The organism is Acidimangrovimonas pyrenivorans, from assembly GCF_042643245.1.
GTDB classification, from domain to species: domain Bacteria; phylum Pseudomonadota; class Alphaproteobacteria; order Rhodobacterales; family Rhodobacteraceae; genus Acidimangrovimonas; species Acidimangrovimonas pyrenivorans.
Genome location: NZ_JBHRSK010000016.1, coordinates 1 through 162,838 on the forward strand (window position 1 = coordinate 1; position 162,838 = coordinate 162,838).

Annotated in this window: 155 protein-coding genes, 3 tRNA genes and 2 pseudogenes; 65 read left to right on the plus strand and 95 right to left on the minus strand. The window is 68.4% G+C overall.

Going from position 1 to position 162,838, the window contains the following annotated elements; all coding sequences use genetic code 11:
• Nucleotides 1-66: 66 nt before the first annotated feature.
• Nucleotides 67-1,308 carry an aminopeptidase gene (locus ACFOES_RS17365; protein ID WP_377834633.1) on the minus strand — a complete coding sequence of 414 codons (1,242 nt, stop codon included), beginning with the start codon at nucleotides 1,306-1,308 and terminating at the stop codon, nucleotides 67-69.
• Between the two features lie 414 nt (nucleotides 1,309-1,722).
• Here ACFOES_RS17365 and clpS point away from each other — a divergent pair, with 414 nt between their 5' ends.
• Genes clpS through ACFOES_RS17380 form a run of 3 tightly spaced genes read left to right on the plus strand, consistent with a single transcriptional unit; the run spans nucleotide 1,723 to nucleotide 3,959 of the window.
• A complete protein-coding gene (clpS, locus tag ACFOES_RS17370; protein WP_377834783.1) occupies nucleotides 1,723-2,049 on the plus strand; it encodes an ATP-dependent Clp protease adapter ClpS in 327 nt (108 codons plus the stop codon).
• 18 nt (nucleotides 2,050-2,067) lie between these two features.
• The gene (locus ACFOES_RS17375; protein WP_377834634.1) at nucleotides 2,068-3,075 is read left to right on the plus strand and encodes a class I SAM-dependent methyltransferase; all 1,008 of its coding nucleotides are present in this window, start codon (nucleotides 2,068-2,070) and stop codon (nucleotides 3,073-3,075) included.
• 38 nt (nucleotides 3,076-3,113) lie between these two features.
• Nucleotides 3,114-3,959, plus strand: coding sequence for an SDR family NAD(P)-dependent oxidoreductase (locus ACFOES_RS17380; RefSeq protein ID WP_377834635.1), 846 nt, complete (start codon nucleotides 3,114-3,116; stop codon nucleotides 3,957-3,959).
• A 114-nt stretch (nucleotides 3,960-4,073) separates the two neighbouring features.
• Here ACFOES_RS17380 and ACFOES_RS17385 read toward each other — a convergent pair whose 3' ends face one another.
• Nucleotides 4,074-4,496 carry a hypothetical protein gene (locus ACFOES_RS17385; RefSeq protein ID WP_377834636.1) on the minus strand — a complete coding sequence of 141 codons (423 nt, stop codon included), beginning with the start codon at nucleotides 4,494-4,496 and terminating at the stop codon, nucleotides 4,074-4,076.
• A gap of 134 nt (nucleotides 4,497-4,630) precedes the next feature.
• Between ACFOES_RS17385 and hemF the strand changes: the two genes are divergently transcribed.
• Nucleotides 4,631-5,521, plus strand: coding sequence for an oxygen-dependent coproporphyrinogen oxidase (hemF, locus tag ACFOES_RS17390; RefSeq protein ID WP_377834637.1), 891 nt, complete (start codon nucleotides 4,631-4,633; stop codon nucleotides 5,519-5,521).
• Nucleotides 5,522-5,660: 139 nt separating this feature from the next.
• Here the strand turns inward: hemF and ACFOES_RS17395 are convergent, their stop codons facing one another.
• The 7 genes from ACFOES_RS17395 to ACFOES_RS17425 form a co-directional block, all read right to left on the minus strand.
• Nucleotides 5,661-6,704: a C45 family autoproteolytic acyltransferase/hydolase gene (locus ACFOES_RS17395; protein ID WP_377834638.1), complete on the minus strand. Its 1,044-nt coding sequence runs from the start codon at nucleotides 6,702-6,704 to the stop codon at nucleotides 5,661-5,663.
• A 100-nt stretch (nucleotides 6,705-6,804) separates the two neighbouring features.
• Nucleotides 6,805-9,840, minus strand: a complete 3,036-nt coding sequence (locus tag ACFOES_RS17400) for an efflux RND transporter permease subunit (protein WP_377834639.1) — start codon at nucleotides 9,838-9,840, stop codon at nucleotides 6,805-6,807.
• Nucleotides 9,841-9,862: 22 nt separating this feature from the next.
• On the minus strand, nucleotides 9,863-10,957 hold the full coding sequence (locus ACFOES_RS17405) for an efflux RND transporter periplasmic adaptor subunit (protein ID WP_377834640.1): 1,095 nt from the start codon (nucleotides 10,955-10,957) through the stop codon (nucleotides 9,863-9,865).
• Nucleotides 10,957-12,021 carry an efflux RND transporter periplasmic adaptor subunit gene (locus tag ACFOES_RS17410; RefSeq protein ID WP_377834641.1) on the minus strand — a complete coding sequence of 355 codons (1,065 nt, stop codon included), beginning with the start codon at nucleotides 12,019-12,021 and terminating at the stop codon, nucleotides 10,957-10,959. Before ACFOES_RS17410 ends, ACFOES_RS17405 begins: the two co-directional genes overlap by 1 nt.
• Nucleotides 12,011-12,586, minus strand: a complete 576-nt coding sequence (locus ACFOES_RS17415) for a TetR/AcrR family transcriptional regulator (protein ID WP_377834642.1) — start codon at nucleotides 12,584-12,586, stop codon at nucleotides 12,011-12,013. The genes ACFOES_RS17410 and ACFOES_RS17415 overlap by 11 nt, the downstream gene beginning before the upstream one ends.
• 293 nt (nucleotides 12,587-12,879) lie before the next feature.
• Nucleotides 12,880-12,956: transfer RNA gene (locus ACFOES_RS17420), tRNA-Pro, on the minus strand.
• Nucleotides 12,957-12,971: 15 nt separating this feature from the next.
• Nucleotides 12,972-13,988, minus strand: a complete 1,017-nt coding sequence (locus ACFOES_RS17425; RefSeq protein ID WP_377834643.1) for a DMT family transporter — start codon at nucleotides 13,986-13,988, stop codon at nucleotides 12,972-12,974.
• Nucleotides 13,989-14,112: 124 nt separating this feature from the next.
• Between ACFOES_RS17425 and ACFOES_RS17430 the strand changes: the two genes are divergently transcribed.
• Nucleotides 14,113-15,702 (plus strand): Na/Pi cotransporter family protein, encoded by a 1,590-nt coding sequence (locus ACFOES_RS17430; protein ID WP_377834644.1) that lies wholly within the window; start codon nucleotides 14,113-14,115, stop codon nucleotides 15,700-15,702.
• A 19-nt stretch (nucleotides 15,703-15,721) separates the two neighbouring features.
• Here ACFOES_RS17430 and ACFOES_RS17435 read toward each other — a convergent pair whose 3' ends face one another.
• On the minus strand, nucleotides 15,722-18,820 hold the full coding sequence (locus ACFOES_RS17435; RefSeq protein WP_377834645.1) for an efflux RND transporter permease subunit: 3,099 nt from the start codon (nucleotides 18,818-18,820) through the stop codon (nucleotides 15,722-15,724).
• Nucleotides 18,817-19,926, minus strand: a complete 1,110-nt coding sequence (locus tag ACFOES_RS17440) for an efflux RND transporter periplasmic adaptor subunit (protein ID WP_377834646.1) — start codon at nucleotides 19,924-19,926, stop codon at nucleotides 18,817-18,819. Before ACFOES_RS17440 ends, ACFOES_RS17435 begins: the two co-directional genes overlap by 4 nt.
• A gap of 349 nt (nucleotides 19,927-20,275) precedes the next feature.
• On the opposite strand from ACFOES_RS17440, the gene ACFOES_RS17445 reads away from it, so the two are divergent.
• A complete protein-coding gene (locus ACFOES_RS17445; RefSeq protein WP_377834647.1) occupies nucleotides 20,276-20,860 on the plus strand; it encodes a HupE/UreJ family protein in 585 nt (194 codons plus the stop codon).
• Here ACFOES_RS17445 and trhO read toward each other — a convergent pair.
• Genes trhO through ACFOES_RS17460 form a run of 3 tightly spaced genes read right to left on the minus strand, consistent with a single transcriptional unit; the run spans nucleotide 20,853 to nucleotide 22,430 of the window.
• Nucleotides 20,853-21,764 carry an oxygen-dependent tRNA uridine(34) hydroxylase TrhO gene (gene trhO / locus ACFOES_RS17450; RefSeq protein ID WP_377834648.1) on the minus strand — a complete coding sequence of 304 codons (912 nt, stop codon included), beginning with the start codon at nucleotides 21,762-21,764 and terminating at the stop codon, nucleotides 20,853-20,855. The two genes, ACFOES_RS17445 and trhO, sit on opposite strands and share 8 nt — an antisense overlap.
• Nucleotides 21,765-21,807: 43 nt before the next feature.
• Nucleotides 21,808-22,185, minus strand: coding sequence for a hypothetical protein (locus ACFOES_RS17455; protein ID WP_377834649.1), 378 nt, complete (start codon nucleotides 22,183-22,185; stop codon nucleotides 21,808-21,810).
• A complete protein-coding gene (locus tag ACFOES_RS17460) occupies nucleotides 22,182-22,430 on the minus strand; it encodes a hypothetical protein (RefSeq protein ID WP_377834650.1) in 249 nt (82 codons plus the stop codon). The genes ACFOES_RS17455 and ACFOES_RS17460 overlap by 4 nt, the downstream gene beginning before the upstream one ends.
• 132 nt (nucleotides 22,431-22,562) lie before the next feature.
• Here ACFOES_RS17460 and pncA point away from each other — a divergent pair, with 132 nt between their 5' ends.
• The gene (gene pncA / locus ACFOES_RS17465; RefSeq protein WP_377834651.1) at nucleotides 22,563-23,168 is read left to right on the plus strand and encodes a bifunctional nicotinamidase/pyrazinamidase; all 606 of its coding nucleotides are present in this window, start codon (nucleotides 22,563-22,565) and stop codon (nucleotides 23,166-23,168) included.
• 14 nt (nucleotides 23,169-23,182) lie between these two features.
• A complete protein-coding gene (gene pncB, locus ACFOES_RS17470; RefSeq protein WP_377834652.1) occupies nucleotides 23,183-24,475 on the plus strand; it encodes a nicotinate phosphoribosyltransferase in 1,293 nt (430 codons plus the stop codon).
• 13 nt (nucleotides 24,476-24,488) lie between these two features.
• Here the strand turns inward: pncB and ACFOES_RS17475 are convergent, their stop codons facing one another.
• The 3 genes from ACFOES_RS17475 to ACFOES_RS17485 form a co-directional block, all read right to left on the minus strand.
• Nucleotides 24,489-24,941, minus strand: a complete 453-nt coding sequence (locus ACFOES_RS17475; protein ID WP_377834653.1) for a hypothetical protein — start codon at nucleotides 24,939-24,941, stop codon at nucleotides 24,489-24,491.
• Between the two features lie 226 nt (nucleotides 24,942-25,167).
• A complete protein-coding gene (locus ACFOES_RS17480; RefSeq protein ID WP_377834654.1) occupies nucleotides 25,168-26,487 on the minus strand; it encodes an ammonium transporter in 1,320 nt (439 codons plus the stop codon).
• A gap of 32 nt (nucleotides 26,488-26,519) precedes the next feature.
• Nucleotides 26,520-26,858, minus strand: a complete 339-nt coding sequence (locus ACFOES_RS17485; RefSeq protein ID WP_377834655.1) for a P-II family nitrogen regulator — start codon at nucleotides 26,856-26,858, stop codon at nucleotides 26,520-26,522.
• Between the two features lie 291 nt (nucleotides 26,859-27,149).
• On the opposite strand from ACFOES_RS17485, the gene ACFOES_RS17490 reads away from it, so the two are divergent.
• A complete protein-coding gene (locus ACFOES_RS17490) occupies nucleotides 27,150-29,369 on the plus strand; it encodes a transglycosylase domain-containing protein (protein WP_377834656.1) in 2,220 nt (739 codons plus the stop codon).
• A gap of 67 nt (nucleotides 29,370-29,436) precedes the next feature.
• On the opposite strand, the gene ACFOES_RS17495 is transcribed toward ACFOES_RS17490, so the two are convergent.
• Together ACFOES_RS17495 and ACFOES_RS17500 are read right to left on the minus strand one after the other, a co-directional pair.
• Entirely contained in the window at nucleotides 29,437-30,042 is a 606-nt protein-coding gene (locus ACFOES_RS17495; protein WP_377834657.1) for an MlaC/ttg2D family ABC transporter substrate-binding protein, read from the minus strand.
• Nucleotides 30,032-30,742 (minus strand): MlaA family lipoprotein, encoded by a 711-nt coding sequence (locus ACFOES_RS17500; RefSeq protein WP_377834658.1) that lies wholly within the window; start codon nucleotides 30,740-30,742, stop codon nucleotides 30,032-30,034. Before ACFOES_RS17500 ends, ACFOES_RS17495 begins: the two co-directional genes overlap by 11 nt.
• Before the next feature lie 224 nt (nucleotides 30,743-30,966).
• Here ACFOES_RS17500 and ACFOES_RS17505 point away from each other — a divergent pair, with 224 nt between their 5' ends.
• The 5 genes from ACFOES_RS17505 to ACFOES_RS17525 all read left to right on the plus strand — a co-directional run bounded on the left by ACFOES_RS17505 (nucleotide 30,967) and on the right by ACFOES_RS17525 (nucleotide 36,647).
• A complete protein-coding gene (locus ACFOES_RS17505) occupies nucleotides 30,967-32,703 on the plus strand; it encodes a type I secretion system permease/ATPase (protein WP_377834659.1) in 1,737 nt (578 codons plus the stop codon).
• Nucleotides 32,700-33,998 carry an HlyD family type I secretion periplasmic adaptor subunit gene (locus ACFOES_RS17510; RefSeq protein ID WP_377834660.1) on the plus strand — a complete coding sequence of 433 codons (1,299 nt, stop codon included), beginning with the start codon at nucleotides 32,700-32,702 and terminating at the stop codon, nucleotides 33,996-33,998. Before ACFOES_RS17505 ends, ACFOES_RS17510 begins: the two co-directional genes overlap by 4 nt.
• Nucleotides 33,999-34,138: 140 nt before the next feature.
• Nucleotides 34,139-34,603: a RidA family protein gene (locus ACFOES_RS17515; protein ID WP_377834661.1), complete on the plus strand. Its 465-nt coding sequence runs from the start codon at nucleotides 34,139-34,141 to the stop codon at nucleotides 34,601-34,603.
• On the plus strand, nucleotides 34,604-35,395 hold the full coding sequence (locus ACFOES_RS17520; protein ID WP_377834662.1) for a glycerophosphodiester phosphodiesterase family protein: 792 nt from the start codon (nucleotides 34,604-34,606) through the stop codon (nucleotides 35,393-35,395).
• 67 nt (nucleotides 35,396-35,462) lie between these two features.
• Nucleotides 35,463-36,647, plus strand: coding sequence for a GNAT family N-acetyltransferase (locus ACFOES_RS17525; RefSeq protein WP_377834784.1), 1,185 nt, complete (start codon nucleotides 35,463-35,465; stop codon nucleotides 36,645-36,647).
• Nucleotides 36,648-36,842: 195 nt separating this feature from the next.
• Here the strand turns inward: ACFOES_RS17525 and pip are convergent, their stop codons facing one another.
• A complete protein-coding gene (pip, locus tag ACFOES_RS17530; protein WP_377834663.1) occupies nucleotides 36,843-37,829 on the minus strand; it encodes a prolyl aminopeptidase in 987 nt (328 codons plus the stop codon).
• A gap of 68 nt (nucleotides 37,830-37,897) precedes the next feature.
• Between pip and ubiG the strand changes: the two genes are divergently transcribed.
• From ubiG to ACFOES_RS17560, 6 genes and pseudogenes are all read left to right on the plus strand, one after another.
• Nucleotides 37,898-38,641, plus strand: a complete 744-nt coding sequence (gene ubiG / locus ACFOES_RS17535; protein ID WP_377834664.1) for a bifunctional 2-polyprenyl-6-hydroxyphenol methylase/3-demethylubiquinol 3-O-methyltransferase UbiG — start codon at nucleotides 37,898-37,900, stop codon at nucleotides 38,639-38,641.
• 166 nt (nucleotides 38,642-38,807) lie between these two features.
• Nucleotides 38,808-39,635 carry a hypothetical protein gene (locus tag ACFOES_RS17540; protein WP_377834665.1) on the plus strand — a complete coding sequence of 276 codons (828 nt, stop codon included), beginning with the start codon at nucleotides 38,808-38,810 and terminating at the stop codon, nucleotides 39,633-39,635.
• Nucleotides 39,636-40,165: 530 nt separating this feature from the next.
• Nucleotides 40,166-40,549: pseudogene (locus ACFOES_RS17545) on the plus strand (two-partner secretion domain-containing protein); the annotation flags it as partial.
• A 72-nt stretch (nucleotides 40,550-40,621) separates the two neighbouring features.
• Entirely contained in the window at nucleotides 40,622-41,305 is a 684-nt protein-coding gene (locus tag ACFOES_RS17550) for a hypothetical protein (RefSeq protein ID WP_377834666.1), read from the plus strand.
• Entirely contained in the window at nucleotides 41,292-41,804 is a 513-nt protein-coding gene (locus ACFOES_RS17555; protein WP_377834667.1) for a ShlB/FhaC/HecB family hemolysin secretion/activation protein, read from the plus strand. Before ACFOES_RS17550 ends, ACFOES_RS17555 begins: the two co-directional genes overlap by 14 nt.
• 15 nt (nucleotides 41,805-41,819) lie before the next feature.
• The gene (locus ACFOES_RS17560) at nucleotides 41,820-42,377 is read left to right on the plus strand and encodes an invasion associated locus B family protein (RefSeq protein ID WP_377834668.1); all 558 of its coding nucleotides are present in this window, start codon (nucleotides 41,820-41,822) and stop codon (nucleotides 42,375-42,377) included.
• 14 nt (nucleotides 42,378-42,391) lie between these two features.
• On the opposite strand, the gene ACFOES_RS17565 is transcribed toward ACFOES_RS17560, so the two are convergent.
• From ACFOES_RS17565 to folK, 11 genes are all read right to left on the minus strand, one after another.
• Complete coding sequence (locus ACFOES_RS17565) at nucleotides 42,392-42,733, minus strand: DUF1491 family protein (protein ID WP_377834669.1); 342 nt, start codon at nucleotides 42,731-42,733, stop codon at nucleotides 42,392-42,394.
• Nucleotides 42,723-43,631, minus strand: a complete 909-nt coding sequence (gene era / locus ACFOES_RS17570; protein WP_377834670.1) for a GTPase Era — start codon at nucleotides 43,629-43,631, stop codon at nucleotides 42,723-42,725. Before era ends, ACFOES_RS17565 begins: the two co-directional genes overlap by 11 nt.
• 112 nt (nucleotides 43,632-43,743) lie before the next feature.
• Nucleotides 43,744-44,433, minus strand: coding sequence for a ribonuclease III (gene rnc, locus ACFOES_RS17575; RefSeq protein ID WP_377834671.1), 690 nt, complete (start codon nucleotides 44,431-44,433; stop codon nucleotides 43,744-43,746).
• Nucleotides 44,430-45,218: a signal peptidase I gene (lepB, locus tag ACFOES_RS17580; RefSeq protein ID WP_377834672.1), complete on the minus strand. Its 789-nt coding sequence runs from the start codon at nucleotides 45,216-45,218 to the stop codon at nucleotides 44,430-44,432. The genes rnc and lepB overlap by 4 nt, the downstream gene beginning before the upstream one ends.
• 94 nt (nucleotides 45,219-45,312) lie before the next feature.
• The gene (gene acpS, locus ACFOES_RS17585) at nucleotides 45,313-45,756 is read right to left on the minus strand and encodes a holo-ACP synthase (RefSeq protein ID WP_377834673.1); all 444 of its coding nucleotides are present in this window, start codon (nucleotides 45,754-45,756) and stop codon (nucleotides 45,313-45,315) included.
• Nucleotide 45,757: 1 nt separating this feature from the next.
• Nucleotides 45,758-46,378, minus strand: a complete 621-nt coding sequence (locus tag ACFOES_RS17590) for a LysE family transporter (RefSeq protein WP_377834674.1) — start codon at nucleotides 46,376-46,378, stop codon at nucleotides 45,758-45,760.
• A complete protein-coding gene (locus ACFOES_RS17595; RefSeq protein ID WP_377834675.1) occupies nucleotides 46,378-47,133 on the minus strand; it encodes a pyridoxine 5'-phosphate synthase in 756 nt (251 codons plus the stop codon). The genes ACFOES_RS17590 and ACFOES_RS17595 overlap by 1 nt, the downstream gene beginning before the upstream one ends.
• Before the next feature lie 59 nt (nucleotides 47,134-47,192).
• The gene (locus tag ACFOES_RS17600; protein ID WP_377834676.1) at nucleotides 47,193-47,951 is read right to left on the minus strand and encodes a DUF2062 domain-containing protein; all 759 of its coding nucleotides are present in this window, start codon (nucleotides 47,949-47,951) and stop codon (nucleotides 47,193-47,195) included.
• A gap of 67 nt (nucleotides 47,952-48,018) precedes the next feature.
• Entirely contained in the window at nucleotides 48,019-50,142 is a 2,124-nt protein-coding gene (locus ACFOES_RS17605; RefSeq protein WP_377834677.1) for a RelA/SpoT family protein, read from the minus strand.
• Between the two features lie 34 nt (nucleotides 50,143-50,176).
• The gene (gene rpoZ, locus ACFOES_RS17610) at nucleotides 50,177-50,530 is read right to left on the minus strand and encodes a DNA-directed RNA polymerase subunit omega (protein WP_377834678.1); all 354 of its coding nucleotides are present in this window, start codon (nucleotides 50,528-50,530) and stop codon (nucleotides 50,177-50,179) included.
• Nucleotides 50,531-50,693: 163 nt separating this feature from the next.
• Nucleotides 50,694-51,278 (minus strand): 2-amino-4-hydroxy-6-hydroxymethyldihydropteridine diphosphokinase, encoded by a 585-nt coding sequence (folK, locus tag ACFOES_RS17615; RefSeq protein WP_377834679.1) that lies wholly within the window; start codon nucleotides 51,276-51,278, stop codon nucleotides 50,694-50,696.
• Between the two features lie 143 nt (nucleotides 51,279-51,421).
• Here folK and ACFOES_RS17620 point away from each other — a divergent pair, with 143 nt between their 5' ends.
• Nucleotides 51,422-52,000, plus strand: a complete 579-nt coding sequence (locus tag ACFOES_RS17620) for a LabA-like NYN domain-containing protein (protein WP_377834680.1) — start codon at nucleotides 51,422-51,424, stop codon at nucleotides 51,998-52,000.
• A 111-nt stretch (nucleotides 52,001-52,111) separates the two neighbouring features.
• Here ACFOES_RS17620 and gltB read toward each other — a convergent pair whose 3' ends face one another.
• The 5 genes from gltB to ACFOES_RS17645 form a co-directional block, all read right to left on the minus strand.
• Nucleotides 52,112-56,650 (minus strand): glutamate synthase large subunit, encoded by a 4,539-nt coding sequence (gene gltB, locus ACFOES_RS17625; protein ID WP_377834681.1) that lies wholly within the window; start codon nucleotides 56,648-56,650, stop codon nucleotides 52,112-52,114.
• Nucleotides 56,651-56,808: 158 nt separating this feature from the next.
• On the minus strand, nucleotides 56,809-57,534 hold the full coding sequence (locus ACFOES_RS17630) for a hypothetical protein (RefSeq protein WP_377834682.1): 726 nt from the start codon (nucleotides 57,532-57,534) through the stop codon (nucleotides 56,809-56,811).
• A gap of 84 nt (nucleotides 57,535-57,618) precedes the next feature.
• The gene (locus ACFOES_RS17635; protein ID WP_377834683.1) at nucleotides 57,619-59,052 is read right to left on the minus strand and encodes an NAD(P)-dependent oxidoreductase; all 1,434 of its coding nucleotides are present in this window, start codon (nucleotides 59,050-59,052) and stop codon (nucleotides 57,619-57,621) included.
• Nucleotides 59,053-59,275: 223 nt separating this feature from the next.
• Nucleotides 59,276-60,070: an undecaprenyl-diphosphate phosphatase gene (locus ACFOES_RS17640; protein ID WP_377834684.1), complete on the minus strand. Its 795-nt coding sequence runs from the start codon at nucleotides 60,068-60,070 to the stop codon at nucleotides 59,276-59,278.
• Between the two features lie 48 nt (nucleotides 60,071-60,118).
• On the minus strand, nucleotides 60,119-61,105 hold the full coding sequence (locus ACFOES_RS17645; RefSeq protein WP_377834685.1) for a complex I NDUFA9 subunit family protein: 987 nt from the start codon (nucleotides 61,103-61,105) through the stop codon (nucleotides 60,119-60,121).
• Between the two features lie 192 nt (nucleotides 61,106-61,297).
• Here ACFOES_RS17645 and ACFOES_RS17650 point away from each other — a divergent pair.
• The 10 genes from ACFOES_RS17650 to ACFOES_RS17695 all read left to right on the plus strand — a co-directional run bounded on the left by ACFOES_RS17650 (nucleotide 61,298) and on the right by ACFOES_RS17695 (nucleotide 68,530).
• Nucleotides 61,298-61,382, plus strand: a tRNA-Leu gene (locus ACFOES_RS17650).
• 32 nt (nucleotides 61,383-61,414) lie between these two features.
• Complete coding sequence (locus tag ACFOES_RS17655) at nucleotides 61,415-62,026, plus strand: ribonuclease D (RefSeq protein ID WP_377834686.1); 612 nt, start codon at nucleotides 61,415-61,417, stop codon at nucleotides 62,024-62,026.
• 10 nt (nucleotides 62,027-62,036) lie between these two features.
• A complete protein-coding gene (locus ACFOES_RS17660) occupies nucleotides 62,037-63,005 on the plus strand; it encodes a KpsF/GutQ family sugar-phosphate isomerase (protein ID WP_377834687.1) in 969 nt (322 codons plus the stop codon).
• The gene (gene lptC, locus ACFOES_RS17665; RefSeq protein ID WP_377834688.1) at nucleotides 63,005-63,616 is read left to right on the plus strand and encodes an LPS export ABC transporter periplasmic protein LptC; all 612 of its coding nucleotides are present in this window, start codon (nucleotides 63,005-63,007) and stop codon (nucleotides 63,614-63,616) included. The genes ACFOES_RS17660 and lptC overlap by 1 nt, the downstream gene beginning before the upstream one ends.
• A gap of 10 nt (nucleotides 63,617-63,626) precedes the next feature.
• Nucleotides 63,627-64,166: a lipopolysaccharide transport periplasmic protein LptA gene (lptA, locus tag ACFOES_RS17670; RefSeq protein ID WP_377834689.1), complete on the plus strand. Its 540-nt coding sequence runs from the start codon at nucleotides 63,627-63,629 to the stop codon at nucleotides 64,164-64,166.
• The gene (gene lptB, locus ACFOES_RS17675) at nucleotides 64,163-64,921 is read left to right on the plus strand and encodes an LPS export ABC transporter ATP-binding protein (protein ID WP_377834690.1); all 759 of its coding nucleotides are present in this window, start codon (nucleotides 64,163-64,165) and stop codon (nucleotides 64,919-64,921) included. The genes lptA and lptB overlap by 4 nt, the downstream gene beginning before the upstream one ends.
• 37 nt (nucleotides 64,922-64,958) lie before the next feature.
• Nucleotides 64,959-66,200 carry an RNA polymerase factor sigma-54 gene (locus tag ACFOES_RS17680; RefSeq protein WP_377834691.1) on the plus strand — a complete coding sequence of 414 codons (1,242 nt, stop codon included), beginning with the start codon at nucleotides 64,959-64,961 and terminating at the stop codon, nucleotides 66,198-66,200.
• Between the two features lie 93 nt (nucleotides 66,201-66,293).
• Nucleotides 66,294-66,869, plus strand: a complete 576-nt coding sequence (gene hpf, locus ACFOES_RS17685) for a ribosome hibernation-promoting factor, HPF/YfiA family (protein WP_377834692.1) — start codon at nucleotides 66,294-66,296, stop codon at nucleotides 66,867-66,869.
• 33 nt (nucleotides 66,870-66,902) lie between these two features.
• Nucleotides 66,903-67,367 carry a PTS sugar transporter subunit IIA gene (locus ACFOES_RS17690; protein ID WP_377834693.1) on the plus strand — a complete coding sequence of 155 codons (465 nt, stop codon included), beginning with the start codon at nucleotides 66,903-66,905 and terminating at the stop codon, nucleotides 67,365-67,367.
• Between the two features lie 11 nt (nucleotides 67,368-67,378).
• A complete protein-coding gene (locus ACFOES_RS17695; protein ID WP_377834694.1) occupies nucleotides 67,379-68,530 on the plus strand; it encodes an iron-containing alcohol dehydrogenase in 1,152 nt (383 codons plus the stop codon).
• Here ACFOES_RS17695 and ACFOES_RS17700 read toward each other — a convergent pair.
• The 4 genes from ACFOES_RS17700 to ACFOES_RS17715 form a co-directional block, all read right to left on the minus strand.
• On the minus strand, nucleotides 68,517-69,722 hold the full coding sequence (locus ACFOES_RS17700) for an efflux RND transporter periplasmic adaptor subunit (protein WP_377834695.1): 1,206 nt from the start codon (nucleotides 69,720-69,722) through the stop codon (nucleotides 68,517-68,519). The genes ACFOES_RS17695 and ACFOES_RS17700 overlap by 14 nt on opposite strands.
• Before the next feature lie 3 nt (nucleotides 69,723-69,725).
• Nucleotides 69,726-72,092 (minus strand): ABC transporter permease, encoded by a 2,367-nt coding sequence (locus ACFOES_RS17705; RefSeq protein ID WP_377834696.1) that lies wholly within the window; start codon nucleotides 72,090-72,092, stop codon nucleotides 69,726-69,728.
• Complete coding sequence (locus tag ACFOES_RS17710) at nucleotides 72,093-72,800, minus strand: ABC transporter ATP-binding protein (RefSeq protein WP_377834697.1); 708 nt, start codon at nucleotides 72,798-72,800, stop codon at nucleotides 72,093-72,095. It abuts the gene before it with no gap.
• 79 nt (nucleotides 72,801-72,879) lie between these two features.
• A complete protein-coding gene (locus tag ACFOES_RS17715) occupies nucleotides 72,880-73,239 on the minus strand; it encodes a MarR family winged helix-turn-helix transcriptional regulator (protein WP_377834698.1) in 360 nt (119 codons plus the stop codon).
• 169 nt (nucleotides 73,240-73,408) lie between these two features.
• Between ACFOES_RS17715 and ACFOES_RS17720 the strand changes: the two genes are divergently transcribed.
• Both ACFOES_RS17720 and ACFOES_RS17725 read left to right on the plus strand, forming a co-directional pair.
• Nucleotides 73,409-75,025 (plus strand): FAD-dependent oxidoreductase, encoded by a 1,617-nt coding sequence (locus tag ACFOES_RS17720; RefSeq protein WP_377834699.1) that lies wholly within the window; start codon nucleotides 73,409-73,411, stop codon nucleotides 75,023-75,025.
• On the plus strand, nucleotides 75,022-75,222 hold the full coding sequence (locus ACFOES_RS17725) for a DUF2783 domain-containing protein (protein ID WP_377834700.1): 201 nt from the start codon (nucleotides 75,022-75,024) through the stop codon (nucleotides 75,220-75,222). The genes ACFOES_RS17720 and ACFOES_RS17725 overlap by 4 nt, the downstream gene beginning before the upstream one ends.
• A gap of 25 nt (nucleotides 75,223-75,247) precedes the next feature.
• On the opposite strand, the gene ACFOES_RS17730 is transcribed toward ACFOES_RS17725, so the two are convergent.
• From ACFOES_RS17730 to dapA, 4 genes are all read right to left on the minus strand, one after another.
• Nucleotides 75,248-76,123: a transglutaminase family protein gene (locus ACFOES_RS17730; protein ID WP_377834701.1), complete on the minus strand. Its 876-nt coding sequence runs from the start codon at nucleotides 76,121-76,123 to the stop codon at nucleotides 75,248-75,250.
• A 6-nt stretch (nucleotides 76,124-76,129) separates the two neighbouring features.
• Nucleotides 76,130-78,520, minus strand: a complete 2,391-nt coding sequence (locus ACFOES_RS17735) for a circularly permuted type 2 ATP-grasp protein (RefSeq protein ID WP_377834702.1) — start codon at nucleotides 78,518-78,520, stop codon at nucleotides 76,130-76,132.
• 1 nt (nucleotide 78,521) lies between these two features.
• Entirely contained in the window at nucleotides 78,522-81,878 is a 3,357-nt protein-coding gene (locus tag ACFOES_RS17740) for a transglutaminase family protein (RefSeq protein ID WP_377834703.1), read from the minus strand.
• Nucleotides 81,879-82,226: 348 nt separating this feature from the next.
• Nucleotides 82,227-83,102 (minus strand): 4-hydroxy-tetrahydrodipicolinate synthase, encoded by an 876-nt coding sequence (dapA, locus tag ACFOES_RS17745; protein ID WP_377834704.1) that lies wholly within the window; start codon nucleotides 83,100-83,102, stop codon nucleotides 82,227-82,229.
• A gap of 214 nt (nucleotides 83,103-83,316) precedes the next feature.
• On the opposite strand from dapA, the gene ACFOES_RS17750 reads away from it, so the two are divergent.
• Complete coding sequence (locus ACFOES_RS17750) at nucleotides 83,317-85,224, plus strand: lytic transglycosylase domain-containing protein (RefSeq protein WP_377834705.1); 1,908 nt, start codon at nucleotides 83,317-83,319, stop codon at nucleotides 85,222-85,224.
• A gap of 43 nt (nucleotides 85,225-85,267) precedes the next feature.
• Here the strand turns inward: ACFOES_RS17750 and ACFOES_RS17755 are convergent, their stop codons facing one another.
• Together ACFOES_RS17755 and mnmD are read right to left on the minus strand one after the other, a co-directional pair.
• Nucleotides 85,268-86,155 carry a DMT family transporter gene (locus ACFOES_RS17755; RefSeq protein WP_377834706.1) on the minus strand — a complete coding sequence of 296 codons (888 nt, stop codon included), beginning with the start codon at nucleotides 86,153-86,155 and terminating at the stop codon, nucleotides 85,268-85,270.
• Entirely contained in the window at nucleotides 86,152-86,832 is a 681-nt protein-coding gene (gene mnmD / locus ACFOES_RS17760; protein WP_377834707.1) for a tRNA (5-methylaminomethyl-2-thiouridine)(34)-methyltransferase MnmD, read from the minus strand. The genes ACFOES_RS17755 and mnmD overlap by 4 nt, the downstream gene beginning before the upstream one ends.
• Before the next feature lie 86 nt (nucleotides 86,833-86,918).
• Between mnmD and ACFOES_RS17765 the strand changes: the two genes are divergently transcribed.
• Nucleotides 86,919-87,962: an NAD(P)/FAD-dependent oxidoreductase gene (locus ACFOES_RS17765; RefSeq protein ID WP_377834708.1), complete on the plus strand. Its 1,044-nt coding sequence runs from the start codon at nucleotides 86,919-86,921 to the stop codon at nucleotides 87,960-87,962.
• 66 nt (nucleotides 87,963-88,028) lie between these two features.
• Here ACFOES_RS17765 and ACFOES_RS17770 read toward each other — a convergent pair whose 3' ends face one another.
• The 4 genes from ACFOES_RS17770 to ACFOES_RS17785 all read right to left on the minus strand — a co-directional run bounded on the left by ACFOES_RS17770 (nucleotide 88,029) and on the right by ACFOES_RS17785 (nucleotide 90,356).
• Nucleotides 88,029-88,472, minus strand: a complete 444-nt coding sequence (locus ACFOES_RS17770; RefSeq protein ID WP_377834709.1) for a MarR family winged helix-turn-helix transcriptional regulator — start codon at nucleotides 88,470-88,472, stop codon at nucleotides 88,029-88,031.
• Nucleotides 88,472-89,302, minus strand: a complete 831-nt coding sequence (locus ACFOES_RS17775; RefSeq protein ID WP_377834710.1) for a carbon-nitrogen hydrolase family protein — start codon at nucleotides 89,300-89,302, stop codon at nucleotides 88,472-88,474. Before ACFOES_RS17775 ends, ACFOES_RS17770 begins: the two co-directional genes overlap by 1 nt.
• Before the next feature lie 3 nt (nucleotides 89,303-89,305).
• Nucleotides 89,306-89,563 carry a glutaredoxin 3 gene (gene grxC / locus ACFOES_RS17780; RefSeq protein WP_377834711.1) on the minus strand — a complete coding sequence of 86 codons (258 nt, stop codon included), beginning with the start codon at nucleotides 89,561-89,563 and terminating at the stop codon, nucleotides 89,306-89,308.
• 73 nt (nucleotides 89,564-89,636) lie between these two features.
• Entirely contained in the window at nucleotides 89,637-90,356 is a 720-nt protein-coding gene (locus tag ACFOES_RS17785; protein ID WP_377834712.1) for a double zinc ribbon domain-containing protein, read from the minus strand.
• A gap of 56 nt (nucleotides 90,357-90,412) precedes the next feature.
• Between ACFOES_RS17785 and ACFOES_RS17790 the strand changes: the two genes are divergently transcribed.
• Both ACFOES_RS17790 and hemH read left to right on the plus strand, forming a co-directional pair.
• Nucleotides 90,413-91,255, plus strand: coding sequence for a methyltransferase domain-containing protein (locus ACFOES_RS17790; protein ID WP_377834713.1), 843 nt, complete (start codon nucleotides 90,413-90,415; stop codon nucleotides 91,253-91,255).
• A 55-nt stretch (nucleotides 91,256-91,310) separates the two neighbouring features.
• Nucleotides 91,311-92,393, plus strand: coding sequence for a ferrochelatase (hemH, locus tag ACFOES_RS17795; protein ID WP_377834714.1), 1,083 nt, complete (start codon nucleotides 91,311-91,313; stop codon nucleotides 92,391-92,393).
• A 12-nt stretch (nucleotides 92,394-92,405) separates the two neighbouring features.
• Here hemH and ACFOES_RS17800 read toward each other — a convergent pair whose 3' ends face one another.
• The 3 genes from ACFOES_RS17800 to ACFOES_RS17810 all read right to left on the minus strand — a co-directional run bounded on the left by ACFOES_RS17800 (nucleotide 92,406) and on the right by ACFOES_RS17810 (nucleotide 93,899).
• Entirely contained in the window at nucleotides 92,406-92,816 is a 411-nt protein-coding gene (locus ACFOES_RS17800; RefSeq protein WP_377834715.1) for a DUF1801 domain-containing protein, read from the minus strand.
• A gap of 132 nt (nucleotides 92,817-92,948) precedes the next feature.
• Nucleotides 92,949-93,128: a hypothetical protein gene (locus ACFOES_RS17805; protein ID WP_377834716.1), complete on the minus strand. Its 180-nt coding sequence runs from the start codon at nucleotides 93,126-93,128 to the stop codon at nucleotides 92,949-92,951.
• Nucleotides 93,129-93,278: 150 nt separating this feature from the next.
• Nucleotides 93,279-93,899, minus strand: a complete 621-nt coding sequence (locus ACFOES_RS17810) for a L,D-transpeptidase (RefSeq protein ID WP_377834717.1) — start codon at nucleotides 93,897-93,899, stop codon at nucleotides 93,279-93,281.
• Between the two features lie 188 nt (nucleotides 93,900-94,087).
• Here ACFOES_RS17810 and ACFOES_RS17815 point away from each other — a divergent pair, with 188 nt between their 5' ends.
• Nucleotides 94,088-94,618 carry a CAP domain-containing protein gene (locus tag ACFOES_RS17815; RefSeq protein WP_377834718.1) on the plus strand — a complete coding sequence of 177 codons (531 nt, stop codon included), beginning with the start codon at nucleotides 94,088-94,090 and terminating at the stop codon, nucleotides 94,616-94,618.
• 16 nt (nucleotides 94,619-94,634) lie between these two features.
• Here ACFOES_RS17815 and ACFOES_RS17820 read toward each other — a convergent pair whose 3' ends face one another.
• From ACFOES_RS17820 to hslO, 7 genes are all read right to left on the minus strand, one after another.
• Entirely contained in the window at nucleotides 94,635-95,144 is a 510-nt protein-coding gene (locus ACFOES_RS17820; RefSeq protein WP_377834719.1) for a L,D-transpeptidase family protein, read from the minus strand.
• A 77-nt stretch (nucleotides 95,145-95,221) separates the two neighbouring features.
• Nucleotides 95,222-96,439 (minus strand): class I SAM-dependent RNA methyltransferase, encoded by a 1,218-nt coding sequence (locus ACFOES_RS17825; RefSeq protein WP_377834720.1) that lies wholly within the window; start codon nucleotides 96,437-96,439, stop codon nucleotides 95,222-95,224.
• Nucleotides 96,436-98,268 carry an ABC transporter ATP-binding protein gene (locus ACFOES_RS17830; RefSeq protein ID WP_377834721.1) on the minus strand — a complete coding sequence of 611 codons (1,833 nt, stop codon included), beginning with the start codon at nucleotides 98,266-98,268 and terminating at the stop codon, nucleotides 96,436-96,438. Before ACFOES_RS17830 ends, ACFOES_RS17825 begins: the two co-directional genes overlap by 4 nt.
• A complete protein-coding gene (locus ACFOES_RS17835; protein WP_377834722.1) occupies nucleotides 98,265-100,127 on the minus strand; it encodes an ABC transporter ATP-binding protein in 1,863 nt (620 codons plus the stop codon). Before ACFOES_RS17835 ends, ACFOES_RS17830 begins: the two co-directional genes overlap by 4 nt.
• 67 nt (nucleotides 100,128-100,194) lie before the next feature.
• Nucleotides 100,195-101,337, minus strand: a complete 1,143-nt coding sequence (locus ACFOES_RS17840; protein ID WP_377834723.1) for a CCA tRNA nucleotidyltransferase — start codon at nucleotides 101,335-101,337, stop codon at nucleotides 100,195-100,197.
• Nucleotides 101,334-101,942 carry a CoA pyrophosphatase gene (locus ACFOES_RS17845; RefSeq protein ID WP_377834724.1) on the minus strand — a complete coding sequence of 203 codons (609 nt, stop codon included), beginning with the start codon at nucleotides 101,940-101,942 and terminating at the stop codon, nucleotides 101,334-101,336. Before ACFOES_RS17845 ends, ACFOES_RS17840 begins: the two co-directional genes overlap by 4 nt.
• Nucleotides 101,923-102,933 carry an Hsp33 family molecular chaperone HslO gene (hslO, locus tag ACFOES_RS17850; protein WP_377834725.1) on the minus strand — a complete coding sequence of 337 codons (1,011 nt, stop codon included), beginning with the start codon at nucleotides 102,931-102,933 and terminating at the stop codon, nucleotides 101,923-101,925. Before hslO ends, ACFOES_RS17845 begins: the two co-directional genes overlap by 20 nt.
• 76 nt (nucleotides 102,934-103,009) lie before the next feature.
• Here hslO and ACFOES_RS17855 point away from each other — a divergent pair, with 76 nt between their 5' ends.
• Nucleotides 103,010-103,444, plus strand: a complete 435-nt coding sequence (locus tag ACFOES_RS17855; RefSeq protein ID WP_377834726.1) for an NUDIX hydrolase — start codon at nucleotides 103,010-103,012, stop codon at nucleotides 103,442-103,444.
• Nucleotides 103,445-103,502: 58 nt separating this feature from the next.
• On the opposite strand, the gene ilvA is transcribed toward ACFOES_RS17855, so the two are convergent.
• Nucleotides 103,503-104,750 (minus strand): threonine ammonia-lyase IlvA, encoded by a 1,248-nt coding sequence (gene ilvA / locus ACFOES_RS17860; protein WP_377834727.1) that lies wholly within the window; start codon nucleotides 104,748-104,750, stop codon nucleotides 103,503-103,505.
• Between the two features lie 145 nt (nucleotides 104,751-104,895).
• Between ilvA and ACFOES_RS17865 the strand changes: the two genes are divergently transcribed.
• Nucleotides 104,896-105,114: a hypothetical protein gene (locus ACFOES_RS17865; protein ID WP_377834728.1), complete on the plus strand. Its 219-nt coding sequence runs from the start codon at nucleotides 104,896-104,898 to the stop codon at nucleotides 105,112-105,114.
• Nucleotides 105,115-105,155: 41 nt separating this feature from the next.
• On the opposite strand, the gene ACFOES_RS17870 is transcribed toward ACFOES_RS17865, so the two are convergent.
• A complete protein-coding gene (locus ACFOES_RS17870) occupies nucleotides 105,156-105,968 on the minus strand; it encodes a hypothetical protein (RefSeq protein WP_377834729.1) in 813 nt (270 codons plus the stop codon).
• A gap of 160 nt (nucleotides 105,969-106,128) precedes the next feature.
• Between ACFOES_RS17870 and ACFOES_RS17875 the strand changes: the two genes are divergently transcribed.
• Nucleotides 106,129-107,352: an argininosuccinate synthase gene (locus ACFOES_RS17875; RefSeq protein ID WP_377834730.1), complete on the plus strand. Its 1,224-nt coding sequence runs from the start codon at nucleotides 106,129-106,131 to the stop codon at nucleotides 107,350-107,352.
• A gap of 81 nt (nucleotides 107,353-107,433) precedes the next feature.
• Here ACFOES_RS17875 and ACFOES_RS17880 read toward each other — a convergent pair whose 3' ends face one another.
• Genes ACFOES_RS17880 through ACFOES_RS17890 form a run of 3 tightly spaced genes read right to left on the minus strand, consistent with a single transcriptional unit; the run spans nucleotide 107,434 to nucleotide 111,359 of the window.
• Nucleotides 107,434-108,150, minus strand: coding sequence for a sulfotransferase-like domain-containing protein (locus tag ACFOES_RS17880; protein ID WP_377834731.1), 717 nt, complete (start codon nucleotides 108,148-108,150; stop codon nucleotides 107,434-107,436).
• Nucleotides 108,150-109,058, minus strand: a complete 909-nt coding sequence (locus tag ACFOES_RS17885; protein ID WP_377834732.1) for a D-amino acid aminotransferase — start codon at nucleotides 109,056-109,058, stop codon at nucleotides 108,150-108,152. The genes ACFOES_RS17880 and ACFOES_RS17885 overlap by 1 nt, the downstream gene beginning before the upstream one ends.
• 42 nt (nucleotides 109,059-109,100) lie before the next feature.
• Entirely contained in the window at nucleotides 109,101-111,359 is a 2,259-nt protein-coding gene (locus tag ACFOES_RS17890) for an NADP-dependent malic enzyme (RefSeq protein ID WP_377834733.1), read from the minus strand.
• A gap of 154 nt (nucleotides 111,360-111,513) precedes the next feature.
• Between ACFOES_RS17890 and mutS the strand changes: the two genes are divergently transcribed.
• The gene (mutS, locus tag ACFOES_RS17895; RefSeq protein ID WP_377834785.1) at nucleotides 111,514-114,150 is read left to right on the plus strand and encodes a DNA mismatch repair protein MutS; all 2,637 of its coding nucleotides are present in this window, start codon (nucleotides 111,514-111,516) and stop codon (nucleotides 114,148-114,150) included.
• Nucleotides 114,151-114,230: 80 nt separating this feature from the next.
• Here the strand turns inward: mutS and ACFOES_RS17900 are convergent, their stop codons facing one another.
• Nucleotides 114,231-114,773, minus strand: a complete 543-nt coding sequence (locus tag ACFOES_RS17900; RefSeq protein WP_377834734.1) for a nucleotide exchange factor GrpE — start codon at nucleotides 114,771-114,773, stop codon at nucleotides 114,231-114,233.
• Between the two features lie 3 nt (nucleotides 114,774-114,776).
• On the minus strand, nucleotides 114,777-115,847 hold the full coding sequence (gene hrcA, locus ACFOES_RS17905; RefSeq protein WP_377834735.1) for a heat-inducible transcriptional repressor HrcA: 1,071 nt from the start codon (nucleotides 115,845-115,847) through the stop codon (nucleotides 114,777-114,779).
• Between the two features lie 130 nt (nucleotides 115,848-115,977).
• On the opposite strand from hrcA, the gene rph reads away from it, so the two are divergent.
• From rph to ACFOES_RS17930, 5 genes are all read left to right on the plus strand, one after another.
• Nucleotides 115,978-116,688, plus strand: a complete 711-nt coding sequence (gene rph / locus ACFOES_RS17910; RefSeq protein ID WP_377834736.1) for a ribonuclease PH — start codon at nucleotides 115,978-115,980, stop codon at nucleotides 116,686-116,688.
• Nucleotides 116,688-117,296 carry an RdgB/HAM1 family non-canonical purine NTP pyrophosphatase gene (gene rdgB / locus ACFOES_RS17915; RefSeq protein WP_377834737.1) on the plus strand — a complete coding sequence of 203 codons (609 nt, stop codon included), beginning with the start codon at nucleotides 116,688-116,690 and terminating at the stop codon, nucleotides 117,294-117,296. Before rph ends, rdgB begins: the two co-directional genes overlap by 1 nt.
• Nucleotides 117,293-117,673 carry a RidA family protein gene (locus ACFOES_RS17920; RefSeq protein WP_377834738.1) on the plus strand — a complete coding sequence of 127 codons (381 nt, stop codon included), beginning with the start codon at nucleotides 117,293-117,295 and terminating at the stop codon, nucleotides 117,671-117,673. The genes rdgB and ACFOES_RS17920 overlap by 4 nt, the downstream gene beginning before the upstream one ends.
• Before the next feature lie 69 nt (nucleotides 117,674-117,742).
• Nucleotides 117,743-118,900, plus strand: coding sequence for a radical SAM family heme chaperone HemW (hemW, locus tag ACFOES_RS17925; protein WP_377834786.1), 1,158 nt, complete (start codon nucleotides 117,743-117,745; stop codon nucleotides 118,898-118,900).
• A complete protein-coding gene (locus tag ACFOES_RS17930; RefSeq protein ID WP_377834739.1) occupies nucleotides 118,901-119,254 on the plus strand; it encodes a YbaN family protein in 354 nt (117 codons plus the stop codon).
• Here ACFOES_RS17930 and ACFOES_RS21070 read toward each other — a convergent pair.
• The 8 genes and pseudogenes from ACFOES_RS21070 to ACFOES_RS17965 all read right to left on the minus strand — a co-directional run bounded on the left by ACFOES_RS21070 (nucleotide 119,229) and on the right by ACFOES_RS17965 (nucleotide 126,869).
• Nucleotides 119,229-119,357 carry a hypothetical protein gene (locus tag ACFOES_RS21070; protein WP_449222440.1) on the minus strand — a complete coding sequence of 43 codons (129 nt, stop codon included), beginning with the start codon at nucleotides 119,355-119,357 and terminating at the stop codon, nucleotides 119,229-119,231. The two genes, ACFOES_RS17930 and ACFOES_RS21070, sit on opposite strands and share 26 nt — an antisense overlap.
• Nucleotides 119,358-119,586: 229 nt before the next feature.
• Nucleotides 119,587-120,216: pseudogene (locus tag ACFOES_RS21075) on the minus strand (ParB/RepB/Spo0J family partition protein); the annotation flags it as partial.
• 59 nt (nucleotides 120,217-120,275) lie between these two features.
• On the minus strand, nucleotides 120,276-121,082 hold the full coding sequence (locus ACFOES_RS17940; RefSeq protein ID WP_377834741.1) for a ParA family protein: 807 nt from the start codon (nucleotides 121,080-121,082) through the stop codon (nucleotides 120,276-120,278).
• Nucleotides 121,075-121,701, minus strand: coding sequence for a 16S rRNA (guanine(527)-N(7))-methyltransferase RsmG (rsmG, locus tag ACFOES_RS17945; protein WP_377834742.1), 627 nt, complete (start codon nucleotides 121,699-121,701; stop codon nucleotides 121,075-121,077). Before rsmG ends, ACFOES_RS17940 begins: the two co-directional genes overlap by 8 nt.
• On the minus strand, nucleotides 121,698-123,557 hold the full coding sequence (gene mnmG / locus ACFOES_RS17950) for a tRNA uridine-5-carboxymethylaminomethyl(34) synthesis enzyme MnmG (protein WP_377834743.1): 1,860 nt from the start codon (nucleotides 123,555-123,557) through the stop codon (nucleotides 121,698-121,700). Before mnmG ends, rsmG begins: the two co-directional genes overlap by 4 nt.
• An 11-nt stretch (nucleotides 123,558-123,568) precedes the next feature.
• On the minus strand, nucleotides 123,569-124,858 hold the full coding sequence (gene mnmE / locus ACFOES_RS17955) for a tRNA uridine-5-carboxymethylaminomethyl(34) synthesis GTPase MnmE (protein WP_377834744.1): 1,290 nt from the start codon (nucleotides 124,856-124,858) through the stop codon (nucleotides 123,569-123,571).
• Nucleotides 124,859-124,890: 32 nt separating this feature from the next.
• Entirely contained in the window at nucleotides 124,891-126,162 is a 1,272-nt protein-coding gene (rho, locus tag ACFOES_RS17960) for a transcription termination factor Rho (protein ID WP_377834745.1), read from the minus strand.
• Between the two features lie 242 nt (nucleotides 126,163-126,404).
• Entirely contained in the window at nucleotides 126,405-126,869 is a 465-nt protein-coding gene (locus tag ACFOES_RS17965; RefSeq protein ID WP_377834746.1) for a CopD family protein, read from the minus strand.
• 421 nt (nucleotides 126,870-127,290) lie between these two features.
• On the opposite strand from ACFOES_RS17965, the gene ACFOES_RS17970 reads away from it, so the two are divergent.
• The 4 genes from ACFOES_RS17970 to dnaQ are packed head-to-tail and all read left to right on the plus strand — an operon-like array spanning nucleotide 127,291 to nucleotide 130,007.
• Complete coding sequence (locus ACFOES_RS17970; RefSeq protein WP_377834747.1) at nucleotides 127,291-127,887, plus strand: Maf family protein; 597 nt, start codon at nucleotides 127,291-127,293, stop codon at nucleotides 127,885-127,887.
• Nucleotides 127,884-128,720 (plus strand): shikimate dehydrogenase, encoded by an 837-nt coding sequence (locus tag ACFOES_RS17975; protein WP_377834748.1) that lies wholly within the window; start codon nucleotides 127,884-127,886, stop codon nucleotides 128,718-128,720. The genes ACFOES_RS17970 and ACFOES_RS17975 overlap by 4 nt, the downstream gene beginning before the upstream one ends.
• Nucleotides 128,717-129,322 carry a dephospho-CoA kinase gene (gene coaE / locus ACFOES_RS17980; RefSeq protein WP_377834749.1) on the plus strand — a complete coding sequence of 202 codons (606 nt, stop codon included), beginning with the start codon at nucleotides 128,717-128,719 and terminating at the stop codon, nucleotides 129,320-129,322. Before ACFOES_RS17975 ends, coaE begins: the two co-directional genes overlap by 4 nt.
• Complete coding sequence (gene dnaQ / locus ACFOES_RS17985; protein WP_377834750.1) at nucleotides 129,315-130,007, plus strand: DNA polymerase III subunit epsilon; 693 nt, start codon at nucleotides 129,315-129,317, stop codon at nucleotides 130,005-130,007. Before coaE ends, dnaQ begins: the two co-directional genes overlap by 8 nt.
• Here the strand turns inward: dnaQ and secB are convergent, their stop codons facing one another.
• Nucleotides 130,008-130,520 carry a protein-export chaperone SecB gene (gene secB, locus ACFOES_RS17990; RefSeq protein WP_377834787.1) on the minus strand — a complete coding sequence of 171 codons (513 nt, stop codon included), beginning with the start codon at nucleotides 130,518-130,520 and terminating at the stop codon, nucleotides 130,008-130,010.
• Between the two features lie 103 nt (nucleotides 130,521-130,623).
• Nucleotides 130,624-131,157, minus strand: a complete 534-nt coding sequence (locus tag ACFOES_RS17995) for an FxsA family protein (RefSeq protein WP_377834751.1) — start codon at nucleotides 131,155-131,157, stop codon at nucleotides 130,624-130,626.
• 121 nt (nucleotides 131,158-131,278) lie between these two features.
• Here ACFOES_RS17995 and ACFOES_RS18000 point away from each other — a divergent pair, with 121 nt between their 5' ends.
• Genes ACFOES_RS18000 through ACFOES_RS18010 form a run of 3 tightly spaced genes read left to right on the plus strand, consistent with a single transcriptional unit; the run spans nucleotide 131,279 to nucleotide 133,618 of the window.
• Complete coding sequence (locus ACFOES_RS18000; protein WP_377834752.1) at nucleotides 131,279-131,941, plus strand: Tim44/TimA family putative adaptor protein; 663 nt, start codon at nucleotides 131,279-131,281, stop codon at nucleotides 131,939-131,941.
• Nucleotides 131,942-131,994: 53 nt separating this feature from the next.
• Nucleotides 131,995-132,990, plus strand: a complete 996-nt coding sequence (gene mltA, locus ACFOES_RS18005; protein ID WP_377834753.1) for a murein transglycosylase A — start codon at nucleotides 131,995-131,997, stop codon at nucleotides 132,988-132,990.
• A 4-nt stretch (nucleotides 132,991-132,994) separates the two neighbouring features.
• The gene (locus tag ACFOES_RS18010) at nucleotides 132,995-133,618 is read left to right on the plus strand and encodes a Smr/MutS family protein (RefSeq protein ID WP_377834754.1); all 624 of its coding nucleotides are present in this window, start codon (nucleotides 132,995-132,997) and stop codon (nucleotides 133,616-133,618) included.
• Here ACFOES_RS18010 and ACFOES_RS18015 read toward each other — a convergent pair.
• The 3 genes from ACFOES_RS18015 to hslV all read right to left on the minus strand — a co-directional run bounded on the left by ACFOES_RS18015 (nucleotide 133,608) and on the right by hslV (nucleotide 136,664).
• Nucleotides 133,608-134,711 (minus strand): alpha/beta hydrolase, encoded by a 1,104-nt coding sequence (locus ACFOES_RS18015; RefSeq protein WP_377834755.1) that lies wholly within the window; start codon nucleotides 134,709-134,711, stop codon nucleotides 133,608-133,610. The genes ACFOES_RS18010 and ACFOES_RS18015 overlap by 11 nt on opposite strands.
• 94 nt (nucleotides 134,712-134,805) lie before the next feature.
• Nucleotides 134,806-136,110, minus strand: a complete 1,305-nt coding sequence (hslU, locus tag ACFOES_RS18020; RefSeq protein ID WP_377834756.1) for an ATP-dependent protease ATPase subunit HslU — start codon at nucleotides 136,108-136,110, stop codon at nucleotides 134,806-134,808.
• Nucleotides 136,107-136,664 (minus strand): ATP-dependent protease subunit HslV, encoded by a 558-nt coding sequence (hslV, locus tag ACFOES_RS18025; protein WP_377834757.1) that lies wholly within the window; start codon nucleotides 136,662-136,664, stop codon nucleotides 136,107-136,109. Before hslV ends, hslU begins: the two co-directional genes overlap by 4 nt.
• 103 nt (nucleotides 136,665-136,767) lie before the next feature.
• On the opposite strand from hslV, the gene ACFOES_RS18030 reads away from it, so the two are divergent.
• Nucleotides 136,768-137,679 carry a hypothetical protein gene (locus ACFOES_RS18030; protein ID WP_377834758.1) on the plus strand — a complete coding sequence of 304 codons (912 nt, stop codon included), beginning with the start codon at nucleotides 136,768-136,770 and terminating at the stop codon, nucleotides 137,677-137,679.
• 123 nt (nucleotides 137,680-137,802) lie between these two features.
• Here ACFOES_RS18030 and trxA read toward each other — a convergent pair whose 3' ends face one another.
• From trxA to regB, 8 genes are all read right to left on the minus strand, one after another.
• Nucleotides 137,803-138,123, minus strand: coding sequence for a thioredoxin (gene trxA, locus ACFOES_RS18035; RefSeq protein ID WP_377834759.1), 321 nt, complete (start codon nucleotides 138,121-138,123; stop codon nucleotides 137,803-137,805).
• A gap of 35 nt (nucleotides 138,124-138,158) precedes the next feature.
• A complete protein-coding gene (gene addA / locus ACFOES_RS18040) occupies nucleotides 138,159-141,566 on the minus strand; it encodes a double-strand break repair helicase AddA (RefSeq protein WP_377834760.1) in 3,408 nt (1,135 codons plus the stop codon).
• A complete protein-coding gene (gene addB, locus ACFOES_RS18045; RefSeq protein WP_377834761.1) occupies nucleotides 141,563-144,499 on the minus strand; it encodes a double-strand break repair protein AddB in 2,937 nt (978 codons plus the stop codon). The genes addA and addB overlap by 4 nt, the downstream gene beginning before the upstream one ends.
• A complete protein-coding gene (locus ACFOES_RS18050; RefSeq protein WP_377834762.1) occupies nucleotides 144,492-145,196 on the minus strand; it encodes a nucleotidyltransferase family protein in 705 nt (234 codons plus the stop codon). The genes addB and ACFOES_RS18050 overlap by 8 nt, the downstream gene beginning before the upstream one ends.
• Nucleotides 145,184-146,188: an aminoglycoside phosphotransferase family protein gene (locus ACFOES_RS18055; protein ID WP_377834763.1), complete on the minus strand. Its 1,005-nt coding sequence runs from the start codon at nucleotides 146,186-146,188 to the stop codon at nucleotides 145,184-145,186. Before ACFOES_RS18055 ends, ACFOES_RS18050 begins: the two co-directional genes overlap by 13 nt.
• Nucleotides 146,181-146,684, minus strand: coding sequence for a tRNA (adenosine(37)-N6)-threonylcarbamoyltransferase complex ATPase subunit type 1 TsaE (gene tsaE, locus ACFOES_RS18060; RefSeq protein ID WP_377834764.1), 504 nt, complete (start codon nucleotides 146,682-146,684; stop codon nucleotides 146,181-146,183). Before tsaE ends, ACFOES_RS18055 begins: the two co-directional genes overlap by 8 nt.
• Before the next feature lie 60 nt (nucleotides 146,685-146,744).
• Nucleotides 146,745-148,310 carry a PAS-domain containing protein gene (locus ACFOES_RS18065; protein WP_377834765.1) on the minus strand — a complete coding sequence of 522 codons (1,566 nt, stop codon included), beginning with the start codon at nucleotides 148,308-148,310 and terminating at the stop codon, nucleotides 146,745-146,747.
• A gap of 96 nt (nucleotides 148,311-148,406) precedes the next feature.
• Nucleotides 148,407-149,795: a sensor histidine kinase RegB gene (regB, locus tag ACFOES_RS18070; RefSeq protein ID WP_377834766.1), complete on the minus strand. Its 1,389-nt coding sequence runs from the start codon at nucleotides 149,793-149,795 to the stop codon at nucleotides 148,407-148,409.
• A gap of 94 nt (nucleotides 149,796-149,889) precedes the next feature.
• Here regB and ACFOES_RS18075 point away from each other — a divergent pair, with 94 nt between their 5' ends.
• From ACFOES_RS18075 to ACFOES_RS18085, 3 genes are all read left to right on the plus strand, one after another.
• Entirely contained in the window at nucleotides 149,890-150,519 is a 630-nt protein-coding gene (locus ACFOES_RS18075) for an SCO family protein (protein ID WP_377834767.1), read from the plus strand.
• Nucleotides 150,520-150,576: 57 nt separating this feature from the next.
• Nucleotides 150,577-151,134 carry an ActR/PrrA/RegA family redox response regulator transcription factor gene (locus tag ACFOES_RS18080; RefSeq protein WP_377834768.1) on the plus strand — a complete coding sequence of 186 codons (558 nt, stop codon included), beginning with the start codon at nucleotides 150,577-150,579 and terminating at the stop codon, nucleotides 151,132-151,134.
• 133 nt (nucleotides 151,135-151,267) lie between these two features.
• Nucleotides 151,268-151,582: an H-NS histone family protein gene (locus tag ACFOES_RS18085; protein WP_377834769.1), complete on the plus strand. Its 315-nt coding sequence runs from the start codon at nucleotides 151,268-151,270 to the stop codon at nucleotides 151,580-151,582.
• Nucleotides 151,583-151,586: 4 nt separating this feature from the next.
• Here the strand turns inward: ACFOES_RS18085 and ACFOES_RS18090 are convergent, their stop codons facing one another.
• Nucleotides 151,587-152,186 carry an HD domain-containing protein gene (locus ACFOES_RS18090; RefSeq protein ID WP_377834770.1) on the minus strand — a complete coding sequence of 200 codons (600 nt, stop codon included), beginning with the start codon at nucleotides 152,184-152,186 and terminating at the stop codon, nucleotides 151,587-151,589.
• Between the two features lie 113 nt (nucleotides 152,187-152,299).
• Here ACFOES_RS18090 and ahcY point away from each other — a divergent pair, with 113 nt between their 5' ends.
• The gene (gene ahcY, locus ACFOES_RS18095) at nucleotides 152,300-153,703 is read left to right on the plus strand and encodes an adenosylhomocysteinase (protein ID WP_377834771.1); all 1,404 of its coding nucleotides are present in this window, start codon (nucleotides 152,300-152,302) and stop codon (nucleotides 153,701-153,703) included.
• Between the two features lie 172 nt (nucleotides 153,704-153,875).
• Nucleotides 153,876-154,217 carry a DUF2853 family protein gene (locus tag ACFOES_RS18100; protein ID WP_377834772.1) on the plus strand — a complete coding sequence of 114 codons (342 nt, stop codon included), beginning with the start codon at nucleotides 153,876-153,878 and terminating at the stop codon, nucleotides 154,215-154,217.
• A 58-nt stretch (nucleotides 154,218-154,275) separates the two neighbouring features.
• Here ACFOES_RS18100 and ACFOES_RS18105 read toward each other — a convergent pair whose 3' ends face one another.
• From ACFOES_RS18105 to tsaD, 4 genes are read right to left on the minus strand one after another with little or no spacing between them, the layout of a single operon-like run.
• Entirely contained in the window at nucleotides 154,276-154,695 is a 420-nt protein-coding gene (locus ACFOES_RS18105) for an EVE domain-containing protein (protein ID WP_377834773.1), read from the minus strand.
• Entirely contained in the window at nucleotides 154,695-154,967 is a 273-nt protein-coding gene (locus tag ACFOES_RS18110; protein WP_377834774.1) for a YciI family protein, read from the minus strand. The genes ACFOES_RS18105 and ACFOES_RS18110 overlap by 1 nt, the downstream gene beginning before the upstream one ends.
• 4 nt (nucleotides 154,968-154,971) lie before the next feature.
• Entirely contained in the window at nucleotides 154,972-155,940 is a 969-nt protein-coding gene (locus ACFOES_RS18115) for an NAD(P)H-dependent glycerol-3-phosphate dehydrogenase (protein ID WP_377834775.1), read from the minus strand.
• Nucleotides 155,937-157,031, minus strand: coding sequence for a tRNA (adenosine(37)-N6)-threonylcarbamoyltransferase complex transferase subunit TsaD (gene tsaD, locus ACFOES_RS18120; RefSeq protein WP_377834776.1), 1,095 nt, complete (start codon nucleotides 157,029-157,031; stop codon nucleotides 155,937-155,939). Before tsaD ends, ACFOES_RS18115 begins: the two co-directional genes overlap by 4 nt.
• 86 nt (nucleotides 157,032-157,117) lie before the next feature.
• Between tsaD and ACFOES_RS18125 the strand changes: the two genes are divergently transcribed.
• The 4 genes from ACFOES_RS18125 to ACFOES_RS18140 all read left to right on the plus strand — a co-directional run bounded on the left by ACFOES_RS18125 (nucleotide 157,118) and on the right by ACFOES_RS18140 (nucleotide 161,129).
• Nucleotides 157,118-157,846, plus strand: a complete 729-nt coding sequence (locus ACFOES_RS18125; protein WP_377834777.1) for a uroporphyrinogen-III synthase — start codon at nucleotides 157,118-157,120, stop codon at nucleotides 157,844-157,846.
• A gap of 86 nt (nucleotides 157,847-157,932) precedes the next feature.
• Nucleotides 157,933-159,363 (plus strand): COG4223 family protein, encoded by a 1,431-nt coding sequence (locus tag ACFOES_RS18130; RefSeq protein WP_377834778.1) that lies wholly within the window; start codon nucleotides 157,933-157,935, stop codon nucleotides 159,361-159,363.
• A 10-nt stretch (nucleotides 159,364-159,373) separates the two neighbouring features.
• The gene (locus ACFOES_RS18135; protein WP_377834779.1) at nucleotides 159,374-160,873 is read left to right on the plus strand and encodes a heme biosynthesis protein HemY; all 1,500 of its coding nucleotides are present in this window, start codon (nucleotides 159,374-159,376) and stop codon (nucleotides 160,871-160,873) included.
• Nucleotides 160,874-161,053: 180 nt separating this feature from the next.
• A tRNA-Thr gene (locus ACFOES_RS18140) sits at nucleotides 161,054-161,129 on the plus strand.
• A gap of 18 nt (nucleotides 161,130-161,147) precedes the next feature.
• On the opposite strand, the gene ACFOES_RS18145 is transcribed toward ACFOES_RS18140, so the two are convergent.
• Nucleotides 161,148-161,354: a helix-turn-helix domain-containing protein gene (locus tag ACFOES_RS18145; RefSeq protein WP_377834780.1), complete on the minus strand. Its 207-nt coding sequence runs from the start codon at nucleotides 161,352-161,354 to the stop codon at nucleotides 161,148-161,150.
• Nucleotides 161,355-161,493: 139 nt separating this feature from the next.
• Between ACFOES_RS18145 and ACFOES_RS18150 the strand changes: the two genes are divergently transcribed.
• Nucleotides 161,494-162,195: a hypothetical protein gene (locus tag ACFOES_RS18150; RefSeq protein ID WP_377834781.1), complete on the plus strand. Its 702-nt coding sequence runs from the start codon at nucleotides 161,494-161,496 to the stop codon at nucleotides 162,193-162,195.
• Between the two features lie 314 nt (nucleotides 162,196-162,509).
• Here the strand turns inward: ACFOES_RS18150 and ACFOES_RS18155 are convergent, their stop codons facing one another.
• Nucleotides 162,510-162,782 (minus strand): hypothetical protein, encoded by a 273-nt coding sequence (locus ACFOES_RS18155; protein ID WP_377834782.1) that lies wholly within the window; start codon nucleotides 162,780-162,782, stop codon nucleotides 162,510-162,512.
• Nucleotides 162,783-162,838 lie beyond the last annotated feature (56 nt).

A 162,838-nucleotide genomic window follows, 5' to 3' on the forward strand; every position in this document is an offset into this window, starting at 1 on the left:
CCCGACGCTGACCAATGTCAACGATTTCCGCGCCATCCTCGTCGTCAAGGAGCCATCGGAAGAAGCCTAGGCCCATTCCCCCTTGCGGAACACCGGCACCCGGCTGCCGTCTTCGCGGATACCGTCGATATCGGTTTCGGCCGAGCCGATCATCCAGTCGATATGGATGATGCTGGAATTGCCGCCCTGGGCCGCGATTTGCTCGGGGCTGAGATCGGCGCCGCCGCGGAAACATTTCGAATAGCATTGGCCCAGCGCAATGTGGCAGGCGGCGTTCTCGTCGAACAGCGTGTTGTAGAACAGCAGCCCCGATTGCGAGATCGGCGAGCTGTGCGGCACCAGCGCCACCTCGCCCAGCCGGCGCGCACCCTCGTCGCTGTCGAGCACCTTCTGCAGCACCGTCTCGCCCTTCGTCGCATGGGCCTCGACGATGCGGCCGGCCTCGAACCGCACCGCGATCTCCTCGATCAGCGTGCCCTGATGCGACAACGGCTTGGTCGCCCGGACATGGCCCTCGACGCGCTGCGCGTGCGGGGTGGTGAAGACCTCCTCGGTCGGGATGTTGGGATTGCAGGTGACGCCGTTCTTCGCCGTCGAGGCGCCGCCATGCCATTCGTGGCCGTCGGCCAGCCCCACCGTCAGGTCGGTGCCCGGCCCGGTGAAATGCAGCGCGGCGAACTGCTTGCCGTTGAGCCATTCGGTGCGGGCCCGCAGATCGGCGTTATGGGCGCTCCAGGCAGCAACCGGGTCGTCGCCGTCGAGGCGCGAAGCGGCGAAGATCGCCTCGGCCAGCCGCGCCTGCGCCTCGACCTCGGGCAAATCGGGGAAGACCCGGGCGGCCCAGGCGGCGCCGGGATAGGCGGCCAGGGTCCAGTTGATATCGAAGCCGGCGATCTTTTCCAGCGCCGGACGATAGGCCAGCGAGGTCGCCTTGTTGGCCCGCGCCACCTTTTCCGGGTCCTCCCCCGCCAGCATCATCGGGTCCTCGCCGACGATCGCCATCCGGGCGGTATTCTCGGAAAACGCCTCGGCCATGCCGCGATAGAGCCAGTCGGGCGCCTTGTCGAAACTGGCGTCGGGCGCATCGCGGAAACGGGCGCGGGCGATCTCGGCATCCGACAGGATCGGCGTCACCAGCCCGGCACCGGCGCGATAGGCATGGGCGGCGATGCGGCGGACGAACGGCAGCGCCTCGGCCGGGGCGGTGAGCAGCAGGTCCTGGCCCGGCTGCAGGTTGAGCCCGACCCGCACCGCGACGTCGGCCAGCCGGTCGAGGCGTTCGGGGGCGATGGGGGTGAGCTGGGTCATGGCGCGTCTCCTGCGGATGGGGTTTGGCGGCAGATTAGGCGCTGGCGCGGCAGGGTCAACGCACCGGGGCGGTGGCGGTGGAAGCGTGCCTGTCGGCACTCCGTTGTCGGGCCGCTGCTCGCCCTGCGCGGTTTGCGCGCGCGGGGCGCGTCACGGGACGAAGCGAAGCCGAGCACGAATGCCCGCAAGGCAGACCGACACGGTTTGCTGGAATGCCCAACGGCAAGCGCGATGCGCAAAGGCACAAGGCGTTCCCTCGCGGCGGGCGTGAGCCCTGCCGCCACTGTGCCCTCGATGCGGCACTCCCACGGGCGGCGAAGGCCCCCCTTTCCTCGCGGGGCATGGCGGCTATATAGTGCGCCGGAATCTCTCAAAGCCCGCGGAGCCCGATACGTGACGACTCTCGTCCCCTTCATGATGACCGACCGCAAGGACGGCGACCGTGACGGCGAAGGTTCGGTGCTGACCGAGACCAAGACGCGCACCCAGCGCCCGCCGCTCTACAAGGTGCTGCTGCTGAACGACGATTACACGCCGATGGAATTCGTCGTCCATGTGCTCGAACGCTTCTTCGGCCTGTCCCATGCCCAGGCCTTCGAGATCATGTTGACCGTGCACAAGAAGGGGCTGGCCGTCGTCGGCGTGTTCTCCTTCGAGGTGGCCGAGACCAAGGTGGCGCAGGTGATGGACTTCGCCCGCCGCCACCAGCATCCGCTGCAATGCACGATGGAAAAGGAATAAGGCCCGCGCGGCCGTCTCATGCGATCTGCCCGTCTTTCCCTCGCGCTGGATACCGGCGCCATCGTGCTGCCCGCGACCGGACCGATCGCGGTCTTCGGCCCGCGCGCGGGTGACGACCTGTCGGCCCTGCCCAAGGACCGGCTGGCCGTCGTCACCACCTTCCGCCCCGATTACGACGCCTTCGAACGCGCCGGCTACGCCGTGAGCACCGACCCCGCGGGGCCCTATGCCGCCGCGCTGGTCTGCCTGCCGCGGGCCCGGGCCGCGGCGCGGGCGCAGATCGCCGCCGCCGCCGCCCAGCTGCCCGAAGGCGCCCCGATCGTCGTCGACGGCCAGAAGACCGACGGGGTCGATGCCTGCCTCAAGGAGGTCCGCAAGCGGATCGAGGTCGGCGAGGCGGTGGCCAAGGCGCATGGCAAGCTCTTCGCCTTCGCCTCGCCCGGCGCAGCGGCGTTCGCGGACTGGGCCGCCCGGCCGCAGATACTGGAGGGCGGCTTCCAGACCCTGCCCGGCGTGTTCTCCGCCGACGGCATCGACAAGGGCTCGGCGCTGCTGGCCGGGGCGCTGCCGAGGAAACTGCCGCGCCGGATTGCCGATCTGGGCGCCGGCTGGGGCTACCTCGCCCGCGCCATCCTCGCCCGCGAGGGGGTCGAGGAGCTGCACCTGGTCGAGGCCGACAAGGCGGCACTGGACTGCGCGCGGGTCAATGTCACCGATCCGCGGGCGCGATTCCACTGGGCCGACGCGACCACGTTCCGCCTGCCCGGCCCGGTCGACGCCGTCGTCACCAACCCGCCCTTCCACACCACGCGGGCGGCCGAACCGGCGCTTGGCACCGCCTTCCTGCGCACCGCCGCCGCCATGCTGACCCCTTCGGGCGACCTGTGGCTGGTGGCCAACCGCCACCTGCCCTATGAACGCGACCTTGCCGAGATTTTCCGCGATGTGACCGAGATCGCCGGGAATTCCGGCTTCAAGGTGCTGCATGCCCACCGGCCGCTGCCACCCTCTCGTCCGCGCCGCTGACTTCGCCTAAGCTCTGACACGGGAATCAGGAACGCTTCATGTCCTTCTCCATTGCCGGAAAGACCGCCATCGTCACCGGGGCCGCCAACGGCATCGGCCTGTCGATCGCCCGCCACTTCGTCGAGAAAGGCGCGAACGTGATGTTCGCCGACATGGACGAGGGCCGGCTGGCCGACGAATTGGGCGATGCCGCCCGCGACGAGGGCCACGTGCGCATGTTCGGCGGCGACCTGCGCCAGAAGCTGACCATCGCCAACCTGCTCTCGGCCACGATCGACGCTTTCGACCGGGTCGACATCCTGGTCAATGCCAGCCGCCAGATGTTCGCCTCGGACCCGCTCTGCGCCGAGGATGACGGGGTCGAGACCCTGTTGCAGCAGAACCTGCTTACCAGCCTGCGGGTGTCGCAGATGGTCGCCCGGCGGATGATCGCCCAGGCCGAGCGTGCGGCGCAGGAGGGCGGCCAGGGCGGCGGCCAGGGCGCGGCGGCCAATGGCGCCAGCCTCGGCTCGATCGTCAACATCTCGTCGATCGCGGCCCGGCGCACCCAGCCCGAGCTGCTGGCCTATTCGGTCAGCTGCGCCGCGCTCGACCAGATGACCCGCTCGCTCGCCGTGGCGCTGGCGCCCAAGCGGATCCGGGTCAACGCGCTGGCCTTCGGCAGCGTGATGAGCGCCAGCCTGAAGGACGCGCTGAAGGACCAGCCGAAGATCCGCAGCGAGATTCGCGAGCACACGCCGCTGGAGCGGATCGCCGCGCCGGGCGAGCTGTCGGATGCCGCCCAATTCCTGGCTTCGGACGCGGCCGGCTTCATGACCGGGCAGATCCTGACCATCGACGGCGGCCGCAGCCTGCTCGACGCGGTCTGCGCCCCGGTGCACTAGGACGGCTCCCACTCGGCAGAGCAAGCCGCGCCTGGAGCTTTGCCCGACAGGCAGAATTCATGCCCAAGTCCAGCTTCTCACGCCAGCTTCCCGGGCCGGCTTCCCGGGCCGCGGCTATTCCGGATAGCGCGCCTTGCAGGCCGCGATCTCGGCCTCGGCCCGGCGCTGCAGCTCCACCCGCTTGACCCTGAGCTGCTTGAGCTTGCGTTTCTCGGCGGCGATGTCGATCGCCCGCGGCCGGCGCACGGTATGGGTGAAATCCTCCAGGCACATCCGCGGCGGTGGTGGTGGCGGCGGCTTCACGCCCGGCTTGGGCGGCAGCGGCGGCGGCGGATAGTGGCAAGGCACCCAGCGGGTGAATGTCACCTGGTGCGGCACCATCCGGTAGCCGCGGTCGATATCGACCTGCAGCTGGTCGATCAGCCCGCTGACGACCCGCAAATCGCGCGTCGCCCGGTCGATGCAGCGTTCCTGCGGCGTGCCGCAGGCCGCGAGGCCGACAGCAAGGACAAGCATCAGGGGCAGGACGGGGCGCATCGCGATCTCCGGATCGGGCCGCTTCAGGACAGGCCCGCAGGATAGACCCATCGTCGCAAATGCCAATTGCCATCTTGCGCCCGGCGCCGCGATCGGGTGGTGTGGCCCCGCCCCGCCGGCAGTAGGAGGACCCGATGAGCACCGATTTCGACGAGCGCAAGGCCCGCGCCTCGGCCTGGTTCCGCGCGCTGCGCGACCAGATCGTGCAGGCCTTCGAGGATCTCGAGGACAGCCAGCAAACCGGCCCCTATGCCGCCCTGCCCCCGGGCCGGTTCGAGGTGACGCCGACCAAGCGCGCCTCTCAGGACGGTTCGGATGCCGGCGGCGGGTTGATGAGCGTGATGCGCGGCGGCCGCGTGTTCGAGAAGGTCGGGGTCAATGTCTCGACCGTCCACGGCACCCTCGGCGAGAAGGCGCAAAAGGCGATGGCGGCGCGCGGCGTGCCCGGCATGGACGAGGATCCGCGCTTCTGGGCCTCGGGCATCTCGCTGGTCGCCCACATGCAGAACCCGCACACGGCGGCGGTGCACATGAACACGCGGATGTTCTGGACCCCGGGCGCCTGGTGGTTCGGCGGCGGCGCCGACCTCAATCCCTGCATCGAATATGCCGAGGACACCGCCTTCTTCCACGGCGTGCTCAAGGAACATTGCGACCGCCACAACACCGAGTATTACCCCGGCTTCAAGGCCTGGGCCGACGAATACTTCTACATCCCGCACCGCCACCGGGCGCGCGGCGTCGGCGGCATCTTCTTCGACGACCACAACACCGGCGACTGGGAGGCCGATTTCGCCTTCACCCAGGATGTCGGCCGCGCCTTCCTGCCCGCCTTCCTCGGCGTCACCGAACGCCGCCGCGATACCGGCTGGACCGAGGCCGACCGCGAGACCCAGCTGGTCCATCGCGGCCTCTATGCCGAATACAACCTGGTCTACGACCGCGGCACCAAGTTCGGGCTGGAAACCGGCCACGACGCCAATGCCGTGCTGATGAGCCTGCCGCCGATCGCCAAGTGGCCGTGAGGCACTGGCGAACACAGCTCCGCCGCCCTTTCATCTTCACGAAAATATCCCGGGGGGAGCCATTGGCTGCGCCATCGGTTCGAGCAGCCAATGGCGACGGGCAGCGCCCCCGGCTCTGACCGTGACACGGCCCCCCAATTCAGACGCGTGTCAAAGCCAGTTCCCCGCCCGTGACGGATACCCGAAAGGCCGGCGCCGGATCGCCCGGCACATGCACCGTGCCATGCACCCCGGCCCCGATCTCGAACCGGGCGGTGGCGATGGTATTCTCGTCGTCGGGATCATCTTCCGCCCGGCGCAGGATCGGCAGGCCGGGGCCGGCATGGTCGGCCAGGATCGCCAGTGGCGCAGCGCCGACCAGCGCATCGGCCCGCGCCTGCCGGTCGCGTGACGACTCGGTAACCTGCTGCGCCACCCCCGCCATCGCCGGGTGGATCAGGTGGTTGGCATGGGCCTCGGCCGCCGCGATCTCGCGCACCGAAACCCCGTCGCCGCAGAACTCGACGCTGAGCAGCCGCGGATTGCCGGCCTGCGCCAGCGCGTAATGGAAGCCGCCCGCCCGCGGCGTCTCGCGCAGCAGCGCCACCGCCTCGTCCAGCGAGGTGCAGGCCAGCACCGCCCGCCCCAGCACCATCCGCGGCAGCCCGGCGCCGGCGCGGGTGGCGCGGATGTTGTTGACCGTCATCGCCAGCCCGGCGGCATTGACCGCGAAGGTATGTCCGGGGATCGAGCCGGGATAGACGAAGGAGACGAAGCCGGTGGCCCCCTTCGGTCGCGCCTCGACGAGGCCGCAATGCGGGGCGAGCAGCGGCAACCCGTCCTCGTTATGGGCCAGCACGGCCGGGCTGCCCGGCACCATCACCGAGGTGCAGCCATCCGGCGCGCCGGCCCAGATGTCGCCGCGACAGTTCCAGGCGAAGACCTCGGCCAGCGGCAGCTCCAGCCCCTCGGCCAGCCCCTCGATCTCGTCCCAGATCTCCGGGAAGTCCGCCCGCACCCGCGCCGCCATGGCGGTGACGAAATCGCTGTCCGCCTCGGCGACGACCCCCTGCCACGCCGGCGCACGACACAGCTTGCCTTGCACTGCCTGCCGGCCGAAGCGGCCGAGGGCAAAGCCGATCTCGCGGGCGGTGCCGGTGGCTGCAAACTGGGTCAGGAAGTCGGACATCGCGGCGCCTTTCATTGGTCGCCCCGATCAAGCCCGGATGGGCAAGATGCCGCAACCCCTATTCTTTCTGCTCGCAAATATCCCGGGGGTCCGGGGGCAGCGCCCCCGGCTTCCCTCACAGCCGCCGCACCCGGAACACCGCCAGGTAGAGCGCCGGCACGAAGACCAGGGTGATGACCGTCCCTGCGATGATGCCGCCCATCATCGCGTAGGCCATCGGCCCCCAGAAGATCTGGCGCGAGATCGGGATCAGGGCGAGGCTGGCGGCGGCGGCGGTCAGCAGGATCGGCCGGGCCCGGCTGTCCGAGGCGTTGAAGACCGCGTCCCAGGCCGACTGGCCGCCCTCGCGCAGGGCCTCGATCTCGCAGACCAGGATGATCGAGTTGCGGATCAGGATGCCGACCAGCGCCAGCACGCCGAGGATGGCGACGAAACCCAGCGGCGCGCCCGAGGGCAGCAGCGCCGCGACGACGCCGATCAGCCCCAGCGGCGCGACGCAGAGCACGACGAGGCTGCGGCGGAAGCCCTGCATCTGCATCATCACCAGCGTCACCATGATCAGCAGCATCAGCGGCACGACGGCGGCGATCGGCGCCTGGCTCTTGGCGCTCGATTCCACCGTGCCGCCGACCACGACCTTGTAGCCCGGCGGCAGCGCGGCATCGAAACTGGCGATCTTGCCGGCAAGCGCGTCGACGATGGTCGCCGGCTGGTCCTTGCTGGCAATCGCCGCCTTGACGGTGATCGTCGGCATCCGGTCGCGCTGGTGGATCACCGGCTGTTCGGTCTCGAAGCGGAAGACCGCGACCGAGGAGAGCGGGATCGCCGCCCCGCCGGCGCCGGCAAGCTGCAGGTTGTAGAGCGCCTCGACCGAGCTGCGCGCCGCCTTGTCGCCGCGGGCGACGATATTGACCAGATAGGTGCCGTCGCGCAGCTGCGTCACCGCCTGGCCGTCATAGATGGTGTTCAGCGCCGAGGCGATATCGCGCGAGGTCAGGCCGAGCTGGCGCGCCTTGTCCTGGACGATGTCGACGCGGACGACGCGGGCGGGCTCGTTCCAGTCCATGACGATATTGGTCAGTCGTTTGTCGGTCGCCACCAGCGCCGCCAGGTCGCGGGCCTTGTCGCGCAGCTTGGCGATGTCGGGGCCGCTGATGCGGTATTGGACCGGGCGGCCGACCGGCGGACCGATCTCCAAGAGCTTGATGAACATGTCGACGCCGGGGAACTGGGTCTCGGCGACCTTCTGCAGCCGGATGCGCAGCGCGTTGCGGGCCGCGACGCCCGGGGTCTGGATGACGATCTGGCCCATGTTCGGCGCCGGGGTCTGGACGTCGTAGGACAACAGGAAGCGCGGCGCGCCGCGGCCGACATAGGAGGACCAGAACAGCACGTTCTTGTCACCCTTCAGATAGCTCTCGAAGCGGTCCATCTCGGCCCGGGTCGCCTCGATCGAGGCGTTCTGCGGCAGGGTGACGTCGACGATCAGCTCGGGCCGGTCGGAGGAGGGAAAGAACTGCTGCTCGACGAATCTCATGCCGAAGACCGAGAGGCCGAAGACGGCCAGGGTCAGCGCGATGGTCGCCCAGCGGAAGCGCATCGCGAGGCGCAGGACGGCGTGGTACATCCGCCGGGCGCGGCCCGGTTCGGTACTGTGATGCTTCATCGTTCGCGGCAGCAGCGTCACCCCGATCAGCGGCGCGAACAGCACCGCGACGATCCACGAAATCAAGAGCGACACGGCGATGACGACGAAGAGCGAGAAGGTGAACTCGCCCGCCGCCGAGTTGTTCAGCCCGATCGGGATGAAGCCGGTGACGGTGACCAGCGTGCCCGACAGCATCGGGAAGGCGATCGAGGTCCAGGCGTAGGAGGCCGCCCGGGTCAACCCGTCGCCGCGTTCGAGCCGGCTGATCATCGTCTCGATGGCGATCATCGCGTCGTCGACCAGAAGGCCCAGCGCGATGATCAGAGCCCCGAGCGAGATCCGCTGCAGGGTGAAGCCGGTATATTGCATGATGACGAAGGTAATCGCGAGGACCAGCGGGATGGTCAGCGTCACCACCAGCCCGGCGCGCAGGCCGAGGCTGATGAAGCTGACCGCCAGCACGATCACCACCGCCTCCATCAGCGCGCGCAGGAAGTGGCCCACCGCCTCGTCGACGACATGGGGCTGGTCGGCGACCTGGTGGATCGAGATGCCGATCGGCAGCTTGGCCTTGGCCCTCGCCATCACCTTGGTCAGCTCCTCGCCGAACTTGATGATGTTGGCGCCCTTGCGCATCCCCACCGACAGCCCGATCGCCGGCTGGCCGTCATAGCGGAACAGCTCGGAGGGCGGGTCTTCGTAGCCGCGCTTGATGTCGGCGACGTCGGAGAGGCGGAAGAAGCGGTCGCCGACGCGCAGGTTGACGTCGCGCAGGCTCTGCGCGCCCGAGAACTGGCCGCCGATCCGCACCAGCACCCGCTCCGGCCCGGCGTCGATCTCGCCCGAGGGCAGGATCGCGTTCTGCGCCGCCAGGGTCGCCAGAACCTGCTGCCGGTTCAGCCCCAGCGCCGCCAGCTTGCGGGTCGAGAATTCCAGATAGACCCGCTCGTCCCTGGTGCCGAAGATCTCGACCTTGCCGGCATCAGGCAGCGCCTGCACCTCGCGCCGGACCTCCTCGACATGGTCGCGCAGCTCGCGCGGGGTGAAGCCGTCCGAGGTGAAGGCGTAGATGTTGCCGAAGACGTCGCCGAAATTGTCGTTGAACTGGAAGCCGGCGAATTCCGACGGGAAATCGGGCCGGATATCGGCCATCATGTTGCGCACCCGCTGCCAGATCCGCGGCAGGTCGCGCGCCTTGGTCGTGGGCAGCAGGTTGACGTAGACGATGGATTGCCCCGGCCGGGTGACCGAGCGGGTGAAGTCGAGCGAATCCAGATCCTCGAGCTTCTTCTCGATCCGGTCGGTGACCTGGCTCAGCGTGTCCTCGATCGAGGCGCCGGGCAGCGCCGCCGAGATGATCATCGTCTTGATGGCGAAGTTCGGGTCTTCCTCGCGGCCGATTGTGACATAGGACATCACCCCGGCGACCAGGCTGACGATCATCAGGAACCAGACGAAGGAACGGTGGTTGAGCGCCCAGTCCGACAGGTTGAACCGATTCATTGGCAGACCTCCGGTCCCGGTTTCATTCGCCCAGCTCCGGCCCGACCGCCTGCCCGTCCGCGATCGAGTTGACGCCCTTGGTGACCACCTCGTCGCCGGGCTTGATCCCCGACAGGATCAGCACCCGGTCGCCGGCGCGCTCGCCCAGCGTGACGGCGGTGCGGTGGACGGTGCCCCGCATCTTGTCGGCCGTGCGCGTGACGACCCAGACCGCGCCCTTGTCGCCTTGCGCGCCGCCGATCAGCGCCGTCACCGGCAGGGTGGTGCGGGCATGGGTCTCGGCCACCGGCTCGACCAGCGCCAGCGCACCCAGCCGGAAGGCGATGATCGGCGCGACGGGATCGAGCGACAGGTGCAGCCGCCGGGTCCGCGTCGCCGGATCGGCAATCGGATCGATGGCACGCAGCGTCGCCTCGGCCTCGATCTGCGGCGCGGCTTCGAGCCGGACATGGAACACCGCCCCGGGGCTGAGCCCGGCGACATCCTGCTCGGTCAGGTCGATGACGATCTCGCGCTGGTCGGTGCCGGCAAGGCGCAGCACCGGCCGGCCGGCGGCCAGCGTCGCCCCCGGCTCGGCATAGACATGGGTGATGACCCCGTCCTGCGGCGCCTTCAGCACCGCCAGGTCGCGGGCATCGCGGGCCCGGGCGAGGGCGGCGCGGGCCTGTTCCAGCTGCGCCTCGGCGGCGGCCAGGCTGCTATGGGCGGTCTGGGCGGCGGCCGCGCTGTCGACGCCGCGGGCGACCAGCTCGTCGACCCGGCGCGCCGCGTCGCGCGCCGATTTCGCCTGCGCCTCGGCCACCGTCACCCCGGCCTCGGCGGCGCGCAGATCGGCATCCAGCTCGGTCGGGTCCTGCCGCGCCAGCACCTCGCCCTTCTTGACCACGTCGCCCAGCCGCACCGTGCGCTCGGCCACCGTGCCGATGCGGGGAAAGCCGAGATCGGTCTCGACCCGCGCCGTCACGGTGCCGACATAGGACGGCTGCAGCCCCGATTGCGGCGTCACCACTTCCGAGACCACCGGGCGCGGCGGCGCCTCCTCGGCCATGCCGGGGCCGGAGCACAGCGCCAGCGGCAAAGCCAGGCTCAGGATCAGGGCGGGAGCAAGGCGGCGCATCACTCTTCCTCCTTCACCCGGACGGTGCGGCCGGGATAGAGCAGGTTCGAGCCCAGCGTCACCACCTCCTCGCCCGCCTTCAGCCCGCTGCGGACGACGATCTTGCCGGTCTCGTAGCGCAGCACGTCGATCCGGCGCAGATGCGCCACCCTGGTCTCGGGGTCGATCACCCAGACCGCCGGGCCTTTCTCGGTCGCGCTCATCGCCGACCAGGGCAGAGAGATGCGCTGCCCGCCGGGCCGGGTGACGCTGCCGATCAGCGGATCGCCATAGCCCAGCCCGGGTGGCGGATCGATGATCCGCACGGTGACCTTGACGGTGCCCCTGGCCTGATCGACCAGCGGCGAGATCTCGTGCACCACGCCCCGGAACGGCTTGCCCGGCGCGTTGAGCCGGGTGAGCGTCACCATCGGCGCCGTCGGGAAGGAGGTGAGCATCACCTCGGGCACCTCGAACACGGCGTCGAAGCTGTGGCCCAGCGCAAGCTCGAGCACCGGCTGGGCGGCGCCGACCACCTGGCCCGGCTCGGCCTTGCGGTCGGTGACGGTGGCGGCGGCGGGGGCCAGCAGCACGGTGTCCGACAGCGCCTTCTTCGCCCGGTCGAGATCGGCATGGGCCTGGGCCACCGTCGCCTCGGCCGCGCGCAGCTGGTCCGCGGCGGCGTCGCGGGCGCTGCGGGTGGTGGCGCCGCGTTCCAAAAGCGCGTCCTGGCGGGCGCTGTCCTCGCGCGCCTTGCGGTAGCTTGCCTCGGCGGTCGCCACCCCGGCCTCGGCCGCGCGCACCGCCTGTTCCTGCTGCACCGACTCGATCCGCGCCAGCTTCTCGCCGGCTGTCACCCTGTCGCCCTCGGCCACCAGCATCTCGGCGATGCGCCCGCCGGCCGGGAAAGAGGCGCTCAGCGTCTCATGCGCCACCGCCTCGCCGGTCAGCTTGTAGACCCGTGCCTCGGTCGACGGCCTGGCGATGACGGCGTCGACGGTCAAGGGCGGCTCGGCCGCCAGCGGGGCGGCGGCCAGCAGGATCAGCGCCGCCAGACCGGCGCCAAGGCGCAGCTCACTCGGCATGAACGGGGCTCCTTCCCGGCAGTGCCTCGGCCCGGGCGCAGATCCTGTCGTAGCAGGCCAGCCGCTCATCAGGAGCCAGCGGCGAGACGTCGAAGCTGGCGAAGAACAGCATGCCCTCCATCGCGCTCCAGATCAGGTAGGCATCGGCCGGATCGGCGGCCTCGTGGCGGACATTCTCCCAGTTGTCGGCCAGCATGACCCGCACCGGGGCCAGAAGTTCGGGGCTTTCGGCCACCGCGGCGATCATGCCCGAGCGCAGGTCGATCTCGCTGGACAGGATCTCGCGCCCGGCGCGCAGCATCGCCCGCAGTGTCGGATTCGGCGCCCCGGCCAGTTCGGCACGGTAGCGCTCGATGCGGCCGACCAAGTCGGCCACGCCGCGCGCGATCATCCCTTCCAGCAGCGCCTGCTTGCCGGGAAAGTGATAGAGAACGCCGCCCTTGCTGACCCCGGCGCCCTGGGCCGCGGAGTCCAGCGTCAGATGCCGCGCGCCCAAGCTGCGAACGATCGCCTCGGCCGCCCTCAGAATGCGGCAGCGGGCATCGGATCTGGCTTTGGTGGACATCGCGACCTCGTCAGGACTGGCGCGGATTTACCGTCCGGACGGTACAGTAAACAAGGTAGGGAAAACCTGACCGTCAGGACGGGGCGGCAACGGCGCGGCAAACGAGGCCTGCGCCCGGACATTTCCACTCGGGCGAAATCACAGGCGCGGTTCGCCATTTCACCTTTGCGAAAATACTCCGGGGGAGTCGCCGCTTGCGGCGGCGGGGGCAGCGCCCCCACGCGCGCAGCGCCACGAAACAGGCTCGCGCCCGCAGGGCGCGCCGCTGGATTGGGAAATGTGCGGGAAATCATTGGTCGGAGCGAGAGGATTCGAACCTCCGACCCCCTGCTCCCGAAGCAGGTGCGCTACCAGGCTGCGCTACGCTCCGACCGATGCAGGCGAGTTACCGATTCCCCGCGGGATTTGCAAGGGGCTCATTTCCACCTTCTGCAGCTTCCGCCCCGGCACCGGCAGGGCGGCGGTGGAACGGCCGGGCGCGCGGGAACACCGCCAGCCCCGAACGGGCCCGGCTGGTCAGCACCGGGCGGTTCTCGGAAACCCTGGCCCGGCTCTCGCGCAGCAGGATGTAGAGGCCGCTGGCGATGATCACCGCGGCGCCCAGCACGGTGGCGCCGTCGGGCGCCTCGCCGAAGATCAGGTAGCCGTAGACCGCGGCCCAGAGGATCTGGGAATATTGCATCGGCGCGACGATCACCGCCTCGCCGTCGCGATAGGCCATGATCAGCACCAGCATGGCGAGGAAGGCGAACAGGGCGACGGCGGCGAAGCCCGCCAGGTGCCCGACCGGCACCGGGACATAGACGAAGGGCAGCGCGATGCCCATCAGCACGACATTGGCCATCATCGGGTAGACCAGCAGCACGACGTTGCGCTCGTGCTGGCCGATCTTGCGCATGATCACCGAGGACAACGCGCTGCCCAGCGCCGCGACCACGGCGGCGAGGTGACCCAGCCCCAGCGGCGCGGTGCCGGGGCGCAACACGATCAGCACGCCGGCCAGCCCGACCAGCACCGCCAATCCGCGCCGCAGACCGACCGTCTCGCCCAGCACCGGGACCGAGAGCAGGGTGATCAGCAGCGGCATCGAGAACAGGATGGCATAGGTCTGGGCCAGCGGCAGCACGCCGAAGGCATAGAAGGCGGCCAGCCCGCTGATCACCAGCGCGCCCGTGCGCAGCGCCGTCCAGCCAGGGTGACGCGGCCGCAGATTGCCGTCGCTGCGGTCGCGGATCATCATCAGCGTGACCAGCGGAAAGCCCAGCAGGGTGGCGAAGAACACGATCTGGACGGCCGGGTAATGGGCGCCCAGCAGCTTCACCACCACATCGTGGCCGGCATAGATGGCGAAGGCGAGCAGCGCCAGCAGGGCGCCGCGCAGATTGGGGCTGGGTCTTGCCACGACTCGGTCTCCGGCGATGCCTGAACTGAGGGTCAGATGACAGATCTGGCGCGGCCGCTCAATTGCCCGCAGCCGATTGCGCCCGTCCCGCCGCTTTGCCAAGATCGCGGCTCGGAGGGTGCGGATGAACGCGGATATCCTGCAGGTTCTGGGTGGAATCGGTCTGTTCCTGTTCGGGATGCAGACCATGACCGAGGCGTTGCGCCAGCTTGCCGGCCAGCGCGCCCGCGCCCTGCTGACCCGCTTCACCACGACGCCGCTGACCGGGGCGATCACCGGCACGCTGACCACGGCGGCGATCCAGTCGTCCAGCGCCACCACGGTAACGGTGGTCGGCTTCGTCGGCGCCGGGCTGCTGACCTTTCCGCAGGCGGTCGGCATCATCTTCGGCGCCAATATCGGCACCACCGTCACCGGCTGGATGGTGATGCTGCTGGGCTTCAAGCTGAAGATCGGCCTTGCCGCCCTGCCGCTGCTCTTCGCCGGCAGCCTGACCCGGGTTCTGGCGCGCGGCAACTGGGCCCGCGCCGGCCAGGCGCTGGCCGGTTTCGCCCTGGTCTTCGTCGGGCTCGAGATGATGCAGGCCGGGATGGCCGGGTTTCAGGGTCAGGTGACGCCGGCCGACTTCCCGCCCGACACGCTGCTGGGCCGGTTCGAGATGCTGCTGCTGGGCGCGGTGATCACCGCGATCACCCAATCATCCTCGGCCGGGGTGGCCAGCACGCTGGTGCTGCTCGGTGCCGGCACGATCAGCTTCACCCAGGCGGCGGCGCTGGTGATCGGGATGGATATCGGCACCACGGTGACGGCGCTCTTGGCCACCGTCGGCGGCTCGCGCGCGATGCGCCAGACCGGGCTGGCCCATGTCGCCTATAACGTGGTGACCGGCGTCGTTGCCTTTTTCTTGCTTGGCCTGATCGCCCTGCCCCTGCGCGACGGTCTGATGGGCGGCGACAATCAGGCCGGGCTGGTCGCCTTCCATACTCTCTTCAACCTCGTCGGCGTGGTGTTGATGCTGCCGCTTGCCAATCCCTTCGCGCGGCTGGTCGAGCGGCTGGTGCCCGAACGGCCGGGACCGCTGTCCGAGGCGCTCGACCAGCGCCTGCTGGCCGATCCGGGCGCGGCGATCGACGCGGCGCGCAGCTGTGCCGGGGCGATCTCGGCCACGCTCTTCGCCGCGCTGGGCGAGGCATTGCGGCCGGGTGCCCATCCGGTCGCGCTGCAGGCGGCGGTCGAGAAGACCGAGCCGGCGCTGCTCGACCTGCGCGACTACCTGGCGCGGATCGTGGTGCCGGTCGACCAAACCCGCCCGCTGCGGCGCTACAGCGCGCTGCTGCATCAATACGACCACCTTCACCGGCTCCAACACCGCTGCCGCCAGCCCGAGCGGCTGGGCCCGGTGCTGGCGGACGCCTCGCTGCGCCGGCCGGCATTGCTGCTGGGGGCGATCCTGCGGCGGCCTCCGCATGACGACGACGGCGCGCGCCTCCTGCGCCTTTACCGGCTGCGGCGGGCGACCGCGTCGCGCATGGTCAGGCTGCGGCGCCGGGCGCTGTCGCGCAAGGCCGGCGGGACGGGCGAGTCGGCGCGCATCTTCGCCCTGACCGACGCGATGCGCTGGCTCGACCGCACCGCCGCCCATGTCTACAGCGTGGCGCGCTACGACGCCCTGGCGGCACAGGAGAACCCGGAGGAGCTGCGGATCGAGGAGTGAGGGCCCGGGCGCGTCGGCCTCACACCACCGGCTTGCGCCGGAACCAGCCGAACCAGCGCCATTTCCGCGGCCCCTCGCGCGAGACGATCATCAGCATCGAGGGCGTCACCACCAGCGTCAGCACGGTGGCGAAGGCGAGACCGAAGACGATGGCCGAGGACAGCGAGATCCACCATTGCGTCGACGGCGCGCCGAAGGTCGTCTCGTGCCCCAGCAGTTCGAGGTTGAGGCCGAAGGCGATCGGCAGCACGCCGAGGATCGCGGTCAGCGCGGTCAGCACCACCGGCCGGGCGCGCTCGCGGCAGGTTTCCATGATCGCCTCGACCTTGGGCATGCCCTGGTCGTGGCGCAAATGGTCGTAAGTGTCGATCAGGACGATATTGTTGTTCACCACCACCCCGGCCAGGGCGATGATGCCGATCCCGGTCATCACCACGCCGAAGGGCTGGCCCATGATCATCAGGCCGAGGAAGACGCCGATGGTCGACATCACCACCGCCGAGAGCACCAGCCCGACCGAGGTGAAGCGGTTGAACTGGGCCAGCAGCACGCCGAAGATCAGCGCCATCGCCGCGCCGAAGGCCTTCGACAGGAAGGCCGCCGCGTCCTTCTGGTCCTGGTCCGAGCCGGCCAGCTTCCAGCGGATGCCCTCTTTCTCCAGCCCCATCGCCGCGACCATCTTGGCCACCTCGGCCTGCACCGCGGCGGTCTGGGCGCCTTCGCGCACGTTCGACTGCACGGTGATGGTGCGGGCGCCGTCGATCCGAGTCAGGGTGCCCACGGTCGGCGCCGCGACGCGGTGGACGAAATTCGAGATCGGCACCGGGCCGGCATTGGTCTCGATCCGCAGCTGGTCGAGCTCGGAGATCGTGCGCTGGTCGCGCGGCAGACGCAGCACGATGTCGACCGCGTCGTCGACCCCGGCGGGACGGAAATCGGACAGCTTGAGCCCGGCCGTCACCATCCGGACGACGGCGCCGACCGAGGCCGGGGTGACGCCGTAGCGGGCGGCCTCGGCGCGGTCGACCTTGAGTTCCCAGTCGATGCCGGGCAGCGGCAGGCCGTCGTCGACGTCGATGGCATCGGGCAGGCCGCGCAGCATCTTCGCCACCTTCTTGGCCGCCGCCGGCAGCACCGACGGATCGGCCGAGGACAGCCGCACCTGGATCGCCTTGCCGGTGGGCGGCCCGGCCTGCGGCACCGAGACTTCCACGGTGGCGCCGGGAATGCCCTTCATCGCCTTGCGCAGATCGGCCAGGATCTCGTTGGCCGACTTGCGCTTGCGCCAGTCGACGAACTCGTACTGGATCGTGCCGATGACATCCGCCGCGACCTCGTTGCCGGCGCCGCCGCCCTTGCCGGTGCGGGTATAGACCGTCTTGATCCCGGGCCAGCCGAGGATGCGTTTCTCGGCCTGCCTTACCAGCGCGTCCTTCTCGTCGATCGACAGGTTGCCGCGGGCATGGACGTAGAGCAGGCCGTAATCGGGCTCGACATTGGGGAAGAACTCGACCCCCTTGCCGTATTTGCCATAGGCGACCGGCACCGCGACCAGCGCCGCGACGGCCAGCATCATCACCAGCCAGGGATGGCGGATCGCCCGGCCGACGATCTTCATGTAGAAGCCGTCACGGTGCTTGTCGTCCTCCTTCACCGGCCGGGCGACGATGGCGCCCAGCGTCGGCGCGAAGATCAGCGCGTAGAGCATCGAGGCCGACAGCGTCGCGATCAAGGTGATCGGCATGTATTTCATGAACTCGCCGACGACGCCGGGCCAGAACAGGAGCGGCGAGAAGGCGGCGACGCGTGTCATGGTGGCGGCGACCACCGGGCCCGTCATCCGGTGCGAGGCCATCGCGAAGGCCTCGCGCTTGTCCATGCCCTCGGCCATACGCCTCTCGGCGAACTCGGTGACGATGATGGCGTCGTCGACCAGCATGCCGACGGCGAGGATCAGGCTGAACAGCACCACGATGTTGACCGTCAGCCCGGCCATGTCGAGCCCGAGGATGCCGATCAGGAACGAGGCCGGAATCGCCAGGCCGATCAGCAGCGAGGCCCGGCCCGACAGCGCGTAGAGAATGACGATGAAGACCAGGATGACGGCGGTCAGCACCGAGTTCTGCAGGTCCGACAGCAATTGCCGGATATTGTCCGACTTGTCCTGGCTGAAGGTCACCACGGTGCCCTTGGGCAAGAGCTTGGCGAAACTGTTGGTGACCTGCTTCACCGTATCGACCGTCTCGATCAGGTTGGCGCCGGTGCGTTTCGAGATCTCGATCGCCACCGCCGGCTTGCCGTTCAGCCGGGTGATCGTCTGCGGGTCCTTCTGGGTCATCCGCACCGTCGCCAGGTCGCGCGCCCGCACCACCGCGTCCTTGGTGGCGACGACGGGCAGGTTGGCGACATCGTTGACCGTCTCGATCAGGGTCGGGACCTTGATCGCGTAGCGGCCTTCCTTGCCCTCCATCGCGCCGGCCGCGACCAGCTGGTTGTTCGCCGTCACCCCGGCGATCAGCTGGTCGGCGCGTAGCCCGTAGGAGGACAGCTTGGCCGGGTCGATGGTGATCTCGGCGACATCGTCGCGCACCCCTTCCAGCGTGGCCTCGAGCACGCCGGGCACTTCCTCGAGCCGGTTCTGCAGGTCGCGCGCCGCCTTCGACAGGATGCGCTCGGGCACGTCGCCCGACAGGGTGACGACGAGGACCGGGAACTGCGAGACATTGACCTCGTGCACCGTCGGTTCGTCGGTGCCCTGGGGCAGGTTCGGCTTGGCGTCCTGGACCTTGTTGCGGACGTCGGTCAGCGCCTTGTCGAGATTGGCCCCGGCCCGGAACTCGATCAGCACGTTGCCGCCGCCCTGATAGGCGGTCGAGGTCATCTGCTTGATGCCGGTGATGTTCTTGAGCTGGGTCTCCATCGGCCGCAGCAGCAGCCGCTCGCTATCCTCGGGCGAGATGCCGGTGTACGTCATCGAGACATAGATGATCGGGATCTGGACGTCCGGCTCGGCCTCTTTCGGGATCGAGACATAGGCCATCGTCCCGGCGATCATCAGGAAGACCAGAACCGAGATCGTCAGCCGCGCGTTGCGTATCGCGGTTTCGACCAGCTTCATTCCAGCGCCCCTTTCGGCGCCGGAACCGGCTGCACCGTCTCGCCATCCTTCACCAGGTCCTGGCCCGAGACGACGATCTGCACCCCGTCGGGCACCCCGGCTAGGACGAGGCCGTCGGGCGTGTCGTCGATCAGCGTGACGGGGGCGAAATGGGCGACGTTCCTGTCATCCACCACCCGCAGCCCCAGCGTGCCGTCCTCGCTCAGCGTGATGATCGAACGCGGCACGGTCACCGATTTCACCGCCGGGGTGTAAAGCGTGACCTCGGCGGTCATCCCCGCCGGGATCGCGTCGTCGGGATTGGGCAGCGCGACCTCGACCGGGAAGGTGCGGGTCTGGCTGTTGGCCTCTTTCGAGACGAAGCGGACCGTGCCCTCGAAGCTGCGGCCGTCGACCAGCCGGACCCTGGCCTTGGCGCCGGTCTGGATGAACTTGATGTCGGTCTCGCTGACCTCGGCATCGACGACGATCGGGTCGAGCGCCAGCAGCGTCGCCACCTTGGTGCCGGGCTGCACCCATTCGCCCTGCTCGACATCCACCGCCTCGATCACCCCGGCGAAGGGCGCCCGCAGTTCGAGCCGGTCGGCCGCCGCTTGGGCCTGGCTGAGCTGGCTGTCCGCCGCCGCCTTGGCCGAGCGCGCGCTGGTCAGCTTGAGCTCGGACGTGTTGCCCGACCTGTAGAGCGACTCCGCCACCTTCAGCTCGCGGTCCCGCTGGGCGACCAGCGCCTCGGCGGTGGCGACATTGGCCTTCAGCTCGGGCCCCTCCAGCGTCATCACCACGTCGTTCTGCTTCACCGCATCGCCCTTCTCGACATTGAGGGCGTGAATCACGCCGCTGGTGCGCGCCGCCAGCACCGACATCTTGTCGGCGGCGGTCGCGCCCGAGATGGTGATCTTGCGCGAATGGTCGGCGAAATGCGGCGCCACCACCGCCACGGTGGGCAGTGTCGGCGCCTCGACGGCTGTCGGCGCCTTTTCGGCGGGCTGGGCGGCCTGGGCCTCCTCGCTGCCGACGGCCGAGAACTTGCCGGTGGCGACCCAGGCCCCGGCCCCGATCAGGACCAGCAGCGCGGCGACTCTATGGGCACGGAAACGAGCGGGCATCGAAGGCACTTTCCCCGGCGGAGCGCGACAGGCTGCGCCGGCGCAATAGATTCGGCCGTCCGCGACCTCGCGGACGCGGCCAATGTTACGCGGGCGAACATTGGGTCAAACGCGGCAAAGGTCAATATCCCCGGGGTCATTCCGATTCCCGTGTTTCACCCTTGCCGCGGAAAATCGCCCGAAATTCCGGCATGACGTGGCGGCAACGGCGTCCCTCGCCCGCTCGTCATCGTCGCGCCGGGGCGCCGCGCTTGCGATGTGGCAGACGGGGAGCTAGCCTTTCTACGGTAGTTCAACGAGTCCCCGGCGGTCGCGCCGATCACGAACCGGGGCTGTCTGGAGGTTCTCGATGAAGAAGATCCCGCTTCTCGCGCTCGCGCTGGCCGTCACGGCCTCGCCCGCGCTGGCCCATATCGCGCCGCTCGCCCATGGCTCGGTCGCCGCCGGGCTGGAACACCCGGTCACCGGGCCCGACCACGTGCTGGCGATGGTCGCCGTCGGCCTCTGGGCCGCGATGGCCGGGGGCCGGGCGCTCTGGGCGCTGCCGGCGACCTTCGTCGGCGCGATGGTCGCGGGCTACGGGCTGGCGCTGGCGGGGGTCGCCCTGCCGATGGTCGAGCCGATGATCCTGGCTTCGGTGATCCTGCTGGGCGGGATGCTGGCCTTCGCCGCGCGGCTGCCGCTGGGCGCCAGCGTGGCGATGATCGCCGCCTTCGGCCTGGCCCATGGCGCCGCCCATGGCGCGGAAGTCGGTGGCGCCGGTCAGGTTGCCTTCGGCCTTGGCTTCGCGCTGGCCACCGCGGCGCTGCACGGCATCGGCGTCGGCGTGGCGCAATCGCTGGTCAGGCTGACCTCGGCCGAGCGCCGGATGACCGTGCTGCGCGGCATGGGCGCGGCGACGGCCGCCGCCGGCCTTGTCCTGGCCTTTAGCTGATCTCCTGACCCAGATGCCGCGCGCCCCGGCGCGCGGCGATCTCCATCTGGCGCTGACGCTCGCGGAACCGCGCGCGGTCGGTCTCGGAATAGGCGCCCACGCAACGCGGGCACTGCACCCCCTCCTCGTAATCCGGATGGCGCTTGTCGGCTTCCGACACCGGTCGGCGGCAGGCGTGGCACAGATCGTACTGCCCCGGCTTCAGCCCGTGGCCGACGCTGACCCGCTGATCGAAGACGAAGCATTCGCCCTGCCACAGGCTGTCTTCCTCCGGCACCTCCTCGAGATATTTCAGGATCCCGCCCTTGAGGTGGTAGACCGCCTCGACCCCCTGCCCCAGCAGGTAGTTCGTCGACTTCTCGCAGCGGATGCCGCCGGTGCAGAACATCGCGATGCGCTTGTTGTGGAAGCGGTGGCGGTTGGCCTCCCACCAGGCCGGGAAATCGCGGAAGCTCTGGGTGCCGGGATCGACCGCCCCGTCGAAGGTGCCGATCGCGACCTCGTAATCGTTGCGGGTGTCGATGACGGCGACGTCCGGGGCCGAGATCAGGGCGTTCCACTCGGCCGGGGCGACGTAATGGCCGGTGCCCGCCAGCGGATCGACCTGCGGCTGGCCCATGGTGACGATCTCGCGCTTGAGCCGCACCTTCATCCGGCCGAAGGGCATCGTCTCGGCCGGGCTCTCCTTCCAGTCCAGCCCGGCGCAGCCCGGCAGGGCGCGGATATGGGCCAGAACCGCGTCGATCCCCGCGCGGCTGCCGGCGACGGTGCCGTTGATCCCCTCGCGCGCCAGCAACAGCGTGCCGCGGATGCCCGCCGCCTCGCAGGCGGCCAGCAGCGGGCCGCGCAGGGCGGCCGGGTCGTCGAAACGGGTGAAGTGGTAGAGGGCGGCAACGGTCAGCATCGGCGCTCCATAAGACGCGGAACGTCGTGCTGGCAAGGGCGCGCTACGCCGCCGCGGCCCCGAGATCGGGCAGCAACGCGACGCTCCGGCCGCGCGGATCGGCCAGTCTTTGGCTGGAATAGAGCCGTTTCAGCGCCCCGTTCAGCAGCTCGGGATTGGCGGCGAGGAAGGCGTCGAAGTCCTGCCCTTCCTGCATCCGCTCGGCAACGAGGCTGATGAAGGCGAGCGTGATCGTGGCGCTGTATTTCTCGGGCGCCCCGGCCTTGGCGGCCAGCCCGCGCAGCCCGCGCGCGATCCGGGCGCTGGCGGCGAAGAACTCGTCTTGCCGCAACGCCTCGAAGGCGACGGCGAGGTGGTCGCGATGGCTGAAGGCGGCCGGGTCGATCTCGGCCGCGTCGAAGGCTTCCAGGGTCACGGTCATTTCGGCTCCTCCGTCAGCCGGTGGCTGTCCTCCGCGGTCAGGTCGAGGTCGTAGACCTCCTTCAGCTGGGCGATCTTGCGCAGGGTCACCTCGCCGAACGGCGCCTTGCCCTCGAAGGCATGCAACGCCATGCCCTCGATCAGCTCCGACACCGGCATCTCGAGATGCTCGGCAAGGCCCTTGAGCACCTTCACCAGCCGTTTTTCCAGGCGCAGCCCGGTCTGGACTCGTTCGATCTGTTTCATGAGTCGCATTTAGATACCTTGGTAACATATTGTCAAGATACCAACCACCGCCCCCGCCAACCCCTTGCCATGCAGGCATTGACGGCAGGCGCGGGGCCACTTACCCGTGAAGAAACCTTGGAAGGACACGCCATGCGCCCCGCAACCGACGCCCTGATCGTGATCGACGTCCAGAACGACTTCTGCCCCGGCGGTGCGCTGGCGGTCGAAGGCGGCGACGAGATCGTGCCGCGCATCAACGACCTCTACGATCATTTCCGGGTCAAGGTGCTGACCCAGGACTGGCACCCGGCCAACCACGCCTCCTTCGCCTCGAACCACGGCGACGCGCCCTTCAGCATGGCCGAGATGCCCTATGGCCCGCAGATCCTGTGGCCCGACCATTGCGTCCAGGGCAGCAAGGGGGCGGAGTTCGTCCCCGGGCTGAACACCGACCCGGCCGACCTGATCATCCGCAAGGGCTTCCGCGCCGCGATCGACAGCTATTCCGCCTTCTTCGAGAACGATCAGGCCACGCCGACCGGCCTTGACGGCTACCTGCGCACGCGCGGGGTCGAGAACCTGACCCTGGTCGGCCTCGCCACCGATTTCTGCGTCCAGTATTCGGCGCTCGACGCCGCGCGGCTGGGCTACAAGGTCACCGTTCTGGAAGGCGCCTGCCGGGCGATCGACATGGACGGCAGCCTGGAGGACGCCCGCAACGCCATGCGCGCCGCCGGCGTCGTGCTGGAACAGTGAGCCGGGCAAGTCCCATGGTCGACATCGCCAGCCGCGTCTATAACCACAAATGGAAGATCGACCCGATCGTCCGTTCCCTGATCGACACCGATTTCTACAAGCTGTTGATGTGCCAGTCGGTGTTCCGCAACAAGCCCGACACCGACGTCACCTTCAGCCTGATCAACCGCACCACCTCGATCCGGCTCGCCGATCTGATCGACGAGGGCGAGCTGCGCGAACAGCTCGACCATATCCGGACCCTGCGGCTGGGCCGGGGCGAGAGCACCTGGCTGCGCGGCAACATGTTCTACGGCAAGCGCCAGATGTTCCGCCCCGATTTCATGGAGTGGTTCGAGAACCTGCAACTGCCGCCCTACCACCTGGAAAAGCGCGACGGGCAATACGAGCTGACCTTCGAGGGCAAGTGGCCCGAGGTCATGCTGTGGGAGATCCCGGCGCTGGCGGTGCTGATGGAGCTGCGCAGCCGCGCCGTGCTGAACCGGATGCGGCGCTTCGAGCTCAAGGTGCTCTACGCAAGGGCGATGACCAAGCTGTGGGAGAAGGTCGAGCGGCTGCAGAAGATCGACGGCCTCAAGGTCGCCGATTTCGGCACCCGGCGGCGGCATTCCTTCCTGTGGCAGGACTGGTGCGTGCAGGCGCTGCAGGAGGGGCTGGGCGAGGCTTTCGTCGGCACTTCCAACTGCCTGATCGCGATGAATCGCGACATGGAGGCGATCGGCACCAACGCCCACGAACTGCCGATGATCTATGCCGCGCTGGCCGACAGCGACGAGGAGCTGCGCCAGGCGCCCTACAAGGTATTGGCCGACTGGCACGAGGAGCATTCGGGCAACCTGCGCATCATCCTGCCCGACACCTATGGCACAGAGAATTTCCTCAAGCACGCGCCGGACTGGCTGACCACCTGGACCGGGATCCGGATCGATTCCGGCGATCCGGTGGAAGGCGCGGAGACGGCGATCCGCTGGTGGCAGGAACGCGGCGAGGACCCGACGCAGAAGCTGGTGATCTTCTCCGACGGGCTCGACGTCGCCAAGATCGAGGAACTGCACGCCCGCTTCGCCGGCCGGGTCAAGGTCAGCTTCGGCTGGGGCACGCTGTTGACCAACGATTTCCGCGGCTTGGTGCCGGACGACGCGCTGGCGCCGTTCAGCCTGGTCTGCAAGGCGGTCAGCGCCAATGGCCGGCCGACGGTCAAGCTGTCGGACAACCCCAACAAGGCGCTCGGCCCGGCTGACGAGGTGGCGCGCTACAAGCGGGTGTTCGAACTTGGCCCGCAGAAGGCGATGGACGTGATCGTCTGAGCCGCGAACGCGCTCATGACTGATCGCGCAGCGCCGCGCGGTCAGCCGACAGGCCGGGCATCTTCGCCAGTGCCTCAGAGACGGCGGCGCGGATCGTCGCATCCGGCGTTGCGAGACAGGCATACATGACCGCGGCGCCGGCCTTCTTCGGCGTCATGAAGGGCGGGTCTGCCCTCAGGGCCTGCGGGTTCGCCCCGTTCCAATAGCCCAGAACCCAGGAGGTCAGCACATCCTGAGGGATGGCGCCGATGTTGCGGCACGAAACCCTGGCGATCGCGCCCCCGGCCGCGCCCTTGCCGACGGCAAGTCCCGGCGGGGGTTCGACGCGATAGGTCCCCGTCCAGATCAGCATGTGGTAGGTGGTCACGACCATCATGGCGACGGCAAATCCCCCGAGCAGCCAGAGCGTGCTGGCCGTGGACAGGAAAGACTGCCGAGATTTCCATGGTTTGAAAGCTGTGGCCATCGTCGAACACTCCAACACTCAGCCCCCGCCCACACATAGCACTAAGTGAATGTTTTTCCTGCGGAACAGTCAACCGCGCGGACAGTGCGCGCGCGCACGAGTGACGTGGCGTTACCGCAAACAATGCGCCGCTGCCGCGGCCCGGCGTCCTGGCGTCCCGGCCCCGGCGCAAAGCAAAACCGGCGGGGCTTGCACCCCGCCGGCTTCGATTTCGCTGTTGCTGCGTTCAGCTGTGGTAGGCCGCTTCGCCATGCGAGCTGAGGTCGAGACCTTCGCGCTCGGCATCGCTGTCGACCCGCAGGCCGGTGATCGCCTTGGTGATGTAGATCAGGATCAGCGAGCCGACGCCCGACCACACCAGGGTGACCAGGACCGCCTTGATCTGGACCATGACCTGGGCCGCCATGCCGCCGTTCTCGACGACGAAGCCGGTGCCGCCCAGCGACGGGGCGCAGAGGATGCCGGTCATGACAGCGCCGACGATGCCGCCGATGCCGTGGACGCCGAAGACGTCGAGGCTGTCGTCATAGCCGAACTTCGACTTCACGGTGGTGACGAAGAAGTAGCAGACCGGCGAGACGATCAGGCCGAGGACGACCGCGCCGACCGGGCCGGTGGTGCCGCAGGCCGGGGTGATGGCGACCAGGCCGGCAACGATGCCCGAGGCCGCGCCCAGACCCGACGCCTTGCCGCGGGTGACCGCTTCCACGATCGACCAGCTCAGCGCCGCGGCGGCGGTGGCGACGAAGGTGTTCAGCAGCGGCAGGGCGGCGCCGGCGGTCGCTTCGAGGTTCGAACCGGCGTTGAAGCCGAACCAGCCGACCCACAGCATCGCGGCGCCGACCATGGTCAGGGTCATCGAGTGCGGGGCCATGTTGTCCTTGCCGAAGCCGATCCGCGGGCCGATCACGATGGCGACCACCAGCGCGGCGATACCGGCGTTGATGTGCACCACGGTGCCGCCGGCGAAGTCGATCGCGCCCCAGTCGAGGACCAGACCGCCCGTGCCCCAGACCATGTGGGCGATCGGGAAGTAGACGAAGGTCACCCAGAGCGCGCTGAACAGCAGCACGGCCGAGAGCTTGATGCGCTCGACGAAGGCGCCGACGATCAGCGCCGGGGTGATGGCCGCGAAGGTCATCTGGAAGGCGATGAACACGTATTCGGGCAGCTTGTAGCCGTCCGAGAAGGTATCGGCGAGCGAGTCCGGCGTCACCCCGGCCAGGAAGACCTTGCTCAGGCCGCCCCAGAGCAGGCCTTCACCGCCGAAGGCCATCGAGTAGCCGTAGATCACCCAGATCACCATCACCATCGAGGCGATCAGGGTACATTGCATCAGCACCGACAGCATGTTCTTGGCGCGCACGAGGCCGCCGTAGAACAGCGCCAGGCCGGGCACGATCATGAACAGGACCAGCAGGCTGGCCGTCATCATCCACGCGACGTCGCCCTTGTCGACGACCGGGGCCGCGTCCTCGGCGAGCGCCGGAAGGGCCACCATCGCGGCGGTCGCCGCAAGGCCCAGGGTTTTCTTGATATTCGCCATTGTCGTTTTCTCTCTTCCCTAGAGCTTCCGCGTCAGAGCGCGTCGTCGTTGGTTTCGCCGGTCCGCACGCGGACCGCCTGGGCCACGTCGAGCACGAAGATCTTGCCGTCGCCGATCTTGTCGGTCTTGGCCGCCTTCTGGATCGTGTCGACCACCTGGTCGGCCAGGCCGTCGCTGACCACGATCTCGAGCTTGACTTTGGGGACGAAATTCACGGCGTATTCGGCGCCGCGATAGATTTCGGTGTGACCGGATTGCGAGCCGAAGCCCTTGATTTCAGTCACCATCATGCCGCGCACGCCGATGGAGGTGAGTGCTTCGCGCACCTCCTCGAGCTTGAACGGCTTGATTGCTGCAATGATGAGTTTCACTGTGCGTTACCTTTCCGGTTGGCAATTCATCGGACGGTTCTGAGGGTGCCCACGCCAAGAAGAAGGGCGGGTTCGAAGGCACAGAACAAGCTGTTGAAGGCGAATCCGTCAGGCAGGATCGGTCATATTTGCACAATTTTTGCACAACTGATCTCTGATGGTGAAAAAATGGGCAAGAACAAAACCGAATCGTGACGGCTTCGCGCTCCACATTTCCGTGCAGGCAAGGTAGTCTGCGCCCAAAGGGGGCAAGAACTCCCGGCGAGCGGCACGGAACAGGCGCGTCAGGACATGAGCGGAAACTCAGGCAAACGGCCGCCTCTGGTGGCAGACCGGCGCTATGCCGCGCCCGCGGATCGCGGCAGCGGCAAAGGCGGCAACGGCGGCAAGCGCAACAGCAAGGCCCGCAGCGGCGGTGGCAAGGGCGGCAACGGCGGCCGCAAGACCCGGCGCAGCCCGCGCCGGCAGCCGGCGCGGCGCGGCAACGTGCTGACCCGCGCCATCGGCTGGCTGCTGCGCCTGATCTGGCGGCTGACCTGGCGGCTGACCGCGGTGGTGGCGCTGATCCTGGCGATGGCCACCTTCTACTACGAGGTCCAGCTGCCGCCGGCGAAGACCCTGCTCGACGGCCGCTCGCGCGGCTCGGTGACGCTGCTCGACGACCAGGGCGAGAAATTCGCCTGGCGCGGCCAGACCTTCGACTCGATCTCGGCCGACAATGTCTCGCCCTACCTGCGCGACGCCGTGATCGCGACCGAGGACCGCCGCTTCTACCACCATTTCGGCGTCAGCCCGCGCGGCATCATCGGCGCCATGATCATCAACATCCGCGCCGGCCGCGGCCCGTTCGAGGGCCACGGCGGCTCGACCATCACCCAGCAGGTGGCCAAGCTGCTCTGCCTCGGCAAGCCCTACGATCCCAAGGCGTGGAAGAACGAGTCCGCCTATGTCGCCGACTGCCGCCGCTCGACGCTCTGGCGCAAGATCCAGGAAGTGCCCTACGCGCTGGCGATGGAGTGGAAATACACCAAGGACCAGATTCTGACGATCTACCTCAACCGCGCCTATCTCGGCGCCGGCGCGCGTGGCTTCGAAGCCGCCTCCGAACGCTATTTCGGCAAGTCGGCGCGCAACGTCACCCCGGCCGAGGCGGCGATGCTGGCCGGACTGCTGAAGGCGCCGTCCTACTACGCGCCGACCAACAACCTCGCCCGGGCGCGCGAACGGGCGAACGTGATCATCGGGCTGATGCAGGAACAGGGCTACCTGACGCTGGCCCAGGCGGAAAAGGCGCGCCAGAACCCGGCCAAGCTGTCCCAGGCCGCCGCCTCGCGCGCCGGCGGCTATTTCGCCGACTGGGTGATGGAGAGCGGCCCGGACTTCCTGACCACCCAGACCACCGAGGACGTGATCATCAAGACCACGCTCGACCAGCGCATCCAGAAAGCGGCCGAGCAGGCGCTGCAGGACGTCTTCAGCAAGAAGCTCAAGGACGGCTCGAAGGCGCAGGCGGCGATCGTGGTGATGTCGGCCGACGGCGCGGTGCGGGCGATGGTCGGCGGCCGCAAGACCGATGTCGCCGGCGCCTTTAACCGCGCCACCCAGGCGCTGCGCCAGACCGGCTCGGCCTTCAAGCCCTTCGTCTACGCCGCCGCGCTCGACCTCGGCTACAGCCCGTCGGACTTCGTCAAGGACACGCCGCTGACGATCGACATCCCGGGCTCGGGCCCGTGGAGCCCGCAGAACTACGAACGCACCTTCAGCGGGCTGGTGACGCTGACCACCGCGCTGAAGGAATCGCTCAACGTGCCGGCGGTGCGGGTGGCGATGGCGGTCGGGCTGGACAAGGTGCGCAAGGTGGCCTCGGATTTCGGCATCCAGAGCGATCTGGCCAAGGGCCCGGCGCTGGCGCTGGGGGTGTCCGAGACGACGCTGCTGGACATGACCGGCGCCTATGCCGGCATTCTCAACGGCGGCTCCTCGGTCAAGCCCTACGGCATGGTCTCGCTGCGGCTGAAGGGCGACGACAAGCCGCTGATCGGCCAGTCCGGCGGCATCGGCGAACGCGTGATCTCGACCAAGTCGGCCAAGCTGCTGACCTACATGATGACCCAGGTGGTGGAATCGGGCACCGGCCGCCATGCCAAGCTCAAGGACCACCAGGCGGCGGGCAAGACCGGCACCAGCCAGAACTCGCGCGATGCCTGGTTCATCGGCTTCACCGCCGATTACGTCGCCGGGGTCTGGATGGGCAATGACGACAACTCGCCGATGAGCCACGTCACCGGCGGCAGCATTCCGGCCGAGATCTGGCATGAGCTGATGAGCAAGATCGAGGAGGGCCAGCCCTCCAAGCCGCTGCCGATCATCGTGCCCGAGCCGCGGGTGCCGCCCAAGGGCGCCGAGACCGAGGCCGCGCTGGCCGCGGGCAAGGAGCCGCCGAAGCAGCAGGGCGTGGCCGAGAAGATCCTGTCGGACGTGCTCCACAGGCTCGGCGGCGGGCGCAACTAGAACTTGCCTTGCCCCTTCTCGGGCCTCGTCGCGTCAGCGCGGCAAGGCCCGGAGATTCGGCGCGCCGTCAGCCCGCCGTTTTCAGATCGGAAATCAGCGCGTCGAGATTGCCGCGCCGCTTGTCGAGCATCGCGCCGATCTCGGTGCGCTCGGTCGCCAGCATGTTCACGCCGTCGATGATGATGTTGAAGAACAGGTCGCGGCCGCTCTTGTCCGAGACATGCCAGCGCAGGTCGAACGGCGCCTCGCCGCGCAGCTTGGCGATCGAGGTCACTTCGTAGAAGCTCTTGACCGGGCGGGCGCCCGTCACCTCGATCTCGCCGCCGATGAATTCGCGGAACCGCTTGCCGTACTTGCGCGAGATATAGCCGCGGAACGCGGTGGTGAAGGCGTTCATCTGGGCCCGGTTGGCCCGGCGCGCGGCCACGCCCAGCGCCGAGCGGGCGATCACCGGCACATCGGCGTATTTGGCGAAGATCCTCTCGAAATCGCCGAACATGCGGTTCTCGGATTCGCCCGAGTTGATGACGCGGTTGATCTCGTTGACCAGGCGGCCGATCAGGTCGCGCGCCTGGGCGGTGTTCAGCGCGCTGGCCGGGCCGGCCAGCGCCATAACCGCCGTGCCGGACAGCAGGCCGGCCACAACCGAGCGGCGGGAAATGTCATTGCGCATAGGGGTCCTCATAGGGATCGAAATAGGTGTCGGGGGCCGCTATGCCAAGCTCGTAATGCCGGTTCTGCAGATACAGAAGCCGCGCCTGCGCATAACCGTCCGCACTGTCGTACAATATGGAATCGACCGTATCAGAAAACCGGTAGCGATCACCGACTTTTGAGGCGACCTTGGCGCCCAGCGCCACGTCCTGCTCGGTGCCGTTCAGCGCGAAATTGAGCGGGTTCATCGCCATGTCGACGATGGTGCCGGCGAAGTCGCGCTCGGTCGATGGCCCCAGCAGCGGCAATTCGAGATAGGCGCCCTCGGGCGCGCCCCAGGCATGCAGCGTCGCGCCGAAATCGGTCTTGGCCGCCGGCAGGCCCAGCGCCGTGGCCGGATCGAACAGCCCGCCGACGCCGACCGTGCTGTTGATCGCGAAGCGGAAGAGGCTGGCCACGCTCTTGTCGAGCTTGGCCTGCAGCAGGTTGTTGACCACGTTGCTGGGCTCGTTGAGGTTGGCGGCGAAATGCCCCACCCCCGCGCGCACCGGCTCGGGCAGCACGCCGCCATAGGCCGAGGAGAGCGGCTTGAGCACCGTCTTGTCGAGGCCGACATTGAAGCGGTGCGCGACCCGGTTGTTGCTCTCGAACGGGTCGTTGATCTTGCCCTTCTCGACGGCCGGCGAACAGGCCGACAGCGCCGTAGCCAAAACCAGCACCGCCAGGCCGGCAAGCCGCGGCGACAGGCGGCGGAAGACAGGGTGTCCCGAGGGGCGCGCGATCCGCATAGCTAGTTCTTCCCGCAGTTGTTGCGACCGAATTTTGCCCTTGAGGCGCTGGTGGCCATGGTTACGATGCTAGGAAGGTGATATCAACCGGCTGCGCGGCGCCAGCGCGTCGCACGGATCATTTGAACGAGAATACATAGGTTGGATTCTCCGGCATGAGCAGAAGTGAGACTGCGAAAGGGCGGGCCGAGCTGAGCGCCGCCCGGAACGAAAGCCGCATGCTGTTCGCGGCCGTTTTTATTTTCAGCATATTCGTCAACATCCTCATGCTGACTGGCCCGCTCTACATGTTGCAGGTCTACGACCGGGTGATCGGCAGCCGCTCGCAGGAAACGCTGGTGGCGCTGACGGTGCTGATCGCCTTCCTGTTCGCGATGATGGGCCTGCTCGACTATGCCCGCGGCCGGGTCATGGCCCGGGCCGGGGCGCGGTTCCAGGACCGGCTCGACCGGCGGGTCTTCGCCGCGGCAATCCAACGCACCACCACCCGGCCCAACGACCCGGTGGCGATGGCGGCGCAGCGCGATCTCGAATCGATCCAGCGCCTGATCACCTCTCCGGTGCTGCTGGCGGTCTGCGACATTCCCTGGACCCCGTTCTTCATCGCCGCGATCTTCATGTTCCACACCTATCTCGGCGTGCTGGCGATCCTTGGCGGGGTGCTGCTGGTCCTGATCACCCTGCTCAACCAGTCGACCACCCGGCGGGCGATGGCCGACGCCAATACCGCCTCGCTCAAGGCCGACCAGTTCGCCGAGCAGATCAAGGCGGAATCCGAGGCGGTGCAGAGCCTGGGCATGCGCGGGTCGAGCTTCGACCGCTGGCAGCTGGCGCGGGGCAAGGCGCTGGCCGAGACGATCCGGGTCGCCGATCGCGGCGGCGCCTATACCACGCTGACCAAGACCTTCCGGCTGTTCCTGCAATCGGGCATGCTGGGCATGGGCGCCTACCTGGTGCTGCAGGGCCAGCTCTCGCCCGGGGCGATGATCGCCGGCTCGATCCTGCTCGGCCGGGCGCTGGCGCCGATCGAGATGGCGATCGGGCAATGGAGCCTGGTGCAGCGCGCCCAGGAAGGCTGGGGCCGGCTGTCCGAGCTGCTCAGCCGGGTGCCCGACGAACCGGCGCGGACGCCGCTGCCGCGGCCCAAGGCGGCGCTCGACGTCCAGCAGGTGACCGTGATCCCGCCGGGCGAGCAGCAGGCGGCGCTGCGCATGGTCAGTTTCCGGCTCGACCCCGGCCAGGCGCTGGGCGTCATCGGCCCGTCCGGCGCCGGCAAGTCGACCCTTGCCCGGGCGCTGACCGGCGTCTGGCGCCCGGCCGGCGGCAAGGTCCGGCTCGACGGCGCCTCGCTCGACCAGTACGACCCGGATGTGCTGGGCAGCTATATCGGCTACCTGCCCCAGCGGGTGACGCTGTTCGAGGGCACCATCGCCGAGAACATCGCCCGGCTGAATACCGCGCCCGATCACGCCAAGGTCGTCGAGGCCGCCAAGAAATCGGCCGCCCATGACATGATCGTGCGCCTGCCCCAGGGCTACGACACCAAGGTCTCGGCCCTGGGCGGCCGGCTGTCGGGCGGCCAGATCCAGCGCGTCGGCCTGGCCCGGGCGATGTATGGCGACCCGGTGATCCTGGTGCTGGACGAACCCAACTCGAACCTCGACAACGAGGGCTCGATGGCGCTCAACTCCGCGATCCGGCAGATGAAGGCCGAGGGCAAGTCGGTGCTGATCATGGCCCACCGCCCCGCCGCGATCCAGGAATGCGACCTGCTGCTGGTGCTCGAGGACGGCGCCCGCCGCGCCTTCGGCCCGCGCGACCAGGTCCTGCGCGAGATGGTCCAGAACCATGCCGAGATCGTCAAGAGCAGCGGCCCCGGAGGCGTTTCATGAGTAAGAGTAACTGGTCGGCGCGCCTGCCCCTTCTGGTCGGCTTTTTCGCGCTTGTCCTGCTGCTGGGCGGCTTCGGCAGCTGGGCGGTGATGAGCCGCCTGTCCGGCGCCGTCGTCGCCCCCGGCCTGATCGAGGTCTCCGAGAACCGCCAGGTGGTGCAGCATCCCGATGGCGGGGTGGTCGATAAGGTTCTGGTCAAGGAAGGCGACCGCGTCGAGGCCGGGCAGCGGCTGATCGTCCTCGACGGCTCGCTGCTGCGCTCGGAACTGACCATCGTCGAAAACCAGTTCTACGAGATCCTCGCCCGCCGCGGCCGGCTCGAGGCCGAGCGCGACGGCGCCACCAAGATCGCCTTCCCCGAAGAACTCGGGGAGGCGGCCCGGGTGCATCCCGCCGTCTCGACGATGATGGACGGCCAGGTCCGGCTGTTCGAGGCCCGCAACCAGTCGCAGCAGCGCCAGACCGACCAGCTGCACAAGCGGCGCGAGCAGATCAAGAGCCAGGTGGCCGGCATCGACGCCCAGCGCGACGCGCTCAAGACCCAGCTCGACCTGATCCGCGAGGAACTGAAGACCCAGCAGGACCTGCTGTCCAAGGGCCTGGCCCAGGCGACGCGGGTGCTGGCCCTGGAACGCGAGGAGGCGCGGCTGCGCGGCCTGGTGGGCGAGCTGACCGCCAACCGGGCCGAGGCCGACGGCAAGATCACCGAGATCGACATCGAGATCCTCAAGCTCGGCACCAGCCGGCGCGAGGAGGCGATCACCCAGCTGCGCGACCTCGGCTATCGCGAGCTGGAACTGGCCGAGCGCCGCCGCTCGCTGGGCGAAAAGCTCGACCGGCTCGACATCCGCGCGCCGGTCTCGGGCATCGTCTACGGCCTGACGGTGACGACGCCGCGCTCGGTGATCCGGGCCGCCGAGCCGATCATGTATATCGTGCCCCAGGACCGGCCGCTGGTGATCTCGGCCCAGGTTTCGCCGATCCACATCGACGAGGTCCATGTCGGGCAGGAGGTGCGGATTCATTTCTCGGCCTTCAGCAGCCGCTCGACGCCCGAGTTGATGGGCCATATCCAGGTGATCTCGGCCGATGCCTTCCAGGACCAGCGCACCCACCGCTCCTATTACCGCGCCCAGATCGTGATCGACAAAGGCCAGCTGGCCCGGCTGGGCGACAAGAAGCTGCTGCCGGGCATGCCGGTCGAGGCCTTCATCCGCACCGGCGACCGGACGCCGCTGGCCTATCTGCTCAAGCCCTTCACCGACTACCTCAACCGCGCCTTCCGCGAGAATTGAGCGGGCGCGGGCGCCGCCGTCATCGCGGTGTCACGTCGCTGCCGGATATCCGATCGGGCCTTTCCGACGCCGCGCGCATTGGGTAGCGTCGGCGGCGAAGCGGCGTCCGCCATATCGGAGCCCGCAAATCGGAGGATGAGATGAGCAACGCGATCGAGGACCGGCTGGCCGAACTGGGCGTCACCCTGCCGGATGCACCGGCGCCGGCGGCGAATTACGTGCCCTTCGTCAAGATCGGCGACCTGGTCCATGTCTCGGGCCAGATCAGCCAGGGCCCGGACGGGCTGATTACCGGCAAGCTGGGCGCCGATCTGGATCTCGCCGCCGGGGCCGAGGCCGCGAAACGTTGCGCCATCAGCCTGCTGGCGCAGGTCCGCGCCGCCTGCGACGGCGACCTGTCGCGGCTGGTCCGCGTCGTCAAGCTGACCGGCTTCGTCAACTCGACCGCCGATTTCACCGATCAGCCCAAGGTCATCAACGGCGCCTCCGACTTCCTGGTCGAGGCGCTGGGCGAAGCCGGGCGCCACGCCCGCTCGGCCGTCAGCGCCGCGGCCCTGCCGCTGGGCGTCGCGGTCGAGATCGAAGGCATTTTCGAGGTCCGCTGAATGTCGCTCGAAACCCCTGTCCAGGCCCCGGCCCTGCCCGGCGCCTTCCTCACCCGGCCGATCGCCCATCGCGCCTATCACGACCGCAGCGCCGGCCGGCCCGAGAACTCGCGCGCCGCGATCCGCGCCGCCGTCGAGGCCGGCTATGGCATCGAGATCGACATCCAGCCCTCGCGCGATGGCATCCCGATGGTGTTCCACGACTATTCGCTGGAACGCCTGACCGCCGAGACCGGCCCGGTCTGCCAACGCAGTGCGGCCGAGCTGGCGGCCATCCCGCTGATCGGCGCCGAGGACGGCATCCCGACGCTGGCCGAGGTGCTGGAGCTGGTCGGCGGCAAGGTGCCGCTGCTGGTCGAGATCAAGGACCAGGACGGCGCCAACGGTCCCGATGTCGGGCCGCTGGAACAGGCCGTCGCCGGGGTGCTGGCGGGCTATGACGGGCCGCTTGCCGTGATGTCCTTCAACCCGCATGCCATCGCCGCGATGGCCCGGCACGCGCCGCATGTCCCGCGCGGCCTGACCACCAGCGCCTACCGGATGGAGCACTGGCTGCTGCTGCCCAAGTCGCGCGCCGACGAGCTGCGGCTGATCCCGGATTACGACCGGGTCGGCGCCAGCTTCATCAGCCACGAGGCGGCCGATCTCGACAATCCGCGGGTGGCCGAGCTGGCGGCGAAGGGCGCCCATATCCTGTGCTGGACCATCCGCAGTGCCGAAGCCGAGGCCAAGGCGCGCGAGGTGGCGCAGAACATCACCTTCGAGGATTACCCCGCCGCCTTCCCCGCCTGACCGGGCCGGCTTGACCTGACCGGGGCGCGACACAGATCCGTCGGGGTTGCGCGAAACCGGAGCCGAGATGCGCGAGACGATCGAAATCAATCTGCTGGGCGGGGTTTCCGAGATCCCGGCCGGCGACTGGGACGCCTGCGCCTGTCCCGAGGCGGCCGAGGGCGGCCGCCCCGACGATCCCTTCACCACCCACCGTTTCCTGTCGGCGCTGGAACGCTCGGGCTCGGTCGGGCCCGGCACCGGTTGGGACGCGCGGCCGCTGGTGGCGCGGGCGGGCGAGCAGGTGATCGCCGTCGCCCCGCTCTATGTCAAGAGCCACAGCCAGGGCGAATACATCTTCGATTTCAACTGGGCCCATGCCTACGAGCGCGCCGGCGGCCGCTACTATCCCAAGCTGCAGATCGCGGTGCCCTTCACCCCCGCCACCGGCCGCCGTCTGCTGGCCCTGCCGGGGCTGGAGGAGACCGGCCGCGCCGCGCTGGTCCAGGGCGCGGTCCAGATCGCGGCCGAGAACCAGCTGTCCTCGCTCCATGTCACCTTCTGCACCGCGGAAGAGGCCGAGGCCGGCGCGGCGATGGGGCTGATGCACCGTGTCACCCAGCAGTTCCACTGGGAGAACCGCGGTTACGACAGCTTCGACGCCTTCCTCGCCGGCCTGTCCTCGCGCAAGCGCAAGACCCTGCGCAAGGAGCGCCGGGTGGCGCAGGCGTTCGGCGGCACCATCCACGCCCTGACCGGCGACGATCTGCGGCCCGAGCACTGGGATGCCTTCTGGCACTTCTACCAGGACACCGGATCGCGCAAATGGGGCACGCCCTACCTGACCCGCGCCTTCTTCGACGAGCTGCACCGGACCATGCGCGACGACGTGCTGCTGGTGCTGGCCGAGCGCGACGGGGCCTACGTCGCCGGGGCGCTGAACTTCATCGGCCGCGACACGCTCTACGGCCGCTACTGGGGCTGCGTCGAGGATCACCCCTGCCTGCATTTCGAGCTCTGCTATTACCAGGCCATCGACTATGCGATCGAACACGGCCTCGCCCGGGTCGAGGCCGGGGCGCAGGGCGAGCACAAGCTGGCCCGCGGCTACCTGCCGGTCGAGACCCATTCGCTGCACTGGATCGGCGATCCCGGCTTCCGCGACGCCATCGCGCGTTTCGTCGAGGCCGAGGCCCGCGCGGTGGGCGAGGAGATCGAGGTGCTGACCGCCTACGGCCCGTTCCGCCGCGACGACAGGCAGGAGCAGGAATAGGGGCGCGTCACCGGCCCGGCCGCGATTTCAAAGGACTGGCCCCCTGGCAAAGACGCGCGCTCACACATTGCTCAGAGGGCGCGCGGCCGCCCGGAGTGGGGGGCGGGCGGACGCGTGCCCCGCGCAAGCGCCGGGCGGGACATTTGGCAGATGACGCGGCCTCGATACCGCGCGTTGAGCCACGCGCCAGCCCCCTCAGATCCCCAGCGCCTTGCAGGTCCTAAAGGCGTCCGTCGCCCGCACCAGCTCGGCGCTGATCCCGGGTTCCGACAGGGCGTGGCCTGCCGCCGGCACCATCTTGAGGTCGGCGCGCGGCCAGCCGTCGGCCAGGTTCCAGGCCGAGACCGGCGGGCAGATCATGTCGTAGCGGCCCTGCACGATCACCGCCGGCAGATGCTCGATCCGGTGCTTCTGGGCCAGGATCCAGCCGTCATGCTCGAGGAACCCGGCATTGGTGAAATAGTGGTTCTCGAGCCGGGCGAAGGCGCGGCAATATTCCGCCGGACCGTCGCCGCGCGGCAGGTCGCTGTCGATCGAGGCCAGCGCGTTCTCCCAGCCGGCCCAGAGCCGGGCATAGCGCAGCTCCTCGCGCATGTCGCCGCTGAACAGCCGCCGGTGATAGGCGGCGATCAGGTCGCCGCGCTCGCCCTCCGGCACCGCGGCGCTGAAGCGGGCCCAGAGTTCGGGGAAGAACCGGCCGGCGCCGCCGCCGTAGAACCAGTCCAGCTCGGCCCGGGTCATCAGGAAGACGCCGCGCAGCACCAGCGCCGCGGCGCGCTCGGGATGGGTGATGGCGTAGATCAGCGACAGCGTCGCGCCCCAGCTGCCGCCGAACAGCATCCAGCGCCCGATCCCCAGCGCCTCGCGGATCCGCTCCATGTCGGCGACGAGGTCCCAGGTGGTGTTGCCCGTCACGCTGGCATGTGGCCGCGACCGGCCGCAGCCGCGCTGGTCGAACAGGATGATGCGATAGACCGACGGGTCGAAATAGCGCCGCATCGCCGGGCTGCAGCCGCCGCCGGGCCCGCCATGGACGACGATCACCGGGATGCCGTCGCGGGCCCCGGACTGTTCGACATAGACATGGTGGCCGTCGCCCGTATCGAGGAATCGCTGGTCGAAGGGGTCGACCGGCGGGTAGAGAAAGGCGGCTGCGCGTTTTTGGCCTGCGGTTCTGTCCATGACTGACCTATATAACGCAAAGGCGCGCCCCGCCACGGGGTCGGAACGCAGAATCGACAGGAGGTCGCATGCAAAGCGAAACCACGGTAGATGCCGCCGAAGTTGCCAAGTTCGAGGCGATGGCCGCCGAGTGGTGGGACCCGAGCGGCAAGTTCAAGCCGCTGCATGACATGAACCCCTGCCGGCTGGATTACATCACCAGCCAGATTGCCGCCGAATTCGGACGAAACCTTGCCGACGAGGTGCCTTTCAAGGGGCTTCGGCTGCTGGATATCGGCTGTGGCGGCGGGCTGCTTTCGGAACCGATGGCGCGGCTGGGGGCCGAGGTGATCGGCGCCGACGCGGCGGCGGGCAACATCCCGGTGGCCCAAATTCATGCCGAGCAGACCGGGCTCGACATCGACTACCGCAACGTCACCGCCGAATCGCTGGCGGCGGCGGGCGAACGCTTCGACGTGGTGCTGAACATGGAAGTGGTCGAACATGTCTCCGACCCGCTCGCCTACCTGTCCGCCTGTCACGACCTGTTGAAACCGGGCGGTCTGATGATCTGTTCGACGCTCAACCGCAACGCCAAGAGCTTCGCCATGGCCATCGTCGGCGCCGAATGGGTGATGCGCTGGCTGCCCAAGGGCACCCATGAGTGGAACAAGTTCATCACCCCGGACGAGCTCTATGACCTGATCCGCCGCGCCGGACTCGACCCGGTCGACCGCAAGGGCATGGTGTTCAACCCGGTCGCCTGGTCGTGGCGGCTGTCCGACCGCGACCTGTCGGTGAACTACGTCACCGCCAGCGTCCGCCGCGACTGAGATGCGTCCCGGCCCGCGGCCGGCGGGCACTCGCCGGCTCTGCCGCGCCCCGTCCGCGATGGCCCCGGGCTTGTTCTGCGGGCGGGCTTGGACTGACCCGGAATAACCTTCTCCAAGTCCGGGCCGCGCCAGCATGGCTGTTGGTTTTGCATAGAAACTTCCGCTCATGGCCCGCGCACCGGGATGCATCACCCAAAAGGAGCTCTGCGCCCGCAACCCAACGACGCAATTCACGCTGCAGAATTCCTACAAGTGGATGAAGGGCCGGTCGCAGCCGCGCTCGGGAGAGGTCTATCGCGACTGGGCGCTGCTGCTCGATCTCGACCAGTCGGCGCAATTCCTCTCCGACTGTTCGCCCGACGTCTTCACCAGCCTCGTCTCGGCCCGCTACGGTCTCGATCCCGCCGGTTCGGGGGCGCCGTCCGCCCCGGCGCCGGCTTCCGACCCGGCGGCCATGTTCCGGGGCGACTATGCCTGTTGTTCGTCGGCCTGGCCGAAGGCCGCGCGCGGCCGGCGGATCCGGGGCGCGCTGCCGATCTCGCCCGACGCCGACGGCACCCTGCGCGCCAGCTACGAGGAACGGGTGAGCGGTGGCACGCTGCACTATTCCGGACCCGTGCGGGTGGCCAAGCGCATGCTCTCGATGACGCTCTCGGATACGCGGCCGGATACGCGGCAGGGCCACGCGCTGTTTCTGAACTTTCCGCCGCCGCTGCCACCCGTCACGGTGCTGACGGGCCTGCTGGCCGGCTCGGCCTACCAGGACTTCGAAACCCGCCCGACCGCCTCGCGCATTCTCTGCGTGCGCAGCCTGCAACCCGCCGGGGCGATCGCACGGGACAATCGCTATATCGACCGGTGCTCCGAGACCATCGACCGGGACCTTGAAAGCCTCGGCTACGATCTCGGGCCAGAGCGCGAGATCGGGGCACTGTGCCGGGAGTTTCTGACCACGCCCGGAACCGGCGGCCGGCTTGAGGTTCCGCTGTCCTAGACGGAAGCCCTGGCCATGGCCTTCGCGCGACTGCAAATGCCCTGAGGCCCACGGCGGCGCGGGCCGGCCATCGCTCCGTTCACGAGGGGCTATTTGTGGACACTTGCGGACAAGCATAGCCGAACTTTTCCATAAAAATACGCAAAAACAGCGACTTAATCCCGCCGGGGCGGCGCCCGCGCAGCGGGATGTCGCGCCGGGCCGGCGCTGGCCGCCGGACGGCGAGCGCCGCGCCCGGGCAGCGCCTTCGGCTTGCGCGTGACGACGACCTGGGAAGGGCTATCGGCGCCCGTGATGCGCGTGGCGAGTGGTTCAGGTGGCAAGCCGCGGCCCCGCCGGGCGGTCCGGGTTTCACAGCCGGACGGGGGCGGGGCAAGGGAGTGCGAGTATGAGCAACCGTGCAGAGTGGAAGCGCCTCGGCCGGGCAGGCGTGCTGAGAACGGGGACGGCGCTGGGGCTGCTGATGGCCCTGGGGCTGTGCCCAGTGCTGGCGCGGGCCGACGGGGCGCTGCCGCGCGGCGGCGGTCGCCACCAGCGGCAGCGCCCTGACCGTCACCCAGTCGAGCCGGACGGCGATCCTCAACTGGCAGAGGTTCTCGGTCGGCTCCGGCGCCTCGGTCCATTTCGACAACGGCAGCGGCGCAACGCTGAACCGGGTGCGGGGCAATGTCACCAGCACCATCGACGGCAGCCTCAGCGCCACCGGCAGCCTGTTCCTCGTCAACCCCGCCGGGGTCGTCGTCGGCTCCGACGGCACCGTCACGACCGGCGGCAGCTTCGTCGCCTCCAGCCTCGACGTCAAAGACGGGGACTTCCTCGATGGCGGCAGCCTGACCTTCAGCGGCCCCGGCGGCTCGGTCGCCAACCTGGGCACCATCCGCTCGGCGCGGGGCGACGTGGCGCTGATCGCCTAGAAGGTCGGCAATGCCGACACGATCGACGCGCCGCAGGGCACAGCGGCGCTGGCCGCCGGCACAAGGGTGCTGATGCGCGCGGCGGATGCCGGGAGCGGCGGGCAGTGGTTGCTCGACCCGGTCGACCTCACGGTCGATGCCGTGGCGGCGGCAACGATCAGCAATTCCTACGCCACTGGCTCAGTGGGCGGCCATAATTCTGGCGGGCTGGTCGGCGTCAGTTACGGAACGCTGAGCAATGTCTACGCCCTGGGGAAGGCCAGCGGCTCCGGTTCCAGTGGCGGGCTGCTCGCTGTCAGCAGCATCAGCGGCACGATCACCAACGGCTACTGGGATACCGACGTCACCGCCACGGCGGGCTGGAACTCGGGCGCCGGCTTGGTGCCGCGGGGCACCGACGGCGCCGGCGATCCGCTCAACGGCGGTAACGGGTTTGCCGGGATCTTCGACAGGCTCGGCCACAGGATCAGCGACCTGACGATCAACCGGCCGGCGGCGGATTTCGTCGGCCTGCTCGGCTATGCCACGGCAACGCTGCGCAATATCGGCATCGTCGGCGGGTCCGTTGCGGGCGGCAATTACACCGGCGATCTGGCGGGTCAGGGGCAGGACGTCAGCAACGCCTATGCCACCGGCAGCGTCAGCGGCAACGATCAGGTCGGCGGGCTGGAGCGACACCCTTCCCGGCAAGACCGGCCGGACCGCGGTCGACCTGCGCCTCAAGGCCAATCCGCGCGGGGTCATGGCCGGCAATGACGGCGCCACCTGGAACAGCTACTCGAACGGCCGGGTGAGCTCCGTCCGCTACGGCTATGCCGCGCTCGACCTCGACCGCGGCAGGCGGCTGGGCGCCGGAACCAGCTGGCACAGCCACCTCTCGGCGATCCTCACCGGCAGCCCGCTGCCCGATCCCGAGCGGCTGTCGCTGGGCGGGCTGGACGCGGTGCGCGGCTACGGCTTCGACGATGCCAGCGTCGAAGCCGGGGCGATCTGGCGCAACGAGGTCCGGCTGCCCGGTTTCGGCCTGCGCGCAAGCGGCCGCGACCGGCTGCGGCCCTACCTCTTCGTCGACATCGCCAGCGGCCAGGACCGGGCCAGCGGCACCTCGACCACCCTTGTCGCCCGTGGCCTCGGCGTCGATTATGCCGCCGGAGGACTGACGGCCACCGTCACCGCCGGACAGGCGCTGCGCAGCGCCGGCAACACCAGGGCGCATGACTGGACCGTGCTGGCCCGGCTCACCGCCCGGTTCTGACAGACAGGAGAGAGCATGCCGATCAAGACATTGCGCGCATCGCTGCTGGCGCTGGGGCTGGGGCTGGCCCTCGCGGCCGGCGCGGCCATGGCCCAGACGCAAGCCAGGCCGGCCGCCGACCTGCCGGGCGGCGCCAGTGCCCTGCGCAAGGTCCATGGCGACTGGACCGTCGCCTGCCAGATGGTGACGGGGGACAAGAGCGCGGCCAAGAAATGCGTCCTGTCGCAGGAGCAGGTCAATCCGCGCAAGCAGCGCACCTTGGCGATCAACCTGGTGCCGAAGGGCGACGGCTCTCAGGGCGCGATCGTCCTGCCCTTCGGCGTCGCCGTCACCAAGGGCGTCACGCTGGCGGTCGACGGCATCGCCCTGGGTGCGCCGCGGCCGTTCTCGACCTGCCTGCAACTGGGCTGCATCGTGCCGCTGATACTGGACGCCAAGGAGCTCGCCGGGCTGGTCGAGGGCAAGCTGCTCACCGTCACCGTCCGCACCCTCTCGGATCGCAAGCTGACCCTGCCGGTCTCGCTCAAGGGCCTGAAGGGCGGGCTGGCGCGCACCCGCGACCTGCTCAACTGACGGCGCGGCGGAGCTCAGTCGCGCAGACCGTCCTCGTCGAGCAGGTGGCGGCCGTCGCGGCTTTCCACCTCGATCACCCAGAGATCGGGATCGAAACCGCGCTGGCGGGCGATGGCGGCGTCGACCTCGGCCTCGTCGCCCTCGGCCAGCACCACCCAGGCACGGGCGCCGGTCATCAGATCGAAGCTGCGCTGGAAGGCGCAGGCCTTGCCGTCCAGCGTCGCCAGCTTGACCAGCACCGCGCCGGCGGTGTCGTCGCCATGGGCGGTGACGAAGGCCGGGATATCGGCCAGCCGCAGCCGCGCCAGGTAGGCGCGGACCCAGAATTCCGACGTCAGCCTCGGCTCACTCGCCATCCTTGAAATCGAGCCCCATCTCGGAATAGCGCTCGGCCTCGTCGAGCCAGCCGGGCCGGACCTTGACCTGCAGGAACAGGTGGACCGGGCGACCGAGGAACTCGGCGATCTCGGCCCGCGCCGCCTGGCTGATGCCCTTGATCGTCTCGCCCTTGTGGCCCAGCACGATACCCTTGTGGCCGTCGCGGGCGACATAGATGATCTGGTCGATCCGGGTCGAGCCGTCCTTGCGGTCCTGCCACTGCTCGGTCTCGACGGTAAGCTGGTAGGGCAGTTCCTCATGCAGCCGCAGGGTCAGTTTCTCGCGGGTGATCTCGGCGGCGATCATGCGCAGCGGCAGGTCGGCGATCTGGTCCTCGGGATAGAACCACGGCCCCTCGGGCAGCTGGCCGGCCAGCCAGTCGCGCAGGTCCTCGACGCCATAGCCGCGCTCGGCCGAGATCATGAAGGTGGCGGCGAAGGGATAGGCCTCGTTCAGCTGCTCGGTCAGCGCCAGCAGTGCCTCGGCCTTGACCTTGTCGATCTTGTTGATCGCCAGCGCCACGGTCTGGCCCTCGGTCGCCCGCTCGCGCAGCGCCTCGAGGATGGTCTCGACGCCGGAGGTGATGCCGCGATGGGCCTCGATCAGCAGCACGATCACGTCGGCATCGGCTGCCCCGCTCCAGGCCGCGGCGACCATGGCGCGGTCAAGCCGGCGGCGCGGGCGGAACAGGCCGGGCGTGTCGACGAAGACGATCTGCGACTCGCCCGCCATGCAGACGCCGCGGATCCGGGTCCGCGTGGTCTGGACCTTGTGGGTGACGATCGAGACCTTGGCGCCGACCATGCGGTTGAGCAGGGTCGACTTGCCCGCGTTGGGCTCTCCGATCAGGGCGACAAAACCGGCGCGCGTGGTCATGGGCAGGGGCCTTGTTGGAAATGCAGGGGCTCACATAAGGCAGAAACCCGCCGGATGCCAGAGCCGGGCGATCGTGCCTGCGGGGCAGGATAGCGGCCGGCCGCCGGGCCGATCAAGCGCCGCCCGCCTCCAGCCGCTCCAGCAGCGCCTTGGCCGCCGTCTGCTCGGCCTGGCGCTTGGCGCCGGCGCGGGCGCTGGCCGCGGCCCCGTTCTCGAGCCGGACCTCGACAGTGAAGACCGGGGCGTGGTCCGGGCCACTGCGGCCGGTCTCGACATATTTCGGCGGCGCCATGCCGCGGGCCTGGGCCCATTCCTGCAGGCTGGTCTTGGCGTCGCGGGAATCGGCCTCGACCGAAGCGATCCGCTTGCCCCAGAGCCGCAGGATCATCGCGCGCGCGGCCTCGAAACCGCCGTCGAGATAGACCGCGGCGATCACCGCCTCCATCCCGTCGCCAAGCAGCGCCTCCTTGCGCCGGCCGCCCGACATCATCTCGGACCGGCCCAGCTTGAGCACCGCGCCCAGGTCGACCTGGCGGGCGACGTCGGCGCAGGTTTCCTTGCGCACCAGAGCGTTGAAGCGCGGGGCGAGCTGGCCCTCGGTCGCCGCCTTGTCGGCCGCCAGCAGCGCCTCGGCCATCACCAGCCCCAGCACCCGGTCGCCGAGGAATTCCAGCCGCTGGTTGTCGGGCCGGGTCGGCGAGGAGATCGAGGCATGGGTGACGGCGCGCAACAACAGTTCGGGCCGCCGGAACTCATGCCCGATGCGGTCGGAAAACGCCTGAAGATCGCCGGAAAGCTTCACTCGATCGCCTTGAAGAAGCGGTCGGGGCGCCAGGTCCAGAAGTAGAACAGCGAGCGCCCGGCGGAGGAGAAGATCACCCGGTCGGCACGGCCGATCAGGTTCGCGGCCGGGACGAAGCCCACCCCGCCGACGGCCTGCGAGAAACGGCTGTCCTCGGAGTTGTCGCGGTTGTCGCCCATGAAGAAAAATTCGCCCTTGGGCACGGTGAAGACCGGCGTGTTATCGGCCGGGCCGTGCTGCTCGATATTCAGGATATCGTGGCTCACCCCGTTGGGCAGCGTCTCGCGGAAGCGGTCCTTGATGCAGGTGCCGCCCTCGCCCACCGGCGCGTTCTCGCAGCGCGGGTAATGGCCGACGGGGCCCTGCGGCGCGTAGGTCTCGTCGAACTGGCCGGCCGGGGTCACCTTCACTGGCTTGTCGTTGATGTAGAGCAGCCCGTCCTTCATCTGGATGCGATCGCCGGGCAGGCCGATCAGCCGCTTGATGAAGTCGGCGCCGTTGACCGGGTGGCGGAAGACGACGACGTCGCCGCGCTTGGGTTCGGAGGCGAAGATGCGGCCCGAGATCGGGCACATGCTGAACGGGCAGGAATACCTGGAATAGCCGTAGGCCATCTTGTTGACGAAGAGGAAATCGCCGATCAGCAGCGTGTCCTTCATCGAGCCCGAGGGGATCCAGAACGGCTGGAAGAACAGGGTGCGGAAGATCCCCGCGATCAGTAGCGCATAGACGATCGTCTTGATGGTCTCGACGATGCCGTCACCGCCCTCTGCCTTGCTCGCCATGTGCGCTCCTGCCTGCTGCTCTGGTCGGGTCCGTTGGTCGGTCCGGATGACGGGTTGAAGTCCGGCGCTACATGCGCGGGAACCATTGGTGAAGTCAAGTTTCGTTGGGGTCAACTGTTCGCGGAGCCGCCTCCGGATCGGCAAGCGGCCGCGCCTCGATCACCACGAAGGCCTGGGCCCAGGGATGATCGTCGGTCAGGGTGACATGGACGATGGCCTCGTGGCCCGGCGGCGTCATCGCCGCCAGCCGCTCGGCCGCCCAGCCGGTCAGCGCCATCACCGGCTGGCCGCTGCGCAAGTTCGCCACCCCCATGTCGCGCCAGGCGATGCCCATGCGCAGCCCGGTGCCCAGCGCCTTGGAACAGGCCTCCTTGGCAGCCCAGCGTTTGGCATAGGTGCCGGCGACGTCCTTGCGGCGTTCGGCCTTGCGCTGCTCGATCTCGGTGAAGACCCGGTCGCGGAACCGGTCGCCGAAACGGTCGAGCGTCGCCTGGATGCGCTCGATATTGCACAGGTCGGTGCCGATGCCGAGGATCATCTCAGACCCGCAGCCGGGCGGTCAGGATCTCGAAGCTGGCGACGCCGAACAGCGCCCCGAAGGCGCCGTCGAACCAGCGCCGCAGCCGCGCGTAGCCACGGGCGACGCGGGGGATCGAGAACAGCAGCGCGTAGCCGTGGAAGACGGTGGCCGAGACCGAGATCAGGCACAGGAACAGGGTCCAGACATCCGCGCCACCGGCACCGGGCGGCAAGGCGATGGCATAGATCGCGCCCCAGGCCAGCACCGCCTTGGGGTTGGTCAGGTGCAGCAGCATCCCCCTGGCGAAGAGCCGCCGGCGCCCGGTCGCGGCCGCGGTGGCAAGCCAGGGCCGGGCCGCCCGTTTCAGCGATTTCAGCGCCAGGAACAGCAGGTAGCCGGCGCCGGCATAGCGGATCCCCTCGAACATCCAGGCATTGGCCAGCATCACCGCGCTCAGCCCCAGCCCGGCGGCGACGCCCCAGCTGGCCGAGCCGCAGGTGATCCCGGCGGCCAGCGTCAGCGCCGCCCGGCGCCCGTGCGACATCGCGGTTTGCGAGATCGCCAGCGTCGCCGGCCCCGGGCTGCCACCGGCCAGCGCCCAGCCCAGCAGGATCAGGCCGACATGGGCCGGGGCCAGCATCAGCCCCGCGCCTCGTCCATCAGCCGCCGCATTTCCTCGATCGCCGGCACCAGGCCGCGGAAGATCGCCTCGCCGATCAGGAAATGGCCGATATTCAGTTCCACCACCTGCGGGAAGGCGGCGATCGGGGCGACCGTCTCGTAGGTCAGGCCGTGGCCGGCATGGACCTCGAGCCCGAGCTCGGCGGCATAGGCGGCCATGTCGCGCAGCCGCTCGAGTTCCTCGTCGCGGGCGGCGAAGCGGCCCTCGTAATGGAAGTCGCAATAGGCGCCGGTATGCAGCTCGACCACCGCCGCGCCGATCCGGGCCGCGGCCTCGACCTGGGCCTTGTCGGCGGCGATGAACAGCGACACCCGGCAGCCGGCATCGCGCAGCGGCGCGATGAAATGGGCCAGCCGGTTCTCCTCGCGCGCCACTTCGAGGCCGCCCTCGGTGGTCCGCTCCTCGCGCTTCTCGGGCACCAGGCAGATGGCGTGCGGCTTGTGGCGCAGGGCGATCTCCTGCATCTCGGCCGTCGCCGCCATCTCGAGGTTCAGCGGCACGCTCAGCGTCGCCATCAGGTTGTCGATATCGGCGTCCGAGATATGGCGCCTATCCTCGCGCAGATGGGCGGTGATGCCGTCGGCCCCGGCCTCCTCGGCCAGCTTGGCAGCGCGCGCCGGATCGGGATAGGCCGAGCCGCGGGCGTTGCGCACCGTGGCCACGTGGTCGATGTTCACGCCGAGGCGCAGTTTGCCGCCGATACCGTCCGTCATTGCCGTCCCCTCTCAAGCTTCAGCGCAGATCACCCCGGCGGCGCGGCAAGGTCAAGCCGTCAGCCGGCGCTTTCGCCCGGTTTCCGCCCGCTGGAGGCGGCGACCCCGGTCGTAGTCGCGGTCCCGGCGGCGGGCTTGGCCAGCGGCGCGGGGGCGATCCGGGCCGCCGCCTGCGCCTCGGCCTCGGCGGCCAGCGCGGCCTTGATCTCGCGCTGCTTCTCGACCCGCTCCATCAGCTTCTTCTGGCGCCGCTTCTGATAGGCGCCGATCACCGGCAGGCTGAGATAGTAGCCGGCCAGCGCCGCCACGATCCCCGGCCCCAGCCCGCCGATGAAATAGGGCCAGAAGACGCGGTGGAAAAAGCGGATCAGGTTGTCCCAATGCGGCGCCTCGGCCGTGAACAGGGCAAGCAGGTTGTCCCACAGCTCGACCGAGGCACCGGCGAAGGCGTCGACGATGCTGTGCAACGGCATCCCGCCGGGCAGGTGCAGGATGCGACTGCCGAGCTCGACCGAGACGGTCATGATCAGCGGGAAGGTCAGCGGGTTGCCGACGAAGGTGGCCAGCAACGCCGCCACCATGTTGCCGCGCATCAGCCAGGCCAGGCAGACGGCGATGACGAAATGGAAACCGAAGAACGGGGTGAAGGAGACGACGATGCCGGCGGCGATGCCGCGGGCGATGCGGTGCGGCTTGTCGGGCAGCCGGCGCAGGCGGTGGATGATGTAGGAGACGGCGCGAATCCAGCCACCCCGAGGATAGATCGCATGGCCGATCGCCTGCGCCCAGGACCGCTTGCTGCGCCTCTTGAATACCACCCGACCGTTCCCCCGGTCCCGAAGGCCGGCCTGGCGGCCGGCGCGAAATGCGGGGTCAGCCGGGCCGTCAGGGCTTGCGGCTGAGATCCCTGTAACGTTCAAGCTGCGCCACGTCGCTTTCCGCCTCGAGCGCCGTCATGACGTTGTGCAGATGCTCGACATCGCGCAGGTCCACCTCGATGATCAGGCGATAGAAATCGGGCTTCCTGTCGACGAAGTGCAGGTCCGAGATATTGGCCTTCTGCTCGCCGATCAAGGTGCAAATGTGGCCCAGGACCCCGGCGTCGTTGCTGATCGTGACATTGAAGCTGACGGTATGCACCGCCGGGTGGCGGCCGGCGGTCCAGTGCAGGTCGACCCAGCGGCTGGGCTGTTCCTCGAACTCGGCCAGCGCCGGGCAGTCGATGGCGTGGACGATGACGCCCTGGCCGCGATAGGTGATGCCGACGATGCGCTCGCCCGGGACCGGCTGGCAGCAATTGGCGCGGCGATAGGTCTGGCCCGGCGACAGGCCGACGACCGGGCGGCGGGCGTCGACCTCCTCGGCCGGCGCGATCGAGGCCAGCTCGGGGTAGAGCGCCTCGACCACCTTGCCCGCCGACAGCTCGGCGCTGCCCAGCCGGGCCAGCAACTCGGTCGAATCCGGCAGGCCCAGTGTCTTGGCGGCGGTGCGCAGCGCCTTGTCGGTGGCCTTCTTGCCGACATGCTCGAAGGCGACGCGGGCCAGCTCCTGTCCCAGCTTGACGAAGCGGCCCTTGTCCTCTTCGCGCAAGGACCGCCGGATCGCCGACTTGGCCCGGCCGGTGACGACGATGTCGATCCAGGTCGCCTGCGGGCGCTGGCCCTCGGCGGTGATGATCTCGACCGACTGGCCGTTCTTGAGCCGGGTCCACAGCGGCACCCGGATGCCGTCGACCTTGGCCGAGACGCAGGAATTGCCGATCCGGGTGTGGATCGCATAGGCGTAATCGAGCGGCGTCGCCCCCTTGGGCAGCTGCACCACGTCGCCCTTGGGCGTGAAGCAGAACACCTGGTCGGTATACATCTCGAGCTTGACGTTCTCGAGGAACTCGCTGTGATCCTCGCCGTTGTCGAACCGCTCGGTCATGGTTGTGATCCAGCGGGCCGGATCGACGGCAAAGGGGTTCTGGGCCCGCACCCCGTCGCGATAGGACCAGTGCGCGGCAACGCCGGCCTCGGCGACCTCGTGCATCTGGCGGGTGCGGATCTGGACCTCGACCCGCTTGCCATCGCGGCCCGACACCGTGGTGTGGATCGAGCGGTAGCCGTTCGATTTCGGCTGGCTGATGTAGTCCTTGAACCGGCCCGGCACCGCCCGCCAACGCTGGTGGATCACCCCCAGCACGCGGTAGCAGTCGGCCTCGTTATGGGTGATGACGCGGAAACCGTAGATGTCGGACAGGCGCGAGAAGGCGAGGTCCTTCTCCTGCATCTTGCGCCAGATCGAGTAGGGCTTCTTGGCGCGGCCGTAGACATCGGCCTCGATCCCGGCCTTGTCCAGTTCCAGCCGGATGTCGGCGGTGATCTTGTGGACCACGTCGCCGGTTTCCTTCTGCAGCGTGATGAAGCGCCGGATGATCGAGCTGCGGCCCTCGGGGTTGAGCACCCGGAAGGACAGGTCTTCCAGTTCCTCGCGCATCCACTGCATGCCCATGCGGCCGGCCAGCGGGGCGAAGATGTCCATCGTCTCGCGCGCCTTCTGGGCCTGCTTCTCGGGCCGCATCGACTTGATGGTGCGCATGTTGTGCAGACGGTCGGCCAGCTTGACCAGAATCACCCGCAGGTCGCGCGACATCGCAATCAGGAGCTTGCGGAAGTTCTCGGCCTGCTTCGCCTCGGAGGAGGACAGCTGCAGGTTGGTCAGCTTGGTGACGCCGTCGACCAGCTCGGCGATCTGCTCGCCGAACAGCCGCGCGACCTCGGAATAGGTCGACTTGGTGTCCTCGATCGTGTCGTGCAAGAGCGCGGTGGCGATGCTGGCGTCGTCGAGCCGCTGCTCGGTCAGGATCGCCGCCACCGCGACCGGATGGGTGAAATAGGGCTCGCCCGACTGGCGGAACTGGCCCTCGTGCATCTCCTGCCCGTAGGCATAGGCCCTGCGGATCAGGTCGGCATCGGTATGCGGGTTGTAGTTGCGGACCAGCGCGATCAGGTCTTCGACGTCGATCATCCCGGCCGCATCCCGTTCGGGCGCTGGTGGCGCCTCAGCCCTGGCCCTGGGCCTGCATCAGCGCCCGCAGCAGCTTCTCTTCCGACATGTCGTCCTGGTCGGGCTTGTCGGATTCGCCGCTCATCAGCAGCGCCATCGAATCCTCTTCGGGCTCGTCGACCTCGATCTGGGTCTGGTAGCTCTCGATCATCCGCTCGCGCAGCGATTCGGCCGACTGGGTCTCCTCGGCGATCTCGCGCAGGCTCACGACCGGGTTCTTGTCGTTGTCGCGCTCGACCGTCAGCGGCCCGCCCGCGGCGATCTCGCGCGCACGATGCGCGGCCAGCATCACCAGCTCGAACCGGTTCGGAACCTTGTCAACGCAATCTTCGACCGTCACGCGGGCCATGGGCAACTCCAATTCGGGTTTGGGGCGTGGAGCGGCCTATGTAAGGCCTCCATCGCCCCTTGACAAGCGTTGAATCCGGCCCCGCGCGCGGTCGTGGCCCTGTTTTTTCTGGGCCCTCGGGCCCTCCCGCCGGCCCCCAGCGACCGGCTCGGCGCGCGGCTGGTCAGCCCTGCGACTCCGGCCTCGGGCGGACCGCGGCGCGCTCGTCCTGCGGTAGTGCGGCCAGCATCTCGGCCACCGTCAGCCCCAGCAGCGGGTGGCGCCAGTCCGGCGGCGCGACCTCGGCCAGCGGCACCAGGACGAAGGCGCGGTCCTGCATCCGCGGATGCGGCAGGATAAGCTGCCCGGGCGCGCGCGCGACCTGTTCCTCCGGCGGCAGGTCGCGCCAGGCCTGCTGGGTTTCGGCATCGGGGAGGACGGTTGCGCCGACGGCGATCAGGTCGAGATCGAGGGTCCGCATTCCCCAACGCTGGTCACGGGCCCGAGCGAATTCCGCCTCGACTTCATGCAGCCGTTGAAGCATCGCGGCAGGCGACATTTCCGCGCGCAGCCGTAACGCGGCATTCACATAATCGGGACCGGCACCGGCCGGGAAACAGGCTGTGTCGAAATACCGACTCACCTGCTCGATAACCACACCTGCGCCGGAAAGCCTTTGAATCGCGGCGCGAATTGTCGCCTCGGGCGATCCCACCCGGGAGGGCAGGTTTCCGCCGAGTGCGACAAGAAAGATCTGGCCATTCAGCATTTTTGTGCAACACTTTCGTATACACCTTCTTGCGCGAGGGGGGTTTTCGCCTATTTTCTCGCCAATCCGGTTTCGCATTTCAGTATACAAGTTACCCACTCACGGAAAGCGATTGCCGGTAATAAATTTCGGAAGGACGACTCATGTTTTACAAGGATGATCGTCTGGCACTGTTTATCGATGGGTCCAACCTCTACGCTGCGGCCAAGGCGCTCGGGTTCGACATCGACTACAAGCTGCTCAGACAGGAGTTCATGCGCCGCGGCAAGCTTCTGCGTGCGTTCTACTACACGGCCCTGCTCGAGAACGACGACTACTCGCCGATTCGCCCGCTGGTTGACTGGCTGCACTACAACGGCTTCACCATGGTCACCAAGCCGGCGAAGGAATACACCGACAGCCAGGGCCGCCGGAAGGTCAAGGGCAACATGGATATCGAACTGACGGTCGACGCCATGGAACTGGCACCGCGGGTCGATCACATCGTGCTGTTCTCGGGCGATGGCGATTTTCGCCCATTGGTGGAAAGTCTGCAGCGCCAGGGCGTGCGTGTTTCCGTTGTGTCAACAATCCGCAGCCAGCCGCCGATGATCGCCGACGAGCTGCGTCGCCAGGCCGACAACTTCATCGAGCTCGACGAGCTGCGCGAGGTGATCGGCCGGCCGCCGCGCGAGCCGCGCGAGCAACGCTTCGAACGAGAGGAAGTGAGCGCCGGCAACTGAGCCCGGCGCAAAGAGATCGCTGCACGCCACTCACGGACAGCGATGTACGCTAGAAGGGCCGGAGCTTGGGGAAGCTCCGGCCCTTTCTTCTCTGCCGCAATCCTGTCGGCCTTATTCGGCCGGCATCGCCTCGGCGTCGCTGCTCAGCGGCTGCGGCAGATGCGCCAGCATCTCCTTGGGGCAGACCTGCAGGAAGTTCGCCCGCTCGTCGGCCCAGTTGGCCAGCAACTTCTGCGCCTTGCGGCTGCCGGTCTCGCGCGCATGGCGCTCGATCAGCCCCTTCAGCTCGGCCTCCCAGTGCGGATGGCCGACGGCGCAGGTGACCAGCGTGTCGAGGTTCATCATCTCCTCGGCCACGCCTTCGGGATCGTAGAGATAGGCCATGCCGCCGGTCATCCCGGCGCCGAAATTGGCCCCGATCGAACCGAGGATCACCGCGACCCCGCCGGTCATGTATTCGCAGCCATTGGTGCCGCAGCCCTCGATCACCACACGGGCGCCCGAGTTCCGCACCGCGAAGCGCTCGCCGGCCCGGCCGGCGGCGAACAGATAGCCATCGGTCGCGCCGTAAAGCACTGTATTGCCGATGATTGTGTTCTCCGAGGCCGTCAGCGGCGAGGCCATCGGCGGCCGCACCACGATCAACCCGCCCGACAGGCCCTTGCCGACATAGTCGTTGGCGTCGCCCGAAACCTCGAGCTTGAGACCCGGCGCCGCGAAGGCGCCCAGCGACTGGCCGCAGGACCCCGACAGCTTCACCGTCAGGTGGTCGGGCTGGAGGCTGTTGCGCATGCCGAACTTGCGCACGATATGGCTGCTGGCCCGGGTGCCGATGGTGCGGTGGGTGTTCCGCACGGCATAGGACAGCTGCATCTTCTCGCCATCCTCGAAGAAGCGCGCGCCGTCGCGGATGATCTCGGCATCGAGCGTGTCCGGCACCGCGTTGCGCGGCTTCGACCGGTCGTAGCGGATCTTGGAGGCGCCATCGACGGTGATCAGCAGCGGGTTGAGATCGAGGTCGTCGAGATGGGCGGCACCGCGGCTGACCTGGGTCAGCAGGTCGGCGCGACCGATGATCTCGTCCAGCGACCGCGCCCCGATCGAGGCCATGATCTCGCGCACTTCCTGGGCGTAGAAGGTGATCAGGTTGACCACCTTGTCGGCCGTCCCGGTGAACTTGGCGCGCAGCTCTTCCTTCTGGGTGCAGACGCCGACCGGGCAGGTGTTCGACTGGCATTGCCGGACCATGATGCAGCCCATCGCGATCAGCGCGGCGGTGCCGATGCCATATTCCTCGGCCCCCATCATCGCGGCGATGATGATGTCGCGCCCGGTGCGCAGGCCGCCATCGGTGCGCAGCGTCACCCGCTCGCGCAGGTTGTTCATCGCCAGCACCTGGTGGGCCTCGGTCAGGCCCATTTCCCACGGCAGACCGGCGAATTTCACCGAGGTCGCCGGCGAGGCGCCGGTGCCGCCGTTATGGCCCGAAACGAGGATCACGTCGGCCTTGGCCTTGGCCACCCCGGCGGCGATGGTGCCGACGCCCGAGCTGGCCACCAGCTTGACCGTCACCTTAGCCCTGGGGTTGATCTGCTTGAGATCGTAGATCAGCTGCGCCAGGTCCTCGATCGAGTAGATGTCGTGGTGCGGCGGCGGCGAGATCAGGGTCACGCCGGGGGTCGAGTGCCGCAGCCGGGCAATCAGCGCGGTCACCTTCATGCCGGGCAGCTGGCCGCCCTCGCCGGGCTTGGCGCCCTGGGCGACCTTGATCTCCAGCTCCTCGCAGGCATTGAGGTACTCGGCGGTGACGCCGAAGCGGCCCGAGGCCACCTGCTTGATCTTGGCCGAGGGGTTGTCGCCATTCGGCTCGGGCAGGAAATGCGCCGGATCCTCGCCGCCCTCGCCCGAATCGGACTTGGCACCGATTCGGTTCATCGCCACGTTCAGCGTCTTGTGCGCCTCGGGCGACAGCGCGCCGAGCGACATGCCGGGGGTGACGAACCGCTTGCGGATCGAGGTGATCGATTCGACCTCCTCGATCGGCACCGGCCGGCCCAGCGGCTTGATGTCGAGCAGATCGCGCAGGTGGATCGGCGGGTTGGCCCGCATCGCCGCGCTATACTGCTTCCACAGGTCATAGCTGGCCCGGTCGCAGGCCGATTGCAGCATGTGCATCGTCTGCGCTTCCCAGGCGTGCTTCTCGCCCGAGCGCCGTGCCTTGTAGAAGCCGCCGATCGGCAGCACGTCGGTATTGCCCTTCCAGCCCTTGGCGTGGATTTCCTCCAGCTTGTGCTGGATACCGTGGATGCCGATGCCCGAGATCCGGGAATGCATGCCGGGGAAATATTCGGCGACCATGGCGCGCGACAGGCCGACGGCCTCGAAGTTCAGCCCGCCGCGATAGGACGAGATGATCGAGATGCCCATCTTCGACATGATCTTGAGCAGCCCGGCGTCGATCGCGTCGCGGTAGCGCCGCATCGCGTCCTCGAGGCTGCCCTCGATCAGCCCGCGGCGGATGCGGTCGGCAATGCTGTCCTGCGCCAGGTAGGCGTTGACGGTGGTCGCGCCGCAGCCGATCAGCACCGCGAAGTAATGCGGGTCGATGCACTCGGCCGAGCGGACGTTGAGCGAGGTGAAGGTGCGCAGCCCCTTGCGGGTCAGCCAGCTATGCACCGCGCTGGTCGCCAGGATCATCGGCATCGGCACCTTGTCCGGGCCCTGGTTCTGGTCGGTCAGCACGATATGGGCCGCGCCCGAACGCACCGCGTCCTCGGCCTCGTTGCGGATCCGCTGCAGCCCCAGCCGCAGCGCGTCATGCTCGCCGCCGTCGGAGAAGGTGCAGTCGATGATCGCGACGCTGCCGGCGAACTGCTCGAACATCACGTCGAACTCGGCATTGGCGATGAACGGGCTTTCCAGCACCAGGATCTCGGTCTGGCTGCTGTCCTCGTCGAGCACGTTCTTGAGGTTGCCGAAGCGGGTCTTCAGGCTCATCACCCGGCTTTCGCGCAGGCTGTCGATCGGCGGGTTGGTGACCTGGCTGAAGTTCTGGCGGAAGAAGTGGCTCAGCGGCCGGTACTGCTTGGACAGCACCGCGGCCGGGGTGTCGTCGCCCATCGAGGCGATCATCTCCTTGCCGTCCTCGGCCATCGGCGCCAGCACCTGCTCGAGCTCTTCCAGCGAATAGCCGGCGGCGATCTGGCGGCGGCGCAGCTCGGCGCCCTCGAACATCGGCTTCTCGGGCACGTCGCGCAGCATCGCGTTCAGGTCGGTGACCTTCTCGATCCAGTCGGCATAGGGCTGCGACCGGGCCAGGCGGTCCTTCATCTCCTCGTCGTGGAACAGCTTGCCCTCGGCCATGTCGACCGCGATCAGCTGGCCCGGCCCCAGCGCGCCCTTCTCGCGCACCGTGGTCTCGTCGACCGGCACCATGCCGGCCTCGGAACCGGCGATCAGCAGGTCGTTGCCGGTGACGACATAGCGCATCGGCCGCAGGCCGTTGCGGTCGAGCCCGGCGCAGACCCAGCGCCCGTCGGTCATCGCCAGCGCGGCCGGGCCGTCCCACGGCTCCATCACCGCGTTGCAATAGGCATACATGTCCTGCCACGCCTTCGGCATCTCGCCGGTGGTCTTAGACCAGGCCTCGGGCACCAGCATCGTCTTGGCCATCGGCGCCGAGCGGCCGGCCCGCACCATGACCTCGAACACCGCGTCCAGCGCCGCCGAGTCGGAGGACCCGGTCGGCACGATCGGCTTGATGTCCTCGGCCCATTCGCCGAACGAGGTGGACGCCATCCGGATCTCGTGGCTCTTCATCCAGTTGACGTTGCCCTTCAGCGTGTTGATCTCGCCGTTATGGGCCAGCATCCGGAACGGCTGGGCCAGCCACCATTGCGGGAAGGTGTTGGTCGAATAACGCTGGTGGTAGATGGCGAAGGCGGACTGGAACCGCTCGTCCATCAGGTCGGGATAGAACTCGGCCACCTGCTCGGCCAGCATCATGCCCTTGTAGATCACCGAGCGGCAGGACAGCGAGCACAGGTAGAGCCCGGCGATCTGCGCCGCGGCGACCGCCTTCTCGATCCGGCGGCGGATGATGTAGAGCTCGCGCTCGAAGGTTTCCTGGTCGATGTCCTTCTCGCAGCGGATCAGGATCTGCTCGATCTCGGGCCGGGTCGCGTTGGCCTTCTCGCCCAGCACGTCGATGTTCACCGGCACGTGGCGCCAGCCGTAGATGTAATGGCCCATGCGCAGCACTTCGCTTTCGACGATGGTGCGGCAACGCTCCTGGGCGCCGAAATCGGTGCGCGGCAGGAAGACCTGGCCGACGGCGACCAGCTTGTGCATGTCGGGCTCGTGCCCGGTGCGGCGGATCTGGTCGTAGAAGAAGGGCGCCGGGATCTGCAGGTGGATACCGGCGCCGTCGCCGGTCTTGCCGTCGGCGTCGACGGCGCCGCGGTGCCAGACCGCCTTGAGCGCGTCGATGCCGTTCTGGACCACCTCGCGGCTGGGCGTGCCGGAAAGCGAGACGACGAGGCCGACACCGCAGGAGGCGTGCTCGTCATCGGGGCGATAGAGGCCCTGTTCGGCCATGAGGGCGCGCTTGGCTTCCTCGGCGGCAACCCAGGCGTCATCGTATTTGGTCATCGTCGCTCTCCCTTTCCGAAGGGGCCCGGGGGTCCGGGCGATCTGTCTCTTGGCTGCCGTTCGGCAGGCTGAATGTCTCGACGCGGTGCTACCGCGTCACCAGGTGCCGGTCGGCGCGCGCCTTGGCGGGGCGGTCCGGCCTGAATTCGGTGTGAAACTCATTGCGCCTCCCCGCCGCCGGGCAGCCTCAGGGACGACATCACCGTGTTGCAGTCGAAGATCGGCGTCGTGGCGCCGAAGCCGGTATCGCCCGGCTTGAGAATCCGCACCGGGGTATTGTCGAACCGGCTGGTGCCGCTCTCGTCTTCCCAGTCGCCCTTGCCCGACAGGAACAGGCGCAGCTCGGGCTGGACGTATTCATGGCCCGAGGACCGCCACAGCATCTTGCCGTCTTCGGCCCGCGCGGTGATCTCGAACTCGGTCTGCTTCAGCGTCACGCCGTCGACGACCTCGGTCTCGCCGGTCAGCCGGTCATGACCGGTGAAGTGGCGCAACTTGCCGCTGTCCGAGACGGTCGAGAAATCGTAGGCGTCGTAGCCCTTGGCCAGCAGATCGGTGAACGAGGCCGGATCGGCGGCACCGGCCTGCAGCACCTCGCGTTCGCGGGTCGACAGGTCGTAGCTTTCCACCCATTGCGTCTCGCGGTCGATGCGGCTGACGAAATAGGGGCCGTTGGCGTTGAAATCGGCACGCCACTGGTCGCCCGGCTGGTCCTGGTCGCAGCGGTAGTGGTTCGAGACGACGCAGCCATGCTGCTGCACGGTCAGGAAGGCGGTGCAGCCGCGCGGCGCGACGAAGGTGCCGGCCAGCGCGGGCAGCGCCAGCGCGCCCGCGATCAGGCCGCCCAGCAGCCCCGCTCTCGCCGTGATCGAAAGGTCCGTCATGTCGTTCCGTCCTTTCCGCCCAAGCCGGTTGTCACCGCCAAAAAAGGCTCTAACGCAGCTGAATCCGGGTCAGTCCCGGCCCTGTCACTCGGCCGCCACCGCGCTCGGCTGGGCCAGGTAGTCGAGGATCGCCTCCGCCGCCTCGCGCCCGTCGCGGATCGCCCAGACCACGAGGCTGGCGCCGCGGACGATGTCGCCGGCAGCGAAGACGCCGGGGATGCTGGTGGCTTGGCTGCGGAAATCGGCCTTCACCGTGCCCCAGCGGGTCACTTCCAGGTCCGGCGCTTCCCAGCCTTCGGGCAGGTCTTCCGGCTCGAAGCCCAGCGCCATGACGACGAGGTCGGCCTCTTCGACGTAATCCGCGCCCTCGATCACCTCAGGGCTCTGGCGGCCCGAGGCATCCGGCGCGCCCAGCCGCATCTTCTGCACCATCACGCCCTCGACCGGGTTGCCGGTGAAGCCCTTCGGCGCGCTCAGCCAGACGAATTCGACACCTTCCTCCTCGGCATTCGCCACCTCGCGCTGCGAGCCGGGCATGTTGGCCCGGTCGCGGCGATAGAGACATTTGACGCTGGTCGCGCCCTGGCGGATCGCGGTGCGAACGCAGTCCATCGCCGTGTCGCCGCCGCCGATGACGACGACGCGCTTGCCGGCGGCGTTCAGCTCGCCCGACTCGAAAGCCTCGACCTCGTCGCCGAAGCTCTGCCGGTTCGAGGTGGTGAGGTAGTCGAGCGCCTTGACGATGCCCGGCACGCCGACGCCCGGCATCCGCAGCTCGCGCGCCTTGTAGACGCCGGTGGCGATCAGGATCGCGTCATGCTTGCCGCGAATCGCGTCGAAGCTGATGTCGGTGCCGACATCGCAGTTGAGCACGAATTGCACCCCGGCCTCTTCCAGCTGGTCGATGCGCTGCATGACGACATCCTTCTCCAGCTTGAAGCCGGGAATGCCGTAGGTCAGCAGCCCGCCGGCGCGGTCGTGGCGGTCATAGACGGTCACCTGCACGCCCTGGCGGCGCAACATGTCGGCGGCGGCAAGCCCGCCCGGCCCGGCGCCGATGATGGCGACGCTCTCGGAGCGGTCGGCGGCCGGCTTGATCGGCTGGACCCAGCCCTGCTCCCAGGCGGTGTCGGTCAGGTATTTCTCGACCGAGCCGATAGTGACGGTGCCGTGGCCCGACTGCTCGATGACGCAATTGCCTTCGCAGAGGCGGTCCTGCGGGCAGATCCGGCCGCAGATCTCGGGGAAGGTGTTGGTCGCCTGGCTCAGCTCATAGGCTTCCTGCAGCCGGCCCTCGGCGGTCAGGCGCAGCCAGTCGGGGATGTTGTTGTGCAGCGGGCAATGCGATTGGCAGAAAGGCACGCCGCATTGGCTGCAGCGGCTGGCCTGCTCGGTCGCCTTGGCGTCGGCGAATTCACGATAGATCTCGTGGAAATCCTGCGCGCGCAGATCGGCCGGGCGTTTCTCCGGCATCTCCCTCGCCACGGTGACGAACTGGAGCATACGTTGCGTGGCCATGGCGGCGCCTCCCTGGGAACTGGGTTTCGGGTGCGCCTTAGTATAGCGGGGGGAAATTAAATAAAAGTCAGTACTATTGACCTAATTTATGCTTTTCGCCGACCACGAGCCTAAATCCTTGCGACATTTTGCCAAAATTAGGTCAGTATATTTTCCCTATCTACTTTCAACCCCTTCATACGCGCGCCCGGACGCCCCGCTTCAGGGCTGATTCGCCCCGACCTCAGCCGACGATTCCCGCTGCCGACAGCACCAGCAACAGCCCGCCAAAGACGATCCGGTAGATCGCGAAGGAGGTGAAGCGGTGGGTCTGGATGAACCCCAGCAGCCATTTCACCGCGATGAAGGCGGTGACGGTCGAGACCACGAAGGCGATGCCCAGCGAGGTCCAGTTCTCGTGCCCGCCGCCGTGCATCGCCTGCTTGAGCAATTCGTAGCCGCTGGCGGCATACATCGTCGGGATGCCGACGAGGAAGGCGAACTCGGTCGCCGCGGCCCGGTTCGAGGTGCCCAGGATCATGGCGATGAAGATCGTCGAGGCCGAGCGCGAGGTGCCGGGGAAGATCCCGGCGACGATCTGCGCCAACCCGACCGCGATGGCGACCTTGAGGGTGATGACGCTCGAATCCTTCAGCCTGGCGGCGTAGCTTTCGGCCGCGATCATCCAGAAGCCGCCGATCACCAGCGCCCAGGCGACCGGCTGGATCGTCGTCGGCAACTCGAAGCCCAGCTTCTTGACGATCAGCCCCAGCACCGCGGTGATGCCGAAGGCAACGGTCAGCTTGACCAGGTAGTCGCGGTTCTCGGGCTGGCGCCAGTTGGCCAGCAATTCGACGATCCGGCGCCAGTAGATCAGCGTCACCGCCAGGATCGCCCCGGCCTGGATCACGATATTGTAGGTTTCCGACCGGGCGCCCAGCCAATGTTCGGCCAGCAGCAGGTGCCCGGTGCTGGAAATCGGCAGAAACTCGGTGATCCCCTCGATCACACCGAGCCATACGTCATGCAGATAGGTCAAGCGACACCGCCCCCTCAGTTCATCTACCGAGGCGTCGTGCCCCTTGATTTATGCCTTGCGCAGGTTGCGCGCCGATTCCTTGATCGCGTCGTATTGCCCGGAGGGGCGGAACCGCCACAGGTATTCCGGCACGACCGCCTCGAACGGTGTCGCCTCAATACCCAGATCGGCAAGGGTTTTCACGCCCTCTCCGACCACGTTATCGTGAGCCAGGTTGCGCACCTGGTCACGGGTCAGCACCCGGTTGGTCACCAGCCCGCCGGTCAGCGTCTGCAGCAGGTCGAAGGCGCCGCCGATCACCGAGCCCAGCCAGAACGGCAGGTTCACCACGATGCGGCGGCGGCGGATCATCTTGAGCATACCGGTGACCATCTCGCGCAGGGTCAGCGCCTCGGGCCCGCCCAGCTCGTAGATACCCGGCGCGGCGGCACCGGTCGCGCCGGCGACGGCGGCGCGGGCGACATCGTCGACATAGACCGGCTGGAATTTCGTGTTGCCGCCGACCAGCGTCAGGAACGGCCCCAGGCGCGACAGGCTGGCGAAACGGTTGAAGAACTGGTCTTCCGGCCCGAACAGCGCCGACGGCCGCAGGATCACGGCATTCGGGAAGGCGGCCAGCACGGCCTCCTCGCCCCTGGCCTTGGTCCGGGCATAGGCACTGTTGGATTTCGCGTCGGCGCCGATCGCCGAGACATGCACCAGCTGGCCGACGCCTTCCTCGGCGGCGAGGCGGGCGACGCGGCCGGCGCCTTCGGCCTGGACGGCGTCGAAGCTGTTGCGGCCGCTTTCGACCAGGATGCCGACGCAGTTCACCACCGCATCCGCCCCGGCCATTGCCGCGCGCACCGATTCGTCGTCGCGGATGTTGCACAGCACCGGCTCGACCTGGCCGACCGCGCCATAGGGCTTGACGAAAAGCGCCTCGTTGGGGCGGCGCACGGCGACGCGCACGCGCCAGCCTTCCTTCGCCATCCGCCGCGCGATGTAACGCCCGACGAAACCGGACCCGCCGTAGATCGTGACCAGCTTGGACATTTAGGAGCCTCCGAACCTCTGGTGCCTGCACGCAAATGCCGGGCCCAGCCCGGCCTGCCGCTTGCGTCTCAATAGCTTCGCGCGTCCGCGGGAACAAGCGCCAATGCGGTGACAGGAAATTGCCGCACGAATTTCTGTCACACCCCGTTGACACTCCGCGCGCGCCTATATAAATCGCCCTTCACGACACCGGCCCAGGTGGCGGAATTGGTAGACGCGCAGGTTTCAGGTACCTGTACCGCAAGGTGTGGAGGTTCGAGTCCTCTCCTGGGCACCAAGCTCCCTCCACGAGAGAGACGGAGATTGGACGTGGCGATTACCCTGTACCAGAACGATCTTCCCGACGGGCTCAACCTCGGCCCCGTCGTGGCGATCGACACCGAAACCATGGGGCTGATGCCGCATCGCGACCGGCTCTGCCTGGTGCAGCTGTCGGCGGGCGACGGCAACGCCCATCTGGTGCAGATCACCCAGGGCCAGACCAGCGCGCCGAATCTCGAACGGCTGCTGGCCGACCCGAAGGTCCTCAAGCTGTTCCACTTCGCCCGCTTCGACATCGCGGCGCTGCAAAAGACCTTCGGCGTGGTCACTGCGCCGGTCTACTGCACCAAGATCGCCTCGAAACTGATCCGCACCTTCACCGACCGGCACGGGCTGAAATACCTGCTGCAGGAACTGCTCGGCGTCGACATCTCGAAGCAGCAGCAAAGCTCGGACTGGGGCGCGCCGGAACTGACCGCGGCGCAGGAGGAATACGCCGCCTCGGACGTGCTTTACCTGCACAAGCTGAAAGTCGTCCTCGACGAGCGGCTGGCGCGCGAAGGCCGGACCGAGCTTGCCCAGTCCTGTTTCGACTACCTGCCGACCCGCGCCGCCTTCGACCTGATGGTCGGCGGCGATTACGACATCTTCGCGCACTGAGCCCGGCGCGATGACCGGCTCGGACAAATTCCTCGCCACCGCCCGCCGGGTGATCCGCGCCGAGGCCGAGGCGCTGGAGCTGCTGGCCGAGGAGCTGGATGGCGGCTTTGCCGGCGCGATCGAGCTGATCCTGAAGGCGCCGGGGCGGGTGATCGTCTCAGGCATGGGCAAGTCGGGCCATGTCGGCCGCAAGATCGCCGCGACGCTGGCCTCGACCGGCACGCCGGCGCATTTCGTCCACCCGGCCGAGGCCAGCCATGGCGACCTGGGCATGGTGACCGAGGGCGATGTGGCGCTGGTGCTGTCGAACTCGGGCGAGACGGCGGAGCTGGCCGACATCATCGCCCATACCCGCCGCTTCGGCATCCCGCTGATCGGGGTCGCCAGCCGTCCCGAGTCGACCCTGCTGCGCCAGTCCGACGTCGCCATCACCCTGCCCGCCGCGCCCGAGGCCTGCGGCTCGGGCATCGTGCCGACCACCTCGACGACGATGACGCTGGCCCTGGGCGACGCGCTGGCGATCGCGCTGATGGAGCACCGCGCGTTCACGCCCGAGCATTTCCGCCAGTTCCACCCCGGCGGCAAGCTGGGCGCCAGGCTGGCCAAGGTCGGCGACCTGATGCACCCGCTGGCCGAGCTGCCGCTGGTGGCCGCGGGCACGCCGATGAGCGACGCCCTGCTGGTGATGAGCCAGAAAGGCTTCGGCGTGGTTGGCGTGACCGAGGGCGATACCTATCTGAAAGGCATCGTAACCGACGGCGACCTGCGCCGTCACATGGATGGCCTGCTCGGGCTGACCGCGGATCAGGTGATGACGCCCGACCCGCGCACCATCGGCCCCGAGGCGCTGGCCGAACAGGCGGTGGCCGTGATGAATACCCGCAAGATCACCTGTCTTTTCGTCGTCGACCCGGCCGAAAGCCGCCGGGTCGTCGGCCTGCTGCATATCCATGATTGCCTGAGGGCCGGGGTGGTCTAGTGGCCCGCTTCGACAACGCCCATTCCCGGCTGGTGGCCTGGCTGAAGATCCTGCTGCCGCTGGCGGCGCTGGCGATCCTGTCGACGCTGTTCCTGTTCTCGCGCACCATCGACCCCAGTCGCGCCATTCCCTTCGCCCGCGTCGACGTCAAGGAACTGGCGCGCGAACCGCGGATCACCGGGCCCAACTATGCCGGCGTCACCAGCGACGGCACCGCCGTCACCCTGAGCGCCCGGACCGCGAAACCCGACGCCGACAACGGCGCCAGCGCCACCGGCCTCCACGCCCGGCTGGACACGCCCGACGGCGCCCGCACCGACATCACCGCCGGAGACGGCGCCGTCGACCCGACGGCGGGAAAGATGGTGCTGGAAGGCGGCGTCAAGGTGATCAGCTCGACCGGCTACACGATCGACGCCGCCAAGCTGACCGGGGCGCTGGGAAAAACCGACGTGCAAAGCGACGGCCCGGTCCGGGCCAGCGGGCCGCTGGGCACGCTGGATGCCGGCGCGATGCACCTGCGTCAGGAGCCCGGCACCACGGCGGAACCGGGCGGCTATGTTCTGGTTTTCAAAGATGGGGTGAAGCTGGTATATCAGCCGCGGGATTAAGGGTATGATTATGACAAATTCCATCCGTCCGCGCGCGCTGGCGCTAGCTCTGGGGCTGATCGCCGCGCTGGCCGGCGGGCTGGCCGGGACCGAGGCCCCGGCCCAGGGGGCGCAGATCGCCTTTTCCGGGCTGAAGCAGGATACCAGCCTGCCGGTCGAGGTCACCGCCGACCAGCTCCAGATCCGCCAGGCCGACGGTCAGGCCACCTTTTCCGGCCATGTCGTCGTCGGTCAGGGCCAGATGCGGATGACCGCTTCCAAGGTGCTGGTCGAATACGCCGCCAAGGGCAGCGACGCGACCGGCAAGATCTCGCGCCTGCACGCCACCGGTGGCGTCACCCTGGTGACCGGTGCCGCCGAAGCCGCCGAATCGCGCGAGGCGGTCTATACCATCGACAGCGGCACCGTGGTGATGACCGGCAATGTCGTCCTGACCCAGGGCCAGAACGCGCTGTCGGGCGAAAAGCTGGTGGTCGATCTGAAAACCGGCACCGGCACGATGCAGGGTCGGGTCAAGACCATCCTGCAAAGCGGCGGCACCAAGCCATGAGCGCGCCCGAGCTGACGGTCACCACCGGCTCTCAGGGCCTGCATGTCACCAACCTGCGCAAGAGCTATCGCCGCCGGCTGGTGATCCGTGACGTCAGCATGGATCTGGGCCGGGGCGAGGTCGTCGCCCTGCTCGGCCCCAACGGCTCGGGCAAGACCACCTGTTTCTACGCCATCGCCGGGCTGATCACCCCCGAGGGCGGCCAGGTGATGATCGACGGCCGCGATGTCACCCTGCTGCCGATGTATCGCCGGGCGCGGATGGGCATCGGCTACCTGCCGCAGGAGGTCTCGATCTTCCGCGGCCTGTCGGTCGAGGATAACATCCTCGCCATCCTCGAGGTCGCGGTCGAGGATCGGCACAAGCGGCGCGAGCGGCTGGAAGAGCTGCTGAGCGAGTTCTCGATCACCCATCTGCGCCGTGCCCCGGCCCTGTCGCTTTCGGGCGGCGAGCGGCGCCGGGTCGAGATCGCCCGTTGCCTCGCCGCCGATCCGAAATACCTGCTGCTCGACGAGCCCTTCGCCGGGGTCGACCCGATCGCGGTGGGCGAAATCCGCCATCTCGTTCACGATCTCAAGCAACGCGGTATCGGGGTCTTGATCACCGATCACAACGTCCGTGAGACGCTGGAAATCGTTGATCGCGCTTATATCCTCCATGACGGCAAGGTGCTCATGAGCGGCACCGCCGACGAGGTTGTGCGCGATGAAAACGTCCGTCGGGTCTATCTGGGCCAGACCTTCCGCATCTCCTGAGACCGGGTCGGAGACGGCGTCGCGGCCCTCCGATGGCGTGCCCGCCGCAACGGCCCCATCGGCCCTGCGACGCAGTTCCCACCTGCTGCGCCTGCCCGCCGCTGCGCTGCAGCGCGAACTGGCCGGGGCCGCCGCCGCCAATCCCGCGCTGCAGTACCGGCCCCCGCCCGCCGCGCCGGCCACCTATCGACCGGCGCCGGAGGGCCGGACGCTCACGGATGGCGGCGCGGTGGCGGCCGATCTGCGCCGCGCGCTGAACACCCGGCCGCTTGCCGCAGCGGTGCGCCGGGCCGCGCTGCACCTGGCCGGCGCGCTGCGTCCGGACGGTTACCTGGCGACGACGCTCGAGGCCGCGGCGCACCAGACCGGCCTGCCCGTCGACACCGTGGCCGCGGGGCTGCGGGCGCTGCAAGGCTGCGGCCCGGCCGGGATCGGCGCCCGCGACCTGGCCGAATGCCTGGCGCTGCAGCTGGCCGATCGCGACGTCGCCCCCCCTCTCGCGGCCCAGGTCGTGGCACGGCTCGAACTCTTCGCGCGCGAGGATTGGCCGGCGCTGGCCCGGGAACTGGGCCAGAGCACCGACGAGATCCGGGCCCTCGCCGCCAAGCTGCGCGGACTGACGCCGCAGCCGCTGGCCGCCGCTCCCGCCCCGGCCGTGCCCGATCTCACCGTCAGCCGCGCGCCGGACGGGACGCTTTCGGTGCACTTGTCGCCCGAGGCCGCGCCCGAGTTGACGCTCGATTCCGACTGGCTGGCCAAGGCCGACCCGGCCGATCCGCGCACCGCCGAGGCGCGAGGCCGGGCCGAGGCGCTGATCCGCGCGCTGCGCAATCGCGGCACGGCCCTGCTGCGAATCGGTAGCCGGCTGGTGCAGGACCAGCGCGATTTCTTCCTCCATGGCCCCGATCACCTGACGCCGCTCAGCCGCCGTCGCCTGGCCGGGGAGCTGGGCCTGCACCCCTCGACCCTGGGCCGGGCGGTGGCGGGCAAGGCGCTCGCCATCGACGGGCTGCTCTATCCGTTGTCCCTGTTCTTCCCCTCGGCCCTGCATGGCAGCGACGGCCGGGACGTTTCCAGCTTTGCCGTCAAGCGCGCCATCCGCCGGATGATCGGCCGCGAGAGGCCCGAGCGGCCGCTCTCGGATGCGGCGATTTGCGACCGTCTCCATGCCGACGGAGTTGACATCACGCGGCGATGTGTCGCCAAATACCGGTCATGCATGGGAATACCCCCCTCTTTCAAACGCCGCAGGCGCGAGGTAAGTCCCGACGCGCGATGAGTCGGGCAGCCGACGAAGGCGACAACTGATTTACCCGGGCCATCGCCTTGCACGTTGCAGGAGCTTTCGTCCGAAAGATTCGCAGGAGGAAACATGCGCTATCAAATCAGCGGAAAACAGATCGACATCGGGGATGCGCTCCAGACCCACGTTAAAAGTGAACTGGACGAGGTCGTGGCCAAGTACTCGCAACGGCCGACCGATGCCACCGTGGTGTTTTCGCGCAACGCGCACGAATATGTCTGCGAGGCCGTGATCCATCTCTCGACCGGCCTGTCGGCCTCGGCCAAGGCCCATGCCGTCGAGATCTACGCCGCCTTCGACGCCTGCCGCGAAAAGCTGGACAAACAGCTGCGGCGCTACAAGCGCCGGCTCAAGGATCACCACCTGGGGCGGACGGAACCGGTTGAATTCGGCGCCGGCTCGGCCTATATCCTCGCCGCATCCGAGGAATCGGAGGATACCGAGCCCGAGACGCTTCAACCGATCATCATCGCCGAAATGGAGACGAAGATTCCCTCTTTGTCCGTCGGCGAGGCAGTGATGCAGATGGAGCTTTCCGAATCGCGGCTGCTGGTCTTCCGGAACGAGAAGCATAGCGGGGTGAACGTCGTGTATCGCCGCGAAGACGGCAATATCGGCTGGATCGACCCGCGCAACAACGGCTAAGCGCCTGCACAGGGCGCCGGACAAAGACGGCTAATGGAACTTTCGAGCATTCTTGAGCCCGGGGCCGTCAGGGTCGTCGGCGATTTGACCAGCAAGAAGCGCCTCTTCCAGGAACTGGGAGAGGTTGCTGCCTCGATCTACGGCATCGAGGCCAGCGACGCGGTCGACGCGCTGCAGGACCGCGAGAGCCTGGGCCCGACCGGCGTCGGCCATGGCATCGCCCTGCCCCATGCCCGCCTGGAAGGGCTCGACCGGATCATCGGCGTCTTCCTGCGTCTCGAACGGGCGCTCGACTTCGACTCGGTCGATCGCCAGCCGGTCGACCTGGTCTTCGCCCTGTTCGCGCCCAAGGATTCGGGCGTCGAGCATCTCAAGGCGCTGGCGCTGGTCTCGCGCACGATGCGCGACGCCGGGGTCTGCGCCAAGCTGCGCGCCAATGGCGACCCGGCGACGCTCTACGCCGTGCTGACCGAGGCGCGCACCACCCAGGCCGCCTGAGCCTTCCCGCCATGACCGAGTTCCCCGCCTTCAGCTTCGCCGCGGCGGGACGCATCCTGTTCGGCCGCGGCCGCGCCACCGAAGCGGCCGGCATCGTCTCGGCGCTGGGACGCCGGCCGCTGCTGGTCCACGGCAGCGACGCCGCCCGCGCCGCCTGGCTGCGCCACGCCCTGCCCCGCTGCACCTCCATCGCCTGTCCCGGGGAACCCAGCCTGCCGCTGCTCGAATCGGCCACCGAAATGGCCCGGCGGGCCGGCGCCGACGTGGTCGTCGCCCTCGGTGGCGGCGCGGCGATCGACCTCGGCAAGGCGGTGGCGGCGCTGGCCGCCGCGGGTGGCGACCCGCTCGACCATCTCGAAGTGGTGGGCCGGGGCCTGCCGCTGACCGCCGCGCCTCTTCCCCTCGTCGCCATTCCGACCACCGCCGGCACCGGCGCCGAGGTCACCAAGAACGCCGTCATCGGCGTGCCCGAGCATCGCCGCAAGGTCAGCCTGCGCGACGACCGGATGCTGCCGGATGTCGCCCTGATCGACCCGGCCCTGACCGACGGGCTGCCCTGGCGCATCACGCTGGCCTCCGGCCTCGACGCGCTGACCCAAGTGATCGAGCCCTATCTCTCGGCCCGCGCCACCCCGATGACCGACGCCCTGACCCGGGCCGCGATCCCGCAGGCCCTGCCCGCGCTGCGGCGGCTGGAGCGGGGCGAAGACCCGGGCGCGCGCGACGCGATGGCCTATGTCAGCCTGACCGGCGGGCTGGCGCTGGCCAATTCCGGCCTCGGCGCCGTGCACGGTTTCGCCGGCGTCATCGGCGGGTTGACCGGCGCCGCCCATGGCGCGGTCTGCGGCGCCCTGCTGGCGCCGGTGCTGCGGGCACTGGCCGCGCACGCCGCCCCCGACAGCGTGCTCGCAGCGCGGCTGGGCGAGGTGGCGGCCTGGCTCTCCGCCCCGCTCGGTTGCGCCCCGGAACAGGCCTTCGACCGGCTGGGGGACTGGGCCCATGGCGCCGGCCTGCCCGGGCTGGCGGCGCTCGGCGTCGAGGCCGCGACGACCGGAAGCATCGCCGAGCAGTCGCGCGGCTCGTCCTCGATGAAGGGCAGCGCCATCGCCTTCACCGCACCGCAGCTCCAGGCGATCCTGGAGGACGCGCTCAGCGCGGGGTGACCTGGACCCCTTCGGCGACGCGGTCGCTGGGATGGGTGATGACCTCGTCGCCCGGCTTCAACCCGTCCAGCACCTGCGCCACCTCGTCGTTGCGCCGGCCCAGCTTGATCACCCGCTTCCGCGCCACGCCGCTGCCGTCGACATAGACCGCCCAGTCGGCGCCCTCGCGGAACAGCGCCCCGATCGGCACCTGCACCGCGTCCGGCGCCTGCCATTCGACGATCCGGACATAGACGCGATAGGCATTGCCCAGTCCGGCGCGCCGGGCGGGCGGGCCGGTGAAATCGAGGATCGCCTTGACCCGCTGCTCCTCGATCCCCAGCGCCGAGACCTTGGTGAAGCCCGAGGGCTCGATCTCGCGCAGCTTCGCCTGCAGCAGCCCGTCGCCGCCCCAGCGGTCGACCGTGGCCGTGGCGCCGGCTTTCAGCCGCACCGCGTCCGAGGACAGCAGATCGACAGAGACCTCGAGCTCCTTGGGATCGCCCACGGTCAGCAGCGCCTCGCCGGCGGCGACCATGCGCTGGCTGGTATTGACCACCGACAGCACCTGCCCGGACACCGGCGCGGTCAGCCGGATGCAGCAATCGGTCAGGTCATCGCCGGCCTCGGGCACCTGCGGCCCGGTCAGGGTGGCGCGCTGGCGCTCCAGCGTGCTCTGGCGCAGGTCGCGTTCGGCCTCGGCCGCGGCCAGCTGGGCCTTCTTCGTCTCCAGATCGGCGCGCTGGCGCTGGTATTCCTGCGCCGACAGGTTGCCGTTGTCGTAGAGCCGCTGATAGCGCGCCATCTGGGCCTCGGAATAGTCGAGCGCACTTCGTGCCGCGGCGATATTGGCCTCGGCCAGCTTCAGCGCCGCCGCCGCCTCCTTGACCGCCGCCTCGGCCTGCAGCCGCGAACGTTCGTCGAGGAAGGCCGGCTCGCCCGGCTCGACCGCCGCCACCAGCGTCTTGCCCGCCACCACCGGATCGCCAACCTCGACCGGCGAACGCAGGACGAGGCCCGAGACCGGGCTGGAAATGTGGTAGAGGTTGTGAATCCGGGTGACGCCCTCGGCATTGACGGTGACCTCCATCGGCCCCTGCGTCACCTCGGCCAGGTCGACCGGCACCGGGATCGGCCGCAGCGCCAGCCAGCCGCCGACGGCGACAACGGCCACGGCGCCGGCAATCATCAGGGGTTTGAACAGCTTTGCCATGGGTCACTCCCGTGTCTTCATTACCGCCACCAGATCGAGCCTGTCGATCCGCCGCCGCACGATCAGCGCCGAGACCAGCGCCGAGACGGCGACCGTCGCCGTCGCCTTGAGATAGGTCGCCCGGGCGATCACCAGCGGCATGGTGAACAGGTCCGAGGAAAAGCTCGAGGTGATCAGCAGCGCGAACAGGTAGCCGCCATAGAGCCCGAGCGGAATCGCCACCAGCGTCAGAATGCCGAGCTCGCCCAGCAGCACCGCCGAGACCTCGGCCCGGCTGAAGCCGAGGATGCGCAGGCTGGCCAGCTCGCGCGCACGCTCCGACAGCTGGATGCGGGCGGCGTTGTAGACGACGCCGATCACGATCAGGGCGCCCATCAGGGTGTAGATGAAAGTCTGAACCCCTATACTCTCGGCGACGGTGTCGCGGAAGGACTGCCGGATCTGGGCCAGCAGCGAGATCGCGGCGATGCCCGGCGTCTCCTTCACCGCCTTGAACAGCGCCGGCAGCTTGTCCTCGTCGAGCATCACGTTGACGGCGCTGACCTGCGGCGCCTGTTCCAGCATCCGGTTCAGCGCCGCGTAATCCATATAGGCGCCGAGGCCGAAATGCTGGGTAATGATCCCGGTGACGGGCAGCGCGTAATGGCCGCGCCGGCCGGTCATCACCTCGACATCGACCTTGTCGCCCAGCTGCAGGTTCAGGTGCCGGGCCAGCCGGTCGGTCAGCACCAGCCCGTGGCTGGGCAGCACCACCCTGTCGCTTTGGCTGTCGACGACGCGGGCCAGGTCGTCGCCCGGGGCGTGGCCCTCGATCGAGATCAGCCGGTTGCGGGCGCCGTGGCTCAGCCGCACCGGCAGGCTCAGCACCCCCTCGGCCCGCATCACCCCGGGCAGCCGCGCGACATCGTCGACCGCCGATTGCGGCCGGTCCTGGGCGAAGGTGATCGTCGCACTTTGCCGATTGGACAGGTAGAAGGCGCTCTCGATCATCCGGTCGATGGAATCGAAGCTGAACAGCGAGGCGACCAGCACCGAGCAGGACAACCCGATGCCAAGGCTGGTGAGCGCGGCGCGCAGCGGCCAGCGGGCCAGGCTACGCACCACCATCATCGCGGTCTGGCGCACCCCGGCCCAGGCCATCAGACGGTCGATCGGGCTATGCCGGAAATGCGGCGGCACCGGCGGCGCCATCGCCACCGCGGGCGACAACCGCAACACCCCGCGCACCGCCGTCACCGCGCCGAAGGCGGCGGTGGCCAGCCCGCCGGCGGCCGAGATCACGTAGGTGTCGGGATGCTGGACGAAGACGAGGAAGGGGAAATGGTAGAACTGGGCGTAGAGCGATGCCAGCCCATGCGCCGCCCACAGCCCGAAGCCCCAGCCCAGCAGCACCCCCAGCACGCCGATCGCCAGCGCCAGCTTGACGTAATGCCAGGCGACCTCGTAACCGCCATAGCCCAGCGCCTTGAGCAGCCCGATCTGCGCCCGCTCCAGCCGGATCAGCCGGCTGAGCACCATGTTCACCAGAAAGGCGGCGACGACGAAGAAGATCGGCGGCAATATCCGCACCATGCTGTCGAGCTGGGTGAGCTCGGAATCGAGGAACATCCACGAGATCTGCAGGTCGCGCCCGGTCGCCCCGGTGCCGCCATAGGGCGCCAGCAACTGGTCGAGCCGCGCCTTCACCCGTTCCGGCCGGGCGGTGACGGTCAGCCCCAGCGTCACGTCGTTGAAGGCGTCGTTCAGCCCGTAGGCGGCCTCGAGCACGTCGCGCGACATCCAGATGATGCCGAAGCGGCGGTCGTCCGGCATCATCCCGCCGGGCGGCATGGTGTAGATGAATTCGGGGCTCAGCACCGTGCCGGTGACGGTCAGCACCCGCTTGCGGCCGTTGATCGTCGCCTCGAAGGTCGAGCCGGCGGTGAAGCCGTTGGCCTTGGCAAAGGGCGCGTTGACGACCACCTCGCCCGGTTTGTCGGGCGCGGGCCAGCGCCCCGAGGTCAGCACCGGCACGTTGAGGACCGGCGCCCCGCCGCCACGCGGCAGCGACAACAGGTGACCCATCGCCGGCTCCTCCAGCCCGGCGATATCGAGCACGGCATATTCCGACACCCGCGCCTCGCTTCGGGCGACGCCGGGGATGTGGTTGATCTGCTCCAGCAGGCTGTCCGGCGCCCGTGTGGCCGTGGCGAAGACATCGGCGAAGCGGTTGCGCTCGTAATAGGCGTTGCGGGTCTCGGTCAGCGAGCGCGCGACGCCGTGGAACAGCACCAGCGTCATCACCCCGCAGCCCAGCACCAGCGCGATCGCCAGCGACTGGGCCCAGAGCCGCCGGACATCGCGCAGCAATTTCAGGTCGAGCGCATGCATCTACCACTCCAGCTCTTCCGGCCGCACCCGCTCGGCATTCTCCTCGACGCCGGACAGGGCGCCGTCCTGGAAGCGGATGACGCGATGCGCCATCTTCCGGATGCCGGCATTGTGGGTGATGACGACGGTGGTCGTGCCCAGGTCGCGGTTGATCCGGTCGAGCGCGGCCAGCACCTGCACCCCGGTCTTGCTGTCCAGCGCCCCGGTCGGCTCGTCGCAGAGCAGCACCTGCGGCCGCTTGGCGATGGCGCGGGCGACCGAGACCCGCTGCTGCTCGCCGCCCGACATCTCGGCCGGGAAATGGTCGATCCGGTGGCCCATGCCAACCCGCTCCAGCGCCTCTTCCGGCGGCATCGGGTTGGCGGCGATCTCGGTCACCAGGGCGACGTTCTCCTTCGCCGTCAGGCTGGGAACGAGGTTGTAGAACTGGAACACGAAACCGACATGGTCGCGCCGGTAGCGGGTGAGGTCGCGGTCACTCATCGCCGTCAGCTCGTGATCGGTGAACCAGGCCCGGCCGCTTGTCGCCTTGTCGAGGCCGCCGAGGATGTTGAGGAAGGTCGACTTGCCGGAGCCCGAGGGGCCCAGCAACACCGTCAGCTCGCCCGCCATCATCTCGACGCTGATGCCGCGCAGCGCGTGGACGGCGGCGGCGCCGCTGCCGTATTGGCGCGACAGTTCCTCGGTGCGGAATACCGCTTCGGCCATGCCCTGCTCCCGCTCGCTGCGCATTGGCGCCTGAATACCGGTCCGAAGCGGCCGGCGCCTTGATCCAGCTTAAGGAGCTTCAGCCTGCCAGCGACCGCTCGAGGATGTCCAGTGCTTCCGTCACCGTCCGCCGCTCGGCCTCGGTCAGCCCCTCCAGCGCCCGGTCGGCCGCCGCCGCCAGCTCCGGCACCAGCGCGTCATAGGCGCGGCGACCGCGGCGGGTCAGGCTGGCATGGGCGACGCGGCGGTCCTGCGCGTCGGTCTGGCGCGTCACCCAGCCGCGCGCCTCCAGCGCCTGCAGCGCCCGGCTGACCTTGGTCTTGTGCAGCGGCACCATCTCGCACAGCTCGCGCGCCGTCGCCGCCCGGACCTCGGCCAGGTTGGCCAGCACCCGCCATTCGGGCTGGGTCATGCCGTGCTTGCGGCGATAGATCGGCATCACCTCCGCGCTTAGCCTTTCTGCCAGAAGTGTCAGCCTGTAGGGAAGGAACCCCTTGAGAAACATGTTATTTCCCGTGCGCTTGATAGTTACATTTTCAACTTTTATCTTTCCTCGGCGTCGATTCGGCAAGCTCGGGAGGGGCCTGCCCGACGCCGGAGAGGAGCCCATGACACGGATTTTCGAAACCCCGCTCTACCCCTATCGGCGCGCGGCCGATCAGGATGCGGCGACGCCGGCACGCCATCGCGTCATCGTGGTCGGCGCCGGCCCGATCGGCCTTGCCGCCGCCATCGACCTCGCCCAGCAAGGTGTCGAGGTGCTGGTGCTGGACGACAACGACAAGGTCAGCTGGGGCAGCCGCGCGATCTGTTTCGCCAAGCGGCCGCTGGAGATTCTCGACCGGCTCGGCTGCGGCCAGCCGATGGTCGACAAGGGCGTGGTCTGGAACCTCGGCAAGGTGTTTTTCGGCGAGCGCAAGGTCTACGAGTTCAACCTGCTGCCCGAAGGCGGTCACCGCCGGCCGGCTTTCATCAACCTCCAGCAATACTATCTCGAGCAATACCTTTACGAACGACTGGTCGAAATCCAGCAGGCCGGCGCCCCGGTCGAACTGCGCGGCCGCAACAAGGTGCTGTCGGTCGATGCGCAAGAGGACGGGGTGACGCTCGAGGTCGAGACCCCGGACGGCCCCTACACGATGCAGGCCGACTGGCTGATCGCCTGCGACGGCGCCGGTTCGCCGATCCGCGGCATGATGGGGCTCGATTTCGTCGGCCGCGTCTTCGAGGACAACTTCCTGATCGCCGACGTGGTGATGGAAAACGATTTCCCCACCGAACGCTGGTTCTGGTTCGATCCGCCCTTCAACCGCGGCCAGTCGGCGCTGCTGCACAAGCAGCCCGACAATGTCTGGCGCATCGACCTGCAGCTGGGCTGGGACATCGACCGCGACGCGGCGGTGAAGCCCGAGAACGTGCTGCCGCGGCTGCGGGCGATGCTGGGCGACGAGGTCCAGATCGAGCTCGAATGGGTCTCGGTCTACACCTTCCAGTGCCGGCGGATGGAGAAATTCCGCCACGGCCGGGTGCTGTTCGCCGGCGACAGCGCCCACCAGGTCTCGCCCTTCGGCGCCCGCGGCGCCAATTCCGGCCTGCAGGACACCGACAACCTGTGTTGGAAGCTCAAGCTGGTGATCGACGGCGCGGCGCCCGACAGCCTGCTCGACAGCTATGACAGCGAGCGGGTGCAGGGCGCCGACGAGAACATCCTCAACTCGACCCGCTCGACCGATTTCATCACCCCGAAATCCGAGATCAGCCGGGTCTTCCGCGACGCCGTGCTCGACCTGTCCGAGGCCTATGACTTCGCCCGCCCGCTGGTGAATTCGGGCCGCTTGTCGGTGCCCTGCGTTCATGACGGCTCGCCGCTGAACACGCCCGACGCCCTGCCCGGCGCGCCCGCGCGCAGCCGCCCCGGTGCCCCCTGCGCCGACGCGCCGCTGGGCGACGGTTTCCTGCTCGACCGGCTCGGCAACGCCTTCACCCTGATGACGATCGACGCCGATGCGCCCGAGCAGGTGACGGCCGGCGGGGTGACGGCGAAACGGCTGGCGCTGAGTGCCGGCGGCGACCCGGGCGGGGCGCTGGCGGAACGCTATCTCGGCACGGCAAAGGCAGGCGTCTACCTGATCCGCCCCGACCAGATCGTCGCCGGCCGCTGGCCCGCCTATGACGAAACCACCATCCAGGCCGCCCTGCGGCGCGCCATCGGGAGGGACGCATGACCGACCTCATCACCACGCCGAACCTGCCCGATCCCGACGGCTTCTACGAGGAGCTGCTGGCGGCGCATGAAGGCCTGACCAAGGCGGAAAGCGACGCCCTCAATGCAAGGCTGGTGCTGCTGCTCGCCAACCATGTCGGCGACCGCGACGTGCTGCGCCAGGCCCTGGCGGCGGCGCGGCGGCCAAGCGACGGTTAGCGAACGTCAATTCGTTAATGCCGGGTTAAATCGGCACCACGTCCACCGAGTGCCCGCTGCTCTGGCCGCCGCCGGTGCGCAGCACGCCGCGGACTGGGGCGACATCGTCGTAATCCCGGCCCAGCGCCACCCGGACATGATCGCCGCCGACCATGGTGTCATTGGTCGGATCGAACGAGATCCAGCCGGTCTCGACCCCGCACCAGGCCCGGACCCAGGCATGCATCGCGTCGGCCCCGGCCAGCCGTTGCTGGCCCGGCGGCGGTTCGGTGCGCAGGTAACCCGAGACATAGCCCGCCGGCACGCCGATGCCGCGCAGGCAGGCGATCATCACGTGGCTGAAATCCTGGCAGACGCCGTGTCGGTTGGCGAAGGCCTCGGCAGGATCGGTGTCGACGGTCGTCGCCCCGGCATCGAAGCGCATGTCGCGATGCAGCGCCGCGCCGACTGCCTGCACCGCCGCCAGCGCCGTTATCCCCGGCCGCAGCTGGTCGCGGGCATAATCGGCCATCTCCGACGCCAGCCGCACCCGTGGCGACGGGGCGAGGAAATGCTGCGGCGATTGCGGGGCGAGGCTCTGGACCGTCGCCAGCTCCGTGGCCAGCCGCTCCAACGGCGGCGACAGGTCCAGTTCGGGCGGCTGGGCCATGCGCTCGACCCGCGCCTGGACGCGGAAGCTGACATGGTCGAAGGAATGGCGGAAGGCCAGCTCCACCATCTCGTTGCCGAAGAAATCGACCCGGCAGACGCGCTCGTCCGGGACCAGGTCGGAGCTCAGCGTGCCGGCGATCAGCCGCTGCTCGCCCGGCACGTTCGCCGGCATCAGCCGCAGCAGGTTGCGGCCGGCGCCGGCGGCGGTCTGGTAGCTGTAGTCGATGCTGGCGTTGATATCGTAAAGCATTGAAACTCAGCCGAAATAGGCCGCCCCCACCAGTGTCGCGATATCCTCGACCGAATGCGCCAGCGCCGTCAGCGCGGCGCTATCCATCTCTTCCGGCCCCCGCACCGCGAGCTCGGTATGGACCTCGAGCACGCGGCGGGCGAGCGGCGGCATCGGCGCGGCCGCGCTGCCCGGCAATTCGGCGATCTGGGCCTTGGCCTCGGTCAGTTGCGACAGCACCGAGCGCGGGTTGCGGTCGTCCAGCGCCAGCAGGTCGACGACGGTGTCGCGCGTGGTCGAGACCGAGTAGCGGCGGCGATGCGACAGGGCGCTGTCGCCAACCTCGAGGGCAAGGTCGAAGGCCCCCTCGGGCGCGTCGGGATCGGCGAAGGCGGCCAGCGTCAGCGCCATGGCGTCGGCCCGCTCCAGCGCCCGGCCGAGGCTGAGGAAGCGCCAGCCGGTGAAACGATACATGTTCTCGTGCACCAGCCCCGAGAAGCTGCCGACCCGGCGCAGCAGCGCCCCCAGCGCCCGGGCGGCCGCATCGCCACGCGGGTCGCTGTCGGCCAGCGCCGCCACCGCCTCGGCCAGGTTGTTCAGGGCGATCCAGCCGTCGAGGGAAAACCGGTCGCGCACCTTGCCGGCGCAGCTCCGGGCCTGGCCGATCCGCTCCTGCAGCGGCGCGGCGATCGGGCCGCCGACATCGACGCCTTGCGTGGCGAGGAAATCCGCCAACGCGCGCAGCAGCGGCCGGTCGGGCGTGCCCGCCTCGGCCAGCCGCAGGTGATAGGCGCGCAGCAGGCGCAGCACGGTCTCGACCCGCTCGACATAGCGGCCGAGCCAGAACAGGTTGTCGGCGGCCCGGCTGGGCAGGACCGAGGCGGCCCGGCGCCGGAACCCGTCCGGGGCGGGCAGCATCGTGTCGCTGGCCACCGGGCTGTCGCTGGCGATCCAGACATCGGCGACGGCGCCGCCCCGCTGCAGCGCCAGCGCGGTCGCGTCGCGGCCGCGGCCGATCCGGGCGAAGCCGCCGGGCATCACCTGCCAGCCCGCCGCGGTTCGGGCAAGGAAAACCCGCAGGCTCATCGGGTGCGGCGCCAGCCGGCCGTCGCGCAGCGCCGGCGCGGTCGAGACGCTGACCGTCTCCTGCGCCACCAGCCCCGGCCCGCGCGCCGCCAGCCAGTCCTCCAGCGTCTCGTCGCGCTCCAGCATCGCCGAAGACAGTGCCCGGGCATCGCTTTCGAACGGCAGGCCCGAGGACAGGGCCGGGCCGACGGTCATCCGCGCAGCATTGGAGACGACCTCGGCCCGGGCGGCGCGCTGGCCGCACCACCAGGTCGCGATATTGGGCAGCTTCAGCTCTTCGCCCAGCAGGGCGCGGGCGATCGCCGGCAGGAAGGCAAGCAAGGCGCGGGTTTCCAGCACGCCGGCGCCCAGCGCGTTGACCATGGTCAGCTGGCCGCCCCGGATCGCCCCCACCATCCCCGGCGTGCCGAGCCGCGAACCCGCATCCAGCTCCAGCGGGTCGGCGTAACGCGCGTCGAGCCGGCGCCACAGCACCGAGATCGGGTGCAGACCGGCCACCGTCCGCACCATCACCCGGCCGTCCTGCACCACCAGATCCTCGCCTTCCAGCAGCATGAAGCCGAGGTAACGGGCGATATAGGCATGTTCGAAATAGGTGTCGTTCAGCGGCCCCGGCGTCAGGATGCCGACCCGCTCGCCCGCCTCCCGCTGCAGCCCGTCCAGCGCATCGCGGAAGGCCCGGAAGAACGGCGCAAGGCGGTGCATGTTCGCCTCGGTCAGGAATTCCGAAAACACGCGAGACGTCGCCACCCGGTTCTCGACCGCGAAGCCCGCGCCCGAGGGCGCCTGAGTCCGGTCGCCCAGCACGAACCACGAGCCGTCGGGGCTGCGGCCGATCTCGAAGGCGAGGAAATGCAGGAAATGGCCCGAGCGCGGCACCGCGCCGACCAGCGGGCGCAACCATTCCGGGTTGCCGGCGACCAGCGCCGCGGGCAGGTGGCCCTCGCTGACCAGCCGGCCGGGGCCATAGAGGTCGCGCGCCACCAGTTCCAGCAGTTCGGCGCGCTGGATCAAGCCCTCGGCGAGGCCCCGCCACTCAGCCTCGCCAATGATCACCGGGACATGGCTCAACGGCCAGGCGCGCTCGGTCGAGCCGGATTCGTTGTAGAGCCGGTAGAACACCCCGGCATCCTTGAGATACTGGTCGCCGCGGGCGAAGCGGTCGGGAATGTCCTCGGGCGCGATCGCGGCAAGGTGGCGCAGGAACGGCCGCCAGACCGGGCGCGGCGCGCCGTTGCCGTCCAGCAACTCGTCCGCCGCCCCCGCCAGCGGCGCATAGCCGGCCAGCAGCCGCGCCACCGGATCGTCCGCCGTGACCTTGCGCTCCGCCATCTCAAAGACCGGCCCGGCGCCGCAGGTCCAGCGTCATCGGGAATTCGGGATGGGGGGATTCCGGCGCCGGGCGGTAGCTGCCGGGCGAATGGCCATGCGCCTCGAACCTTGCCAGCCGCCGCGCCTCGGCCTCGTTGCCGTTGACCGGGAAGGTCTCGTAGTTGCGGCCGCCGGGATGGGCGACGTGATAGGTGCAGCCGGCCAGCGCGTGGCCGGTCCAGCTGTCGAAGATGTCGAAGGTCAGCGGCGCGTCGACCGGCAGCACCGGGTGCAGCGCCGCCGCCGGCTGCCACGCCTTGAAGCGCACGCCGGCCACCGAGACGCCACTCTCGCCCGTCGGCCGCAGCGGCACCGTGCGGCGGTTGCAGGTCACGGTATATCGGTCAGGATCGGCGGCGGTCAGCTTGACCTGCAGCCGCTCGACCGAGCTGTCGGTATAGCGCACGGTGCCGCCGATCGCCCCGGTCTCGCCCAGCACATGCCAGGGTTCCAGCGCCTGGCGCAGCTCCAGATGCACGCCCTCGGCCGCGACCTCGCCGCAGAAGGGGAAGCGGAACTCGGCCTGCGCGGTGAACCAGTCCGGGCCGAGGGTGAAGCCATGCGCCCGCAGATCGGCCAGCACGTCGCGGAAATCGGCCCACAGGTAATGCGGCAGCATGAAGCGGTCGTGCAGCACCGTGCCCCAGCGGGTCAGCTTGCCCGTCGCCGGGCTGGCCCAGAACCGCGCGATCAGCGCCCGGATCAGCAATTGCTGGGCCAGGTTCATCCGCGCGTTCGGCGGCATCTCGAAACCGCGGAACTCGACCAGGCCCAGCCGGCCGGTCGGCCCATCGGGCGAATAGAGCTTGTCGATGCAGATTTCCGCCCGGTGGGTGTTGCCGGTGACATCGGTCAGGATGTTGCGCAGCAGCCGGTCGACCAGCCAGGGCTGCGGCACCGATCCGTCGCCACCCAGCTCCGGCGGCGCCGGGATCTGCGCGAGCGCGATTTCCAGTTCATAGAGACTATCATGCCGCGCCTCGTCGATCCGCGGCGCCTGGCTGGTCGGGCCGATGAACAGACCCGAAAACAGGTAGGACAGAGACGGATGCCGGTTCCAATGCAGCACCAGCGAGCGCAACAGGTCCGGCCGGCGCAGGAACGGGGAATCGTTCGGCGTCTCGCCGCCGACCACGACATGGTTGCCGCCGCCGGTGCCGGTATGGCGACCGTCGATCATGAACTTGTCGGCCCCCAGCCGGGTCTGCCGCGCCTCCTCGTAGATCGCTTCGGTCGTCGCGACGCAATCCTCCCAGCTGTTCGCCGGGTGGATGTTCACCTCGATGACGCCGGGATCGGGCGCCACCCTTATCACGTTCATCCGCGGATCGGGCGGCGGCGCGTAGCCCTCGATATGCACCGGCAGGCCGAGGTCCCTGGCCGCGGCCTCGGCGGCGGCCAGCAGCTCGAGGTAATCCTCGAGCGATTCCACCGGCGGCATGAAGACGCATAGCCGCCCGTCGCGCGGTTCGACCGCCAGCGCGGTGCGCACCTCGCCGCCCGCCGCGCCCAGCTCCTGCTCGCGCAGGTCCTGCATCGGGCCGGAGGGCGCAACCTCCGAAACCGGCTGGCTGTGCCCCGGCGTCGGCGCCGGCGTCGCCTGCTCCGGCTCGGGCGGATGGAAATCCGGCAACGCGCCGCGCGGCACGGTCGGGTCGGTGACATAGGTATAGGGGTATTGCGCCGGCGGGATATGCGGCAGCGCGTTCAGCGGGATGCGATAGCCGACCGGGCTGTCGCCGGGCACCAGGAAGATATGCCCGCGCCGCAGCTGCCACAGCTCCGACTGCCAGCCCTTCGCCGCCTTGCCCTGCCAACGCTGGATCGGCAGCACGAAGCCGGCCGGTTCGGTCAGCCCGCGGGCGAAGACCCTGGCGATGCGGCTCCGTTCTTCCGGGTCCTTCAGCCTGGAATTCTCCGGCGCGACGTTGTCGGGCAGCTGGCCCTCCTTGAGGATCCATTCCGCCGGGTCCTCATAGGCCGCCTGCGCCAGCGCCGGATCGACCCCCAGTCGCCGCGCCATCGCGCGCAGCAGCCGGTCGGCCTCGGCCGGCCCGGCCCCGGTCTGCGCCTCCTCCTCGGCGATCAACCCGGCATCCTGCCACACTGGCTTGCCGTCGCGGCGCCAGTAGAGCGAGAAGGTCCAGCGCGGCAAGGTCTCGCCCGGATACCACTTGCCCTGGCCGTAATGCAGGAAGCCGCCCGGCGCGAAACGGTCGCGCAGCCGCCGGATCAGCCGGTCGGCCAGCCCGCGCTTCATCGGCCCGACGGCGGCGGTGTTCCACTCCTCGCTCTCGAAATCGTCGATCGAGACGAAGGTCGGCTCGCCGCCCATGGTCAGCCGCACGTCGCCCTTGACCAGCGCCGCGTCGACCTCCCCGCCCAGCGCATTGAGCGCGTCCCAGGCCTCGTCGGAAAACGGCTTGGTGATGCGCGGATGCTCGGCGACGCGGCGCACCTGCATGTCGAAATTGAACTCGGTCTCGGCATAGCTGGCCATGCCGGAAATCGGCGCCGCGTTGCGGTAATGCGGCGTCGCGGCCAGCGGAATATGGCTCTCGCCCGCCAGCAAACCGCTGGTCGGGTCGAGCCCGATCCAGCCTGCGCCGGGCAGGTAGACCTCGACCCAGGCATGCAGGTCGGTGAAATCGTGCTCGGTCCCCGACGGCCCGTCCAGCGCCTTGAGGTCCGGCTTCAGCTGGATCAGGTAGCCCGAGACGAAACGCGCCGCGAAGCCCAGATGGCGCAGCGCCTGCACCAGCAGCCAGCTGCTGTCCCGGCACGAGCCGGTGCCGTGCTCGAAGGTCTCCTCGGGCGTCTGCACCCCGGGCTCCATCCGGATCACGTAGCCGACCTCCTGCGCCAGCCGCGCGTTGAGCCCGACGATGAAGTCGACGGTCCGGGCCTTGCCTTTCGGAATGCTGTCGAGGAATTTCTGCAGCTCCGGTCCCGCCGGCTCGGGCCTGCGGTAGATCGACAGGTCCTCGGCCAGATCGAGCGGATAGTCGAAGGGCCAATGCTCGGCTGCCTCCTCGACGAAGAAATCGAACGGGTTGTAGACCGACATGTCGGCGACAAGGTCGACCTCGATCTTCAGCTCGCGCAGCGGCTCGGGAAAGACGAAGCGCGCCAGCCAGTTGCCGTAGGGATCCTGCTGGTGATTGACGAAATGCCCGCCGGGCGAGACCTTGAGCGAATGCGAGATCACCCGCGTCCGGCTGTGCGGCGCCGGTCGCAGCCGGATCACCTGCGGGCCAAGCGTCACCGGCCGGTCGTATTGGTAATGCGTCAGGTGATAGATACTGGCCTTGATCGACATGAATGACCCCTGCGACTTGGCCGCAGGGTTTCATATTCCGCCCAGCCAAACTAGCCGCTTTCGCCGCCGCCCGCGTGCCACATGCGGCAGCTGCCCGTCAAATGGGCACAGGGCTGGGGGCGCTGCCCCCAGACCCCCGGGAGTATTTCTGCAAAGAAGAAGCCGCAGAGCCGCCCTGCATTTCACCTTTGCGAAAATACTCCGGGGGAGTCACCGCAGGTGACGGGGGCAGCGCCCCCACGCGCGCAGCGCCACGAAAACGGCTTGCGCCCGCAGGGCGCACCGCTGGATCGGGAAAGGGGCCGGACGCGCCGGCCCCGATCGGATAACGGGATCAGGCCGAAGGCCTCAGTTGATCAGCCCGGCATAGCGCATCGCGTCGTCGATCCGCGCCTTGGTGGCATCGGTGACGCCGACCAGCGGCAGCCGCACCTCGTCTTCGCACAGGCCCAGCTTGGACAGGCCGTATTTCGCGCCGGCGACCCCCGGCTCGAGGAAGATCGCGGTGTGCAGCGGCATCAGCCGGTCCTGGTATTCCAGCGCCTTGCCGTAATCGCCCGCCAGCGTCGCCGCCTGGAACTCGGCGCAGAGCCGGGGCGCGACATTGGCGGTGACGCTGATGCAACCCACCCCGCCATGGGCGTTGAAGCCCAGCGCCGAGGCATCCTCGCCCGAGAGCTGGATGAAGTCCTTGCCGCAGGTCTCGCGTTGCTTCGACACCCGGGTGACATCGCCGGTGGCGTCCTTGACACCGACGATGCGCGGCAGTTTCGCCAGCTCGCCCATCGTTTCGGGGCTCATGTCGACGACCGAGCGGCCGGGGATGTTGTAGATTATGATCGGCAGGGTGCAGGCATCGTGCACCGCCTTGAAATGGGCATAGAGCCCGGCCTGGGTCGGCTTGTTGTAATAGGGCGTCACCACCAGCGCGGCATCGGCGCCGACTTCCTCGGCATGGCGGATCAGGCGGATGCCCTCGGTGGTGTTGTTCGAGCCCGCGCCGGCGATCACCGGCACCCGGCCGGCGGCGGCCTTGACCACCTCTTCGATCACCCGGTCGTGCTCTTCGTGGCTCAGCGTCGGGCTCTCGCCGGTGGTGCCGACGGGGACGATGCCCGACGAGCCTTCGGCGACATGCCAGTCGACCAGCTTTTTCAGCGTGTCGAGATCCAGCTCGCCGTTCTTGAACGGCGTGATCAGGGCGGGAATGGACCCTTTGAACATGACACGCTTCTCCTTCATGATGGTGGGCGCTTGACAGGTGAGTCGCCCGGCTGCAAACGCGGCGCAAACTAGCCGTGTGCGCCGCGCTTGCCAAGTTTGTGTGTTGCGGCATGTGATCGACAGGCTAGAGTTGGTCCATCCCCCTTTTTCAACCGCCCGATCCGACGGAAGATATCCCTTGATCCGACGTGTATTTCTTTGCCTCGCCGCCAGCATGGTTTTCGCGGTGCCGGCCCTTGCCCAGTCCGATCCCGAGGTCGCCGCGCTGTCCGAGGCGCTGCAGCTGGGCGACAACCAGGACTGGGACGGGGCCGAGGCCGCCGCCGGCCCGTCGGGCCCGATCGGCCGCGACATCATCGAGTGGCAGCGGCTGCGCGCCGGCGACGGCGATCCGAAGGACTATTTCGCCTTCCTCGCCCGCCGGCCGGACTGGCCCGGCCTGCCCTATCTGCGCCGGGTCGGCGAAAAGCCGGTCGCCGAGGCCGATACCGCGGCCGAGCTGCGGGCCTATTTCGCCAAGCACGCGCCGCTGACCGCCCAGGGCTCGCTGGCGCTGCAATCGGCGCTGCTGGCCGGCAAGGAGCCGGCAAAGGCGCTGGCCGAGGCCAAGCGCGCCTGGCTGGCGTTGAGCTATTCCGAGGACGAGCAGGCCCGGCAGCTGCTGGGCTACGGCAAGGAACTGGCGCCGCTGCACCGGGCCCGGCTCGAGCATCTGCTGTGGAACGGCCAGCTGGCCGAGGCGCGGCGGATGCTGCCGCTGGTCGATGCCGGCCACCGCCACCTGGCCGAGGCCCGGATCAAGCTGCAGGCACGCGAACGCGGGGTGGATGCCGCCGTCGCGGCGGTGCCGAATTCGCTCAAGGACGATCCCGGCCTGGCGCTCGACCGCTTCGAATGGCGCTTCGACAAGGGCTATTACGATTCCGCCGCCGACCTGATGCTGGCGCGGTCGTCCAGCGCCAAGTCGCTGGGCCGGCCGCTGGCCTGGGCGCGCGAGCGGGCGGCGCTGGCGCGGCGCGAGATGCGCGAGGGCGACCCGAAGAAGGCCTATCGCATGGCCGCGCATCATCACCTCTCGGGCGGCGGCGCCTATGCCGACCTGGAATTCCTCGCCGGCTATATCGCCCTGCGCAAGCTGCACGATCCGAAGACGGCGCTGGCCCATTTCCGCGCCCTGCGCGCCGCCGTCACCACCCCGATCAGCCTCGGCCGCGCCGCCTATTGGGAAGGCCGCGCCAACGAGGCGCTGCACGACGAGGAGGCCGCCCGCGCCGCCTATGCCTACGGCGCCGAGTTCCAGACCGCCTTCTACGGGCTGCTCTCGGCCGAGAAGGCGGGGCGCACGCTCGACCCGGCCCTGATGGGCAACGAACGCTATCCCGACTGGCGCACGGCGGGCTTTCTCAACTCCTCGGTGCTGCAGGCCGGGCTGTTGCTGGCCAAGGCCGGCGACCGGCGGCTGGCGACACGGTTCTTCCTCCACCTCGCCGAGGGGCTGAACGACACCGAACTGGCCCAGCTCTCGGACCTGGCGCTGGCGATCAAGGAGCCGCATATCGCGGTGATGGTGGCCAAGGAGGCGGCCGGGCGCGGGGTGATCCTGGCGCGCGCCTATTTCCCGATCACGCCGCTGGCCACCGCCAACCTGCCGATCCCGCCGGCGCTGGCGCTGGCCATCGCGAGGCGGGAAAGCGAGTTCGACGAGGGCGTGATCAGCCCGGCCGGGGCGCGCGGGCTGATGCAGGTGATGCCGGCGACGGCCAAGCTGATGTCGAGCAAGGTCGGCGTCGATTACGACAAGGCCCGGCTGACGCAGGACGGGCTCTACAACGCCAAGCTGGGCAGCGCCTACCTGGCCAAGCTGATCGACGAGTTCGGCCCCGCCATCACCCTGGTCGCGGCCGGCTACAATGCCGGTCCGGGGCGGCCACGCAGCTGGATCGCGCAGTTCGGCGACCCGCGCAACCCGGATGTCGACCCGGTCGACTGGATCGAGACGGTGCCGCTGACCGAGACCCGGAACTACATCATGCGGGTGGCCGAGAGCCTGATCATCTACCGCGCCAAACTGGCCGGCAAGCCGGGGCCGATCCGTCTCTACGAGGCGCTGAAGGGCAAGTAGGGAGCCGGAACTCTGCGCCCGGCGGCAACGCCCGGCGGCGCCCTCACCGCCCCCGCGCCGCCCGCATGGCCCGCACCCGGGCGCGCCACAGGGTGAACAGCCCGGCCGAGACGACCACCGCGGCGCCGATCACCTCGTTGGTGCGCAGCTCCTCGTGGAACACCGTCAACCCGATGACCGAGGCGAAGACGAGCTGGAAATAGGCGAAGGGCTGCACCGTGCTGGCCTCGGCCACCTCGTAGGCGCGGATCAGCAGCCAGTGGCCCAGCGCCGCCGTGCAGCACAGCACCGCCATCCAGGCCCAGTCGCCCGCCGTCATCGGCTGCCAGAACCAGACCCCGACCACGGTCATCGCCACCGCGCCGACCGTGCCGGTCCAGAAGAAGCTGACCGGCGCGCTGTCGCCGCGGGCGACGTAGCGGGTCAGCAGCCCGTAGAGCGCGAACATGAAGGCCGCCGCCAGCGGCACCAGCGCCCAGGGCGAGAACACCTGGACACCGGGCTCGAGGATGATCAGCACGCCGACGAAGCCGACGCCGATCGCCGCCCAGCGCCGCCAGCCGACCTGCTCGCCCAGCACCGGGCCCGACAGCGCCGCGACCAGCAGCGGGTAGGAGGTGAAGACGGCATGGCTCTGCACCAGCCCGAGATGGACGAAACCGATGACCATGACGCAGACCTCGGCCACCAGCAGCAGCGCCCGGATCGTCTGCAGCAGCGGGAATTTCGGCCGCAGCGCCGCCCGCAGCCCGCCCCGGCTGCGCATCGTCAGCGCCAGCACGAAGGCGGCGAAGAACCAGTAGCGGATCATCACCACCATGTAGACGTTATAGGCCCCGGCGAGGTGGCGCGAGATGCCGTCCTGCATCGCGAAGACGAAGGTGGTGGCGATCATCAACAGGATGCCGAGGCGGGCGTTCTGTTCGGTCATCGGCGGGGCTCCAGCTGGCCCGCGCTCATGTGCCGCTTGTGGCCGTATCCTTGCTGCCGCTCTACCCGAAATCCCGCCGCCTGCAAGCCCCGACGGACAAAGCCCGCCGCGGTATAGGTGGCGAAGGTGCCGCCCGGCGCGCTATGCACCCCGACCTCGGCCATCAGCTCGGGCGCCCACAGCTCCGGGTTCTTGGCCGGCGAGAACCCGTCGAGGAACCAGGCGTCGGCCCGGCCCCGCCAGCGCGGCAGCGTCTCGCGCGCATCGCCGAGGACGATCTCGGCCTCGAGGTCGCCGAGCAGGATATGCGTCTCTCCGCCGGCCCATTGCCGCAGGAACGGCCCGGCGACGGCCGCGGCCTCGGGAAAGGCCGCCAGCGCCCGGGCGATCTCTTCCGCCGCCATCGGGAAGGCCTCGAAACTGGTGAAACGCAGCCGCCCCGGCATCCCGGCCGCCCGCCATTCGATCAGCGCCGCCAGCATGTTCAGCCCGGTGCCGAAGCCCAGCTCGGCGATGTGGAAGCCCTCGCGGAACCGCGCCGGCAGATCGTTGCCGGCGAGGAAGACGTGCCGCGTCTCGGCCAGCCCGCCGGCGAGCGAGAAATAGGGATCGTCGAACCGGGTCGAGACCGGCACCGTGCCGTCGCGCCAGTCCAGTTCCGCCTTCTCTCCGCTCATCCGCCTGCTCCCGACCGCGCGCCGGGCCTTTCCCTGCCGCCGATTGCGCTTTAGACCGGCGACGAGCATGAGGAAAGGCCCGGCAATTGGCAACGTGCGATGTGACAGTGATGGGCGGCGGCATCTTCGGCCTCTCGGTCGCCTATGCCTGCGCGCAGCGGGGCGCGAAGGTGCGGCTGATCGAGGCCAAGGCGATCGGCGCCGGGTCGAGCGGCGGGCTGGTCGGCGCCTTGGCGCCGCATGTGCCCGAGAACTGGAACGACAAGAAGGCGTTCCAGCTCGACAGCCTGCTGATGGCCGAGGCGTATTGGGCCGAGATAGAGACTGTTTCGGGCCTGTCACCCGGCTATGCCCGCCTCGGCCGGCTGCAGCCGCTGGCCGATGACCGCGCCGTCGAGATGGCCCGCGCCCGCGCCACCGGCGCCGCCGCGCTGTGGCAGGGCCGGGCGAGCTGGCAGGTGGTGCCGGCCGGCGATTTTCCCGGCTGGGCGCCGGTCAGTCCCACCGGGCTTGTCATCCACGACACGCTGAGCGCCCGGATGCAGCCACGCATGGCCGGCGCTGCGCTGGCCGCAGCCTGCCGCGCCCGCGGGGTCGAGATCGTCCTTGGCGAGGGCCAGCCCGAAGGCGCCGTGGTCTGGGCCACCGGCTGGCAGGGCCTGCTCGAGCTGTCGCGGCAGCTGGGCAAGACCGTCGGCACCGGGGTCAAGGGCCAGTCGCTGACGCTGGCCCATGACGCCCGCGACCTGCCGCAGCTCTATGCCGACGGGCTCCACATCGTGCCCCATGCCGACGGCACCGTCGCCATCGGGTCGACCAACGAACGCGAATTCGACGCCCCGGACGGCTGCGACGCCCAATGCGACGCGCTCCACGCCCGCGCCGTCGCCGCCTGCCCGGCCCTTGCCGGCGCCCCGGTCACCGAACGCTGGGCCGGCGTGCGCCCGCGCGCCAAGAGCCGCGCGCCGATGCTGGGCCACTGGCCCGGCCGCCCCGGCCACTACATCGCCAATGGCGGCTTCAAGATCGGCTTCGGCATGGCGCCAAAGGTCGGCGCGGTGATGGCCGACCTCGTCCTCGAAGACAGGGACGCCATCCCGGAAGGCTTCCACGTCGAAGCCAACCTCTGACTTCATCTTCACGCAAATATCCCGGGGGGGCCGGGGGGCTGGCCCCCCGGCCGTACGTTCTGCGGCCTACCCTTCCCCTTCCAGCCGCCGCCGCAACTCGCGCAGCACCGGCAGCACCGCCCGCACCCGCTCGGGCCCCAGCGCGGCCGCGACGTCGCCGATCACCGGGGTGATCGCCTGCAGCGCCGCGTCGCGGGCGGCGCGGCCGGCGGGCGAGATCGAGACGAACTTGCGCCGGGCATCGTCCCAGTCGGGGCGGATATGGACATGGCCGGCCCATTCCAGCTTGTTCAGCGTGTTGGTGATCGCGCCGCGGGTGACGCGGAAGGTCTGGGCCAGCTGCGCCGGCGTGCGCTCGTCATTGACGCGGGCAAGGTGATTGAGCACGCCGAAATGGCTCAGCTCCATCCCCTTGGGCAGCACCTTCGAGATCTGGTTGCGCGCCAGCTGGTCGGCCATGAACAGCTCGGAGAACAGGGCGTTGGCCAGGTTTTCGGGACTGTCTGCCATCACGGGCCGTCGAAGGGTCGGTCATGGGTGATCGAGGGCACGCGGGCGCGGGCCTTGGCGACCGCGTCGAGGTCGAGATCGGCGAAGCTGACCCCGGTCTCGGTGCCGCCATCGACCAGCACCTCGCCCCAGGGCGCCACGGCCAGGCTGTGGCCGTAGGTGCGGCGCGGCTTGCCCTGATGGGCGGCGTGTTCGCCGGTCTGGGCCGGGGCCAGCACGTAGCAGCCGGTTTCGATCGCCCGGGCGCGCAGCAGCGTGTGCCAATGCGCCGCGCCGGTGGTGTCGTTGAAGGCGGCCGGCACCGTCAGCACCTGTGCCCCGGCCTTGGCCAGCGCGCGGTAGAGATAGGCGAAACGGAGATCGTAGCAGATGCTGAGGCCGAGCGTGGCGAAGGGCGTCGACGCCACCACCGCGCGGGCGCCGGGCCGGTAGCCGGCGGATTCGCGGTAGGATTCGGTCGCCGACACGTCGACGTCGAACATGTGGATCTTGTCGTAGCGCGCGGCGATCGTGCCGTCGGGCCCGATCAGGAACGAGCGGTTGGCGAAGCGGCCGTCGGCGTCATGGGTCTTGAGCCCGAGCGAGCCGATCAGCAGCCAGACGCCCAGCTCCGCCGCGTCTGCCCGCAGTGCCGCCAGGGTGATGTCGTCTTCCTCGTGCTGCAGCACCGCGTCCTGATGGTCGCGGCTGGACGAGATGCAGTTGGTGACCTCGGGCGTCAGCACGAAGCCGGCGCCGCCCCCGGCCGCCTGCCGCACCAGCGCCCGGGTCTCGATCAGGTTCGCGGCCGGATCGTCGGAGACGTTGAGCTGGACCAGCCCCGCCCGCATCGCTCAGCTCGCCAGCAGCGGATCGAGCTTGCCGGCCCGGTCGAGCGCGTAAAGTTCGTCGCAGCCGCCGACATGGGTCTCGCCGACGAAGATCTGCGGCACGGTGTAGCCGCCATTGGCGCGCTGCATCATGGTCTGGCGCAGGTTGGGATCGCGCGAGACGTCGTATTCGGTGAAGGCGACGCCCTTCTTGTTGAGAAGGCGCTTGGCCGCGTGGCAGAAGCCGCAGAACGGCGAGGTGTAGATTTCGACGGTTTGCATGGCCGGTCCTTGGTGGTTGCGCGTGACTATAAGGATTTAGGCACTCCGCGCAACGCGTGCCAGTGCCACGCGGTCACTCCTTCACCACCCGGGCCAGCACCGCGACCGAGACCGCCGCCGCCCCGGCGCCAAGGCAGGTCTCGGCCGCCGCCGCCAGCGTCGCGCCCGAGGTCATCACGTCATCGACCAGCAGGACGTGGCGCCCCGCCATCCGCTCGGCCCGCCGGGGATGTGGCGCCAGCGCCCGGGCGACATTGGCGAAGCGGCCGTCGCGGTCGCGCCCCTCCTGGCTGGGGGTGGCGCGGGTGCGGACCAGCAGGTCGGGGCAATGCTCCAGCCCGGTCATCCGCGCCAGCGCCGCCGACAGCAGCGCCGACTGGTTGTAGAGCCGGCGCAACAGCCGCAGCCAGTGCAGCGGCACCGGCGCCACCAGCATCCCCGGCGCGAGGATCGGTGCGGCGGCCTGGGCCAGCCAGCCGGCCGCCGGCGTCGCCAGATCGTGCCGGTCGCCATGCTTGAGCCGCAGCACCAGCGCGCGGCCATTGTCGCGGTAGAGCAGCGCCGCCCGGCCCCGCTCCCACGGCCGGGCGATGGTCAGGCAGTCGTCGCAATGGACCGGGGCGTCGCCGGCCTCGCCCGGCAGCGGGGCACCGCACTTATCGCAGACCAGCCCGGCGACGAAGGGCGTGTCGCGCCAGCACGGGCCGCAGAGGCCGTGATCCGTCGTCACCAGCGCATCGCAGATCAGGCATTGCGGCGGGTAGACCAGGTGCAGCGCGCTTTCCAAGACCACCGGAACCTCCTACATAGGCGCCCGAGTGCCCGGCTGCCCCGCAAGAAAGGCCCGCCATGTCCCGTCCGCCCGAACTCACCAACCCTGCCGCCCTTGCCCGGCACCGGGCCCGCGCCCGGCGCGCCCCGGCCCTGTTCCTGCACGAGGTGGCCGTGGCGGATCTTCAGGAAAGACTGAGCCAAGTTAAAAGATCGTTTACGGCGCCGGCGGTGGTGACGGGTTTTCCCGAGGCGTGGCGGCCGGGCTTTCCGGACGCGAAGATCGTGGCGGACGACGCGGTGCTGGATTTGGAGCCCGGGGCGCATGACCTGGTGATCCACGGCCTTGCCCTGCATTGGGCCAACGATCCGGTCGGCCAGCTGGTGCAATGCCGCCGGGCGCTCAAGCCGGACGGGCTTTTCCTCGGCGTGCTGTTCGGCGGCCAGACCCTGGCCGAGCTGCGCGCCTGCCTCGCCCAGGCGGAATCGCAGGTGCTGGGCGGGCTGTCGCCGCGGGTGCTGCCGATGGGCGAGATCCGCGATCTCGGCGCCCTGCTGCAGCGTGCCGGCTTTGCCCTGCCGGTGGCCGACAGCAGCGTTCACAGCGTCAGCTATCGCGACGCGCTCCACCTGATGCACGACCTGCGCGCGATGGGCGAGACCAACGCCCTGGCCCAGCGCCGCCGCACCCCGCCGCCGCGCGCCCTGTTCGCCGAAGCGGCGCGGCTCTATGCCGAGGCTTTCCCGGCCGAGGACGGCCGCGTTTCGGCGACCTTCGAGATGATCCACCTGGCCGGCTGGGCCCCGCATGAGAGCCAGCAACAGCCGCTCCGCCCCGGCTCTGCGGTGCAACGGCTGGCCGAGGCGCTGGGAACCGAGGAGCTCCCGCTGGACGCCCCTGCGACCAAGGGCGACGATTGACCCAACGCCAAAACCGTCTATTTCGGTCGGGAACGCCGCGACGAGGGGGAAACGGATGCTGGATGCCGGCAAAGGCCAGAAGACGATCCAACCGGGCAAGGGCCGCCTCGCCCATGCGCCTTCGGACCACCCGCCGGTAGCCGAGGCCAGGGTCGGGGTGCTGCTGGCCAATCTGGGCACGCCGGACAATTACGACTACTGGTCGATGCGGCGCTACCTGAGCGAGTTCCTCTCGGACAAGCGGGTCATCGACTACCCGTCGTGGAAATGGCAGCCGCTCTTGCAGCTCATCATCCTGTCGAAACGGCCCTTCTCCTCGGGCGCGAACTACAAGCTGATCTGGAACCACGACAAGGGCGAGAGCCCGCTGATGACGATCACCAAGGAGCAGACCGCCAAGATGGCGGCGGCGCTGTCGGAACGCTACGGCGACCGGGTGATGGTCGATTTCTGCATGCGCTACGGCAATCCCTCGACCGAAGCCAAGGTGCGGGAGATGGTCGCGGCCGGCTGCGAGAAGATCCTGTTCTTCCCGCTCTACCCGCACTATGCCGGCGCCACCTCGGCCACCGCCAACGACCAGTTCTTCCGCGCCCTGATGAAGGAAAAGCGCCAGCCGGCGGTGCGCACCGTGCCCGAGTATTTCGAGCATCCGCTCTATGTCGAGGCGCTGGCGCAGTCGGTCGAACGGGTCTGGAACGGCATGGAGGTCAAGCCCGACGTCCTCGTCGCCTCTTATCACGGCATGCCCAAACGCTACCTGATGGACGGCGACCCCTATCATTGCCAGTGCCAGAAGACCTCGCGCCTGCTGCGCGAACGGCTGGGCTGGGGTGATGAAATGATCGACACCACCTTCCAGTCGGTCTTCGGGCCCGAGGAATGGCTCAAGCCCTACACGGTCGAGCATGTCGCCGAACTGGCGAAGCAGGGCAAGGAACGGATCGCGGTGATCGCGCCCGCCTTCTCGGCCGATTGCATCGAAACGCTGGAGGAGATCAACGGCGAGATCCGCGAGGCGTTCGAGCATGCCGGCGGCGAGAGCTTCACCTATATCCCGTGCCTCAATGCCGAGGACGCCCATATCGCCGCACTGGCGCAGGTGGCGATGGAGAACCTTGGCGGCTGGCTCGACTGAGCGGGGCGCGCCTCACCTGCGGTGATAGGTCAGCGCGCCGGCGACGAGGAAGCGCAGCTTGTCGAGCGGCAGGCTGGCACCGCTGTCGAAATGGATGCCGCGATTGCCTTCATAGGTGAAGCCATCGGGAAAGATCGCCCGGAAATCCGACAGGATCGTCGTCTGGCAATGGGCGTAGATCGCGAAGCCGCCGCTCTTGGGGATGCCGAGCCGCAGCGTCGAGCCTGACTTCGTTTCCGGGGTCAGATAGGCCGGCTGGCCCCATTTCAGCGTTTCCTCGATCCGGCCGACGCCGGCGGTCTGCGCGGCCGTTTCGAAGATCAGCCGCCGCAGCGCCAGCAGGCCGTCGCGCGCTGTCGCGGGAAAGGCGGCGAAGGCGCTTTCGACTGCGGGATCGTGAAAGGGCGGCCGGATGTCGCGCATGGATCGAGGATAGCACCGCGCCCGGCCCTGCGTCAAAATCGCCACGGCGGCGCCGGGCAGCCGCAGCCGGCGCCCCGAATGAAAAAGGCGGCGGGAAACCCGCCGCCTTTTCCATCTGTCTGCGCGGTCGACTTAGTTCGACGCGGCAGCGGCCACGGCCACCAGCAGCAGCAGCGGGATGATGATCCCGCCCGACGACGTGGTGGTTTTCTCCACGACGACCGGAGCCGGCATCACCGGTTCGGCCATGCCGCCGGCGAAGGTGGCGGTGGCGGTCGCCGAAAAGACCGCGGCAAGAGCAAGTTTCTTCATTTCAAACCTCCAGTGTTCTCCCCGATCCGTGATTCAGGCATGCGGAACGGAGACCCCAAGACTGTGCCTCGTAACAAAATCTCTAACCAGTTGATCACCCGAATTGCAACGGCCGTTCCATGCCGTCGGCCCCACATTGCCGGCGTGTCGTCAAATTAGCAACACCTGTGTCCCGACCTTGGCCAATCCGAAAAGCTCAGCGATATGCTCGTTGTAGAGACCGATGCAGCCGTTCGACGAGCGCCGGCCGATCTTGCGCGTGTCGTGGGTGCCGTGGATGCGGTAATACTGCCAGCTGAGATAGAGCGCATGGGTGCCCAGCGGATTCTGCGGCCCCGGCGGGATGTAATCGGGCCATTCCGGGTTGCGCTTCTTCATGTCCGGCGTCGGCCGCCAGCTCGGACCGTTCACCTTGCGCACCACCTCGGTCCGGCCGAGGCGGGTGAGGTCCGGCGTCAGCGGCACCGAGGTCGGGTAGAGCTTGTAGATCGTCTGGTCCTCGGACCAGAAATGCAGCGCCCGCGAGGTGGTGTCGACCAGGATCGCGCCCTTGCGGGTATTGGCGAAATAGTCCTGCCATTGCAGCGACCGGAAGCTCGAGATGTTGTGGCGCACGGTGGCCGAGACCGTGGCCTCCATCTCGGTGGTCTGGCCGCCGGTGCCCGGGGCCGGCGTCTGGGCCAGCACCGCGGGGGCGGCCAAGGCGCCCAGCGCGGTGGCCGAGGTGCCGAGGAAACGGCGCCGGGTGATCCGGTCTAGGGGGTCGCGCATCGCGGCGGCTCCTGTCCTGTCTGTCGCGCCCGGCCAGTCCGGGCGGCGGCAGAATAGCCCCGCCGCCCGGGGGCCGCAAATCAACTCGGGCGGCGCGCTGCCGAGGGTGGCAAGAGGCCGCGCAACGGGTTTGCCCACGGCCGCGACAGCCGCTATTGCTGGGCGCCGAGGCCAACCGGGTGGGACCCATGAACCGACGCTCTTTCCTGACGATTTCCGCCACCCTCGCCGCCGGCGCGCTGGCGGCCTGCGCCCCGGTGCCCGCGCCGCAGCTGGGCACCGACGGCAAGCCGCTGCCCAAGCTCTACCCGATCAAGCCCGGCGACAAGGCGGCGATCGAGTATCGGATGCTCGACGGCGTCAACGCGCTGCGCAGGGCGCGCGGCGTGCCGCCCCTGCGGCTCGATGCCCTGCTGACCTCGGCCGCCGCCACCCATTCGCGCGACATGGCGGTGCAGAACCGGCCCTGGCATTTCGGCTCGGACGGTTCGTCGCCGCTCGACCGGGTGGCACGGACCGGCTACGACGGCATTCTGCTGGGCGAGAACATCTCGGAGACCTACGAGACCGAGACCGAGACCCTCGCCGCCTGGATGGGCGAGGCCGATACCCGGTCCGTGATCCTCGACCCCAGGGCCCGCGACATGGGCTTCGCCTGGTTCCAGGAAAAGAACGGCAAGATCTGGTGGACGCTGGTGACCGGCGGGCCGAAACCCTGACGGATCGGCCCTGCGCCTATGGCATGATGAAGATCGGCGTGCCGTCGCGGACCATGGCGTAGATATCCTCGATATCCTTGTCCGAGACGGCGATGCAGCCCGCCGTCCAGTCCTGACTGGTCCGGCCGCGCCTGGGATCCTCGCCATGGATGAAGATATCGCCGCCCGGCGGCAGGCCCGCGGCCTTGGCGACCTGCACGTCATGGACGTTGGGATAGGAGATGCCGATCGACAGGTGGTAGGCGCTGTTGGGGTTGCGCCGGTTGATGTAATAGAGCCCTTCCGGCGTGCGCCCGTCGCCCTCGAAACGCTTCGGCCCGACCGGCTGGTTCCCCAGCTCGATCTTGTAGCTTTTCAGCACCGTGTTGTCGTGCATCAGGAACAGCTCGCGCGCGCCCTTGTAGACCTGGAGCTGGGTCACGGCCGGCCCGTCATAGGTCTTGAACTTGCTCGAACAGGCGGCAAGCCCGAGGGCGGCCACCAAGATAAGAACGATCCGGAAGATGCGCATCACTGTCCGATCCATGCCTCGAAGCCTCTGCGGGCGTTTCGGCAAGACTACCGCAAACCGGCCCCGGCCACCAGCGCGACAAGGCGGCGCGATCACCCCGTTCGGCTGAACCGCGCCGCCAGCTCGACATGCGGCGACCAGCGGAACTGGTCGACCGGCCGCACCCAGTCCAGCCGGTAGCCGCCCTGCACCAGCAGCCGGGCGTCGCGGGCGAAGGTGACGGGATTGCAGGAGACGGCGGCGATCACCGGCACCTCGGAACGGGCCAGCTCGACCGCCTGCGCCTCGGCCCCGGCGCGGGGCGGGTCGATGACCACGGCGTCGAAACGCCTGAGCTCGTCCGCCATCAGCGGCCGCCGGAACAGGTCGCGGGCCTCGGTCGTCACCCGCTTGAGCCCCGGCGCCGCGCGCCAGCCCTTGTCGAGCGCGGCCGTCATCTCGGCCGAACCCTCGACGGCATGAACCTCGGCATTCTCTGCCAGCGGCAGGGCGAAGGTGCCGCAACCGGCGAACAGGTCGGCAACGTGGCGGGCGCCCGCAACAGTCTCTGACACGGCCGAAAGCAGGGTTTTCTCGCCCTCCGCGGTCGCCTGCAGGAAGGCGCCGGGCGGGGGCACGACGCGGGCGGCACCGAACGCCTGGTAAGGCGGATGGCGCAGGGCGACGACCTCGCCGCCCCAGGCGAGGCGGGAGAGGCCGAAACGTTCGGCGATCCCGGCCAGTTCGCTATGCAGGGCGACATCGAGCTCCTTGCCGCCGCTCACGGCGACATCCGGACCGGAGGCGCAGCGGGTCACGGTCAGCGACAGTTCGCCCTTGCGCGAGGCTCCGGCGAGGGTCAGCGCCTCGAGCGCCGGGAAGGCCGCGATCAGCTCCGGGTGCAGCAGCAGGCAGTCGGGCACCGCGACGACGGTATCGGAGGCGCGGCCGTGGAAGCCCAGCAGCACGCCCTTCTTGGTCCGCCGCCCGGCCAGCACCGCCCGCCGCCGCGACTGCGCCGGAGAGGTGGCGATGGGCCGGATCTCGGCCTCCAGCCCCTGCCCGGCCAGCGCGGTCCGCACCACATCGGTCTTCCACGCAGCGACGAACGGGTCGGCGGCATGCTGCAGTGCACAGCCGCCGCAGCCCTTGTAATGGCGACACGGGGCGCGGACCCGCTCGGGCGATGGCGTGACGATCTTCGGCGCCGCGATCACGTCGCCGCTCACCTCGCCCTCGACCAACTCGCCCGGCAGCGCGCCGGGGACATAGACCGGCCCTTCGGCGATCCCGTCGCCGAGATGGCCGAGCCGCAGGATTTCCACCTTCATTCCGCCGCCTCTTCCGTGCCGATGAAACCACCCGATTGCCGGTTCCAGTAGCGCGCGTAAAGCCCGTGCCGCGCCAGCAGCGCGTCATGGCTGCCCATCTCGACGATGCGGCCGCCATCCATGACGACGATCCGGTCCATCTCGGCAATGGTCGACAGGCGGTGGGCGATGGCCAGCACCGTCTTGCCCTCCATCACCCGCGCCAGCGCCTCCTGGATCTGGGCCTCGACCTCGCTGTCCAGCGCGCTGGTCGCCTCGTCCAGCACCAGGATCGGCGCATCCTTGAGGAAGGCGCGGGCAAGGGCGATGCGCTGGCGCTGGCCGCCCGACAGCTTGACCCCGCGCTCGCCGAGGAAGGCGTCGTAGCCAGTGTTGCCCATGTGATCCTCGAGCCCGAGGATGAAGTCATGCGCCTCGGCCTGTTTCGCCGCCGCGATCACCTCCTCCTCGGTCGCGTCGGGCCGACCGTAGAGGATGTTGTCGCGCGCGGTGCGGTTGAACATCGCCGTCTCCTGGGTGACCATCGCGATCTGCCGGCGCAGGCTCTCCTGCGTCACCTCGCGCAGATCGCTGCCGCCGATCAGAATCCGGCCCTTTTCGGCGTCATAGAGCCGCAAGAGCAGCGCGACGAGGGTCGATTTCCCAGCCCCAGACGCGCCGACGATGCCCAGCTTCTCGCCCGGGTGGATCACCAGGTCGATATCCTCGACGCCGCCGTCCTCGCGGCCATAGGCGAAGCTGAGGTGATCGAAGGTGATCTCTCCCCTCACCCGGCCGAGATCGCGGGCATCGGGCGCGTCGGTCAGGGTGTGCGGCGGGGTCAGCGTGTTCATCCCGTCCTCGACCTCGCCGATGCTGCCATAAAGCTGCATGAACGCCATCGAGACCCAGCCGGTCATCTGGGCGATGCGAATGGCGATGGCACCCGAGGCGGCGATGTCGCCCGCCGTCGCATGGCCCGTCGACCACAGCCAGATCGTGCCGCCGATCAGCAGCACCGGCAACATCCCGGCCAGCGACATCAGCGAATAGCGGAACCAGGCCGAGATGACGCCGAAGTCGAGCGCCCGTTCGCGGAACCCGGCCATCGCCGCCAGCGCCGAGCGGTCCTCGTGCTCGTGATGGGCGAAGAGCTTGACCGTCTTGATGTTGGTGATCGTGTCGACCACCTGCCCGGTCACCATCGCCCGGGCCGAGGCACGGGCGGCCGAGCGGCCCCGCACCTTGGGCAGGAACCAGCGGATCAGGGCGAAGTAGAGCACCAGCCAGACCGCCAGCACCGCCGAGACCCAGCCGTCGATCGCCAGCAGGAAGACGGCCGAGCCGATCAGCGACGACAACGCGAAGGTGACGACGTTGATCATCTCGGTCGCGACGTCGGTGGCGGCGCGGGCGGTCTGCATCTGCTTCTGGGCGATGCGGCCGGCGAAATCGTTGTCGAAGAAGGTGACGGCCTGGCCCATGGTCCAGCGATGCAGCCGCGACAGCACTAGCGGCAGCAGGTTGGGCCCGACCGCAACGGCGTTGGTGGCCGTCGACAGGCCGAACACCGCCGGCCGCACGATCAGGTAGAAGGCAGCGAAGCCGGCGAACAACATCCAGTTGTCGGCAAAGACACGGTCGGCCCCCGAGGCGAGGGCGGAATCGATCACCCGCCCCAGTAGCATGGCCGAGACCACTTCCATCGACCCGGCGCAGGCCGAGATGAAGGCGGCCCAGATCAGCACCGGCCAGGCGCCGCGCAGGCACCAGCGGAAAAAGGCCAGCAGGGTGCGCGGCGGCGGCCCCTCGGCCGGGCGGAAAGCGTCGATCAGGCTGCCGAACCTCATTCCGCCGCCTCCCCGGTCGGTGCGCCCTCATCGGTGCCGATGAAGCCGCCCGACTGCCGCTCCCAGAACCGGGCATAGAGCCCACCCTGCGCCAGCAGTTCTTCATGCCGGCCTTGCTCGACGATGCGGCCCTCGTCCAGAACGATGATCCGGTCCATATGGGCGATGGTCGACAGCCGGTGGGCGATGGCGATCACCGTCTTGCCCTCCATGATGCCGTAGAGCGTCTTCTGGATCGCCGCCTCGACCTCGCTGTCCAGCGCACTTGTCGCCTCGTCGAGGATCAGGATCGGCGCGTCCTTGAGGATGACGCGGGCCAGCGCCACCCGTTGCCGCTGGCCGCCCGACAACTTGACCCCGCGCTCGCCGACCTGGGCGTCATAGCCCTGCCGGCCCTGCGGGTCCTGCAGCGTGTCGATGAACTCCGCCGCCTCGGCCCGGGCCGCCGCCTCGCGCATCTGGTCTTCGCTGGCCTCGGGCCGGCCGTAGAGGATGTTCTCGCGCACCGAGCGGTGCAGCAGGGCGCTGTCCTGCTGGACTATGCCGATCTGGCGCCGCAGGCTCTCCTGCGTCACCGCCGAGATGTCCTGCCCGTCGATCCGTATTTGGCCCTTCTCGGTGTCGTAGAACCGCAAGAGCAGCTTGACGAGGGTCGATTTCCCGGCCCCCGACCGTCCCACCAGCCCGATCTTCTCGCCCGGCCGGATCGCCAGGTCGATCCCGTCGAGGCCGCCGCTGCCCCGGCCGTAATGGTGGCTGAGTCCGGCAATCTCGATCCCGCCCTCGGGAACGGTCAGGGCCCGCGCCCCCGGCCTGTCGGTCAGCGCGATCGGCTGGGCGATGGTCTCCATCCCCTCGGCGACGACGCCGAGCGAGCGGAAGAAGGTGGAAAGCGCCCACATGATCCAGCCGGTCATCGCGTTCAGCCGCAGCGTCAGCGCGGTGGCGGCGGCGACGACGCCGACCGTGGCCGAACCCTGCATCCACAGCAGCACGCCCCAGCCGACGACGCCGACGATCAGCAGCCCGTTGAGGGTGACGAGGCAGACATCCATCACGGTGAAGATCCGCATCTCGCGGGCGAAGGTCTTGCGGGTATCTTCGATCGCCTCCTTGGCATAGGCCAGTTCGCGGTCGTCATGGGCGAACATCTTGACCGAATGGATATTCGTATAGGCATCGACGACGCGCGCCGTCACCGCGCTGCGGGCATCCGACGACGCCTTCGAGGCCGGCCCGACCCGGCGGATCGTCCAGCGCACCAGCAGCAGGTAAAGCGCCAGCCAGCCCAGCAGCGGCAGCGCCAGCCGGGCATCAGCATGGGCCAGCAGCACCACCGCGCCGACGAAATAGGAGACCGAGAAGGTGATCGCGTCGAAGACCTGGAAGATCGCGTCGCCCGCCGCCGGCGGGGTCTGCATGATACGGTTGGCGATGCGGCCGGCAAAGTCGTTCTCGAACCAGCCGACCGACTGGCGCAGCACGTGGCGATGCGCCCGCCAACGGATCAGAGTGCCGAAATTCGGCAGCACCGCGTTGTTGAGCAGGGCGACGTCGAACGCCTGCAGCACCGGGCGGATGAACAGCAGGAAGACAGCGGCCAGGATCAACTCGGTGCCGTAGCTGGCCCAGACCTCGGACGGGCTGCCACGCGACATCAGGTCGACGACGCGGCCCATGTACCAGATCAGCCCGATCTCGATCGCGGCGACGATCAGCGAGGCGAAGGCGGTGACGACGAAGACCTTGGCGAAGGGCCGCGCGTAGTCGCGCAGGAACGGCCACAGCCGCTGCGGCGGGGTGTCGGTCTCGACATAGTCGCCATAAGGATCGACGAGGGTTTCGAAGAACCTGAACACGGGGGGCCTTTCACCGAATGCTTCCGGGATATAGCCCCGTTGGCAGCGAAGTAAAACGCCCGTGAACCTAGCCCAGCAGCGCGTCGCGCGTCAGGGTGAAGCCCGAGTCGATCCAGCGCCGCTCGATCTCGGCCAGCCGGGCGCCCAGCGCCGGGCCCGCGTATTCAGGCATCAGGTCGGCGGCGCGCACCGGGAAGCAGGCGCCGGCGCCCGTGGCGATCTCGGCCAGCCAACCGTCGGGCAACGGCGTTTCCAGCACCGCCGCCCGGGCCAGCACGATATCGCGGGCGATCTCTTCCCCGTGGCGGTAGCCCAGTTCGGCGGGGCTCCGCATGGTGCCGATTTCGTCCCTGATCCGGCCCAGATCGCGGCTTTCCGCCTTCGACAGGCGGAGCTGATCGGTCGGCTCCTCGCCGCCCAGCACAGCCAGCCGGCGCAGCCAGCGCGGGCTCAGCCCGGCCTCGAGATGGACCAGCACCGGCAGGGCGCGCGGATCGGCGCCGGGCAGGGCGAAACCCAGCACCCCGGTCGCCGCCATCGCCGCCACCGCGGGCGCCGGATCGGGCGCCGCAAGAAGCTTGCGCATCTCGGCGCCGATGCGCTCCTTCGACAGCGTCGTGATGCCGGATTCGTTCTCGGCACAGGCGGCCAGCCCGTCGGGGTCGAGCCCCTCTTCCGGGTCGCCATACCAGGCGTGGAAGCGGAAGAAGCGCAGGATGCGCAGGTAATCCTCGGTGATCCGCTCCTCGGCGACGCCGACGAAACGCACCCGGCGGGCCAGCAGGTCGGGCAGCCCGCCCAGCGGGTCGATGATCTCGCCGTCCGGCCTGGCATAGAGCGCGTTCATGGTGAAATCGCGCCGCGCCGCATCCTCCCTGACGTCGGTCGAGAAGGCGACGACGGCGTGGCGGCCGAAGGTCTCGACATCGCGGCGGAAGGTCGTGACCTCATGCGGGATGCCGCCCGAGACGACGGTGATCGTGCCATGGTCGATGCCGGTCGGCACCGGCTTCAACCCGGCCTTTTCGGCAAGTTTGGTAACGGTTTCCGGCGTCGCGTCGGTGGCGATGTCGACATCGGCGACGGGCTGGCGCAGCAGGGCGTTGCGGACGCAGCCGCCGACGAACAGGGCCTGGTGACCGGCCGCGACCAGCATGGCACAGACCGCCTGGGTCTCGGCCCGTTCGCGCCAGGCACCGTCCGCCCTCATCCCTTCATCCTCTCGGCCAGCCCGCGCAGGATCCGCGCCGTCGCGCCCCAGATGTAATAGGGGCCGTAGGGCACCGCATAGTAGTTTCGCCACTGGCCGCGCCACCAGCGCCGCTCGACCCGGTAATTGGCGATCTTGGCCAGGTGGGCCAGCGGCACGTCGAAGACTTCCTCGACCTCGCCGGCCTCGGGCCGCGGCGCGAACGGCGCCCGCACCCGGCCCAGCACCGGGGTGACGGTGAAATTCGTCACCGTCTCATGCGCCGGCAGGTCGCCCATCACCTCGACATTCGCCGGATCGAGCCCGATCTCCTCCTGCGCCTCGCGCAGGGCGGCGGCGATGGCGTCGGCGTCGCCGGGATCAACCTTGCCGCCGGGAAAGGCGATCTGGCCCGGGTGGTGCTTGAGCCGCGACGACCGCTTGGTCAGGATCACCCGCAGCCCGCGCTCGGTTTCCAGGAACGGCACCAGCACGCCGGCCGGGCGCAGGACGCGGTCGGCCGGCGGCACGTAATCCGGGTTCAGGTCGAAATCCGAGGACGCGCCGGTGGGCCGCTCCAGCGCGCGCCACAGCAGGGCGAAGGGATCAGTCGTCGTCACCCGCATCCTCCTCCGGCGGATTTTCCGCCTCGAAGCCAAGCGTCTTGGGGTCGAACTCGTAATGCGCGCCGCAGAACTGGCAATCGGCGGTGACGATGCCCGCGTCGGTGGTCATCGTGCCGATATCCTTGGCCGAGTAGATCGACAGGCTCTGGCGCACCTTGTCGGCCGAGCAGGTGCAGCCGAACTCGACCGGCTGGGCATCGAAGACCCGGGGCGTCTCTTCGTGGAACAGCCGCACCAGCAGGTCGGTGGCATGGACCTTGGGCCCGATCAGCTCGAGATCCTCGACCGTGTCGAGCAGCATGTTGGCCCGATTCCAGTTCTCCTCGGCCTCGCCGTGCAGAATATCGGTGGCGTGCAGCAACCCGCCTTCGGCCGAGCCGCCGCCGGTGGCGAAGGGCGAGGCCTTGGGCATGACCTGCAGCATCACCCCGCCGGCGCGCCATTGCAGCGGCTGGCCGGGTTCGCGCGACTGGCCGAAGCTGATCGCGAACCGCGTCGGCAACTGCTCCGACTGAGCAAAATACGTCTCTGCGCAGGCCGAAAGCGACCCGCCGGCAATCGGCGTGATGCCCTGGTAGGGGGTGGTGCCGGCGCCCTGGTCGATCAAGATGGCGAAATAGCCCTTGCCGATCAGGTCGAAGGGCTTCGCCTTCGGGTCCAGCCGCTCCTCGTCGAAGCTGGCCCAGGCCCGGATCCGCGCCGGCGCGCCCTCTTCTCTGGGCCCGTAATAGTCGGTGGCGATGATCCGCGCCGGCCCGTCGCCGCGGATCTGCAGCGACAGCTTCCAGCGCAGCTTGATGGTCTGGCCGATCAGCGCGGTCAGCAGCGCCGCCTCGGCCACCAGCGCCTCGATCTGCGGCGGGTAGTCGTGCTGGGCCAGGATCGTGTCCAGCACGCCGTCGAGCCGCGCGACGCGGCCGCGGATATCCGAGCGGTCAAGCTGAAACGGCAGGACGGTATCGTCCCAGGCGATTTTGGATCCGAGAGTCATGGGGTTTCCTTGGCAAGCCGGCCTTGGCATACCGCGACTATATAGTCCCGGCAACCACTCGACCAAGGGCCCCGCCATGATCAGACGTTTCGGAGAACCGGTGCGCGCCGACATCCAGTACCGGCGCCGCCCCGGCGTCTACGCCATCCTGCGCCACGGCGACCGGCTGCTGCTGACCCACCAGGACGCGCCGGTGCCGGAATTCCAGCTGCCGGGCGGCGGCATCGACCCCGGGGAATCGCCGATCCACGCCCTGCATCGCGAGGCCTGGGAGGAAACCGGCTGGCGCATCGAGATCACCCGCCGGCTGGGCGCGTTCCGGCGCTTCACCTACATGCCGGAATACGAATATTGGGCCGAGAAGGTCTGCACCGTCTACCTCGCCCGCCCCGTCCGCCGACTGGGCCCGCCGAGCGAGCCGGGCCATCAGGCGGTGTGGATGCCGATCGCACAGGCGGCGCGGGAGCTGGGCAACCCTGGCGACCGGCATTTCGTCGAGCGGCTGCTGTAGGGAACGCCGGAGCCGCGCCAAGACCTCCTGCGCGGAATCAAGGCCACGGGCCGCCCTCTCAGATCAGGAACTCCGCCAGCGTCTCGTCGTCGGTGATGTCGCGATAGGTGAAGCCGGCGGCCTCCATCCGGGCGCAGAGCCCGTCGAAATCCGCCGCCCGCCTGGTCTCGATCCCGATCAGCACCGAGCCGAAATTGCGCGCCGACTTCTTGAGGTATTCGAAGCGGGCGATATCGTCGTCCGGCCCCAGCGTGGCGAGGAAGTCGCGCAGGGCACCGGGACGCTGCGGCAGGCGCAGGATGAAGTATTTCTTCACCCCCGAGTAACGCTGCGCCCGCTCCTTGACCTCGGGCAGGCGCTCGAAATCGAAATTGCCGCCCGAGGTCAGGCAGACCACGGTCTTGCCCTCGATCTGCCCGGCCAGTTCGGGCAGCACGTCGACCGACAAGGCCCCGGCGGGTTCCAGCACGATGCCCTCGACATTCAGCATTTCGATCATGGTGACGCAGATCCGGTCCTCGGGCGCCAGCAGCACGTGTTCCGGCACGACATGGCGCAGCCGGTCGAAGGGCGCGGCGCCGATCCGGGCCACCGCGGCACCGTCGACGAAGCTGTTCACATGGTCCAGCGTCACCGGCCCCCCGGCCCGCAGCGCGGCGGTCAGGCTGGCCCCGCCCAGCGGCTCGACGAAGCGGAACTGGGTCGCCGGCGCGGCCTCGGCCATGTAGCCGGTCACGCCCGAGGCCAGCCCGCCACCGCCGACCGGCAGGATCACCAGGTCCGGCGCCCGGCCGAGCTGGTCGAGGATCTCGACCGCCACGCTCGACTGGCCCTCGATCACGTCGAGATCGTCGAAGGGCGACAGGAAATGCGCCCCGGCCTCGGCGCAGAACGCCTGCGCGGCGGCCAGCGAGCGGTCGAAATAGTCCCCGACAAGACGGATCTCGACGAAATCGCCGCCGAAGATGCGGGTTTTCGCGATCTTCTGCTGCGGCGTCGTCACCGGCATGAAGATGGTCCCGGTGACGCCGAAATGGCGGCAGGCATAGGCCACGCCCTGGGCATGGTTGCCGGCGCTGGCGCAGACGAAATGCGCCCGCCCCGGATCGGCGGCCAGCACCTTGCGCATGGCGTTGAAGGCGCCGCGGATCTTGTAGCTGCGCACCGGGCTGAGGTCTTCGCGCTTGAGCCAGATCTCGGCGCCGAACCGGGCCGAGAGGTGGTCGTTGCGCTGCAGCGGCGTCGGCTCGAAGACGGCACGCAGGGCTTCGGTGGCGGCGCGGGCGGTGTCGGAAAAGGTGCTCATGCCGAACCTGTCGCGCGAATTTCCCTTTCTGGCAAGGGTCCGCGGAAACAATGCCACGGATTCGCCGTGACGCCGTCCGGACGAAGCCGCAGTCGCGCGGCAGCCTGAGTCGATCCAGAACTCACCCTCTGCCACGAGGTTCATTATGAAAAAGCTACTTTTCCTGACCGTCTTCGCCGCCGCGGCGCAGCTTCCCGTCTTCGGCCTTGCCGACACGGCCACGACGCGCCCGGTTCAGCTCATCAAGGCCGAAATCGACACGCTCGACCCCTACATGCCGGGCTTCGACGCCAAGCTCGACCGGCTGCTGGCCGAAGAGGCCGCCGCGCAGGCGGAGACCGGGGCGGTGCTCGCCGCCAACTGAGCGGCGGCAGCCAGCACACTTGGGGCAGATCCGGCTCGCGCTCAGCCGGTGACCAGCGGCCGCTTCTCGACATAGTGGCCGTAGATCGTGGTCAGCAGGCTGATGCCGACCATGAGCCTTGCCCAGCCCGCAACGGCCATCCAAACCTGCAAGACCGTGCCCAGGTGCAGGAGGGAGAGCACGAGGTAGCTTTCCAAAATCAGCCAATCCGACACGCTGACCAGGGCCGCCAAGGCCAAGAAAGTCCCGCCCTGACCCGCCGTTTCGATCCAGGCCCAGCGCAGCGGCATCTCCTCCCCGAGCGCGGCTGCCGGCAGCATCGGCGCAACGCGAAAGCCGAACCAGGCCGCGGCGATCCCGAGTATGAACTGGATCAGGATCTTCGGCGCGAACATGGAGGTACCCGGCAAAGTGGCGGGTTGGGAAAGCCCCGGGGCGAAGCTCGATGGGAAGAGGACAAACGACAGGACGAAAAACAACACGACTGGTATCGCGGCGAGGAACAGGAGCAACGTCATCTGGGCGGCGCGGCCGAAATAGGCCAGCAGTCGCCTGCCATGCCAGCGCGGGAAAACAACCACTGGCCGCTCGAGCCTCAAGACGTAGCGATGCCAGCCAATCGCAATCCAGAACACCGTCGCGAACCACAGCACGACAACAAATGGCATCCCGAGAAACAGACCAATGGAATCGTAGGCCGAACCTGCGGCATGTGCCTTCACCGCCGCGACCCGGTGAAGGATCCATATGAACAGCAGAAAGGTCGCCGCCGCCGCGATTGCCAGGGGTCCCAGCGATATCCGCAAAGCCATGCCGAAATTGCCGAACACCTGCCGCACCGAGTGCCAGAGCAACCTTACTTCCTGCACGCGAACCCCCACTCGCCCCACAACTTTGGCGAACCCTTCCGCACTGCGCCCGGCCTGTCAACGTCCTTCCCGGGGGGCTGCGCTTGCCCTTGCCCTGCAAACGCGCTAATCGCGCGCAGTTGGCCTTGCAATGCAGGAGTTCTCGATGTCCGCACCCAAGAAAGTCGTCCTTGCCTATTCCGGGGGGCTGGACACCTCGATCATCCTCAAGTGGCTGCAAACCGAATACGGTTGCGAGGTGGTCACCTTCACCGCCGACCTCGGCCAGGGCGAGGAGCTGGAACCGGCGCGGGCCAAGGCCGAGATGCTGGGGATCAAGCCCGAGAACATCTATATCGAGGACGTGCGCGAGGATTTCGTCGCCAACTACGTCTTCCCGATGTTCCGCGCCAATGCCGTCTATGAAGGGCTCTACCTGCTCGGCACCTCGATCGCGCGGCCGCTGATCTCGAAACGGCTGGTCGAGATCGCCGAGGCGACCGGCGCCGATGCCGTCGCCCATGGCGCCACCGGCAAGGGCAACGACCAGGTCCGCTTCGAACTGGCGGCCTACGCGCTCAACCCCAGGATCAAGGTCATCGCGCCGTGGCGGGAATGGGATCTGTCCTCGCGCACCAAGCTCTTGGAATTCGCCGAGCAGCACCAGATCCCGATCGCCAAGAACAAGCGCGGCGAGGCACCGTTCTCGGTCGACGCCAACCTGCTGCACACCTCGTCCGAAGGCCGCGTGCTCGAGGATCCGGGCGTGATGTCGCCCGATTACGTCTACCAGCGCACCGACGATCCGGTCACCGCCCCGGACGAACCGGAATATATCGAGATCGGTTTCGAGAAGGGCGACGCCGTCTCGATCAACGGCGAGGCGCTGTCGCCGGCGACGATCCTGACCCGGCTCAACGAGCTGGGCAAGACCCACGGCATCGGCCGGCTCGACTTCGTCGAGAACCGCTTCGTCGGCATGAAGTCGCGCGGCATCTACGAGACGCCCGGCGGCACCATCCTGCTCGAGGCACATCGCGGCATCGAGCAGATCACCCTCGACAGCGGCTCGGGCCACCTCAAGGACTCGATCATGCCGCGCTATGCCGAGCTGATCTATAACGGTTTCTGGTTCAGCCCCGAGCGCGAGGCGCTGCAGGCGCTGATCGACAAGACCCAGGAATACGTCACCGGCACCGTCAAGCTGATGCTCTACAAGGGCGCGGCCCGGACCGTGGCGCGCTGGTCGGATTACTCGCTCTATTCCGAGGCCCACGTCACCTTCGAGGACGACGCCGGCGCCTACGACCAGAAGGACGCGGCAGGCTTCATCAACCTCAACGCCCTGCGCCTCAAGCTGATCGCGACGCGGAACGCGAAGGTCAAGTAAGCGCCAATCCGGCCGAAAGAACCAAGGGGCGGGTCAATTCCCGCCCCTTCTTCTTTGCCCAGATACTCCCGCCGGAGGCGCTTACAGGCAATGCGCCCGCAGCCGCTCGTAGAACGGCAGCGCCTGTTCCGCCAGCCGGGCATAGTCCCCGTCCAGCTCCGGCAACGGCCCCTCGGCGCCGTCGAAACCGGTCGAGCGGTGGACCGCGCCGTACCAATGCGGCGCCCAGGCGCCGTCATAGGGTTTCGGTCCGGCGGGCCAGTGCAGCATCTGCTCGGTGAAGGAAATCCCCAGCCCGGCGCAGAGCTTCGCCAGCGTTTCACGTGGCGCGGCGCGGATGTCGGCGCTGTCGACCACCAGCGGCGCGCGGCCCAGCCAATCGGCGACCTGGTCGAACAGCTCCGCCTGCTGGGTGAAGCCGATATCGGCCAGGGTCGGCCCCTCGCGTTTCCTCGCATAGCTGGCGACGACCCGTACCGGGTGGCGGATGAGAAAGACATTCTCGCAGGTCCGCATGAAGTCCCGGGGGAAACCGGGGATCATGTGGACCGTCATGTGTTTCTGGTAAAACAGGCTCTGTTGCTGCGGAATCGGCCCTTCGCAGGCGGCGGCGACCCTGGCCGGGTCGACCTCTCCCGCGGCGATGATTTCGTCCTTCATCGGGTGGTCGATGCCGGTCACCTTCAGATAGGCGGCATAGAAGGGTTCGTCCCAGGCGGCGCAATCACCGCGGGCGGCGAAGGCATACATCATCGCCGTCGACAGGTTGCGCGGGCCGGACCACATGGCGATGCGCATCACCGGCATTCCCGCGCGATCAGGTCCTTGTAGAGCGCCCGGATGCGTTCGGTCATCGGCCCCATCTCGCCCGTCCCGATCACCCGCCCGTCGATCTCGCCCACCGGGGTCTGGGCGCCGAAAGTGCCGGTCAGGAAGGCCTCGTCGGCACCGTAGGTATCGACCAGCGAGTAGTTGCGCTCGTACACCGGGATGCCCTCGGCCCGGCAAACGTCGATCACCTTCTGCCGCGTGATCCCGTTCATGCAATAGTCGCCGGTCGAGGTCCAAACCTCGCCCTTGCGGACGATGAAGAAGTTGCAGGCGTTGGTGGTGTTGACGAAACCGTTGACGTCGAGCATCAGCCCCTCGTCCGCCCCCGCCTTCTCGGCCGCGATGCAGGCAAGGATGCAGTTGAGCTTGGAATGCGAGTTCAGCTTGGGGTCCTGCGTCATCGGCAGCCCGCGGATATGCGGCACGGTGGCCAGCCGAATCGGCCGCGGGATCGAGGGCCGCGAATGTTCCATGATGATCGCGACGGTCGGGCCCTGCTGCGACAGCGACGGGTGCTGGAACGGGCGCGATTTCACCCCGCGCGTCACCATCAGCCTTGCATGGGCGTCGGTCTCCATCCCGTTCGCCTGCCGCAACGCCTCCAACGCCGCCACCACCCCGGCCCGGTCGAGGCCGATATCGAGGTCGAGCGCCTTGGCCGCCTCGAACAGCCGGTCGAGATGGTCGTCGAGGAAGGCCCAGCGGCCGTTATAGAGCCGCAGCCCCTCCCAGATGCCGTCGCCCAGCATGAAGCCGCTGTCGTAGATGCTGACCACGGCCTGCTCGCGCGGGACGATCCTGCCGTTGAGATAGAACAGCAGATCCGCGTTGCGCGCATCCTCCTCGGCCTGGTGGGTCGTCACATGCTCCTGCACCCCGAACCTCTTTTAACAGTCCCTGACAGGGCCGAAATCGCCCTAGCCCACCTTGCAGGCGGCGATCACGGCCATGTTGAGAATGTCGTTGACGGTCGAGGTTGTCGAGCAGATCTGGATCGACTTGTCGACGCCGGAAAGGATCGGGCCGATCACCGTCGCCCCCGCCATTTCCTGCATCAGCTTGACCGAGATCGAGGCCGAGTGCCGCGCCGGCACCACCAGCACGTTGGCCGGACCGGTGAGGCGGCTGAACGGGTATTGCGCCATGGCGCTCATGTTCAGGGCCACATCGACGGTCATCTCGCCCTCGTATTCGAAATCCACTCCCATCCGGTCGAGCGCCTCGGGCGCCTCGTGCATCTTCATCGCACGTTCCGAGATCGGGTAGCCGAAGGTCGAGAAGGAGACGAAGGCGACGCGCGGCTCGATGCCGAGGTTGCGGGCGACGCCGGCGGATTTCACCGCGATATTGGCAAGGTCCTCGGGCTCGGGCCATTCATGGACCAGCGTGTCGGCGATCATCACCACCCGGCCCTTGTGCAGCAGGGCGGTGACGCCGACGGCGCCATCCTCGGCCCTTGCGTCGAAGACGTGGTTGATCAGGCCCAGCACATAGGCCGATTTGCGGGTCACGCCCGTCACCATCGCGTCGCCATGGCCATGGGCCAGCATCAGCGCGGCAAAGACGTGGCGGTCGCGCGCGGCAAGACGATGGATGTCCTTGCCGTCATAGCCCTTGCGCTGCAGCCGGTTGGCAAGGAACTGCTTGTAGGTATCGAGGTGGCGGGTATTGGCGGCGTTGACCACCTCGATCTCGCGCACCGCGTCGGCCAGGCCCTCGGCGGTGAGCTTTTCGCGCACATCCGCCTCGCGGCCGACGACGATGGCATGGCCGAGGCCCGAGCGTTGATAGGCGACCGCGGCACGCAGCACGCGCGGGTCGTCGCCCTCGGCAAAGATCATCCGCGCCTGCGCCATCCGGGCCCGGGCATGCAGGCCCTGCAGCATCGAGGCCGTCGGGTCCATCCGCGCCTTGAGGCTCAGCTCATAGGCCTCCATGTCGATGATCGGCCGCCGCGCCGCGCCGGTATCCATCCCGGCCCGCGCCACCGCCGGCGGAATGGTGTGGATCAGGCGCGGGTCGAAGGGCGTCGGGATGATGTAGTCGCGGCCGAAGGACAGCTTGCGGCCATAGGCCATCGCCACCTCGTCCGGCACATCCTCGCGCGCCAATGCCGCCAGCGCCTGGGCGCAGGCGATCTTCATCTCGTCGTTGATCGCCCGGGCGTGGATATCCAGCGCGCCGCGGAACAGGTAGGGAAAGCCGAGCACGTTGTTGACCTGGTTCGGGTAGTCCGACCGCCCCGTCGCCACGATCGCGTCGGGGCGCACCGCATGCGCCTCTTCCGGCGTGATCTCGGGATCCGGGTTGGCCATGGCGAAGATGACCGGGTTGTCGGCCATGCTTTCGACCATCTCCTGCGTCACCGCGCCCTTGGCCGAGACGCCGAGGAACACGTCGGCGCCCTGCATCGCATCCTCCAGCGTCCGCGCCTTGGTCTTGGCGGCATGGGCCGATTTCCACTGGTTCATGCCCTCGGTGCGGCCCTGGTAGATCACCCCCTTGGTGTCGCACATGATGCAGTTGTCGTGCCGCGCGCCCATCGTCTTGAGCAGTTCGAGACAGGCGATGCCGGCCGCGCCGGCGCCGTTGAGGACGATCTTGCAATCCTCGATCTTCTTGCCGCTGAGCTCGAGCGCGTTGATCAGCCCGGCGGCGCAGATCACGGCGGTGCCGTGCTGATCGTCATGGAACACCGGAATGTCCATGATCTCCTTCAGCCGCTGCTCGATGATGAAGCATTCCGGCGCCTTGATATCCTCGAGGTTGATGCCGCCGAAGGTCGGCCCCATCAGCTTGACCGCCTGGATGATCTCGTCCGGGTCCTCGGTATCGAGCTCGATGTCGATGGCGTTGACGTCGGCGAAGCGCTTGAACAGCACCGCCTTGCCCTCCATCACCGGCTTGGAGGCCAGCGCGCCCAGGTTCCCCATGCCGAGGATCGCGGTGCCGTTCGAGACCACGGCCACCATGTCGCCCTTGACGGTGTAGTCATAGGCGGTCTCGGGCCGCTCGGCGATCGCCGCCACCGGCACCGCGACGCCGGGCGAATAGGCGAGGCTCAGATCGCGCTGCGTCGCCATCGGCGTCGTCGCGACGATCTCGTATTTTCCCGGCCGCGGCTCGGAATGGTAGGCCAGCGCCTCGTCGTCGGTAATGCGGTTCTTCTTCTTCAAGGCCGGGATCCTCCTCCAATCCGAACGGTCATAGCGTCCCGGCAGCCCCCTGCCAACAGCGCCGATTTCCCGCTTTCCCGTCCGGGGCCGCTTTTGTAGTGTCGGCGCGCTCGCACAGGAGGAATACGTGGCCGCCGACACCCCCGTCACGCCGATGATGGCGCAATATCTGGAGATCAAGGCGCAGAACGCCGATGCGCTGCTGTTCTACCGGATGGGCGACTTTTACGAGATGTTCTTCGACGACGCGGTTGCGGCGGCCGAGGCGCTCGACATCGCCCTGACCAAGCGCGGCAAGCATCTGGGCGAGGATATCGCCATGTGCGGCGTGCCGGTCCATGCCGCCGAGGGCTACCTGCTGCAGCTGATCCGCAAGGGCTTCCGCGTCGCCATCGCCGAGCAGATGGAAGACCCGGCCGAAGCCAAGAAACGCGGCTCGAAATCCGTCGTCCGGCGTGACGTGGTGCGGCTGGTGACGCCGGGAACGCTGACCGAGGAAAGCCTGCTCGAGGCACGGCGCCACAACTTCCTTGCCGCCTATGCCGAGGTCCGCGACGAGGCCGCGCTGGCCTGGGCCGACATCTCGACCGGCGAGTTCCGCGTCATGCCCTGCCCGGCGGTGCGATTGGGGCCGGAGCTGGCCCGGCTCAGCCCGCGCGAAGTGGTCGTCAGCGAGGTGAAAGAGGCCGATCTGGCCGGAACAGTGACGGAATCCGGCGCCGCGCTCACCCCGCTCGCCCGCGCCAGCTTCGACAGCAGCGCGGCCGAAAAGCGGCTCTGCGCCCTCTACAATGTCGGCTCATTGGAAGCTTACGGCAGCTTCACCCGGGCGGAGCTGTCGGCGATGGGTGCCATCGTCGATTACCTCGAGCTGACCCAGCGCGGCAAACTGCCGCTGCTGAGGGTGCCGTTGCGCGAAAGCGCGTCGAAAACCGTCCAGATCGACGCCGCGACCCGCCGCAACCTGGAAATCACCGCCAGCCTGTCGGGCGGCCGCGAGGGCTCGCTGCTCATCGCGATCGACCGCACCGTCACCGCCGCCGGCGGCCGGCTGCTCGAACGTCGCCTGTCGAGCCCGTCGCGCGACCTCAATGAAATCCACGCCCGCCACCTCGCCGTGCGCTTCCTGCTCGATCAGCGCCGGCTGGCCGAGGACCTGCGCACCGCCCTGCGCAAGGCGCCGGACATGGACCGGGCGCTGTCGCGGCTCGCCCTCGACCGCGGCGGCCCGCGCGACCTGGCCGCGATCCGCAACGGCCTGACCCAGGCCGGCACCGTTGCCGAGGACATCGCCGCGGCCGAGGCGCCCCCGCTGCTCAACCAGGCCGCCACCGCGCTGGTCGGCCACGAGGCACTGGTCGATCTGCTCGATCAGGCGCTGGTGGCCGAACCGCCGCTGCTCGCCCGCGACGGCGGCTTCATCGCGCCGGGCTTCGACGCCGATCTCGACGAGGCCCGGACCCTGCGCGACGAGGGCCGCGGTGTGATTGCCCGGATGCAGGCGGACTACGCCGCCCAGACCGGCATCGCCTCGCTGAAGATCAAGCACAACAACGTGCTGGGCTATTTCATCGAGACCACCGCCACCCACGCCGAGAAGATGCTCTCGGCGCCGCTCAACGAGACCTTCATCCATCGCCAGACCACGGCCAACCAGGTGCGTTTCACCACGGTCGATCTGAGCGAGATGGAAACCAAGATCCTCAATGCCGGCAACCGGGCGCTGGAGATCGAAAAGCGTCTCTATGACAGCCTGAAAGGGGCAATTCTCGACCGCGCCGCCCAGATCGGGGAAGCCGCCCGCGCCCTGTCCGAGATCGATCTCGCCGCCGCCTTCGCCGACCTCGCCGCGGCCGAGGACTGGGTCGAGCCCAAGGTCGACGACAGCCGCGCCTTCGAGGTTCAGGGCGGCCGCCACCCGGTGGTGGAACGGGCGCTGCGCAAGCAGGGCGCCGGGCCGTTCATCGCCAACGATTGCGACCTGACCGCGGGCGACACCCCGGCGATCTGGCTGCTGACCGGCCCCAACATGGCCGGCAAATCGACCTTCCTGCGCCAGAACGCCCTCATTGCCCTGCTCGCCCAGGCCGGCAGCTACGTTCCCGCCGCCAGCGCCCATATCGGCCTGGTCAGCCAGCTCTTCAGCCGGGTCGGCGCCGCTGACGACCTCGCCCGCGGCCGCTCGACCTTCATGGTCGAGATGGTGGAAACCGCGGCGATCCTCAACCAGGCCGACGACCGGGCGCTGGTGATCCTCGACGAGATCGGCCGCGGCACCGCCACCTATGATGGGCTCTCGATCGCCTGGGCGGTGCTGGAGCATCTGCACGACGTCAACCGCTGCCGCGCCCTCTTCGCCACCCACTACCACGAGATGACGGCGCTGGCGCAGAAGCTGGACGGGGTCGAGAACGCCACCGTCGCCGTGCGCGAATGGGAGGGCGAGGTGATTTTCCTGCACGAGGTGCTGAAAGGCGCCGCCGACCGCAGCTACGGCGTCCAGGTCGCGCGCCTCGCCGGCCTGCCCGAGGCGGTCGTCCACCGCGCCCGCACCGTGCTCGACGCGCTGGAGAAGGGTGAGCGCGAAGGCGGCGCGGCGAAACAGGCGCTGATCGACGACCTGCCGCTCTTCGCCGCCACCCCGCCGGCCCCCGCACCGCGCGCGCCCGCCGAGACGTCGCAAGTCGAAAACCGCCTGCGCGAGATCCACCCCGACGAGCTCACCCCGCTCGACGCCCTGCGCTTGATCTACGAGCTGCGCGAGGGCTTGAACGCAAAAGAGGGCCCCTAGGCCCTCTGCAACTTCCTCTCAGTCCAAATATCCCACGGGGGTCCGGGGGTGTGAAACCCCCGGCGCCCGCCGCAAGCGCCTCAGCTGGCCGGCGTCGACGACACGCCCACCTGCGCCGGGCGCAGCAGCCGGTCATGCAGCATGAAGCCTTCGGTCATCACCTGGATGATCTGTCCCGCCTGCGTCCCCGGCAGCGGCGCCTCGAACATCGCCTCGTGCTGGTTCGGATCGAAGGTCTCGCCGACCTCGGGCGAGATCAGCACGATGCCGTGCTTGGAAAACACGTTGAGCAACTCGCGCATGGTCAGCTCGATGCCTTCCAGCAGCGACTTCTGGGTCTCGCGCTGCTCCTCGGTCACCGCCGCCAGGGCACGGCTCAGGTTGTCATAGACCGGCAGCATGTCGCGGGCGAGTTTCGAGCCGCCATATTGCTCGGCCTCGCGCCGGTCCCGTTCGCCGCGCTTGCGGGCATTCTCGGCATCGGCCAGTGCGCGCATGAAACGCTCGCGCATCTCGTCGCGCTCGGCCCGCAGCTGTTCGATCTCCGATGTGTCGAAGATGTCTTCGCCGCCTTCAGCACCGGCCAGTTCGTCCAGGAAATCGTCTTTCTTCTCGTCTGCCATTCTCTACCCCTTGCCCCGGTCGGAAATCAGCTTTCCAACCAGTTGCGCCGTGTAATCGACGATCGGCACGATGCGTCCGTAATTCAGCCGCGTCGGACCAATCACGCCGATGGCGCCGATGATCTTACGGTCAGCGTTCATATAGGGAGAGACCACCAGAGAGGAACCCGAAAGTGAGAAAAGCTTGTTCTCGGAGCCGATAAAAATGCGCACACCCTCGCCCTCTTCGGCGAGTTCGAGGAATTCGGCAATGTCCCGCTTACGCTCGAGGTCGTCGAACAGATTGCGGATGCGGTCCAGCTCCTCGGCCTCGGCCGCGGATTCGAGCAGATTCGCCCGACCGCGGACGATCAGCCGCTCGTAGCGGCCGCCCTCGTCCTCCCAGACGGCGAGGCCACTTTCCACCAGCTCCCCGGCCAGCGCATCGATCTCGCGCCGGCGGGCGGCGATCTCCTTGCCGATGCTGCTGCGCAGCTCCGACAGGGTCCGTCCCTCGGCCAGCGCGTTGAGGAAATTCGCCGCCTCGCGCATCGCCGAGGGCGTGAGGCCCGGCGGCGGCGTGAAGACGCGGTTCTCGACATGGCCGTCGCCAAAGACCAGCACGACCAGCGCGCGGCCCGGCGCCAGGCTGACGAATTCGATATGGCGGATCGGCGCCTCGTGTTTCGGCGTCAGGACAAGGCTCGCCCCCTGGGTCAGCCCGGACAGGGCGGAGCCGACACGGTCGAGCACCGCGCCCATGTCGGTTTCGTTGCTGCCCAGCGTCCGGTCGATCTTCTCGCGGTCGTCCTGATCGACGGCGCCGACTTCCAGCAACCCGTCGACGAACATGCGCAGCCCCATCTGCGTCGGCACCCGGCCGGCCGAGACATGCGGACTGTCGAGCAGGCCGAGATATTCCAGGTCCTGCATCACGTTGCGGATCGTCGCCGCACTGACCTTCTCGCTCATCGTGCGGGTCAGCGTGCGCGAGCCGACCGGGTCGCCGGAGCTCAGGTAGCCTTCGACGACACGGCGGAACACCTCGCGCGATCGGTCGTTCAACTCGGCCAGGATTTTCGAGCCTTCGGTCATTTCCCTCGGGACCTCTTGCAGCCGTCTCATTAAAGGCCGCCATTCTCCGCCGTCAATCGGTGCCGTCGATCGGGGTTGCATCGCCGCCCGGCGGATGGGTATCTGGCAGCAAAGCAGGAAAGGATTTCCCATGCGGCCTTCGGGACGACAGATAAGCGATATGCGGCCAATTTCAATCGAAACGGGCGTGACAAAACATGCCGAGGGGTCGTGCCTGATCAAGTGCGGCGACACCCATGTCCTGTGCACCGCCTCGATCGAAGACCGGCCGCCGCCGTTCCTGCGCAATACCGGCCAGGGCTGGGTGACGGCCGAATACGGCATGTTGCCGCGCGCCACCAACACCCGCACCCGGCGCGAGGCCGCTTCAGGCAAGCAATCGGGCCGGACCCAGGAGATCCAGCGCCTGATCGGCCGCAGCCTGCGCGCCGGCATCGACCGGCTTGCCCTTGGCGAACGCCAGATCACCGTCGATTGCGACGTGATCCAGGCCGACGGCGGCACCCGCTGCGCCTCGATCACCGGCGGCTGGGTGGCGCTGCGCCTTGCCGTGAACAAGCTGCTCAAGGCCGGGCTGGTGACGTCCGACCCGATCCTCGACCATGTCGCCGCGGTCTCCTGCGGCATCTATGCCGGACAGCCGGTGCTCGACCTCGACTATGCCGAGGACAGCGAGGCCGGGACCGACGGCAACTTCATCCTCACCGGTCACGGCCGGCTGATCGAGGTGCAGATGTCGGCCGAGGGCGCAACTTTCTCGCGCGAGGAGATGAACCAGCTGCTCGATCTGGCCGAGGCCGGCACCGCGCAGCTGATCGAAGCGCAGAAGGCAGCGATCTGATGCGGCGGTTCACGGAAAAAGCGCTGCTGGTGGCAACCCATAACAGCGGCAAGCTGGAGGAAATCGCCAATCTGCTCGAGCCCTTCGGCATTTCCGTGACCTCCGCCGGAGAAATGGGCCTGCCCGAGCCGGAAGAGACCGAGACCACCTTCGTCGGCAATGCCCGGATCAAGGCCCATGCCGCTGCCAAGGCGACGGGACTGCCGGCGCTGGCCGACGATTCCGGGATCGAGATCGACGCTCTGGGCGGCGCTCCCGGCGTCTACACCGCCGATTGGGCCGAAACGCCTGATGGGCGCGATTTCGTCATGGCGATGACCAAAACCTGGGACAAGCTGGAAGCCGCGAACGCCCCGTTCCCGCGCACCGCCCGCTTCTGCTGCACCCTGGTGCTGGCCTGGCCCGACGGCCATGACGAGGTGTTCGAAGGCCGGATGACGGGCCAGATCGTCTGGCCGATGCGCGGCGATCAGGGCCATGGCTACGATCCGATCTTCCAGCCCGATGGATACGAACAAACGTTCGGCGAAATGGACCGCTGGGAGAAGAACAAGATCAGCCACCGCGCCGACGCCTTCCGCAAGCTGGTGAAGGGATGCTTCGCATGAGCCGAAAACTAATTTCCTCTGGCTCGCCCTTCGAGGCGACGATGGGCTATTCCCGCGCCGTGGTGCAGGGCGACTGGTGCTTCGTCTCCGGCACCACCGGCTATGACTATGCCAGCATGACGATGCCGGAAGACCCGGCCGAACAGGCGCGCAACTGCTTCGCCACCATCGCCAAGGTGCTGGACGAGGCCGGTTTCGCCATGGCCGACATCGTCCGGGTGCAATACACCGTCACCGACACCGCGCTTGTCGAGGTGATCGTTCCGGCACTGGGCGAGGCGCTTGGCGAAATCCGCCCTGCCGCCACCATGGTCATCGCCGACCTGATCAAGCCGGAAATGAAGATCGAGATCGAGGTCACGGCCTTTCGCGGCTGAGCCTCGATTGCGCAACAGGCTCCGACACCCTAGATAATGCGCCGAACTCCACAGGATCGGCGCATCATCATGGAAGACTGGCGCAACGGCGGCTTCGGGCTCTACCTGCATTGGCCCTTCTGCGCCTCGAAATGCCCCTATTGCGATTTCAACAGCCATGTCGTGGCCGAGATCGACCAGGGGCGCTGGCAAAAGGCCTATCTGAGCGAGATCGCCCGCCTCGGCGCCGAAACCGAGAGTCGCCTGCTCAACACCGTCTTCTTCGGCGGCGGCACCCCCAGCCTGATGGACCCCGATCTGGTCGCCGCGATCATCGAGACGATCCGCGCCACCTGGCCGATGGCCAACGACCTCGAAGTCACGCTCGAGGCCAATCCCGGCTCGGTCGAAGCCGGCCGCTTCCGCGGTTATCGCGAGGCCGGGGTCAATCGCGTTTCCATGGGCCTGCAGGCGCTGAACGACGACGATCTGCGTCGTCTCGGCCGCCTCCACACCGTCGCCGAGGCCCGCGCCGCCTTCGACATCGCCCGCAATACCTTCGACCGGGTAAGTTTCGACCTCATCTATGCCCGCCAGCACCAGAGCCTCGCCGATTGGCGCGCCGAGCTGACCGAGGCGCTGTCGATGGCGGTCGATCACCTGTCGCTCTATCAACTGACCATCGAGGACGGCACCGCCTTCGGCGCCCGCGCCGCCGCCGGCAAGCTCAAGGGCCTGCCCGAGGACGACAGCGCCGCCGACATGTATGCGGTGACGCAGGAGGTGACGGATGCGGCCGGCCTGAACGCCTACGAGGTTTCGAACCACGCCCGCCCCGGCGCCGAGTCGCGGCACAACCTGATCTACTGGCGCTATGGCGACTATGTCGGCATCGGCCCCGGCGCCCATGGCCGCCTCACCCTGAACGGCGGCCGGGTTGCCACCGACACGCCCACCGCGCCCCTGCCCTGGCTGAGCCAGGTCGAGACAAAGGGTCACGGGGAGCGCGAAAGACAGGCCTTGAGCTTGAAAGACCAGGCTTCGGAATACCTAATGATGGGGCTGAGGCTGGCCGAAGGGCTGGATCTCGCCCGCTATGCCTATTTGGCCGGAGAGTCGATAAATATGAATATTATCAATGATTTGGAAGATATTGGCATGGTCTGTAGCACGCCGGAGCGGCTGATCGCCACCGATCGCGGGCGGATGGTCCTCAACGCGGTGATCCGCGAACTTCTGGTGGCCTGAATGCCCTGGATCTGGACGGCATTCGGCGGTCTGGCCCTCGCCCTCGGCGCCATCGGGATATTCCTGCCGCTGCTGCCGACGGTGCCTTTCCTGCTGCTCGCCGCCTTCTGTTTTGCCCGCTCCTCCGAACGGCTGCATGATTGGCTGCTCGGCCATCCCCTCTTCGGCCCGCCGATCGAGAACTGGCGCCAGAGCGGCGCCATCTCGCGCCGCGCCAAATGGGCGGCGAGCCTCTCGATCGCCGCCGCCTTCACCCTGTCGCTTGTCCTTGGCGTCAAGCCGCTGATCCTGGGAATTCAGGCCGTGACGCTGATCGCCGTCAGCCTGTTCATCTGGACCCGGCCAGAGGCGTAGCGGTCAGCACCCGGCACAGCTCGTCCAGATCCTCGAGCGTCTTGTAGTTGATCACCAGCTGGCCCTCGCCGCTCTCGGCGCGATGGTTGATCAGCACCTTCATGCCCAGATTGGCGGCCAGGTCCGATTCCAGTGCCCGTGTATCGGCATCCTTTTCCGGCGCCGCCCGCCGCGGCGCCGCCGCGGCCTTCGCCGGCGCCTTGGCCAGCCTTTCGACCTCGCGCACCGAAAGCCCCTTGGCGATCACCTTGCNCCGCCGCGGCCTTCGCCGGCGCCTTGGCCAGCCTTTCGACCTCGCGCACCGAAAGCCCCTTGGCGATCACCTTGCGGGCCAGTTCAACCGGGTTTTCGGTGGTGATCAGCGCCCTGGCATGGCCCGCGCTCAGCTTGCCTTCGCGCAAGTAGCCCAGAACCTCGTCCGGCAGCTGCAACAGCCGCATCACGTTGGCAATATGGCTGCGGCTTTTCGAAAGCCCCTCGGCCAGCTTTTCCTGGGTATGGCCGAAGCGTTCCATCAACTGGCGATAGGCCATCGCCTCTTCCACCGGGTTGAGGTCGGCGCGCTGGATGTTCTCGATGATTGCGACTTCCAGCACCTCGGTATCGCTGAAATCGCGCACCAGGACCGGGATCTCGTGCAGTTTCGCCAGTTGCGACGCCCGCCAGCGCCGTTCGCCGGCAACGATCTCGTAGCCGTCCGCGGTCTTGGGGTCGCGGCGGACGATCAGCGGCTGGATCACCCCCTTGGCACGGATCGAATCGGCCAGTTCCTCGAGCCCCTCGGGCGAGAAGTCGCGCCGCGGCTGGTCGGGATTGGGCCGGATCTTCTCGACCGGCACCATCATGTCGGGGCGCTTGGGCTTCTGCTCGCCGCTTTCGGTCGTCGTCGTCGGCGTCACATCGGCCATCAGCGCCGACAAGCCGCGCCCCAGCCCGCGTCGTTCGTTCTTTTTCTCGCTCATTCTCGCCTCCCGGCGGTGCGGGCAGGACGAAATGCGCCCTCCCCGCTCCGCGCCTTATGCTAAGCCGCCTGCCCCCGGCGGTCGATCAATTCCCTGGCCAGCGACCGATAGGCCTCGCTGCCCTTCGATGCCGAATCGTATACCAGCACCGGCAGCGCGTAGGACGGCGCCTCGCTGACGCGGACATTGCGCGGCACGATGGTCTTGAAGACCAGGTCGCCCAGGTTGTCGCGCGCATCCGCCTCGACCAGTTGCGACAGGTTGTTGCGCTTGTCGAACATCGTCAACAGCACGCCTTCGATCCGCAGGTTCGGATTGGCGCTCTGCCGCACCTCGCGGATCGTCAACATCAGCTGCGAAAGCCCTTCCAGCGCGAAGAACTCGCTCTGAAGCGGCACCAGAACGGCATGCGCCGCCACCATCGCGTTCACCGTCAGCAGGCTGAGCGACGGCGGGCAGTCGATCAGCACGTAATCGAAGCGGTAGCGGTCGATCGCCGGCTGGCGCAGCGCGTCATGCAGCAGGAAACTGCGCTTTTCATTCGCCACCAGTTCGATATCGGCCGAGGACAGATCGGTCGTTGCCGGACAGATCCAGACATCGGGAACGGAGGTGGCAATCACCACATCTTCCAACGGCGCGTCGTCGATCAACAAGTCATAGGTGGTCATGCCGCGCTGGCCCGGTTCGATGCCCAGCCCGGTCGAGGCATTGCCCTGCGGATCGAGGTCGACGAGCAACACCCGCATTCCCTGCTCTGCCAGCGCAGCGGCCAGGTTGATTGCGGTGGTCGTCTTGCCCACGCCCCCCTTCTGGTTGGCGATGGCAAGGATGCGTGGCCCGGGCGGACGGGTCGGATCAGACACGCGCGAGTCCTCCGATACTCAGAATGACGGCTTTGGGATCGGTCTTGCTGGGATGTTTCTGAACGTCGAAACGCCAATGCGCAAGGGCTTCCTCGATCTCCTGCGCATGAGCGGCGCCCTTGAGGAAAATCGCCCTGCCCTCCGGCGCCAAGTGGCGCGCGGCGTAGCCCAGAAGATCGTCGAGCGGGGCCAGCGCCCGGGCGGACACGGCATCCGCGCCCAACGGCGCGAGCGCCTCGATTCTCTCGGGCCGGACCTCGACCTGCACCCCGGTTTCGCGCGCGACGGTGGACAGGAAGGTCGCCTTGCGGATATCGCTTTCGACCAGAGTCACCCGCAACTCCGGTGCCGCTTCGGCGGCGAGGATGGCGATGACGAGGCCGGGAAAGCCGCCGCCGCTGCCCAGGTCGGCCCAGCTGCGCGCGCCCTCGGGCTTGAGGTCAAAAATCTGCGCCGAATCAAGGAAATGCCGCGTCCAGAGCTGGGCCAGCGTGGACTTCGAAACCAGGTTGATCGCCCCGTTCCACTTCTCCAGCAGTGCCGCATAACACTCCAGCCGCGCCAATGTTTCACGTGAAACAGGCCGCTGAGCCAGGAACGCCGCCTTGCCGCCGTTCATGCGGATTTGCGCCGCGCCTGCCGCAGCTTGGCGAGGATCAGCGTCAACGCCGCCGGCGTCATCCCGTCAACCCGCCCGGCCTGCGCCAGCGTCCGCGGTTGCGCCCTGGCAAGCTTGCTCTTGAGCTCGTTCGACAGGCCGGGCAGCGCGGCGTAATCGAAGCCCTCCGGAATCTCCTGCCCCTCGTCGCGCTTCATCGCCTGCACGTCTTCCTGCTGACGCGCGATGTAATTGGCGTAGAGCGCGTCGCGGGCCAGCTGCTCCTGGATATCCGCCGGAATGTCGGCCAGCTCCGGCGCCAATGCGACCAGCTGGGCAAACCGCACATCCGGCACCGACAGCACCTCGGTCCCCGAACGCCGCGGCCCGTCGGCATTCAGCCGCACGCCGGTCGCCGCAATTTCCCGCGCGGTGAAAGACAGCGCGTCCAGCCGGCCCCGCCCCGCCTCGAGCGCGTCCATCTTCTCCGCGAATGCCCGCGCCCGCGCCTCCGCGATGCAGCCGATCTCCCTCCCGATCGGCGTCAGGCGCTGGTCAGCATTGTCGGCGCGCAACGACAACCGGAACTCGGCGCGCGAGGTGAACATGCGGTAGGGTTCGCTGACGCCCCGGGTCACGAGATCGTCGATCATCACCCCGATATAGCTTTCGGAGCGGCTGAAGGTGACGGCCTCCCGCCCCTGCGCCTGCAGCGCGGCGTTCAACCCGGCGACCAGCCCCTGCGCCGCCGCTTCCTCGTAGCCCGTGGTGCCGTTGATCTGCCCGGCCAGGAACAACCCCGGCACGTCGCGCAGTTCCAGCGTCGGCCGCAGCGCGCGCGGATCGACATAGTCGTATTCGATGGCATAGCCCGGCTGGAGGATTTTCACCCCCTCCAGGCCGCGAATCGAACGGACATAGGCCTCTTGCACCTCCTCCGGCAAGGAGGTCGAAATCCCGTTCGGATACACCGTCGGATCGTCAAGCCCTTCCGGCTCAAGGAAAATCTGGTGCGAGCTCTTATCGGCAAAGCGCACCACCTTGTCCTCGATCGACGGGCAGTAGCGTGGGCCGACCCCCTCGATATGCCCGCCATACATCGCCGAGCGGTCGAGGTTGTCGCGAATGATCTGGTGGGTCTTCTCGTTGGTATGGGTGATGCCACAGGCCACCTGGCGCACGAAGGGCGCGCGGTGGAGGAAGGAGAAAACGACCGGATCGTCGTCGCCCGGCTGTTCCTCCAGCAGATCCCAGCGGATCGTGCGCCCGTCCAGACGCGGTGGTGTCCCCGTCTTCAGCCGGCCCAGCGGCAGGCCGAAGCCGTCGATCCGCTCGGCCAGCTTGATCGACGGACGGTCGCCCATCCGGCCGCCCGGGCGCTGGACATCGCCGATATGGATGACGCCGCGCAGGAAAGTCCCGGTGGTCAGGACGACGGCGCCGGTGCGGATTTCGCTCCCATCGGCGAGGGCGAGGCCTGAGACCCGGTCGCCCTCCATCAGCAGGTCGGCCGCCTCGCCCTCGATCAGCTCGAGATTCGGTTGCGCCTCGATTTCGGCCAGCATCGCCTGGCGATAAAGCTTGCGGTCGGCCTGGGCCCGGGGGCCCTGTACTGCCGGCCCCTTGCGTCGGTTGAGCAGGCGGAACTGGATCCCGGCCTTGTCGGCCACCCGCCCCATCACCCCGTCCAGCGCATCGACCTCGCGCACCAGGTGGCCCTTGCCAAGGCCGCCGATCGCCGGATTGCAGGACATCACGCCAATATCGCTGCGCCGCAGGGTGACCAGCGCGGTCCGCGCGCCGAGGCGCGCCGCCGCATGGGCCGCGTCGGCGCCCGCATGGCCGCCCCCGATCACCACCACGTCAAAATGTTTCACGTGAAACACTCCTACTTCCCGATGCAGAAACTGGAGAAAATCTGGTCCAGGAGGTCCTCGACATCGACCCGCCCGACCAGCGAATCGAGCGCCCGGATCGCCGCCCGAAGCTCTTCCGCCGCCAGCTCTGCCCTGCTTGCCCCGTTCAATACCTCAAGCCGTGCCGATTCCATAGCCCCGATCGCGCGCAACACCGCCAGGCGATGGCGTTCGCGCGTGATCGTGGCGGCGCCGGTGGCGCGGCCTTCCAGCACCGATGTAATCCGGGCGATCAGATCTCCAAGGCCTTCGCCGGTTTTTCCGGAAATCCGCAGCCCCTCTCCCGCCGCCAGATCGGCTTTGCCCTGCACGATCAGGTCGTCCGGGTCCGGTTCCAGCCCTGCCGGCATCTGGCCATTCGCCAGCAAGAAAACCCGCAAATCGGCTTGCCGCGCCCGGGTCAGCGCGCGCTCGACGCCGATACCCTCGACCGCGTCCTCGGTTTCGCGCAGCCCGGCGGTGTCGAGCACGGTGACGGGCAGCCCACCGAGATTCATCCGTACCTCGATCACGTCGCGGGTCGTGCCGGCATGTTCCGAGGTGATCGCCGCCTCGCGCCCCGCCAACGCATTGAGCAAGGTCGACTTGCCGGCATTGGGCAGGCCGACGATCGCCACCTCGAAGCCGTCGCGAATCCGCTCGGCTACCTGGGCGCCCGCGGCCTCCTTGCGCAGGTCTTCCAGAACCCGGTCGATCAGCGTCAGAACCTCGGGCGAAACATCGACCGGAACCTCCTCGTCGGCGAAATCGATCGTTGCCTCGAGCAAGGCCGCCGCCCGGATCAGGTCACCGCGCCAGCTCTCGGCCCGCGCCCCGACGGCGCCGGACAGCACCCGCAGCGCCTGGCGTCGCTGCGCCTCGGTCTCGGAATCGATCAGATCGGCCAGACCTTCCACCTGCGCCAGGTCCAACCGGCCGTTTTCGAGCGCCCGGCGGGTGAATTCCCCCGGCTCCGCCAGCCGCAAATCGGGGAGCTCGCCCAAGGCCCGCAACACCGCGGAGACCGTCGCGGTCGCGCCATGCAGCTGCAGCTCGGCCACCGCCTCGCCGGTGAAGCTGTGTCCCGGCTCGAACACCAGCACCAGCGCCTCGTCGAGCACCTCTCCCGTCGCATCGCGCAACAGCCGCAACCCGCTGCGCCGCGGCTCGGGCAGCGATCCGGCCAGCGCCCGCGCCGCGTCATGCGCCGCCGGGCCGGAGACGCGGATCACCGCCACCCCGGCCTTGCCGCGCGCGCTGGCCAAGGCGTAGATCGTGCTCATTCTCGTCTAACCTATTGTTTTATAACAACAAGTCAGGTGTTCATGGAGTCGAAGAACTCGGTGTTCGTCTTCGTCTGCTTGAGCTTCGAGATCAGGAACTCGATCGCATCCGTGGTCCCCATCGGGTTCAGGATGCGGCGCAGGACATAGGTCTTCTGCAGGTCCGACTTCTCGATCAGCAGGTCCTCTTTCCGGGTGCCGGACTTGAGGATGTCCATCGCCGGGAAGACGCGCTTGTCGGCCACTTTCCGGTCGAGGACGATCTCCGAGTTACCGGTGCCCTTGAATTCTTCGAAGATCACCTCGTCCATCCGGCTGCCGGTATCGATCAGCGCGGTGGCGATGATGGTCAAGCTGCCGCCCTCCTCGATGTTCCGCGCCGCGCCGAAGAAGCGTTTCGGCCGCTGCAGCGCGTTGGCGTCGACACCGCCGGTCAGCACCTTGCCCGAGCTCGGCACCACGGTGTTGTAGGCGCGGCCCAGGCGGGTGATCGAGTCGAGCAGGATAACGACGTCGCGCTTGTGCTCGACCAGCCGCTTGGCCTTCTCGATCACCATCTCGGCCACCGCGACGTGGCGCGTCGCCGGTTCGTCGAAGGTCGAGGACACGACTTCGCCCTTCACGCTGCGCTGCATGTCGGTCACCTCTTCGGGCCGCTCGTCGATCAGCAGCACGATCAGGTAGCACTCGGGATGGTTGGTCTCGATCGAATGGGCGATGTTCTGCAGCAGCACCGTCTTGCCGGTCCGCGGCGGCGCCACGATCAGCGCCCGCTGACCCTTGCCGATCGGCGAGACGAGGTCGATGATCCGGGCCGAGCGGTCCTTGATCGTCGGATCCTCGATTTCCATCTTCAGCCGCTCGTCGGGATAAAGCGGCGTCAGGTTGTCGAAATGCACCTTGTGACGGGCGCGTTCCGGACTGTCGAAGTTGATCTTGGTAACGCGGGTCAGCGCGAAATAGCGCTCGTTCTCGCGCGGGGCCTGGATCACGCCCTCGATCGTGTCGCCGGTACGCAAGGAGAACTGGCGGATCATGTCGGGCGAGACATAGATGTCGTCGGGGCCCGGCAGGTAGTTGGCCTCGGGCGAGCGCAGGAAGCCGAAGCCGTCCTGCAGCACCTCGAGCACGCCGTCGCCGCCGATTTCCCAGCCGTCCTCGGCGCGCTCCTTGAGGATCGAGAACATCATCTCGCCCTTGCGCATCGAGGGTGCGTTTTCGATTTCGAGCTCTTCGGCCATGGCCAGAAGGTCGGCCGGGCTTTGCGCCTTCAGATCGGCGAGGTTGAGCTTTTCCTGAGTCATTGGAAGTCACATATATTGAGCCGGCCGCAGGACGCGGCGCAGATGGCTATGAATGGGAGACACATGGGCCGGACGGCCCCGTTGAACAAGGGCGATACAGAACGGGCGCGAAAAAGTCAACGCGGCTGAAGCGGGGGCCCTGCCCCCGTCGCCTGCGGAGACTCCCCCGGAGTATTTCAGCAAAGAAGAAATGAAGCGCCTTCGCTGCTTCTTCTTTGTCAAAATACTCCCGCCGGAGGCGCTCAGAACTTCAGCACCACCGACAGCACGATGACGACCATAAAGATCGTCGGCAGTTCGTTCATCATCCGGTAGGTCCGGCCGCTGCGCGTGTTGGTGCCGTTGACGAAGTCCTTGCGCCGCTTGCCCAGCCAGTGGTGGTACCAGGTCATCGCCAGCACGGCCGCCGCCTTGGTCCAGGGCCAGACCGAGGACCAGTCGACGATCCCCGGCGTGAAGACGAGACAGAGGCCGAAGATCCAGACCGCGACCAGCGACGGATTCATGATCGCCCGCAGCAACAGCCGTTCCATGCGCTGGAACAGCAGGTCCATCTCGCTGCCCGGTTCCACGCCTTTCCTGTCGTAACCCTCGACGTGGTAGACGAACAGGCGCGGCAGATAGAAGATCCCGGCCATCCAGGTGATCACCGCCATGATATGCAGTGCCTTCACCCAAAGATACCACTCCGCCAGAAAGTCGAGCATCGGATCCCTTCCACCGTCGCAACACTACATCCTCTTAATCAAAAATATATAAGAAAGAAAATGATGATGTAGATGGGCCTATGGATAACAGGATTTGCTACTTTGCCCAGCACCTTACCCACAGGTCGCAGCTTGTGGGTAAATCCGGGAAAACCCGAAGACTGTCCAACGGCAAGAGTAATTAATATATATATTGCAAGTATATACCTGAAGCAGTGCAGATGTTTGCCATGTGTATGAAATGTGCAAATCCGGCGCGTAAGACAGCTTCCAACAGGCTGAGGAAAGCATCGTCATCAGGTGGATAACCGGGGCTGACAGCTTGACAAGAGCGGTCGAATTCAGGGAACGATCGGCCGGCGCCGGGTTACCCCCAAAGCGTTCCGTCCTTCATTCGCCCCTCATCCACAGGATCGCCCACATGCGCCCCGTTATCCTGGCATCGAGCTCCGAAATCCGCGCCCGGCTGCTGGCCAATGCCGGCGTCCCGGTCGAGATCATGCCGGCCCGCATCGACGAGGAGGCGATCCGTGCCGCCCTGGAGGCCGAGCAGGCCGGCCCGCGCGACGTTGCCGATGCCCTGGCCGAGATGAAGGCGCGCAAGATCTCGGAGAAGAACGGCGATGCGCTGGTGCTCGGCTGCGACCAAGTCCTGGCCTTCAAGGGCGCGATCCTGTCCAAGCCCGAGGATGTTGATGCAGCCCGGGCACAGTTGCGCGCGCTTCGCGGCAACCGTCATGCGTTGCTCTCGGCGGTCGTGATATACGAGGCCGGCAAACCGGTCTGGCGCCATGTGGGCGAGGTGCGGCTGACGATGCGCAGCTTCTCCGACGCCTATCTCGACGCCTATCTCGACCGCAACTGGAACAGCATCCGCCACGCGGTGGGCGCCTACAAGCTTGAGGAGGAGGGTGTGCGTCTGTTCTCGCACATCGAAGGCGACTATTTCACTGTTCTCGGCCTGCCGCTGCTGGCGGTGCTCGACTATCTCGGAACAAGGGGTTTGATCGCGACATGAGCGATACGCGGATTCCGCTGGCGGGGGTGATCGGCTCTCCCGTCGCCCATAGCCGCTCGCCGGCCCTGCACGGCTATTGGCTCAAACGCTACGGCCTGCAGGGATACTACATCCCGATGGATATCGCCCAGGCCGATCTGGCCGAGGCATTGCAGACCCTGCCCAAGCTGGGTTTCGTCGGCGTCAACGTCACCATTCCGCACAAGGAAAGCGTGCTCCAGCTGGCCGATACCGTCACCGACCGGGCGGCGCTGATCGGCGCGGCGAACACGCTGATTTTCCGCCAGGACGGCAAGATCCACGCCGACAATACCGACGGTTCGGGCTTCGTCGCCAACCTGCGCCAGAACGCGCCGATGTGGGCACCGGCCTCGGGCCCGGCGGCGGTGCTGGGCGCCGGAGGCGCGGCACGGGCGGTGATCGCCGCGCTGATCGAGATCGGCGCGCCCGAGATCCGCGTCGCCAACCGCACCCGGGCCCGGGCCGAGGCGCTGCGCGCCGATTTCGGCGCCAAGGTCGTGGTTCACGACTGGGTTCAGGCCGCCGGAATGCTCGAGGATTGCGCCACGGTGGTGAACACCACCTCGCTGGGCATGACCGGCAAGCCGCAGATGAAGCTGTCGCTCGACGCGCTGTCGCCCAAGGCGGTTGTCAACGATCTGGTCTATACCCCGCTGCGGACCCATTTCCTCGATCTGGCCGAAGTGCAGGGCGCGACGGTGGTCGACGGGCTGGGCATGCTGCTGCACCAGGCGGCGCCGGGTTTCGAGCGTTGGTTCGGCCTGCGTCCGGATGTCGACGAGGACACCCGCCAGGCCGTGCTGAAGGCATGAGCCGGCCATTCCGCCTCGGTCTTACCGGCTCGATCGGCATGGGCAAATCGACCACGGCGCAATTCTTCGCCGAGGAGGGCGTGCCGGTCTGGGACGCCGATGCCGCGGTGCACCGGCTCTATGCCCCCGGCGGCGCTGGGGCGCAGGCGATCGCCGCGCTGCATCCGCAGGCGATCCGCGACGGCGCCGTCGACCGGACGGCGCTGAAGGACTGGATCGCGCGGGACAAGACCGCCCTGCCCCGGATCGAGGCCGTGATCCATCCGCTGGTCGCCGCCGACCGGGCCGAATTCATCGACAACGCGGCCAATAACGGCGCCGATCTCGTCGTGCTCGACATTCCGCTGCTGTTCGAGACCGGCGGCGATGCCGAGATGGACGGGGTCGTCGTCGTCTCGGCCCCGGCCGAGGTCCAGCGCGAGCGGGTCTTGGCCCGGCCCGGCATGACCGAGGCGCAGCTGGATACCATCCTCGCCCGCCAGATGCCGGATGCCGAGAAACGCGCGCGCGCGACCTGGGTGATCGAGACCACGGGGCTTGAGGCCGCCCGCCGTGCCGTGCGAGAACTGATCGAAGAGATCAAGGGGCGGAAAGATGCGTGAGATCGTTCTCGATACCGAGACCACGGGATTCGAGCCGTCGGAAGGCCACCGGATCGTCGAGATCGGGGCGGTGGAGCTGTTCAACCACGTCCCCACCGGCAACACCTATCACCAGTATATCAACCCGCAGCGGCCGATGCCGAAAGAGGCGTTCGAGGTTCACGGGCTGGGCGACGATTTCCTGCGCGACAAGCCGCTTTTCGCGGATATCGGCCAGGCGTTTCTCGATTTCGTCGGCGATGCCAGGCTGGTGATCCACAACGCCGCCTTCGACATGAAGTTCCTCAATGCCGAGTTGGGCTGGGCCAACCTGCGCCAGCTGCCGAACGATCAGGCATTGGATACCCTGTTGATCGCACGGCGGAAATTCCCCGGTTCGCCGGCGACGCTGGACGCGCTTTGCCGCCGTTTCGGCATCGACAACTCGGCGCGCGACCTGCACGGCGCGCTGCTCGACAGCGAGATCCTGGCGGAAGTCTATCTGGAACTGATCGGCGGCCGGCAGCCCGATTTCGGCCTGTCGACGCAAGGCGGCAAGAGCGCGGGTCTTGAAGAGGCCTCCGACTGGCGCCCGCCGCCGCGGCCGAAACCGCTGGCGCCCCGGATCACCGAAGCGGAAGCCGCCGCCCATGCCACCTTTGTCGAGGGGCTGGGCGACGGCGCGATCTGGAAGTCGCTGGGCTGATCAGGCCTGGGCCGACTGAGCGGCGGCCTGTTGCTGCGCCGCGGCCTGCTGACGGTAGAGCTGGACGAAATCCACCGGCTCGAGGTTGAGCTGCGGGAAGCCGCCGTCATGGGTGGCGTCGGCGACGATGCGGCGGACATAGGGGAACAGGTGGCGCGGGCACTCGATCAGCAGGAACGGGTGCAGCTGGTCCTCCGGCACGCCGGCGACGTGGAAGATCCCGCCATACTCGATCTCCATCAGGAACATCTTGTCCTCGCTGTCCTTGTTCTTGGACTCGATGTTGAACTTCAGGATCACTTCGTACTGGTTTTCGACCGGGCGCTTGCGCGCGTCGAGGCCGATCTGGACCTGGATCTCGGGCGTGACCTCACCGCCATGCAGGCCCTTCTGGGCGACGATGTTCTCAAACGACATGTCGCGGATGTACTGGGCCAGGATCTGCATCTGGATCTGCTGCTGCTCGCCCTCTTGCGGGGCTGCGGTATCGGTGCCGTTCTCGGCCATCGTAATCTCCTGTCGGAAGAGCTGTCTTAATCGTCGATTGTCTAGCAGGTCCGGCGCAGCCGCTCAATCCGCCTTGGCGACGCGTCACCAAGCTGTCAGTGCGGGGCTGTCAGTGCCGGGTCCAGCCCGAGGGTTGATGGGTCGGACGCTTGTTCGGGTCGAGTTCCTCGAATTCGCCGTCGATCACCGATCCGTCGCCGAAATCGCCGGGATAGCCACCATGCGGCCCGCCCGAATGCGGCCCGTGCGGCCGCGGGCCGGACTGCATCCGGCCGGACCCCATCTCGAAGGTGGTGACGCGCATGTTGCGCCCGGCCCAGCGCATGATCGCCCGCCGCACCGCCGGCACCAGCAGCAGGAAGCCGATCGTGTCGGTCAGGAAGCCCGGCGTCACCAGCAGCGCGCCGGACAGCAGGATCATCGCACCGTGGGCCAGCGGCGCCGTCGGGTCGTCGAGCTCGGAGAACGAGCGCCGCAGCTCTTCCATCGTCTGCATGCCCTGGCGCTTGACCAGCGCGGTGCCCAGCATCGCGGTGCCGATGACGATGGCAAGCGTCGGCCACAGGGTCAGCCAGCCGCCGACCTTGATGAACAGAGCGATCTCGGTCAGCGGAACGAAGACGAACAGGGCAAAAAGCCACATCTCGGTTTTCCTTATCCTCGGGGGGTATGGTAGACTCCCCCGCCTTGGCACCCTACATAGGGGGGGACCGTGGGCGATACCAACCCCACAGAGATTTTACTGCCCCGAAACCGAGGTAAAAATGAGTTCTGCCGTGATCCAACTGCTTGTTCTGGCCGGGGTCGCCGTGTTCCTGATCCTGCGTCTGAAAAGTGTTCTCGGCACCCGTGAAGGCTTTGAAAAACCGCCGCTTCCGACGCAGAAATCGGAAGAGAGGCCGCGTCGGCGCGAGTTCGAGGTGATCGAGGGCGGCCCGGATGCCGACATCATCGATCACGTGCCCGAGGGCAGCCCCGCCGCCCAGGCCCTGGCCGCGATGAAGCGGGTCGAGCCGTCCTTCGGCGTCGGTGAGTTCCTGCGCGGGGCGCGCGGCGCCTACGAGATGATCCTGACCGCCTTCGAGAAGGGCGATCTCGACTCCGTCGCGCCCTTCCTCGCCCCCGATGTCCTCGACAGTTTCCGCGAGGTGGTCGCCCAGCGCGAGGCCCAGGGCCTGACGCTCGAGACCAACTTCGTCGGCATCCGCGAGCTGACCCTGACCGAGGCCAGCTTCGACCGCGCCAGCAACGAGGCCGAGGTCACCGTGCGCTTCGTCGGCGAGCTGACTTCAGTGGTCCGCAACAAGGCCGGCGAGATCGTCGAGGGCGACGCCAACACGATCCGGCGTCAGCGCGACGTCTGGACCTTCGGCCGCAAGATGGGGTCGAACGATCCCAACTGGCAACTGGTCGCCACCGGCGAATGATGGGCGGGGCGCGGCTTGTCGGCGCCCTCGCGCTTGTGGCCGTGGTCGCCGCCATGGCAGCGACCGTGACGGGGGCGGCGGCCGGGCCGCGCGCGCAAACGCTGCGCTTCGATCAGCTCAAGGGCTGGGCCAAGGACGATTTCGCCGCCGCCCTGTCGACCTTTCTCGTCACCTGCCCGCGGCTGAAAGACCCGGACTGGCACGAGACCTGCGCCGCCGCGCGCCTGGCCGGCGACGATCCGCGCGGCTTCTTCGAGAGCTATTTCCGCCCGGTTCTGCTGGGCGATCCGAAACAGGCGCTGTTCACCGGCTATTACGAGCCGGAACTGACCGCCTCGGCCACCCGGACCCCGCGTTTTGCCTACCCGATCTATCGCCGCCCGCCCGAACTGCGGCCCGGCGCGGTCTGGTATAGCCGGGCCGAGATCGAAACCCGGCACCTCCTTGCCGGCCGCGGGCTCGAGATCGCCTGGCTCGACAACCCGGTCGACGCCTTCTTCCTCCAGGTCCAGGGCTCGGGCCGGTTGCACCTGACCGACGGCCGCATCCTGCGCGTCGGCTTCGACGGCAAGAACGGCCATCCCTACCGCTCGGTCGGGCGCGAGATGGCCCGGCGCGGCCTGCTGCCCAAGCACCGGGTCTCGGCTGCCCGCATCCGCAGCTGGGTCAAGGACCATCCCGATCGCGGCATGACGATGCTGCGCCACAACCCGTCCTACGTCTTCTTCCGCGTCTTGCGCCTGGCCGCCAATCGCGGGCCGCTGGGGGCGATGCGCAAGCCGGTGACGGCGGGCCGCAGCATCGCGGTCGATCCCGATTACGTGCCGCTGGGGGCGCCGGTCTGGGTCGAGAAGACGGGCCGCAACCCGCTGCGCCGGCTGATGATCGCCCAGGATACCGGCAGTGCCATCAAGGGGCCGCAACGGGCCGATATCTTCTACGGTTCGGGCGCCAAGGCGGGTCGCATCGCCAGCCATGTCCGCGACGGCGGCCGCATGGTCGTGCTGTTGCCGGTCGCCCGGGCCCTGGCGATGGAAAACGGGGGCTAGGGCGATGGCGCGGCGCCGGCCCCGGGCCCTGCGGCCCGAGGAAGAGGAACTGTGGCAGCGGGTCGCGCGCTCGCTGACGCCAATGCATCCGGCCCGGCCGCATCCGGGGCCGGAAGAACCCGACCGCCCGGTGAAACACGACACCGTCAAGCACGACCCGACCGGTCCGGCGCCGCTGCCCGAGTTCCAGCTTGGCCAGTCGGCCCGGCCCCGGGCCCACGGCCATGACCTTGCCCCCTCTGTCACCGAGCATCTGCATCACGCCCCGGTGCGGATGGACCGCAAGCAGTTCACACGGATGAACCGGGGCAAGCTGACGCCCGAGCGGCGGCTCGACCTGCACGGCATGACCCTGGCCGAGGCGCATCCCGAGCTGATCCGGTTCGTCCTGACCTCGCATGCCGCCGGCAAGCGGCTGGTGCTGGTGATCACCGGCAAGGGCCGCGACGGCGACGGCATGGGCCCGATCCCCACCCGGCGCGGCATCCTGCGCCACCAGGTGCCGCACTGGCTGTCGGCGCCGCCTTTGGGCGCGGTCGTGCTGCAGGTCACGCCGGCCCATCGCAAGCATGGCGGCGAAGGCGCGTTCTACGTCTACCTGCGCCGCGCGCCCGGCTCTACTGGGTGATCGAGAGCGGTTCGAGCAGGATTTCCGTCGCCTTCTGCACCGCCAGCACCGTGCCGGGAAGCAGCCCGGTTCGCCCCGAGCGGTCGCGCTGGATATAGTCGTTCACCGCCCCGGCATTGCGGAACAAGCGGATCAGCGCCGGCGAGTTGCCCAGCGTGAAGTGGTTCAGGTCGGCCCCGTTGGAGAATTTCGTCACGTTGAACACGGTTACCGGCAGGTCGGCCACCTGGCTGATGGTCTTGAGGTTGCCCAGTTGGTGCTGCGCCCCCGACAGCATCGCTGACAGCCGCAGCGCCCGGTCCTTGGTCGAGACGAAGATGACGAAGGGCTGCGGCAGCCGGCCCATGCGCCAGGCCTGCGAATGGAACACGTCGACATCGATATCGGGCGAGATCAGCACCACCGCGTTGACGGCCCGCCGCGGCAACGCCGGGTTCTCGATCGCCATCTGCCGCAGGGTTTCGACCGCCAGGAAGGCGCCCATCGAATGGGCGGCCAGCAGGATCGATTCCGCCCCGGCGGCGCGGGCGTCCTTGATCGTTCTTTCCAGCGCGTCGCGGGCGAACAGCGCGCTGTCGCGGTCGTGTTCGTAGCCCAGGACCTTGGCGGCCGAGGACCAGGAGAAATAGACCGGCACGCCGCCTATGTCGAAATCGTCGACCAGCTGCGCCAGCCGGAAGGCGCCCTCGGCGAAATTGACGTTGAAGCCATGGACGAACAGGACGACCTCGCGCTGGCCGGGCGGCCGCGCCCGCAGCTGCCGGGCCAGCCGGGCGCGGAACATGGCCTCGCCGTCGAAGCGTTGCTCGCCCGCCAGCGCGAAATCGCGCTTCGGGTCCGGCACGCCGCCGCTGACCTCCAGTTTTCCCGGCGTATGGCTGGGCGGAATCGCCACCTCGAGCTGACCGTAAAGCGGCTTGTAGACCCGGTCGCTACCGTATTTCCCGGCCGGTTCGGGATTGCGCGTGGTGGCGTAGAGCAGCGTTTCGACCTTGCCGACCTGCGCCGCCTCGGGCAGCACCACCGTCGCCGGCCGCGGGGCGCAGGCGGCAAGGGCGAGGCAGAAAAGGACGGCGAGGCGAATCCGGAACATCGGGCCGAGGGCTGAAAGGGCTTTTCGCAGTGATACGAAATGCCCGTAGCCCCGGCCAGCCCTTCGTGACGTCACATTGCCGAGTGGCGCCGTGTTACAGCACGTAGCGGCTCAGATCGGCCGATTTCATCAGCTCGCCCAGATTGGCATCGACAAAGCCGGCATCGACGACGATCTCCTCGCCGCCCCGGTCCGGCGCGGTGAAGCTCAGCTCCTCGAACACCCGCTCCATCACGGTATAGAGCCGCCGCGCGCCGATATTCTCGACGCTGCGGTTGACCTCGGCCGCGATCCGGGCCAGCGCCGCGATGCCGTCCTCGGTGAAGCTGACCGTCACCTCCTCGGTGCCCATCAGCGCGGTGTATTGCCGGGTCAGGGCGTTGTCGGTCTCGGTCAGGATGCGGACGAAATCCTCTTCCGTCAGCGCCCGCAGCTCGACCCGGATCGGCAGCCGGCCCTGCAATTCGGGCAGCAGGTCCGAGGGTTTGGCGATGTGGAAGGCGCCCGAGGCGATGAACAGGATATGGTCGGTCTTGACCGCGCCATACTTGGTGCTGACGGTCGTGCCCTCGATCAGCGGCAGCAGGTCGCGCTGAACCCCCTCGCGGCTGACATCGCCACCGCGGGCATCGGCCCGGGCGCAGACCTTGTCGATCTCGTCGAGGAAGACGATGCCGTTCTCCTGCACCGCCTCCAGCGCCGCCTTGTTGACCGCCTCGTCATCCAGCAGCTTGTCGGCCTCCTCGCCGATCAGGATGTCGTAGCTTTGCGCCACGGTCATCTTGCGTCTCACGGTGCGGCCGCCGAAGCCCTTGAAGATGTCGCCCAGGTTCAGCATCCCCATGCCGCCACCGGGCTGGCCCGGGATGTCCATCATCGGCATCGGGTTCGAGGTATCGGCGAGTTCGAGCTCGATCTCGGTATCGTCCAGTTCGCCGCGCTTGAGCTTGCCGCGGAACATCTCGCGCGTCTGCTCGCGCGCGTCCTTGCCGGCGATGGCCTCGATCACCCGCTCCTCGGCCGCCGCATGGGCCTTGGCCTTGACCTCCTCGCGCATCCGCTCGCGGGTCTCGATGATCGCGGCATCGACCAGGTCGCGGACGATCTGCTCCACGTCACGGCCGACATAGCCGACCTCGGTGAACTTCGTCGCCTCGACCTTGACGAAGGGCGCCTTGGCCAGCTTGGCCAGGCGGCGGCTGATCTCGGTCTTGCCGACGCCGGTCGGGCCGATCATCAGGATGTTCTTGGGGTAGACTTCTTCGCGGATGTCATCGGCCAGCCGCTTGCGCCGCCAGCGGTTGCGCAGCGCCACGGCGACGGCGCGCTTGGCCTCCTTCTGGCCGATGATGAAGCGGTCGAGCTCCGAGACAATCTCGCGGGGGGTCAGGTTGGTCATTTGGCTATCTTCTCAACCGTCAGGTTGCCGTTGGTATAGACGCAGATATCCGAGGCGATGGCCATCGCCTTGCGGGCGACCTCCTCGGCGGTCAGTTCGCTCTCCATCAGCCCGCGTGCCGCGGCGAGGGCGAAGTTGCCGCCCGAGCCGATGGCGGCGATGTCATGTTCGGGTTCCAGCACGTCGCCGGCGCCGGTGATGACGTAAAGCTGGTCGCCATCGGTGACGATCAGCATCGCCTCGAGATTGCGCAGGTACTTGTCCATGCGCCAGTCCTTGGCCAGCTCGACGCAGGCGCGCTGCAACTGCCCCGGCGCCGATTCCAGCTTCTTTTCCAGCCGTTCCAGCAGGGTGAAGGCGTCGGCTGTCGAGCCGGCGAAACCGACGACGACATCATGGCCGCCGGGCGAGATCCGCCGCACCTTGCGCGCGGTGCCCTTGATGACGGTCTGGCCCAGGCTCACCTGGCCGTCGCCGGCCACCACCACCTCGCCGCCGCGCCGCACCCCGATGATCGTGGTGCCGTGCCAGCCGGGAAACTTGTCTTCCGCCATTCATGCCTCCGTCCGTTCCCGCCTATATGGCGGCCATGGCCAGCGGGAACAAGGCCGGTGAACAAGCCTTGCGCGGCCCCGGCCCCGGCCCTAGCCTGCCGCCATGTCAGAACCGCGTGAGCTGCGCCTTCACCTCGATGACGAGATGCGCGAACGGGCGCAGGCCGGCGAGCTGGGCATCGCCAACCGCATCCGCGCGGCTTTCGAATCCCGCGATTTCCGCGTCGAATTCGTCTCTGACTCGGCCGAAAACCGTCTCTCGGCCCTGCCCGGCACCGGCTATCACCTGTTTCACCTGCAGGAGGCGATGGGACCGAACACGCTGGTGCTGCGGCTCGCCTATTACTACCCGTTCTGGCGCATCGAGGAGAGCAATGCGCGGTGGCAGTTCGATGTCGCCCACGCGACCTTCGATCCCGAAACCATCGACCCGGAGACCGCCCGCGCCTTCGTCGCCCGCCGCCGCCGCAAGCTGTTCGGCGCCCGCAGGCCGGAGAACAAGGGCTTCATCCTGATCCCGCTCCAGGGCCGGCTGACCGAGCACCGCAGCTTCCAGAGCATGAGCCCGCTCGACATGATCCGGGCGACGCGCGCCGCCGATCCGGAGCGCGAGATCCTGCTGCGCCGCCACCCGGGCGAAAGCTACAGCCGCGAAGAGATGACGGCCCTGCGGCAGCTGATCGACACCACGCCGGGCGTGCGCCTTGCCACGCGGCCGACCTTGGCGCTGCTGGCCGAGTGCGACTACGTGGTGACGCAGAATTCCTCGGTCGCGCTGGCCGGCTTCTTCCTCGAGAAGCCCGCCGTGCTTTTCGCCCGGATCGACTTCCACCACATCGTCGCCTCGGTGCCCGAGATCGGCATCGCGGCCGCCTTTCGCGCCGTCCGGGGCCCGGCCCCGGATTACACCCGCTACCTGTGGTGGTTCCTGCGCGAAACCACCATCGACGCCACCGCCGAGGACGCCGAGACCCGCATCCTCGCCCGCGCCCGCCGCTTCGGCTGGCCGGTCTGATCCGCCCGGGCCCGACCCGGCCATTTCTTCTTTGCCCAAATACTCACGGCGCAACGCGGGCCGCAGGCGCAACGAAAAAGGGGGGCGCGACGCACCCCCCTTTCGATAGTCCGGCGAAACCGCTCAGATTTCGCTGTCGATCCAGTTCTTCAGCGCCGCTTTCGGCGCCGCGCCGATCTTGTTCGAGACGACCTGGCCGTCCTTGAACAGGAACAGCGCCGGGATGCCGCGCACGCCCAGCTGGGCCGGCGAATCCGGGTTGTTGTCGACGTCGACCTTCACGATCTTCACCTTGCCGTCATACTCGGCCGAAAGCTCTTCCAGGGCCGGGCCGATCTGCTTGCACGGGCCGCACCATTCGGCCCAGAAATCGACGATGACGGGGATGTCGGACTTGCGCACTTCCTCGTCGAAAGTCGCATCGGTGACGGGAACGGTTGCCATGCTCGGTTCTCCTGGAAAAAGGGTTGGCCAAGAACCTATGGCCGCCCCCCTGCCCCGTCAAGGGAACCCGATGCCGCAAGCCCGGCCGCGTCCAGCGCCGCCCGCACCAATGCCTGCGGAAGCGGCATCAGCCGCCCGGTGCGGGTCCACAGGATCGCGGTCTCGATCTGCCGCCCGGGCCACAGCTGCTCCAGCGCCGCGGCATAGGCGCCCATCTGGCGCAGGATGCCGGCGGGCACCTGTTCCGGCCGCTCCGGGATCAGCGCGTTCGACTTGTAGTCGACGGCCAGCACGCGGTCGTCTTCGATCAGCAGCCGGTCGATCGTGCCCAGCATCCGTCGGCCGGCCAGATCGGCGGTGATGTCGACCTCGGCCAGCGTGCCGGTGGCGAAGAGCGGGGCGAGGTCGGGCGCCTCGAGAACCGTGCGCGCCTCGATGAGCAGTTCGGCGATCTCCCCGGCGGCTGCGGGTTCTTCGCCGCTGACCAGCAAATCTGCCGCCATCTCCGGCCACTTGTCGCGCGGCCAGAGCGGCAGGTGCTCGAGCAGAAGGTGGAGCCGCCGCCCCCGCCGCTTGGCCTCCTCCTCCGACAGCCCGGCGCCTTCGCCGGGCAGCACCTTGGCGCCGCCGAGATCCGAGGGCGACAGGGGCCGCGCCGGCTCCTCGGCCACGGGCGCATGCCGCCGCGCCCAGTCGGCCAGCACCGGCGCCGGCGCCTCGGCCTCCGGCGCCGCGCCCGGCGCGTCGGCGGGCCAGTCGCCATGCTCCAATCGCTGGATCGGGCCGAATCCCGCAGGAACAGTGACGCTTTTCAGCGTCGCCCCGACCTGCTCCATCCCCTGCCTGATCCGCGCAAACCAGGCGCTGTCCTTCTCGACCTCGCCGGCGGCGCAGGTGATCAGCCAGCATTCCGCCCGGGTCAGCGCGACATAGAGCAGGCGCAGGTTCTCCTCTTCCTGACGTGCCCGCTGTTCCTCGCGGGCGGCGGCGATGGCCGGCGGGCTGGCATCGGCCGGGGTCTTCCACGCCACTGCCCCCTGCCCGACCTCGACCAGCGCGTCGCGCTGCTGGATCCGGCGTTCGGCGGTGTCGGGCAGGATGACGATCGGGGCCTCGAGCCCCTTGGCGCCATGCACCGTCATCACCCGGATCCGGTTGCCGGCGCTGTCGGGCTGGCGCTTGACCTCGACATCGTCGGCCTCGAGCCAGCCGAGGAACCCGGTCAGGCTGGGCACGTCGAGCCGTTCGTAGCTCAGCGCCTGGCCGAGCAGCTCGTCGATCCCGTCCTCGGCCTCGGGGCCGAGCCGGGCCAGCAGCCGGGCGCGGCCGTGGTGGCGGGTCAGGATGCGCTCGATCAGCTCGAAGGGGCGCAGGAAATCGGCATGGTCGCGCAGGTCGGCGATCGTCTCCATCTCGGCCGGGAAGTCCCCGGCCCGCTCGCGCAGCGCCTCCCACAGGAACTTCTGGCTGCGCCCGGCCGAGAGCCGGTAAAGCTGGGCCTCGCTCCAGCCGAACAGCGGCGAGCGCAGGGCGGCGGCCAGCGACAGGCTGTCCTCGGGCGTCGCCAGGAAGGCCAGCAACGCCCGCAGGTCGCGCACCGCCAGCTCGCCGCCCAGCTTGAGCCGGTCGGCCCCGGCAATCGGCAGGCCGGCGGCCTTGCAGGCGCGGATGATCTCGTGGAACAGGGTCGAACGGCGCTGCACCAGGATCAGGAAATCCCCCGCCTTCACCGGCCGCGGCCCGTTGTCGGTGGGGATTTGCACTCCGGCCCCGGTCATCCGCTTGATCTCGCCGGCGATGCGGGCGGCCAGCCTTGCGGTGTGGTGCTGGTCGCTGACCAGGTCGACCGGGTCGAACCACTCGCCGCTGTCCGGATCCGCCACTGCCTCGATCGGCGGCCACAGGTCGACGCGGCCCGGCATGTTGCGCTTGAAGGCGAGGTGTTTGACATCGCCCCCCAGGCCGGCCGCGCGGCGTTCGTCGAAGGTCATGTCGACCAGCCGCAGCACGGCAGCGGAAGAGCGGAAGGAATACTCGAGCGTCAGCGGCTGCAGCTTCACCTGCACCCCGGCGAGGCGCCTCTCGAACTCGGCATGCATCCGGTCGAAGGCGCGCAGGTCGGCGCCCTGGAAGGAGTAGATCGACTGTTTCTTGTCGCCAACGACGAAGATCGTGCGGTTGACCTGCCGCGCGCCGCGCCCGGCGGTGAATTCCTGGGTCAGATGCTCGATGACGCGCCACTGCTCGGGGCTGGTGTCCTGCGCCTCGTCGACAAGGATGTGGTCGATGCCGCCGTCGAGCCGGAACAGCACCCATTGCGCGACCGACGGATCGGTCAGCAGCCCGCGCGCCTTGACGATCAGGTCGTCGAAATCGAGCCAGCCGCGCGCCGCTTTCCGCCTCTCGTATTCGGGCAGGAAGACCCCGGCGAAGCGGTGCAGGGCGTGGGTGCGCTCCGCCGCCAACAGTGCGATCCGGCGCGGCCGCGCCGCCTCGACCCGGCGCATCAGCTCCTCGAGCCGGTTCAGGAGAGGGCCAAGGGCCTCGCGCGTCGCCTTGGTCGGGAACTTGCCCAGCTTGGCGGTGAAGGGTTCCTTGGCCGAGGGCCCCGTCAGCAAGATGTTTTCGAGAAGCGCGAGATCGGTCGGATTCGGCAGTGCCAGAGACAGATCCGAAAGCTTCTCGGCACTCTTCACGTCACTGCTGCTCCCGCCGCGCAACGTGGTGACGACCTGCGGCAGCCACGCCTCCTCGCCGCCCAGGAAGACCTCGGCCAGCAGTGTCGCGAAGCTGTCGCCGGCAGACAGCCCGAACAGCTCCCAGATCGCATCGCGGCTCAGCGGCGGGTCGAAGTTGGCGCGGTGACGGCAGAGTTCGGCGCTCAGGCCCGAGAAATCCTCGTCGGTCAGCAATCTCGCAACGCCGTCGACCTCCTCTCGCGCGGTTTCGGCCAGATGGTCGATGACCTCCTCGCGCAGCAGCGTCGCGCGGCGGTCGTCCATCTCGGCGAAGCCCGGCGTCACCCCGGCCTCGAGCGGGAAGCGGCGCAAGAGCGAGGCGCAGAACGAGTGGATGGTCTGGATCTTCAGCCCGCCCGGCGTCTCGATGGCGCGGGCGAACAGGCGGCGGGCCCGCGCCAGCCGCTCTGCGTCCACCGCGTCTTCGACGCCGAGATTGGCAAGCTGCTTCCGCAGCTCGTCCTCCTCCAGCATCGCCCATTCGCCCAGCCGCTTGAACAGCCGGTTCTGCATCTCGCTCGCCGCCGCCTTGGTATAGGTCAGGCAGAGGATGTGCTGCGGTTCGACCCTATCGAGCAGCAGCCTTGCGACGCGGTCGGTCAGCACCCGGGTCTTGCCCGAGCCGGCATTGGCCGACAGCCAGGTCGAGGCGGCGGGATCGGCGGCCTGGACCTGGCGCTCGGTGGCGTCGTTGCGCGGGCTCATCCGACGTCCTCCGGCCGGGGCGTGTCGCTCATCTCCCATTCGCCGTAGCGGGCGAGGTGGTCGTAATCGCCGGGAAACCGGTCCTCGAACACCGCCCGGCGCGAGGGGTAGCCGCGGCCGGGCTGCTGATAGGCGGCGATCAGCCGTTCGAGCCCCTCCCAGACCTTCGCCGTCACCTCGGGCGTGATCTCGGTCACCTCCTCCTTCGGGTTGGTGCCGAGGCCGATATAGGTGATCCGGGCGACGTCATGCGGGCCGAGATCGGTGAACCCGCCTTTTTCCGCCATCGCCGCTTCGAGCAGGAGTTGCTTGTCGAACTGCTCCTGCTGCTTCTTGGTCGGCGGGCTGCCGGTCTTGTAGTCGAGGATATGCAGCCGGTCGTCGGCCAGAAGGTCGATGCGGTCGGGCTTGGCCGTTAGGGTGAACGGCGCGTTTTCCAGTGTGACAGAGCCTTTTTTCTCGGTCAGCACCGGGGTGCCCTCGCGCGCGGCCTCGCGCGACAGGAACCAGTCGGCGGCGCGTTCCAGCCTGGCGCGCCACATCCGCCGGGCGGCGGGCCAGGGGGTGTGCTCGGCCAGCACGGCATCGGTGATCGCCATCAGCCTTGCATGGGCTTCGGCCAGGGTCTCGGCCGGGTCGCGTTGCTGCACGTAGCGTTCGAAGATCAGGTGCAGGATCGAGCCGCGCAGGCGGGCGTCGGGCGCCTGGCGCAGCGGGTCGAGCGGCTTCAGCTTGAGGATATAGCGGGCGTAGATCGCGTAAGGGTCGCGGATCAGGGTGCGGATGCCCGTCACCGCCAGTTCCTTCGGCCGCATGGCGACCGGCGGCCGCGGCGCCGGTCGGTGGGCCGGCTCGGTCGGCGCGCCGGGGTCTTCCAGCGCCACCGCCTGGTCGAGCCAGTAGCGGCCGCGCTCCCGCATCGCCGCCAGCGCCGCGACGCCGCCTTGCCCGGGCAGCCCGCCCAGCAGGTTGGTCAGCCGGTTGAGCCAGCGCGAGGGCACGGTTTCGGCCTCGGCGTCGCGCTGGGCCCGGGTGATCACCACCTCGGGCGCGGCCATGGCGATCTGGTAGTCATGGGCGGAAAGGCCGATCTGGCGCTCGGGCAGCAGCAGCCCGGCCTCCTTGCGCATCTGGCGGCTGAGCCAGGGGTCGGGCGCGGGCAGGGCGGGCCATATTCCGTCATTCATGCCGCCGAGGATCACCAGCTCGGCCCCCTGCTCGCGTGCTTCGCGCGGGCCGAGGATGGAGATGAAGGGGTGTGGCTGCACCGTCTCGCGCACCTCGCGGCGCTCGAGGATGGCGGTGAAGAGGTCGGTGTAATCGCCCGGGGTCAGCGCGCCGCCATGCCCGGCTTCGCGCCCCAACTCCTCCATCGCCGCCAGCGCCGCCGCCCCGGCCTCCTTGCGCCACAGTTCGCCCGGGTCCGTGGCGCCGGGCCCGCCGGCCAGGGCTTCGGTGAGTTGCCGGTGATGGGGGACGTGATCGGCAAGCGGCCGGGTGCCGACAGCGTCGAGCCCGTCGAGAAGGTCGCCCAGCCAGCGCGCCCAATCTTCGACGCCCTCTTCCTTGCGGGTTTCGGCCCAGCGCAGCAGGTCGGCACCGGTCGGGAAGGCCGGGCCGTCGCGGCGCAGGCGCAGTTCCAGCTCGCGCGTCCACAGCAGGTGGTTGCCGCGCGACGTCCCGCCGGTGTTGCACAGCGGATGCTTGAGCAGGATCAGCAGGTCCTCGGCGGTGATCTGGCGGCCGAACAGCCCGGCGACATGGCGCAGGAAGCGGCCGGGCGGCGACAGGGCCAGCGGCCGGCCGGCGCTGTCATCGGGCAGGATGCCCCAGCGGTCGAGCGCCGCCGTCACCTGCCGCGTCAGCAACCGGTCGGGGCTGATCAGGCAGGCCCGGGTGCCCTGCTCCGCCGCCTTGCGTAGCCGCAGCGCGATCGCCAGCGCCTCGGCCCGGGGCGAGGGCGCCTCGATCAGGGTCATCGCCCCTGTCGCCGCGTCCAGCCCGGTCAGCTCGCGGCCCTCGGTCATCCACTGATCGGTGACCGGGGCCGGGCGCAGCGACAGCGAAACGAGGCCGTTGCGGGCCGCGCTGGGCGCCCGATCGTCGCTCCAATGCGTCACTGTTCCAGCGGAAACGCCCAGTTGTTCCATCAGCCGGCGGTAGCGGTATTGGGGATGGTCCTCGGCCGTCATCATGTCGTGCAGCCCGTCCCAGACCCGCTGCGGCATGTCGAAATCGAAGCCCGGCAGGATCAGCGCCCCCTGCGGCAGCCCGGCAACGGCGCGCATGAACAGCGCCGTCGTCCCGCGCGAGCCGGTGGAGCCGGCGACGATGACGGGATGGTCGGGCGGGGTTTCCTGCCAGCGTGCCACCATCGCCTCGGCGGTGCGGCGGCGCAGGGCCTCGGCATCCGGCGGGGCGTCGGCCTCGAAATACTGCGCGACGATGGACAGGAACTTGAGGCTGCGCTCCCAATGCTGCGAATGCTCGGCGATGTCGATCCCGGCCAGCGCCTCGGGCCCGACGCCCTCGCCCTGCATCTCGTCCATCACCCCGGCCAGGCTGTCGGCCAGGTCGTAGATCGCCGAGCGTGGCGCCAGCCCCGGTTCGCGGCGCAGCAGTTCGGCGACGAGCTGGGTCAGTTCGAGGCGCCGGCGCAGCGGCGGCACCGGCGCGGGCAGGCCGGGCAGGCTCATGTCCTGCGCCAAGTCGGTGACGAGGCGGATGCGCGGCAGCAGCGCGGCGCCCTGCTCGGCGAAGATCTCGCGGATCCGGCGCTGCATCCGGCGGGTGTTGACGTAGAGCACGACCCGGGCCAGCGCCTCGGGCGGCTGGCCGGCCATGCGGGTGCGCAGCCCGGCGACGAAGGCGCGCGGGAAATCGGCGCCGGGGGGCAGGGCGAAGAGCCGCGGGGTTTCGGAGGGGTCAAACATGGTCTGCCTCGCGCAGCATCGCCTCGGCCTCGGCGATGCCCTCGGGCCGGCCGACATCGCACCAGAAACCGTCATGAATCACGCCGAAAAGCCGTCCGGCCGCCGCGATCCGGTCCCACAGCAGGTTGAGCGAGAAGACCTCTGCGTCAATGCCGGCCAGCCCGTCGGGCCGCAGGATCTGGGCGCCGACATAGATCATCGGCCCGCCACGATGCAGCCGGCCCTCGGCATCGAGGCTGAAATCGCCGCCGCCGACCCGGCCGCGCGCCGCCCCGGGCGACACCAGCAGCAGCAGTGCATCCATCCGCGCGGGATCCCAGGCGGCGCGGAGCTGGGCGAGGGGGTTCGACCCGGTCCAGACGGCGTCGGAGTTCAGGGTGAAGACCGGGCCGGGGCCGAGCAGGGGCAGGGCGGCCCGCAGCCCGCCGCCGGTTTCCAGCAGCTCCGGCTCATGCGACAGCGCCAGCTCCCGCCCCGCCAGATGGGCGGCGAGCTGGTCGGCGAAATAGTGGGTGTTAACCACGGTGCGGGCGATCCCGGCGCCGCTCACCAGATCAAGCGCATGGTCGATCAGCGGCCGCCCGGCGACTTCGATCAGCGGTTTCGGCCGGTCGGCGGTCAGCGCGCCCATCCGCGTGCCGCGCCCGGCGGCGAAGAGCATCAGGGCCTCGGGCCCGCGCGGCATCAGGTCGGGCATCTGTCGGCGATCCCTTGCAGAGCCTCGGGCGTCGGTTCGGGCACGGTTTGCGCCACCAGCTCGGCCAGCTCGGCCAGCTCGGGATGGGCGAGGTTGCGCTGGACGTAGCCCCAGACCCGCGGGATCATCGACAGGTAGCGCGTCTTGCCGTCGCGCAGCGCCAGCCGCGCGAAAATGCCGACGATGCGCAGGTTGCGCTGGGCGCCCTGAGCGGCATAGGCGGCCTGGAACGGCTCCAGATCGCGCTTGGTGAAGCCGGTGAAGCGCCAGATCATCGCCTCCTCGGTCTCTTCGGAGACGTCGCGGCGGGCGTCCTGCAGAAGCGAGACGAGGTCGTAGGCCGGGTGGCCCATGCAGGCGAGTTCGAAATCGAGCAGCCCGACCTTCTCGATCCCGTCGCGCTGCGGCAGCCAGATCAGGTTCTCGGCGTGGTAGTCGCGCAAAAGCATCACGTCGGCCCCGGGCGCCAGCCGGGCAAGGGCCGCGGTCATCGCGGATTGCAGCGGGGCCGGGTCCTGCGCCGTGCCGGTGACCGTCGCGGCATAGAATTCGGCAATCGGAGAGACGGCTTCGCCCATCTTCGCGCTGTCATAGACCGGCAGGCCGGCCGGGGCCGGCTGCGATTGCAGGAAGCCGATCAGGTCGGTGGCGGCGGAATAGAGCGGGTATTCGCGGGCCGGGAAACGCTCGATGATCCGGGCATAGATGTCGTCGCCCAGATCCTCGACCAGCAGTAAGCCATTGCCGATATCCTCGGCCAGGATGCGCGGCGCCGACAGCTCGAGCGTCCGCAGATGGCGGGCGATGCGGGCGAAGGCGCCGACATCGACGCCGCCCTCCGGCGGGGCATCCATCAGCACCGCGGTCTTGTCGCCGCGGGTCAGCCGGTCATAGCTGCGGGCCGAGGCGTCGCCGGCCAGGAAGGCGCGGGCGGCGTCGCCCCAGCCGGCGGCCTCCAGGAAGGCGGCGGAAAGCGCGGCGCGGTCAGGCATCGGCGGCCTCGGAGACCGGTTCGGGCCAGAGTTGCAGCGTCGCGATCAGGTCCTGCCACGGGCCCTCGCCGGCGAAACTCAGCTCGCGGGCGTCGTCGTCGGGGCCGGCGGCAAAGCCGATGCGCAGCGCCCCGGCCGGGGCGAGCGCGCCCAGCCGGTCGGGCCATTCGACCAGGCAGATCGCGGTTTCGAAGGCTTCGTCGAGCCCCAGCTCGATCACTTCCTCCGGGTCGGTGAGGCGGTAGAGGTCGGCATGCCAGATCGCGTTGCCGTCGGCGGATTCGTAGCTCTGCACCAAGGTGAAGGTGGGCGAGGGCACGTCCTCGGGCGTGGCCAGCAGCGCCTGGATCAGGGCGCGGGCGAAATGGGTCTTGCCGGCGCCGATCGGGCCGTCGAGCAGCAGCACGTCGCCCGGGCGCAGGCGCGGCGCCAGCCAGCGGGCCAGCGCGGCGGTCTCTTCGGGGCTTCGCAGGATCAGGCGGGCGGTCGGTTGCATCGGGGCGAGTTTTACCGCCCCAGGCGCTCCCCGCAAGCCCCGCGGCGCCGGACCGGCCGATCAGGCGAGGCGCCGCGTAGTCCTGGCGACCTCGGGCCGCGGCTGTCCCGGCGTCGCGTGCCTGATCGAGAAACCGATCAGCGTCGCGCCGCCGGTCAAGGGCACGAAGCGGCAGCGCAGCGGCCGGCCGTCGCGCAGCCGCGCCTCCCCGCTCCGACGCTGGCGCGGGCCGACGGTGCCGACGAAATCGCGCGCCTCGTTCCAGAGTGGGTTCGGCGTGCAGCGGCTTTGCCACAGGCCGGTGGCCTCGACGATCCCGGTTTCGCCCAGCGCGCTGTCGGCTTCGGTCTGCCACAGCGCGCGATAGGCATCGTTCGACAGGATCAGCAGCCCTGCCGGCGAGAACACGGCGATCGCCTCTTCCATCGTGTCGATCACCGCCTGGCTCAACTCGATCTCGGCCCGGAAGCGGCGGTTGAGGGTCGTTTCGGCGCTGATATCCTCGAACAGGAGGGCGGTGGCGCCGTCGGGATGGGGCCGACCGGTGACGCGATAGGTCTGGCCCGAGGGCAGCGACCAGATTTCCTCGTACTGGCCCGAGCCGGCGGCCTTCTCGAGCGCCGCAACGCGGGTGCGCCAGCTCTTGTAGTCCTTGGGCTCGGGGATCATCCGGCCCTCGCGCATCTTGTCGAGGAAGCACGGCAATTGCGGCCGGGAAGACAGGAATTCCGGGCTGAGCGCCGTCAGCTCGACCAGCGCCGGGTTGAACAGCACCAGCGCGCGCCGGCGGTCGAAGATCGCCAGCCCGACGGTCAGCTGGGCGAAGGTCTTGGACAGGGTCTGGATGAAGCTGCGCAGGCTGGTCTCGGCTTCGACGGTGGCATCGGCGGGCAGGGCGAAATGCAGCGTCTCGCCGTTCAGCGGCAGGCTGTGACAGTCGAACCAGAGCGGCGCGTCGCGGTCTTGCGGCGCCAGCGCGCCGCGCCGCGTGTTGCCGTCATGCGGGGCGAACAGCCGGGGCAGGGGCCAGCCGATCTCGGCATCCGCCGGATCGCAGCGCGCGGCCATCAGCAGGTAGGGCCGGTTGGCCCAGGTCACCGATCCGTCCGGCCCCGCGCGCCAGGCCAGGAACGGGGCCTCGTCCAGCGTGGCGCGCAGCCCGCCCAGCTCGTCCTCGAGCGCGCGCTGGCTGATCGGGTCGAGCGCGCCGCCGCCGGGCTCGCCTGCCTCGCGCAGGGTGATCCGGATCAGGCCGCCGCGCCATTCGGCCCGAAGCGTGAGCGGTGGCGGTCCCTCGGCCGATAGCACGAAACGACCCAGCTCGGGCAGCCGGGCCAGGCGCGGCGCGAAGTCGGGAAAGCGCGGCGCGACGAAGGACAGCAGCCGGTGCCAGGCGGTCCGCCCCTCGAGCCGGTCGCAGCCCAGCAACATCCGCCCGGCATCGCTGGCATCGACCAGATCCTCGCCATCGAACAGGAAGACGGTGCCGGCAGCGTCTTCGCCGAACGCGCCGCCGGGCCGCTGCCGCCTGCGGTTCTGCCAGATCGACAGCCCCGCCAATGCCATGACCGATGCCGACAGCGACGATCCTGCCACCGAGGCATAGGATGCCCAGTCCAAACTCATAACAGCCCCCAAGAGGCGAGCGCCCCGCAGCAAAGCCTTGAGGTAAATGGTTAATCCTGGGTTAAGCCGGCGCGCCGGGTCGGCGCCGGGTCGGCGTCAGCTGCGGATCTGCTGGTTCTCGCCCAGCGCCTCGCGGCTTTCCGGGCTGATCCGGCCGCGCGGCCAGACCGCGGCGACGATGGCGCCGCTGCGCATCGGGCGCTCCTCCTCGGTCAGGAACGGGTCGGTGCCGTTGGCAAAGCTCAACTCGGCCCCGGTGCGCTCGAGCAGGGTCTTGGCGATGAACAGGCCCAGCCCCATGCCCTCGTATTCCGGCCGCTGGGAGCGGTCCTCGGCGCTGCTGCGCCAGCGCACGAAGGGGTCGCCGATCCGGCCGATGATCTGCGGCGGATAGCCCGGCCCGTCATCGGCGATGCGGATGGTGATGGCGCGATCGTTCCATTCGGCATCGACCCAGACGGTGCTGCGGGCGAAATCGACGGCGTTCTGGATCAGGTTGCGCAGCCCGTGGATGATCTCGGGTTGACGGCGGACGCTGGGCTGGCCCTCGTCGCCGCCCGGCGCCGGGCCGATGTTGAAATGGATCTGCTTGCCGCGATCCATATGCGGCTCGGCCGCCTCGCGGATCACCGCCGCCAGCGGCGCGATGCGCAGTTGCAGATCGTCCTTCCCGGCCCGGCCCATCGAACGCAGGATGTCGCGGCAGCGGTCGGCCTGGTCGCGCACCAGCCTGGCGTCCTCGGCCAGCTCGGGCCGGTCGGCCAGCTCTTCCATCAGCTCGGAACTGACCAGCTTGATCGTCGCCAGCGGCGTGCCCAACTCATGCGCCGCGGCCGCCACCACGCCGCCCAGATCGGTCAGCTTCTGCTCGCGCGCGAGCGCCATCTGGGTGGCCAGCAGCGCATCCGACATCGTCCGCGCCTCGGTCGCGACCCGGCGCGAATAGAGCGCGATGAAGACGATGCCGATCACCAGCGCCGCCCAGAAGCCGAAATGGAAGATCGCCGGCACCTCGAGCACGCTGCCGTCGGCGGTAAGCAGGTGGAGGTGGAAATAGCTCAGGAAAGAGATCAGCGCGATCGCCACCAGTCCCAGCAGGATGGTGGTGCGCAGGTGCAGGGCGCTGGCCGAGATCGTCACCGGGGCCAGGATCAGCAGGGCGAAGGGATTGTTGAGCCCGCCGGTGAGGAACAGAAGCAGCGTCAGCTGGCCGAGATCGAACAGCAGCATGATCATCGTCTCGTATTCCGCCAGCCGCTTGGTCTTTGGATAGACGAAGATCGCGCCCAGGTTGGCGACCATCGAGGCCAGCACGACGACATAGCACAGCCCGGTATCGATCTGCAGGTGGAACACCCGGTCGGCGACGGTGATCGCCAGCGCCTGGCCGGCGATCGCCATCCAGCGCAGCATGATCAGGGTGCGCAGCCGCACCCAGTCGCTGCTGGTATCGCTGTGGAACAGGCCGGGATCGGCTTGGGTCATCACACTTCGGTGTTCGCCTGAGGCAGGGTGAAGCATTGTTAGACGCTGCAAGATCGTGGATCAATGCGGCCAATGTAACGGAAGGACCGTCTCCATGACCCGCGTCTACGCCATCGCTGCCGCTATCGTGATCGCCGGTGTTCTCGGTTTCACCGGCTACAAGGCCATGTACGGAACCTCTTCCGACCCGTTCGCCGAATGCCGCACCGGCAAGATCGCCGGTGGCGCCGGGGCGATCGGCGGGCCCTTCACCCTGGTCGACGAGGACGGCAAGACCGTCACCGACAAGGACGTTATCACCAAGCCGTCGCTGATCTATTTCGGCTATACCTTCTGTCCCGACGTCTGCCCGCTGGACAACGCCCGCAACGCCGAGGCGGTCGATATCCTCGACAAGCGCGGCTATGACGTGACGCCGATCTTCATCTCGATCGACCCCAAGCGCGACACCCCCGCCGTGATGCGCGACTTCACCGAGAACATGAGCCCGAAGATGATCGGCCTCACCGGCACGCCGGAACAGGTGAAAGCGGCCTCGCGCGCCTACAAGACCTACTACAAGGTGCAGGACCCGAGCCAGGAATATTACCTGATCGACCACTCCACCTTCACCTACCTGGTCTTTCCGAAAATCGGCTTCGTCGATTTCTTCAAGCGCGACGAGACGCCGAAGGAAATGGCAGACCGTGTGGCCTGCTTCATCGACAAATCCAAGGAAAATTGACCCTCCCCCCACTTCGCTTTAGAACCATTCGAAAGGTTCTCTTGTGGAGGAACGGAGATGGCCGAAGAAGACCTCGCAAGCCAGTTGGGCGCCGACCGTTCGCTGCTGCTGGTCGATGACGACGAACCGTTCGTCAAGCGGCTGGCGCGGGCGATGGAGAAACGCGGCTTCGAGCCGGTGACGGCCGAAAGCGTGGCGGCGGGCAAGGCCATCGCCTCGACCCGGCCGCCGGCCTATGCGGTGATCGACCTGCGGCTCGAGGACGGCAACGGGCTCGACGTGGTCGAGGTCCTGCGCGAGAAGCGGCCCGACGCCCGCATCGTGGTTCTGACCGGCTATGGCGCGATCGCCACCGCGGTGGCGGCGGTCAAGATCGGCGCGACCGACTACCTGTCGAAGCCCGCCGACGCCAATGACATCACCAACGCGCTGCTGGCCAAGGGCGAGGCGCTGCCGCCGCCGCCGGAAAACCCGATGTCGGCCGACCGCGTGCGCTGGGAGCATATCCAGCGGGTTTACGAACTGTGCGACCGCAATGTCAGCGAAACGGCGCGGCGGCTGAACATGCATCGCCGGACCCTGCAGCGCATTCTGGCCAAGCGCAGCCCGCGCTGAATTCGGCGGCGATCCCGAATGGACGGCCCCCATTGCGGGGCCGTTTCTTTATTTTTGCTGTAACGTCGCCTATTATCCCTCTTGACTTGCTTTTTAGGCGTCGTATTTCGGTTGTAAATCAATGGAGGTGTATATGGATATCGATTTTAACAACCTTTCTTTGAAAGAGCTGAAAGATCTTCAATCCCAGGTCGCCAAGGCCATCGCCTCCTACGAGGATCGACAAAAGAAAAAGGCTCTTGCCGAGCTCGAGGAAAAAGCGCGCGAGATGGGCTTTTCCCTTTCCGAACTCACCGGTGGCGCGGGCAAGCGCAAACGCGCCTCGGCGCCGCCGAAATACGCCAACCCTGCGGATCCGTCGCAAACCTGGACCGGCCGCGGCCGCCGCCCGAAATGGATGGAAGAGGCGCTGAAGGCCGGTAAGTCCCCGGACGACATGCTGATCTAGCCGGTCAGCGGTGATCGAGCGCCGCCATCAGGGCGGCGTGGCGGGCGGTGTAGTCGGCCCGCACTTCCAATGGCGGGCGCAGGCGAATTTCCAGACCGGACGTTTTCTCCTGCGCCAGTTTGCCGAAAAAGCGATTTGCCTCTGCCGGCGTGAAACCCGCAATTTGCACCGCCTCGAGCCAGGCCGAGATCTTGTCGGCCGCCTTGATCGCTTTCTTGATTTTCACCGGCAGCACGGCCGGCAATCCGAAACGGATGTGAATGGCCGCGCTCAACCGCGCATCCAATTCGCCATAGGCCGGGCCGACCGAAGCCTTTACCGGCGAGATCATGTCGCCGATCACGTATTCCGGCGCGTCGTGCAGCAGCGCGGCCAGCCGCCATTTCGCCGGCGCGTCGGGATTGGCGCGGCTGAATATCTCTTCGACCAGCAACGAATGCTCGGCGACCGAATAGGGAAAATCGCCCTGGGTCTGGCCGTTCCAGCGGGCGACGAAGGCCAGGCCGTGGGCAATGTCCTCGATCTCGATATCGACCGGGGTCGGGTCGAGCAGGTCGAGCCTGCGGCCCGACAACATCCTTTGCCACGCGCGGGGTTGCTTCATTTTCGATCTCCGAATCCGGCTGTGACCCTAGCGACAGGCCCTTGCCATTGTCGAGCAGGTCCCCGGGTGGTATCCCGGCCCCCAATCACGGACATTCGAAGGAGAGCGGCGGAATGCCGAAAGATCAGATGGATTATGTCGTCAAGGATATTGCTCTTGCGGATTACGGGCGCAAGGAACTGGACATCGCCGAGACCGAGATGCCGGGCCTGATGGCCCTGCGCGAGGAGTTCGGCGCCTCCAAGCCGCTCAAGGGCGCCCGCATCGCCGGGTCTCTGCACATGACCGTTCAGACCGCCGTCCTGATCGAAACGCTCACCGCGCTGGGCGCCGACGTGCGCTGGGCCTCGTGCAACATCTTCTCGACCCAGGACCACGCCGCCGCCGCCATCGCCGCCGGCGGCACCCCGGTCTTCGCGATCAAGGGCGAGACGCTCGAGGATTACTGGTCCTACACCGACCGGATCTTCCAGTTCGCCGAGGGCACCTGCAACATGATCCTCGACGACGGCGGCGACGCGACGATGTACATCCTGCTTGGCGCCCGGGTCGAGGCCGGCGAGACCGGCCTGATCGAGGTGCCGACCTCGGAAGAAGAGGTCGCGCTCTTCGCCCAGATCAAGAAGCGCCTCGCCGCCAGCCCGGGCTGGTTCAGCAAGCAGCGCGACGCGATCCAGGGCGTCTCGGAAGAGACCACCACCGGCGTCCACCGCCTCTACGACCTGCACAAGAAGGGCCTGCTGCCCTTCCCGGCGATCAACGTCAACGACAGCGTCACCAAGTCGAAATTCGACAACAAGTACGGCTGCAAGGAATCGCTGGTCGACGGCATCCGCCGCGCCACCGACGTGATGATGGCCGGCAAGGTCGCCGTGGTCTGCGGCTACGGTGACGTCGGCAAGGGCTCGGCCGCCTCGCTGCGCGGCGCCGGCGCCCGGGTCAAGGTGACCGAGGTCGATCCGATCTGCGCCCTGCAGGCGGCGATGGACGGGTTCGAGGTCGTCGTGTTGGAAGACGTGGTCGACAGCGCCGACATCTTCATCACCACCACCGGCAACAAGGACGTCATCCGCATCGAGCACATGCGCGAGATGAAGGACATGGCGATCGTCGGCAATATCGGCCATTTCGACAACGAGATTCAGGTCGCCGCGCTGAAGAACCACAAGTGGACCAACATCAAGGACCAGGTCGACATGATCGAGATGCCCTCGGGCAGCCGCATCATCCTGCTGTCCGAAGGCCGGCTGCTGAACCTCGGCAACGCCACCGGCCACCCGTCCTTCGTGATGTCGGCCAGCTTCACCAACCAGGTGCTGGCCCAGATCGAGCTGTTCACCAAGGGCGACGAGTACGCGCCGGGGGTCTACATCCTGCCCAAGCATCTCGACGAGAAGGTGGCGCGGCTGCACCTGGCCAAGATCGGCGTCAAGCTGACCGAGCTGAAGAAAGAACAGGCCGATTATATCGGCGTCTCGGTCGAGGGCCCCTACAAGCCCGAGCACTACCGTTACTGATCGCGCCGCAACGGCATCTGTCGGGCGCTTTCCCCTCGGGGAAGGCGCCCGATGTCTTTTTTTCTTGTTCCCGAACGTCCTTTGCCTAGACTCGCCCTGGGCCAGAACGCATGCGGCAGTCCAGGATTTCGGACCCGGCCACAGGCCCGGATTTGAATGGGAGCACGCGGAAATGAGCAAGCGAGACGATCTGATTGCCAAATACGCCGACGATCTGCGCAACAAGTGCCGGATGGTGCCGGACATGGATCTGCTGACCAAGGTCACGATCGGCTGCGGTCCGACCATCTACAACGACGACAGCTCGACGGTCGCCGGATCGGACCCGGGAGAGCTGGAGACGGTGAAGACCAACTTCCTGATCAAGAAACTCGGCCTTGCCGACGGCCCGCACCTGATGGACGCGATCAACGCCGTCATCGACACCTATGGCCGTTCGGACCGCAACAAGTACCGCGCGGTGATCTATTACATGCTGGTCAAGCACTTCAACAAGGAGTCGGTCTACGGCTGACCCCCTGCCAGGCAATGTGGCGACGCCCGCTGCCGCGGGCGTTGCGCATCTCGGGACTTCAGCCGGACAGGCCGCCCTTGGCGCAGATCACCTGCCATTCCTCCTCGGTGACGGGCTGCACCGACAGGCGCGAGTTGTTGACCAGCACCATGTCCTTGAGCCGCGCGTCGGCCTTGCAATCGTCCAGGCTCACCGGGGTCGGCAGGGGTTCCACCGCCTTGATGTCGACGCAGTCCCAGCGCGGATCGTCGGTCGTGCTGTCGGGATGGGACTCGGCGCAGACCTCGACGATGCCGACGATCTCCCTGTCCTTGCCGGAATGGTAGAAGAAGCCCTGGTCGCCCAGCTTCATCGCCCGCATGTTGTTGCGCGCCTGGTAGTTGCGCACGCCGTCCCATTCCTCGCCGGCCGCGCCCTTGGCGGCCTGGTCGTCCCAGCCCCAGGTGTGGGGCTCGGACTTGAACAGCCAGTAGGCCATCAGCCGATGACCTTCTTCCAGGCCGTCACCTCGACCTTGTCGAACAGGCCGGCCTTGGCATAGGGATCGCCCGCGGCCCAGGCCCGCGCCGCCTCCAGCGTGCCGACCGACAGGATCACCAGGCTGCCGCACATCTCGCCGTCTTCGTTCAGGAACGGGCCGGCCAGCGTCACCACGCCGGTCTCCTCGATATAGGCCAGGTGGGCGTCGCGATTGTCCTTGCGGACCTGCAGGGCGCCGGGTTTGTCGTGGCAGATCACCGCGAAGCTCATGGTCTCACTCCTGTTTCAGCGGGCGGGAAAGAAGGGCGCTGACAGCCTCGGCGATGGTCAGCTTGCGGTCAAGCAGCGCCGCGATCATCGCCGTGATCGGCATGTCGAGGCCGCGCTTCCCGGCCAGGGCGGCCACGGCGCGGGCGGTCGCCGCGCCTTCGACGGTGACCGAGGGGTCGAACTCCTCGCCGCGCCCCAGCGCCATGCCGAAGCGGAAGTTGCGCGACTGGGTCGAGGTGCAGGTGAGGACGAGATCGCCGAAGCCCGACAGCCCGGCCAGCGTTTCCGGCCGCCCGCCCAGTTCGGTCACCATCCGGGCCATCTCGGCATAGCCGCGCGTCATCAGCGCGGCGCGGGCGCTGTCGCCCAGGCCCGAACCGGTGACGATCCCGGCTGCGATGGCGATGACGTTCTTCAGCGCGCCGCCGAGTTCGGCGCCGGTGACGTCGGTGCTGCGATAGAGCCGCAGCACCGGGGTCGAAAGCCGGCGTTGCAGCTCCTCGCCCGCCGCGTCGTCGGCGCAGGCGAGGGTCAGCGCGGTGGGCAGGCCGCGGGCGATGTCGGCGGCGAAGCTGGGGCCGGTCAGGATCGCCGGCACCGCCTTGGGACAGGCGCGGGCGATCAGGCTGGCCGGCCCTTCCAGCGTGGTCAGGTCGATCCCCTTGCAGCAAGCCACCAGCTTGCGGCCGTCCAGCTGCGCCCGGCTCTCGGACAGGAAGCCGCGCAGGGTCTGCATCGGCAGCGTCAGCAGCACCGGCTCGTCGGCGGGCACGAAGCTGATTTCCGACGTCACGGCGACGTTGATCGGCAGTTTCACGCCGGGCAGCCGGGCCTTGTTCTCGCCGGTGTTCTGCATCTGCGCCACCTGGCCGGGATTGCGCGCCCACAGCGTCACCGACGCGCCGCCCCGCGCCAGCGTCACCGCCAGCGCCGTGCCGAAGGCGCCCGCGCCCAGAACCGTGATCCGCGTCATGCCTTCGCTCCCCTCTTGCCCGAGCCGATCAGCGCCGGGCTGGCGCTGTCCAGCGGCCAGCGCGGCCGGGCCGACAGATCCATGCCGTCGCGCTGTCCGGCGCGGAACCGTTCGATCCCGGCCCAGGCGATCATCGCCGCGTTATCGGTGCACAGTTTCAGCGGCGGGGCGAGGAATCTTGCCCCGGATGCGGCCGAAACAGTCTCTAACACGGCCCGAATCGCCTTGTTCGCCGCCACCCCGCCGGCCACGGCGAAGGCCGGGGCGGCGGGTGCCTCGGCCAGGTAGAGGGCCAGCGCGCGGCGGGATTTCTCGGCGATGACGTCGGCGACGGCGGCCTGGAAGCCGGCGCAAAGGTCGGCGCGGTCGGCCCGGGTCAGCCCGCCCTTCTCGGCCACCAGCGCATCGCGGGCGCGCAGCAGCGCCGTCTTCAGCCCCGAGAAGGAGAAATCGCAGCCCGGCCGGTCGAGCAGCGGCCGCGGGAAGGCGAAACGCCTGGCGTCGCCCTGCGCCGCCTCGGCCTCGACTGCCGGCCCGCCGGGCTGGGGCAGGCCGAGCAGCTTGGCCGCCTTGTCGAAGGCCTCGCCCGGGGCGTCGTCGATGGTGCCGCCGAGCCGGGTGAAATCGTCGCTGCCGCGCACGATCAGGAACTGGCAATGCCCGCCCGAGACCAGCAGCATCAGGTAGGGGAAGGGCAGGCCGTCGGTCAGCCGCGGCGTCAGCGCGTGGCCGGCAAGGTGGTTGACCCCGATCAGCGGCAACCCGGTGCCGGCGGCGATGCCCTTGGCGCACATCACCCCCGACAGCACGCCGCCGATCAGCCCCGGCCCCGCCGTCACCGCGACCGCGTCGATCGCATCCAGCCCCAGCCCGGCCTCGGCCAGCGCCTGCTCGACACAGTGGTCGAGCTTTTCGACATGGGCGCGGGCGGCGATCTCGGGCACGACGCCGCCATAGGGCGCGTGCAGCGCGGTCTGGCCGGCGACGACCGAGGACAGGATCTCGGGCGCTTCGCCGTCGCGTTGGCGCACCACCGCCGCGCCGGTATCGTCGCAGCTGCTTTCCAGTCCGAGGATCGTCAGGGTGGTCATGGGGTGCCGGTTGCAGGAGGAGTTTCCAGCAGGTAACACCGCCAAAGGCCCCAGACAATGGCAGGCAGACAATGGCAGCACAGCGCATGGCCCATGCAACCGCCTCTCGCCCGGTGCTGCTGCTGACCCGGCCGCAGGCCCAGTCCGAGCGTTTCGCCCGCGCGGTGACGGAGCGGCTGGGGGACGGGGTCGAGATCGTGATCTCGCCGCTGCTGGAAATCCGCGACCGCGACGCCGATCTGCCACAGGCCCCGCGCGGGTTGATCTTCACCTCCGAGAACGGGGTGCGCGCCTATGCCAGGAGGGTTTCGCGGCGTGACCTGCCCGTCTGGTGTGTCGGCGACCGCACGGCGGCGGCGGCGCGCGCGGCCGGGTTCGCGGCCGGTTCGGCCGGCGGCGATGCCGAGGCGCTGCTGGCGCTGCTGTCAGCGGAAAAGCCGGCGGGGCCCTTGCTCCATCTCCGCGGCGCCCATGCGCGTGGCGAGATTGCGCAAAGGCTCTCTGCCGCCGGGATCGAGACTGTCGAGGCCATTGTCTACGACCAGGTGCCGCGGCTGCTGTCGCCGCAGGCGCGGGCGGCGCTGGCCGGGACGGCGCCGGTCTACGCTCCGCTGTTCTCGCCGCGCACCGCCCGGCTCCTTGTCGACGCGGCGGCGGAAGCCCGCGCACCGCTTCACGTGATCGCGATGAGCGCGGCGGTGGCCGCGGCTGCGCAGGCGCTTGGCAAGGCCAGTATTTCCACGGCCGAACGGCCGGATGCCGGTGCGATGCTCGACCTGCTGGCGCACCGGATTGCCGCAGCCGGGGCGCCTTGAGGGCGCCGCGCGCGCGGTCTACAGTCGGTCAAAGTCATTGCTGACGGGGCGGATTCCCTCCCCCCGGGAACTCAGGAGGAGCGCCGATGGCAGGCCGCAAGACGTCCGGCGAAGAGACGATCTCCGGCGAGGATATCGCGGCACCGGAGACCCCGGAATCCGAAGCGCCGGACGCGGAACCCGTCGCGGCGGCGGAGCGGCAGCCGGACGACGCGGAAGAGATCGCGCTGCCGGAGCCGGAAGACATGGCCGAAGAGCCGGTGGAGGCCGAGGAAGACGCCGATGCTGACGAGATGCAGGTGGTCGAGCCGGAAGACCGGGCCGAGGCCGACGATTCCTATCTCGAGGATGATTACGTCGACGACGACTATGTCGAGCCCGAGCCGGAACCCGGTTACGCGCCGGAGCCCGAAGTCGAAGCGCCGCCGCCCCCAGCTCCGCCGCAGGTGATCAAGCGCGGGCCGGGCTTCTTCCCGCTGGTTCTGGGCGGCATCGTCGCCGCCGGGATCGGCTTTGCCGGCGCGCAATATCTCGGACCGCAGGGCTGGCTGCCCTTCGGCCCGGCCGGGCAGGACACGGCCGCGCTCAAGGCCACGCTGGCGGACCAGGCCGCGGCCATCGCCGCGCTGCAGGACGGGGTCAAGCAGGCGCAGGCCGCGGCGGACGCCGCCAAGACGGCCGCGGCGCAAGTTCCGGCCAGCGATGCCGGGCCCAGGATCGACGCGCTGAAACAGGCGCTTTCGGCGGAAATAGAGACGAACAAGACGGCGCTGGCCAAGCTCGACGAGCGGCTGACCGCGGTCGAGAAGCGGCCGGCCGCGGGGGGCGACGGCGTTTCGGGCTCGGCGCTGGGCGCCTATGAGCGCGACGTGCAGGCGCTGCGCGACAAGCTCCAGGCCGAGAGCGACAAGACCGCGGCGCTGGCCGAGAAGGTGTCGACCATGTCGGCCGAGGTCGACAAGCGGATCGCCGCGGCGGATGCGGCGGCGCAGGCGGCCAAGGACAAGGCTGCCGCCGATGCCAGGGCGGCGACGGCGCGCGGCGCGCTGATGCGGCTCGAGGCGGCACTGGATGCCGGCGGCAGCTTCATCGATCCGGTGGCCGAGCTGCAGAAGGCCGGCGTCACCGTGCCCGAGGCGCTGTCGGGCGCCGCCGAGACCGGGGTGCCGACGCTGGCCGACCTGCAGCAGAGCTTTCCCGAGGCCGCCCGCACCGCGCTGGCCGCCTCGATCCCCGAGACGATGGGCGACAGCGTGACCGGGCGGATCGCGGCCTTCCTGCAGGCCCAGACCGGCGCCCGCTCGCTGACCCCGCGCCCGGGCGACAGCCCGGACGCGGTGTTGTCGCGGGCCGAGGCGGCGCTGCGCGGCGGCAAGCCGGCGGACGCCGTCGAGATGCTGAAAGCTCTGCCCGAGGCCGGGCAGAAGAAGATGGCCGACTGGGTGGCGCAGGCGCAGACCCGGATCGACGCGCTGGACGCGGCCAGGCAGGTCGCGGCCGGGCTGAACGGCAAGTAAGGAGAACGGGATGCTCTGGTCGCTGCTCAAGGTTCTGCTTTTCGTCGCCGCGGTCGCCGGCCTGACGCTGGGCGCCGGCTATCTGATGGATACCGGCGGCGGGCTCCAGGTCGCCGTCGCGGGCTGGGAATTCACCCTCGGCCCGGTGCAGGCGGTGATCGCCGCGCTGCTGCTGGTCGCCGTGCTGTGGCTGGTGATGAAGCTGGTCGGCCTGCTGGTCGCCGTGCTACGCTTCCTTTCCGGCGACGAGACGGCGCTGACCCGCTATTTCGACCGCAACCGCGAGCGCAAGGGCTTCGAGGCGCTGGCCGACGGGGTCATGGCGCTGGCCTCGGGCGAGGGCCGGCTGGCGATGTCGAAAGCCTCGCGCGCCGAGCGCCTGCTGCACCGGCCCGACCTGACCAACCTGGTCTCGGCCCAGGCGGCCGAGATGGTCGGCGACACCCGGAAGGCCGAGGAGGTCTACAAGCGTCTGCTGGCCGATGACCGCACCCGCTTCGTCGGCATCCGCGGCATCATGAAGCAGAAGCTGGCCGAGGGCGATACGGCCACGGCGATGAAGCTGGCCGAGAAGGCCTTCGCGCTCAAGCCGCGCCACAAGGAGGTGCAGGACATCCTGCTCGAGCTGCAGGCGGGCCAGGCCGACTGGGCCGGGGCGCGGGCGACGCTGGCGGCCAAGGCGCGCTCGGGCTATCTGCCGCGCGACGTCCACAAGCGCCGCGACGCGGTGCTGGCGCTGCAGGAGGCCAAGGACATCCTCGATCACGGCAAGTCGATCGAGGCGCGCGAGGCGGCGATCGCCGCCAATCGCAAGTCGCCCGACCTGATCCCGGCGGCGGCGATGGCGGCGCGCAGCTACATCGCCGACGGCAAACCGAAATACGCCGCCCGGGTGCTGAAGAAGGCCTGGGAGGCGCAGCCGCATCCCGACCTCGCCGCCGCCTTCGCCGAGATCGCGCCGGAGGAAAGCGCCGTCGAGCGCCTCAAGCGGTTCAAGACCCTGACCTCGATCCATCCCGAGCACGCCGAGACCCGGCTGCTGCTGGCCGAGCTGAACATCGCCGCCGAGGATTTCCCCGCTGCCCGCCGGGCGCTGGGCGATCTGGCCGAGAAGCAGCCGACCCAGCGCGCGCTGACCATCATGGCGGCGATCGAGCGCGGCGAGGGCTCCGAGGACGCGGTGGTGCGGGGCTGGCTGACCCGGGCGCTGACCGCCTCGCGCGGGCCGCAATGGGTCTGCGACAAGTGCAACAGCGTGCAGGCGCAATGGGGCCCGGTCTGCCACAATTGCGGCGGCTTCGACACGCTGAGCTGGCGCGAGGCGCCCGATGCCGGCGGCCCGAGCCCGACCCAGACCGAGATGCTGCCGCTGATCGTCGGCACTCCCGGAAGCGCCCCCGGGAGCGTTCCGGGCCACGCCGGACCGGGCGAAGCGGAGCCCGTCGGGGAGGCGGTGGTGGAAGAGGCCGAGGTGGTCGCGGAGCGGCCGGAGGAAAAAGCCGCAAATTAGGGCTACACACCTCGAAAAGATGGTGCTATCAGGCGCGCCACCGGGCCGGTGTAGCTCAGCTGGTAGAGCACGTCATTCGTAAGTAGCGGGTCTCCGCTGGAATGACATGCAAAACCAGTCGCTTAGAGGCGGCGCACAGTAACTAGTAGGGCCATAGTAGGGCCGCGACGAGAGAGGAATGCCGCTGTAGCTCAGCTGGTAGAGCACGTCATTCGTAATGATGGGGTCGGGGGTTCGAGTCCCTTCAGCGGCACCATTCCTCCTCTAAAAATACTCACAATTCCAGTAACTTACTAGGCTCTACGCCCAGCGCTGTGGCCAGCCGGGCGATGATCACTACTGTCGGGTTGCGAACACCCCGCTCCACACCACTGACATATGTGCGGTGCAGATCAGCTTCGAAGGCAAGTTGCTCCTGTGAGAGGCCTTTCGCCTCCCGGAACCTCTTCACATTTCTGCCCACGAGCGCACGGATTTCCATGCCGCCATAGCGACGATCTGCATACTATTGATCTACAGACTATGAGTCTCAATTACCTTTGCAGTGCCGTGCTCTGCGCACAAAAATGCCATGAAATCGCAACAGCCTAGTTCTTGCTGACTAGTTGCGAGGACCGCTCATGTTGAAGAAGCTGATTAGAGGTTTTGTGCGCATCCAGGTGTTGATCGCTGAACTCTTCGTGCTGGCGATTGTCCTGGGCTCACTGGAAGCTGAAAATCCTAACCTAAGCCTTCTGGCTGCCCTTCCCGTGCTGGCCCTAAGCTTCTTCACGCTAGTCACGGGCAAAGGGTTTCCCCACTTCCGGCATCGCGGAAAAGCGCTGCTCGTGATGGGTGTTGCCGCGTTCTTTTCATTGTCAGGTGCAGTTACGTCGAACGCTCAGCACGAGGCGAAGCTGGCGGAACTGAAGAAATCCGATCCGGCCGCCTACCTCACCGAGCTGAAACGCACGGATGATGCCCGTTGGCTCAGCGCTCTGAGCGAAATGGACCCCGCAGAATATCGGAAAGTATTGGACAGGCGGCAGGCTGAGGCTGACGCTAAGCGGCTGGCGAAATGCACCCCTGACAAGCTCGGCGAGGCCTATGTCATGATCCAAGCTGATGTGCGCCGGCGCCTCCGAGCCCCCTCTACGGCAAATTTTCCGTGGCAGTATGACAACGGCAGCAGGCCCGGCAGCGATTGCACCTATTCCATCGTGGGCCATTTCGATGCCCAGAACGGCTTTGGCGCGATGCTGAGGGGACATTTCTCAGGGAAGATCAAATACTATCCCTCAGACGAGAGCTGGCGGACGATGTCGCTGAACGTGGAGGGGTAAGGCCAGCAGTTGGTGATGCTTGGAGGCGGCCGCGAAAAACGCGGGGCACGACCCGGTGGCAGGGATCGCCGGAGAGGCCCGCAGCGGGGTGTGTAGCGGCCACCTAGGCCCCGGCCGCACCCCCCCCGCCACCGGCATGCAGTGGCCCTGTACGCGCACCCCACGCTGCTGCTGGGGTCGGGGCTTTTTGTAACTTGTAACCGTAACTTAGCTCAGAAGCTTTCGGAAAACAAAATGCGGGGCACCGTAGTACCCCGCATGCAGTACAGGCCTAGTTTGGGCCTTATGTTACGTTACAGGTTGCGTCAGGCGCTTCAAAAGGGCGGCTTCTCTTGGGGCTGCCTACAGAACGAACGGATGACGACAATCCCATCTTCACGGCGATGCGCGATGTACTCGACTTTCCGTTCGTCGGCGCTGCCCCGCGCGAAACCTTTGCGCTGGGCCTTGTCTGATCTACCCAGGTCGTGCAGCCGATGGGTGCCGTAGTCCCACCCCAAGCCGGCCATGATCGCCTTGATGCGCCGCATATCCATCGGCGACATACGCGCTGTGTCGAGACCGAGCAGCAGCTTCACGCTGTCCATCGACACCCTGCCTACCAGTGACCTGCCACGGGATTTTTCCTCCACCGTCGATTAGA

Coding starts and splice junctions, on each gene's coding strand:
- ACFOES_RS17365 (WP_377834633.1), bottom strand. CDS start 1,308: ATGACCCAGCTCACCCCCATCGCCCCCGAACGCCTCGACCGGCTGGCC.
- clpS (WP_377834783.1), top strand. CDS start 1,723: ATGATGACCGACCGCAAGGACGGCGACCGTGACGGCGAAGGTTCGGTG.
- ACFOES_RS17375 (WP_377834634.1), top strand. CDS start 2,068: ATGCGATCTGCCCGTCTTTCCCTCGCGCTGGATACCGGCGCCATCGTG.
- ACFOES_RS17380 (WP_377834635.1), top strand. CDS start 3,114: ATGTCCTTCTCCATTGCCGGAAAGACCGCCATCGTCACCGGGGCCGCC.
- ACFOES_RS17385 (WP_377834636.1), bottom strand. CDS start 4,496: ATGCGCCCCGTCCTGCCCCTGATGCTTGTCCTTGCTGTCGGCCTCGCG.
- hemF (WP_377834637.1), top strand. CDS start 4,631: ATGAGCACCGATTTCGACGAGCGCAAGGCCCGCGCCTCGGCCTGGTTC.
- ACFOES_RS17395 (WP_377834638.1), bottom strand. CDS start 6,704: ATGAAAGGCGCCGCGATGTCCGACTTCCTGACCCAGTTTGCAGCCACC.
- ACFOES_RS17400 (WP_377834639.1), bottom strand. CDS start 9,840: ATGAATCGGTTCAACCTGTCGGACTGGGCGCTCAACCACCGTTCCTTC.
- ACFOES_RS17405 (WP_377834640.1), bottom strand. CDS start 10,957: ATGCGCCGCCTTGCTCCCGCCCTGATCCTGAGCCTGGCTTTGCCGCTG.
- ACFOES_RS17410 (WP_377834641.1), bottom strand. CDS start 12,021: ATGCCGAGTGAGCTGCGCCTTGGCGCCGGTCTGGCGGCGCTGATCCTG.
- ACFOES_RS17415 (WP_377834642.1), bottom strand. CDS start 12,586: ATGTCCACCAAAGCCAGATCCGATGCCCGCTGCCGCATTCTGAGGGCG.
- ACFOES_RS17430 (WP_377834644.1), top strand. CDS start 14,113: ATGAACGCGGATATCCTGCAGGTTCTGGGTGGAATCGGTCTGTTCCTG.
- ACFOES_RS17435 (WP_377834645.1), bottom strand. CDS start 18,820: ATGAAGCTGGTCGAAACCGCGATACGCAACGCGCGGCTGACGATCTCG.
- ACFOES_RS17440 (WP_377834646.1), bottom strand. CDS start 19,926: ATGCCCGCTCGTTTCCGTGCCCATAGAGTCGCCGCGCTGCTGGTCCTG.
- ACFOES_RS17445 (WP_377834647.1), top strand. CDS start 20,276: ATGAAGAAGATCCCGCTTCTCGCGCTCGCGCTGGCCGTCACGGCCTCG.
- trhO (WP_377834648.1), bottom strand. CDS start 21,764: ATGCTGACCGTTGCCGCCCTCTACCACTTCACCCGTTTCGACGACCCG.
- ACFOES_RS17455 (WP_377834649.1), bottom strand. CDS start 22,185: ATGACCGTGACCCTGGAAGCCTTCGACGCGGCCGAGATCGACCCGGCC.
- ACFOES_RS17460 (WP_377834650.1), bottom strand. CDS start 22,430: ATGAAACAGATCGAACGAGTCCAGACCGGGCTGCGCCTGGAAAAACGG.
- pncA (WP_377834651.1), top strand. CDS start 22,563: ATGCGCCCCGCAACCGACGCCCTGATCGTGATCGACGTCCAGAACGAC.
- pncB (WP_377834652.1), top strand. CDS start 23,183: ATGGTCGACATCGCCAGCCGCGTCTATAACCACAAATGGAAGATCGAC.
- ACFOES_RS17475 (WP_377834653.1), bottom strand. CDS start 24,941: ATGGCCACAGCTTTCAAACCATGGAAATCTCGGCAGTCTTTCCTGTCC.
- ACFOES_RS17480 (WP_377834654.1), bottom strand. CDS start 26,487: ATGGCGAATATCAAGAAAACCCTGGGCCTTGCGGCGACCGCCGCGATG.
- ACFOES_RS17490 (WP_377834656.1), top strand. CDS start 27,150: ATGAGCGGAAACTCAGGCAAACGGCCGCCTCTGGTGGCAGACCGGCGC.
- ACFOES_RS17495 (WP_377834657.1), bottom strand. CDS start 30,042: ATGCGCAATGACATTTCCCGCCGCTCGGTTGTGGCCGGCCTGCTGTCC.
- ACFOES_RS17505 (WP_377834659.1), top strand. CDS start 30,967: ATGAGCAGAAGTGAGACTGCGAAAGGGCGGGCCGAGCTGAGCGCCGCC.
- ACFOES_RS17510 (WP_377834660.1), top strand. CDS start 32,700: ATGAGTAAGAGTAACTGGTCGGCGCGCCTGCCCCTTCTGGTCGGCTTT.
- ACFOES_RS17515 (WP_377834661.1), top strand. CDS start 34,139: ATGAGCAACGCGATCGAGGACCGGCTGGCCGAACTGGGCGTCACCCTG.
- ACFOES_RS17520 (WP_377834662.1), top strand. CDS start 34,604: ATGTCGCTCGAAACCCCTGTCCAGGCCCCGGCCCTGCCCGGCGCCTTC.
- ACFOES_RS17525 (WP_377834784.1), top strand. CDS start 35,463: ATGCGCGAGACGATCGAAATCAATCTGCTGGGCGGGGTTTCCGAGATC.
- pip (WP_377834663.1), bottom strand. CDS start 37,829: ATGGACAGAACCGCAGGCCAAAAACGCGCAGCCGCCTTTCTCTACCCG.
- ubiG (WP_377834664.1), top strand. CDS start 37,898: ATGCAAAGCGAAACCACGGTAGATGCCGCCGAAGTTGCCAAGTTCGAG.
- ACFOES_RS17540 (WP_377834665.1), top strand. CDS start 38,808: ATGGCCCGCGCACCGGGATGCATCACCCAAAAGGAGCTCTGCGCCCGC.
- ACFOES_RS17550 (WP_377834666.1), top strand. CDS start 40,622: ATGCGCGCGGCGGATGCCGGGAGCGGCGGGCAGTGGTTGCTCGACCCG.
- ACFOES_RS17555 (WP_377834667.1), top strand. CDS start 41,292: ATGGCCGGCAATGACGGCGCCACCTGGAACAGCTACTCGAACGGCCGG.
- ACFOES_RS17560 (WP_377834668.1), top strand. CDS start 41,820: ATGCCGATCAAGACATTGCGCGCATCGCTGCTGGCGCTGGGGCTGGGG.
- ACFOES_RS17565 (WP_377834669.1), bottom strand. CDS start 42,733: ATGGCGAGTGAGCCGAGGCTGACGTCGGAATTCTGGGTCCGCGCCTAC.
- era (WP_377834670.1), bottom strand. CDS start 43,631: ATGACCACGCGCGCCGGTTTTGTCGCCCTGATCGGAGAGCCCAACGCG.
- lepB (WP_377834672.1), bottom strand. CDS start 45,218: ATGGCGAGCAAGGCAGAGGGCGGTGACGGCATCGTCGAGACCATCAAG.
- acpS (WP_377834673.1), bottom strand. CDS start 45,756: ATGATCCTCGGCATCGGCACCGACCTGTGCAATATCGAGCGCATCCAG.
- ACFOES_RS17590 (WP_377834674.1), bottom strand. CDS start 46,378: ATGCTGGCCCCGGCCCATGTCGGCCTGATCCTGCTGGGCTGGGCGCTG.
- ACFOES_RS17595 (WP_377834675.1), bottom strand. CDS start 47,133: ATGACGGACGGTATCGGCGGCAAACTGCGCCTCGGCGTGAACATCGAC.
- ACFOES_RS17605 (WP_377834677.1), bottom strand. CDS start 50,142: ATGATCGACGTCGAAGACCTGATCGCGCTGGTCCGCAACTACAACCCG.
- rpoZ (WP_377834678.1), bottom strand. CDS start 50,530: ATGGCCCGCGTGACGGTCGAAGATTGCGTTGACAAGGTTCCGAACCGG.
- folK (WP_377834679.1), bottom strand. CDS start 51,278: ATGCTGAATGGCCAGATCTTTCTTGTCGCACTCGGCGGAAACCTGCCC.
- ACFOES_RS17620 (WP_377834680.1), top strand. CDS start 51,422: ATGTTTTACAAGGATGATCGTCTGGCACTGTTTATCGATGGGTCCAAC.
- gltB (WP_377834681.1), bottom strand. CDS start 56,650: ATGACCAAATACGATGACGCCTGGGTTGCCGCCGAGGAAGCCAAGCGC.
- ACFOES_RS17630 (WP_377834682.1), bottom strand. CDS start 57,534: ATGACGGACCTTTCGATCACGGCGAGAGCGGGGCTGCTGGGCGGCCTG.
- ACFOES_RS17635 (WP_377834683.1), bottom strand. CDS start 59,052: ATGGCCACGCAACGTATGCTCCAGTTCGTCACCGTGGCGAGGGAGATG.
- ACFOES_RS17645 (WP_377834685.1), bottom strand. CDS start 61,105: ATGTCCAAGCTGGTCACGATCTACGGCGGGTCCGGTTTCGTCGGGCGT.
- ACFOES_RS17660 (WP_377834687.1), top strand. CDS start 62,037: ATGACCGGCTCGGACAAATTCCTCGCCACCGCCCGCCGGGTGATCCGC.
- lptA (WP_377834689.1), top strand. CDS start 63,627: ATGACAAATTCCATCCGTCCGCGCGCGCTGGCGCTAGCTCTGGGGCTG.
- lptB (WP_377834690.1), top strand. CDS start 64,163: ATGAGCGCGCCCGAGCTGACGGTCACCACCGGCTCTCAGGGCCTGCAT.
- hpf (WP_377834692.1), top strand. CDS start 66,294: ATGCGCTATCAAATCAGCGGAAAACAGATCGACATCGGGGATGCGCTC.
- ACFOES_RS17690 (WP_377834693.1), top strand. CDS start 66,903: ATGGAACTTTCGAGCATTCTTGAGCCCGGGGCCGTCAGGGTCGTCGGC.
- ACFOES_RS17695 (WP_377834694.1), top strand. CDS start 67,379: ATGACCGAGTTCCCCGCCTTCAGCTTCGCCGCGGCGGGACGCATCCTG.
- ACFOES_RS17700 (WP_377834695.1), bottom strand. CDS start 69,722: ATGGCAAAGCTGTTCAAACCCCTGATGATTGCCGGCGCCGTGGCCGTT.
- ACFOES_RS17705 (WP_377834696.1), bottom strand. CDS start 72,092: ATGCATGCGCTCGACCTGAAATTGCTGCGCGATGTCCGGCGGCTCTGG.
- ACFOES_RS17710 (WP_377834697.1), bottom strand. CDS start 72,800: ATGGCCGAAGCGGTATTCCGCACCGAGGAACTGTCGCGCCAATACGGC.
- ACFOES_RS17715 (WP_377834698.1), bottom strand. CDS start 73,239: ATGCCGATCTATCGCCGCAAGCACGGCATGACCCAGCCCGAATGGCGG.
- ACFOES_RS17720 (WP_377834699.1), top strand. CDS start 73,409: ATGACACGGATTTTCGAAACCCCGCTCTACCCCTATCGGCGCGCGGCC.
- ACFOES_RS17725 (WP_377834700.1), top strand. CDS start 75,022: ATGACCGACCTCATCACCACGCCGAACCTGCCCGATCCCGACGGCTTC.
- ACFOES_RS17730 (WP_377834701.1), bottom strand. CDS start 76,123: ATGCTTTACGATATCAACGCCAGCATCGACTACAGCTACCAGACCGCC.
- ACFOES_RS17735 (WP_377834702.1), bottom strand. CDS start 78,520: ATGGCGGAGCGCAAGGTCACGGCGGACGATCCGGTGGCGCGGCTGCTG.
- ACFOES_RS17740 (WP_377834703.1), bottom strand. CDS start 81,878: ATGTCGATCAAGGCCAGTATCTATCACCTGACGCATTACCAATACGAC.
- dapA (WP_377834704.1), bottom strand. CDS start 83,102: ATGTTCAAAGGGTCCATTCCCGCCCTGATCACGCCGTTCAAGAACGGC.
- ACFOES_RS17750 (WP_377834705.1), top strand. CDS start 83,317: ATGGTTTTCGCGGTGCCGGCCCTTGCCCAGTCCGATCCCGAGGTCGCC.
- ACFOES_RS17755 (WP_377834706.1), bottom strand. CDS start 86,155: ATGACCGAACAGAACGCCCGCCTCGGCATCCTGTTGATGATCGCCACC.
- mnmD (WP_377834707.1), bottom strand. CDS start 86,832: ATGAGCGGAGAGAAGGCGGAACTGGACTGGCGCGACGGCACGGTGCCG.
- ACFOES_RS17770 (WP_377834709.1), bottom strand. CDS start 88,472: ATGGCAGACAGTCCCGAAAACCTGGCCAACGCCCTGTTCTCCGAGCTG.
- ACFOES_RS17775 (WP_377834710.1), bottom strand. CDS start 89,302: ATGCGGGCGGGGCTGGTCCAGCTCAACGTCTCCGACGATCCGGCCGCG.
- grxC (WP_377834711.1), bottom strand. CDS start 89,563: ATGCAAACCGTCGAAATCTACACCTCGCCGTTCTGCGGCTTCTGCCAC.
- ACFOES_RS17790 (WP_377834713.1), top strand. CDS start 90,413: ATGTCCCGTCCGCCCGAACTCACCAACCCTGCCGCCCTTGCCCGGCAC.
- hemH (WP_377834714.1), top strand. CDS start 91,311: ATGCTGGATGCCGGCAAAGGCCAGAAGACGATCCAACCGGGCAAGGGC.
- ACFOES_RS17800 (WP_377834715.1), bottom strand. CDS start 92,816: ATGCGCGACATCCGGCCGCCCTTTCACGATCCCGCAGTCGAAAGCGCC.
- ACFOES_RS17805 (WP_377834716.1), bottom strand. CDS start 93,128: ATGAAGAAACTTGCTCTTGCCGCGGTCTTTTCGGCGACCGCCACCGCC.
- ACFOES_RS17810 (WP_377834717.1), bottom strand. CDS start 93,899: ATGCGCGACCCCCTAGACCGGATCACCCGGCGCCGTTTCCTCGGCACC.
- ACFOES_RS17815 (WP_377834718.1), top strand. CDS start 94,088: ATGAACCGACGCTCTTTCCTGACGATTTCCGCCACCCTCGCCGCCGGC.
- ACFOES_RS17820 (WP_377834719.1), bottom strand. CDS start 95,144: ATGGATCGGACAGTGATGCGCATCTTCCGGATCGTTCTTATCTTGGTG.
- ACFOES_RS17825 (WP_377834720.1), bottom strand. CDS start 96,439: ATGAAGGTGGAAATCCTGCGGCTCGGCCATCTCGGCGACGGGATCGCC.
- ACFOES_RS17830 (WP_377834721.1), bottom strand. CDS start 98,268: ATGAGGTTCGGCAGCCTGATCGACGCTTTCCGCCCGGCCGAGGGGCCG.
- ACFOES_RS17840 (WP_377834723.1), bottom strand. CDS start 101,337: ATGAGGGCGGACGGTGCCTGGCGCGAACGGGCCGAGACCCAGGCGGTC.
- ACFOES_RS17845 (WP_377834724.1), bottom strand. CDS start 101,942: ATGCGGGTGACGACGACTGATCCCTTCGCCCTGCTGTGGCGCGCGCTG.
- hslO (WP_377834725.1), bottom strand. CDS start 102,933: ATGACTCTCGGATCCAAAATCGCCTGGGACGATACCGTCCTGCCGTTT.
- ACFOES_RS17855 (WP_377834726.1), top strand. CDS start 103,010: ATGATCAGACGTTTCGGAGAACCGGTGCGCGCCGACATCCAGTACCGG.
- ilvA (WP_377834727.1), bottom strand. CDS start 104,750: ATGAGCACCTTTTCCGACACCGCCCGCGCCGCCACCGAAGCCCTGCGT.
- ACFOES_RS17865 (WP_377834728.1), top strand. CDS start 104,896: ATGAAAAAGCTACTTTTCCTGACCGTCTTCGCCGCCGCGGCGCAGCTT.
- ACFOES_RS17875 (WP_377834730.1), top strand. CDS start 106,129: ATGTCCGCACCCAAGAAAGTCGTCCTTGCCTATTCCGGGGGGCTGGAC.
- ACFOES_RS17880 (WP_377834731.1), bottom strand. CDS start 108,150: ATGCGCATCGCCATGTGGTCCGGCCCGCGCAACCTGTCGACGGCGATG.
- mutS (WP_377834785.1), top strand. CDS start 111,514: ATGATGGCGCAATATCTGGAGATCAAGGCGCAGAACGCCGATGCGCTG.
- ACFOES_RS17900 (WP_377834734.1), bottom strand. CDS start 114,773: ATGGCAGACGAGAAGAAAGACGATTTCCTGGACGAACTGGCCGGTGCT.
- hrcA (WP_377834735.1), bottom strand. CDS start 115,847: ATGACCGAAGGCTCGAAAATCCTGGCCGAGTTGAACGACCGATCGCGC.
- rph (WP_377834736.1), top strand. CDS start 115,978: ATGCGGCCTTCGGGACGACAGATAAGCGATATGCGGCCAATTTCAATC.
- rdgB (WP_377834737.1), top strand. CDS start 116,688: ATGCGGCGGTTCACGGAAAAAGCGCTGCTGGTGGCAACCCATAACAGC.
- ACFOES_RS17920 (WP_377834738.1), top strand. CDS start 117,293: ATGAGCCGAAAACTAATTTCCTCTGGCTCGCCCTTCGAGGCGACGATG.
- hemW (WP_377834786.1), top strand. CDS start 117,743: ATGGAAGACTGGCGCAACGGCGGCTTCGGGCTCTACCTGCATTGGCCC.
- ACFOES_RS17930 (WP_377834739.1), top strand. CDS start 118,901: ATGCCCTGGATCTGGACGGCATTCGGCGGTCTGGCCCTCGCCCTCGGC.
- ACFOES_RS21070 (WP_449222440.1), bottom strand. CDS start 119,357: ATGAAGGTGCTGATCAACCATCGCGCCGAGAGCGGCGAGGGCCAGCTG.
- rsmG (WP_377834742.1), bottom strand. CDS start 121,701: ATGAACGGCGGCAAGGCGGCGTTCCTGGCTCAGCGGCCTGTTTCACGT.
- mnmE (WP_377834744.1), bottom strand. CDS start 124,858: ATGAGCACGATCTACGCCTTGGCCAGCGCGCGCGGCAAGGCCGGGGTG.
- rho (WP_377834745.1), bottom strand. CDS start 126,162: ATGACTCAGGAAAAGCTCAACCTCGCCGATCTGAAGGCGCAAAGCCCG.
- ACFOES_RS17965 (WP_377834746.1), bottom strand. CDS start 126,869: ATGCTCGACTTTCTGGCGGAGTGGTATCTTTGGGTGAAGGCACTGCAT.
- ACFOES_RS17970 (WP_377834747.1), top strand. CDS start 127,291: ATGCGCCCCGTTATCCTGGCATCGAGCTCCGAAATCCGCGCCCGGCTG.
- ACFOES_RS17975 (WP_377834748.1), top strand. CDS start 127,884: ATGAGCGATACGCGGATTCCGCTGGCGGGGGTGATCGGCTCTCCCGTC.
- coaE (WP_377834749.1), top strand. CDS start 128,717: ATGAGCCGGCCATTCCGCCTCGGTCTTACCGGCTCGATCGGCATGGGC.
- dnaQ (WP_377834750.1), top strand. CDS start 129,315: ATGCGTGAGATCGTTCTCGATACCGAGACCACGGGATTCGAGCCGTCG.
- ACFOES_RS17995 (WP_377834751.1), bottom strand. CDS start 131,157: ATGTGGCTTTTTGCCCTGTTCGTCTTCGTTCCGCTGACCGAGATCGCT.
- ACFOES_RS18000 (WP_377834752.1), top strand. CDS start 131,279: ATGAGTTCTGCCGTGATCCAACTGCTTGTTCTGGCCGGGGTCGCCGTG.
- mltA (WP_377834753.1), top strand. CDS start 131,995: ATGGCAGCGACCGTGACGGGGGCGGCGGCCGGGCCGCGCGCGCAAACG.
- ACFOES_RS18010 (WP_377834754.1), top strand. CDS start 132,995: ATGGCGCGGCGCCGGCCCCGGGCCCTGCGGCCCGAGGAAGAGGAACTG.
- ACFOES_RS18015 (WP_377834755.1), bottom strand. CDS start 134,711: ATGTTCCGGATTCGCCTCGCCGTCCTTTTCTGCCTCGCCCTTGCCGCC.
- hslU (WP_377834756.1), bottom strand. CDS start 136,110: ATGACCAACCTGACCCCCCGCGAGATTGTCTCGGAGCTCGACCGCTTC.
- hslV (WP_377834757.1), bottom strand. CDS start 136,664: ATGGCGGAAGACAAGTTTCCCGGCTGGCACGGCACCACGATCATCGGG.
- ACFOES_RS18030 (WP_377834758.1), top strand. CDS start 136,768: ATGTCAGAACCGCGTGAGCTGCGCCTTCACCTCGATGACGAGATGCGC.
- trxA (WP_377834759.1), bottom strand. CDS start 138,123: ATGGCAACCGTTCCCGTCACCGATGCGACTTTCGACGAGGAAGTGCGC.
- addA (WP_377834760.1), bottom strand. CDS start 141,566: ATGAGCCCGCGCAACGACGCCACCGAGCGCCAGGTCCAGGCCGCCGAT.
- addB (WP_377834761.1), bottom strand. CDS start 144,499: ATGTTTGACCCCTCCGAAACCCCGCGGCTCTTCGCCCTGCCCCCCGGC.
- ACFOES_RS18050 (WP_377834762.1), bottom strand. CDS start 145,196: ATGCCCGACCTGATGCCGCGCGGGCCCGAGGCCCTGATGCTCTTCGCC.
- ACFOES_RS18055 (WP_377834763.1), bottom strand. CDS start 146,188: ATGCCTGACCGCGCCGCGCTTTCCGCCGCCTTCCTGGAGGCCGCCGGC.
- tsaE (WP_377834764.1), bottom strand. CDS start 146,684: ATGCAACCGACCGCCCGCCTGATCCTGCGAAGCCCCGAAGAGACCGCC.
- ACFOES_RS18065 (WP_377834765.1), bottom strand. CDS start 148,310: ATGAGTTTGGACTGGGCATCCTATGCCTCGGTGGCAGGATCGTCGCTG.
- regB (WP_377834766.1), bottom strand. CDS start 149,795: ATGACCCAAGCCGATCCCGGCCTGTTCCACAGCGATACCAGCAGCGAC.
- ACFOES_RS18075 (WP_377834767.1), top strand. CDS start 149,890: ATGACCCGCGTCTACGCCATCGCTGCCGCTATCGTGATCGCCGGTGTT.
- ACFOES_RS18080 (WP_377834768.1), top strand. CDS start 150,577: ATGGCCGAAGAAGACCTCGCAAGCCAGTTGGGCGCCGACCGTTCGCTG.
- ACFOES_RS18085 (WP_377834769.1), top strand. CDS start 151,268: ATGGATATCGATTTTAACAACCTTTCTTTGAAAGAGCTGAAAGATCTT.
- ACFOES_RS18090 (WP_377834770.1), bottom strand. CDS start 152,186: ATGAAGCAACCCCGCGCGTGGCAAAGGATGTTGTCGGGCCGCAGGCTC.
- ahcY (WP_377834771.1), top strand. CDS start 152,300: ATGCCGAAAGATCAGATGGATTATGTCGTCAAGGATATTGCTCTTGCG.
- ACFOES_RS18100 (WP_377834772.1), top strand. CDS start 153,876: ATGAGCAAGCGAGACGATCTGATTGCCAAATACGCCGACGATCTGCGC.
- ACFOES_RS18105 (WP_377834773.1), bottom strand. CDS start 154,695: ATGGCCTACTGGCTGTTCAAGTCCGAGCCCCACACCTGGGGCTGGGAC.
- ACFOES_RS18110 (WP_377834774.1), bottom strand. CDS start 154,967: ATGAGCTTCGCGGTGATCTGCCACGACAAACCCGGCGCCCTGCAGGTC.
- ACFOES_RS18115 (WP_377834775.1), bottom strand. CDS start 155,940: ATGACGCGGATCACGGTTCTGGGCGCGGGCGCCTTCGGCACGGCGCTG.
- tsaD (WP_377834776.1), bottom strand. CDS start 157,031: ATGACCACCCTGACGATCCTCGGACTGGAAAGCAGCTGCGACGATACC.
- ACFOES_RS18125 (WP_377834777.1), top strand. CDS start 157,118: ATGGCCCATGCAACCGCCTCTCGCCCGGTGCTGCTGCTGACCCGGCCG.
- ACFOES_RS18130 (WP_377834778.1), top strand. CDS start 157,933: ATGGCAGGCCGCAAGACGTCCGGCGAAGAGACGATCTCCGGCGAGGAT.
- ACFOES_RS18135 (WP_377834779.1), top strand. CDS start 159,374: ATGCTCTGGTCGCTGCTCAAGGTTCTGCTTTTCGTCGCCGCGGTCGCC.
- ACFOES_RS18145 (WP_377834780.1), bottom strand. CDS start 161,354: ATGGAAATCCGTGCGCTCGTGGGCAGAAATGTGAAGAGGTTCCGGGAG.
- ACFOES_RS18150 (WP_377834781.1), top strand. CDS start 161,494: ATGTTGAAGAAGCTGATTAGAGGTTTTGTGCGCATCCAGGTGTTGATC.
- ACFOES_RS18155 (WP_377834782.1), bottom strand. CDS start 162,782: ATGGACAGCGTGAAGCTGCTGCTCGGTCTCGACACAGCGCGTATGTCG.